We start from the raw sequence: 230686 nt of genomic DNA, 5'->3' as shown, positions 1-230686 counted from the left end.
TGCCGTCGTTTTCACTAAAGATAAAGGCATCGCCCTTAAGCGGGGGAGTAAACCCGTTGAATGTACGGTGCTCAATCAACAGGAACTGGATGGTGGTCAGCGGGTGATTGTCACCGCGGCAGGCGAGAAGCTGGAGCAGGTCGATAATTACTATCGCAGTGAAATTCTCTTTCCTGCGCAAGGCATTAACGGGCTTGGCTATCAAACCTACGAGATAACAGAGGCGAGTGCAGCGATGATGCTGACGCAGACGGCGCGTCAGACCATTGAGAGCGATCGTTATCGCGTGAGCCTGAACGACGGCAAATTAGCACTGGAAAATCGCATTACCCGGCAGTGCGTAGAAGATTTCTTAACCTTCGTTGACTGTGGCGACAACGGTGACGAGTTCGATTTCGCACCGCTTGAAACGGAACAGCCGATCATCAGTAGGGCATTTACCCTTCTCGCCAGCGAGGTCAGCCCGATGGTCAGCCGAATGACGCTGGAATCGACGCTGAAGTTACCACAGGATATCCCACAGCGACTGGAGGGGGACTGTACTTCAGCGCTTCTGATTCATACCACCATCGAACTGCGTCAGCATGAAAATTATGTTCGCGTAACCCATAGTCTGGTGAATCAGGCGGATAATCATCGCCTGCGCGTTTACCTCAAAACCCCCGTCAAAAACCCCCTTGATTCTTATGCCGATCAAGGCTTCTCGTTGCTGCGTCGCGACAACATTAGCCCCTATGTCACTGACTGGCGCGAGCAGGGTTTTGTCGAAAAACCGATGCCTATCTACACGATGGAAAACTGTGTTGCATTGCGTAATGACGACCACTTCTTCGGCGTAATCACTAAAGGGATTAAGGAATATGAAGTCTTCCCTGCTGAAGACACGCTGGCGTTAACGCTGTTTCGTAGCGTCGGGCTATTGGGTAAAGATGATACGCTGTGGCGACCAGGGCGTGCGTCAGGCATTAACAACAAGGTTGTTGAGACACCCGACGCGCAAATGCATCAGGCCATGACGTTCGATTATGCGCTCGTCATGGATAGCCAGGTTGATGACGCGACGCTCATGCTCTCCTGCCATCACTATCGTGAACACTATCTGACGTATCAACTCCAGCAGTTGAATACCTTTGAGGAACGTCTTGAGCGCTTCACCATTCCGCTCCCGACAACAAAAATTCCCCCATCAGCGGCATGGCTCTCTCAGGATAATCCTCGGATCATGTTAAGCATGTGCAGGCCTGGAGAATGCGCTGGAGAGTTTATCCTTCGCCTGTTTAACCCAGGCGAAACCCCACAGCCGCTATTTTTCTCCTCTTCCTGTGATTATCAGCTCTCAATACTGACCTTACAGGAGGAACGCCGCGAGCCTGTAAATAGCCCCCTAACCCTTGCCGCCAGAGATTACATTACGCTTGCCGTGAGAATGATTGACGGGCCCGAGCGTGTGCCGGGTGCATGAATAACAGATAAGGGGCGCACCGGTAGTGCGCCTCAGAACACAAGCATTCTCCACAGGACCTGTTTATGACCCCAACATCCATTACCGCCCTTCGCCCTCAGATCGTCTCGCTTATTGAGGCACTATATCCAGGACAAGAGTCTCCGCGAATTGCTGAGGCGATCCTGTCCTGCGCGCAAAAGTGGCATACAGAGGCCCGGCACTTTTCGCCACTCGATGAAAAAACCGTTTATTTCATTACCTATGGCGATGCGATTTCCGCCGCAACGGGTACGCCACTACAGGCGCTGCATACCTTTGCCCGCCGGTTCCTGGCTCCGACCGTGAGTGATATTCACCTGCTTCCGATGTTCCCTTACAGTTCGGATGACGGATTCAGCGTGATTGATTATTACGGCGTCGATCCTGCATTGGGTTCATGGTCGGATATTCAGGCGTTATCTGGCGACTTTTCTCTGATGTTTGACTGTGTCATCAATCATATTTCCCAACACAGCGAATGGTTTACTGAATATCTGAAGGGTAACCCTGACTATCAACACTTCTTTATTGAAGCGGATAAAAACGCCAATTATCAAAATGTGGTTCGCCCCAGAACATCACCGCTATTTAGTGCGTTTACGCGTCGTGATGGGAAGTGCGTACAAATCTGGACAACATTCAGCGACGATCAGATCGATCTTAATTTCAATGAACCTGACGTCTTACTCGAAAGCATTAATATCCTGCTTTATTACGCCGCACATGGCGCGACATCTATCCGCCTTGATGCGATTGGCTTTATCTGGAAAGCGTCTGGCACAACCTGTATTCATCTTCCGCAAGCGCACCAGATTATTCGCCTGTGGCGACTGCTCCTGGATGCCATATTTCCGGGCTGCCGCATTATTACTGAAACCAACGTGCCTCATCAGGAGAATATTGCCTATTTTGGTCAGGGCGACGAAGCGCAGATGGTGTATCAGTTCCCTTTACCACCACTCACGCTACACGCCTTTTTGCGCGGCAATGCACGCTGGCTGCGTCAATGGTCGACATCGCTGGATAACGAGCTGTTGCCACCGGGAGCAACGTTCTTTAATTTCCTCGCCAGCCACGATGGCATTGGACTCAGGCCAACAGAAAACTTGCTGGATAATGCGGAAAGAGATTTTCTGGTCAGCGAAACGCTGCGTAAAAAAGGACGCGTCTCGTGGAAAAATAATAGTGATGGTTCCACATCGCCCTATGAATTAAACATTAACTATCTCAGCGCCCTGAGCGAGCCGGGCGATAGCAATGCCATCAAAGTGGCAAAAACGACGGCCGCTCACGCAATTCTCATGGCATTAAAAGGCGTTCCCGCTATTTACTACCACAGCCTGCTGGGCAGCGAAAACGATCTTGCTGGCGTTGAACAATCGGGCATCAATCGCCGCATTAATCGAGAGAAACTCACCTTAGAAGCATTAGAGTCAGACCTGTTGGCGCCGCATCATCTGCGATGCATGATCTTCAGTGCGCTCAAACAATTGCTTGTGATTCGCAAAGCTCATCCGGCCTTTTCACCCGCGGCAACGCAGACAACGCTCGCGCTTGCGGACGCGTTTTTTGGCGTGCGTCGTCATGATGTTGTCTCGGGAGAAACGATAACCTGCGTTGTGAATGTGACTGGAGAAGCGCAGCCACTCGCGCTGGATATCAACGGCGAATGTCTATTCACTGGCGAGAAAATTCAGGGGGCCATCACGCTTCAACCCTGGCAGGTATGCTGGATAAATCACACCGCATAGACGTAGCAATATGCCCGTAGCGATACGGGCATATGACATTACATCCTGCAACTAGGGTGCGGCTGCCAGCACCTCCGCCACCCACGCACGGAATCCGTCCACATCCAGCCCCAGCGCAACCTGCACATTCGCCGGTTGGCCGAGTCGGCCCTCAATGTCTACAACTGTAGTACCGGCGGTGTACGTTCCCTGCGTCTCGACCGCGACAAAGCACGGTTTCAGGGTAAACAGCTCTGGGCGTACCAGCCACGCGATAGCGCAAAGGTCGTGCATGCGCAGGCCGCTTTGCATGCTGCCGCTACGGTAGTGGCTGAACAGCGAGTGCAGCATTTTGCCGGTTTTGTTGAGCACCGGGAGCGTGGCCAGATACTCTGGCGTCAGGACGGCCTGGTTAGTCACATCCAGACCGCACATCACAATCTCCAGCCCGCTCTGGAAGACTTGTGCGGCAGCTTCTGGGTCGATGGCGATGTTGAATTCGGCGTTTGGCGTGAAGTTACCGCGCCCGGCTGAGCCGCCCATAATCACCAGGCGACGAATATTAAACTGACACTCCGGGTACTGAGAGAGCAGTAGCGCGATATTAGTGAGTGGGCCGATGGCGACCAGAGTGACAGGTTCAGGCGAATGCATCAGCGCATCGCGAATGGCGATAAACGCCGGTTTCTCCAGCGGTTGGCGCTGATGTTCGGTAAAGTCATAACCTTCCATCCCCGACTGCCCGTGCACATAGGCCGCGTCGCGCAGCGGGCGCACCAGCGGCTTTGCCGCCCCCTGCGCCAGCGGAACGTTTGCCTCCCAGAAATGCAGCAACTGGAGGGCGTTACGCGTGGTCTTTTCGACGGAAACGTTGCCCGCCACGGTGGTCATTAACTGGAGATCCAGCGCCGGGGAAAACAAAGCAGCCGCAATGGCAGCGGCATCGTCAATGCCAGGATCGGTATCAAGAATAATCGGCAGGCGCATATTTCCTCCATAAAAAAATGCCAGACGTTAAGTCTGGCATATTGTCATATTCATGAAGGGAATAACTTACTCGACTTCACGAACATCCACTCGCAGCTCGCGAGGGACTTCAAAGACAATGTTCTCTTCACGACCTTCCAGCGGGATGGCTTCACCACCGCCGAGGGTTTGCAGGCGCGCAATCACATTCTGCACCAGAATGTCTGGCGCGGAAGCCCCGGCGGTGACACCGACACAGGCGGCGTCTTTCACCCACTCTTCCTGGATATCTGTGGCATCGTCAATCAGATAGGCCGCTTTGCCCATCCGCTGTGCCAGTTCAGCCAGACGGTTGGAGTTAGAGGAGTTTTTCGAGCCCACGACCAGCACCACATCAGCCTGTTCCGCCAGCGAACGCACGGCTTCCTGACGGTTAGTGGTGGCGTAGCAGATATCATCTTTACGCGGGCCAACGATTTTCGGGAAGCGCTTGCGCAGCGCATCAATCACATCAGACGTATCGTCAACGGAGAGCGTGGTCTGGGTCATAAACGACAGTTTGGCGTCGTTTTTAACATCCAGCGTCCAGACATCTTCCGGCGATTCCACCAGGTACATTCCCCCTTCAGGGTTGCTGTACTGACCCATAGTGCCTTCCACTTCCGGGTGACCGGCGTGGCCAATCAGAATGGATTCTTCACCACGACGGCTGGCGCGAGCCACTTCCATATGAACTTTGGTCACCAGCGGGCAGGTGGCATCGAAGACGGTCAGGTCGCGGTTTTTCGCTTCGTTGCGCACAGCCTGCGAAACACCGTGAGCGGAGAAAATCAGAATCGCGCCGTCCGGCACTTCACTGATCTGCTCGATGAAAATCGCCCCGCGCTCGCGCAGGCTGTCGACCACATAACGGTTGTGTACCACTTCATGACGCACGTAGATTGGCGCGCCGTAAATCGCCAGCGCGTTTTCAACAATGCTGATAGCGCGGTCTACACCTGCGCAAAAGCCGCGCGGGTTAGCCAACAGGATCTGCATTTCAGGCCTCCAGTACCGGATCGATCTCCAGTACTTCAATATCAAAATGAACGGTATGGTCTGCCAGCGGGTGGTTGAAATCAACGGTGATAGAGTCGCCGTTAATTTCGCGAATAACGCCAGGCATCTCGCTGCCATCCATAGCGGTAAAGAGCATGATTGCGCCGATTTCAGGTTCGCCCGCATCCATAAATTCGCGGCGGGAGAAGTACTGAATCAGGTCTGGCGAGGAGATGCCAAACGCGGCATCCGGCTCCAGAGAAAATTCTTTTTTGTCACCCGCTTTCAGGCCAAGAAGATGTTGTTCCAGCCCTTCGGAGAGCGAGCCATCGCCCAGGCGGAACAGCGCCGGCTTGCCATTGTTGCGGGTCGATTCGGCGGTAGAACCGTCATCGAGTTTCAGTGAGAAATGCACCAGAACGGCGCTGTTGCTCTGTACAGATTCAGACATGCAGGTTTGCTCTAAGTTTCAGCCTGTCTGCCCGGAAGCGCTACGCTCAGCGGGCACACAAGACTTTATTGCGGTCTTTTCGCCGGATGGCGCTTCGCTTATCCGGCCTACAATGGGTGATATTCATGTAGGCCGGATAAGCGAAGCGCCATCCGGCAATGATTTTATTATTGTTTTTTCTCTTTGGAAGGTAAGAAACCTTCCAGCACGATCAACGCCGCACCGACGCAGATTGCGCTATCGGCCAGGTTGAAGGTGGCAAAGTGCCAGTCGCCGACGTAGAAGTCGATCATATCGACCACGAAGCCGTGCCACAGGCGGTCAAACAAATTACCCAACGCACCGCCAATAATCAGCGCATAGGCGATGTTATTGAGCTTCTGGGTGGCCTTCGAGCGGTACATCAGCACCGTCAGCGCCACGCAGATACCGATAGCGATACCGGCGAAGAACCAACGCTGCCAGCCGCCGCTGTCGGCAAGGAAGCTAAACGCCGCGCCATAGTTGCGCGCGTAATGCAGATTAAGCGACGGGAACAGCGATACCGTATCCCCCAGAGCAAAGTTCTGGAGGATCAGGAATTTGCTGCCCAAATCGATAATCAGCACGACGACGACCAGCCACAACCAGCGTAGCCCTGTTGAACACATCGATTTACTCATCAGGCAAACTTACGTTTTTCGCCGTCACCGGCGATGTTGCTGACACAGCGTCCACAGATATCTGCGTGTTCCGCCACCTTGCCGATGTCCTGAGTGTAATGCCAGCAGCGCGGGCACTTCTCACCTTCGGCTTTGCTCAGCGCTACTTTCAGCCCTTTGAGCAGTTCGCTCTGCTGAGCATCAGCAGGTGCGGCACTATATTCCGCAACGTTCGCCCCCGAGGTCAACAGGACAAATCGCAGTTCTTCACCCAGCGCGGTCAGTTTCGCCGCCAGTTCGGGTTCCGCGTACAGGGTCACTGCCGCTTCCAGAGAACCGCCGACTTTCTTATCCGCACGTGCCTGTTCGATAACTTTGTTCACTTCGCCACGCACCTGCAGCAGAACGTCCCAGAAGCCGTCGTTCATGGCTTCGGTTTCGCCCAGACCAAACAGGCCTTCATACCATTCACCGGTGAACACGTATTTCTCGCGGTCGCCCGGCAGGTAGCCCCAGATTTCATCTGCGGTGAAGGACATGATCGGCGCCATCCAGCGCACCAGCGCTTCGGCGATGTGGTACAGCGCAGTCTGGCAGCTACGGCGCGCTACGCTGTCTGCTTTCGCGGTGTACTGGCGATCTTTGATGATGTCGAGATAGAACGAGCCCATTTCAACGGAGCAGAAGCGCATCAGACGCTGTACCACTTCGTGGAAATCGTAGGATTCGTACGCTTTCAGAATGTCTTCCTGCGCTTCTTTCGCACAGCCAACCGCCCAGCGATCCAGCACCACCATCTCTTCCGGTTTCACCATGTCTTTCAGCGGATCGAACCCGTTCAGGTTCGCCAGCAGGAAGCGCGCGGTGTTACGGATACGACGATAGCTGTCGGCAGCACGTTTCAGGATTTCGTCAGAAACGGCCATTTCACCGGTGTAGTCGGTCGATGCCACCCACAGACGCAGGATATCCGCGCCGAGTTTATTCATCACGTCCTGCGGAGAAACGGTGTTGCCGATGGATTTGGACATCTTACGGCCCTGACCATCCACGGTGAAGCCGTGAGTCAGTACCTGACGGTAAGGCGCTTTGCCTTTCATCGCCGTGGAGATCATCAGAGAAGACATGAACCAGCCACGGTGTTGGTCAGAACCTTCCAGATACATATCCGGCGTATGGCCGCCAAATTCCGGGCGCGCATCAACCACGGAGTAGCTGGTAGACCCGGAGTCAAACCAGACGTCCAGGGTATCCGGCACTTTCACGTAGTTGTCTGCGTCGTCACCGAGGAGCTCACGCGGGTCGAGATCCCACCACGCCTGAATACCGTCTTTCTCAACGTATTTTGCGACTTCTTCAATAAGTTCAGTGGTACGCGGATGCAGCTCTTCAGTGTCTTTATGCACGAACAGCGACATTGGCACGCCCCAGGTACGCTGACGGGAGATACACCAGTCAGGGCGGTTCGCCACCATGGATTCGATGCGCGCTTTACCCCATGCCGGGATCCAACCGCTCAGATTTTCTTTCGCCAGACCTTCCTGCTCGATACGGTCGATCTCTTTGAGCGACTGAATACGCAGGCCTTTTTGATCCATGCTGATGAACCACTGCGGGGTCGCACGGAAGATGATCGGCGTTTTGTGACGCCAGCAGCAAGGGTAGCTGTGCTGCATTTTTTCTACGTGCAGCAGTGCGCCTTTCTCTTGCAGCAGTTCAACGATTTTATCGTTGGCTTTGAAGACGTTAACGCCGTCCAGCCCTGGGTACGTACCCGCCAGGTAAGCGCCATCCGGGCCAACCGGGTTAGCGATTTCCAGACCATACTTCTGGCTGATGGTGTAGTCGTCTGGGCCGTGGCCACCGGCGGTATGCACCGCACCGGTACCCGCGTCCAGCGTCACGTGGTCGCCCAGAATCGCCGGCACATCGAAGCCCATGAACGGGTGCTGGAAACGCATCAGTTCAAGCTCAGCGCCGTTTACGGTGCCCAGAACGGTGTAATCTGCCGCACCGATGCGTTTCATCACGCCATCAAGCAGATCTTTCGCCACGATAACGGCCTGACCTTCAACCTGTACCAGCGCGTAATCGAACTCTTTAGACAGCGAAATTGCGCGGTTTGCTGGCAGCGTCCACGGGGTGGTGGTCCAGATAACCAGAGAAACCGGCCCGTTGACGTTGGCAACACCGAATTTCGCTTTTACCGCATCCGCGTCAACCGCGTGGAAGGCCACGTCGATGGACGGAGAGGTTTTGTCATAGTATTCCACTTCCGCTTCAGCCAGCGCTGAACGGCAGTCGACACACCAGTGAACCGGCTTCGCGCCTTTCAGCATGTGCCCGTTGTGGATGATTTTACCGAGCGCACGAATGATGTTGGCTTCGGTTTTGAAATCCATGGTCAGGTACGGATGCTGCCAGTCGCCCAGCACGCCCAAACGGATAAAGTCTTTACGCTGACCGTCAACCTGGCCCGCTGCGTATTCACGACATTTGGCGCGAAACTCTGCGGCGGTGAACTTCTCACCCGGCTTACCGAACTCTTGCTCGACTTTCAGTTCGATTGGCAGACCGTGGCAGTCCCAGCCCGGCACGTACGGAGAGTCGTAGCCCGTCAGACCTTTGGACTTAATAATAATGTCTTTGAGAATCTTGTTAACAGAGTGACCAATATGAATGCTGCCATTCGCATAAGGAGGGCCATCATGCAGAATGAAGGTTTTTTTGCCCTTTTTCGCGGCACGAATGATGCCGTACAGGTCATCTTCGGTCCAACGCGCCAGCATTCCCGGTTCGCGCTTGGCGAGATCGCCGCGCATCGGGAACCCTGTTTCCGGCAAATTCAGGGTAGATTTATAGTCACTCATTAGATTCTCGATTCCGTATTTAAACGTATTCAGGCATTAAGCCGGTTTTGAAAGCCCAAAAAATTCGCGGGCCGTTAATTCGTCACGCGCGATTTGCGCCTTAAGCTCATCCAGCGACGCGAATCGCTGCTCATTGCGTATTTTTTTACGCAGGATAACGTCTATATGGCGACCGTAGAGGTCCATTACAACGTCCAACAGATGCACTTCCAGTTGCTGACGCACGCCAGCCACCGTTGGGCGGGTACCGATATTGGCAACGCCGGTAAACACGTTGTCGCCAAGCCCCGTCACTTCTACCGCATAAACCCCTTTAACCGGGGAGACCTGACGACGCAGCGGTAAGTTTGCCGTCGGGAAACCGATAGTACGCCCCAACTCATCGCCGTGCACCACGCGCCCGGAGATAGTAAAAGGATGCCCCAGTAAATTTTCAGCCAGTTCGAGCTGGTCATCCGCCAGCGCCTGGCGCACAGCGGTGCTGCTAATACGTACACCGCCTTCGCAGAAGGTTTGCGAGCTGGTGACATCAAAGCCAAACTCAGCACCCGCCTTCTGTAATAACAAGAAATCACCCTGACGACCAGCGCCAAAGCGGAAATCATCACCCACAGCCAAAAACTGGACGCCTAAACGCTTCACCAGCAGGTCGCGGATAAAGTCCTGTGCGCTCAGCGCGGCAAAGCGACGATCAAAACGCAGACAGACGACATAGTCGACGCCGCTCTCGGCCAGATAGCGTAGCTTTTCACGCAGACGCGTCAGACGCGCGGGGGACTTATCACCCGCAAACAGCTCCAGCGGTTGCGGTTCAAAAATCATCACCACGACAGGCAGATTACGCGCACGCCCTTCGGCACGCAGACCCTGTAGCAACGCCTGGTGGCCACGATGCACACCGTCGAAATTTCCAATGGTCAGCACACACCCGTGCGGGGCCTGACTGAGATTTTGTATGCCGCGTATCAGCTTCATGTCTGGCTCAAAAGAGTGAAAATCGCCAAAGTATACCTTGTACAGCAGTCGACGTTAACCGGCGATTGCACCTTGTACAGGGAAAGAGACAATGATTTCATCAGCATCACGATAAAAGGCAAGAAAATCTGTGCCGGTCGTGCGAATTTTATGCCGGAAAGGCTGTATTCATCGCCGACAAGCTGGTAGAATCCTGCGCCATCAATACGTAATGAAGCGTTGATACATTAACGGCGCTTATTTGCACAAATCCATTGACAAAAGAAGGCTAAACGGGCATATTCCTCGGCCTTTGAATTGTCCATATAGAACACATTTGGGAGTTGGACCTTGGCTAATATCAAATCAGCTAAGAAGCGCGCCGTTCAGTCTGAAAAGGCTCGCAAGCACAACGCAAGCCGTCGCTCTATGATGCGTACTTTCATCAAGAAAGTATACGCAGCAATCGAAGCTGGCGACAAAGCTGCTGCAGTTAAAGCATTTAACGAAATGCAACCGATCGTGGACCGTCAGGCTGCTAAAGGTCTGATCCACAAAAACAAAGCTGCGCGTCATAAAGCAAACCTGACCGCTCAGATCAACAAACTGGCTTAATCGCCCGCTTGTTATCGCTTTGTTGAAAAAACCCGCTTCGTGCGGGTTTTTTTACGTCTGTGTTTTATTGAGGAAGCGCAAACAGCGCGGCGTAATCCCGGTTACAGATACGCTGTACCGCCGGATGCTGAATCATTCGCTCAGCAAATATGGCGTGGTACTCCTCCATCACACTCTCCATCCTGCCAATCTCGATAATGCTCTCATCGGCAAAGAAATCGTGTCCATAAAGCGTCGGTGCCACGAAAATCGCATTGTGCGCAGAGCCAAACGCTTTCATTAATGCCGCATCATCAAACTCACCGAGAATTTCAACTTTCAGCCCCTGGGTGTTAAACCAGTTCAAAAGCTTGCGTCCGAGCATCGAGCGGCGGCCCGGTATTAACAAACGACGCTCCTCCAGGCAGGCGGGAAACGGTTTTTCCGGCGGCGGGTTCATGCACCAGAAACTGACGCCACATTCACCAATTTTCACCGAAAAAAGCCCTTCCTGCTGGGTAGAATCGATTGGACAGTCAGAGATAATCATATCCAGCTTGTGCTGGCTGAGCTGTTCAAGCAGCATCTCGTGCGTCGATTCAAAGCAACGCAGATGAATTTGTTCATCTTCCACGACAGCCGCGTCCAGCACCCCGCTCACCAGCCTTTTAGAGAGCGCATCGGCTACGCCCACATCAAACAGCAAATTCGACTCTTTGCGGTAGTTGATGATATCGAGCATCTCCTGGCTCAGGGTAAACATCTTATCGGCATAGCGAAACACCAGTTCACCCAGTTCGCTGGGTTCAATACCGCGCCCTTTGCGTTTGAAGAGCTTGCCCTGCAAACGCTCTTCGAGAGCTTTAATCTGCCCGGTGATGGTTTGCGGCGTCAGATACAGCGCTTCTGCCGCGCCAACGACTGAGCCTTCTTTATAGACATGCCAGAAATAGTAGAGATGGTTGTAATTAATGTGCGACATATGTGCTTTCCTCCCTGAATTCGTCATCACGTCGGATGGCGCTGATGCTTATCCGACCTACGCTTCGGTAGGCCGGATGAACGTAGCCATCCGGCAAATCATTCACGTTAATTATGCCCGCTCTGGCTTCAGATGCATACGCAGCAAACTGTATCCCACGACTGCCGACAGCAGCGAGCCCAGCAGAATGCCGAGCTTAGCCCAGGTAATCAGCGCCGGATCGACCGCGCCAAACGCGAGGCTGGCGATAAAGATAGACATGGTAAAGCCGATACCGCACAGCAGACCGACCGCCATGATCTGCGAGAAGTTTGCCCCTTCCGGCAGACGCGCCAGCTTGAGCTTCAGCGCCAGCCAGCAGAAGAGGGAAATCCCCAGCGGCTTACCGATAAACAGGCCGGCGATAATGCCCAGCGGCAGCAGCGAGGTTAACCCTTCCATCGTCACGCCCTGCAAGGATACGCCCGCATTGGCAAAGGCGAACAGCGGCAGAATCATAAACGCCACCCAGGGATGCAGCACATGTTCCAGCTGCTTCGCCGGTGACTTGTCATTTTGCGTCTTCAGCGGAATGAAGAAGCCGACAATCACCCCGGCAAGCGTGGCGTGAACCCCCGACTTCAGTACCGCTGTCCACAAGATCACGCCCACCAGAATATAGAGCCCGGTGCGACGCACACCGCTGACGTTCAGGATAGCCAATACCGCAATAGCCGCAGCAGCCACCGCCAGGGACAATAGCGATAAATCGTTAGTGTAAAACAACGCAATAATAACAATGGCGCCAAGGTCATCGATAATCGCCAATGCCATCAGGAAGATTTTTAAGGATGCCGGTACGCGACTGCCAAGCAACGCCAGAACGCCTAATGCAAATGCAATATCTGTGGCGGCAGGAATTGCCCAACCGCTGCTGGCAATCGGATCCTGATAATTAAATGCGAGATACACCAGCGCCGGTACCACCATTCCACCAATTGCGGCGACAACCGGGAAAATGGCCTGCCGACGGGTTGCCAGCGCGCCTTCAACCATCTCGCGCTTGACCTCCAGGCCAATCAGCAGGAAGAAGACCGCCATCAACGCATCGTTGATCCACAGCAGCATGTTTTTATTGATTTCAAGCGCGCCCACTTTCAACTGGACCGGCGTATCCAGAAAGGCATGGTAGAGACCGCTGGTCGCCCCCATATTTGCCAGAAGCATGGCAAGGCTCGCCGCAATAATCAGGATTATCCCGCCAGAAGCATCACCATGAAAGAAACGTTGTAGATGTTTCACTTTTACTCTCTCTTTTACTGCTTATTCATCGATTAAACTAGGGTATCGCGAATAAAAGATCGGCAAAATAAGTTTATTTCTGGATTATAATTCAGCTTTAACGATGTTTCTTGTGAATGAATCAGAATCGTGACTGCAAATAAAAAACCCCATGCGAGCACGGGGTTTCAGATTTTACTGCACAAGCTGAGCGTTAGCGCGTCAGATCGTCAAAGAACTTTTTCACGCCATCAAAGAAGCTTTTTGAGCGCGGGCTGTTTTTCTCACCCGTCGGGCCACCAAAGCTTTCCTGCAACTCTTTCAGCAACTGTTTCTGCTTCTCGTTCAGACCAACCGGCGTTTCTACCACTACGCGGCACAGCAGGTCACCCTGCGCGCCACCGCGAACGGATTTCACACCTTTACCCCGCATGCGGAACAGTTTGCCGGTTTGGGTTTCGCCTGGCACTTTCAGATTAACGCGACCATCCAGCGTCGGCACTTCGATTTCACCGCCCAGCGCCGCCATGGCGAAGTTAATCGGCACTTCACAGTACAGGTTATTGCCTTCACGCTCGAAGATAGCGTGCTGTTTTACCTGAACCTGAACGTACAGATCGCCTGCTGGTGCGCCATGTTCCCCTGCTTCACCTTCGCCGGAAAGACGAATGCGATCGCCGGTATCCACACCCGCGGGAATTTTAACTGACAGGGTTTTGGTTTTCTCAACGCGACCATGACCATGACATTTGTTGCACGGATCTTTAATCAGCGTGCCGCGGCCCTGACAGTGCGGACAGGTCTGCTGTACGGCGAAAAAGCCCTGACGCATCTGCACCTGGCCTGCGCCATGACAGGTCGGGCAGGTTTGTGGCTGGGTACCCGCTTTAGCGCCGCTGCCGTGGCAAACGTCACACTCTTCCAGCGTCGGGATGCGGATCTCTTTGGTGACACCACGGACCGCTTCTTCAAGGGTCAATTCCATGTTGTAGCGCAGGTCGGCACCGCGTGAAGCACGCTGACGGCCACGACCGCCGCCGAAGATGTCGCCAAATACGTCACCAAAGATATCGCTGAAGTCAGCGCCGCCGCCAAAGCCGCCGCCACCGCCCATACCACCCTGTTCAAAGGCAGCATGACCATACTGGTCGTAGGCCGCACGCTTCTGCGCGTCGGTCAGGATTTCGTAAGCCTCTTTAATTTCTTTAAATTTGGCTTCGGCCTCTTTATCACCCTGGTTGCGGTCCGGGTGATATTTCATGGCCAGGCGCTTGTACGCCTTTTTGATTTCACGCTCTTCCGCTGTCTTGGAAACGCCTAAAATCTCGTAATAGTCTTGCTTTGCCATTGTTTTTTATCTGCCCCTAACATGCATGAACGGGCGGAGAGGAAACCCTCTTCGCCCGTGTCAGTAATTACCCAATCAAAGGGCGATTATTTTTTGTCTTTTACTTCTTCGAACTCTGCGTCGACAACATCGTCATCTTTCGCATTGTTCGCGGAAGCATCAGCGCCTGCTGCACCAGCCTGCTGCTGAGCATGCTGCTGCTGAGCAATTTCCATCAGTTTCTGGGAAACCTGCGCCAGCGCCTGCATTTTCGCTTCAATGTCGGCTTTGTCTTCACCTTTCAGAGAACCTTCCAGTGCAGTCAGTGCAGACTCGATAGCGGTTTTGTCATCAGCCGGCAACTGGTCGCCTGCTTCTTCAACCTGCTTACGGGTGCTGTGCAGCAGATGGTCACCCTGGTTACGCGTCTGAACCAGTTCTTCGAACTTACGGTCAGACTCGGCGTTCGCTTCCGCTTCGCGCACCATTTTCTGGATCTCTTCTTCGTTCAGGCCAGAAGAAGCCTTGATGGTGATTTTCTGCTCTTTACCGCTGTTTTTGTCTTTCGCGGAAACGTGCAGGATACCGTCAGCATCGATATCGAAGGTGACTTCGATCTGCGGCATGCCGCGCGGTGCCGGGCTGATACCATCCAGGTTGAACTGACCCAGAGATTTGTTATCAGACGCACGTTTACGTTCACCCTGAATCACATGGATGGTTACCGCAGACTGGTTGTCTTCAGCGGTAGAGAACACCTGGCTGTGTTTCGTCGGGATCGTGGTGTTTTTGTTGATGAGCGCAGTCATCACGCCGCCCATGGTTTCGATACCCAGAGACAGCGGGGTAACGTCCAGAAGCAGTACGTCTTTCACTTCACCCGTCAGTACACCACCCTGAACAGCCGCACCGATAGCCACAGCTTCATCCGGGTTAACGTCTTTACGCGGCTCTTTACCAAAGAATTCAGCCACTTTCTTCTGAACCATTGGCATACGCGTCTGACCACCGACCAGGATAACGTCCTGGATATCGGACACAGACAGGCCAGCGTCTTGCAGAGCCACTTTCAGCGGGTCGATGGAACGGTTAACCAGATCTTCAACCAGGCTTTCCAGTTTCGCACGTGTCACTTTAATATTCATGTGTTTCGGACCGGTCGCGTCTGCGGTGATGTACGGCAGGTTCACGTCGGTCTGCTGAGCAGAAGAAAGTTCGATTTTCGCTTTTTCTGCTGCTTCTTTCAGGCGCTGCATAGCCAGCGGATCGTTACGCAGGTCGATGCCCTGATCTTTCTTAAACTCATCAACGAGGTAGTTGATCAGACGGGTATCGAAGTCTTCACCACCCAGGTGGGTATCACCGTTGGTTGCCAGAACTTCGAAGGTTTTTTCACCGTCAACTTCGTCGATTTCGATAATAGAGATATCGAAAGTACCACCACCCAGGTCGTATACCGCGATAGTGCGGTTGCCGACTTCTTTATCCAGGCCGTAAGCCAGTGCGGCAGCGGTCGGTTCGTTGATGATACGTTTTACTTCCAGACCCGCGATACGGCCAGCATCTTTGGTTGCCTGACGCTGAGCATCGTTGAAGTATGCAGGTACGGTGATAACCGCTTCCGTTACCGGTTCACCCAGGTAATCTTCAGCCGTTTTCTTCATTTTTTTCAGCACTTCAGCAGAGATCTGCGGCGGTGCAGTTTTGGTGCCTTTCACATCCAGCCATGCGTCGCCATTGTCTGCGGCAACGATTTTGTACGGCATGATAGAAACGTCACGCTGAACTTCTTCGTCCTGGAAGCGGCGGCCAATCAGGCGTTTAATCGCAAACAGGGTGTTTTGCGGGTTTGTCACTGCCTGACGTTTAGCCGGCTGACCAACCAGAGTTTCACCATCCTGGGTATAAGCAATGATAGAAGGTGTGGTGCGATCGCCCTCGGCGTTCTCCAGCACACGTGCAGTAGTGCCATCCATAATCGCTACACAAGAGTTGGTAGTACCCAGGTCGATACCAATAATTTTACCCATCTAAACGTCTCCACTAAAAATTCGGTCAACATGTGGTTGTGAATCTGTAATAAGGGCGAAACGTGCCGTTTCAACTGCCCTGAATCGTTTTTTTTCAGACTCACCACTGCGGTTGACTACAAGATGGGGTCGTAACCGCATCCATCAAGGGGGAAAGGTAAAAAATTTTTTGTATTGCTAAACAGACGGCAGAAAAAAGGCGTTAAACAGAAAGAAAACTGACGCCAATACATTTATTGAATGAATCAATAACATCAAAACATTCACTAACTAATTGATAATAAAAACAACAGGCACTAAAAGCTCAACTCACCGCAAATGAAATCATTATCCTCCTGCGCACTCCTTTTTTATGCCAGAGATAATCATGACGCCATTCACCCATGCCTCCGCCAGCCTGTTATTAAGCCTGCTGCTGGTCAACGCGGCCCACGCTAATGATCACAAATTGTTGGGCGTGATTGCGCTTCCCCGTAATGAAACCAACGATTTGACACTCAAGTTACCCGTGTGCCGGGTCGTGAAGCGTATCCAAATCACCGTCGACCACGGAGATGCGCAGCTCAGCGGGGCCTCCGTCTACTTTAAAGCGGCCAAAAGCGCCAGCCAGAGTTTATCGGTGCCATCCGAACTGAAAGAAGGCGTCACGACAGAGTGGATCAACATTAACAGCGACAATGACAACAAGCGCTGCGTGTCAAAAATCACCTTCTCCGGCCATACGGTGAACTCCTCCGATATGGCGACGCTAAAAATTATCGGCGATGACTAACATCGTCTGCCATTCACTTATTAAACAGTCAGTAAATTATGAACGTCCCCTATCTTAACGATGACGACCTGCAGTTTCTTCAACACTGTAGCGAGGAGCAACTGGAAAGCTTTGCCCGGTTGCTCACTCATAATGAAAAAGGTAAACGCCGTTTATCCAGCGGCCTGTTACATAACGAACTTTTTATGGCGATGGACGGCCATCCGGCGCGACATCGGCAAAACTGGCAATTGATTGCCGGAGAACTTCAGCATTTTGGCGGAGACAGTATCGCCAATAAATTGCGCGGACACGGGAAGCTGTATCGCGCAATCCTGACCGACGTCGCGAAAAGGCTGAGTCTGAAAGCGGACAAAACCATGTCCACCTGGGAAATTGAGCATGAACTCCTGACCCATTTTATCCGCCGCTGCTGGAAAAAAATGACCGACGCACAGAAGGGCCGTTTCCTGGAAGCTGTGGAATGCAGAGTTCATGAGCTAGAAGCTGTGTTACCACAGCTTATCCAGTCATCGAAGCTGGCGCACGGGATCTCACACCTCTTAGGCGACCAACTTAGCCATATTTTGCGAACCCATGCCGCCGTAAGCGTCATTGGTCACGGCATGATACGCGGCGCGGGTCTTGGAGGCCCGGTTGGCGCGGCAGTTAACGGCGTGAAAGCCATGAGCGGCAGCGCTTATCGGGTGACGATCCCCGCCGTATTGCGCATCGCCTGCCTGCGGCGAATCATCGAAAACGCGCGGTTAAGCGCGCATCAATGATAAAAGGGGGAAATATTTCATTTTCCCCTGATCAGATCATAGACAGCCACACTTCGCCTGATTATTATGCCGCGCCCCGCTGCCTGTATCGTTGCGCGGGAAAATTATTTCACCATTTAATGATGATTTTTTTGAGGAATTATGGGCAACACTAAGTTGGCTAATCCGGCTCCGCTGGGTCTGATGGGTTTTGGCATGACCACGATTTTGCTGAACCTGCACAATATTGGGCTTTTCCCGATGGATGGCATCATCCTGGCTATGGGCATTTTTTACGGCGGTATCGCGCAAATTTTTGCCGGCCTGCTGGAATTTAAGAAAGGCAATACCTTCGGTTTAACCGCCTTTACCTCTTACGGTTCCTTCTGGCTGACGCTGGTTGCGATTCTGCTGCTGCCGAAAATGGGTCTGGCCGATGCGGCTGACGCCCATTTCCTGGGGGTGTACCTGGGCCTGTGGGGCGTCTTGACCCTGTTCATGTTCTTCGGTACGCTGAAAGGCGCGCGCGCGTTGCAGTTCGTGTTCCTGAGCCTGACCGTGCTGTTTGCCCTGCTGGCCATCGGCCACCTGGTGGATAATGAAAGCATCGTTCATGTTGCAGGCTGGATTGGCCTGGTGTGTGGCGCCAGCGCTATCTACCTGGCGATGGGTGAAGTGCTGAACGAACAGTTTGGCCGCACCGTACTGCCGATTGGTGAATCTCACTAATCGTTGTGGCTCCTGCCTGCGGGCAGGAGCGATATCCGACATCAGCGCGCCAGCGTTTCCAGCATCTCTTCCGAAAGCCCCGTCAGCTGTAAAATCTGTAGCCGATCGATACCGCTTGCGATCATCGCCTGAGCGATTTTAAACGTGGCTTCTTCGCGGCCTTTTTCCAGGCCTTGCACCAGACCTTGTTCAATTCCTTGTTCAATTCCTTGTTCAAGCCCCTGCGCAAGACCTTCCTGTCTCAGTTCCTCAGCCAATGTCATGATAATTTCTCCCTGCTGCGATACGCCTTCCGCCAGTTCGCGAAAAAATGCGCTTTTATCTTCGGTGAAACCGACCTGTAGGATATACGTCAGCGCGGTTCGCAGCTGACTATCCGAAGTGTATCCCGCCTGTAAAAGCTTGACCAGCGATGCCGTCAGGGCCATGAGATCGCGCTGACGGATATGCTTTTGCAGGAACTCAAGAATCGCGATCCGCCGATGGGTAAGAATCGCGTCGTCCGGGACTTCGGTAATATCAACTAACGGAAAGGGAGCCGTGTAGATCCGCTTTGCCAGCTCCGCATCGGAAAATGCATCAAACCAGCACATCGAGTAGGGATAAGGCCGCGTCGCGCCGTGGTAGAACAGAATCGGTACAACCACCGGCAACGTTTCATGACCCGCTTCAACATGGCGCTGCATCGCCGCCAGCGAGTAGCGCATCAGCCGTTGGGTCATCTGTTTATCCGGTTTACTTTGATGCTCAATCAGCGCGTACAGGTAGCCTTTTTGCTGGTTCATCTGCACCGACCACAGCACATCGGAATAGCGGGCGCGTAGGTCGTCTTCAATAAAGTTACCGGACTCCAGCTGGAGCGTACTTAAATCACACATCGCGCGTACATCTTGCGGAAGATGAATATCCAGAAAATCGCGCGCCGCATCGGGCTGTGTCATCACCTGGCGAAAAAAGGCATCGTGCGGCCCTGCTGAGACTTTCCCTGTCATCGTTTCCTCCTGATAAGCCGATTCGCGGCGCAGTATTACTCCGCCGCGCGTGCCTGTCAGGAATGCGTATCTAATCTGGAAGCCTGCTCGTAATTCCCCTCCTCCTGCGCATCCTGTCGCAACGCTATCCCCAGGACCAGGCCCAGTAGCGACAACGCCAGTACGTACCATGCCGGAGCCAGCGGCGAGACGCTCATCAGTAACGTCACCACCACTGGCGTCAGGCCGCCAAAGATGGCGTACGAGACGTTATAAGAAAAGGAGATCCCGCTAAAACGTACTGCCGGAGGAAACGCGCGCACCATGACGTAAGGCACCGCGCCGACCACGCCGACGCACAAACCGACCAGCCCATAAAGCCCAAACAGATGCGCCACGCTGAGCCCGGCAAAATGATAGAAGATCCAACTGGAGGTCCCCAACAGCAGGCTGCCGAGGATAAAGGTGCGACTGGCTCCCCATCGGTCCACCACCAGCCCGGCAATCAGGCAACCAACACAGAGCATGACGGTCGCGAGACTGTTAGCCTGAAGCGTCAGAGCAGGTGCAAAGCCGTAGTGTTTTTGCAGCCAGACCGGCGACATCAGGATCACCACCACAATCCCTGCGGAGAGCAGCCAGGTTAGTAGCATCGATACCACCACGGCTTTCCGGTGGCGGAGCACCACGGCCTTCACCGGAAATTCCTGAGCCAGTGTCTTACGCTGCTGCATTTCGAGAAAAATGGGCGTCTCCTGCAACCAGCGCCGCAGATACATCGCCACCAGGCCAAATGCACCGCCCAGCAGGAACGGAATTCGCCAACCACCATCGTGAATGGTTTGCGTCGTCATATTGGTGTTAATTAACGTCGCCACCACGGAGCCCAGCAAAATGCCGACCGTCAGCCCCGCCGTCAGCGTTCCGCAGGCGATACCTGTACGCCTTGCGGGCACATGCTCAGCGACAAACACCCATGCCCCCGGCACTTCGCCGCCAATAGCCGCCCCCTGAAGAATGCGCATCAGCAACAGAAGCAGCGGCGCAGCAAGCCCGGCGCTGGCATAGGTTGGCAGCAGGCCCATCGCCAGCGTTGGCACGGCCATCAGCAGAATGCTCAGAGTAAACATCTTCTTACGCCCGACGATGTCACCGAAATGCGCCATCACAATGCCGCCTAGCGGGCGCGCCAGATAGCCGGCCGCAAAGATGCCGAAAGTCTGTACCTGTCGCAGCCATTCGGGGATATCCGCCGGGAAGAAAAGCTCGCCAATGACGGCAGCGAAGAAGACGAAAATGATGAAGTCATAAAACTCCAGTGCCCCGCCAAGCGCGGCGAGCGTCAGAGTTTTATAATCCTGTCGATTGAGAGGTCGTGCATAGTGTGACATGAAACCTTCGCCCCTTACGGCATATGTAAACTAAAAGTTAATATACCGTAAGGAAATCGCCACTCCAGCGAGGCGGAAGGTTATCTCATGAATGCGTTACTTTCAGGCGTTCGTTTCGCGACGCGCGCTTTTCGGGCGAAAAGCTGCTACCACCTGGCTGTCGGTTTCAATGTACGGCCCTTCCAGCAGCTGTATACAGTAAGGCACGCTGGCAAAGATACCGTTGACCAACACTTTTCCTTCCGCGTCTTTAACGCCTTCCAGCGTTTCCTCAATCGCTTTCGGCTGACCCGGCAGATTAAGGATTAACGCCTGTTTGCGGATCACGCCAACCTGGCGGGAGAGGATTGCGGTAGGCACAAAGTGCAGGCTCACCTGACGCATTTGTTCGCCAAAGCCCGGCATCACCCGGTCGGCAATCGCCAGCGTGGCATCCGGCGTGACATCGCGACGAGCCGGGCCTGTACCGCCAGTCGTCAGCACCAGATGACAGCTCATTTCATCCACCAGCTCACACAGGGTTTGCTCGATGATAGGTTGTTCATCGGGGATCAGACGCGTCTGGAGTTCAAAAGGGGTGGTCAGAGTTTTGCCGAGCCACGCTTCGAGGGCCGGGATACCTTTATCCTGATAAACGCCGCTGGATGCGCGGTCAGAGATTGACACCAGGCCGATACGTAAAGTGTTCATAGTCATTCCGTTCAAACTTGTACTGTTAGGCGAAATGATACACGGGAATAACGGGCGATCGCATGACACAGATAAAAAAATAACCCGCCTTCATAACGAAGCGCGGGTTATTTATGCGGAACCTAAGGCTGAATTACAGCAGGTCGCCGATCATTTTTTCCAGTTTTTCCTGGTCGATAGCAAACTTACGGATACCTTCCGCCAGTTTATCAACGGCCATCGGGTCCTGATTATGCTGCCACAGGAACTCAGACTCAGTGATACGCGCCGGACGCGCTTTCACTTCGCCGGTGTAAGCCAGTTTACGCTCGATAGCGCCTTCGCTTTCAGCCAGCTCTTTCAGCAGGGCCGGCGCGATGGTCAGGCGGTCACAGCCAGCCAGTTCCAGAATTTCGCCGATATTACGGAAGCTTGCGCCCATCACGACAGTTTCATAGCCGTGCTGTTTGTAATATTCGTAGATTTCGCTAACAGAAACCACACCTGGGTCTTCTGCCGGTGCGTACTCTTTCTTGTCGGTATTGGCTTTATACCAGTCAAGAATACGACCCACGAACGGGGAGATCAGGAACACGCCGGCTTCTGCACAAGCGCGAGCCTGCGCGAAGGAGAACAGCAGCGTCAGGTTACAGTTGATACCGTCTTTTTCCAGCTGCTCAGCGGCACGAATGCCCTGCCAGGTGGACGCCAGTTTGATCAGGATACGGTCGTTGCTGATGCCAGCATCGTTGTAAAGCTTGATCAGACGTTTCGCTTTGGCGATAGACGCGTCGGTATCATAAGAAAGGCGCGCATCCACTTCAGTTGAGATACGGCCCGGGACCAGTTTCAGGATTTCCAGGCCAATGTTTACGGCCAGCTTATCGGTAGCATCGACAACCTGCTGCGCGCGATCGCTGCTCTGGCTACGCGCCCAGGCAATCGCTTCGTCAATCAGTTTACGGTACTCAGGGATCTGAGCGGCGCCCAGAATCAGAGAAGGGTTAGTTGTCGCATCCTGAGGCTGATACAGCTTCATCGCCGCGATGTCTCCGGTGTCAGCCACTACGGTTGTGTACTGACGTAGAGATGTCAATTTGTCCGTCATGATAGTGTTTCTCTTTAAACAGCTGTTAGGGGGATGTAACCGGTCTTCTTCGATGATATCACGCCCCAACGTCAGCGCAACTGCCGCAGTCCCGAGAGCGCAGAGTATGATAAACTGATTCATTCAACATTCAGGGCTGGCAACGGTTTGCCCTTAAACTGGTAACGCTTACACGGGCTGAATCGAATCGTGCTTTTCGCGGTAATTTCGCACATCGGGCCCCTGTTTCGGCATAAACAAGAGGACGTTTAATGCCTGATTTTCTCTCTTTTATCGGCGAAATCCTTTGGGGTTCGGTGATGATCTACCTGCTCCTCGGATGCGGAGTCTGGTTTACCTGGCGCACCGGTTACGTTCAGTTTCGCTATATACGCCAGTTTGGTAAAAGTCTGAAAGGTAGCCTGACGCCGCAAAAAGGCGGTTTAACCTCATTTCAGGTGTTATGCGTTAGCCTGGCCGCACGCGTTGGCAGCGGCAATCTGGCGGGCGTCGCCATCGCCATCACCGTCGGCGGGCCCGGCGCAGTTTTCTGGATGTGGGTGTCAGCCTTTATTGGCATGGCCAGCAGTTTCGCCGAATCCTCCCTCGCGCAACTTTATAAAGAAAAAGACGAGAGTGGTCAGTATCGCGGCGGCCCCGCCTGGTATATGGCGCGTGGTCTGGGGATGCGCTGGATGGGGGTGGTGTTCTCCATTTTCCTGTTGCTGGCCTATGGCCTGATTTTTAATACAGTGCAGGCCAATTCGATGGCGCGCGCACTGGAATTCGCCTTCGATACGCCAAAGCTCGTCACTGGCCTGATTGCTGCTCTGGTGATTATTTTGTTGATCACACGCTCGCTGAAAAGCATCGCGCGCATGATGCAGTGGGTTGCGCCGCTGATGTCGCTTCTGTGGGTCGGCGCAAGCCTGCTGATCAGTCTGTGGCACGCGGTAGAAGTGCCGGCACTGCTTGAGATGATCGTGCGTAGCGCATTTGGCTGGCAGGAAGCCGCGTCTGGCGCTGTGGGTTATACCATCAGTCAGGCCTTAACTAACGGTTTCCAGCGCGGTATGTTCTCTAATGAAGCGGGAATGGGCTCAACGCCGAATATCGCGGCGGCGGCTTCCTCCTGGCCGCCGCACCCTGCCGCGCAGGGTATCGTGCAGATGATCGGCGTCTTCATTGATACGATTATTATTTGCAGTGCCAGCGCGATGGTCGTCCTGCTTTCCGGGCATGACACGGAAATAGTCACCCATAGCGGCATCCATCTCATTCAACAGTCGATGAGTTTGTTGGTGGGCAGTTGGGGCGCAGGTTTTGTCGCCTTTATCATGGTGCTTTTCGCCTTGAGCTCAATTGTCGGCAACTATCTTTACGCCAAAAATAACCTCTACTTTTTGCGGTTACACACGCGATCCAATGTGTGGATTTTACGCATTGTCACCGTGTTAATGGTGCTGGCAGGAAGCCTGCTCAGTCTGCCTGTGGTCTGGCAATTAGCCGATGTCATTATGGCGTTGATGGCGATCACTAACATGACGGCTTTGCTGTTGCTTTCTCCGGTTGTGCGCATTATCGCCCGCGACTATCTGCGTCAGAGAAAACTGGGCGTGCAACCGGTGTTCACTGCCCGCTATTACCCGGATATCGAACAGCAACTGGCCCCTGGCACGTGGGATGAGCCGCCGCGCGAATAGCGCGGCAATCACAGCAATCGATCCGCTCACCCGCTTTTTTTGTTAAAGTTGAGTGAAATTTTTAGTAAGGACTGGATATGCTGATTCTGATCTCCCCCGCGAAGACGCTCGATTATCAAAGCGAGCTGGCGACCACGCGCTACACCCAGCCCGAGCTGCTGGATCACTCTCAACAGCTGATTCGCGAAGCGCGAAAACTTTCCGCGCCGCAAATCAAAAAGCTGATGGGCATTAGCGACAAGCTGGCGGATCTCAACGCCACCCGCTTCCACGACTGGCAGCCTGACTTCACGCCGGACAACGCCCGCCAGGCGATTCTGGCCTTTAAAGGCGACGTCTACACGGGCCTGCAGGCAGAAACCTTCAGCGAGGCGGATTTCGATTTCGCCCAGAAACACCTGCGCATGCTTTCCGGCCTGTACGGTGTGCTGCGTCCGCTGGATTTAATGCAGCCTTACCGTCTGGAGATGGGCATTCGTCTGGAAAACGCGCGCGGGAAAGACCTGTACCAGTTCTGGGGCGACATCATCACGGAAAAACTGAATGCGGCGCTGGACTCACAGGGCGATGACATTATGGTCAATCTGGCGTCCGATGAGTATTTCAAATCGGTAAAACCAAAGACGCTGAAGGGCCGCATTATTAAACCCGTCTTCCTTGATGAGAAAAACGGTAAGTTCAAAGTGATTAGCTTTTATGCCAAGAAAGCTCGCGGGCTGATGAGTCGCTTTATCATTGAGAATCGCCTGACGAAGCCGGAACAGCTAACGACATTTAACAGTGAAGGCTATTTCTTCGATGAAGCATCATCCGCCGCAGATGAGCTGGTATTTAAACGTCACGAGCAGGCATAAACAAAACGGCGCGGTAAATACCGCGCCGTAAATGCGTTAACGATGACCGTTCCCCTGGCCGGGGCGATAATCATTCTTACCACCATGATTACCGGGTCCGCCATGGTTATCGTAATGCTTGTGCTTATCACGATTATCATGATGCGGTTTCGGTGGCTTGTGGGCATGCCAGCGGTTATCGCGCCACTCATAGTGGTTATGCCAGTAATCACGGTCACGCCAGTGACCGCCGTCCCAGTAATTACCGTTGTTATCGCGATCGCCGATCTGGAGCTTAACAGAAGGCACCAGCGTAATTTCTGCTGCATGAACCATCGCCGGAGCCACCAGCATCATAGAGAGTGCAAGGATCACAGGTTTCAACTTCGACATAGGTTATTCCTCATTCATGATCTGCCTTTCGGCCTATGAGATAAGAATAACCTTATAGGACGACGGTTGTTATTCTCCGCAATCCTATTCTGTGATGGCCCGCATCTATTGGTAATTCCTGCGTTTTTCCTGCTTTTTCCTTCCACATTCTCTTCATAATTGCCCGCTTAACGGGCAATCAGGAGATAACGCCTGCGAATTACGCCTTGCTCATCATCAGCTGGCGAAGGGCAGCGAAATCTGCCGGCAGGTTATGAGAGAGCAATGGCAAGTCGGCACGATCCGCCAGTTCTTTCGGTAACGGTAATGTTTCCTGCAGAATTTCTTCCACGCTCTCTTTAAACTTCGCCGGATGCGCCGTGCCAAGGAACAGACCATATTCGCCTGGGTTGAGCTGATCGCGCAGCGCGCGGTAAGCCACCGCCGCGTGAGGCTCAGACAAATACCCCAGCCCACGCAGTTCACGCATGGTCGCTTTGGTGGTTTCATCATCCACCGCCGCATAGCCCAGCTCGTTCAGACGCCAGATTTTGCGGCGGAACAGCTCTTCCACGCGCGGCCAGTTGTTTGGCTGGCTGACATCCATGGCGTTAGACAGCGTCGCCTGTGTCGATTTCGGCGCCCACTCGCCCTGTTGCAGGAAGCGCGGTACGGTGTCATTGACGTTAGTCGCGGCGATAAAGCGTTTCACCGGCAGGCCAAGGGATTTCGCCAGCAAGCCTGCGGTCAGGTCACCGAAGTTACCGCTTGGCACGGAGACCACCAGTTGGTTGCGGGCTTCCTGCGGCAATTGCGCAACCGCTTCAAAGTAGTAGCAAATCTGCGCCAGCAGGCGGCTGATGTTGATGGAGTTAGCCGAGTTAAGCCCCAGCGCCACTTTCAGTTCTTCGTCGTCGAAGGCCTGTTTCACCAGTGCCTGGCAGGCATCGAAATCGCCGTCAATAGCCACAGTTTCAATGTTGCCGCCCAGCGTACAGAACAGTTTTTCCTGCAACGGGCTGATTTTGCCGCGCGGGTAAAGGATAACCACGCGTACGTTTGGCAGGCCATAAAACGCATGCGCCACCGCTGCACCGGTATCGCCAGAGGTCGCGGTCAGGATAGTCACCGGTTTGTCGCCGCTGATATGGGTCAGCATTTGCGCCATAAAGCGGCCACCAAAGTCTTTAAATGCCAGGGTCGGGCCATGGAACAGCTCCAGACAGCCGACATCTTCCTGCACCTGACTTACGGGTGCCGGGAAGGCAAAGGCCGCGCGGACGCGCTCTTCAAGCAGCTCCTGCGGGATTTCATCGCCGATGAACGCGGAGAGGATTTTCGCGCTGCGCGGCACGAAGTCCATTTCCAGCATCTCATCCACCTCGGTGAGGTTGAACTCCGGCAGGTCGTGCGGGAAAAACAGCCCCTGATTCTTGCCCAGGCCCTGGGTGATGGCCTGCGCGAAGCTGACCTGCTCGTTGTGATCTTTTAAGTTATAGAGTTTCATCGGTTATCCCACTACTCGTGCGCCCGCCGTGTCCAGCCGGCAAATATGAACGAAGCCTTCCTGATTTTGCAGATAATGTTTGCCCAGCCAGTCGGCCACGCGCTGCGCGGTATCCGGTTTATCACACAGGGCGAACAGCGTTGGCCCGGAACCTGAAATACCACAGGCGAGTGCGCCAATTTCCGCCACCGCCTGACGCGCCTGGCTGAAGCCTGGCAGCAGTTTGGTGCGATACGGTTCGGCAATCACATCTTTCATCAATTTCGCCGCCAGCAGAGGCTGACGGGAATAACAGGCATGAATAAAGCCGGCCAGATGGCGGCCATGCGCAATGCAATCCTGACGGCGATACTGGGCAGGCAAAATCGCCCGCGCTTCCGCCGTCGAGACTTTGATGCCGGGGTATGCCAGCACCCACAGCCATTCATCAAACCCCGGAACCTGCTGGCTGATGATGCCGTTTTCTTCAATCATCAACTGCATTCCGCCCAGATAGCACGGCGCGACGTTGTCGTAATGCACGCTGCCGGAGATTCGCCCTTCCATCTCGCCCATCAGGGCCAGCATGCGGGTTTCGTCCAGCGGCTTACCGCAGAATTCATTCAGCGCCACCAGCGCCGCCACCACGGAACAGGCGCTGGAACCCAGCCCGGAACCAATCGGCATATTTTTTTCGAGCGTCATCGCCACCGGAACGGTTTTGCCGATCTCCTGGCAGTAACGTTCCCAGCACTGATAAACGATATTCTCTTTTGGCTCAGTCGGTAATTTATCGGCAAAGCGCCCGACATTACGCAGGCTGAAGCTTTCCGCTGCGTCTACCGACACGTTATCGCCCAACAGGCTTCCGTCGACAGGCGTCACCGCCGCACCCAATACATCGAACCCGACGCTCATATTGGCACTGGAAGCCGGGGCATATACTTTAACCATCTTAAACTCCTAACTTCCATGACAGGGTACGCAACAGGTCAGCGAACACCCCGGCGGCCGTGACGTCGTTCCCCGCACCGTAGCCGCGCAGAACCAGCGGCAGCGGTTGATAATAGTGGCTGTAAAACGCCAGCGCGTTCTCGCCGTTTTTAACTTTGTAGAGCGGATCGTTACCGTCAACGGCGTCGATCTTCACGCGGCACACGCCGTCTTCGTCAATGTTACCGACGTAGCGCAGCACTTTACCTTCATCGCGCGCTTTCGCCACGCGGGCGGAAAATTCGTCATCCAGCTGCGGCAGACGCGCCATAAAGCTTTCGGTATCACCCGAAGCGTCGAAGCTTTCCGGCAGCACCGACTCCACCACCATATCACTCAATTCGAGGCTACGTCCGGTTTCGCGGGCTAAAATAAGTAGCTTACGCGCCACGTCCATCCCTGAGAGGTCATCACGCGGGTCGGGTTCGGTATAGCCCATTTCGCGCGCCACTTTTGTTGCTTCAGAGAAACTCATGCCTTCATCCAGTTTGCCGAAGATAAACGACAGGGAGCCGGAAAGAATGCCGGAAAAACGTTGCAGCTCATCACCCGCATTTAGCAGGTTTTGCAGGTTTTCGATCACCGGCAGGCCCGCGCCGACGTTGGTGTCGTAGAGGAATTTACGGCGCGATTTCTCTGCCGCGTGGCGCAGCTGGTGATAGTAATCCATCGACGACGTGTTGGCCTTTTTGTTCGGCGTGACCACGTGGAAGCCTTCGCGAAGGAAGTCAGCATATTGATCGGCAACAGCCTGGCTGGAGGTACAGTCAACAATCACCGGATTGAGCAGGTGATACTCTTTCACCAGGCGAATCAGGCGGCCAAGGTTAAACGGCTCTTTTGCTTCAGCCAGTTCCGCCTGCCAGTTTTCCAGGTTCAGACCGTGCACACTGGTGAGCAGCGCTTTTGAATTCGCCACGCCGCACACGCGCAGGTCGATATGTTTGTTTTTCAGCCATGCCTGCTGGCGCTTGATTTGCTCCAGCAGCGCCCCGCCGACGCCGCCGACGCCTACTACAAACACTTCAATCACCTGGTCGGTGTTGAACAGCATCTGATGGGTGACGCGAACCCCGGTAGTGGCATCGTCATTGCTGACCACCACGGAAATCGAGCGCTCTGACGAGCCCTGGGCAATCGCCACGATGTTGATATTGGCACGCGCCAGTGCGGCAAAGAACTTCGCAGAAATCCCGCGCAGGGTACGCATGCCGTCGCCGACGACGGAGATAATCGCCAGACGTTCCATAATCGCCAGCGGTTCCAGAAGCCCTTCTTTCAGTTCCAGGTAGAACTCATCTTCCATCGCCTTCTTCGCCCGCGCGCAGTCGCTTTGCGGTACGCAGAAGCTGATGCTGTACTCGGACGACGATTGAGTGATCAACACGACGGAGATACCCGCACGCGACATGGTGGCGAACACGCGTGCCGCCATGCCCACCATGCCCTTCATGCCCGGGCCGGAGACGCTGAACATCGCCATGTTGTTAAGGTTAGAAATGCCCTTCACCGGTAAATCATCTTCCGCGCTGCTGCCGCCAATTAGCGTACCTGGCGCTTGTGGATTTCCGGTGTTTTTAATCAGGCAAGGGATCTGGAACTGAGCGATGGGGGCAATGGTACGAGGATGAAGGACTTTCGCGCCGAAGTAGGAGAGCTCCATGGCCTCCTGATACGACATACTCTTCAGCAGGCGGGCGTCAGGTACCTGTCTCGGATCGCAGGTATACACGCCATCGACATCGGTCCAGATTTCACAACAGTCGGCACGCAAACAGGCCGCCAGCACGGCGGCGGAGTAATCTGAGCCATTACGACCCAGCACGACCAGTTCGCCCTTCTCGTTACCCGCAGTAAAGCCCGCCATCAGGATCATATGGTCAGCCGGGATCTGGCTCGCGGCAATGCGGCGGGTGGATTCAGCGATATCCACGGTAGATTCGAGGTAATGACCATTCGCCAGCAGTTTTTCGACCGGATCGATAACCGTCACGTTGTGGCCGCGAGCACGCAGCAGCCCCGCCATAATGGCGATAGAGAGTTTTTCGCCCCGGCAAATGAGCCCGGCGTTTACGCCGTCCGGGCACTGACCCAGCAGGCTGATACCATGCAAAATGTGTTTGATTTGGGCAAATTCGCTGTCAACCGTTTGTTTCAGTTCAACCAGCGGGAACCCCGGCTGGGCCGCAGCAAGCCCCTGAAGAAGTTCGGAAAAAATGCGTTCAGCGTCGTCGATATTGGAGAGAGCATCCACCCCGCCGATGGTTTTTTCGATCATTGCCACCAGGTGGTTAGTGATTTTCGCCGGGGCAGAGAGCACGGTCGCTACCTGCCCCTGCCTGGCGTTACTCTCCAGGATATCGGCAACACGCAGAAAACGTTCTGCATTTGCCACTGATGTACCGCCGAACTTCAAGACTCGCATGGTTGTTACCTCGTTACCTTTGGTCGAAAAAAAAGCCCGCACTGTTTAGGTGCGGGCTTTTTTCTGTGTTTCCTGTACGCGTCAGCCCGCACCGTTACCTGTGGTAATAGTGGTGGTTGTCATGGTGATAATCATGCTGATGCGAATCATGGATGTTGTGTGCTCTGTTATTTTTACGCTGTCTGTGCGCTGTACCTATATTGGTTAAAGTATCTGCCCGCTTAAGTCAACGAATTTTTAAGTTCGTCACGTTTCGCAACCACTTCACATCACGCCACAAGTGCGGGAATTTTTAACCTTATAAGCCAACAATCACGCAACAAAGCAGACCTTAACGCCAAAAAACAAATAATCAACAGAGTTTTACTCTGTGAGTTTTTTTTCAATATCATGCAGCAAACGATGCAACATTGCCGTATCCCGCTGTTCAAGTAAGCCGATCCGTTGTTGCAGCCAGTCAGCCAGTTTTACATCATCGGCGACCGCCAGTTGAGACAGCAGCGCAGTGATTCGCGCACGTAATGCCTGTAGCTGGTTTTCGCCTCCGGTAGTGACCGGTTGCGGCGCATGCTGCAACAGGGAGGAGAGCTGATAACAGTACACCATCACCGCCTGGCCGAGGTTCAGCGACGGATAATCCGCCACCATTGGCACGCCAGTCAGTACGTCAGCCAACGCCAGTTCATCGTTGGTCAGCCCGGAATCTTCGCGGCCAAACACCAGCGCGGCGTGCCCCATCCACTGCGCTTTTTCCGCAAGCATCGGCAAAAGTTCCTGCGGCGTAGCGTAGTAATGGAACTTTGCCCGGCTGCGCGCGGTCGTAGCGACAGTAAAATCAACGTCATGCAGCGCATCGGCAAGGGTGGAATAACAGGTGATGTTATCAATGATATCGCCAGATCCATGTGCGACCCAGCGGGTAGCGGGCTCCAGATGGGCCTCGCTATCCACAATGCGCAGGTCGCTAAACCCCATGGTTTTCATGGCTCTTGCGGCGGCGCCGATATTTTCAGCTCTTGCTGGTGAAACCAGCACTATCGATAAGCGCATTTAAAGTTCTCTTTCTTACGGGTGGTGCGGCAAAAATGTGATGTAGTTCAACATATTGCGCAGCGCGAATTTACAAAATTGCAACAAAAATCACTGAAATGATGTTTCATAACATATAAAAGATACTAAACTATTCATGACAGAAACTATGTGCTTTAATGTTAACAGAGCTTATATATCCTCATGTTTATAAATACTATTTTCGTGCTGTTTAGCTCATCACCATTGGATTCAACGCATTTATCAGTTAATCTACGCAACTAATTGAGTTGTGGAAAAATGTGACAAGCGTTAGCATTTAGCAGCGATGATTTCACCAAACTGTTAACGTGCTACAATTGAACTTGATATATGTCAACGAAGCGTAGGTTTATTGGCTGTCTGGTGCCTCTTAGCCTGTTATGTTGCTGTTAAAATGGTTAGGATGACAACCGTTTTTGACACTGTCGGGTCCAGAGGGAAAGTACCCACGACCAAGCTAATGATGTTGTTGACGTTGATGGAAAGTGCATCAAGAACGCAATTACGTACTTTAGTCATGTTACGCCGGTGATGTTAATTTACGACATGCATCAGGCAGGTCAGGGACTTTTGTACTTCCTGTTTCGATTTAGTTGGCAATTTAGGTAGCAAACATGCAGACCCCGCACATTCTTATCGTTGAAGACGAGTTGGTAACACGCAACACGTTAAAAAGTATTTTCGAAGCAGAAGGCTACGATGTTTTCGAAGCGACCGATGGCGCGGAAATGCATCAGATCCTCTCTGAAAATGATATCAACCTGGTGATCATGGATATCAACCTGCCAGGGAAAAACGGCCTTCTGCTGGCACGCGAACTGCGCGAGCAAGCAAACGTAGCGCTGATGTTCCTGACCGGACGCGACAATGAAGTCGACAAAATCCTCGGCCTGGAAATCGGTGCTGACGATTACATCACCAAACCGTTCAACCCGCGTGAACTGACCATCCGTGCGCGTAACCTGCTTTCTCGTACCATGAACCTGGGTACCGTCAGCGAAGAACGTCGCAGCGTGGAAAGCTACAAGTTCAACGGTTGGGAACTGGACATCAACAGCCGTTCTCTGGTGAGCCCTAACGGTGAGCAGTATAAGCTGCCGCGTAGCGAATTCCGCGCGATGCTGCACTTCTGCGAAAACCCAGGCAAGATTCAGTCTCGTGCTGAACTGCTGAAAAAAATGACCGGTCGCGAGCTGAAGCCGCATGACCGTACCGTTGACGTGACCATTCGTCGTATTCGTAAGCATTTCGAATCTACGCCGGACACGCCGGAAATCATTGCCACCATCCATGGTGAAGGTTACCGCTTCTGCGGCGAACTGCAGGAATAATTAAAAACGGCGCATTGAGCGCCGTTTTCGTTTCTGTCGGTTAGCTTCGCTTGCCGGTTCTACAAAGCCTTATTTCCAGATTCGTAACTCATCACTTTCCGGCAAGGGCAGTTTTGGCGCTTTTGGCGCACCCAGCGCATACCAGTCGAAATTTCGCGTCAGGAACATCACGCCGCACAATGCCATCAGCAACACGCCCGTCCCTAACAGCAACGAACTCTCCTCTGAACGCAGTAACCCCCACATCACGCCATCAAGCACCAGCAACGCCAGCGTAAACAATACGCTGCTGCGCCAGCTTTTCAACACCGCCTGTAGATACACCCCGTTCATCAACGCGCCAACCAGGCTTGCGGTTACCCATGCGATGGTAAAGCCGATATGCTCTGACAGCGCCAGCAGCAAAAAGTAGAACATCACCAGCGACAGTCCTACCAGCAGATACTGCATTGGGTGCATGCGTCGTCCGGTGAGCGTTTCAAAGACGAAGAAGGCTGTGAAGGTCAGGGCAATCAGCAAAAAAGCATACTTGGTAGCGCGGTCGGTCAACTGATAGTGATCGGCGGGTGTTGCGACGGAAACGCTGAATGAAGGCAGTTCTGGCGAGGCAAATTTATCGGCCTCGGCGAAACGCTCACCCAGATTATTGGCAAACCAGCTGCTCTGCCAGCGTGCCTGAAAACCAGTGGGACTGACCTCGCGGGTCACGGGAAGAAAATCACCGATAAAGTTCGGATGCGGCCAGTTGCTGTTGAGCACCAGCTCGCTGTTCCGCCCAAGCGGTACCATCGAAAAATTGCCTGTACCGCTCAGAACCAGCGAGAAATCGAGGTTAAATTTCTTCTGCGTAAAGGGGAGATTCGGCAACTGAACGTGCAACCCCTGCGACGCTCTGGCAATACCGGTGCCAGGCTCAACCAGCAACGGCGTGCCGTCCAGGCTTGGGGGATTCACCGCACCAATGCCGCGCGTGTCGCCCACCGCCATCACCATAAAAGGTTTTCCTAACGTGATATTGTCGCGGTTGAGCGCCTCCAGCCGCGAAGTATCAAATTCGGCCTTAACGTTAATGTCCGTCTTCCACACCTGCCCTTCATAGATTCCCACTTTGCGCGGTTCAACGTTCTGATTGCCCTCCACCATCAATGATTCCGGCAGCCAGAAATGAATAAACGTGCGCTTTTGCGAAACCTCGTGGTTATTTTCCAGTGTGCTATACACTTCCGTCACCGGAATGGCGATCAGCGGCCCCACCAGCTTTTGTGGCCCGCTGGTGCTTTGGCCGATCGCCTCTTCGACCACGCTGCGGTAATCCGCACGTTCAACAATCAGCCCTCTCACCATCATCAGTGGGATTAGCAGCAACAGCATCGTGCCAACGAGGGTAACAATTTTTACAGCCAGCGGTGATTTTGATTTCGACATAACCTTCTCCTTTGCAATGGCAGCAGAGTAATCGGGCTATGTGCGGTGAGTTTGAAGTTATGTGAAGGGACGGTGAAGTGTGAACGTGGCTTCCACACCACCCTGCTCACGATTACGTAGCCGGACATCGCCCTGATGCAAACGCGCGACTTCACTGACAAACGCCAGCCCCAGGCCACTGCTTTTGTGACCATTGGCACGCGGCAGCGAATAGAAACGCTCAAAGATGCGCGGCAGAGCAAAATCAGGAATACCGCTGCCGGTGTCGATAATGTTCAGCACTACGCAATCGTCCTGCGCGTCTGCGCTAAGAGTGATACTCCCCAGCTCCGGCGTGAAATCGATAGCGTTATCCAGCAGATTGCCCATCGCCTGCATGAGCAGGGCTTCATCCGCCGCTACGCTCAGGGTTGTTGGTTCGACCTGCAGCGCAATGTGTTTCGCCGCCAGCGTGACGCTACGTGATTCCTGTAGCTGGTTGAATAACGTCGCCACAGACACCGGGGTGAGCGTAATCTCCTGACGATTCTCCAGTCGCGCCTGACGGAGCAACGTTTCGACCAGCGCCTGCATTCGCGCGTTCTGTTGAAGAATATTGTCCGTAAAGCGCAAAACAACGTCCGGTGGCGGCCCCTCGCGTAAGATCTCCGCCGCGCCGCGAATCGCCGCCAATGGGCTTTTAAGCTCGTGCGTCAGGGCATAAACGTACTGCTCGATATAATTTTTGCCTTCCAGCTTCACGCGCATACTTTCCAGCGCCTGCGCCAGCTTGCGCAGTTCACTGCTGCCCAGTTCCGGTAACGGGACCGGCTGTTCAAGCGTGACCGAGTCAGCGTAGTGCACCAGTTTACCGATAGAGCGGTTGATCCACAGAATCACGCCGCCGCCAATCAGCAGCGCAATCCCCAGCAGCGCGCCCGCCGCCCACAGCATGCGATGCTCGCTGCGCTTGATCACCGGCGCGATGGCGGCATTCGGTTTACCGACGCTGAGTACACCGATGATTCTGCCGTGATCAACAATCGGCGCAGCGACGTACATCACCGTGCTTTCGGGATCGTTGGGATCTTGTGCGGTGCTTCGCGCGCCATATTCCCCGCGCAACGTCAGCCAAACGTCGTTCCAGCGGGAGTAGTCCTGCCCGACGGCAATATTGGCCGAGTCAAAGACCACTCGCCCCTGCGCATCGGTCATGTAGACGTGATACTCATTGCGAACTTTATGGATACCGCTGATATTGGCACGGAACGGCTGCGTGCTTAGCTGGCGAAAAGCCTGTGCCAGTTTGCCTTGCGCCGGGTTACCCGCCAGCATGTCGTCACGCGCCAGCGCCGCCAGCAGCGTTGCGGTGTCAATCAGCGTACCTTCCGTTGCGCGTCGCACGCCGGGCTTGATCTCCTGTACGAAGATCGACAATACGAACCAACCCGCCACCGCCACAATCAGGAAGTAGCCCAGCAGTACGCGCATGCCGATGCGCATCAGGCTTTCACCAGACTATAGCCGAGGCCACGATGGGTATTGATAGGCGAACGTGATGGGTCGATCACGCGCAGTTTGGCGCGCAGGGTTTTGATATGCGTATCCACAGTGCGGTCGAAACTTTCTGCCGCATCGCCCCAGACGATATCCATCAGTTGCTGGCGCGAATAAACGCGGCCCGGCGACAGAAGCAGCGTTTTCAGCAGCAAAAATTCGTAACGCGTTAGCAGTAGCGGCTGGCCGCACCAGCTCACCTGTGCAGCGGGTTCGTCGAGAAGAAAATCACCGACGCGCACCTGCACTGGCGGTGCAGAAAACTTTTGCAGACGCCGCAAGATCGTGCGCACGCGGGCGCAGACTTCACGCGGCGAAAACGGTTTGGCGACGTAGTCATCCGCGCCGATTTCCAGCCCCAGCAGTTTGTCCACTTCGTCGCTACGCGCGGTGAGAAACAGCACCGGCAACGCCGCGTGGCGTGCCAGCAGCTGGCGGCACAATTCGAAACCACTGATATCCGGCAAGCCGACATCGAGAATAGCCAGGTCTGGCAAGCGGTGCCGCGCCGCTTCCAGCGCAGGCAGGCCGCGCTCAAACGCCCTGACGGTAAATCCCTCTTGTTGAAGCATATAGATAAGCGTATCCGCGATGCTTATCTCATCTTCCACCAGCCAGATCAGCGGTTGTTCCATACACGTTCCTTGTTATTTGCCCCACGGCATAATGGGCACCGCGCTTATGGCGTTTTTCGGCGAACCATCAACCACTTTATCGGAATAGGTGAGATACACCAGCGCATTACGCTTGCTGTCATAGAAGCGGACAACCTGCAGCTTTTTAAAGACTAACGACGTCCGTTTCTGGAAGACCACTTCACCCTGTGATTTCCCGTTTTTGATTTTGTCAGAGAGTTCGATCGGGCCAACCTGCTGACAGGAAATCGCAGCATCGGAGGTATCTTCTGCCAGCCCTAACCCGCCTTTGATCCCCCCCGTTTTCGCCCGGCTAATGTAGCACGTGACGTTGGTGATATCCGGATCGTCAAAAGCTTCGACCACGATTTTGTGGTCCGGGCCAAACATTTTGAAAACGGTATCGACCGAGCCAATTTGTTCCGCGTGGGCGCTAAAACCACAAACACCCAGCACCAGACCCGCTACTAACTTCTTGTATTTCATATTGTTACCATTCCTGACGATTCGATTGAGTGATTATTCAACATTTCAGATATAAAGCATTGAAAGATCACACCTTTACAAATAATACGCCGCAACCCAATGTAAAAACGCATGAATGCACAAAAAAAACACTGAATGCTAAAACATCAAAAAATGCTATTATCCGCTACCTTAGTATCAGGCACCTATAATTTTAAGGACGAGGACATTATATGGATCAGGCTGGGATTATTCGCGATCTCCTTGTATGGCTGGAAGGTCATCTGGATCAACCCCTGTCGCTTGATAATGTTGCGGCAAAAGCGGGCTATTCCAAGTGGCATTTACAGCGGATGTTCAAAGATGTCACCGGTCATGCCATTGGCGCATATATCCGTGCCCGACGTCTGTCGAAATCCGCCGTGGCGCTACGCCTGACTGCTCGCCCAATCTTAGACATTGCGCTGCAATATCGCTTCGATTCACAGCAAACCTTTACCCGTGCGTTCAAAAAGCAGTTTGCTCAGACACCTGCGCTCTATCGCCGCTCGCCGGACTGGAGCTCCTTCGGCATGCGTCCGCCGCTGCGCCTGGGTGAGTTCACCATGCCGCCGTATGAGTTTGTCACGCTGCCTGCCACGCCGCTGGTTGGGGTAACCCAAAGCTATACCTGCAAACTGGAAGAGATTTCCGAATTCCGTCAGCAAATGCGCGTACAGTTCTGGCAGGAGTTCCTGGGGAATTCGCCGTCTATTCCGCCGATGCTTTACGGCTTGCATGAGCCGCGTCCGAGCCTGGAAAAAGACGATGAGCAGGAAGTGTTTTACACCACGGCGGTTACGCCAGATATGGCTAACGGCCACCTGAATAATTCGCATCCGGTGACGCTGGAAGGCGGTGAGTACGTGATGTTCACGTATGAAGGTTTGGGGACGGGGCTACAGGAATTTATCCTCACGCTTTACGGCACCTGCATGCCGATGCTCAACCTGACCCGTCGTAAGGGCCTGGATATCGAACGTTTCTTCCCGCAGGATGAAGCGCGGGATCAGGAGCCGCCAATTCAGTTGCGCTGCGAATACCTGATCCCAATTCGTCGTTAACGCTGTAATTCGTCTAACGCAGGGGCGTCGAGATGTGAGACGTCGCCTGCGGTTTCCACCACCCATCCCGACGCAAGCCAGGCACTCTGCTGGTGATCAACCCGCGAAATAGAGCAGTTACGCAGACGTAGACGGCGTTCAGCATACGCGGGCAGGCCGAGAATGGTGCTCACCAGGCAACCCAGCGCGATACCATGGCTGACCAGCAGCGGACGACTTCCCGGCGGCAATTCCAGACAGCTTTGCAGTGCGCTGTGCATGCGCTCGCTCAGTTCCTGCATCGACTCCCCTTCCGGGATACGGCCATCCGGCGTACCGTTGACCAGTTGACGCCGCCACGCTTCTTCTTCCGCCGTTAACGTGTCGATATGGCGCTGTTCCAGCACGCCCATATTCAGCTCACGCAGACGCGGGTCGGCGATCACTTCGCAACCGCAGGCATCAGCGATGATCTCTGCGGTGCGACGGGTACGACCCAGATCGCTGGTGATGATATGGGTGATCCCCAGTGAGCGGACGCGATCGCCCACTTGCTTTGCCTGATCCTCACCTTTCTGGGTGAGCGGACTATCAGACTGGCCCTGAATACGCCGTTCGGCGTTCCACTGCGTTTCGCCATGGCGAACAAGGTATACCTGTAACATGTCTTTCTTCCGTATACTGCGGTGATGTTAAATCTTATGAGTTGTTCTGATTATGCACAATGTTGTCACAGCTACCACCAATCCTGCCAAAATTCAGGCAATTCTTGCTGCATTTGAGCTGATCTACGGTGAAGGATCCTGCCATATTGACGCTATCTCCGTCGACACTGGTGTGCCTGAACAGCCGATTGGCAGTGAAGAAACGCGCGCTGGCGCACGAAATCGCGTGGAGAATGCACGCGCCGTGCGCCCGAATGCCGATTTTTGGGTGGCAATTGAGGCGGGTATTGATGAAGGCAGTACCTTTAGTTGGGTGGTCATTGAGAGCGCAAATCAGCGCGGGGAAGCGCGTTCCGCCACCTTGCCGTTGCCGGAAGTGATTCTCGAAAAAGTGCGTGAAGGGGAAGAGCTCGGCCCGGTCATGTCACATTATACCGGAATCGATAAGATTGGCCGCAAAGAGGGCGCTATCGGCGTGTTCACCAAAGGCGCCCTGACGCGCAGCAGCGTTTATCATCAGGCGGTGGTGTTAGCGTTAAGCCCGTTCCATAACGCGATTTACGGGCAGCGCGCGTAAGTTTGCCGGATGGCGGCTGGCGCCTTATCCGGCCTACGGACCGTACCAGGCCTGATAAGCGTAGCGCCATCAGGCGTTGTTCACCGTTTTCGGCAGCGTCTGCTCCAGCCATTGGCGCAATTCGGCAGGGGCAGATTTCAGGCTGTTCGAACCGCGCGTAATCGTGGCAATACCTGCGCCCAGCTCTGACTTCAACTCACGCTGGCTCATCTCACCACGCAGTAATTCTTCAATAATGCGCACGCGCGTGCCCAGCGCTTCGCGTTCGTCAGGTGTCATAATTAAGTCGAGTAAAGGCAGTGCGTGCTCGTCAGCATAGGCCAGACGTAGCAGCTCAACAAAGCGAAGCCATTCCTGATGCCGCTGTTCTGCGACGGAGGCTGAATAAGGGGATTGTTGGGTCATAGTATGCCGCCATGTTATGGCGGATGGCGCAGGGCCATCCGCTGTATGTACTCTTCAACGAGTACAGCATAACATAGTCACTGCGGATCAGTAACGGCGTTGCCACTCGCTATCGCTAAAGATCGCCTCTTTTTCGCCCATAAAGTGACGATAGTACGCGTCATACGCCAGCACGTTCTTCACATAGCCGCGCGTTTCCGAGAACGGGATGCTCTCAACAAACGCGACAGGATCAATTCGCCCGGCGCTGTTGCCAAGCCAGGTGCGCACGCGCCCCGGGCCTGCGTTATAGGCGGCGGAAGAGAAGATACGGTTGTTACCAAACTGCTGGTAAACGTATTGCAGATAGCTGGTACCGATGTTGATGTTGGTTTCCGGGTCCAGCAACTGGTTCTGATTACTGTAACCTGGAATATTAAACATCTGCACCGTGTGCGTCGCCGTACCCGGCATGATTTGCATCAGGCCACTTGCCCCTACCGGAGATTTTACTTTCGGGTTCCAGGCACTTTCCTGACGCGCAATCGCCATCGCATAGCTTTGCGGAATGTCTTTACCGGCGGTGTAACGCACGAAGAGGTCGTTATAAGCAGGCGGGAAACGCTCCTGCAGGTTATCCCACAGCTTACCCGCGATGGTCGCCTGTACGCTGAGATCCCACCAGCGTTGGTCAAACGCGTAGCGCGCCAACTGGGCCTGCTCGTTCTTCGTGCGGCTGCTCACCAGGTTCGCCCATTCGCTGCGCGCGGTGTTATCCATATCCCAGTACATCAGTTCACGCACGCGCGCCATTTCCGGGCCGTTCACCAGTAGCGGCGAAACGGTGCCCTGTGGGCCTTCGATGCGTAAGGTGTAATCTTCACCCAGGCGCTGCGCCGCCACCATCGGGTAGAAGCCGCGCTGGGTCATTAAGGATTTAAAGATCTCTTTCGCTTCGTCATCGCGTCCGCGTTCCATCAGCAGATCAGCCTGCCAGTAGCGCCATTCATCTTTCTCTTTGGCATCCATCGGCAGGCGCGCCAGCCAGGTATTCAGCCCACGGCGATCGCCGGAGCCCAGCGCCATACGGACCCGACGCTCAATCAGCGACGTCGACTGAGAACGCATAATGGCGTCGTCGCGCCATTTTTCCTGCTCAGAAGTGACATCATTGCCCATCAAACGCCAGGCAACGATATCGCGCAACTCCTGGGTTTGATCGTCATTAAGCTTCTGCGCCTGTACCAGAGACGGGATCATCAGACGCGCGTTTTCCGCATCCTGACGCGCGACGCTGCTAAACGCCACCGCCGCCATCGAACGAGTAAAATCGGTCGCGCCTGTGGTGCGTGCAAAGGTCAGCACGTTGTTGGGATTGTTCGCAAGGTCGGTCACCGCCAGCGAAATGGTTTGATAATCTGACGGCATTTGCGAGGCCAGCACTTTGACCAGCGACGTATTGCCCGCTTTCATCGCCAGGCGAATTCGTTCAAGATAGGCGAGCGGGTCCTGTGTGCCGGATGAACGCCAGGCGCTGAACAGTTTGTCGCAGGCATTTGGCTGGCTTTTACCCGTCAGCCACAGTTCTTTCGCCCCGTCCCAGGCCTGCTGGGTTTCGCCAACGTTATATTTGGCGTAGTAATAGTTACACTGCGCTTCGGTGGTGCCGGGTTTATCCGGGCTGAAGGCCAGCAGACCGCGCCAGTCTTCGCGTCTCGCCAGTTCATTTACAAAGCGGTTTTTGAGCGTTCGCGCCGGCGGCAGCGTCGGGTTATCACGCACAAAATTGGTGACGGTAACGGCAGGGGTGTTCATCAAATCGCCGGAAATCTGACGATATTCCAGGTAAGGATAGAGCGGGTATTCCCGCAATGTTGGCATCAACTGGCCCACGACATCCATCTGTCGGTTATCCCAGGCCTGCTTAATCTGCGAATAGCGACTACGCTGTTCGTCCAGTGAATCCGCGTGAGCCAGGTTGTTAAGTGACAACAGGCAAACACTGGCCGCTAACACGCGCCACGCCATGGATTTGGCTTTTTTCACACGATCTTCCTCTAATCAATCACATGTTGCAGCTTCATGCCGCGTATAAGATATCTATTTCATGCTAACCACACATGAAGCAACGCGCCACGTTCTGGACACATTTTTACGCTTTTATCACGTTAACCGCCTCGCTGGGATTAACGAACGAAAAAGGCTACACTTCGGCTTTGTATACTTACCATCAAAATAAAAGAGGCGAAGTCCAACGTGGCTCAATTCGTTTATACCATGCATCGTGTCGGCAAAGTGGTTCCGCCGAAACGTCATATTCTGAAAAACATCTCGCTGAGCTTCTTCCCTGGCGCAAAAATCGGTGTACTGGGCCTGAACGGCGCCGGTAAATCTACGCTGCTGCGCATCATGGCCGGTATTGATACCGACATCGAAGGTGAAGCACGCCCGCAGCCAGGCCTGAAGATTGGTTACCTGCCGCAGGAACCTCAGTTAAATCCGGAACATACGGTTCGTGAATCCGTTGAAGAAGCGGTTGCCGAAGTGGTTAACGCGCTGAAAGGTCTGGACGAAGTCTACGCCAAATATGCCGAACCGGATGCCGACTTCGATAAACTCGCCGCTCAGCAGGGCAAGTTTGAAGAAATCATTCAGGCGCATGATGGCCATAACCTGAACGTTCAGCTGGAACGCGCCGCCGATGCGCTGCGTCTGCCGGACTGGGATGCCAAAATCGCCACCCTTTCCGGTGGTGAACGCCGCCGCGTCGCGCTGTGCCGCCTGTTGCTTGAAAAACCAGACATGCTGCTGCTCGACGAACCGACTAACCACCTGGATGCCGAATCTGTCGCGTGGCTGGAACGCTTCCTGCACGACTTCGAAGGGACCGTTGTGGCAATCACCCACGACCGTTACTTCCTCGATAACGTGGCGGGCTGGATTCTGGAACTTGACCGCGGCGAAGGTATTCCGTGGGAAGGTAACTACTCCTCCTGGCTGGAACAGAAAGATCAGCGTCTGGCGCAGGAAGCTTCTCAGGAAGCGGCGCGTCGTAAGTCTATCGAGAAAGAGCTGGAGTGGGTACGTCAGGGCGCGAAAGGCCGTCAGTCTAAAGGCAAAGCGCGTCTGGCCCGTTTCGAAGAACTTAACAACGTTGAGTACCAGAAACGTAACGAAACCAACGAACTGTTTATTCCGCCAGGAGCGCGTCTGGGGGATAAAGTGGTTGAAGTCAGCAATCTGCGTAAATCCTACGGCGATCGCGTACTGATTGACGACCTGACCTTCTCGGTACCGAAAGGCGCGATTGTCGGTATCATCGGCCCGAACGGCGCGGGTAAATCCACCCTGTTCCGCATGATGTCCGGTCAGGAACAGCCTGATAGCGGTTCTATCACGCTGGGTGATACTGTGAAGCTGGCGTCCGTTGATCAGTTCCGTGACGCGATGGATAACAGCAAAACCGTGTGGGAAGAAGTCTCCGGCGGGCTGGATATCATGAAGATCGGCAACACCGAGATGCCAAGCCGCGCATACGTTGGCCGCTTTAACTTTAAAGGTGTTGACCAGGGTAAACGCGTGGGCGAGCTGTCCGGCGGTGAGCGCGGTCGTCTGCACCTGGCGAAACTGTTGCAGGTAGGCGGCAACGTCCTGCTGCTCGATGAACCGACCAACGACCTGGATATCGAAACCCTGCGCGCGCTGGAAAACGCCCTGCTGGAGTTCCCGGGCTGCGCAATGGTTATCTCGCACGACCGTTGGTTCCTTGACCGTATCGCCACCCACATTCTGGATTACCAGGATGAAGGTAAAGTGGAATTCTTCGAAGGTAACTTTACCGAATACGAAGAGTACAAGAAACGCACGCTGGGCGCAGACGCGCTGGAGCCGAAGCGTATTAAGTACAAGCGTATTGCGAAGTAATAATGAAGATGCGCCGCCCGTTTTCACGGACGGCGCGGCAAGAAGGCGCTTATTAGCCAGACTCGATCAGCACCGAAAATGGCGGGGAAAACTCCCCGCCACCGGTTAGCTACTTACCAGATTCGCAAGCCAAAAACGCGGCGACCTCCCTGTGTTCATCTCGTATTCGCAATTCGCAAAGCGACGAGCGAGTCAGATAAGTGAATATTAATAGCGTTACACACACTATAAATACGCACAACACAAGAGTATCGCGTTGTTTCATGGCCTTCTTCTCCTTGCCTACTGGCAGGTAAGAGGCTATCCTGATGTTGTCTAGGCATCAGATTAGGCCTCGTGGGTGAATGTAAATTCCCTTCGGGGCTTTTCTCCTTTTACCTCACTACATCTTCAAATATCGCAACATGAGGCAAAAAGCCTCAAGCGCCTCCGTGATTATATTCTCCACAGCGTAATTCACCACTGATATTATTCACATACATCAAACGCATAATAAAATGAATCACATTCACCTTACGGTTATTATCAATAAAACAAATACAAATAAATCCACAGCTCAAATATCATTACAAACATTCATTGCAATTTTGTAATAACAAGATTGAGATGGCAGATGGTCTATGCTACAAATAGCGGCACCAGAAGGAATTGCGCCATATATTCAGCTAATCTAGTTTAGCGAATTAATCATTCGCGCTAGTTATATTCAGCATGCGTTAAAACCATTCACCATCGACATTAACAAAGGATTGATATGTCTATTATTTATAATTCCCACTGTTATTCCCAACGTCATCACCATTAATTATTTATTTGACGAATATATTTTAATTAAATCGCGTTCGGAATTATGAAAACTAATCACGTGTTTATAACTCATCTCTTTCAGCGTTTGAAAATTTGTCGCCAGTGTGCCTGCGCGCTACCGTTCCAGCGCTATCTTGCGCATATTTTTATTACCGCACCAATGGCATTGCTTTTGATTTATCTGGTCATTTTTAGCCAGCCGCGCTACATGAGCGAATCCAAAGTGACCGTAAAACGCCCCAATGAAATTGACAGTTCAAGCCTGAACGTTGGCCTGCTGCTGGGAGCGTCGAACCCGTCGTCGGCGGAAGATTCCCTCTATTTAAAAGAGTACATCAACTCGCCCGATATGCTGATGGCACTGGATAAGCGACTCAACTTCCATCAGGCATTCAGCCAAAGCGGTTGGGATCTCTTCTTCCATCTTCCCGCTGACGCCACCACCGAAGAGTTTCTCGACTACTACCGCAGCCGGATTTCCATCGCTTATGACGAAAAATCGGGCCTGCTGAATATTCAAACGCAGGGCTTCACCCCCGAGTTTGCTCAGGCCTTTAACCACGCGGTGCTGAAAGAGTCCGAGCGCTTTATCAACGAACTTTCCCATCGTATTTCGCGCGAGCAGATGCAGTTTGCAGAAGAAGAGCTGCGCCAAACCCGCGAGCGCCTGAACGAGAGTAAAAAGCGGCTCCTCGCCTATCAGAATAAAAATAACGTCCTCGACCCGGCGGCCTCCGCTGAAGCCGCCACTACGCTTGTGAATACGCTGATAGCCAAAAAAATCGAGATGGAAGCCGACCTGCGAAATCTGTTGACCTATTTACGCGCCGACGCGCCGCAGGTGGTGAGCACTAAAAATGCCATTAAAGCGTTGCAGGCGCAGATCGATGAAGAGCAAAGCAAAATTACCGCGCCGGAAGGGAAAAAACTCAACAGCATGGCGGTCGATTTCGAAGAGATAAAAGGCACCGTGGCCTTTGATACCGACCTCTACGCCCTGGCGCTGAAAGCCCTTGAGAAAACGCGCATGGAAAGCGCGCGCAAGCTGAAAACCCTGTCAGTTATCAGTTCGCCACAGCGCCCGGAAGAGTCCTCATTCCCGAATATTCCTTATTTATTAATCAGCTGGTTACTGGTGTGCGGCCTGCTGTTTGGCACAGCCAAACTGCTGCTGGGCATTATTGAAGACCATAAAGACTGACGGCCTGAGCCATTTTTAACAGAGTGCATTATGAAATTAGCTAAATCCGTATTTCTGCTCGTTTTACTACACGCCGGGCAGGCGCTCGCGACAGGCGTCACCGCCGACCCGGAACTGACCGGCGCCGCACCGTTATCACCGCTTATCAACGGGCAAAAATCGCCTGCGGTGAACAACGGTTTTGATAATACGCCGCCGATGATGGAAGCCCCGGCATTAAGCCGCATGTTCGGCGCCCAACTGTTTAACGGCACCAGCGCCGACAGCGGAACAGGTATCGGATTTAACCCGAGCTATGTCATTTCGCTAGGCGACACCATTCAGGTGCGACTGTGGGGCGCGTTTAACTTCGACGGCGCGCTGCCGGTCGACCCGAAAGGCAATATCTTCGTGCCAAATATCGGGCCGCTGAAAGTTGCGGGCGTACCAAACGGCCAGTTAAATGGCCTGGTCACCGCGAAGGTCAAAGAGGTATATCAATCTAACGTCAACGTTTACGCCTCGCTGCTCCAGGCACAACCGGTGAAGGTATTCGTGACTGGCTACGTCAAAAACCCCGGCCTGTACGGTGGCGTGGCGTCCGATTCTCTGCTCTCCTACTTGAGCAAAGCAGGTGGCGTAGACAGCGAACGCGGCAGCTATGTTGATATCGCCATTAAGCGCGGAAAATCAATGCGATCGCGCGTCAACCTGTATGACTTCCTGCTTAACGGTACGCTGAATCTGTCGCAGTTCTCAGACGGCGATACCATCGTCGTGGGCCCGCGCAAATACACCTTCAGCGTGGATGGCGACGTCTATAACAGCTACGACTTTGAATTCGCCAGCAGCGCTATTTCGGTAGAAGAAGCGCTAAGCTGGTCGCGGCCAAAACCGGGCGCAACCCACTTCACCATCGTCCGCCAACAGGGCACGGTAAAACGCACGGAATATTATCCGCTGAGTGGCGCCGCGGGCCGCACGTTGCAGGATGGCGACAAGCTGATCGTCAGTTCTGACCGCTATGCCGGCACCATTCAGGTGCGCATTGAAGGCGCACATTCTGGCGAACATGCGCTGGTACTGCCTTATGGCGCAAACATGAAACAGGTGCTCGCACAGTTGCGCCCGAACAGCATGTCGCAGATGAACAGCATTCAACTTTACCGCCACTCAGTCGCCATTCGGCAAAAAGAGATGCTTACTCTTGAGCTGCAAAAGCTGGAGCAGGCATCGCTCTCTTCCCAGTCATCCACGCAGGAAGAAGCACAGCTTCGTATGCAGGAAGCACAACTGGTGAGTCGTTTTGTGGCGAAAGCACGTCAGGTGGTGCCGAAAGGCCAGGTGGTACTGAACGAGAAAAATCTCGACTCCGTGCTCCTTGAAGATGGCGATGTCATTAGCATTCCGGAGAAAACCTCGCTGGTTATGGTGCACGGCGAAGTGTTGTTTCCGAATGCCATCAGTTGGGAAGAGAAGCTTGACGCTGATGAATACATCGAGAAATGCGGCGGCCTGACGCAGAAATCCGGTCAGTCGAAAATCATCGTGATTCATCAGGACGGTTCTGCGGTGGATGCGGACGATGTCGGTGCTCTGGTGGCAGGTGATGAAATTATGGTTCTGCCGAAATACGAGTCGAAAAACATCGAAGTGACGCGTGGTATCTCCACCATTCTTTATCAACTGGCTGTGGCGGCGAAAGTCATTCTGGATATCTAACGCACGAATGCAGGGAGCATTATGATCGGCGTCTATTCCTCGGGGATTTGGAAAATCCCCCATCTCAGTCAGTTACTCGGCAAGCCGTGTCGTAAGCTGTCCGTAAGCGGTGCCATTCCCAGCGACATTTCCGCCATCGCCGTTTGGGGAATGAAAGACAACACCACGCTGCCCGCCGCCAAAGCGCGGGCGGCAGATTTACCGCTGCTGCGCCTGGAAGATGGCTTTATTCGCTCGCTCGGGCTGGGCGTAGAGGGGCATCCGCCGCTCTCTATCGTGGTGGACGATCTTGGGATTTATTACGATGCCAGCCGTCCGAGCAGGCTGGAGCGGCTCATCCAGAAGGAACGTGAAGAAAACACCCACGCCGTTGAGGCGCAATCGGCCATCGACCTGATTGTGAGCGGCGATTTATCGAAATACAACCACGCGCTGCCCTTCCCTGCTGCCGCGCATGACAAGCCGGTTGTGCTGGTTATCGACCAGACACACGGCGATGTGTCGATAACCCTGGGCGGAGGGGCGGCGCAAAGCTTTAGTAATATGCTGACCGCCGCCTGTGAAGAAAACCCGGACGCCGAGATTTGGGTCAAAACGCATCCCGACGTGTTGAGCGGTAAAAAGCAGGGGTATCTTACCGACCGTTTGAGCGCCCCGCATATTCGTTTACTGGCACAGGACGTTAGCCCGCAGTCGCTGCTGCGCGTTGCGAGCCGCGTCTATACCGTGACGTCGCAATACGGCATTGAGGCGCTGATGGCGGGGAAACCGGTCACCTGTTTTGGCCTGCCATGGTATGCCGGTTGGGGGCTAACGGACGATCGTCATCCGCTGGCGGAGTCATTAACCGACAGACGCGGACAGGCGACGCTGCTACAACTGATTGGCGCGGCGCTGCTGCGCTATCCGCGCTATCTCGATCCTTACACCAATAAACGTGGCACTTTGTTTGACGTGCTGCACGCGCTCCAGTTGCAACGCCAGCACATGATTTCGCGCAGTGGCCACCTGTGGGTTCCCGGCCTGACACTGTGGAAGAGCGCCATCATGAAAACCTTCCTCAAAACGCCGGAAAACAACCTGAACTTCGATAAAAAGTCGCCCGCTGCCACCGCCTGCGTGGTGTGGGGGGTAAATGGCGAGGCCAAATTTAGCCAGGCTGCCCACGCGCAGAACCTGCCGGTTTGGCGAATGGAAGATGGTTTTCTGCGCTCCAGCGGGCTGGGTTCCGACCTGCATATGCCGCTGTCGCTGGTGCTGGATAAAACGGGGATTTATTACGATGCTCGCCGCGCCAGCGACCTGGAAACGCTGCTCAATCAGTCAATACTGCGCGACGATGAACGCGACCGCGCACTGGCGCTGCAGCAGACGCTGGTCAGCAGCAAGCTCAGCAAATATAACCTCGGTAAAGGCTGGCAACGACCTGAAGCTGCCAATGGAAAACGGCTGCTGCTGGTGCCCGGCCAGGTGGAAAACGACGCCTCCATCGCCACGGGCACAATCGATATTCAAAGCAACCTGGCGCTGTTACGCACCGTGCGCGAACGCAATCCGTCGGCATTCATCGTTTACAAGCCGCACCCTGACGTACTGGCAGGTAATCGCCCCGGTCACATCGATACCGACGAAATGACCCGCCTGGCAGACTGTGTAGCCATGGATGCCGACATTATCGACTGTATTACCGCCTGCGATGAGCTGCACACCATGACTTCGCTTTCCGGGTTTGAAGCGCTGATGCATGGCAAAACGGTTTACTGCTACGGCCTGCCGTTTTACGCCGGCTGGGGGTTAACCCACGACGAACATACCTGCCCACGGCGCAACCGTACGCTCACTCTGGCAGACCTGATTTATCAGACGCTGATTGTTTACCCGACGTACATCCATCCGCAGGAGAAACGCCTACTCCCGGTGGAAGAAGCGGCGGCATGGCTGATGGAGCAGACAAGGCCAGAAAAGAAATCGCACCGTATTACGCGGTGGATGCGCAAGGGCGTGAATCTTTATCGGGTGAAATTTAATTAGCGAGGGCTGCGGCATGGACAGCACAGCAATGAGCAAATTACTGGCGGGTAAGCGCTATCTGCTTTTACAGGGGCCGATGGGCCCGTTCTTTGCCGACCTGGCCGACTGGCTGGAGAGCAAAGGCCGCGAAGCGGTAAACGTGGTATTTAACGGCGGCGATCGCTTTTACTGTCGGCATCGCCCGGTGCTGCAATATGACCAGACACCCGCGCATTTTGCCCACTGGTTGAAGGAGACGTGGAAAACTTATCCCTTTGATACATTGGTCTGTTTTGGTGATTGCCGACCGCTGCATCAGGCTGCGCGTCAATGGGCGCAAGCCAAAGGTCTGCGTTTTCTGGCATTTGAAGAGGGATACCTGCGCCCGCACTTTATTACGCTTGAAGAGGGCGGCGTAAACGCCTACTCCTCCCTGCCGCGCGACCCGGAGTTTTATCGCCAACTGCCTGAACTGCCGCCGCGCAATATTCAGCCGTTAAAACCCTCGACGCGCTTACGCTACTGGCACGCGACCTGGTACTACCTGCAAGGCTGGTTTCATCGTCAAGACTACCCGCTTTATCGTCACCATAAGTCTTTCTCGCCGTGGTATGAGATGCGCTGCTGGGTCCGCGCCTGGCGACGTAAGCACTGGTATGCGTTTAAAGAGCGCGACGTGCTCCCCCGGTTACAGACACAGTTAGATAAACGCTATTATCTCGCCATTCTACAGGTGTATAACGACAGCCAGATCCGCAACCACAGCGGCTATGCCGACGTGCGTGATTACATTAATGACGTGATGTACTCCTTTGCCACCAAAGCACCCGCGACCAAGTTTTTGGTGTTTAAGCACCATCCGATGGATCGCGGGCATCGTTTGTATCGCCCGCTAATTAATAAGCTCAGTAAGAAATACGGCATTCGCAACCGGGTGCTGTACGTGCACGATCTTCCGATGCCGGAGATGCTGAAGCACGCTAAGGCGGTGGTGACAATTAACAGTACGGCGGGCCTGTCGGCGTTAATTCACAACAAGCCGCTGAAGGTGATGGGCGATGCCCTGTACGATATGAAAGGCTTAACGTATCAGGGGCATCTGCATCAGTTCTGGACGGCGGATTTTCAGCCGGATATGGGGTTGCTGGCGATCTTTCGTGGTTATCTGCTGGCGACTACGCAGATAAATGCGGTGTTTTATGGAGGGCTTTATTCAAACAAACCATTCACTATAAAAATAAACAATCCTCTAAATATACAAAATTCATCCCATCAGAAAAACAACATTGAAACAAAACTAAACAATAAAAGTCATTCATAACCTTGATAAAAAAGTATAATATCAGCAAGCCGCCCGTAATTAATATTATTTATTGACTATGCTCACATCTTGATTATTATGATTATCCTCCTTAGCCCTCTTATAAGGCCAACATCATGATAACCATAACAGATATAAAAAATTACAGAGACGAGCTTGGTAATATCATTTACTATGATGGCCCAGGACTAACTAATGTCAAAGTAACTTTTTATGGACAGAATAATAAACTACACATAAACAAATTTTCTAAAATTAAAGACGTTGCTTTACGTTTTGACTGTAACAATGGAACCTGTCACATTGGAAAAAATGGCTTCACAGGTCATATTAGAATAGGACATGAATGCATTGTTGACATTGGAGACAATGTATCATGCACAGATAAGTGTTATATCTCAACCGCAGAGCGTTCAAAAGTGAAGATTGGCAATGATTGCATGATTGCATCATCAGTCGAAATTCGATCAGACGATGCGCATCCAATATTTGATATAGAATCAGAAAATCGAATTAACAATTCTGAACATATAATAATTGGCGAGCATGTTTGGATTGGTGCCCGTGTCACTTTACTTGCGGGCAGTATTATAGGTAATGGCAGTGTCATTGGTTTAGGTAGTATCGTTAAGGGATGCTTCCCTAATAACGTTATTATAGCTGGTATCCCTGCAAGGTTGATTAAAAAAGATATTGCATGGGAGCGCCCACATCTTAATTTAACCAAACCATATATTAAGGATAATGCATCAGCAATTTCCAAATCTAGTTATTGGAATAAAACACTAGATATAAACTTAACTGAATGACATTAATGAATCATATTGATGTTTAGTAAAATTCTATACACTTACACTATATAACGCATCACGTTTTTAAATAGGATGCATAATTTTATGCATCCCATAAGGAAACATCTAACTAAAATAAAAAATTTATATTTGTATATCTATATCTAACTCCCAGCTCGCTGCAATAGGGAATGCCTTTTTCATAAACATCACTACTTTTTGAATCTGTTCTTCAGAAACAGAACGATGGTCATTTAAGCAAAAGACATCGCACTTACTTTCCTTTATCCTGGAAAGCAAACCATCAAGTCTTGCATCCAAATTATCAGCATCAGTGCTAATATATTCATATTTAATGCTGGACAATACACTTCTACCAGATTCATAAGCATAGTACGCAGACATCAAATATAGTGGTGAAATAGTTCCCATTTCTCTAAAGCGAGATCGACTGGTTTTTTCCATCAAAGGTTTAAACTCTTCAACCATATCTTTTATATCATGAACATTCTTAATCATTGGAGCATGCAACGGCCAATATGAAGGCCAGCGATGATATCTATTATAAAAACATTGCATTGTAAAAAGTGAAAGTTGAGTTGTTGGCTCACTGTCCTCAAATATTTCGCCATATGCATTTGGCAATGGCTCAAGAAATAATTTACCGATACCATTTGGATGAATGAAGTGACTTTTAGTTACAGGGGAACCGAAGAAATAATCATCATTCGCGTATATGAAATTTTCAGATAACCCCTCTATTTTATGAATCCATGATTCGATGGCGACTGAATTAAAAACAGGCAAACAGCTATTATCATCACATATATCGCTATGATTAATTATTTTTATTTTCGCATGTTCTGCATTCAACCAATAAGGAACCTGATTATCTGTGACAATATAAATATATCTTATAAATCTTGCATAAGCTTCAACACTTCTTAAAGAATATCTAAGTTGCTCGTAATCAGCAAATCTTGTATTTAAATTCCCTGCTTTTTCACCTGAATAAAAACTCTTTTTTTCCAACCATTTAGGATCGCTATCACTAACCCACGTAAACACAATGTCGATAGGTTCTTGATATTCATCAAACATAAATGATTCCAGCCCAGAGATGGATTTTAAATTATCTATATCATGAATATCGCGCCCGAGACGTATTGGAGCAAATGAATGAACAGTTTTGTTTATATGTGCTTTCGGAATAAATTGAATTAAATTATTTTTATTTCTAGTCATAATCCCAGAGGGAGTTATATACCATGGATCTAATTGTATTATTTTATTTTTAAAAACAAACTCATCATCATGAAAATATAATTTAATCAGACTGTATCTATTCTTATCTTTTGCAACATAAACTTTTTTGGTAAAACCGTCATAGCCTTTAATCAAATCTACTATAGTATTTACGAAAGAATCTTGTATTGCTATACGAAGAATATGCTCCCAGGCAGTGGGTACAATCAAATAATTTATTCCAGCCTTATCTAATAAATGAAACAATACTTCATCCTGGCCGTGAGGAGTTACAAAATCCTCTATTAAACTTGAAAATTTAACTGTATTTTTATTAGTGGCAACTATTGATGTGCTTTTTACTCCATGTTTTACAACAGCACTCGTATTACTAATACTGGTTCCAGATGTCTTTCCACTAAAAAATACGGAGTCTTTAAAAAACAGCTTTGGAGATCTAAATAGTTTTTTGGTTTTTTTGATTAGTCTAGACATTGTTAGCGACTTCCGTTTCAGTTACAGCGCTCGATTGTTCAATAATCCCAACACATTCCATATTGGATTTCTCAACAAAGTAAGCTTCTTCAAGCTTATTTGACGAAAACTCTAATGAAAATCCTGCCAATGTATCTTCCTCTGCATACCCAATCATCGGAAAATTTATGTATTGTTCAATCTTACCAGCTAATGAATTAACGCTTTCATTATCAAAGAAGTAGTCACCATCCCCGAGAATCTCTCTAAAGGATGGAATATTTGTAGCAATAACTCGTTTCTTAGCATTAATTACTTCAAGGAGAATCAATCCAAAGGATTCAAACCGGGAAGGTACAACAGCTATATCTGCCAACTCTAGAACAAAAGATGCATCCAGTATCTTTCCAGTGAAAATAACATTTTCTGTTGCTATTGATTTGAGACTCTTGGCTTCTGCACCATCGCCAACTATGAGCAATTTATACCCTGCAGGGTTAACCTTATTAAATGCTCTGATCAACACGTCAGGACCTTTGACTAAATCCAAACGACCAATATATACAATATACTTGAAGCCATCAGAAATATGATGTTTATTTTTAAAAACCTTCAGTCTTTTCGTGTTATTTAAAGAACTTGGACATAAAAAGTTTTCAATCACTGAAACTTCACCCGTGTAATCATTAGGTACTTCGAGTCTTTGCCATTTTGCTACTGTAAATAATTTATCAGCAAGATAATACAAAGGATGAAATCGAACATGCATTGAAACACAGATAAGGAAATTCAATAAAAGAGTGTCTTTTAAAAGTTTACCCAATAAACACCCGTATGGGAGATGGGCATGAAGAACATCTGCTTGATGTACTTTATTTACAAATTGTTCATTTTTCAAAAGCGTTTTGATTTGATTATCTGGATGAGTTTCATTTTGCTTTACCCAGAATATTGATATATCAGAATGAAATTTTGTTACTATATCTCTTTCTTTAAACCCTTCATGCTTTCTTAAAATAACAGTGATGTTATGCCCCCGGCGGGCTTGTTCATTAGCAATTTCAGCAGCAATTGTTTCAGAACCAGCCCATCCACCATGGGTTATTACGTGTATGATATTCATAATTTATTCGCAATTGGTTTGTTTAAGTAAACAATTATATTGTATTCATAAAGAAGTATAACATTTAGACTTATTAGCCATCTCATAACCAATGAAAATTCAAACAATTAAGATACTAAAAACCATATAAAATACGTGAATATACTTTCATTTAAAGCTTTAAACATTTTTATAATAATACTTAGTTAGCATTTCAATTAATGCGTGCTGATAGTTTTCAACGCTTTGTTTCGTGGTTGAAAAATCATTTGCACAAAATGAATGTGGTGCGCTCTTATCCTTAAACCGCTTAAGAGCGTTATAGTGATGTTGTGCCACAGGCGAACGGATATTGAAGTAGTAACAGATGTCATGTTCAAGAACGGCACTTCCCTTTAGATACGAATACCAGGGAACAAAAAAAGTGGCCAGATTCAAATCCTGATCGGTGCGGAATTTATGCGGTAAGAATTTCTGAATGTGCGCAGGATAGTTGAGCCACACATTATCAAACATGCTCTTCCGAAGAGGAACGTAAGTATGAACCAACGGCGTTTCAATTCTTTCACCAAAATCCCTTTCAAGAAGCTCACTGACACGGAAGGATGCATTCAGCGTTGGCGTCGTCACGCCACGTGAGCGCATTTCTGAGAGATCTTTCTTTGCAGGGAAAACAGACGCAATGCCATTACTCTTGAAAAAATGCCCTTTCGGCAACGGCCTGGCGACAAAAACGTCATCATTAAAATAGATAAAATGTTCGGCTAGTTCTGGAATCTTATGTAGATGAGCTTCAATAACGTGTGAATTAAATGTAGGCAAAAATTCAGGCGCTATGATTTCTCGGTGATCAACAACGTTCACAGAAGGAAATTCATCAATCCATCCCGGTTGCTGGTTATCCGTAATGATATATATATTCCGGACCCACGGAAGAAATTTAATTACACTTTGAACAGAAAAGTAGAGTTCGTTATGATTGCTGAAGCGGGCCGCATCGGTCGCATATTGTCCATGATGTTCAATGCCTATGTTTTTTGCAGCATTATATTTCTCTTGCCAGCAGGGATCGTTATCGTTCACCCACGTGAAAACCACATCGACAGGAAAATCGCCTTCGAATAGCGTTTCCAGCCTTAACGCATTGTTTATAACTATCGTTTCTTCATTTTCCGGGCAGGCGATCTCATTTCGGATAACAGGATATTTTTTGTTTAAGTAATCGCGAAAGAATAACCCGGGGCTAAAAATAAGTTTTTTCAGCTTCCGGGCTAGCAATTGATGCGCATTCATAGAAATGCCCTTAGTCATATTTTTCAAGAACGTCCTGTTAAACCTTCATCTTCCTTGTAAGCAGCAATAGCATCGTCAACACTTTGATAGTAGGCGATCTTATTATCCCGCCCGGCAAACAACGCAATATCGCAAAACTCTTTCAACGAATTCAAACTGTGCGACACCATCAAAAAACTCGCTTCCTTGTGCCGCTCTTTAAACAACTCCGCACACTTCTGCTTAAACCGGGCATCGCCCACTGCCGTCACTTCATCCACCAGGTAATAATCAAACTTAAACGCCATGCTTAACCCAAACCCCAGGCGCGATTTCATCCCGGAGGAATAGGTTTTAATTGGCATATCAAAGTATTTCCCCAGTTCGGCAAACTCTTCGACAAAAGCGACCTTCTCTTTTAGTTCATCTCGGGTGGCATACAGGCGCGCGACAAACTTCACATTCTCGCGCCCGGTCAGGCTGCCCTGAAAACCGCCTGCCAGCCCGACAGGCCAGGAGATGGTGCTGTCGGTGATAATGCGCCCGCTGTCGGGGCGGTCGATACCGCCAATCATGCGCAGCAACGTCGATTTTCCCGCACCGTTGCGTCCAATGATCGCCACGCTCTTGCCGCTCGGCAGTTCAATGTTAAGATCTTTAAAAACGTAATGCCGCCCCTGCGGGGTGGGGTAGGATTTAGACAAGTTTTCGATACGGATCATGATGTCAGCATCGCCTCTTCGTTACGGCGATACACCGCCAGACCAAGAAACAGCACCACCAGCGTACATAACGCCAGATACGGCAGGTTCACTCCCTCGCTGACGTAGTTCGCCACCACGCATTCGCGGCTCAGTTCGACGATGTGCACAATCGGGTTCCACAGCAGATACGGCCAGTAATCGCGTGGAATGGCATGCAGGGGAAACATAATGCAGGAGACAAAATAGAGCGGCTTAATCAGAATCGGTAAAAACTTCTCCGTCTCCGGGAAGGCATTACCCACTACCATAAAAACAAGCCCTACCCCGCAGGAGAAAATCACCAGCAGCAGCCAGGTGAGGATGAGCGTCACCAGGCGGGTAACCGCGAAATCTTCCCCGGCAAAACCGACGATGGCCATCAACACAATATACACACAGCCGTAAATCAGGCTCTCAAGCAACGCGCGGGCGATAATCTTGTCCACCGGCCTGACAGGGCGATAGTTAAACAGCCCCTGATTGGCCTCGATGGCGCCAATCGAACGTGTCGTAATATTGCTGAAAAGGAAGTAGGGGACGATGCCATTGATGAGAAATACGGGAAAAGAGATATCCGGCATCGTGCGATGCATAATAAACCCAAATACTGCCAGCATCACCAGCATATGCGCCGCCGGTTCCAGCACCGCCCAAAAATAGCCTAAACGGTATTTCCCGAATCGAGTTTTAATTTCACGCAGGAAGAGCGCGCTGACGGCGGCTCGTTGAACTTCAATACCACTTCTGGCCATGGTTTATCCGATAGTTGAAACAGGCACGCTACCGCCCCTGGCTTCAGGCTGCCAGAGCGCCGGTAATGAGTAAAAGTGTGTGAAGGGAGGTACATCGGTAGGGGAATGAGGAAGAGTGCAGCAGAAATCCATTTTCTATTGCAATTGATAAATTAACATCATTCCCTTGATGTATATTTGAGGAATATCCCAACGTGCGTAATGTAGACCCAAATAGAAAAAGTTCCTATTCTATTTCGGCAATATAAACTAAATATTGATGTTAGTTTTTCTAAATAAATAAAATACTGATGAGTTTAAAATAGATTATTTAATTAATATATATATTCAGGTGAAATAAAGCGGATTCGCGGCAGATAACGCGAGTCTACCTGCCGCTATAATCGGTCACTTTATCCCGCTTCGCCCATTAGTTGCTTCACCAGCTCTACGCAGCGCAGGAAGCGCGCATCGTAATCCGCCTCTTCAACGTGCACGAACTCGATGTTGTTTTCCTTAAGCATCGATACCAGCAGCGACTGAAACTCTTTGCGATCGACAGAACTGCCCAGGCTGCGGAGTCCGTCGTTGATCCACGGCGTATTGTTCTCCAGCAGAATCACCAGGTCGAAACGGTATTCATCAATCATCGCCTGCACGAAGGGGTGCTCGCGGCCTTCATATTTTTTGCAGAACGCCTGAGTGCTGACAAAATCGGTATCGATAAAGGTCACTTTGTTAGCGTATTTCACCGCGAAATCAATGTACTGCGCATGGCCGAGCGCAATTTTGTCGTAATCGGAATATTGCAGCGCCATCTCATCACCGCCCAGATGCGAGAAGACATAATCGCGGCCATACTCCCAGGCGCTGGAGGTGTTGAAGATATTGGCGAGCTTGTTCACCAGCGTCGATTTACCGCTGGATTCGCCGCCAAGAATCGCTACCGTGCGCACAAAGAACGGCTTCACTTCGGTGGGGATGTATTCCCAGTAGCGGAACGGGTTTTCACGAATCTGCCCGCCGCTGATGTTCATGAAGGTTCGCTTCGGATCAACCAGCACGGTTTTGATGCCGAGATGTTCAATATACTGCGGTGCGTCCAGCTCTTCGGAGGTGTAGATAACGTCGGGTTGAATGCCCTTCTCTTCCATAAAGGCTTTCATGCCGCGGCTCCACACATCCCAGCCGTGCGGATAAGGCTCCATCCCTTCTTCATTGAAGGCGTGGATGCGGATGTTTTTTTGATATTTAAAGGTTTGCAGCAACCAGCGCAGGCGATCCGGGACAGTGGGCTGTTGCGACATGGCGCTCTGCTCAAACAGCGTGCGGTCGCGCACGTCGTCGTAACCCATGATGATATGCAGCTCGTCCACCTGGCTACAGGCGCGCTGAATCAGATAGATGTGGCCGGTATGCAAGGGGTAGAACTTACCGAAGACCACGCCAACGGTCTTTTGCAGACGCGGGAACTCCAGGCCCAAAAAGCGATGCAGCGCTTCCAGTTTCTGCGCACTTGGGCTTTTGATTTTGGCGTTTAACAACTGACTGAGATAGCCCTTGGTCATACCGCTGGCGTCAGCTACCTGCTGTAGCGTGCAACCTTTCTGACGGATCGCGGTTTTAAGATAATCGAACGATGACACAAGAGCCTCCTGCTGATGGGTTAAACAAGGATAAAAAATTGCACGCCGTTATTCGGCAACGGTGCCGAACTGCGCCTGATGCGCTGCGCTTATCAGGCCTACGGGTCGCCAGGCCGGATAAGGCGGTAGCCGCATCCGGCAACGGCGCTGAACTGCGCCTGATGCGCTTCGCTTATCAGGCCTACGGGTCGGTAGGCCGGATAGCATCCGGCAATAGCACGATGTTAATTATAAGTCGTCAAAGACGTTTAGCGCATCCGCGAGTTTTTTCACGCCGAATACCTGCATGCCTTCGGGCGGTTTTTTCGGTACGTTCGCGGCTGGCACAATTGCGCGGCGGAAACCGTGTTTGGCGGCTTCGGAAATACGCTCCTGGCCGCTCGGCACCGGGCGAATTTCTCCGGCAAGGCCCACTTCACCAAATACCACGAGATCCTGCGGCAGCGGCCTGTCGCGCAGGCTGGAGACCATCGCCAGCAACAACGCCAGGTCGGCACTGGTTTCGGTGACCTTCACGCCGCCGACCACGTTAACGAACACGTCCTGATCCGCCATCTGCAAACCGCCATGACGATGCAGCACCGCCAGCAGAATCGCCAGACGGTTCTGCTCCAGCCCAACAGCCACGCGACGCGGGTTCGACATCATCGAGTGATCCACCAGCGCCTGAATCTCAACCAGCAGCGGGCGCGTACCTTCCCACACCACCATCACCGAGCTACCGGATGTCACTTCATCCCCACGGCTCAGGAAGATAGCTGACGGATTGCTGACTTCGCGCAGCCCCTGCTCGGTCATCGCGAACACGCCCAGTTCATTTACCGCGCCAAAGCGGTTTTTATGGCTGCGTAGGGTACGGAAGCGCGAATCAGCATCACCGTCCAGTAACACCGAGCAGTCGATACAGTGTTCCAGCACTTTCGGGCCCGCCAGCGAGCCATCTTTGGTCACGTGGCCGACCATCACAATCGCCACGCCGCGCGTTTTCGCAAACCGTGTCAGATAAGCCGCGGTTTCACGCACCTGCGCGACGCTGCCCGGCGATGACTGAATATCCGCCATGTGCATGACCTGGATGGAGTCGATAACCATCAGCTTCGGCTGCTCTTCCTCAGCGATCATGCAAATCTGTTCGATGCTGGTTTCTGACAGCATATTGAGATTGGCGGTCGGCAGGCCAAGACGATGCGCACGCATCGCCACCTGCTGTAATGACTCTTCGCCGGTGACGTACAGAGTTTTCATCTGCTCAGCGAGTTTACACAGCGTTTGCAGCAGCAGTGTTGATTTCCCGGCCCCAGGGTTACCGCCGATAAGAATCGCGCTCCCCGGCACAACCCCGCCGCCCAGTACACGGTCAAACTCTTTAAAACCGGTCGAGAAGCGCGGCAGTTCTTCCAGGCTGATATCCGACAGCTTCTGCACCTTCGACACGCCAGCGCTGCCCGCATAGCCGCTCAGACGCTCATTACGCGCAACGGTTGGAGAAGCCGCCACACCACGCACTTCGGTGATGGTATTCCAGGCATGGCAAGCACTGCACTGCCCCTGCCAACGCGGATAATCCGCACCACATTCATTACAGACAAATGCGCGTTTTGGAGCTTTCGCCACGTTTTACCTCTTATTCCTGATTCAGGCTGCCCGTCAGAATGCACAGCACCCCAATCAGGTCAGCGTGACGGATGGTGACTTCCGTCTGTTCATTGACTTTCGGCTTGGCATGATAAGCAATGCCCAGCCCAGCCGCTTTGATCATCGGCAGATCGTTCGCGCCATCACCGATGGCGACGGTCTGCTCTTTCGGAATGTCATACTGCTCAGCAAGGCGCTGTAGCGTATTGGCTTTGTATTTCGCATCAACGATATCGCCCACCACTTCGCCCGTCAGCACGCCATCCATAATGCCCAGTTCGTTAGCAACCGCAGCAGTCAGACGCAGCTTATCGCGCAGATACTCCGCAAAGAAGGTAAAGCCGCCGGAGGCAATCGCCACTTTCCAGCCTAGCGATTCCAGCTTCAGTACCAGTTGGGTTAAGCCCGGCATTAATGGCAAATCGTCGCGGACCTGACGCAGAATATTGGCATCTGCGCCCTTAAGTGTGGCAACGCGCTGGCGCAGGCTGGCAGCAAAGTCGAGTTCACCGCGCATCGCGCGCTCGGTCACTTCAGAAACCAGCTCGCCCGTCCCTGCCAGTTTGGCGATTTCATCAATGCATTCGATCTGGATAGCGGTGGAATCCATATCCATCACTAACAGGCCAGGCGTGCGCAGGTGTGGAATTTTCCCCAACGGCGCAACATCCAGCCCGGCATCGTGCGCCAGTTTAGTCGCGCGCGGCGTCAATGACCCGGCCAGGCGAATAACCTGATAATCTTCCACACACCAGGCGGCAACAATCACCATTGCCGCGCCCAGTTTGCGCTGATATGAGGTTAACTGGCGTTTATCCAGCCCGCGCCCGTAGAGCAGCCAGCCGCTGCGTCCGGCGTGATAATCCAGTGGCATCACTTCATCGCCACTTAACGAAAGCGGCAACCCTGGCCACAAGGAAACATCTTCAGACAGGTCGCACCAGGTCAAACTGTTCGGCATTACAGCTCCACTCCACTTCATTAAGGCCAGGAAAATAACGCATGAGGCTACCTTGTAACCAGCGCTTCTGGCAACATTAAGCTGCAAATTTTCAAAGGTGGAATATGGTACGCGCAAAACTGAAATTCAGACTGCATCGCGCCGTGATTGTCCTGATATGCCTCGCACTTCTGGTGGCATTGATGCAAGGGGCGTCATGGTTCAGTCAACAACACCAGCAGCAGCGTAATCCGCAGCTTGAAGAACTGGCGCGCACGCTCGCCCGTCAGGTAGCGCTCAATCTTGCGCCGCTGGTGCGTAGTGAGACGCCAGATGAGAAAAAAGTCCGCCAGTTGCTCACGCAACTCACCGCTGAAAGCCGCATCCTTGACGCCGGGGTGTATGATGAGAAAGGCGACATGATCGCCCGCGCCGGCGAGAGCGTCGAACTGCGCGACCGTCTGGCGCTGGATGGCAAAAAAGCGGGCGGCTATTTCAATCAGCAAATCGTCGAACCCATTCAGGGCAAAAATGGGCCGCTGGGGTATTTACGTCTGACGCTCGACACCCATACGCTGCCAACCGAAGCCAAACAGGTCGATAACACCACCAATATTCTGCGCCTGATGCTGTTGCTGTCGCTTGCCATTGGCGTGGTGCTCACACGAACGCTGCTACAGGGCAAACGCACCCGCTGGCAACAATCACCCTTCCTTCTCACCGCCAATAAACCGGTACAGGAAGAGGAAGAAGAGAAAAAAGAGTAGAAAGGGAACTCAATATGGCCACTTTACGCCTGCTCCTCTCAGACTCATACGACCCCTGGTTTAACCTGGCGGTTGAAGAGTGTATTTTCCGTCAGATGCCCGCCACACAGCGCGTGCTGTTCCTCTGGCGCAACGCCGATACCGTGGTCATTGGCCGCGCGCAAAACCCGTGGAAAGAGTGCAACACGCGGCGCATGGAAGAAGACAATGTGCGTCTGGCGCGTCGCAGCAGCGGCGGCGGCGCGGTGTTCCATGACCTCGGCAATACCTGTTTTACGTTTATGGCGGGTAAGCCGGAGTATGACAAAACCGTGTCCACCGCCATTGTACTGGAAGCATTGAATTCGCTGGGCGCGGTGGCGGAAGCGTCCGGGCGTAACGACCTCATTGTGAAAACGCCGGAGGGCGATCGCAAGGTGTCCGGTTCAGCCTATCGCGAAACCAAAGATCGCGGTTTCCACCACGGTACACTGCTGCTTAATGCCGACCTGAGCCGTCTGGCGAACTATCTCAATCCGGATAAGAAGAAACTTCAGGCGAAGGGGATTACCTCCGTACGCGGGCGCGTGGCAAACCTCGTCGAACTGCTCCCGGGCGTGACGCATGAGCAAATTTGTACGGCGATTACGGAGGCGTTTTTCGCCCATTATGGCGAACGCGTAGACGCCGAGATTATTTCGCCAGATAAAACACCAGACCTGCCGAATTTTGCCGAGACGTTTGCACGCCAGAGCAGTTGGGAGTGGAATTTCGGTCAGGCGCCGGCCTTTAGCCATCTTCTGGATGAACGCTTCACCTGGGGCGGCGTAGAGCTGCATTTCGACGTCGAGAAGGGGCATATTACCCGCACGCAGATCTTTACCGACAGTTTGAATCCTGCACCGCTAGAAGCGCTGGCCGCACGATTGCAGGGGTGTTTATACCGGGCAGATGTATTACAGCAGGAGTGCGAAGCGCTGTTAGGGAATTTCCCGGAGCAGGAGAAAGAGTTGCGGGAGTTGTCAGCGTGGATTGCGGGGGCGGTGCGGTAGTGCCCCCTCACCCCGGCCCTCTCCCTCAGGGAGAGGGAGAACACCGTACACACCTGAAGTAGTCCCCTCTCCCGGTGGGAGAGGGTTAGGGTGAGGGGGTAACGAACTTACTCCTGGTCGCCCAGCAGTACAGATTCCAGCGCGATTTTGATCATGTCGTTGAACGTGGTCTGACGTTCAGCGGCAGTAGTCTGCTCGTGGGTACGGATATGGTCAGACACGGTGCAGATGGTCAGCGCTTTCGCACCAAACTCGGCTGCCACGCCATAGATACCTGCCGCTTCCATCTCGATCCCCAGGATGCCATATTTTTCCATCACATCGAACATTTGCGGGTCCGGCGTGTAGAACAGGTCTGCGGAGAAGATGTTACCCACGCGCGCATCAACGCCCAGCGCTTTCGCTGCATCAACCGCGTTACGCACCATGCCGAAGTCAGCAATTGCTGCGAAATCGTGATCTTTAAAACGCAGACGGTTGACTTTAGAGTCGGTGCACGCGCCCATGCCAATCACCACGTCACGCAGTTTTACGTCCGGGCGCACCGCGCCGCAGGAACCCACGCGAATGATTTTCTTCACACCGAAATCGGTGATCAGCTCTTTGGTGTAGATGGAGCAGGACGGGATACCCATACCGTGACCCATTACGGAGATTTTGCGGCCTTTATAAGTACCGGTGAAACCCAGCATGCCGCGAACGTTGTTCACTTCACGCACGTCTTCGAGGAAAGTTTCAGCAATGTGCTTCGCACGCAGCGGGTCGCCAGGCATCAAAACTACGTCCGCGAAATCGCCCATTTCTGCATTAATGTGTGGGGTAGCCATCGTTGTATCCTTATCAAATTGTTTTCACCCTCTCCCTGTGGGAGAGGGCCGGGGTGAGGGCATCAGGCCGCACCTTTAACAGAATCGTAGGCCCGGTAAGCGCAGCGCCACCGGGCAAGCAATCACAGCATGTTTTTACCGTATTCCATCGGTGACGTACCGAAGTACGTCGCCAGCGTCTGACCGATATCCGCAAATGTTTCGCGGTGGCCGAGCGAACCCGGTTTCACTTTCGGGCCGTAAACCAGTACCGGGATGTGTTCACGGGTATGGTCGGTGCCCTGCCAGCTTGGGTCGCAACCGTGGTCAGCGGTCAGGATCAGAATGTCATCTTCCCCCACCAGCTCCATCAGCTCCGGCAGACGGCGGTCGAACAGCTCAAGACCCGCAGCATAACCGGCGATATCACGACGGTGACCCCAGGAAGAGTCGAAATCAACGAAGTTGGTGAAGACTATGGTCTTATCGCCCGCTTCTTTCATCTCTTTGATGGTCGCGTCAAACAGTGCGTCCAGCCCGGTGGCTTTCACTTTTTTAGTGATGCCGCAGTTGGCGTAGATATCCGCGATTTTACCCACGGACACCACATGACCGTCTTTCTCATCAACCAGTTTCTGCAACACGGTCGGCGCTGGCGGTTCTACAGCCAGGTCGTGACGGTTGCCGGTACGCTGGAAGTTACCGGCTTTGTCGCCGATAAACGGACGCGCAATCACGCGGCCAATGTTGTAACCGCCTTCGGTCAGCTCTTCACGGGCAATTTCACACAGCTCGTAAAGTTTATCCAGGCCAAAAGTCTCTTCGTGGCAGGCAATCTGGAACACGGAGTCGGCGGAGGTATAGAAAATCGGTTTACCGGTTTTCATGTGCTCTTCGCCCAGTTCGTCCAGAATCACGGTACCGGAAGAGTGGCAGTTACCCAGGTAACCCGGTAGGTTCGCGCGTTTTACCAGTTTATCGAGCAATTCCTGCGGGAAGCTGTTTTCGTGGTCGCTAAAGTAGCCCCAGTCGAACAGAACCGGCACACCGGCGATTTCCCAGTGACCCGACGGGGTATCTTTACCCGAAGAGAGTTCATGCGCCCACGCGTACGCGCCAACGACTTCTGCATTGCCGTCCATACCCGCAGCAATTTTACCGGTAGAACCCTCATGCGCTTTCACCAGGCCCAGGCGGGTCAGGTTAGGCAGGTTCAGCGGGCCTTTACGGCCATTGTCAGCCTCACCTTTGGCGCAGGCTTCTGCGATATGGCCCATTGTATCCGCACCGACATCGCCAAAGCGGTCGGCATCTTCAGTTGCGCCGATACCAAAGGAGTCCAGCACCATAATAAATGCACGTTTCATCTTGTTCTCCATACATCTTGCGCTGCAAAAAAGCGATCAGATCAGTATATCGCTATTCAGTGATTCGACGATAGACTGTCGGTGTAATTTCTGGCGCTTTGTCGTCAAGGCGAATGGCCGCTTTGACCGCTTTCGCCGCTTCCTGCCAGCTGTTTTCATCTTTCGCATGAATGATTGCCAGCGGACGCTGACCGTCAACGCTGTCACCCAGGCGAATCATGTCGGTCAGGCCGACGCTGTAATCGAGTGTATCTGAAGCCTGGCGGCGTCCGCCGCCCATCGCCACGACAGCCATACCCAGTGCGCGGGTATCCATCGCACCGACAAAACCTTCGTTGTCAGCATATACCGCTTTACTGAGCATCGCAGTCGGCAGGTATTTCGCGTAGTTTTCGACGAAATCCGTTGGGCCTTTTTGTGCAGCGACCATCCGGCCAAATACCTCTGCCGCTTTACCGTTATCCAGCACCGCCTGCAATTTGGCGCGCGCCTCTGCGTCGTCTTTGGCAAGCTTGCCGGAAATCAGCATTTCCACACACAGCGCCATGGTGACGTCGAACAGGCGCGGGTTGCGGTATTCCCCCGTCAGGAACTGCACCGCTTCGCGGACTTCGACAGCGTTACCCGCACTGGACGCCAGCACCTGATTCATGTCGGTCAGCAACGCGGTCGTGCGCACACCTGCGCCGTTGGCCACGCCAACAATCGCTTCGGCCAGCGCCTGAGAAAGTTCGTAAGTCGGCATAAATGCGCCGCTGCCCACTTTCACATCCATCACCAGCGCATCGATACCTTCTGCCAGCTTTTTGGCGAGGATAGACGCGGTGATAAGCGGAATGGAATCCACCGTTGCGGTAATGTCGCGGGTGGCGTAAAAACGTTTATCCGCCGGTGCGAGCGAACTGGTCTGCCCAATAATCGCCACACCCACGTCTTTAATAATCTCGCGGAAACGATCATCGCTAGGGAAAATATCAAACCCGGGGATCGCTTCCAGTTTGTCCAGCGTGCCGCCGGTATGACCCAGGCCTCGCCCGGAGATCATCGGAATATAGCCGCCGCATGCGGCAACCATCGGTCCCAGCATCAGCGAGGTGACATCACCCACACCGCCGGTCGAGTGTTTGTCGACAATCGGGCCATTAAGGTTAAGGCTTTTCCAGTCCAGAACGGTTCCTGAATCACGCATGGCCATGGTCAGCGAAACACGCTCTTCAATCGCCATATCATGGAAGAAAATGGTCATCGCCAGAGCGGCAATTTGCCCTTCTGAAATGGTGTTGTCGCGAATGCCATTGATAAAGAAGCGAATCTCTTCGTCGCTTAATGCATGACCATCGCGTTTTTTACGAATGATTTCTTGTGCGAGAAACAAGGTAACCTCCCTGAGGAAAAGAGTATGAAGGCGGTTTTTGCCCGTCAGCATTGCCGGATGGCGGCTACGCCTTATCCGGCCTACGGGTAGTTACATCTCGTAGGCCTGATAAGCGCAGCGCATCAGGCGCAAAGCATCTTACTTAGTAGCTGCTTGCGCTTTTACCGTCGCCGTGACCGAGTGCTTTCAGCAGGCTCGCCAGCAGGCTGGATGCGCCGAAACGGTAGTGACGGGAATCCGCCCAGTCTGCGCCGAACAGTTCGTCGGCAATCGCCAGGAACTGCTGCGCATCTTCTGCACTGCGTACGCCGCCTGCCGGTTTGAAGCCAACGGTTTTAGACACGCCCATATCACGGATCACTTCCATCATGATGCGCGCGCTTTCCGGGGTGGCGTTAACCGGCACCTTACCGGTAGAGGTTTTGATGAAATCCGCGCCCGCTTTAATAGAGATTTCAGACGCTTTACGAATCAGCGCTTCTTCTTTCAGTTCACCGGTTTCGATGATCACTTTCAGCAGTACGTTTGCCGCAGCGCAGGCGTCTTTACACGCTTTCACCAGGTCGAAGCCGATCTGCTCGTTGCCAGCGATCAGTGCGCGGTACGGGAAAACCACGTCAACTTCGTCAGCACCGTAGGCGATTGCCGCGCGGGTTTCCGCCAGCGCAATATCGATATCGTCGTTACCGTGCGGGAAGTTAGTGACGGTGGCGATGCGGATATCCGGCGTGCCCTGCTCGTTCAGGGTTTTACGCGCAATCGGGATAAAACGCGGGTAGATGCAGACCGCCGCCGTGTTGCCGACCGGGGTTTTCGCCTGATGACACAGCGCAATCACTTTCGCATCAGTGTCGTCTTCGTTCAGGGTGGTCAGGTCCATCAGTTTTAATGCACGCAGACTGCTTGCCGTTAAATCAGTCATTTTGTTCTCCGACTTTAAAATTTCACCTTGCGGGTATGTGACTATTGTAACACTCCCCCGCACTTACACTTCGACACTCATCACAGTTAATGAAACAAACGTACAAATTTGCATAACCATAATGAGACATTAATCAAACTTCTCGTTCTTCCAGCGCAAGAAAACACGTGGATCGCCGTATGGGATCAAAAGATCGCTACGCGCTTTTTCCTACACTTCGCCCATCTCTCGCCTGAGGAATACACCATGCCAACATCAACCTCTTCATCGCTGCTGCAGCAGTGCCAGAAAATTGTGACAAGCCCAGTTTTAAGCCCGGAACAGAAACGCCATTTTCTGGCGCTGGAGGCGGAAAATGCACTGCCTTATCCGGCGCTAACACCCGCTGCGCAAGCCGCGCTGGCGGAGGGCGTTATCTGCGATATGTTCGAAGGCCACGCACCTTACAAGCCGCGTTATGTCCTGCCGGACTACGCGCGTTTTCTGGCAAACGGTTCCGAATGGCTGGAGCTGGAAGGCGCTCAGGATCTGGATGATGCGCTCTCTTTGCTCACCATTCTTTATCACCACGTCCCTTCCGTGACCGCCATGCCGGTGTTCCTCGGGCATCTCGATGAACTGTTGATGCCATATGTTAGAATTCTAACACAAGAAGAAATCAATAGCCGAATAAAACGTTTCTGGCGCTATCTCGATCGCACGCTCCCCGATGCCTTCACGCATGTGAATATTGGCCCCGCAGATACACCAATAACGCGCGCTATTCTCCGCGCAGATGCAGAGCTGAAGCAGGTCGCGCCAAATCTCACCTTTATCTACGATCCAGAAATCACTCCTGACGATCTGCTGCTGGAAGTCAGCAAAAATATTTGTGAGTGCAGCAAACCACACATCGCCAACGGCCCAATAAATGATAATATTTTCACAAAAGGTCACTATGGTATTGTGAGCTGTTACAACAGCCTGCCGATGGCGGGCGGTGGTAGCACACTGGTACGCCTCAATTTGCAGGAGGTTGCGAAACGCAGCACTTCGACTGAAACGTTCTTTAGCCAGATGCTGCCGCACTACTGCCAGCAGCAAATCGACATCATCGACGCCCGCTGCGCCTTCCTCTATGAGCAATCGCACTTCTTTGATCATAGCTTCCTGGTAACAGAAGGTCTGATCGATCCTGATCGTTTTGTGCCCATGTTCGGCATCTATTCTCTGGCGGAAGCGGTCAATATTCTCTGCGAGAAAGACGGTCTTCGCGCCCGCTATGGCAAAGATCCTCAGGCCAATGCGCTGGGCTACCGTATCAGTGAACAGCTCGCGGAATTTGTCTCGAAGACGCCCGTACGCTACGGCTGGCAACAGCGCGCAATGTTGCATGCGCAATCAGGAATCAGCTCCGATATCGGCACCACGCCGGGCGCTCGTCTGCCTTATGGCGATGAGCCTGACCCGGTGAGTCATCTGCTGGCGGTTGCGCCACATCACGCGCACTATCCAGCGGGGATCAGCGATATCCTGACGCTTGATGAAACGGTGAAACGTAACCCGCAGGCGGTGATGCAGCTTTGTCTGGGTGCGTTTAAAGTGGGTATGCGCGAGTTCAGCGCCAACATTAGCGGCAACGATCTGGTGCGCGTCACGGGTTACATGGTGCGTTTGTCGGATCTCGAAAAGTATCGCGCCGACGGTTCGCGGACCAATACCACCTGGCTGGGTGAAGAAGCCGCGCGCAATACGCGCATTCTGGAACGCCAACCGCGAGTAGTCAGTCATGAACAGCAGATGCGCTTTAGTCAGTAAAATCATCCCCTTCTCGTGCGTGGATGGGCCAGGCAGCCGCCTGGCCCTGTTCCTGCAAGGGTGTAATCTGCGCTGCAAAAACTGCCATAACCCGTGGACGATGGGGCGCTGTAACGATTGTGGCGAATGTGTTTTGCATTGCCCACACGATGCGCTTTCCATTCAGGGGGGACGCGTTTACTGGCAGGAGGATGCCTGCCAGCAATGCGACACCTGCCTGCAAATATGTCCACAACAGGCAACGCCAATGGCCCAGCTCTGGAGCATGGAGCAGATTCTCCAGCAGATCGCCCGCGCCGCGCCATTTATTGAGGGCATCACCGTCAGCGGTGGCGAGGCCACTACGCAGTTACCGTTCGTCTGCGCGCTGTTTGAACAGATTCGCCAGTCGTCGGCCCTGCGCCATCTCACCTGCCTGGTCGACAGCAACGGCGAGCTTTCCATGGCTGGCTGGGAGAAACTCAGTCCGTTATGTGACGGCGTGATGGTGGATTTAAAAGCCTGGAGTGAGAATACGCATCAGTCACTAACTGGGCGAAGCAATCAGCGTATCAAGGCGAGCATTCGCTGGCTGGCAGAGCGTGGCTTACTGGCAGAATTGCGTTTGTTGGTTATTCCGCAACAAACTGATTATCTGCAAGAGATAGAGGCGTTAAGCGCATTTATTCACGAACTGGGTAAGGTGCCGGTGCGGCTAAATGCCTTTCATGCGCACGGCGTTTATGGCGAGGCTAAAAGGTGGCGCAGCGCCGGGCCAGACGACATTGACGCACTGGCGCAGGCGCTACGGGCCAGAGGGATAAAACAGATTATCCCTCCGGCGCTGTATTTATAGTGCGAGGAACACCCCGGCGATGGTGGCGCTCATCAGGTTTGAGAGCGTCCCCGCCGCCACGGCGCGCAGACCAAGCTGGGCGATATCCTGGCGACGACTCGGTGCCATGCCGCCCAATCCGCCAATCAGAATCGCAATTGACGACAGGTTCGCAAAGCCGCACAGGGCAAACGAAATAATCGCTTTAGTGTGGGCAGAAATAACCTGTAATCCCGCAGCTGTCACCTCGGCATCTGGCTTAAGATATTCGCCGAAGTTCATATAAGCCACAAACTCGTTGATGATGAGCTTCTGGCCGATAAATGAGCCCGCCACGGTTGCTTCGCTCCACGGTACGCCAATCACCCACGCCAGCGGTGAGAAGACCCAACCGAGGATCATCTGCAGCGACAGATCCGGATGGTTAAACCAACCCCCAATCCCGGAGAGCATGCCGTTCAACAGAGCAATCAGCGCGATAAATGCCAGCAGCATCGCCCCCACGTTTAATGCCAGTTGCATACCAGAAGCGGCGCCAGAAGCCGCAGCATCCAGAACGTTAGCCGGAGCATCCGGATTGTTGGCTTCTGCTTCCAGATTCGGCGAATCATTAGGTTTTTCCGTTTCCGGCACGATGATTTTCGCAAACAGCAGGCCGCCCGGTGCCGCCATGAACGATGCGGCAATCAGGTACTCCAGCGGCACGCCCATCTGCGCGTAGCCTGCCAGCACAGAACCTGCCACAGACGCCAGGCCACCACACATCACCGCGAACAGTTCAGAACGCGTCATGGTCGCGATGTACGGACGCACCACCAGCGGCGCTTCGGTTTGCCCGACGAAAATATTCGCCGTCGCGGAAAGCGATTCCGTACGCGAGGTTTTCAGCACGGCACGCAGCGCACCACCCAGAATTCGGATGACAAACTGCATAATGCCGAGATAGTAAAGCACCGCGATCAGCGAGGAGAAGAAGACGATAACCGGCAGCACGCGCAGCGCGAAAACAAAGCCGCCACCGCCGAAGACTTCAAACATTTTATCGGATACCAGCCCACCAAACAGGAAGCCGATACCCTCGTTACCATAAGCGATGACGTTCGCCACGCCTTCGGACATCGCCAGCAGCACCTTGCGCCCGGCGGGAACATAGAGAATAAGCGCACCAATTCCAACCTGAATCAGCCAGGCACCCAGCACAGTTCGGAGATTGATCGCTCGACGATTATTGGACAGAAGTAAGGCAATGGCCAGCAGCACCACCATGCCGATAAGTCCCATGAGGATTTGCATACAGAGTCCCTGTGTATTGAAACGTTGAAAAATGGAGCAACATAACGCGCCACGATTATAACGTTCCGTCACTATCCTTCTCGCGTGACATCACATATTTTACGCAATACCCAGAGAGCAAAAGTAAATATTGAGACTTAAATCACATTAGCCCTTCACAAATCAGAAAAAGAGCTGACTGCTGTTACGCCATAAGGCCTCAGCAATTTCAGCGGGAGCTTCATCCCGTAACGTGCAAAGTTCATTGAACACCTGCGCCACGCGTTCCGGGCGATTGGGCTGCCCCTGATAACCGTTTAACGGCATATCGGGCGCATCTGTTTCCAGCACCAGTGCACTGAGCGGAAGTTGTGCCATAACAGCGCGCGTTTTGCTGGCTCGCGGGTAAGTGATCGTGCCGCCGACGCCAATCTTGTACCCCAGTTCGACAAATCGCTCCGCCTGTTGCAGGCTGCCGGAAAAACCATGTACTACTCCCGTACGTGGCAGCGCATGACGCTTAAGATGCATCGCCAGTTTGTCATGGGTTCGACGTGAATGCAGGATCACGGGCAAATCGTACTTTTTCGCCAGTTGCAGTTGCGCATCCAGCAACCGTTGCTGGCGTTCAAACTGCGGGTCTTGACGATAGAGATCGAGACCAATCTCGCCGACGGCAATCAGTTTTTCCGGCTTTGACGCCAGCGCCGTCTCCAGTGCTTCCAGGCTTCTGTCATCATGATTTTCAATGACAATAGGATGCAGACCCAGTGCGGCATACAGCGGCGGATGTTGGGAAGCCAGCCAAAGCACCGTATCAAAACGCAATGCTTCTGTTGCCGGAACAATAATTTTTTCGACACCCGCCTGCGCGGCCAGTGCAAGGCTCGCGGTTTCATCACCGGTGAACGGCGGGAAATCAAAGTGACAATGGGTATCGATAAAAAGAAAGGTCATACGGTTTTCTCCGGCCACGTGCAGCGTTTCAGTGTACCCCATTTGGTTTATGGTTTTGTAGGCCGGAAAAGGCGGTACGCCGCCATCCGGCAGCCGCGCATAAACGACAAAAGCCAGTCCGAAGACTGGCTTTATAAATTGTCTGTATCAAACGCTACGGGCGTCTGCGGCCCATAAACAGGCTGACCAGGAACAGGATGATACCGACGATGAATACAATTTTCGCCGCGCCTGCTGCGGTACCCGCTAAACCACCAAAGCCCAGTGCAGCGGCAATTAACGCGATAACCAGAAAGATAATGCCCCAACGAAACATACGATTCTCCTTTACCAAAGTTAATGTCACCGCTTAACAACGCACTCAGGCGACACCAGCAATCTTAAAAATTAAAAATACTTCAATATTTTCCTGAACCGCCTTACGGCGTTTTCAGGTCATTTTCTACGCTTTTCACACCGTCAATGGCTTTGGCAATACTTTCCGCGCGTTCCACCTGCGCTTTAGATTCAACCGTACCGGTCAGCGTCACGACGCCGTCGGTGGTCTCAACTTTCACTTTGCGTGACGGGACAATGTCATCAGCCAGCAGTTTGGCCTTCACCTCACTGGTGGTTGCCGCATCACCTGCATAGCCTTTCATGCTGTCCGCTTTGCCTTCACGGATAGTCAGTTTGTTTTCAACGCTGCTTACACCCTCAACCCCTTTTGCCAGGGACGTCGCCTGGTCTGATTGAGACTGGTTGTCGACCGTACCGCTTAAGATCACGACCTTGTTTTCGGTTTTCACCGAAATATCGGTGCTTTTAATCGCATCATGATCAACCAGCGCCGCTTTTACTTTCGCGGTGATGGCGCTGTCATCCATAAAGTTGCCGACTTTGTTCATCGAACTGTCAACTTTCTGTCCCGCGTCAGTGGCCGCATTGCTTTCAGCCAATGCAGAACCGCTCATCACCGCAGAGCCCAGAATGACGGCCAGCAACGTTTTTCCCATTTTCATCTTAGTCATCATCATATCTCCTTGTATTGCCCGGTTTTTGAGCACCCGACACAGTGGCCGTCATGCTGTTGAGGACGACACCCGTCCTGTTAGTAGTTATACATACTGCGATAAGTAATTTTGATGGGTTAATGCGCTAAGATTTACAAATAACAAAGTGCATTAAACCAGCAACTCGCTCATCACTCTGTTAAATATAGAACACTCTCGGCAGCTTGCAGGCGTAATTGACTAAAAAACCAGCAAAGTGCATGAGAATGGGGTGCAATTAAGAACTTTCCGCAGAAGGGAAAAGGGAGGGGTAAAACGCGGAAGCACGGCGCTGGCCGTGCTTCCGGGGGAGATTAGTGCTCGCGAGTTTTGCGGAACTCGACATCAGGGTAACGTTCCTGCGTCAGGTTCAGGTTAACCATCGTTGGCGCGATATAGGTCAGATTATCGCCACCATCCAGCGCCAGTTGCACTTCGTTCTTACGTTTGAACTCTTCGAATTTCTTCACGTCTTTGCCTTCTACCCAACGGGCAGTGGCGACGTTCACCGATTCGTAAATCGCTTCAACGTTGTATTCGCTTTTCAGGCGCGCCACAACCACGTCAAACTGCAGCACACCCACCGCGCCGACGATCAAATCGTTGTTGGCGATAGGCCGGAAGACCTGTACTGCGCCCTCTTCTGAAAGCTGTACCAGCCCTTTAAGCAACTGTTTTTGCTTCAGCGGATCGCGCAGACGAATACGACGGAACAGTTCCGGCGCGAAGTTCGGAATGCCGGTGAACTTCATCATTTCGCCCTGGGTGAAGGTGTCACCAATCTGAATGGTGCCGTGGTTATGCAGGCCGATAATGTCGCCCGGATAGGCTTCTTCCACGTGAGAACGGTCGCCCGCCATAAAGGTCAGCGCGTCAGAAATGACCACGTCTTTACCAATACGCACCTGACGTAGCTTCATGCCTTTCTCATACTTACCCGAAACGACACGCATAAACGCTACGCGGTCACGGTGTTTCGGGTCCATGTTGGCCTGAATTTTAAAGACGAAGCCAGAAAACTTCTCTTCAGCTGCAACAACTTCACGGGTATCTGTTTTACGCGGCATCGGCGCAGGCGCCCACTCCACCAGGCCATCCAGCATGTGATCAACACCGAAGTTACCCAATGCGGTACCGAAGAATACCGGGGTGATTTCACCGGCCAGGAACAGCTCTTCATCGAATTCGTTCGATGCGCCCTGAACCAGCTCCAGTTCATCACGCAGTTGCTGCGCCAGATCTTCACCGACAGCGGCATCCAGTTCCGGGTTATTCAGCCCTTTTACGATGCGCACTTCCTGAATGGTGTGGCCTTTACCGGTCTGATAAAGATAGGTTTCATCTTTATAGAGATGGTAAACACCTTTAAACAGTTTGCCGCAGCCAATCGGCCAGGTGATCGGCGCACAGCCGATTTTCAGCTCGTTTTCCACTTCATCCAGCAACTCCATCGGGTCGCGGATATCACGGTCGAGTTTGTTCATAAAGGTGAGGATCGGCGTATCGCGCAGACGGGTGACTTCCATCAGCTTACGGGTACGATCTTCTACGCCTTTCGCAGCATCGATAACCATCAGGCAGCAGTCCACCGCCGTCAGGGTACGATAAGTATCTTCCGAGAAGTCTTCGTGCCCAGGGGTGTCCAGCAGGTTCACCAGGCAATCGTGATACGGGAACTGCATCACCGACGTGGTGATAGAAATACCACGCTGTTTTTCCATCTCCATCCAGTCAGATTTCGCATGCTGGCTGGAGCCACGGCCTTTTACCGTACCCGCAGTCTGAATTGCCTGTCCGAACAGAAGAACCTTTTCGGTAATCGTCGTTTTACCGGCATCCGGGTGGGAAATAATGGCAAAAGTGCGGCGCTTCGCCACCTCTTGCAAATAAGGGGACAACGTCATAATGGGATCTTCTTTCCAGGCGCAGCAAAGCGCTGCGCACGTTAAATACGAAAAATTGCGGCTATTTTACCCATCAAAGGGGGACAGGCAATCACTGTTTACACAGGAGTAACTCCAGTTCGCTTAATGACGAAACGGTATAGTCGGGTTTGATGCCTTCCGGCAGCGGCTGCTGGTGCGCATTCAGCCAGCAGGTAGACCATCCCGCGTTCATGCCACCGAGGATATCCGACGCCGCAGTATCACCGACCATTAATATGCGCGAAGGGTCCGGTTTACCGGCTAATTCCCGCGCGTGGTCGAAAATTCGGCGGTCAGGTTTAGCGACGCCGACCTCTTCAGAAATAATCAGTAAATCAAAGTGATTGCGAAAACCGGTGCGCTCAAGGCGAATCTGCTGCAACGACGTAAAACCGTTGGTGATGATCCCCATTTTCACTTTGCCTTTCAGCGCGTTGATAAGCGAGGCCGCACCCGGCAGCGGCGCACAGATTTCCGCCATCGCATTCATAAACGCGTCGTTCAGCTCTTCCGGGGGTACGCTAAGCTGCTCACCCCAGCCAACAAAACGCTGGCGCTGAAGCTGCAACGAGGTGATTGCCCCGTTCTGGTAATCCACCCACAACGGTTTGTTTACGGCCTGGTAGTCCTGAAAATCTTCGGCGGTAAAGGTCACGCTATAGTCGAGAAACATCCGCTGTAAGCCGCTGAAAGAATCAAACGTGAACAACGTTTCGTCGGCGTCAAAGAAAATCCAGTCCCACTTCATCATATCACCTTGTTTTACTTACATACTGAGCGGCAAAGCCATCACAATCGCATCTTCATGCCCGTCAACTGTCGGGTAGTAATTGCGGCGAATCGTCGCTTCGTTAAAACCTAAACTCTCGTAGAGCGCAATGGCGGGCGCGTTCGAGGCGCGTACTTCCAGCCATAGCGTGGCGACGCCACGCTTCTCGACGTCGTCAATCACGTGTTCCAGTAACTCACGACCCAGCCCGCGACGTTGATAAGCGGGATCGACCGCAATATTGAATAGCGTCGCTTCATCCAGCACTATCTGAGTGATGGCGAAAGCAGCCAGTTCGTCGCCAACGGTTAGCTTCAGGTTCAGATAACGTTCACCCTGATTGCTGGCGAAGGTTTTTTCACTCCACGGAAAGGCGTGGGCGCGTTTTTCAATCTGCCAGGCCGCGGGAAGATCAGTCGTGCTGAGGGTAGAAATCGTGTTCATGTGCGCAAATTTGTTGCCAAAGCGCGGCGCGTGCTGGCGCGCTGGCTTTTAATTCGTTAAAGGCTGGCGTTGAAACCTGAGCCCCTTCCAGCGAGACGGGCTCATCATTACCAAGGCGCCAGCAGTTGCAGCGTTTACCCTGCGGTAGCATCGCCACTTTTTCAGGCGTGAGTTGCAGGACGCGGTCTGGCGTAAGCTGCAAGGCGCGCAGTACATCGCTAATCAGCGGTTCCGTTAGCGACGGCAGTTCATCGGCGACCATCACCAGCTGGATGTGCTCCGGTAGCGAAATCGCAATCTCTCCCTGCAACGCCGTTGGGCGGCGCAGTGACCACTGGGTGATGCCCAACTGTTGTAATTGCCAGTCTCGCCGGGATGTCATGTGAAACGCTCCTGTCTATCAAGGGCGCAAATATAGCAAACTCAGCGAAACTGCGCCAATTACGCGCTCGCGAGTAAACAACAGTGTATAATCGCCGCCATGTTTAACGAAGGAGCTTTTCATGTCTGCTTTTACCCCGGCAAGTGAAGTCTTGCTGCGCCACAGTGATGATTTCGAACAAAGCCGTATTCTGTTTGCCGGAGATTTGCAGGATGACCTGCCTGCCCGCCTCGACACGGCATTCAGCCGCGCCCATACCCAGCAGTTCCACCACTGGCAGGTATTGAGCCAGCAAATGGGCGAAAATGTGCGCTACAGCCTGGTGGCCGAAGCGGCAGATGTTGCCGACTGCGACACCTTTATCTATTACTGGCCGAAGAACAAGCCAGAAGCCCAGTTCCAGCTGATGAATATTCTGTCACTGCTGCCGCTTGGCACCGATATTTTTGTGGTCGGTGAAAACCGCAGCGGCGTGCGCAGCGCCGAACAAATGCTGGCGGATTACGCACCGCTGAACAAAGTCGACAGCGCCCGTCGCTGCGGCTTGTACCATGGTCGTCTGGAAAAACAGACCACCTTTGATGTGGAAAAACAGTGGGGCGAGTATCAGCTCGACGGCCTGACTATCAAAACGCTGCCGGGCGTATTTAGCCGCGATGGGCTGGACGTGGGCAGCCAGCTGTTGCTCTCCACCCTGACGCCGCACACCAAAGGTAAAGTGCTGGATGTCGGTTGCGGCGCGGGCGTGTTAGCCGCGATGCTTGCCAGCCATTCGCCAAAAGTGCGTTTAACCCTGTGCGACGTAAGCGCACCAGCGGTCGAAGCCAGCCGCGCAACCCTTGCGGCGAACGGCTTTGAAGGTGAAGTATTTGCCAGCAACGTCTTCTCCGAAGTAAAAGGCCGCTTCGATATGATTATCTCCAACCCACCGTTCCACGATGGCCTGCAAACCAGCCTCGATGCCGCACAAACGCTGATTCGTACCGCCGTGCGTCACCTGAACAGCGGCGGTGAGCTGCGCATTGTGGCGAACGCCTTCCTACCGTACCCGGCGATCCTCGACGAAACCTTTGGTTTCCACGAAGTTATCGCGCAGACCGGTCGTTTCAAGGTGTATCGCGCCATCATGACCCGTCAGGCGAAGAAAGCCTAATCGGCACCCCTGCCGGATGCGGCGTACCGCCTTATCCGGCCTACCGATCCCGTAGGCCTGATAAGCAAAGCGCATCAGGCGCAGAATAATCGCCGTTTTTTGCAGCAATCGCGCGACATCCAATAATTAACTATTGACGTCAAGCTGAAAATCTCTAGAATGCGCCTCCGTGGTAACGATACTTTTTACGGTATCGATGGTATGCGAAGGTGGCGGAATTGGTAGACGCGCTAGCTTCAGGTGTTAGTGTCCTTTCGGACGTGGGGGTTCAAGTCCCCCCCCTCGCACCATAAAAAACCACGTTATATCGCTCGCACTGTGCGAAGGTGGCGGAATTGGTAGACGCGCTAGCTTCAGGTGTTAGTGTTCTTACGGACGTGGGGGTTCAAGTCCCCCCCCTCGCACCAACGAGGGCGATATAAACAACGAGATATCTGTGCGAAGGTGGCGGAATTGGTAGACGCGCTAGCTTCAGGTGTTAGTGTCCTTACGGACGTGGGGGTTCAAGTCCCCCCCCTCGCACCAGTCCTCGTTCTCTCCCAGTTGTTCTTTCCTGTTTTACTCCATCATTTTACGTTCATCACAATTAGCATTAAACCGCTTATCAGCGCGACGCACGACGGCAGCAATACGTAATGACGCCATTGTCGATGCCAGATCATCACGCAGCTCAGCAGCATGCCAACGGTAATAATCCCGCGCCAGGCGTCCATCGATAGCCCAATCAGGCCAAGAACAAAAATCGCCATTCCTGAGATCAGCACGCCCCAACCACTGCCTAACGTTCTCATCAACATGGTTTCATCTCTTAAATAGATAATGATAACCAATATCATATGATAATTTTTATCATTTGAGAACTCCATGAATTGATAACTTTCGCTTACGTATAATGACATGGCGGTTGTAAGGTGATAAATTGTGCGACCGTAAACTTCCCCCTCTTAATTCCTGGGGTTTGCGTGCACTTCTCGCATGCTCTATTTTGTCTCGTTCACAGCTGGCGGCCTTTACTTAATAACCAGAAGATTAATCACGATCTCTTATGACAGTACAATCCTGGCGGTCTTTGCACAGCAAAAAGTATCAGCTCACGCTGAGGCTCTTCCTTTTTCTCAATCTGGTGTCGTCGCTATTTTCGTTATTGAACCCTATCTATAAAGTTCATGCGTTTACGCTTCCCCTCACGTTTATTTTGGGCATAAGTAGCGTACTGTTACTCTGGCACTGGTTAAATGCAGAGCGAAAATTCTATCTACCCGTAATTTCAGTTATTTTTGGCTGTTTATGGGCCTGGCACATCGTCATAAAAATGCCGGGCACGCATCCGGATGAAATTAATTTCTTAATCGTCGTCTTGCTCAACGTATTGTTCATTGGCACCATCGCCTTTTCGAATAATATCGTGGCGTTCCTGCTGCACTCACTGCCAGTATTTATCACCTGTCTGCTGTTCAGTGACAGTGAACAATGGGCAAGGATGGCATTCTGTCTTGCGCTGCCCATTGTCGGCATTAGCATTCAGCATCTGATTGAAAAGCGTAACGACGCCTTTGCTCAGAGCCTGATGCACAAGCTTCTGGCAGAGCGGGAAACGCTAAATGATTTAAGTATGCTCGATCCCTTAACCGGGCTGTATAACCGGCGTGGCTTCCAGCACCGTTTCGCCACGCTTATGTCACTGGCACCGGAAAGTCATTATGTTCTGTTGCTGGATATCGACCATTTCAAAGCCTATAACGATCACTATGGCCATATGATGGGCGATCAGGCGCTGATTCAGGTTTCCGCTGCGGTGCGCGATGCTGTGCGCTCACGCGATATTGTGACACGCTTCGGCGGCGAAGAGTTCGTTGTCCTGCTGGCAAACAGCAATGCAGATAGCGCCCAACGTGCCGCAGAGCGTATCCGCCAGAAAGTGTATGATCTGAAAATCCCGCACATTCTGAACGCCAGCGTGGCAACCAACGTGACCATCAGTATTGGCATCGCCCCACTGGAAGGCGAACAGATTGATAAAGCGCTAGAAAATGCTGATAAAGCCCTCTATGAGGCCAAGCGCCTGGGCCGCAACCATATACTGACCAGCGACGCCCTCCCCCAGTACTAACATCACAACCCGAGCGTAAAGAATACAAATTCCTTGCGCTCGGTTTTATCTATAGCTAGGATTGGCAATCATTATCATTTAGATTTGTATCCAGCGAATTCTATGGCCTATCGTTCCGCACCGATTGCAGAGGATATTATCTGGCGAGCGCCGCTTCCAACACGTGAGCAAACGCTGGCTGAGTCCGTGCGCGACAAAATCGCCGAACAGCGCCCGCATATGCTGGAATGCTTCAAACTTGATGAGCCTCACCCGGCGCACGCTAAAACTCTGGCGGAGTGGATGCGCCCCACGGAGCTGAGCTCACTGCTGGCGCTCTATTCCGATCACATCTACCGTAACCAGCCCACCATGACGCGAGAGAACAAACCGCTGATCTCGTTGTGGGCGCAATGGTATATCGGCCTGATGGTGCCGCCCCTGATGCTGGCGTTGCTGACCGAAGAGGCTGCGCTTGACCTCTCACCGGCACATTTTCACGTCGAATTTCATGAAACGGGCCGTGCAGCCTGTTTCTGGGTCGATGTGCAGGAAGATGAACATGCCAGCCAGGCTTCATCCTCACATCGCATGGAAATGCTGATTAACCAGGCTTTGGTCCCGGTTGTTGAGGCCCTTGAAGCCACGGGAGACATTAACGGAAAACTTATCTGGAGCAATACCGGCTATCTGATTAACTGGTATCTGGGTGAGATGAAAACCGTGCTGGGCGAAGAACAAGTTAACAACTTGCGCCAACAACTCTTCTTCGCGAAAACCCTTTCCTGCGGCCAGGACAATCCGCTATGGCGCACCGTTGTGCCACGCGAAGGGTTATTGGTTCGCCGTACCTGCTGTCAGCGTTACCGCCTGCCGGATGTTCAGCAATGCGGTGACTGCACGCTGAAATAATTAGCTCGAGCAATGCCCGATGCGCAAGCTTATCGGGCCTACAAAACACAAAATATCACCGGTAGGCCGGGTAAGCGCAGCGCCACCCGGCAACAATCCCGACTCAACCGTTACGCAACCTGCTGGCTCTCTTCAGCCGCACGCTGCGCTTCTTCCGCTTCCTGCGCCAGCAACTGCTTCTCATACACCTTGAAGAACGGGTAGTAGATGATGGCAGACACGCATGCTAACAGCACCACCAGAATCGCCGCGCGGAAATCCCAGCCTAAGGCCCATGCCCCGCCGATCGGTGCCGGAGCCGTCCACGGCACAACCGAGATCACGCGGCCAATGAGGTCCAGTTTCATTGCAGCCCAGGCCAGTACGGCGTTAACCATTGGCGCTAACAGGAATGGAATAAAGAACACCGGGTTCATCACGATTGGCGTACCGAAAATCACCGGTTCGTTAATGTTGAACAGGCTCGGTACGACGCTCAAACGGCCAATAGAGCGCAGATGCGCTGAACGGCTACGCAGGTAGCAGAACACCAGCCCCATGGTCGCCCCTGAGCCACCGATAACAATAAAGAAGGTCCAGAATGCTTCCATAAAAATGTGCGGCAACGGCGCGCCCTGTGCCAGCGCAGTTTGGTTCAGGCCGAGGTTGGTCAGCCAGAACATCTGCAACATCCCGGAGACAATCGCCGCCCCGTGAATACCTGCAAACCACAGCAGGTGACCAATCAGTACGGCGAGGAGAATCGCTGGCAGGGAATCCGCCGCCGATACCAGCGGTTTAAACAGCGACATAATTGCCTGCGGAATCAGCATGTCAAACTGGCTCTGAATCAGCAGGCTTAGCGGATAGAGCGTCAGCACCACCACCAGCACCGGAATCAGCAGGTCGAATGAGTTTTTGATCATCGGCGGCACCTGATCCGGCAAGCGGATACCGATGTTGTGCGCTTTCAAAAAGCGCATCAGCTCAACGCAGTAAATGGCCACCAGAATGGCGGTGAAAATCCCTGTTCCGCCAAGGCTATCAACCGGCAACGTGCCATTGGTTTTCGGCGCAGCAACCAGCAGGAACGCCATAATAGACAACATGGCGCACATAAATGGATCGAGCTGGTGGGATTTTTCGTAATGTTTGCCAAGGTTATAAGAAATCGCCGCACAGATGTAGATAGACATAATACCCATCGTCATATCGAACGGCGTCAGAATACGACCTTCAAACTCTTTCGCTAAATCTAACCACGCGCGGGCAAAGCCCCAGGTGGTATCTGGCGAAAACGGCGGATAGGCGAAGACCAGCAAGAACGAGCCGACAATCATAAACGGCATCGCGGAGATAAAGCCGTCACGAATTGCCATCACGTGACGTTGCGAGGAAATACGCCCGGCAACAGGGCTGACGTAGTTTTCAACGAACCGGAAAATTAAATTAAACGCAGTGTGACCAGCAGACATAGCAGCCCTCCTGACAGGCTTGAGACGTAAGCACAGCAACAACGATTTTGCCGCTATACAAACGCGTGTTACGCGACACGTCGTACAGGGCTTTTATTATTGGGTACAGCGTAAATGACACTCACAGTTTTAATCTCCTCTCAACGTAACTGCAACCGGTTACTGTAACCGGTTGCAGTGATTGTGAAGGAGATCCAGAAAACGCGGTTTTATCCGATTCCCTCACGGCAAATATTTACAGGATTCGAGGCTTATGACAGATTGAACGCCACAATTTTTCAGGAGATTCCAATGAGCCTGCAATCTGTGCGGCAATTCTTCGCCGAGCACGCCCCCGATATTGAGATTATCGAATCAGGACAAAGTACCGCTACCGTCGCCCTGGCCGCCGAGGCCCATCAGGTCGAACCCGGCCAGATCGCCAAAACGCTGTCATTGAAAGTCAAAGAGCAGGTCATTCTGATCGTGGCAAAAGGCGATGCTCGTCTGGATAACAAAAAGCTGAAAACCACCTTTGGCGCAAAAGCCCGGATGCTAAGTAGCGATGAAGTCGTAACGTTGACAGGCCACCCGGTTGGCGGTGTCTGCCCGTTTGGCCTGGAAAACCCGCTAGCCGTTTATTGTGATGTGTCTTTGCAGCAGTATGCAGAAGTCCTGCCTGCCGCCGGATCCACGCACAGCGCCGTGCGGATATCCCCCGAACGCATTGCGCAACTTACCGACGCGACCTGGGTAGATGTGTGTTTGTAAGACACCTGTGCCGGAGCTTGGGTTTACGCTCCGGTTTCAGCTACAAAAAATATGACAGGTCGTCGGATAAGCCTTCCCGATCGGGCAATGACATCAGTAAATCCGCCGCACTTAGCAAGCCGATGTCAGAATTGACACCCAGTTTCGCCATGGCATTAAATTTATGCGCGCGAATAGTTTTAATATTTCGCTCAAGCCGCTCGGCGATATCCGTTAAAGAATAACCGCAGGTCATATAACGTAAAATGGCCCGTTCGGTAGGGCTTAAAAAGCGGTGATGCACGGTGATATCGCTTTCGTCCTGCGCGGGCTGTTGCGTACCGCCGCTACGCAAAAGTTCTAGGATAGTATTCTTCAGCCGGGAGAGCGGCTCTGATTTGCTCACCACACCGTTGAGCAACGTTGGGGAGAGTTGCTTAATCAGTTCCACCTCTGGCTGATCGCCAGCCAGAATGATGCGAATAATGTCTGACCTGCTGTTCGCAATTTCATCCTGAATCAACAGACTCTCGAGGCGTAATTCACGCGTACCTGACAGACAACAAATCACGGCAAAATAGTCGTCGTTCAGCATCGATTCTCTTAACGCATCAGCAGAACGGAAAAAATGAAATACATAGGGGCTTCTGGAAGAGGCGGCTAACAAATGACGCAGGCCGACTTCCGCCATCACGCAGGGTTCGACTATAGCGACATGCTGCTTTCCGTGATGCTTTTCCATTCTGCCGGTTCTCCATATGCTGAGTAGAGATTGAGTTCCTTCATTCCCTGAGTGCTGTTGATCCAGGCGTACATTTCAGCGTTGCTGCGCAATGACAACCGACGCATAGCGCTGTTCTTCTGTGCACTGATCGTTTTATTGCTCTTTTTCAACAGCGTGGCGATTTGATTAATCCCCCACCCCTTCGCCAGCAGACGTAAAACTTTACGTTCCGACAGGGTCAGCATCACCATTTTTTCATTTTCAGCATGAATATCATTGTAGTCCGGCACCAGTAACGTCTGGCTAATGCGTTCCGCAGAAACACCGCCCTGACGAATCGCCATCACGACGCGCTCAACGGGATCAGAATCAGACAACAGTGTGCTTTCCGGACGCATCAGGAATTCAACGGCAAGGGAATAATGTTGACGACCGACGAGAAAAACCCAATGAATATCACGGTATTGTGACAGTAAGGAGTAATATTGCTCGCAAACATTGTTCGGCTGATGAATATCACCCGAAAGATCAACCAGCACCAGATCAGCCCGTCGAAGCTGGAGCAGCGTGAGCTCTTCCAGAGAGTGACAAACATTCAATTCATAATCAGGGAAATGCGTGGTCATGATCGCACTTAACCCAGATTGCATCACTGGTATCTTACTGATAACGACACCGAACTTGCAGTATCCTTGTAACATAAAACCTCCGCATCCAATCGACGATCCTTTTTACGCTCACCGGTAAGGGAGATTTGTTAAAAAGGACCTGTTCTTCCTTGTTCCAGTAATACCTTTTCTTGCCTTAATAAATTAAATCAAACTGCTATAATTAAATAAGAGCCGTCACGGCAAAAGGTTAACCGATATAATATGTCACATTGTTTATAAAATGGTAATCCAAATGCAATTAGAAAAAATGAATAAGCGTGTAAGTTATAATTAAAACATTAATTGAACGTATGATTCACTTGATAGTTATTTTATTTTTGGATTGATTAAATATGCCGCTATGCCCCTCACTTTTAATCGATATAAGTGAGGGGCAAACATTTACAACGACTCGACCGCCTCATACGGTAGCCCAACATAGTTCTCTGCAATTGTCGTCAGGCCAGCGCGTGAGCCCAGATAATACTGGCGATCCGCTTCCTGCATTTTTTTATCAAACTCACTCTTATCCTGAAAATCGTGCAGCAGGTGGGTCATAAACCAGCTAAACCGTTCCCCTTTCCAGACGCGGTTGAGCGCCAGCTGCGAGTAACGATCCAGCAGGTCAGCCCGTCCGTGTTGATAATACTGGCACAGGATACGCCACAGATAATTGACGTCCGACGCCGCCAGATTTAACCCTTTCGCGCCCGTTGGCGGAACGATGTGCGCAGCATCGCCCACCAGGAACAGGCGGCCATACTGCATCGGTTCCACCACATAACTGCGCAGCGGCGCGATACTCTTCTCAAGTGAGTGACCAGTCACTAACTTCTGGCTAAGTTCCTCTGGCAGGCGGCATTTCAGCTCTTGCCAGAAGCGTTCGTCAGACCACTGTTCGACTTTTTCCGTTAACGGTACCTGTAAGTAATAACGGCTACGAGTTAGTGAGCGCTGACTACAAAGGACAAACCCGCGTTCGTGATGGGCGTAGATCAGTTCCGGATTCACCGGTGGCGTATCGGCCAGCATCCCCAACCAACCGAAAGGCCAGACACTTTCATACTCCCGTAAAATTTCGCGCGGAATAGTTTGCCGCGAAACGCCGTGAAAGCCATCGCAACCGGCGACAAAATCGCAGGTAACGCGGCAGTTTTCGCCGCCTTTGGTAAAGGTGACTGTTGGGCTGTCACTTTTGATGTCATCGATACGCACATCGCTCACCCCATAAATAGCTGGCGCGCCGCTGGACTGCCGGGCCTCCATCAGGTCACGTGTCACTTCAGTTTGTCCGTAAACCATCACGCTCTTGCCACCGGTCAGTTCACTTAACGGCACCGGAATGCGGTTGCCGTTAAACAAAAACTCCACGCCGTGATGCACCAGCCCTTCTGCATCCATCCGTTTCGCCACGCCCGCTTCGCGCAGCAAGCCAACCGTGCCGCTTTCCAGAATGCCGGCGCGGATACGCCCCAATACGTAGTCCGGCGTCTGGCGTTCCAGAATCAACGTTTGAATACCCGCGTTATGCAGCAACTGCCCCAATAGCAGCCCAGAAGGCCCCGCGCCAATAATCACTACTTGTGTCTTCATAGGGTCGCCTCATATCGGATAAGTTAATAATTTGTTTGTTTTATGTATGCATAAAGTTTATTCATGCATTTTTGATAAGGGCGTGAGGGAAAAGAAGGGAAAAACCTGTTCAAAAGCTGCACTTTTCAACAATTTTCACAAACTGTGGCGAGTATCAAATTATATCCCGCCCCAAAACACAGCCCCCTTTTTGCACATTATTTGATCCGACACGGACTCCCACCAGGGGCGCTTCGGGTAAAAGTAAACCATCAGGAAGTTGTACCGAGGAAGCTGGATGACCACGGAAATCGATCACAATACCCAGCGAGGCATTACGCGGCTCTGTATTCAGTGCGGCCTTTTTCTGCTTCAGCATGGTGCGGAAAGCGCACTGGTTGATGAGCTGGCCTCACGCTTAGGGCGCGCGCTGGGGATGGACAGCGTCGAAATCGCCATTTCGCCGAATGCCATTGTTTTATCAACAATTAAGGACGGAAAATGCATCACATCGACACGTAAAAATGCCGATCGCGGCATCAACATGCACGTCGTCACGGAGATTCAGCACATCGTCATCATGGCAGAGCACAAACTGCTGGATGCGCGCGATGTCGCCAAACGTTTCTCACAAATCAAGCCGCTACGCTATCCGCGCTGGTTAGTGGTAATGATGGTCGGCCTCTCGTGCGCCTGTTTCTGCAAACTCAACAACGGCGGCTGGGATGGCGCATTCGTCACGCTCTGCGCCAGCACTATTGCGATGTATATTCGCCAGGTCCTCACTCACCGCGCGATGCACCCGCAAATCAATTTCTGTATTACCGCCTTCGCCGCGACGACCGTCTCCGGCCTGCTGTTACGCCTGCCTACGTTCAGCCAAACGTCCACCGTCGCGATGGCGGCCAGCGTACTGCTGCTGGTGCCGGGCTTCCCGCTCATTAATGCCGTGGCCGACATGTTTAAAGGCCACATCAATACCGGGCTGGCACGCTGGGCCATTGCCAGCCTGCTGACGCTCGCCACCTGCGTGGGTGTGGTGATGGCGATGACCGTATGGGGGCTGCGCGGATGGGTATAGTCGATTTTATAGTGGCGCTGGTTCAGGACATCATTCTCTCATCCGTTCCGGCAGTCGGTTTTGCAATGGTGTTCAACGTGCCGCATCGGGCACTTCCATGGTGCGCGCTGCTGGGCGCGATTGGCCACAGCTCACGTTTTGTGATGATGACCGCCGGGTTTAACATTGAGTGGGCAACATTCCTTGCCGCTATTCTGGTGGGCAGCATCGGCATTCGCTGGTCGCGCTGGTACCTGGCGCACCCGAAGATCTTTACCGTCGCCGCTGTCATCCCCATGTTCCCCGGAATATCAGCCTACACTGCGATGATTTCGGCGGTAAAAATCAGCCACTTAGGTTATACCGAAGAGATGATGATTGCGCTTATCAGCAACTTTCTTAAAGCATCATCGATTGTCGGCGCGCTCTCTATCGGTTTATCAATTCCTGGGTTGTGGCTGTATCGCAAACGTCCGCGAGTCTGATTCTCTACCCAACGGCAGTCAGGATTAAGGCTGCCGTCCCTTTCATGCACTGTGCTACTATATGCACATTAACCTGCGGGGGTCCCGCAGCCTTCCTGTTATTTTCTGTATTGAGATAGTGTTATGTCTTCTCGTATTTTGACGCCGAACGTGATTGGTATTGACGCCTTTGTCGCCGATCCTGCTGCCATCCTTGCTAAAACAGAAGGTGGTGCACTGGCCGTATTTGCTAACAATGCGCCCGCGTTCTACGCCATCACACCGGAACGGCTGGCACACCTGTTAGCGCTGGAAGAAAAACTCGCTCGTCCGGGCAGCGATGTGGCGCTGGATACGCAGTTCTTCGAAGAGCCTGCGCCTATGCCTGTCGCCGTGCCGATGGGCAAATTTGCCATGTACGCAGGCTGGCAGCCGGATGCCGAATTTTTGCGGCTTTCCGCGTTGTGGGGAATTGCCCTCAGCGAGCCGGTCACGCCGGAAGAACTGGCCTCATTTGTCGCTTACTGGCAGGCAGAAGGGAAAGTGTTCCATCACGTACAGTGGCAGCAAAAACTGGCGCGTAGCGTGCAAATGGGCCGCGCGAGCAATAACGGCCAGCCAAAGCGCGATCTGAACAGCGTTTCCGAACCCGATAATCATATTCCCCCTGGTTTCAGAGGATGAGCATGAAAAATGTTGGCGATTTAATGCAACGCCTGCAAAAGATGATGCCGGCGAACGTCAAGCCCGCCTTCACTACCGGTGAAGAGCTGCTGGCCTGGCAAAAAGAGCAGGGAAAAATCCGCGCCGCTGCGCTGGAGCGGGAAAACCGCGCCATGAAAATGCAGCGCACATTTAACCGCTCGGGCATTCGCCCGCTGCACCAGAACTGCTCGTTCGACAATTATCGCGTGGAAAACGAAGGCCAGATGAACGCGCTGTCAAAAGCGCGTCAGTACGTGGAAGAGTTCGATGGCAACATTGCCAGTTTTATCTTCTCCGGCAAGCCTGGTACCGGGAAAAACCATCTGGCGGCGGCCATTTGCAATGAACTGCTCCTTCGCGGGAAATCGGTGCTGATCATCACCGTTGCCGACATTATGTCAGCCATGAAGGATACCTTCAGCAATCGGGAAACCAGCGAAGAGCAATTGCTGAACGATCTCAGCCAGGTCGACCTGCTGGTGATCGACGAAATCGGTGTGCAAACGGAGTCGCGCTACGAGAAAGTGATCATCAACCAGATTGTCGATCGTCGCTCTTCTTCCAAACGCCCTACTGGTATGCTCACCAACAGCAATATGGATGAGATGAATAAATTGCTGGGGGAACGCGTGATGGACCGTATGCGCCTCGGCAACAGCCTGTGGGTCATCTTTAACTGGGACAGCTATCGCAGCCGGGTTACCGGCAAAGAGTATTGAGATAAATCTTAGTCGCTACCGGGAGTATACTGGCGGCCTAATACATTCATTGCATGAATAGAGTGCTTCTCATGAAAACGACCAAATCCCTGTTATGTGGTGCCATCCTCGCGGGCGCCTTCTTCGCAACGGCGGCCAACGCTAATTCCCTGACCGACACCCTGAGCAGCGCAGCCAGCCAGTTGGGCGGCCAGAGCAGCAGCCAGCAGAGCGGTACATCTCTCTCCTCATTAACCAGCCTCCTGAATGGCGGTTCGCAGTCTCTGAGCGCCAGCACAATGAATAACGCCGCGGGCATTATGGGTTACTGTGCAAAAGAGAAAATCACCTCTGTTGCCAACGTCGATAACATCAAATCTCAGGTGCTGGACAAACTGGGTCTGGACACTGCCGCTGAGCAGAAAAAAGACACCAGCTATATGGACGGCATCCAGGGCCTGCTGAATGCAAAAGATGGCCAGCAACTGAATCTTGAAAGCCTGGGCAATACCGATCTGGGTAAAAAAGTGAAAGCCAAAGCCTGCGATCTGGTACTGAAACAGGGTGTGAACTTCCTCTCCTGATCCCGCTGAACGTGCGGGTGAGCGCCACTTCGCTTATCCGCACACTGCAACATCCGTCTTACTCCTCATGCACAAAAATTCCCTTCTTCGACGATAAAATCGGCTATTTATAAACCAATTCTGAACAACAGCACACTTTGATGACGCTAGAATTGCAGCAATACGACCGCATGATTACATTATGCTGTTCAAATTTTATCTGGCCAGAAAACTGGCGCTGTTGAGGATACGTAGTGTCAGAGTTGCTCTCCCTTGCTCTTTTTCTTGCTTCCGTGGCGATTTATGCCCTGAAGGCAGGCCGCAATACGTGGTGGTTCGCCGCTACGCTAATTGTTTTGGGATTTTTTGTCATACTCAACATTACGCTCTATGCCAGCGACTATTTCACCGGCGATGGCATCAATGACGCAGTGCTTTACACGCTCACCAACAGCCTGACCGGCGCGGGTGTAAGTAAATACATTCTGCCAGGTATCGGCCTGGTGCTGGGGTTAGTTGCCGTATTCGGCACGCTTGGCTGGCTGTTGCGTCGCCGTCGTCACCATCCGCATCATTTTGGTTACAGCCTGCTGGCGTTAGTGCTGGCAGTGGGCTCCGTTGATGCCAGCCCGGCCTTTCGCCAGATTAGCGAACTGGTCAAATCCCAGTCGCGCGATGGCGATCCTGATTTCTCTATCTATTACAAAGAGCCGGCCAAAAGTATTCCGCAGCCAAAGCTGAACCTCGTTTATATCTACGGTGAAAGCCTGGAGCGCACCTATTTTGATAACCACGCGTTTCCGGATCTCACACCAGAGCTTGGCGCGCTGAAAGATAACAGCATCGATTTCAGCCACACCATGCAGCTGCCGGGCACCGACTACACCATTGCCGGGATGGTCGCTTCACAATGCGGCATTCCGCTATTCGCCCCGTTTGAAGGCAACGCGTCGGCCTCCCTCTCCAGCTTCTTCCCGCAGAATATCTGCCTTGGCGATATCCTGAAAAACTCCGGTTATGAAAACTATTTCGTGCAGGGCGCGAACCTGCGTTTCGCCGGCAAAGATGTCTTCCTGAAGTCACACGGTTTCGACCATCTCTACGGCTCCGAAGAGCTGAAAGCGACCGTCGACGACCCGAACTACCGCAATGACTGGGGCTTCTACGACGACACGGTGCTGGACGAAGCGTGGAAAAAATTCGAAACCCTCTCTAAAGAGGGCAAACGTTTCTCGCTGTTTACCCTGACCGTCGACACGCATCACCCGGATGGTTTTATCTCACGCAGTTGCTCGCGTAAAAGCTATGAAATGGGCGGTAAAGCCAATCAATCCTTCAGCGCCGTCAGCTGTAGCCAGCAGAATATTGCGGAATTCATTAACAGAATCAAAGCGTCGCCGTACTTTAAAAACACGGTGATCGTGGTGTCCTCCGATCATCTGGCGATGAACAATACCGCCTGGGATTACCTCAACAAACAGGATCGCAACAACCTGTTCTTCGTTCTGCGCGGCGATCAGCCTCAGCAGGAAGTGATGGCGCAAAAGCGTAACACCATGGATAACGGCGCAACGGTGCTCGATATTCTGGGTGGTGATAATTTCATCGGACTTGGGCGCAGCAGCCTCTCGGGCGAATCGCTGTCGACCATTTTCCTCAATATGAAAGAGAAAGTGCTGGCGTGGAAACCCGATATCATCCGCCTGTGGAATTTCCCAAAAGAGATGAAAGAGTTCACTATCGATTCGCAGAAAAACATGATTGCCTTCTCCGGTAGCCATTTCCGCCTGCCGCTGCTGCTACGCGTGTCGGATAAACGCGTTGAACCTCTGCCGGAAAGCGAATACTCGGCACCGTTACGGTATCAGTTAGCTGATTTTGCCCCGCGCGATAACTTTGTCTGGATCGACCGCTGCTACAAAATGGGTCAGCTTTGGGCGCCAGAATTCGCGCTCTCCACCGACTGGTGCGTCTCGCAAGGGCAGCTCGGCGGCGAACAAAAAGTACAGCACGTCGATAAAGCGCAGTGGAAAGGCAAAACCGCGTTCAAAGACACGGTTATCGACATGACACGCTACAACGGCAACGTCGACACCCTGAAAGTCGTGGATAACGATATTCGCTACAAAGCCGACAGTTTCGTTTTCAACGTCGCCGGTGCACCGGAAGAGGTGAAGCAGTTTAGCGGCATTTCACGTCCGGAAAGCTGGGGACGCTGGTCTAACGCCCAACTGGGCAATGAAGTGAAAATTGAGTATCAGCATCCACTGCCGAAGAAATTTGATTTGGTGATCACTGCCAAAGCCTTCGGACAGAACGCGGATAAACCTATCCCGGTTCGCGTGGGTAATTCGGAGCAAACGCTGATGCTGGGCCACGAGGTGACGACCACAACCCTGCACTTCGATAACCCGACGCAGGCCAGCACGCTGGTGATTGTCCCACCCGCGCCTGAGTCTACAAACGAAGGGAATATTCTCGGCCACTCCCCACGTCAACTGGGGATTGGGATGGTGGAGATTAAGGTGGTTGAGGCGCAGGGATAATCCCCTCACCCCGCCCTCTCCCGCAGGGAGAGGGAGAAAACCGCACAGACCTCATCACTGGCACCATCGGTTCCCCCTCACCCCGCCCTCTCCCTCAGGGAGAGGGAGAAAACCGCACATACCTCACCACTGGCACCATCGGTCCCCTCTCACCCCGCCCTCTCCCTCAGGGAGAGGGAGAAAACCGCACAAACCTCACCACTGGCACCATCGGCCCCTCTCCCTGTGGGAGAGGGTTAGGGTGAGGGGTGAGGGCCTTAAAACGTCTCCCAGTTTTCCCCGGCATCCGTCGCCGCAGCTTTACGTTGCACCGGCTTCACCGTCACCACACGCTCTTCCAGTTTCTCCTGAAGCGCTTTTTCCTGCTGAATGTGGAACACGGCCACCGCCTGTGTCAATCTGCTGGCCTGTTCTTCCAGCGCAGCAGCCGCAGCGGCGGATTCTTCTACCAGTGAGGCGTTCTGCTGGGTGACGCGGTCCATCTCGGACACCGCCAGCCCGACCTGGTCGATACCCCGGCTCTGCTCATCAGACGCAGAGGCAATCTCGCCCATAATGTCGGTCACACGGGTTACCGCATTGACTATCTCATCCATGGTTTCCCCTGCGCTTTCCACCAGCGTGGAACCGAGATCAACACGGCTAACAGAGTCTTCAATCAGGCTCTTAATTTCGCGGGCGGCCTGCGCGCTGCGCTGGGCCAGATTACGCACTTCTCCCGCCACTACCGCAAAACCGCGCCCCTGCTCGCCGGCACGCGCCGCTTCGACCGCCGCGTTGAGCGCCAGAATGTTAGTCTGGAAGGCAATACCGTCGATTACGCTGATAATATCGGCAATCTTCTGCGAACTGGCAGTAATGTCACGCATGGTTTGCACCACGTTATCCACCACTTTACCGCCTTTCTGCGCCGTCTCCGACGCGCTCAGCGCAAGGTTACTCGCCTGACGTGCGTTCTCGGCGTTCTGCTTCACCGTCGCGGTCAGCTCTTCCATGCTGGCAGCGGTCTCTTCCAGCGAAGCGGCCTGCTGTTCAGTACGGGAAGAGAGATCGTTATTGCCCATCGCGATCTCGCTCGCGCCGCTATAAATCGCATCCGCGCCGTTGCGCACTTCACCGACGGTGCGCGCCAGTTCACCCTGCATATGACGCAAGGTACTGGCCAGTTGCCCCATTTCGTTGCGACCTTCCACGTCAATGCGACGAACAAGATCGCCTCCCGCTATGTGGCGGATGCTTTCAATCAGGCTTTGCAGCGGCAGAATCAGGGTTTTGCGGATGCCAAACCAGACAATCGCAATCGCCAGCAATACGGCAATCATGACGCCGGCCAAAATCCACATCGCCTGATCGTACGAACGGTTGTTATCGGCGACGGCCAAATCGTATAAACGATCGTTCTGTTGCAGATAATCGACATACGCCTGCTCAAATCTGTCCTGATAGCCCTGGGTAGGTTGGTCGAAGAAGTCGTTGATTTTTCCTGCGCTCAGCAGTTGAATCAGTTCTGCCAGCGCACCGTGGTAGATGTCATAGTTGCGTTTGATTTCCAGCGCCGCCGACTCGCTCTGACGCGGGTCACGCGGCATCGCTTCGTACTCGGCCCAACGCTTTTCCGCATCGCTTAGCGATTTCTGCGCGACCTGCATCAGTTCCGCCACCGTCGCGCCGCTGCCGATATTGTTCTGATCCATCATGTAGCGGATCCCGGCGCGGTTTAAGGTATTACGGGTTTGCAGCAAAGCCACCCAGCTGCCGTTGAGGCCAGACTGCTGCTGGCGAACGGTTTGTAGAACGGTGAAGTTTTCCTTGTCGTTTTTGAGCGCGTTGAAGAACAGCCCGCCCGACGTGAGTTGTAAGAGTCCAAATAACACCAAAACCAGCACTAAGCTGGTCACGATCTTGATACGTTTTAACATGCTTTCTCTTCCTCCTGGCGAATTACGGTTTTCGGCCTGGAAAGAGAAAACTTTAAGAAAAGGTGCAACCCTGAATTGCCGGATGGCGGCTACGCCTTATCCGGCCTACGGTTTGGCGCAATGTTTAAATCAGGCACTGTGCCGTTGCCGGATGCGGCTGCGCCTTATCCGGCCTACTTTTCGCACAGTGTTTAAATCAGGCGCTTAACGCGCGGATATCATCGTAAAGCGATTGTGTTATCTCAACGCCCTGCTTTTCACTGTTCAGCCGCGATAAATAACGACGCTCGCCCGGTAACCGCGCACCCTGCGCCTGCATACCGCTGAATAACGTTTCTGCCCGCGCCAGGTGTGCACTGGCATCCTCGCCAAGGAAGCGCGTCGGGTCCAACGCCAGAATTAATTCGCCACCGTACGGCAGGCCGCCCGCGCCGTTATCCCACGCCAGAGATTCCGCGCTGGTCATGTCGCCAATCAGTGGCCCGGCGAGCAGCTCAACCATGGCCGCCAGCGCAGAACCTTTATGCCCACCAAAGGTAAGCATCGCGCCTTCAAGCACCGCCTGTGGATCGGTGGTGGGATTACCCTCGCTGTCGATCCCCCACCCTTCAGGAATCGCTTTCCCCGCACGATGATGCAGTTGGATCTCCCCACGCGCCGCCGCGCTGGTCGCCATATCAAAAATAAACGGATGCTTTTCGCCACGCGGCCAACCAAAGGCTATCGGGTTAGTACCAAAAAGCGGCTGCGTGCCACCCGCCGGTGCAACCCAGGCATGGCTTGGCGTAGTCGCCAGCGCCACCAGCCCGGCATCGGTCAGCGGTTCTACGTCGGCAAACAAGGCGGAGAAGTGTACACAGCGATTGATCGCCAGCGCCGCAATCCCACACTGACGCGTTTTCTCAATCAACAGCGGCAGCGCTTGCTCAAAGGCCAGCAGCGAATACGCGCCATGCGCATCCGCTTTGACAATCGCCGGAGCCTGAGAAATCACCGTGGGCTGCGCATCGGCTGACACCTTTCCTTTACGCAACGTGTCGACAATACCCAATAATCGCCACAGGCCGTGCGACGCGCAGCCGTCACGTTCACCGGCGGTAACGTTTTGCGCAATCACCGCCGCATGTTGTTCACTGAATCCATTACTGCTGAGCGCGTGATACGCCAGCGCGTAAGCCTCATACAGAGAGAGGTTTACTGTTTCCATGAAAAGCTCCTTTATGATTTTCATCTCCAATAACGTTGACCGGAGACGGCAGGGTTAGTTAACCGTATATTAATTTTCACATAACAACAATGATACAACCGTTTTCACCAAACAGATAAAAAACATATACACCGCTTATAAATTAGAATAAATCACCATATAAAAGCTAAATGTATTTATAAATATCTTTATATGCCCTCTCAAGGGTAGGCTTTTTCTCATTCTTCTCCGAGCCGGCGATAATGTCATCGCGGGCCAGAACGGGTGTGAAAATGATGATGACCGCATTAACTCTGGCAGAACCCCGCTATCAGGTCCGGGTTCTGAGTAACAATTATTTCTTTTGGCTGGGCGTGAAAAACCTGGTACGTCAGCAGGGAAAACCAACCGCTGATATTCAGTGGGTAAAAGAGAACAACGACGGCCAGCAGCGTTTACTGTGCCAGGAAATTTATGCCACTCCGATTGCGCAAAAGTGGCTGGTCTTTACGGAAAGTGAGCAGGTAGACAACCTGAGCGTGATGCTGCCGGATGATCGGGTGAACATTCTTTCCGATCGTCTGCCAATGACGGAGCTGCAAGAACAGCTGAAAAATCCCACATTCAGCCGCCGCCGCCGCGATAAACAACTCACCCGCTCTGAAGCGCGCGTTTGCTCGTTGATCCGTCAGGGCTTTACGCTGGTGCGGATTGCGCAAATCCTCAATAAGTCGCCGAAAACGATTTATACCCACAAGCGCAATGCGATGGACAAATTCCACTGCGATACGCTGGTAGAATTCAACCGCAAAATGAATCTTATGGAACAACAGGCCCTGTATAACTAATGTGCAGGCAGTGATCATCGCTGGGATCAATATTATAGGTAACATAACGACCTATAATTTAAGCTAATATAAAGGCACTTTGCCCTTGGCTCTCTCGATTCCGGACGCGCTTACCGCACATGAAATATCTGCTCGCTGACGCGATCATCTATGACAACGAAGATGGCTCGCTCTCCCTGAAGGGAGAAGAGAGCGACGAGCATCAGACGCTGACCAGTACCGCAAACTACATCTTCAGTTTATTAATTACCCATCATGGCATGGTGGTTGATCGCGAGACATTTTTGCAAGATGTGTGGGATGAGCGCGGTTTAACAGGCTCCAATAACTCGCTTAATCAGTACATTAGCATCTTGCGCAAACTGCTGGATAACATGGCGCCCGGCACCACGTTTATTATTACCGTTCCGAAAACAGGTTTTATGCTGAATGCCGAGATAAGTGTGCAACCGCTCAGCCGTGAAAGCGCGCCCGCGCTTCCCGCGCCGGAACGTGCGCCGCGTTCCCGCCCGACATTAGCCATTTGGTTAGCCATTGCCACGATGATCGTCGCGGCCATTTGCGGCAGTTATCTCTCGCAAAAACAGTCGCCGTTAGTAACCGGTCGTTATTTACTGACCCAGATCGATGGTTGCCCGGTTTATACCTTCACGCCTATTGCCGACGTTTTCCAGAAGCAGGCCGTGGCGCTAACTCGTCAAATCAAAGAAAACAGCGGCTTATCCTGCCTGGAAAATTCCGTATTCTATGTGCATATACAGAACACGCTGTTTTATGGGGATAGAGGCCGACTGGTGCTATCGCAGTGCTCACGCTCAAGTCAAAACACCAGCACCTGTAGCACCAATTACTTTTATGAGTGGTGACAGATGAAGTCCCGTACTCTGCTAATCATTGTCTTTTTATTCACGAACATCGCACTGATAGCCGCGACAATATGGTGGCTGAATAAGCCTGAACCGCTGGCGTTTACCTGTCAGGGGCAACTCAACTTCAAGGAAAGCCGCGACAATAACCCGTTTAATTTTGACGGCCAGATTGTGATGCACTTTAATCCGGACGGCAGCGGCTATTTCATCATGACCGGAAGCCTGATGGCGAACGAGAAGACGCATACCGTCTCGCGGCAGGAGAATTTCAGCTGGCGTAATCTGCACGATAGTTTGTACGAAATTCACATTCAGAACATCGAACGTTTTAGCCACGATCGCGTACCGGATAAAATTTTCGAAGCCTACACCGCCGGTATTCTGCTGGGCCAGAAGCGCTTACTCAGCATCCAGCGCACGCCGGAACACGCCACTATCATCGGCAATTTCTACTCACCGCTTTTGCTGTGTGCTAACTAGTTTTTGTCGTCCGTATTGTCGCTCTGGCGCAAACTGCCCAGCGCGATAAACTCCCCCAGCAGCGCGGTAAGCTGCTGCATTTTCTCCGGCGTGAACTCATTTTCAATCAGCCGATAGGCTTCTTCTACCTGCGTTTGCGCGCGCGCGTATAGCGCCTGTCCTTCTTTGGTCAGCGACACAAACAGCTTGCGCTGGTCGTTAACCGGCTTTAAGCGCAGCACCAGACCATCGCGTTCCATTCGCGTCAAAATACCGGTCAGGCTCGGGCGCAAAATGCAGGCGCGAAACGCCAGATCGTGAAAATCCATCGATGGGTTCTCCGCCAGAATGCGCACGATACGCCACTGCTGCTCGGTCAAATTATGCTGTTTAACGATGGGACGAAAGTAGCTCATCGCCGCTTCGCGCGCCTGCAACAACGCGATTGTCAAAGATTCGTGCATCGTGCTTCCCCAGAGTACTCAAAATATCATTAATAACGAAACAATTAGCAAACACGGCGTTGTTCGGCAACCGGTTTCTTTGTTTTGTCGTCTACACAAAATGAAAGATTTCACTTAATACATTGATTTTATTATTTTTATAAAAATTAACTGTAAATATATTGTTAATTTCATCACAAATATTTCACTTATTTTTGCCAAACGACGCGATCAGGAATAAAAGAGATCATTAACATATTAATGAAAATGAAACTCACCGGATTAGTCCTGAGGAGAGGTCAATGAAAGGCACCGTCTTCGCCGTCGCCCTGAACCACCGCAGCCAGATTGACGCCTGGCACAACGCGTTCCAGCAATCGCCCTATAAAACACCGCCCAAAACCGCCGTCTGGTTTATCAAACCGCGTAACACCGTGAGTGGCGCGGGAGAGCCCATTCCTTTCCCACAGGGCGAAACGGTACAAAGCGGCGCAACCGTAGCGCTGATTGTCGGCAAAACAGCAACCAAAGTGCGCGAAGAGGACGCCGCAGAGTACATCGCGGGATACGCGCTGGCGAATGAGGTCAGCCTGCCGGAAGAGAGCTTCTACCGTCCGGCGATCAAAGCGAAATGCCGTGATGGCTTCTGTCCGATAGGCGAAACGGTAGCGCTGAAAAATGTCGATAACCTGACAATTATTACCGAAATAAACGGTCGCGAAGCGGATAGCTGGAACACCGCCGATTTACAACGTAACGCCGCACAGTTGCTGAGCGCCCTGAGCGAATTTGCCACGCTGAACCCAGGCGATGCCATTCTGCTCGGCACGCCACAGGCACGCGTGGAAATACAGCCAGGCGATCGCGTTCGTGTTCTCGCAGAAGGTTTCCCGCCGCTGGAAAACCCGGTAGTGGACGAACGTGAAGTGACCACGCGCAAGAGCTTCCCAACGCAGCCACACCCGCACGGCACGCTGTTTGCCCTCGGCCTGAACTACGCCGACCACGCCAGCGAACTGGAATTTAAACCACCGGAAGAACCGCTGGTGTTCCTGAAAGCGCCGAATACCCTCACTGGCGATAACCAGACCTCCGTGCGCCCGAACAATATTGAATACATGCACTACGAAGCGGAGCTGGTGGTGGTGATTGGCAAGCAGGCGCGTTACGTCAGCGAAGCCGATGCTATGGATTATGTCGCGGGCTACACCGTGTGTAACGACTACGCCATTCGCGACTATCTGGAAAACTACTACCGCCCTAACCTGCGGGTAAAAAGCCGCGACGGACTGACGCCGATGCTTTCAACCATCGTGCCGAAAGAGGCGATCCCGGACCCGCATAATCTGACCCTTCGCACCTTCGTCAACGGCGAGTTACGCCAGCAAGGCACCACCGCCGATCTGATCTTCAGCGTGCCCTTCCTGATCGCCTACTTAAGCGAATTTATGACCCTGAATCCGGGCGACATGATCGCCACCGGCACACCAAAAGGCTTATCTGACGTGGTGCCTGGCGATGAAGTAGTGGTGGAAGTAGAAGGCGTGGGCCGCCTGGTGAACCGAATTGTGAGTGAGGATACAGCGAAATGAAAAAAGTAAATCATTGGATAAACGGCAAAAATGTAGCAGGTAACGACTACTTCCAGACCACTAATCCAGCAACGGGTGAAGTGCTGGCGGATGTGGCCTCTGGCGGTGAAGCGGAGATCAATCAGGCGGTAGCGGCAGCGAAAGAGGCGTTCCCGAAATGGGCCAATCTGCCGATGAAAGAGCGTGCGCGCCTGATGCGCCGTCTGGGCTCATTGATCGACCAGAACGTGCCGGAGATCGCCGCGATGGAAACCGCTGACACGGGCCTGCCGATCCATCAGACCAAAAATGTGTTGATCCCACGCGCTTCTCACAACTTTGAATTTTTCGCGGAAGTCTGCCAGCAGATGAACGGCAAAACCTATCCGGTTGATGACAAGATGCTCAACTACACACTGGTGCAGCCGGTGGGCGTTTGTGCGCTGGTGTCACCGTGGAACGTGCCATTTATGACCGCCACCTGGAAGGTCGCGCCGTGTCTGGCGCTGGGCAATACCGCAGTGCTGAAAATGTCGGAACTCTCCCCGCTGACCGCTGACCGCCTGGGTGAGCTGGCGCTGGAAGCCGGTATTCCGGCGGGCGTGCTGAACGTGGTACAGGGCTACGGAGCAACCGCAGGCGATGCACTGGTCCGTCATCATGACGTACGTGCCGTGTCGTTCACCGGCGGTACGGCCACCGGGCGCAACATAATGAAAAACGCCGGGCTGAAAAAATACTCCATGGAACTGGGCGGTAAATCGCCGGTGCTGATTTTTGAAGATGCCGATATTGAGCGCGCGCTGGACGCCGCCCTGTTCACCATCTTCTCGATCAACGGCGAACGCTGCACCGCCGGTTCGCGCATCTTTATTCAGCAAAGCATCTACCCGGAATTCGTTAAACGCTTTGCCGAACGCGCCAACCGTCTGCGCGTGGGCGATCCGAACGATCCCAACACCCAGGTTGGGGCGCTTATCAGCCAGCAACACTGGGATAAAGTTTCCGGCTATATCCGTCTCGGCATTGAAGAAGGCGCAACCCTGCTGGCGGGCGGCCCGGATAAACCGTCTGACCTGCCTGCACACCTGAAAGGCGGCAACTTCCTGCGCCCAACGGTGCTGGCAGACGTTGATAACCGTATGCGCGTGGCGCAGGAAGAGATCTTCGGGCCGGTCGCCTGTCTGCTGCCGTTCAAAGATGAAGCCGAAGGCTTACGCCTGGCGAATGACGTGGAGTACGGCCTGGCATCGTACATCTGGACGCAGGATGTCAGCAAAGTGTTACGCCTGGCGCGTGGCATTGAAGCAGGCATGGTGTTCGTCAACACCCAGAACGTGCGCGACCTGCGCCAGCCGTTTGGCGGCGTAAAAGCCTCCGGCACCGGGCGCGAAGGCGGTGAGTACAGCTTCGAAGTGTTCGCGGAAATGAAGAACGTCTGCATTTCCATGGGCGACCATCCCATTCCGAAATGGGGAGTCTGATATGGGTAAGTTAGCATTAGCAGCAAAAATCACGCACGTACCGTCGATGTATCTCTCTGAACTGCCGGGGAAAAACCACGGCTGCCGCCAGGGCGCGATCGACGGGCATAAAGAGATCAGCAAGCGTTGCCGGGAAATGGGCGTCGATACCATTATCGTTTTCGATACCCACTGGCTGGTGAACAGTGCTTATCACATCAACTGTGCAGACCATTTTGAAGGCGTCTACACCAGTAACGAGCTGCCGCATTTTATCCGCGATATGACCTACAACTACGAGGGCAACCCGGAGTTAGGACAGCTGATTGCTGATGAAGCATTAAAACTCGGCGTGCGGGCAAAAGCGCACAACATTCCCAGTCTGAAACTGGAATACGGCACGCTGGTGCCAATGCGTTACATGAATGAAGACAAGCACTTCAAAGTGGTCTCCATCTCCGCATTCTGTACCGTCCATGATTTTGCCGACAGCCGCAAGCTGGGCGAAGCGATTCTGAAAGCGATCGAACAGTACGACGGCACCGTGGCGGTCCTGGCCAGCGGTTCGTTATCGCACCGCTTTATTGACGATCAGCGTGCGGAAGAAGGGATGAACAGCTACACCCGCGAGTTCGACCGCCAGATGGACGAGCGCGTGGTCAAGCTGTGGCGCGAAGGCCAGTTCAAAGAGTTCTGCAATATGCTGCCGGAGTATGCCAACTACTGCTACGGCGAAGGCAATATGCACGACACGGTGATGCTGCTGGGGATGCTTGGCTGGGATAAATACGACGGCAAAGTCGAATTCATCACCGAGCTGTTCCCAAGCTCTGGCACCGGTCAGGTTAACGCTGTTTTCCCGCTCCCCGCGTAAGGAATTGCTATGCCGCACTTTATCGTTGAATGCAGTGACAACATCCGCGAAGAAGCCGACCTGCCGGGGTTGTTTGCCAAAGTGAACCCGGCGCTGGCGGCCACGGGGATTTTTCCGCTGGCGGGTATTCGCAGCCGCGTGCACTGGGTCGATACCTGGCAGATGGCCGACGGGCAACACGATTACGCCTTCGTACATATGACGCTGAAAATCGGTGCGGGACGCAGTCTGGAAAGCCGTCAGCAGGCGGGTGAAATGCTGTTTGCATTGATTAAAACGCATTTCGCCACCCTGATGGAGAGCCGCCTGCTGGCGTTGTCGTTTGAGATTGAAGAGTTACACCCGACGTTGAATTTTAAACAAAACAACGTGCACGCGTTGTTTAAGTAAGGTGCAGGTTGCCCGGTGGCGCTGCGCTTACCGGGCCTACAAAACCCAAAACCGTACACCGTAGGCCGGATAAGGCGCAGCCGCCATCCGGCAATGCCACAGGATATCGCTATGTTCGATAAACACACCCACACCCTGATCGCCCAGCGCCTGGATCAGGCAGAAAAACAGCGCGAACAGATCCGCGCGATCTCCCTCGATTACCCGGAGATCACCATCGAAGACGCCTACGCAGTACAGCGCGAATGGGTCCGCCTGAAAATTGCCGAAGGTCGCACGCTGAAAGGCCACAAAATCGGCCTGACCTCGAAAGCGATGCAGGCCAGCTCGCAGATCAGCGAACCCGACTACGGTGCCCTGCTGGATGACATGTTCTTCCACGATGGCAGCGATATCCCGACCGATCGCTTTATCGTGCCGCGCATCGAAGTGGAGCTGGCTTTCGTGCTGGCAAAACCGCTGCGTGGGCCAAACTGCACGCTGTTCGACGTTTACAACGCCACGGACTATGTGATCCCGGCGTTGGAGTTGATCGACGCTCGCTGCCACAACATCGATCCAGAAACCCAGCGCCCGCGCAAAGTGTTCGACACTATTTCCGATAACGCCGCCAATGCCGGGGTGATCCTCGGCGGTCGTCCTATCAAACCTGACGAACTGGATCTGCGTTGGATCTCCGCCCTGATGTATCGCAATGGCGTGATTGAAGAAACCGGCGTCGCTGCTGGTGTGCTAAATCATCCGGCAAACGGCGTGGCCTGGCTGGCGAACAAACTCGCACCGTATGACGTACAACTGGAAGCCGGACAAATCATTCTCGGCGGCTCGTTCACCCGACCGGTTCCGGCGCGTAAAGGCGACACCTTTCACGTCGATTACGGCAACATGGGTTCCATTAGCTGCCGCTTTGTTTAAGGAGAGAACGATGGAAAACACCTTTAAAGCGGCGCTGAAAGCAGGCCGACCACAGATCGGATTATGGCTGGGGCTGAGCAGCAGCTACAGCGCAGAGTTACTGGCCGGCGCGGGGTTCGACTGGTTGTTGATCGACGGTGAACACGCGCCGAACAACGTGCAAACAGTGCTCACCCAGCTGCAGGCGATCGCGCCCTATCCCAGTCAACCGGTAGTGCGCCCGTCGTGGAACGATCCGGTGCAAATCAAACAACTGCTGGACGTCGGCACACAAACCTTGCTGGTACCGATGGTACAAAACGCCGACGAAGCCCGTGAAGCGGTACGCGCCACCCGTTATCCCCCCGCCGGTATTCGCGGGGTGGGCAGTGCGCTGGCGCGCGCCTCGCGCTGGAATCGCATTCCTGATTACCTGCAAAAAGCCAACGACCAAATGTGCGTGCTGGTGCAGATCGAAACGCGTGAGGCAATGAAGAACCTACCGCAGATTCTGGACGTGGAAGGTGTCGACGGCGTGTTTATCGGCCCGGCGGATCTGAGCGCCGATATGGGTTATGCCGGTAATCCGCAGCACCCGGAAGTGCAGGCCGCGATTGAACAGGCGATCGTGCAGATCCGTGAAGCGGGCAAAGCGCCGGGGATCCTGATCGCCAATGAGCAACTGGCAAAACGCTATCTGGAACTGGGCGCGCTGTTTGTCGCCGTCGGCGTTGACACCACCCTGCTCGCCCGCGCCGCCGAAGCACTGGCAGCACGGTTTGGCGCGCAGGCCACGACCGTGAAGCCCGGCGTGTATTAATGCCGGATGCGCTGCGCTTATCCGGCCTACACGCGCACCAAACCGTAGGCCGGATAAGGCAACGCCGCATCCGGCAAAAAACCGTTGTCGTACCCTACAAAAATCCCCTTAGAGGAATAGCCATGAGCGACACATCATCTGCACTGCCAACCCCTGCGGACGCACATAAATCGCTGACGGCAGGCCAGCAGGCGGTCATCAATAAACTCTTCCGTCGCCTGATCGTTTTTCTGTTCGTGCTGTTTATCTTTTCGTTTCTCGATCGCATCAACATCGGTTTTGCCGGGCTAACGATGGGGCGCGATCTCGGCCTGAGCGCCACGATGTTCGGTCTCGCGACGACGCTCTTTTACGCCGCCTACGTGATTTTCGGCATTCCGAGCAACATCATGCTGGGGATTGTCGGCGCGCGACGTTGGATCGCCACTATCATGGTGCTGTGGGGTATTGCCTCCACCGCGACGATGTTCGCCACCGGCCCCACCAGCCTGTATGTGTTGCGTATTCTGGTCGGCATCACCGAAGCCGGCTTTCTGCCGGGCATTCTGCTTTATCTCACCTACTGGTTCCCGGCCTATTTCCGCGCCCGCGCGAACGCCTTATTTATGGTGGCAATGCCGGTGACAACCGCCCTCGGTTCCATCGTCTCCGGTTATATTCTGGCCCTGGACGGTGTGATGTCGCTGAAGGGCTGGCAGTGGTTGTTTTTGCTGGAAGGCTTCCCGTCGCTGCTGTTGGGAATCATGGTGTGGTTCTATCTTGATGATTCCCCGGACAAAGCCAAATGGCTGACCGATGAGGATAAAAAAAATCTTCAGCAGATGATGGATAACGATCGCCTGACGCTGGTTCAGCCGGAAGGCGCAATCAGCCACCATGCAGCACAGCAGCGTAACCTGTGGCGCGAGATCTTCACGCCGATCGTGCTGATGTACACCCTCGCCTACTTCTGCCTGACCAACACCTTAAGCGCCATCAGCATCTGGACACCGCAGATCCTGCAAAGCTTCAATCAGGCCAGCAGCAACATCACCATCGGGCTGCTCGCCGCCGTACCGCAGATTTGCACCATTCTGGGTATGATCTACTGGAGCCGTCATTCCGATAAACATCAGGAGCGTAAACACCACACCGCCCTGCCATTCCTGTTTGCCGCCGTGGGCTGGCTGCTGGCATCCGCCACCGATCATAACCTGATCCAGCTTTTAGGGATCGTGATGGCCTCTACCGGATCGTTTAGCGCGATGGCCATTTTCTGGACCACGCCGGATCAGTCGATCAGCCTGCGCGCCAGGGCTATCGGTATCGCGGTGATCAACGCCACCGGCAATATTGGATCGGCGCTGAGTCCGTTTATGATCGGCTGGCTGAAAGATGTGACCGGCAGCTTTAACAGCGGCCTGTGGTTTGTGGCAGCGTTGCTGGTTATTGGAGCTGCCATCATATGGGCAATCCCAATGAAATCGTCACGCCCGCGCGCGACACCGTAAGGAGCAGGCATGTGCGAGAACCCTATCTACAACATCGATATCAGCACCGAATACGATGAAAGCCTGGGTACGGATGATGTGCATTATCAGTCGTTTGCGCGGATGGCGGCCTTTTTTGGCCGCGATATGCAGGCTCATCGCCACGAGCACTATTTCCAGATGCATTTCCTGCTGACCGGGCAGATCGAGCTACAGCTTGACGATCATCGCTACTCGGTGGAAGCACCACTGTTTGTGCTGACGCCACCGTCGGTGCCGCACGCGTTTATCACCGAATCAGACGCTGACGGGCATGTGCTGACGGTGCATGAGGATTTGATCTGGCCGCTGCTGGAGGTGCTTTATCCCGGCACGCGGGAAACCTTCGGCCTGCCGGGGATCTGCCTGTCGCTGGCGGATAAACCCGATGAACTGGCGGCGCTGGAACATTACTGGCGACTGATCGAACGGGAGTCGCTTGAGCAACTGCCGGGGCGCGAACATACGCTCACGCTTCTGGCGCAGGCGGTGTTTACTCTGCTGCTGCGTAACGCCCGGCTCGACGACCATGCCGCCAGCGGAATGCGTGGCGAGTTAAAACTGTTCCAGCGCTTCAACCTGATGATTGACAGCCACTTCCACCAGCACTGGACGGTGCCAGATTACGCCAGCGAGCTGCACATTACCGAATCCAGGCTCACCGACATCTGCCGCCGCTTCGCCAACCGCCCGCCAAAGCGGCTAATTTTCGACAGGCAACTGCGCGAGGCCAAACGATTACTGCTTTTCTCCGACAGTGCGGTGAATAACATCGCCTGGCAACTGGGGTTTAAAGATCCGGCCTACTTCGCCCGTTTTTTCAATCGGTTGGTGGGGTGCTCGCCCAGCGTTTACCGGGCAAGGAAAGTGCCGGTGTCGTGAGGCTTGCCCCTCACCCCGGCCCTCTCCCGCAGGGAGAGGGTGAAAAACGCACTCACATACATACCGGGCACAATCGGTCCCCTCTCCCAGCGGGAGAGGGTTAGGGTGAGGGCCCGATCACAAAACCCTCACCTCCCCGAAAAGTACCCGCCATTGACCCAAAAGTCTCTTCACGAATACCGGTCTAACCGCTTCAATTAAACAACAAAAACAAAACACAAATTTAACATTAAAGCCAGTAGCGCCCATTGGCGCTGGTTTTCCATCCGACTACAAAAAGAGAGTCTGAATATGAAACCTGAAGATTTCCGCGCCAGTACCCAGCGTCCATTTACCGGTGAAGAGTACCTGAAGAGTTTGCAGGATGGCCGTGAAATATACATCTACGGCGAGCGTGTGAAAGATGTCACCACCCATCCGGCATTCCGTAACGCGGCGGCGTCCGTCGCGCAACTGTACGACGCGCTACACAAACCGGAAATGCAGGATTCCCTGTGCTGGAACACCGACACCGGCAGCGGCGGCTATACCCACAAATTCTTCCGTGTGGCGAAAAGCCCGGACGATCTGCGCCAGCAGCGCGACGCCATCGCGGAGTGGTCTCGCCTGAGCTACGGCTGGATGGGTCGCACGCCGGATTACAAAGCCGCTTTCGGCTGCGCGCTGGGCGCAAACCCAGGCTTCTACGGCCAGTTCGAACAGAACGCCCGCAACTGGTACACCCGCATTCAGGAAACCGGCCTGTACTTCAACCACGCTATCGTTAACCCGCCGATCGATCGCCATTTACCGACCGATCAAGTGAAGGACGTGTACATCAAGCTGGAAAAAGAGACCGATGCCGGGATCGTGGTCAGCGGCGCAAAAGTGGTTGCGACTAACTCAGCCCTGACCCACTACAACATGATTGGCTTCGGCTCAGCACAGGTGATGGGCGAAAACCCGGACTTCGCGCTGATGTTCGTCGCGCCGATGGATGCCGATGGCGTGAAGCTGATTTCCCGCGCGTCCTATGAAATGGTCGCGGGCGCAACCGGCTCCCCGTACGACTACCCGCTCTCCAGCCGTTTCGATGAGAACGATGCGATCCTGGTGATGGATAACGTGCTGATCCCATGGGAGAACGTACTGATCTACCGTGATTTCGATCGCTGCCGTCGCTGGACCATGGAAGGCGGCTTCGCCCGTATGTATCCGTTGCAGGCCTGTGTGCGTCTGGCGGTGAAGCTCGACTTTATTACCGCGCTGCTGAAAAAATCCCTCGAATGCACCGGCACCCTGGAGTTCCGTGGCGTTCAGGCAGATCTTGGTGAAGTGGTGGCCTGGCGCAATACCTTCTGGGCGCTGAGTGATTCCATGTGTTCGGAAGCGACACCGTGGGTGAATGGCGCCTATCTGCCGGATCACGCTGCCCTGCAAACCTACCGCGTCATGGCCCCGATGGCCTACGCGAAGATCAAAAACATCATCGAACGCAACGTCACCAGCGGGCTGATCTACCTGCCGTCGAGCGCGCGTGATCTGAATAACCCGCAGATCGACCAGTACCTGGCGAAATACGTGCGCGGATCGAACGGCATGGATCACGTCCAGCGCATCAAGATCCTCAAACTGATGTGGGATGCCATCGGCAGCGAATTCGGCGGGCGTCATGAGCTTTACGAGATCAACTACTCCGGCAGCCAGGATGAGATTCGCCTGCAATGTCTGCGTCAGGCGCAAACCTCCGGCAACATGGACAAAATGATGGCAATGGTTGACCGCTGCCTTTCCGAGTACGACCAACACGGCTGGACCGTGCCGCACCTGCACAACAACGCTGATATCAACATGTTAGACAAGCTGCTGAAGTAATGCAGCGGGAGACCACCATGCAAGTAGATGAACAACGTTTGCGCTTTCGCGATGCGATGTCCAGCCTGTCGGCGGCGGTGAATATCGTCACCACCGAAGGCGAGGCGGGTCGCTGCGGGATCACCGCCACCGCAGTATGCTCGGTAACCGATACGCCGCCCTCGGTGATGGTGTGTATCAATGCCAACAGCGCCATGAACCCGGTATTCCAGGGCAACGGTAAGCTATGTATTAACGTGCTTAACCACGAACAGGAACTGATGGCGCGCCACTTCGCCGGGATGACAGGGATGGAGATGGAAGAACGCTTTACCCTCTCCTGCTGGCAAAAAGGGCCGCTGGCGCAACCGGTGCTGAAGGGCGCGCTGGCAAGCCTGGAAGGTGAGATTAGCCAGGTGCAGACCATCGGCACGCATCTGGTGTATCTGGTGGAGATTAAGAACATTATCCTCAGCGATGAGGGGCATGGACTGATTTACTTCAAGCGCCGTTTCCATCCGGTGATGATGGAGATGGAGGTGGCGGTTTAAAACCGACACCCTCACCCTAACCCTCTCCCTGAGGGAGAGGGAACCGACCGCGCCCGGGTTTGAGTTCTGCGCGGGTTTTCTCCCTCTCCCTCAGGGAGAGGGCGGGGTGAGGGTGTCGGCGTACAATTACACTGTGATCTCAATCACATATTCCCCAGCCGCTCACTTCTTACCCAACCGCTCGCCCTGACACACAACCGCTTAACTCCCCATACAACCACTCACGACTTTACCCAACTTTACGCGCGTGAATCTCTGGCAAGATGCTCATCAGCATAGCAGTCATACCTCCTCACTCATTTAACACAAAACCCATACAGCTTCGGCTCATTATTAATCTTAAAAAACCAGGTTTTACTATGGATACCAAAAAGTTATTCAAGCACATACCCTGGGTGATTCTCGGAATCATCGGTGCGTTTTGCCTGTCAGTTGTGGCATTACGTCGGGGGGAACACGTCAGCGCCCTGTGGATCGTGGTCGCGGCGGTTTCTGTTTATCTGGTGGCATATCGCTACTACAGCCTCTACATCGCCCAGAAGGTGATGAAACTCGACCCGACGCGTGCGACGCCGGCGGTCATTAACAACGATGGCCTGAACTACGTGCCGACCAACCGCTACGTCCTGTTCGGCCACCACTTCGCGGCTATCGCAGGCGCGGGCCCGCTGGTTGGGCCGGTACTGGCCGCCCAGATGGGTTACCTGCCAGGTACCTTGTGGCTGCTGGCGGGCGTAGTGCTGGCCGGTGCGGTGCAGGACTTTATGGTGCTGTTTATCTCCACACGCCGTAACGGTTCTTCGCTGGGTGAGATGGTCAAAGAAGAAATGGGCCGTGTGCCGGGCTCTATCGCCCTGTTCGGCTGCTTCCTGATTATGATCATCATCCTGGCGGTGCTGGCGCTGATCGTGGTGAAAGCCCTGGCCGAAAGCCCGTGGGGTGTGTTCACCGTCTGCTCGACCGTGCCGATTGCGCTGTTTATGGGTATCTACATGCGCTTTATTCGCCCGGGCCGTGTGGGTGAAGTCTCCGTTATCGGTATCGTGCTGCTGGTTGCCTCCATCTGGTTCGGTGGCGTCATCGCTCACGACCCGTACTGGGGCCCGGCGCTGACCTTTAAAGACACCACCATCACCTTCACGCTGATCGGTTATGCCTTTATCTCCGCTCTGCTGCCGGTTTGGCTGATTCTGGCACCGCGTGACTACCTCGCCACCTTCCTGAAAATCGGCGTTATCGTTGGCCTGGCCATCGGCATCGTGATCCTCAACCCGGATCTGAAAATGCCAGCCGTGACCCAGTACATCGACGGTACCGGCCCGCTGTGGAAAGGTGCGCTGTTCCCGTTCCTGTTTATCACCATCGCTTGTGGTGCGGTGTCTGGCTTCCATGCGCTGATCTCCTCCGGCACCACGCCGAAGCTGCTGGCTAATGAAACCGACGCACGTTTCATTGGTTATGGCGCAATGCTGATGGAGTCCTTCGTGGCGATTATGGCGCTGGTTGCAGCGTCTATCATCGAACCGGGCCTCTACTTTGCGATGAACACCCCGCCTGCTGGCCTTGGCATCACCATGCCGAACCTGCACGAAATGGGCGGTGAAAACGCGGCCATGATCGCGGCGCAGCTGAAAGAAGTGACCATTCATGCGGCGGCAACGGTCAGTTCCTGGGGCTTCGTGATTTCGCCGGAAGAGATCCTGCAAACCGCGAAAGACATCGGTGAACCGTCTGTTCTGAACCGTGCCGGTGGCGCACCAACCCTGGCTGTCGGTATTGCACACGTGTTCCACAAAGTGCTGCCGTGGGCGGACATGGGCTTCTGGTACCACTTCGGTATTCTGTTTGAAGCGCTGTTCATCCTGACCGCGCTGGACGCCGGTACCCGTGCGGGTCGCTTCATGCTGCAGGACTTGCTGGGCAACTTCATTCCGTTCCTGAAGAAAACCGATTCTCTGGTGGCGGGTGTTGTCGCAACCGCAGGTTGCGTAGGCCTGTGGGGCTACCTGCTGTATCAGGGCGTTGTTGACCCACTGGGCGGCGTTAAGAGCCTGTGGCCGCTGTTCGGTATCTCTAACCAGATGCTGGCAGCCGTTGCTCTGGTTCTCGGCACCGTTATTCTCGTGAAGATGAAACGCAGCAAATATGTCTGGGTCACCATCATCCCGGCATTCTGGCTGCTGGTCTGCACCACCTGGGCGCTGGGTCTGAAACTGTTCAGCACCAACCCGCAGATGGAAGGCTTCTTCTACATGGCGAGCCAGTACAAAGCGAAAATTGCGGCAGGTGGTGAACTGACGGCGCAGCAAATCGCCAACATGAACCACATCGTTATCAACAACTACACCAACGCAGGCCTGAGTATTCTGTTCCTGGTGGTGGTGTACAGCATCATCTTCTACGGTTTCAAAACCTGGATGCAGGTGCGTAATAACGAAGAACGCTCCGACAAAGAAACGCCTTACGTTCCTGTGCCGGAAGGCGGCGTGAAGACCTCTTCACACCACTAAATAACCAAACCCTCCCTCTCCCTTTGGGAGAGGGCCGGGGTGAGGGAAAACGCACTCCCCGGCCCGTCAGAGATGACTCGCCGGGCTTTATTCATATCTGGACAGCACAATGTTTGGTAACTTAGGTCAGGCGAAAAAATACCTCGGTCAGGCGGCGAAGATGCTGATTGGCATCCCGGACTACGACAACTACGTCGAACACATGAAAGTCACGCATCCGGACAAGCCGTACATGACCTACGAAGAGTTCTTCCGCGAGCGGCAACAGGCGCGCTACGGCGGAGACGGAAAAGGCGGCATGCGCTGCTGTTAGAAGGAGAAAACATGACCCCGATTGCAGTTACCCTACTTACCGGTTTTCTTGGCGCAGGCAAAACCACCCTGCTGCGCCATATCCTCAACGAACAGCACGGCTTCAAAATCGCCGTCATTGAAAACGAGTTCGGCGAAGTTTCTGTTGATACCCAGCTTATTGGCGACCGCGCCACGCAAATCAAAACCCTCACCAACGGCTGCATCTGCTGCTCCCGCGCCAATGAACTGGAAGACGCCCTGCTCGACCTGCTCGACAGCCGCGATCGCGGGGAAATTGAGTTCGACCGTCTGGTGATTGAGTGCACCGGCATGGCCGATCCCGGCCCGATTATTCAGACCTTTTTCTCTCATGACGTCCTGTGCGAACGCTATCTGCTGGACGGCGTGATTGCGCTGGTTGATGCGGTTCACGCTAACGAGCAGATGAATCAGTTCACCATCGCCCAGTCGCAGGTGGGCTACGCCGACCGCATCCTGCTGACCAAAACCGACGTCGCAGGCGACACCGAGAAACTGCGCGAACGTCTGGCGCGCATCAACGCCCGCGCCCCGATTTACACCGTCGTTCATGGCGATATCGACCTGGCGCAGCTGTTCAACACCAGCGGCTTTATGCTGGAAGAGAATGTGCTGGCGGGTAAACCGCGCTTCCACTTTATGGCGGATAAGCAGAATGATGTGAGTTCCATTGTGGTGGAACTGGATTACCCGGTTGATATCAGCGATGTCTCGCGGGTAATGGAAAACCTGCTGCTGCAATTCGCCGACAAACTGCTGCGCTACAAAGGGATGCTGTGGATTGACGGCGAGCCAAACCGCCTGCTGTTCCAGGGTGTGCAACGCCTCTACAGCGCCGACTGGGACCGACCGTGGGGCGATGAAGCGCCACGCAGCCAACTTGTGTTTATTGGGATACAGTTGCCAGAGGAAGAGATCAGGGCGGCGTTTGCGGGGTTGAGGAAGTAAGGTGGGATTCTGTGCGGAGCATCAGTTACGCGTGTGTATTTCCCCGCTGAATATTTCCAGTTACATCGTTATTATGTCCTGTTATTCGCTGGACTTTATTTTTATTTACTGTTGATATATTCAGGTATTTAGCGCGGTGCGGATGTGCGCCAACACACCCGCACCGCTAATCACAATCACTATTTCGAAGGAATAGCAGTTATGACTGACACGCATTCTATTGCACAACCGTTCGAACCAGAAGTCTCTCCGGCAAATAACCGTCATGTCACCGTCGGTTATGCGAGCCGCTACCCGGATCACGCGCATATTCCGGCGCTCACACTGAAAGGTCAGTGGCTGGAAGCCGCCGGTTTTGCCACCGGCACGCCTGTTGATGTCAAAGTGATGGACGGCTGCATTGTGCTTACCGCCCAACCACCCGCCGTCGAAGAGAGCGAACTGATGCAGTCGCTGCGCAAGGTGTGCAAGCTGTCGGCACGTAAACAAAAGCAGGTGCAGGAATTTATTGGAGTGATTGCGGGTAAAACGCGGAAGGTGATGTAAAAAGCGTCGGATGGTGCACCCGTAGGCCGGATAAGGCGCGCAGCGCCGCCATCCGGCGCTGCGCCATTCATCAATAACTTACTTCTTCACTACCACCAGCTTCTGGTTCACAAACTCTTTGATCCCCAGGTCCGACAGCTCGCGCCCGAACCCGGAGCGCTTCACGCCACCAAACGGCAGCTCTGCGGCGGTGTCGGTCAGCCAGTTGATATACACCATCCCGGTTTCAATCCGCGAAGCCATACGTTTGGCGCGTTCGATATCCTGACTGAACACCGCACCGCCCAGGCCGTAGTGGGAGTCATTGGCAAGTTTCACCGCCGCGTCATCATCCTTCACCACATAAACCTGCGCCACCGGGCCGAAGAACTCTTCGAAATAGGCCGGGTTGTCGCGGGTGATGTTGGTCAGAATCGTCGGCTCGAAGAAGTTGCCTTTGCTCTCCAGCGGCTTGCCGCCAAAGTGCAGCTTCGCCCCGTTTTTCACCGCGTTTTCCACCTGTTTGGTCAGCGTCTCCAGCGCGTCTTTCGACGATAGAGGACCAAGCTGGGTTGAGGCATCCATCTGATCGCCTACCTTCACTTTGCTGAATGCGTCGGTGAATTCGCTGAGGAATTTGTCGGCGATTTTCTCATGCAGAATAAAGCGTTTTGCCGCCGTACAAACCTGCCCGGCGTTATTAAGTCGCGCCTGTACGCCAATTTTCACCGCTTTGTTGAGGTCGGCGTCATCCAGCACCACGAACACATCGTTCCCGCCCAGTTCAAGGGTCGATTTTTTGACGTGCTTCGCGGCCTGTGCAGCGACCACACTCCCCGCTTTTTCGGAACCGGTGAGCGCCGCGCCCTGAACACGCGGGTCGGCGATGATGTTCGCCACCTGATCGGAAGAAATAAACAGATTGGTCCATGCGCCATCCGGCGCGCCAGCTTCGCGCACCAGATGCGCAAAGGTCTCGGCACAATGTGGGACGATACTCGCATGTTTTGCCAGCACCGGGTTACCGGCGGCCAGGTTCGGAGCCAGTACGCGCATTAACTGGTAGTACGGGAAGTTCCACGGCTCAACCGCCATGATCACACCAATCGGATGGTGCTCGACCCATGCGTCGCCAAATTCAGTTTTATACGGTACAGGGGCAAGAAACTGCTTCGCGTTGTCCGCGTAATAGCGGGCGATCTGCGCACACAGTTTCACTTCGCCACGGCTCTGTTCGATAAGCTTGCCCATCTCCTGACTGGCGATTTTCGCCAGTTCCTCGACGCGACTGTCGATAAGATCGGCCAGCTTATGCAAAACGGGCAGACGCTGACTGATATCGCCTTTCGCCCACTCAGAGTGATAAAGCGCATCGGCTTTTTGCAGCGCGGCCTCAATGTCCTTGTCGCTGTGTGGGGTGTACTCTTTAATCAGTTGGTTGTTAGCAGGATTTACTGTCTGATAGGCCATATCTCGCTCCTGGTTAAGTGATGAAAGCAGTCAAAAATGCCGTTCAAAGTATTAAGGGTAGTTGAGATATCTGGCTTAGGGAGAGAAACGGAGTGTTCTGAGGAAACGCGGCGCGCTTTTAAGAAAAAGGAAGGATGCCGAATGAGGATTGCCCGCATCCGGCATGATAGAAATTAGTGTGCAACGGTCTGCAAGTCGTCTGCAGACAAGCCGGTAATGGTCATCACGGCTTCACTATCAAGCCCGTTAGCCAGCATGGATTGGACAATTCGAAGTGCTTCGGCACGGCGTCCTTCTTGTCGTCCTTCCTTTCGTCCTTCTTGCCGCCCTATCTGCAAACCCTCAACTCTTCCCTCTTCGTGTAACTGCTCAGCAAGCGTCATTAGCTCCTCCTTATGCTTTGGCGAGCGTTCCGCCATTTCGCGAAAAAATGCGCTAGCGCGAGCCGCTCCGCCGTACTGGACAATATAGTTAAACAGCGTTTTCACCTGAGTGTCGCTAGTGTATCCCAAGGCCAGAAGAGCAACCAGTTTCTCCACCAGCAGAGTGAGATCCCGCTGTCCCTTGCCCGTTGTGAAAGTGTCGGGACTGTAGCGCAGCTCACTAAGCGGTTCATCCGGCAATGTGTCGCGCTGCGTAGGGCCACGCAAACAAAATTTCATCGCCTGCAAACGCAACATTTTCCTGGAAGGCTTCTCGTAAATTCACAAGCAACTTCAGCAGCTAACATGACGTTCTCACCGTCAGGCTATATGCTTACCTCTATGGAAAAACAGACTGAACTCAAACGCGCCAAATTACTGGCGCTGTCGCTGCTGCTGATTGCCGCAGCCATTTTTATCACAACGCTGATGCTGCCACCTTCGCCGTGGGTCAGTGCGTTAAAGGCTATCTCCGAAGCGGCGATGGTCGGCGCGCTGGCGGACTGGTTCGCGGTGGTAGCGCTGTTTCGTCGCGTGCCGCTACCATTTATTTCGCAACATACGGCGATTATCCCGCGCAATAAGGACCGGATAGGCGACAATCTTGGCCAGTTCGTGCAGGAAAAATTCCTCGATACGCCATCACTGGTCGCGCTGATTCGCCGCCATGAGCCCGCACTACTTATAGGCAACTGGTTTAGCCAGCCGGAGAACGCCGCGCGCGTGGGGCAAAATCTGGTGAAGGTGATGAGCGGTTTTATTGAGCTTACCGATGATTCACGAGTACAGGGGCTGCTGAAACGCGCGGTGCACAAGGCGATTGATAAGGTCGATCTCACCCAGACCAGCGCGGTGATCCTCGAAAGTATGACCAAAGATAATCGCCATCAGAAGCTGCTCGATTCTCTGGTGGCGCAGTTGATTGCGCTGCTGCGTAAGGAGAGCACGCGCGATGTGATCGCGCAGATGATCGTGCACTGGATGGAGCAGGAGCATCCGATCAAAGCACGGCTGCTGCCGACAGAGTGGCTGGGCGATCAGGGAGCGGATCTGGTTGCCGATGCGGTGGACTCGGTGCTCGACGATATCACCGAGAATCGACATCATCAGATCCGCCAGGCGTTTGATCGGGTGATTTTCCGCTTTATTGAGAATCTGAAAACGTCGCCGGAGATGGAGGCCAAAGCTGAGAACATTAAAAGCTATCTGAAAAATGATGAGGCATTTAACCGCTATCTGGGGCAGATTTGGGCCGATTATCGCCAGTGGATGAAGGACGATATGGCCTCTGACGATTCGCGGGTGAAAACGCGGATCGCCGAAGCCGGGCAGTGGTTTGGTGAAACGTTGACTCACGACGCCGCGCTGCGTGAGTCGCTCAACAACCATCTGGAACAGGCCGCGATGCGCGTGGCACCGGAGTTTTCCGCCTTCCTTACCCGCCATATTAGCGACACGGTTAAGAGCTGGGATGCGCGCGATATGTCGCGACAGATCGAGCTGAATATCGGCAAAGATCTGCAATTTATTCGCATCAATGGGACGTTGGTCGGCGGGACGATCGGGCTGGTATTGTGGCTGTTGTCGCAAATACCTGCGCTGATTTAGGGGGCGGAGAACGCGGCGATGTCGGATGGCGGCTACGCTTTAACCGACCTACAGATCGCCGCCCCGTAGGCCGGATAAGACGCAGTCGCATCCGGCAAAAAACCGCACCGTAGCCGCCATCCGGTATAATTACGCCAGCCACTCCCCCTGCTGCAACTCCAGCAACAGCAGCATCATCAGCGCCTGTGCGTACGGTACCGGGGCCATTTCGATATCACAGTAATATTGTAGATCCGGCCCCACCATCGTCCCTTTCGATGCTTCCAGCACGATCCCGCGTTCATCAATGCGATCGCGCAACGCTTCCCATGCTCGTAGCGCCGAACCGGCTACGTCAGCATCCAGAATCCCCATCCGCACGCCGCGTAGCATGCCATAGGCGATCCCCGCCGTGGCGGACGATTCTTGCGGCGAGAGCGGATCGTCCACCAGCGTGTGCCACATGCCGTTTTCAGCCTGCATCTGGCACAGGGTTTTCACCTGCCGCGCCACGACCTGCGAGAGATAGCGCTTCACGCTGGCGTCCAGGCTGTCGCCGAGCAGAGCGATGAATTCCGGGATGGCCACGGTGATCCACGCATTACCCCGTGCCCAGAATGCGCCCGAGAAGTGATGCTGACCGACGAACGTCCAGCCGTGATACCACAGGCCGCTGGCGGGTTCGCTGAGATAGCGGGTATGCAGCAAAAACTGATACGACGCTTCGTCAATCAGATCGTTGCGCTTAAGAACCACACCCGCCGAGCCGAGGAACAGACAGGTCATGAACAGTGTGTCATCCCACAGATGCCCGGTATTTGGCTGCTCTTTGACGACATGCTGAAAACCGCCCTCCTCCGTTTTGGGCAGCGTTTGCAACAGAGAATCCGCCCAGTCATTAACGACTTTCAGTAGATCCTCACGGCCCGTGTGCCCGGCCACCAGCGAGAGCGCAATCATCGGCGCGGTGGTGTTGATTTGTACCGCAGGCAGACCCTTCGCCAGTTGTCCTTCATACCAGGCGAGAATCGACTGCTGCAACCCGGCATCATTCTGCGATAACGCATACTGCCAGAAGCCGTACAGGCCGACCCCCACCTCCCATTCCCACTCTTCGAAGTTGATGGCGAACCCTTCACCGCTGCTCACTTCGCCGATATTTTTCAGGCGACAGAATCCCTGCACAACCTGTTCCAGAGTTTGATGTAATTCAGCGTGGCGCATCATGCGGCTCCTGCGTGTGAGGACGTTAGAGAAAGATCGCTGGTCAGCAGACGCTGCGCGCGAGCGCGAAGCCCCGCGTCATCCGCAAGTTGCGACAACGCGAGCAGGCTGGGAGCGGCGCCGTCCTGCGGGGCAACGTTCACCGACCAGTACGCCAGGCGCTGCGCGGCGATGTCCTGCTGTTCACGCCCATCGCGACCAGAGGCGGTGAAGCGTTCATCGCGGAACATCTGCCCGGCGAGATACTGCGCGGTGTGAAAGCTTAAGGCATTGTTTGCACTGGTAAACCACATGACGTCGTTGCCCAGTTCATCAAACCAGTAGCGATAACCTACTATCGCCGAGCGTACGCGGCGCCACAGCACAGGCGAAAAAATTTCACCGTGATAGTCATGCCAGACCCACAGCAGCGAAATAAGCGCAGAGCTTGAGCCCTCTTCCCGGGCGCTGACACGCTGTAACAGACGCACCAGCAGAGATTGCGCCTGCTCGTCTGCCTTCCCCTGCTTGAGCCGTGTAAGCAGCGCACGCCCTTCATCCTCGTGTCGTTCTGCGCCAGGGCGTTGATACAACGGCAGCGCATCATTCTCTTCAGCCAGCCGCGCGTCGAGCGGTGCCTGGCCCTGATAAATCATGCGCAGCACAAACTGCGTTCTACGCTCGCAGAGTTCTTCAAGATGAATAAACAACGCGTTCTTCCCCTGCTGGAGCGGCAGGTTAACCTGGCAAATTTGCAGCCTGTTGCGGGTAAAAGGCGTGAATCGGGCGGCTTCTGCACCGTTAACCCAGATACGCATGCCACCGCACGTCGCCAGTTGAAAAGCGTACTCACCCGATTTATCAGCATGAAGGTTAACGTACAGCCAGCGCTGGCTGTGCGTGGCGATCGGTTTAAACAGCGAGAAGTGGACCATCCCGCTTTCGTCCGCCTGGATGGTGTGGCTGGCAGGCAACGCGCGGGAAAGTGACACGTCACGCTGGGCGGTGGTCTCGCAAAATACGCGGCGGCAGAATGAAGTCTGTTCCGGCCCGGCATCCTCCGCCACCACGTATCCTGTTGACGCATCAAGGGTTTCACCCGTGTAAAACTCAGCAAACCGCTCATTGTGCGGCGCTGAAACTGCAAAACGCATTACTGCGTCACCCGCTGCCAGCCTCATGTTGTCTCCTCACTCACTACACTTGTGTTTGCGTCGTATCATCAGGATTCAGAGGCGTTGGGGCTATGTGAGTGAATGCGAGGTTTTATGGATCTGCCCGGAGATTCACAATCCACCGATGAGCAGGGAGAGAAATGAGACTTTCATCACATTTTGCTATTTACCGTAGGGGGTGAAAACGGTGCGGATCGCATTTATTCCGCGATCCGTGGTTTTTCGATGTGATTTTAATCACGCTTTTAGCTGAGTCAGTTGATGATGCAGGCTGTCTGCCAGCGCCCGCACGCGCGATGCGTCAAAGATAACGTGCATGCCAGGCGAGGCATCGGGATGCTTCGCACAAAATGTGTCCATTTCAACGGCGCAGCGGTAGAGCTCCTGAATATTCACCTGGCAAATCTCGCGCATGCTCCAGTTATTCTCCACCACCGTGGCATAATGCAGAGTAAAAAAGGCTTTCTGCGCATGCATAAACAACTGACAGTAAAGCGCAAACCCTTGCCATTCCTCCTGCCAGCGCCGGGCCAGGGCGTGGGGGAATGCTGCGCGCTGCACAAAACTGAGCGCCTCAGCCTGTAGCGTTTGCGCCTCCTGCCAGGCTTCATCTTTTTCTTTGGCAATCAACGATAAATTACGCCCGGCGGTCGCGACATCATGGGGACTGAAGGCGATATCACGCTCAGAGCCCGGCAGCCAGTGGTTACGGTTGAGCTGGCCATAAAGGCTCCAGACGCCCTGCCCGTAGCTTTCCGGCACCTGGCTGTGGCGATGGAAAACGTGGTCGCGTACATAAATGGCGCGGTAGAGTACCTGCCCGGCCTGCTCTAACAGCGTTTGAAATTCAGTGAACGTCTCGTCGTCCGGACGCCAGCCGTAACATTCATCCAGCCAATGCATCATCAGCGAGGTGCGGGTTACTGCTTTTTCAGGATGGGCCAGCAACTGACTACAGGCGACCAGGTTGCACTCACTCAACGTGCCCATGATCCAGTGGTTATCCACGCCTTCCCAGCTGGCTTTGCACACCGCGCCGCGAATTGCCGGATTCCCCCGGCACCACAACAAACGCCCCTGCAACTCGTCGATGCGCGGAAACGGGAAAATCCCCCACCCCACTTCTTCACCGACCAGATCGAGATCGACCCACACGTCGCGGTTTTGTACCGCTTGCAGCGCCGGGTTATTGGGAAAATTAGGCCAGAAACGCTCCGGGGTGATTTTAATCGAGACTGAAACGGCTTCCGGTAATGTGCTGATCGCTTCCAGAACGTTGCTGATATCGTGATTGCCCGCCGGAAACGCACGCAGCACCAGATGCTTGCCTTCGCGCATCACCGCCCGTGCCATCGCGCTAAAACACTGACTGTAAAGCGATAAGCTACGCGGATCGATATGAGGGGAAGGATCGTCGTGCCCGGTTAGCTCCCAGTTAGGCCGCGAGATAGGCAGCAGACCGTCTGTATTCGAGAGCGCCACCTGCAGGCCACTCATCAGCGGAATACGCTGGCACAGCAGCGTCATTTTGTCCGCCAGATAACGACACCAGAACTCCGCGTCGAAATGTACGCCGCCGTTTTTGTTCAGCAGTTCAGGATGCGCCGCCAGCAGGTCAACGGGGAAGCTAAACTCTTTCGCCTGCAGGTAAAATTTCAGGCCGTGCTGCTGGCAAAAACCGGCCAGCCGGTTGAGGTAAACACAGCGGGCGCGCTGATGGCTGGAGAGACCATCATTGTACTGATGCGGCGTAAAGCCTTTTGGCGAGACCAGTTTGTCGAACAAATTGGCCTGGCCGACAATCACCGTATTGAAATCGTGATTGATGGCCCACTTCACTAATTCACAGGCTTTATCCCAGTTCCAGAACTCCTGGTTATTGAGTTCCAGCGCGCGCGTTTGCCACATCGTCCTTCTCCATCCATTGCGGGGGGGAGCTATTCTACGCACAAACGCGACCACGCGTCTGGGACCGGAAGTGCGCTACTTCACAATAAAACGCGTTGCCTGGAAGCAGTTCAAAATTCGGTGCACCAGAAACACCATTGTTAGCGTTCCCAATAACGAAACGGTAACAGACGTAACACGGTACATGTCACTGAAGACCAGATCCTGGTCCGGCTGAAGGTTTTGACCGAACATGATGCCGATGGTGGTAATGCTGGCGAAACCGACGCCTGCACCCACTTTTTCCATCACGTGCATTCGCGCGCTGAATGCCAGACCCAGCCCAATCAGCGGCATCATCAGAATCATGTGGCTGCTGTGATCGTACAAAATCAGTTGCACTACCAGAATATACAGACACGACAGCACCACGCCGACCACGCGCCACAGGGAACTGACCACCGAGCCACGATAGTGCATCGGGAAGAGGATTAAGATCCCCGCCATCAGCGCCGACAATGAATCCTGTAAATCGCTTATCTGAAAGACGATAAACAGCATCGTTGCCACGGTGCCTGACAGCAGCGATTCATGGCGCACGCGCGCGGCGTCTTTTTCAATCAGCGGCGGCAGCTTACGCGGTTCAACATCAGGAATGAGATAGTGGAACAGGGCACTCAGCGCCACCGCCATGACGCTGGCTTCCATATTGGAGAACAGCAGTGTGTGCCAGTTGGTGGTTGGGTAGCTCATAAAATTGAGCATGACGCTCTGGCATACCACGCCCATCGAGCCAAACAGGAACAGCGGCCCCTTGCTCATAAAACGGAAACGCATCACATACATGCCGAAAACGACAATGGTCATAATCAACGGCCATTCAATCAGATAGCCGACGATAATGACCATTTCGATGCAGTTCAGCACCGCACTGAGCAAAAACTGCCGTGCGATATGGCCGTTGAAGACCGGAACAAGCGACACCAGCAAAATGGGGAAGACGACAAAGAACACGCCGTACTGGGTATCGAAGAAAGTGGAGATGCTCAGCGCCGTCATGCCGGTGAACACGGTGCGCAGCGTCTGGCGAAAATCATTCGCCGTGTAGACGATATTGCCGTGCGGCGTGAAGACCTGCGCGAGCGTTTTAATAGACATAGTGCAACAGGCTCACAAGATGGATTTGCGCCCCGGAGAAAAAGCGGGCGAACGGTCCATCGCTGTTATAGAGCTGAACGGTGGCGCGCGCCCCGGTCGGCAGTGTTTGCGCAAGCGGTTCATCCAGCGCCACGTGAATGCGCATACGCTGGGCATCTCGCACCCAACGCGTGGAAGTATCTGGCTGAGAAAGCTGGCCGTTTACCGCTTCCTGACCGGCTAAGATCCCGGCGTCGCTGCTGGTCACTTTGGCACTAAAGACTTTGCCGGGTAGCGCATCAAATACCACGGCTGCATCGGTGCCGGTTTTGGTGTGACGCAGGCTTTTTTCGCGGAAATCGGCGACGATGTCGGTATGATCGTTCACGACCGCCATTACCGCCGTCCCGGCGCTGGCATACAGTCCAGGGCTTAATTGCAGGTTACTCACCGTGCCATCTTCTTCGGCGCGAATTTTCGTCCAGCCAAGATTAAGCTGCGCCTCTTCCAGCGCATTCTGGTATTTCTGGATGGTGACGTTGCGATGATTATCGCGCTCACCACGCTGAATTTGCAGATTATGGATGGACGCGTTAAGCGCGCTCACCGACTGTTCGCTGGTCTGCCAGGTGGTACGCACCTTATCGAGATCCGACTGCGAAACGTTCTGCATCGTGCTTAAACGCTGGTAACGCTCGTAGGTCACGCGATCGTTGCGGGCGGTGAACTGCGCGGTTTTCAGATTGGCCTGCGCGGCGACGATCTGCGCATCCAACTGCTGGTTGCTCAGTTTCGCCTGTTCGAGCGCAATCTGCGCGGCTTCCACCTTATTAACAAACGGCGTCGGGTCGAGTTCATACAACAGGTCGCCTTTCTTCACCTGGCTGTTGTTGTGCACATACACCTGCGCAACATAGCCGGAGACGCGCGACGACGTCGGCGTCACCACGCGCATCACCGTGGAATCCGGCGTGAGCGGTATCCAGATATCGGCGATGATAAAATAGACAAACATAAGCAGGAAAGAGGCAATACTGACCCTTACCCAGCGGGCAAATTTCTGTTCTGGCGTCATCATGGTGTTATTCGGTTTTATTATTTTCTTCGCGGAGCATCCGCAAATTGCAGGCAATGTGATTCAGGGTTTCGCTGAACAGAGCGATCTGTTCCGGCGGGATGTTTTCGGACACGCGGGCCTGTAAATCCTCAATAACCCGCGTCAGCCGTTGCAGCACCGCCTGACCTTCCGGCGTGAGCGTCAGCAGACGAATGCGCTTGTCATACGGCGACACCGTGCGTAGCAGGTAACCTTGCTGTTCCAGCAGCGTCAGCGTGCGCATCAGCGGCGGCAGTTCAATGCCCTGCACTTCCGCCAGTTCGCTGACCGACACATTGTCGCCCAGTTGCTGAAGCTGCATCAGCACTGTCCAGCTCGATTGTGTTAACCCGGTGTCGGTGATCGCCCGATCGATGATGCCCCGCCACTGGCGAACAACCATCGCCATCCGCATCCCCATCGGCCTGCGGGCAAACAATTCATCTTCAGTCATGGCGAACTCCTCAGTGATTACCTTGAGGAAGATAATACTTATCATGGTAAGTATCAAGAAACGGCGGAATGGATAGCATTGAATGTGAAAAATAGTGGTGGGATGGTTGGCGGGATGGTGCGGGGTTTTCCCCCTCACCCTGACCCTCTCCCTCAAGGGAGAGGGGATGGATTGTGCGTGTCTTACAGAACTGAGCTGGTTTTCTCCCTCTCCCTGCGGGAGAGGGCCGGGGTGAGGGGTGATATCCTCACCGATAATCATCCCTGCTCAGCCCGACATCTTTCAGCTGCGCATCGGTCATCCGGTCGAGGACGCGGCGTGTGCGCTCGCGGTCGTACCATTTTCTTAGCGCCTGCCACAGCCACACCAGCCCGATAAACGGCCTTTTCGAACGGTTTTCGTAAAATTCCATATCGCACCTCCACGCGTTGCCAGAGGCTTTATCTTCGCCAAAAAGCACCTAAGCAATACAGATTCACAAATAACTTTTCTTTAACATACAGATGGTCTAAAAAGAGATCTGCATGGCAGTTTTCATCTTCATCTGTACTGGTCCTGCGATCTGTATGGCGGCTCTGAGGAATACAGCATGACGCGTTATCAACATCTGGCGAATCTTCTGGCGGAACGTATTGAACAGGGGCTGTATCGCGCAGGCGAAAAGCTGCCCTCGGTGCGTACGTTGAGTCAGGAACACGGCGTCAGCATCAGTACCGTTCAGCAGGCGTACCAGACGCTGGAAACGCTGCGGCTTATCACGCCACAGCCGCGCTCGGGCTATTTCGTGGCGTCGCGTAAAGCGCAGCCCCCGGTGCCGGCGATGAGCCGCCCGGTGCAGCGCCCGGTGGAGGTTACCCAGTGGGATCAGGTGCTTGAGATGCTCGATGCGCGTCGCGATAAAGAGGTTATTCTCTTTGGCGGTGGTTCGCCGGATGTCACCCAGCCCAGCCTGAAACCGCTGTGGCGCGAGATGAGCCGCGTGGTGCAGCACCATCCGACGGAAATTCTGAGCTACGATGAGCTGGCGGGGCGACGCGAGCTACGCGAACAGGTGGCCCGTTTGATGCTTGATGGCGGGTCTACCGTGAACGCCGACGATGTGGTCATTACCAGCGGGTGTCACAGCGGGCTGTCGATTGCCCTGTTGGCGGTGTGTAAACCTGGCGATATCGTCGCCGTGGAATCGCCGACTTTTTACGGCACCATGCAGTTGCTACGCGGCTTTGGTATTAAAGCGATTGAAATCCCGACCGATCCCGAAAGTGGTATCAGCATCGAAGCGCTGGAACTGGCGCTGGAACAGTGGCCGATTAAGGGCGTGATTCTGGTACCCAACTGCAATAACCCGCTTGGATTTATCATGCCGGAGGCGCGTAAACGCGCGGTGCTGGCGCTGGCGCAGCGCCACGATATTGTGATTTTTGAAGATGATATTTACGGTGAACTGGCAATGGAGTACCCGCGCCCGCGCACCATTCATTCGTTCGATATTGATGGCCGCGTGGTGCTGTGCAGCTCATTTACCAAAACCGTGGCACCGGGTTTGCGGGTTGGCTGGATTGTGCCGGGCCGCTATCGTGACCGAGTGATGCACATGAAATACGCATCAAGCGGCACCACCCCACCCGCCACACAGCTTGCGGTAGCCACCTTTGTGCGCGAGGGTCACTATCACCGCCACGTCCGGCGCATGCGCCAGATTTATCAGAACAATATGGAAACCTACACCTGCTGGCTGCGTCAGTATTTTCCCTGTGGCATATGCGTTACCCGCCCGCTCGGCGGCTATATGCTGTGGGTGGAGCTACCGGAAGTGGTGGATATGGTGTGCGTCGCCAAACAGCTGTGCCGCCTGAAGATTCAGGTGGCGCCGGGTTCGCTGTTTTCCGCTTCAGGAAAATACCGCAACTGCCTGCGCATCAACTGCGCACTGCCCACCACCGAGAAACATCGGCAGGTGATGGAACAACTCGGTGAAGCCGTGCATCGGGCGATGGATCAGGACGCGAACGCGTAATCAATCTCCTGAAGCTCACAATCGATAATCCCGACGCGCACAAGTGTGGCGTCGGGCCCCACGGCGGTGAACGGCACGTGGTAAGCGTCGTCTTCAATCGTCACTTTGCCAAAGCTTAAGTTGGGCGTCAGCGTGCCCAGCATTTTCTTTTCAATCTGCCAGTAGGGAAAACGACTCTTCAGATAATCTTCCTGCACCAGATTTTTTGCCTGCCGGGTCAGGCTACGACGGCACTCCGTCGCCGATTCGCTCTCCTGAATGGGAAGCAGGAGGAATAAAACGCCCACCGAGAGGGCCAGCAGAATCGGAACCCGGAGAGTATTACGCAGTGCTTTTCTCATCAGCTTGTTCCTGAAACGCAGCAAATAACCATCCAATCATGCTGGTTATGATAGGGCGCTTTTTCTCAAGTTCATCGCGGCTTATGTATTGTTGAGTAAGGTTACCCTTCAGGGCTCAGCAAGATGATGCAGCGGCTACGAATGGCATCGGAGAGATACAACATATTGACCTTCATGATGGATAGTGACAGGATGAAGCCATGAACCGTACCGTCATCTCCACCTCACGTCACACTCGTTGGTGGCTGCCTTTCTAAAGGCGGCACGGATACTCTCATCCCATTTTTTATAGCCGCCGAAAGGCGGCTATATCATTTCAGGGGCGCCTTTCGGCTGATTAAGCCAAGGAGCTTCACATGAACAAACCTACGATCCTCACAGGTGACCGTCCAACCGGCCCGCTGCATTTGGGCCATTACGTCGGTTCGCTGCGCCAGCGCGTGGCATTGCAGCACGACCATCAACAGTTCGTGCTAATTGCCGACCTTCAGGGGCTAACGGATAACGGCAGTAACCCGCAGAAAATTCACGATAATATTCCTGAAGTGCTGGCCGACTATCTGGCCGCAGGTATCGACCCTCACCTCACCACTATTTGCCTGCAATCCACCCTGCCCGCGCTGTCGGAACTGACCGTGCTGTATATGAACATTGTCACCGTTGCGCGCGTTGAGCGTAACCCAACGGTCAAAAATGAGATTGCCCAGAAAGGATTCGCCCGTTCGTTGCCTGTTGGATTTATGGTCTACCCCATTAGCCAGGCGGCGGACATTACCGCTTTTAAGGCTGGGCTGGTGCCGGTAGGCGATGATCAGTTGCCAATGATTGAGCAGACCAATGAGATCGTCCACAAGATGAATAGCCTGCTGAGCACCCCGGTGCTGCACCACTGCCAGGCGATGCTTAGCCAGACCAGCCGCCTGCCGGGTATCGACGGTAACGCCAAGATGTCGAAGTCGCTCGGCAATACGTTAACCCTTTCCGCCAGTGAGGAAGAAATTCACAAGGCCGTTTGCGCAATGTACACCGACCCGAACCACCTCCGGGTAAGCGATCCGGGCTGTGTGGAGGGGAATGTGGTCTTTACTTATCTGGATGCGTTTCATCCTGACACGGCGAAAGTCGCAGCGATGAAAGCGCACTATCAACAGGGCGGGCTCGGCGATCGCGTTTGCAAGAACGAACTGGAAACCTGTTTACAGGAGTTGATTGCACCGATGCGCGAGCGGCGGAACACGTTTATTCAGGATAAAGGCGCGCTGATGGCGATATTGCGTGAAGGAAGTGAGCGAGCGCATGACGTCACGCAGGCAACGCTTGATGAGGTAAAACGCGGGTTGGGATTGCCGATGCTGGGTTGAAAATTACCCATTGAATAGACGTAGGTTAGCGACATGCCCGAGACATCTGGACGTTGTCGCTAATGAGAATAGGTAAATATTCTGGAGAGCTTCACGCGCCCTTAAAAGCGCATTTGCTACATGGATACAACGGACCTCATTAATAATACAGAAAATGAATTAACCAATTGTATTTAAAAGATTATAGCGTCGGAGTATATTCAATAAAAGCTCTCCCCTTTCCTGCATTTACATAAAGGATTTTGAAAAAGGAGTTTCTCTTGGCCTCTGTTCTTGCCTGGCTTGACCATGACTCGCGTGCTCAGGAAGCAACAATGCGATTACTCGCGCTCTTCAGGGAAAAAGAGAGCCGCGATGAACTGGGGATTGGCGCGATTCGCGATAGCATCGCCGACCAGCTCTTTCCCGGTACCAGTACCATCCAGACACGCCTGCGCTACATGCTGTTTGTGCCCTGGCTTTATCAGAGCCTCGAAGAAAAACGCGTTCCGGCGAAAAATTTTTCCCGTCAGGCCGATCTGCTGGAAAGAAAACTGCTGGCTTATTTGCGGACCTCTGAAGACACTTCTGGTGCTTTTGGGAAACATTCAGGCAATAACCTGAAAAGACTTCCCAGCGCTGTTTACTGGGCCGGACTGGGCCGCTGGGGGATCCGCAAGGGAGAGACTTCTCAGGAAAGTTATCACCAGCGAATAGATGAGTTTTACCAGCAGCGTCAGCGAATCGCGCGTAAAGAACGTCACGAAAGGGATCGCGGCGACGATGTCGATTTTGACATGTGGAAATCGGTCGATTTCTGGCACCCTGGCCTGCCCTCTGCACCTGCGGACTTTCCTGAGATTTCATCTTTTTCCCTTACGCGTGAAGAGGCTCTTTTCATTTGCGATCAAATTCAGTTGAACTGCGAGGGAAGCCTGCTCGCCTGGCTGGCTCTCAATAGCAACACGGTGGATGTCAGCCAGCCCTGGGAACATCCCGATTTGCTGAGATGCCCTCCTGAAATCAAAGAATTATTGCATCATGCCCGTCTTTTCTCAGAAATTGTTCACGTATCAGCGCTCTCCTACAACCTTCAATTGGCTGAGAAAAAGAACAATCCCTCACTGATTGACGCCTATCAGCAACGATATGCGCAGTGGAAAGCAAGTGTGCCTATGGATGACATTCACAGCTGGGATATCCCGGCGTTTTGGCAACAGGTAGAAAAACCCGGGCATACGATCACCTTCAGGACTCGTCTATTCATTGAGAGGCTCGTCCAGCAGATTCAGCATTCGCCAGACTCCCTGATAGCCGGCGACGGACGTAAGTTGATTCAACAACGCGAAATGGAACTTAAAGGCGTGCGCTCACGCTTTACCAATCCGCGCGCACTGGATCAATGGGGTGGCCATGCAGGAACCAGCAGACTCATTTATCGCTGGAACAACGCCAGAATCCTGTTGAGGGACCTGTGGGTCGGAATGGGGGCGCAAGACGATGTTGAATCCTGATAATCGCAACCTCTACACCTCGGCGTTAACACCACCGCCGGGCATGGTTTTTGATGAAGCGATCGCTACAACCTTCTCTCTGGACCCAACATTTTTACTTCAGGCGCCGGTTTATCTGGCACTGATGGCCAGCGACAGCCAGCAGGCCACCGATCCCTTTGCCTGCTTTGAAGCCATACGCCGCTACGCGGACAGAATCACTGTGTACGTGCAACAAGGCAGAGTCCAGGTGCCAGCTACGCACAGCGCCAGCCCTTTACTCGGTTTACTGGAGAAGATGATCGTTGAAGCGAACGCGCCGAAAGGCGGCGTGTTTCATCCCAAAGTTTGGGCGATTCGTTACGTTGCTCCGTCAGACAATACCGTGATGTACCGTCTGGTGATCCTCAGCCGTAACCTAACGACGGATTCTTCCTGGGATCTCTCTTTGCAGCTGGAAGGCATACTAACGGCAGGGAAAGTCAATGGTAATCAACCGCTTCAGTATCTGTTTAACCACCTCCCTGGATTGGCGGCGAGTAAAATGGATGCGGCACGCCATCAGCAAGCCATTCGCTTTGCTGATGAATTAAGGTGCGTTGAATGGGATTTACCACCGGGCTATGACACGCTGAAATTTTATCTGCCGGGCATCGCCGATTATAAATGGCAGCCCCCGCAGGCTTCGCGTATCGCGATTATTTCGCCATTTTGTTCTGATGATGCGTTGCAATATATCGTGCCGGATAAAAGCACCCATCGCGTGCTTATCTCTCGACCGGAAACCTTGCTGACATTGCGTGATGAAACGCTCGCGCAATTCGATAACGTGCTGCATCTGGATGAAGCCGCCGAGCCAGAAGAACCGGATGCACCGTCCAGTGACCCCATCATTACCGCCTCCGGCCTGCATGCTAAAGCGTATCTGTTTGAAAGCGGTTGGGATTGCGAGCTGGTACTCGGTTCCGCAAACGCGACTCACGCCGCCCTGTGTAAGGGCAAAAATTATGAAATTTTAGTCTCGCTTAAGGGCCGTAAAAGCAAAACTGGCTCAATAGAGAGCATGCTGAGTCAGGAAGGTTTCGGTAATTACCTGGTGGAATATGATAAAAGCCTGGAAGCAGAGAGCGACACGCTGCGCATCGAGGCCGAGAAGGCAATCGAAGATGCCCGACTGCAGCTAGCCCAGGCCGCGCTCTCGCTCCGTTGTGGTCCGGGTCAGTCGAAAGAGACCTGGGCGCTCTATCTGTGCGGAAAAATCCCACCATTACCAGGCATCAAGGATGCTCGCGTCTGGCCGATTACCGTCGCCCCTACTTTCGCCTGCTCACTTCCGGCAGAGGGAACAACTCAAGGCCTGTTGCTGGGCGAGTTCTCCGCGTTTGCGCTGACGGGCCTGATAGCCTTTGAACTGCATACCCGGCATCCCAACGTAAACGCGCAGTTTGTCCTGAATCTGCCCGTAGAGAACATGCCAGACGATCGCAATGCAATGATTTTGCAGACCATTATCAATAAGCAGGAAGATTTTTTACGTTACTTATACATGCTGCTAGGCACTGAGCATCTTGCGGTGTTGATAAACGAAGGGCGCGCCACGAGCAAAAACGTACTGCATTCACTGGCGCGCAAAGACGAGACGCCCCTGCTGGAAGAACTCACACGTCTTTATAGCCGCACGCCAGAACGTTTAAAAGACATTGCCGCACTGGTCGACGGCTTGAAAAATCACACTCACGACATCGTCCCCGAGGATTTTTTAAGTCTATGGGCCGTTTTTGAATCAGCGATGGACAAGCATCATGGACGCTAAAAAGGACAGTACGCCCTCACCGCTTGAGGGGCTGAAAGATTTCCAGAGAAAAACCGTAGAATATGTTTTTGAGCAATTTTATGGTGAGAATCGACAATCCCGCTTTCTTGTTGCTGATGAAGTTGGGCTCGGGAAAACGATGGTGGCGCGTGGGGTCATTGCTAAAACCATTGAACACCTGCGCCAGAAAACAGATCGCATTGATATCATCTATATCTGTTCCAATACCACCATCGCGACGCAAAATATCAAGCGCCTTAATGGCGGCGATCACCATGGCGTTGCGCTGGCCACCCGCCTGACGCTTCTTCCGCAGATTGTGCGTAGCCTGCGGTCCAATAAGCTCAACTTTATTAGCCTGACGCCTGGCACCACCTTTGATCATACCCTCAGCCGTGGCGGGCAGATGCGGGAACGCACCATTCTTTATCATATGCTGCATGCGCTTCCGCTGGCTCAGGGAGAGCGGAGAGTAGAGCTTCGAGACGGATTGTACAGGTTACTACAGGCTACTGCTGGTAATGACGGCTGGGAAAGAGACATCAAGTCTCTCAACACCAGCCAACTGGATGCTGACCTCTCCAGGGCCTTTCGCCGGGAGGTGATGAATGACCGCGATCTTTACGCGCAACTCAAATCCTGCTGCGCTCGCTTTTACTCGGGCAAAATCAGTGAAGAGGATTCGCGCTATCGCTATGATTTAATCGGCAAACTGCGTAACAAACTTGCTTCGGTTTGCCTCTCTGCGCTCGATCCGGACCTGGTTATTTTAGATGAGTTTCAGCGCTTTAAATCGCTGCTGAACGGTGACGATGACGCCGCGCTTTTAGCCAAAGCGCTCTTTGAGCACCCCGAAGTTCGCGTACTTCTGCTGTCGGCAACGCCCTATAAAATGTACACAACGGACCAGGAAAGCGAGGAGGAAAACCACTACAAAGACTTTATCGCTACCCTGAATTTTCTCTTCAACGATGCACAGAAAGTTGCAGAAATAGAACAGCAATTGCTGGATATCCGTGCCTCTTTGCAGGGCAAAGGAATGCGCATCAGCGAAAAGAGCCAGCTGGAGAATGCATTACTCAGGGTGATGTGTCGCACTGAAAGGGTCGCCACTACTCGCAACCTTAATGCGATGACGTTCGAAGATGTACGCACCACCCCGCTTACCGTTGCAGATTTGCAACATGCTGCGACCCTTGATGCCGTGGCACAAAGCGTGAACGCGGCTGACCCGATTGAATACTGGAAGTCTGCGCCTTATCTGCTTAATTTTCTTAAATCGTACGATCTCCGGAACAAGCTGGATAAAACGATTGGCGCACCAGCCGAACCACTCCTGAACGCACTGAAAAACGCTAAAAAACAGTGGCTGACAAAGGAAAAATTTGAGGGTTATAAACCACTCGACGCCGCGAATCCCAGAATGCGCATGCTGTTTGAAGACACCCTTAACAAGGAAATGTGGCAACTGTTGTGGATGCCACCTTCTCTGCCTTACACACAGCCTGCCGGCCTCTACAAAGGCAAACAGAACCTGACCAAAGCGTTGGTATTTACGCGCTGGAGCGCAGTGCCCGACGCTATTGCCGCCGTTTGCTCTTACGAAGCAGAAAGGCGCATGGTTGATAGCGACAGGATCCCACACAGCAAACTCACCACAAAAACGGCGCAACTGCTGCGTTTTAGCGCACCATCCGGTGACGCACGTTTAACCGGTATGCCAGTGCTCGCCTGGATGCTCCCTTCCCCGACGCTTGCAGGGGTTATCGACCCACTCGCGCTCGCCCTTGAGGCGGGAGGAAAACCACTTACCACCCGGAAAATGCGGGCCATCGTCAGGAACCGGTGTGAATCTCTGCTGCGTCCACTGGGAACGGGTAAACGGGGTTCGCGAGCAGACGAACGCTGGTACTGGGCGGCGCTGGCGCAACTGGATAACGATGCGCAGTATCAGGGCTGGCTCTCGCACAACGCAGACTGGTCAGCCCGCGCGGGCGACGGCGAGATGAGCGAGTCATTTCAGGATCATCTTGCTCTTTACCGCCAGGCCGCCGCGGGTAAACTTGACCTTGGCCCACGCCCGAAAGATCTGACCGATGTGCTCTGCGACCTCGCTCTGGCCGCACCAGGTACCTGTGCCCTTCGCGCACTTAATCGTTTAAATGCCGAGCCTGAGTCGATTCCAGCAGCGCTTTTTTCTGCCGCCTTTACGATTGCTTCCGGGTTCCGCACCCTGTTCAACCTCCCGGAAACCATTTCACTGCTGCGCGGCGCGGGCGATAACAGATACTGGCGCTTAACGCTCCAGTACGCTCTTGACGGTAATTTGCAGGCTGTACTGGACGAATATACGCATGTTTTACTGGAATCTCTGGGCCTCCAGCAGTGCGTACTGACCGAACAGGCAACGGCGATTGCAGAGTGTATGCAATCGGTATTGTCACTGCGTACCGCGCAAATGCATATCGATCAATTCAGAACCAGAACCGGCGGCTATGAGCTGGATAAATTCAGCACCCGCTGCCGCTTCGCCTTACGCTACGGGGACATCAAAAACGACGATTCGTCCGGCAATGCGCGCGCGGAAGTAGTTAAAGATGCCTTTAACTCGCCCTTCCGCCCATTTGTGCTGGCCTCGACGTCTATAGGCCAGGAGGGGCTGGATTTTCATTCATGGTGCCACGCGGTCATGCACTGGAATTTACCGTCGAACCCGGTTGATATGGAACAACGTGAAGGTCGCGTACATCGTTATAAGGGGCATGCGGTCAGAAAAAACATTGCTGAATTCTATGGGTTACGAGGGCTACAGGCCGCGATGCCAGTTCAGGATCCGTGGAAGGCGCTTTTTGCGAAGGCGGCCAGTGACCGTCCTCCTGCGCAGTCCGAATTGATCCCTTACTGGATATTTGAAAACGGCAGCGCGCATGTAGAACGGCGCGTGCCGATGCTGCCATATAGTCGAGAGAGCAAAAAGTTTAGGCAACTAAAGCAAGAACTGGCGCTCTACCGGCTTGCCTTTGGCCAGCCGCGGCAGGAGGATTTGTTATTTTGTATTCAGCAGAATAGTGAGTTAACTGAGAAGGAGGTTAGCAGGATGATGATTTCGCTGGAGCCGCCGAAGGTGTGATGGAGGGGCAGGGTTATAGGAAGGTATAACCCGCCTTCCTTGATCAGGTTTAAATTTGCGAGCATTATCGGAATTATTTACCTGATAGTGAAATCAATGGCTTCCATTAAAACCCTCCAACAGGCAGTTACTAACATCACCATCTGGCGTAAAGGTGAGCAGCGAGCCCCTCACAAGCCATTGCTGCTGTTATATGTGCTGGCGGGTTATCAAAACGGTCATGGGCGGCTGTTTAATTACGGCACAGAGATCCGGGATAATCTGCACGTTCTGCTTGAGCGATTCGGACCACAACGCGCTCAGTATCGGCCTGATTTGCCCTTCTGGCGTTTGCAGGGCGATGGATTTTGGGAGCTGCAAAATGCAGAGCACTGTTCCACGTCAGGGAGCAGCAGACAACCTCCGGCAAGGGAATTGCTTGAACATAATGTTGCTGGCGGTTTTGACGAGCAACATTATTCTCTGTTGATAAAGAGTAAAAACTTAATTGATTCCGTGGCTCAGCAAATCCTTGAAACACACTTTACTGAAAGCATCCAGGAGGAGCTCGCCGATGAGTTAGGATTTAATATCCTGCAAATTCGTAAACAGCGCGATCCTTTATTCCGGCAACAAGTGCTACGGGCCTACAACTATGAATGCGCTATCTGCGGGTTCAATATGCGGCACGACAACGCGTCGGTTGCCCTGGAAGCCGCGCATATCAAATGGAAACAGTATGGGGGCCCCTGCGATATTCCCAATGGGCTGGCTCTTTGCGCGATCCACCATAAAGCTTTTGATAAAGGTTCAATTGGTTTGGATGAGAATATGCGGCTCCAGGTTTCCGAAGCCGTCAACGGAAGTGGTATTGTCGGAAGGCTATTCTGGGATTTTCAGGGGAAAGCGATTTCATTACCACAAACGAAAGCACTGTATCCGCAGGAAGGATTTGTAGAATGGCACCGGCGGGAGGTGTTTAAGGGGTAATGTGAAATCGAGCGTTAAAAGGCCATAAAGCCGCGCCGTCCTGTTGACATAGAATTTAATATGATGAAACAGGAGACTTCCGGAAGGTATTATTAAAATAATTTCTGAATTTCACCGCAGAGATTCCGGATGGAGGGTTTTCCTGTAATCATTGGCGATGCTCTGGAAAAACAGTCTTCTGAAATCGGCTGGTGATTCAGCCAATATAGTCAGCTTATTATTGTAAAGTATGATTTTTTCAGGCGCAAAGAACTAGCGGCTCAGTTCATCGATGCAATTGTAAATAGACCCGTTTTAGTTCCGAGCATTTAATCAGTTCCAGGCCAAAACGATAACGAAAGCGTTAGTCAGCTTATAGGCTTTTGCTTCAGGCTTTACCAAACGAACCTTCACATATTTCAGAGCCGTGATGAGTATCCTTTCAAGGGTTATGTGTGGATACAAACATTATCGAACCGCGATATACCCGCAGTTATAACCGCATCAGTAAGTTGATATAGATTAAATCAGGTTGACTTAGGTTGAGTAAAAAAGCGAGGAAGCCTTGAGGATACTGGATTTCAGACACAAAAAAAGCCGCCCTAAGCGACTTATCTTGCATACTATATGGTGCGAAGGCCGGACTCGCCTTTTCTTTTAAACAATTGAAAATTAATGGGTTGTGAGATTTTAGTTTGGGGATTTGCCCCCAGAATGGGACATAAAATTGAATACTGCGTGGAAGATCACAAAGTTGCGTGATTATTTTCCAGGTCCGAAACGCATTCCGGTGTAGGGTTTCTTCCGGCATTGATTCAATCGCGACGCTAAATCTCCCAAGTGTAGCTCCAGCTTGTGTCCATCCGGGTCAAGAAAATAGAAAGATTGCCCTTCGCTTTTATTGTCTTTCCAGACCGTCACACCCGCCTGTTTCAGCTTATACGAGAACGGTTCAAAATCTTCTGGCGCGATGCGGAATGCGTAGCGGGTATAGTCACTTTCCTGCAGGGTTACGGGATACGTCATAAGACAGACGGAGCCAAAGGTCACCACAGGTAAGGTAAGCACCGATATCGAGACTTCGTACTGCTCACTGACACAGGTTCGTAAAAGCCTTGCCGCTAGCAAGAAGCTCTTATCAAACGTACAATCGACACCTTAAAATAGATCTTATCGAAAAAGAATTGCTTTTAACAGGATTTACAGTGAATAAACAACAGCTTGCAGCTAAAATCTGGGAATCTGCCAACCAGATGCGGTCCAAAATTGAAGCCAACGAATACAAAGACTACATACTCGGCTTTATCTTCTACAAGTACCTAAGCGACCAGTTGGTGCAGTTTGTCACTAGACAGGGGATGACGCCCGAAGACATCAAAGCCCTGAGTGAAGAAGACGCCGACACCGTTGAATACGTACAAAGCAACCTAGGCTACTTTATTGCCTATGATAATCTGTTTTCTACATGGATTGATCCAGCATCCGAATTTAATGAATCTAACGTACGTGATGCGCTCTCGGCCTTTAGCCGTTTGATTTCGCCAACTTACAAAAAACTGTTTGACGGTATTTTTACTACCTTAGAAACAGGTTTAAGCAAACTGGGTGAAAGTGCGGGCAAACGCACCAAAGCCATCAGCGACTTACTACACCTGATCAAAAGCATCCCGATGAACGGCAATCACGGGTATGACGTACTGGGTTACATTTACGAATACCTGATAGAAAAATTTGCCGCCAATGCCGGTAAAAAAGCCGGTGAATTTTATACGCCTCATGAAGTTTCTGTATTGATGTCGAACATCATCGCCCATGAGTTAAAACACAAAGATACTATCAAAATTTACGACCCTACTTCCGGTTCTGGTTCGTTGCTGATCAATATCGGTGAGGCGTTCGAGAAATACGCGAAAAATAAAGACTGCATCACCTATTACGCCCAAGAGTTAAAAGCCAATACCTACAACCTAACCCGTATGAACCTCATCATGCGCGGTATTAAAGCCAGCAACATTAAAACCCGTAATGGCGACACCCTGGAAGAGGATTGGCCGTATTTTGATGACAGTGATCCTCAAGGCTCGTACTACGCCTTACATGTCGATGCCGTGGTGTCCAACCCTCCTTACTCACAAAACTGGGACCCCAGCTTTAAAGATAGCGATCCACGCTATTCACGGTTTGGCCTGGCACCTAAAACCAAAGCGGATTTTGCTTTTTTACTGCACGACCTCTATCACCTAAAGCCCGATGGCATTATGGCTATCGTGCTACCTCATGGTGTTTTGTTCCGTGGTGGTGAAGAAGGTGAAATTCGCAAGCAACTGATTGAACAGAATCATATTGATGCCATTATTGGTTTACCGGCCAATATCTTTTTTGGCACCGGCATTCCTACGGTGATTTTGATACTCAAGCAAAAACGCCAAAACACCGATGTATTGGTGGTCGATGCCTCCAAACACTTTATGAAAGAAGGCAAAAACAACAAACTGCAAGCCAGTGATATCAAGCGCATTACTGATGCGGTGATTAACCGAGAGAGTATCGACAAGTTCTCGCAACTGGTGAGCAAAGAAACCCTGCGCGACAATGGTTACAATCTCAACATACCACGCTATGTGGATTCTTCAGCGGCGGCAGAAAGCTGGGATTTACACGCCACCATGCTCGGCAGTATTCCTAATAGCGAAATTGCCGAGCTACACCATTTTTGGCAAGCGTTTCCGCAATTGCACGGTGGTCTGTTTAAACCTAAATCCACCGCTTACAGTGAGCTGGCCATTGACAAACAAGACGTCAACTCCCGCATTAGCGGGCACCCGCAAGTGTTAGAGTTTATCAGCGCCTACAACCAGGCCTTTAATGGCTTTGATGACCACCTAAACACCGAGTTAATACAAAACTGGCAAAGCGTACAGCGCAACCAGCAAGAGGCGGTATTAAGTGCCGAGCTATTTTCTCGCTTAGCCCCCATTGCCTTAATCGACAAATACCAAGCTTATCAATATTTAAACAGCCAATGGCAACTCATCAGCACCGATTTAGAAATGATGCAAACCGAAGGCTTTGCCGCCACCAAACAAGTTGATCCCAATATTGTTATAAAGAAAAAAAACGGCCAGGACACCGAAGTACAAGACGGCTGGAAAGGCCATATACTGCCCTTTGATTTAGTGCAGAAAACTTACTTAAGTGATGACTTAAAAGCCCTGGCAGATAAAGAAACCCGCCTGGCTGAAATCGCCAGCACGCTGGAAGAAATTTTAGAATCCCTGACCGAAGAAGAAAAAGAACAAGATACGGTCAAAGAAAACAAAGACGGCTTTGCGAATGCCGAAGTAGGCAAAGCCGCCAAGGCGTTTCTGAAAGAACAAAAAGACAGCAAAGTTAAATTCGCAGAAGAAAGCTATGAAGCCAAAATCATTCGTGCGAACAAATTAATCGATGAAGATAAATCCCTGAAAAAAACGGTTAAAGATGCCGCCGCTGCCCTGCACTTGAAAACCAAAACGACCATCGAAACATTAACTGATGAGCAAGTGAACAACCTGCTGCACCTTAAATGGATTGCGCCATTAAGTATGGAGCTGGCTGCCTTGCCAAACGCAGTGATTGGCCAACTTACGAGCCAAGTACAAGCTCTTGCTGATAAATACGCCATCACATATTCGCAAGTCTCCCGTGAGATAAAAACCACCGAGCAAGAACTGGCGGAAATGATGGGCGAGCTCACTGGCAATGAGTTTGATATGCAGGGTTTGGCTGAACTCACCAGCTTATTGAAGGGTGAATAAGATGAGTATGGATAAAAAGGTGCCTGAGATTCGGTTTAATGACTTTGGTGAGGAGTGGAATGGTAGATGTTTGGGAAGCCTCTGCCTCATTGGTGATATAGATCATCGCATGCCTGAATCTAAAACAACGGGCATTCCCTACCTTATGACGGGAGACTTCTGCGGCATTAACGGCCTTGATTTTAAAAATGCCAAGTTAATATCCATTGAGGATTACGAGCTCTTATCAAAAAAAATAAAACCTGAATATGGCGATATATTGTTTGCTCGTTATGCTTCAGTTGGTTCTGTACGTTATGTCGAAACGAAAATTGATTTTCTAATTTCTTACTCCTGTGCAATTATAAAGACAAACAATACCTCTTATGGTAAATTTTTGTTCTATTGCTTTCAGACGGATAATACTCAAAAAAAATAGAGTTAGATATAAATACTGGTTCCCAAAGAAATATTGGGATCGATTCGTTAAAAAATCTATTCGTATTTTTACCGAAGTCAGAAGAGCAAATCGTTATCGGCAACTACTTCCAAAAGCTCGATAGCCTAATCATTCAGCACCAACAAAAGCATGACAAACTCAGCAATATTAAAAAAAGCATGCTGGACAAAATGTTCCCCAAGCAAGGAGAAAAAATTCCAGAAATCCGCTTTAAAGGATTTAGTGAGGAGTGGAAGGAGAAGACGTTGGGAGAGATTGGTGCCACATATACGGGCCTGTCAGGTAAAACTAAAGATGATTTTGGGCACGGACAAGCTCGATTTGTTACATACCTGAATGTATTTTCAAATGCAATTTCAAATGAAAATTCAGTTGAACCGATAGAGTTCGATAAAAATCAAAACGAAGTCAAGAAAGGTGACGTTTTTTTTACTACGTCCTCAGAGACGCCTGAAGAAGTCGGAATGTCCTCTGTTTGGATGAGCGAAATTAAAAATGTATACCTAAATAGTTTTTGTTTTGGTTACAGACCAATACAAAAACTTGATAACTATTACATAGCATACCTGTTACGCTCAAATTCATTTAGAAACAAGATTGTATTTTTGGCTCAAGGTATATCCCGTTACAATATTTCAAAAACGAAAGTTATGGATATAAAAATTAGCATTCCTGAGCTTTCTGAACAAGAAAAAATAGGCAACTACTTCCAAAAGCTCGAAACGCTGATCAAACACCATCAACAGCAAATTACCCAGCTCAATAACATCAAGCAGGCTTGCTTGAGCAAAATGTATGTATAAGGAGTGCACATGATCACCTTCAAAAACGAAGCGCAATTTGAGCAGGCCTTTATTGAGGTGCTCACCAACAAAGGTTGGGAGCCGGAGATACTCAAAAACACAACCGAAGCCGATTTACTGCAAAACTGGGCAAACATTTTATTTGAAAACAATCGGCAGCGGGATCGCTTAAACGATGTCCCGCTTACCGCGACTGAAATGCAGCAAATTATTGAGCAAATCAAAGAACTTAAAACCCCGCTCAAGCTAAATGGTTTAATTAACGGTAAAACCGTGGCGATTAAGCGCGATAACCCAGCCGATACCTTGCATATGGGAAAAGAAGTCAGCTTAAAGATATACGATCGCCAGGAAATCGCCGCAGGACAAAGCCGTTATCAAATTGTACAACAGCCAAAATTTGAACGTGGCAGTCCTTTACGTAACGACAGACGAGGTGATGTGCTGCTGCTGATTAACGGTATGCCGGTGATCCATGTGGAGCTAAAGCGCAGCGGTATTCCGGTTAGCCAGGCCGTAAACCAAATTGAAAAGTACAGTACAGAAGGCTTGTTTAACGGCCTATTTTCGCTCATCCAGGTGTTTGTAGCTATGGAGCCAAACGAGACTAAATACTTTGCCAACCCCGGACTAGACGGCAAATTTAACCCCGATTATCAGTTTAACTGGGCCGATTTTAATAACGAACCCATGAACTACTGGAAAGACATCGCGTCTACTTGCTTTCTATTCCTATGGCACATCAGTTAATTGGTTTTTATACCGTCGCCGACGATACCGACGGCGTACTTAAGGTAATGCGCAGTTATCAGTATTACGCCGCCAATGCGATATCAGACAAAGTAGCCAAAACCAACTGGCAACAGCTGGGTAGCGCTAATAACCCTGATCGTCTCGGGGGTTATGTGTGGCATACTACCGGTTCGGGAAAAACCATGACCAGTTTCAAATCGGCACAGTTAATTGCACAATCGAAAGATGCCGATAAAGTGATTTTTTTAATGGACAGGATTGAGCTGGGTACCCAATCTCTGACGGAGTATCGCAATTTTGCTAGCGATGGTGAAACCGTTCAAGCTACAGAGAATACTCATGTACTCATTACCAAATTAAAAAGCAGTGCAACTTCCGATACGTTAATTGTTAGTTCCATTCAAAAAATGAGTAATATTTTTGAAGAAGCTGATGATGAGGGAACAGCAACAAATTCAGCTGATATAGAAAACATCCGTGCTAAGCGCTTGGTATTTATTATTGATGAAGCACATCGCTCAACGATGAGTGGAGGCAAAGAAAATAAACTAGGCATGCTGGTAAGCATTAAAAAAACATTCCCTAAGGCACTCTTTTTTGGTTTTACCGGCACGCCGATTCACGATGAAAATAAAATCAATAGCAATACTACCGCTGATGTATTTGGTAACGAGTTGCATCGCTATAGCATAGCAGATGGTATACGTGATGGTAACGTTTTGGGCTTTGATCCTTACAAAGTACCTACTTTTAGAGATAGTGATCTAAGGAAAGAAGTTGCATTAGAACAAGCTAAGGCTAATTCGGTTTCTGATGCGATGGCGGATTCCGCTAAAAAGAAAAAGTTTAATCACTTTTTAAATGACGTACCCATGGCTGGCTATAAAGATGCCACAGGCAAATACCATAAAGGCATTGAAGACTATATACCTAAAAGCCAATATTTAACGGCTACCCACCAGGAAAAAGTCGTCAGTGACATTTTAGATAAATGGGATGTACTCAGCCAAGGCAATAAATTTCACGCGATTTTAGCCACAAATAGCATCGCTGAAGCGATTGACTATTACCGGCGTTTAAAAGCGGCCAAACCTGAGCTAAAAATCTCAGCCTTATTTGACCCAAATATTGATAACGACGGTAGTGGTGACCGAGGCCCAACTTTTAAAGGCGATGGGCTGGATGAAATTATGAGTGACTACAATAAGCGTTATGGCCACGATTTTGATTTTGCCCGTCACGCCGCTTTTAAAAAAGATTTAGCGGCACGCCTTGCTCATAAAAAACCTTACGAACGCATTCATACCGAGCCTTCAAAGCAATTAGATTTATTGATTGTAGTGGATCAAATGCTCACTGGTTTTGATTCTAAATGGCTTAATACTTTGTATTTAGACAAGGTAATAAAATATCAAAATATAATTCAAGCGTTCTCACGCACCAATCGCTTGTTTGGTCCCGACAAACCCCACGGCATCATCCGTTATTACCGCTACCCACATACAATGGAGCAGCACATTAATGCTGCGGTAAAACTCTATTCCGGCGATAAGCCTATCGGCTTGTTTGTTGATAAGTTAGAAAGCAATCTTAAAGCCATAAATGAATTATTAGCTGACATTACCGAGCTGTTTGTTACCGCTGGTGTGGAGAATTTTGAAAAACTGCCAGACGATATAGAAGCCTGTGCCCAATTTGCCAAGTTGTTTAATACCTTTAGCCAGCACCTGGAAGCGGCTAAAGTACAAGGCTTCCATTGGGAACAGTCGGTCTATTCCTTTACTGAAAATAATGCAGAACATGAAGTAACGCGGTCTATAGACGAACAAACTTACCTGAGTCTAGTCCTGCGCTATAAAGAATTAACAGCCAAAGGTGAGCACGATGGTGCAGGTGGTGGCGATGTGCCTTTTGATATCAGTGGTTATTTAACTGAAATAGATACCGGCAAAATCGATGCCGACTATATGAATAGCCGATTCGATAAATATTTAAAAGAGCTAAACAAACACCAGGATCCTGCAAGCATTGAATCCACATTAAATGAACTGCACAAGTCGTTTGCAACGCTCACCCAAATTGAGCAAAAATACGCCAAACTCTTCTTGCACGACTTGCAGCGCGGCGATGCGCAGCTAGTTGAAGGCCATACTTTCAGAGACTACATCAACATCTACAAAGATAACGCTGAAAATGCGCAAATAAACGCCGTTGTTAATGCTCTTGGTTTAGATAAAGAACTGCTCATAGCATTAATGGTTGATAGTGTTAATGCGAAAAACCTAAACGATTTTGGTCGCTTCGACGCATTAAAAGAATCGGTAGATAAGGCAAAAGCAAAAATCTATTTTGAAAAACAAGATGGCGTAAGCATACCTTTATTTAAGTTGAATATACGCATTGAACAGTTTTTAAAACAGTTTATTTTTGCACAAAAAAATGATTTTTTAAGTGACACAGATATTGTTGGTGATGTGATTTGATGTGATTCACTCAGCATAAGTCTTGCCACATTTATGCTGAGTGTTCTTATTTCAGAGGTACTGCATCATGAACTCAATAAAATTGATTGGTAATATTCTGGTTAAATCTACCTTTCAGATCTGAACCTACCTTTTTTCCCCTGCAAGTGTCTGATGGTGGATACAGCAACGCCTGTCTATACAAAAACAGGCGTTGCAAATTCATGCAGGCAAATACGTTTTCTTAAGTGGCACCAACAGCTTAGTTTCAATATCCACTTGCTCATAGTTTTCCACTAACGCACGTACCAAATCGTCCAGCGTCCATAGCGTCAACGGGATTGTAGAACGATCGGCCTCATAGCGTGCATCCTTGCTGAATCCACCGGTGCTGACATACAGCCCGCGATCGTCTTTATGACGGCCACCGATAAAGCTACGGATTTGCTGGCTGCTCATCTGTTCCCGTCGGTGCTTCACCTCAACTATAATACGCGGATTTTCGAAGCCAAAACCGTCAGGGGAAGCAATGATATCTTTCCCACGGTCAGCACCAGCAGGCGATAGCTGGGTTTTATATCCCATGCTGCGTAACACGCCTGCGACCAGATTCTGCATCTCATCCCAGTCGAGACGGTTGATACGATCCTTGATGCCTTCAAAAGCGATCATTTCCATGTCGCGCAGAGGATTAGAAACAACCTCATCCTCTTCACCTGAAACAGGTACTTCCGGCACGACATCTGAGACAGGCTTTTTGCCCTGCACTAATTCATTCACGGCAAAATCAGGCACCTGAAAAACCGTCAGCGTTGAGCCAAGGGTGTTTCTGGTTGCATCACTCAGACTATCGCGCTTAATCTCTTCCGCGTTCCACTTCACTTTACGTGCAATGCCCATGCCATCTTCAAGCCACTCGGCATGAAACTCAAAATCTGAGGCGATTTTCCCTATCAAATAAGTCCGATTAGAAGGTGAATAAGTGATAGCCCAGTCACCTTTCTGCATCTCATTCACAAAGCGCCAGACCTGGGAAGCACCGGAACGAACTGTGCCTGGCTTAGTCTGTGGCTCAAGCTCCTGATACCGGGTAAACAACTGCTCTCTTGAGCATCCCGGTTTCACATAGGGAGCGAGCTGCGACCAGCCGATTGCAACAACCTGTTTGTCCCTGAAGTCATCATACAATTTTCCGCCATCGCCGCGGATCATCCACATTTTAGTCGCCACAATAATTCCTTCTGAAAATGCCTCACCGTACGGGCAGAAACTGTCTACCAGGATATGGTCATTCCATTCAGCCATCTTACGCTGGAAAACAGTCGATAAGATGGCCAATCAAATTCCTATCCTAAACCTGACGCCTCTCAAGGCTATTATAAATTGCCTCAATCTCGCCCTTCAGGTTATCACCGCAATAAACCATTGATGTATCGTATCGTTCATATCGCGCTTCACGTGTCGCGCTAAACCAGTTGAACGATCCCACGCACAGCAAACCATCATCACCAATAACAATTTTGCTATGAACGCGATTGACCAGTTTTGTCGCAATACCAAGGGCATTCAGTTTCTCCAGCGCCGCTTTAAGGTTCTGCTGCTTCTCTTTTCGCTTCTCAAAATCATTATGTTCAGTGTTGTAGCTTCTGTCAGTGACTATCGTGACATTAATACCACGTGAACACGCCGCGATCATGGAATCAAGAAAACCGGTTTGTTCCAACTTTTGCCAGGTTAGCCACGGAGAAACTATCGTGATGTGTTTACCGGTATTTTCGAACGTTTGATTCAGGAAGTTATCATGCTGCTCCACACCATGAAGGGTATAGATTTTAGTCTCGGAAGTTTTTAAATCCTTACGCTCTTTATAATCAAAAGTGAGCGCATTCTTCTCTGACTCAAAGAGATATTTTGCCAGCAATCCTCGCGGAGATGAGGGAGGCTGGATCTCAAATAGATCCATATCGCCGAACACCAGGAAACTGTCCTTCGCACGGGAGACTGCAACGTTCAGCATGCTGTTATCGCTATCAATAAACCCGCCATCCTCATGTTTTGAATAGACTGGCGAGAATATAACAATCGCTCTTTCAGCGCCCTGAAGAGAATGCACGGTTCCCACTGTGAGCGACTTTTCATTCGCGCCTGTACTGATGCCTTGTTTACCCAGCGCCTGTTTGATGGTCGATACCTGCGCGCTAAAAGGCGTCACAATACCAACAACCTCATGAAGCGATTTGCCGTAATGCGCTTCAATATCTTGCTGGTTATCTGTCAGCCAGGCAGCTATCGTTTCAGCCTCAAGCAAATTATATCGACTTCCGCTACTTGCCAGCTCTCCTTTACCATCAATATGGAGATAACCCATGGCGGGCATTAAAATGCTCTCATCACGCCCTCTTTTAGGAAACAACTTACCGTGATAGCAGAGCGCATTACAGTATCCAATAATATTATCGAAACACCGGCGGTGTTCATATAAATACATGCCACGAGCCAGTTCGGGATCATATTGATAGCGTGAAGCACACTGCGCTATTTTCATAACGCTGCCAGATGCAGCGCTTTTACCAAGCTCTGCGATTGCCGTATATTTCTCAGTTATCTCTTCTTGCGTACTACCTGACAGAATTTTTTCTGCCAGCATGTTACCTATATCAATAGCGGGAGCAATACTCCATATTGGCGGGATCTGTTCCGTATCACCAATCACCAATGCCTTTTTAGCTAAGGCAAACGAGGCAGCAGCCACTTCAGGAAGCACCTGCCCGGCTTCATCGACAATGAGTAAATCGGCGAAGTCATATAAATAGCTTTTCTCGAATTTACGCTGCCCTTTGTGTTCACTTATCTGCATATTGCCGGGCAGCATATAGCAAGTCATGACCACGCATGGTGTGAGTTTCATTCGGCGTTGCCAGCGGGCGGTTACCCCTTTAGCTCCTTTCTTGCCCTTCTCTTTTTGCAGATCATCGATCTTCGCCATATCCATTAGCCAACGACCTTCCCAGTAGTGGGTCGTCAGTAAGAATGCAGGGAAGCGAATCTGCGTATCAGCCAGTTCATCTGCCTGTGAGAAGCTCAGCTCCTCGTCGCCCTCATGCCCTAAATCAAGTGCCAGCCTCTGCCATTCCTGAGCCGCCTGCTGTTCTTTAAGAACAATTTCATGGGCGGAGTCAATCTGCTGCCGGTATGTTGTTTGCTCGCGCTCAGCGGAGCTGAGCAGTTCATCTATATTACGTTCGATGGTTTCAGGATCAGACCACTGATTTCCCGCAATCAGCGCACCTAATTTATCTTCGAGAAACAGTTGTATTTGGTACTGCCGCTTACTGCGAACCGCTGGAAGCCAGGAAAATAATGAATAGATCAGCGATTCACCGGCGCGATATTTTTTCCATTCCGCTTTAGCACTCTTTAGCTGAGTGACTTTTTGTTCTTGCCCGGAGAGTAATTTATTTAAATTAGCGAGATATTGCTCAATGTCGTTAGCAATAAGCTCTCGCGCCTCCCGAACCTGGCTTAACGTTTGCCATGTTGCGTTCAGTCTTACCAGTTGTTCGAATTTTTCTGCCAACTGGCCATGCAGGAGTTCAATGACCTTTTCAGGGGATGAACAATCTTTTTCAGGAAAGGCTGCCTTAGCTTTCTCCAGATAAAACAGCAGTGCATCCTCTACATACTCTTTTGACTCAACCTGGTTGAAGAAATCTTCAGTTTGGTATTTTTTGGCAGCCTCGGCTTTACGAGAGCTTGAGGGGAAATAAGCGCCGAAGCTTTTCAGCTCTGGCAACCATCGTCCGGCCATTGCACCAGTACCCTGGGAAAAGTCTTTCCCGAACGCCTCGATAATGTTCGTTACAGCCTGGTTATTCGTTGAAGTCGCGATAATAACCGGAGGTTCTGCTTTTTCGAGAGCCGCTCTGGCCCACTGTGTGGCGATGATAGAAAGCACCAACGTGGTTTTCCCGGTTCCCGGAGGGCCGTTAACGGCAAGGATATCGCCATGCCTGGCATCCAGAAAATGGCTTAAGGCATCGCGCTGAGCCTTTGCCAGCGGGAACTTATCCCCGGAGTGTCCAAGCCTGTCGCTGAATTTTGCTTCTGGAGCGAGCAAAGACTCTGCGGCATGAACCTCCCGCGAGGCGAAACGATTGAAGAGCGGCACATCCTTTTTGCAAACAAGCAGGTGGTCATAAAGCGAAAGGATATGGAAACTGGCGCCGCCAGATTGCGCCGTTTTAACAATATAACCGTGCTCAGCGAGTTCATATTGTTCGGGATTTTTAATCCAGTCGCCGACAACGTTCTTCAGTAGCCTCTCTGAATCATCCTGATATCGACGCCAATCCTGCTGCCAGGCTGCATATCGTGCTTCTCGTTCTTCATCCGTTTCGGCAGTCTTATCAACGCTGTCATCAAAGTTGATAGAGAATGACGTATGTGTCGTTTTATATTTGTCATACTGCTCAATCTCACCAATCGAAAATGCCCCTTTTGGCAAAGGTTCAAGCAGGTCTCTGGGAATGGAGGTCGCTGGCGTCGGATATAAAAAACCTTCACGGCTCAACAGGGCTGGCGTCACTATCGGGGTAACAATATCAGGCGCACCAGCGGAACGGTCCTTTCCATGCTGCAGTAACCGGAAATAAACCTTTGGCCGCAAGATGACATCGACTGTTTCGACGTCGTCTTTTTCTCCTTCAAAAAATTTATCGACGATCGCTTCGTCAAGACGTCCCGCCGCTATCCCATGCCAGTAAGTGAAATTTTTGGCGTCTTTCCGTTCAAAACTGCCCTTTCCTGACTCAGCATCTGCCAGCGAGTTGCGCCAGTATGAGGCAAACCCTAAAGCATTTTCATCCATTACCAGTCCTATGACTCAATGAAATCCATTGATTTATCGAATATAAAATCACCGTATGGATAACTATTGTCCACGTTGAAAGGCTGGCTGCAATGTTTTGTTCACGCTTCGATACAAATACTCGGGTTATACGGAGTTCAGAAAACGACCATATCATGCTGCATGGCACATAAAAGCTTTATAACTGAAGCAGCAGAGGATTGCCGGTTGCGTAGCACGATCCAGAAGCCGGTGAGCCCTACTGGACAGCATTCAATGCAATATTGGAACCTGTAAGTTCAGAAAATATCTCTATCGAAGATAGTTTATACCTTAACTATCTCAGTAAATTCTCCCGATGCCATTCCAGATAACAATACGATTCAACAGAAAACGTCTTTATTTTCTCTGGCAACAAAAATTGCTCTTTAACACTAATATCCAGCTCCTTACTAATTAATAAACGCCCATCGTTCTCAAACGAAATCCACCCCTGATCGAATAAAATATCAATGTGCGCAGCCAATATAATTCCATTAAAAGGATCAAGGCGCTCATTCCCATTCTCGCAGGCAGCCCACGGCTTTATATGGCTGGCACGCAGTAACGGCGCAAAAGTCGTTCCCGTAACAGGGCATGCCGGATACAGCATGAGACAATTTTTCCGAAAGGTACCCTGCCCCAGCCGTGCCGCAATCAGCTGCTCGCGTACGGTATCTTCAATACTTTTATCCTGCTGAATAATAAAACAGTCACGTTGCGCCTGTTCATCTCCATCAGAAGATATTAACGAAAGAACGTGCTGCTCAATTGCACTATCAGAAAGCACACTCAATCGCTGATGAACACGCTGCGCTGAATGAGAAAGCGCAGCAGGAGCGCCCTGCTCGTCACGCCAGCCAACACGCACATCACTAAGCCAGGAATCAAAACGGTCACGACTATTTTTCAGACTATTGTGAAACTCGCTGGCGGTTTTACCCGCTCCAAAGCGAGGATAAAACAAGGCAAAAGCCTCTTTCCATTTCTGAACACCCAGTCCCACAGGTGGTTGAGATTTACCGTACTTCGACAAATACCACGCCACTTCAAGCAAATCGTCTTCCGAGCTATTCAATGTTACATCCTGTTTTTCCAGCGTAATTCATCACCAGATTATGTCTGAAAAGATCGTTAACTAAACTGATCAGGTTAGTTGTTTTAGCAAAAACATCGCACACCGGTTTTTCACCATTAACAAGCACTACACGCAACCAACAACACAAAAAGGAAAACCCCATGCCCCCACACAAAATCCGCCAGGAGTGGCTGACGCTGGACGAGGCCGCAGAAGTCATCCGGCAGCACAACATCACGTTGCTGCCCGCCGACCTGATCCGCCATGCCCTGCACGGCGATCTGCCACTCTCGGTCTACTTCCCCTCGCCTGTACTTCTGAGACCACTCAATCCCCCTTGCCGCTTTGCCTGCCGATTCAGCAAGCCGCCCTTTCCGCCTTCGCAGTGCAACAAACCCGGCAACCGCAAAGTGATGGCCAACTCGCCGCCATGCCGACGCGACCCGACTCTGCAACTGACCATCAGCCATCTGTGGAATTTGCCGTTAATCGGCCTTGAACGTCTATTGCTCCACCAGCAACTGGCGCAGACGCTGAATCATCCTTGCCCCAATGATACCCACTGCTGCAACCAGATTGGCATCGTGGTCTGCGATGAAAACGACAGCTACTACCAGCTCTGTTGCCGCAAATCGTTGCGGGAGCTTTTACTGGAACTGCTCGCCACGCAAAACAACCTCCAGGAAGAGTTGCATCTGCTGATTGGTCAGCTATATGGCAATGGCCGCAATGACCTGAAATCCCGTCTCAATTTGTCCGTCTGCTACCTGCAGGACACGCTACCCCCTGACGCACTGTTCGTTATCCGCCGCACTCATCTCGAGGCCTTCCTGACCCGTCATCAGCCGGAATCAAAAGAGCGGATCACCTCCGCGCTTTCCCGTTTGCTGTGGCTGGCCTGCAAGCACAACCCGCAACTGGACGATGAAATGCTGGAGCATCCCTACAAGCTGCTGAACATTTTCGAATGCTGGGCGCGTGAGGAAGGTATGCACCTGCCGCTGAGCCCCGAGACGTTGAAAACTGCCCTTCAGCGCGGTGCACCGCCGTAACGCGATCAACTAACCCTTTCAACTAACAACTCTCACTAACCCAGATAAGGATTTTTACTGCCTGGCAGGGACGCTGCTGCTTTGATAACCACGCCCATCGTGCTGATGTGAACGAATCTGGACACAGGAGGAATGGTTATGAATAGCGACAGATTTTTACGCTTACGCCAGGTGGAAGACAAAATCGGCTTCGGTAAATCGTGGATTTACCGGCAAATACAGCTGCAACAGTTTCCGCCGTCCATCCGGCTCAACAGCCGCCACGTCGCCTGGCTGGAAAGCGAGGTGGACGCGTGGATCCACCAGCGCATCCGACTTACCCGCGATGTCTGAATGCCGGAGGAAGATTATGTGCGCTTCACACCTGCTCAACCGCTGGCTTCACGGTGCCAGCACTACCGGAGAACAGGAAATGATCCAGGTCAGTCTGGAACAAATCCAGCCGTTCTCTCTCTCAATCCCCGCGTCACCCGTAACCCCGGCTATGACGTACTGAAAGCGTCAATTCTCGCCCGCGGGCTGGATAACCCGCCGGTACTGACCCGTCGCCCCGGTGATGAAAAATATATGCTCGCCAGCGGCGGGAATACGCGCCTCGCCATCCTCAATGAACTGTGGCAGGAGACACAGGATGAGCGTTACCACCGCGTCTGCTGGCCATTCAGACAATGACCGGAAACACTGTCACCGCAGCAAGGCGAAGTCCAGTGCCTGATCGGCCATTTGGCCGAAAGCGAACGGCATAACATGTGACTAGATCAGTAAGCGCCATTAGGGGTCACTCCTCCATCGAACCAAATCAGGCCCCGTTTTGCCCCCCAAATCGCGTGAATGTCAATGGATGAAAAACGACCAACACGGAAATACCACAAAATAAACATGGTTATTAGCGAAAAATAAATTATCTTTGAATTACAGACGGATATGGACGAATATGGACACAAAAAAAGCTACCCTTAGGTAGCTAATTATTGCATCACTTGGTGCCGAAGGCCGGACTCGAACCGGCACGTATTTCTACGGTTGATTTTGAATCAACTGCGTCTACCGATTTCGCCACTTCGGCACTGAAGGGTATGCGGAAAACGAGTGGATTATACCTGTCGCACGCCACCTTGCAAGCGACACCGCGCGTTCTGCGCGCTAAGTGTTGAAAAAATCAGCGTTCTCCGTACCCGGTCACACTCTGCCCCCCTCCCAAACCCTTTTCCAGGCGCATTCCGCTAAGCACCGCTCTGCCGCTTGCTCTACACTGTCAATTCAACACCATAGTGAGGGAAGTACGATGTCCATCATCAAAAGCTACGCCGCGAAAAATGCGGGCGATACTCTGGAGCTCTGGGAGTACGACGCGGGGGAACTTCTGCCGGAAGACGTGGAAGTTCAGGTTGATTACTGCGGGGTCTGCCATTCCGATTTGTCGATGATCGATAACGAATGGGGTATGTCCCAGTATCCGCTGGTTGCGGGTCACGAGGTGATTGGTCATGTGGTGGCGCTGGGTAGCGCTGCGCAGAATAAAGGCCTGAAAGTGGGCCAGCGCGTGGGTATTGGCTGGACGGCGCGCAGCTGTGGGCACTGCGATGCCTGCATCAGCGGCAATCAGATAAACTGTACGGAAGGGTCGCTACCGACCATTCTCAATCGCGGCGGCTTTGCCGATAAGCTACGCGCAGACTGGCAATGGGTGATCCCACTGCCGGAAAATATCGATATCGAAACTGCAGGCCCGCTGCTGTGCGGCGGTATCACCGTCTTTAAACCGCTGCTGATGCACCATGTGACGGCCACCAGCCGCGTTGGGGTCATTGGTATTGGCGGGCTGGGGCACATCGCTATTAAATTACTGCGCGCGATGGGTGCGGAAGTGACGGCGTTTAGTTCGAATCCATCAAAAGAGCAGGAAGTACGGGCGATGGGTGCCGATAACGTGGTGAACAGCCGCGATCCGGAAGCACTGAAAGCGCTGGCGGGCCAGTTTGACTTGATTATCAACACCGTGAGCGTTGACCTCGACTGGCAGCCGTATTTCGAAGCGCTGGCTTACGGCGGTAACTTCCATACGGTTGGCGCGGTGCTGAAACCGCTGCCGGTGCCGGCCTTTACGCTGATTGGCGGCGACCGCAGCATTTCTGGTTCGGCGACGGGTAACCCGGCCGAGCTGCGTAAGCTGATGAAGTTCGCCGGACGTAGCGGCGTGACGCCGACGACCGAGCTGTTCCCGATGTCGAAAATCAACGATGCGTTGCAGCATCTGCGCGACGGCAAAGCCCGTTACCGTGTGGTGCTGAAGGCTGATTTTTAATGCTGTTCCGGCGGCGTTCTGCCGCCGGCTCTCTCGTTTAGCCTTTTGCCAGTGCGGCAAAGACTTCTGCCACCGCTACCGCTCCCGGGTCGGTCACGCCGTCCAGGTTCTGGCTGTTTACGTACGACGCGCGCCCCGCGCCGGCTTTTTGCATAGTCGCAGTTTTCTCCGCACCGGCTTGTGCGGCGCGGGCGGCCGCCTGTAGGTCGTTATCACGTAAGGCTTCCAGCGCGGGTTGCAGGGCATCGATAAGCGTGCGGTCACCGAGTTCGGCTCCGCCGTACTGTTTCATCTGCGTCAGCCCTTTCAACAGCGCATCCGGCAGTGCGTCGTCGCGCTGGAGTGATTGCCCGGCAGCGGTAAAGAAGATGGACATCAGCACGCCGCTGGAGCCGCCCATCACCGTGGCCAGCCGGTCGCCTACCAGTTGCAGTAACTGCGCGCCGTTGTTAAGCGGCAGTTCACCCTTGTCGAGCAGTTCAGCGATATCACGCGCGCCCAACGCAAACGTTGAGCCGGTGTCGCCGTCGCCCACTTTGGCATCCAGCGCGTTCAGGCGGTTCTCAAGCTGGATAAGCGTCTGGGTTATCTGCCTCACACGTGCGGCAATCGCCGGGTTGTCGGAAGGCTGAATCTCCAGAGCGTCGTACACTTTGCTGTGTTTGACGGTTTTTACCGGCGCGAAGGCGACCGGTTTTAACCAGCCGACCGTCTCGACATCTGCCTGTAAAGCGCGTTCAAACTCCGGGGTCAGTTTTAATACCGAGAGCGAGAAACCTTTCATATCCAGCGAGCTCACCAGCGGCGCCGGGCCAATCAGCCAGGCAATCTGTTCCTGTAGCGCCGAGTGCGCCAGCTCTTTGGTGAGCAGCGCCATCTCCAGCGCCGAGACGCCGCCGAGGTTGTTGATCAGCACCGCCACGCGGGCGTCACCCACCTGTTCTTTGAGAGGTTTAACCAGCATGTCGATGAGCGCTTTGCTGTTGTGGCTTTCTACCACCGATGCACCCGGTTCGCCGTGAATACCCAACCCCAGTTCAACCTGCCCCGGCTTGATGCGCCCTTCTGCATCATCGCTGCCCGGCAGGTTGCAGCTCTCCATTGCCACGCCCAGGCTGAAAACACTGTCGCTCGCCTGTTGCGCGATGTCACGCACTTCGCTGAGAGATTTACCGTGCTCAGCGGCATAACCAGCAATTTTATGCACCAGCGCAGTGCCCGCGATGCCGCGCGGCTGTTTGTTATCCGGCAGCGCGATGTCGTCGGCGACAATCACCATCTCGACCTTCAGACCATAGCGTTTGGCTTTCTCTGCCGCCAGGCCGAAGTTGAGGCGGTCGCCGGTATAGTTTTTGACAATCAGCAGGCAACCACGGTCGCCGGTCACCGCCACAATGGCGTTAAGTACCGCATCAACACTCGGCGAGGCAAACAGGTCGCCGCACACCGCTGCCGTCAGCATGCCTTTGCCGACGAACCCGGCATGCGCGGGTTCATGGCCCGAGCCACCGCCGGAAATCACCGCCACCCGGCTTTTATCCCAGTCGCTGCGCGCGACAATCCGAATCGCCGGGTCGATATCGAGCCGCATCAGGTTGCCGTGCGGTGCGGATAACACTAAACCTTCAATCGCATCGTTGACCAGCTGTTTACGATCGTCATAAAAGAATCTGGACATAACCTTCCAAAAAAATGCAAACCGTATGCAAAGCATAGTTCGCGCTGGATAAAGCGCCGCAAAGCGCGGAATTTCCTGCCGCCTTTTGTCGGCAATTTGCCTATACTCGACGCAGATAAATGGAGGAATAATTCAATGAGCGCACCTTTGCTAATTGCACGCACGCAGGATAAAGAGCTGCACCTGTTGCCCGGTATGGCGAACCGTCATGGGCTGATCACCGGGGCGACCGGTACCGGGAAAACCGTCACTCTGCAAAAGATGGCCGAGTCGTTCTCGGAGATTGGCGTGCCGGTGTTTATGGCGGATGTAAAAGGTGACCTGACGGGCGTGGCGCAGGCAGGCCAGGCATCAGAGAAGCTTCAGGAGCGCCTGAACAAAATTGGCGTCACCGACTGGGAGCCGCATGCGAATCCGGTGGTGGTGTGGGATATCTTTGCCGAGAAAGGCCACCCGGTACGTGCCACGGTATCTGACCTCGGCCCACTGCTGCTGGCGCGTCTGCTGAACCTGAATGAAGTGCAAACCGGCGTGCTGAACATTATCTTCCGCATCGCTGACGACCAGGGCCTGCTGCTACTGGACTTTAAAGATCTGCGCGCCATCACCCAGTACATTGGCGATAACGCGAAGTCGTTCCAGAATCAGTACGGCAATATCAGCAGCGCGTCCGTTGGGGCGATTCAGCGCGGGCTACTGACGCTGGAGCAGCAGGGTGCCGAGCACTTCTTCGGTGAGCCGATGCTGGATATTAAAGACTGGATGCGCACCGACAGCAGCGGCAAAGGGGTGATTAACATCCTCAGCGCCGAGAAGCTCTATCAGATGCCGAAGCTTTATGCGGCGAGCCTGCTGTGGATGCTCTCCGAGCTTTACGAGCAGTTGCCGGAAGCGGGTGACCTGGAGAAACCGAAGCTGGTGTTCTTCTTCGATGAGGCGCACCTGCTGTTTAACGATGCGCCGCAGGTGCTGCTGGATAAAATCGAGCAGGTGATCCGCCTGATTCGCTCGAAGGGCGTGGGCGTCTATTTTGTGTCGCAGAATCCGTCCGATATCCCGGATGCGGTACTCGGCCAGTTAGGGAACCGCGTGCAGCATGCGCTGCGAGCCTTTACGCCGAAAGATCAGAAAGCGGTGAAAACAGCGGCGCAGACCATGCGCGCCAATCCGGCGTTTGATACGGAGAAAGCGATTCAGGAGCTGGGCACTGGCGAGGCGTTAATCTCGTTCCTGGATGCCAAAGGCAGCCCGTCGGTGGTCGAGCGCGCAATGGTGATTGCACCTTGCTCGCGCATGGGGCCGGTTACCGACGATGAGCGTAACGGGCTGATTAACAACTCGCCGCTGTATGGCAAGTATGAGGATGCGGTTGACCGCGAATCAGCGTTCGAGATGTTGCAGAAAGGCGTGCAGACCAGCACCGAGCAGGCTAATGCACCTGCGGCAAAAGGCAAAGCCGTCGAAGTGGATGACGGTATTCTCGGCGGGCTGAAGGATATTTTGTTCGGCACAACCGGGCCGCGCGGCGGTAAGAAAGATGGCATCGTGCAGACAGCAGCGAAAAGCGCGGTGCGGCAGGTGACCAACCAGATTGTGCGCGGGATGCTGGGGAGTTTGCTCGGAGGAAGACGGCGGTAATGCGGTCTGTTATTGCCTGATGGCGCTTCGCTTATCAGGCCTACAGATCGTACTTAACCGTAGGCCGGGCAAGCGCAGCGCCCCCGGCATAAAAAAGGGAGCGAAAGCTCCCTTTTTCAAAACGTTACGCTTTTCGCATCATCAACCAGAGGCTAATAACGAAGAAGCTGGCGCTCGGCAGCAGTGCGCCAATCACTGGCGGGATGCCGTACACCAGGGTCAGCGGGCCAAAGATTTGGTCCAGCACGTAGAACACAAAACCAAAGCTGATACCGGTGACGACACGCACGCCCATCGCCACGCTACGCAACGGGCCGAAGATGAACGACAGCGCCATCAGCATCATCACTGCCACAGAAAGCGGCTGGAAGACTTTGCTCCACATGTTGAGCTGATAACGGCCGGAATCCTGGCCGCTCGATTTCAGGTACTTCACGTAGTTATGCAGGCCGCTGATTGAGAGCGCATCCGGGTCTAACGCCACCACGCCGAGTTTGTCTGGCGTTAGATTGGTTTTCCAGGTGCCGCTAACGGTTTGCGCACCGGTGATTTGCTTGCTGTCCGTCAGGTTAGACTCATCTACCTGCGACAAGCGCCACACCTTGTTTTCCGGGTCAAATTTCGCGGAGGCCGCGTAGCGAACAGATTGCAGACGTTTTTCCGGGTTGAAGGAGTAAATGCTTACACCACCCAGTTCGTCGTTCCCTTTTACCCGTTCGATATAGACAAAGTTATGACCATCTTTCGCCCACATCCCCTGCTGGGTTGAGAGCAGCGAGCCGCCATACATCGCCTGCGCACGGTAGTTACGCGCCATCTGTTCGCCCTGCGGGGCAACCCATTCGCCCATCGCCATGGTCAGCAGCACCAGCGGAATAGCCGTTTTCATAACGGATAACGCAACCTGCATACGCGTAAAGCCGGAAGCCTGCATTACCACTAACTCGCTGCGCTGCGCCAGCATCCCCAGGCCTAATAACGCGCCCAGCAGAGCGGCCATCGGGAAGAAGATTTGAATATCTTTCGGCATGCTCAGCAGGGTATACACCCCGGCGCCCAGCGCGTCGTAGCTCCCCTGCCCGGCTTTTTTTAGCTGGTCGACAAACTTGATGATGCCAGAGAGCGACACCAGCATGAACAGCGTCATCATGATGGTGGTGAAGATGGTTTTACCGATATAGCGGTCAAGTACACCAAATGGCTGCATCACACCGCTCCTTTAGCCGAGAAACGCGCGCGGAAGCGACGCATCGGAATGGTATCCCACAGATTCAACGCAATCGCCAGCGCCAGATAGGACAGGTTCACCACCCACATCCAGATAGCCGGGTCGAGCTTACCCTTCCCGCCGTTGGATTTGAGCGAGGTTTGCAGCAGGAAGAAAACCAGATAAAGCAGCATCGCCGGAAGCATCGACAGCACGCGGCCCTGACGCGGGTTAACCACGCTCAGTGGAACCACCATCAGCGCCATAATAACCACCGTCAGAATAAGCGTAATACGCCAGTGGAACTCGGCGCGGGCCCGGTCATTGTTGGTATTCCACAGCGTGCGCATATCCATTTGATCGGTGTCGTTCGGGTCGAGCGTCACTGCCTGGTGGCCGACAATCGCCTGGTAATCTTTAAAATCGGTAATGCGGAAGTCGCGCAGCATCGCAGTGCCTTCAAAGCGGGTACCCTGGTTTAAGGTCACCACCTGAGAGCCGTCTTTCAATTGCGAGAGGTGGCCGGAATCGGCTACCACCACGGAAGGACGCGCGTTGCCTTTGGGACGCAATTGCGCCAAAAAGACATCGTTAAAGCTGCTGCCATCAACGCTTTCAATAAACAGCACCGAGTCGCCGTTCGTCGCCTGCTGGAACTGGCCTGCCGCCAGCGCCGCCATGCCGGGGTTAGCTTTTGCCTCCGCCAGCACTTCATCCTGGTGACGAGAAGACCACGGCCCCGCCCACATGACATTCACAGCGGCAATGATACTGGTGAACAGTGCCAGCACCATGGCGGCTTTAATCAGCACCGCTTTACTGAGGCCGCAGGCGTGCATCACCGTAATTTCACTTTCGGTGTAGAGTTTGCCCAGCGTCATCAATAAGCCGAGGAACAGGCTCAGGGGGAGGATCAATTGCGCCATTTCAGGCACGCCCAGCCCCAGTAATGAGAGCACCAGATTTGTCGGGATTTCGCCGTCTACCGCCGCGCCGAGGATCCTCACCAGTTTCTGACAAAAGAAGATCAGAAGCAGGATGAAGAGGATCGCAAGCTGGCTTTTAAGCGTCTCCCGCACCAGATATCTTATGATTATCACTATAAATACGCCCGTAAAAACCCGTCTTATTGCAGGAAAATAGCTTGTTTCATGGCTTAAACGTCATTTATTCTCTTGAGTCGTCGAAAACATCGCTAAGATTATATGACTCAGCGGTTTCACGTTTCAGGACTCGGTTCTGACGTGCCAACACCGTAATAACGTTAAGATTAACACGAAGTCACCGCAACAGCGGAAATGAGTTACGAAAGCTTGCAATTCTAACTGTAGCCACCGCCGTTGTCTTTAAGATTCAGGAGCGTAGTCCATGGAGTTCAGTGTAAAAAGCGGTAGCCCGGAAAAACAGCGGAGCGCCTGCATCGTGGTCGGCGTTTTTGAACCGCGCCGTCTTTCCCCGATTGCCGAACAGCTCGATAAAATCAGCGACGGCTATATCAGCGCCCTGCTGCGTCGCGGCGAACTGGAAGGTAAGCCCGGCCAGACGCTGCTGCTGCATCACGTTCCGAACGTGTTGTCAGAGCGCATTTTGCTGATTGGTTGCGGTAAAGAACGCGAGCTTGATGAGCGTCAGTATAAGCAGGTCATCCAGAAAACGATCAACACTCTGAATGATACCGGGTCAATGGAAGCCGTTTGCTTCCTGACCGAACTGCACGTTAAAGGGCGCAACAACTACTGGAAAGTGCGTCAGGCCGTAGAAACGGCAAAAGAGACGCTGTACAGCTTCGATCAGCTGAAAACCAATAAAACTGAGCCTCGCCGTCCGCTGCGCAAAATGGTCTTCAACGTGCCAACCCGCCGTGAACTGACCAGCGGCGAGCGTGCGATTCAGCACGGCCTCGCCATTGCCGCCGGGATTAAAGCAGCAAAAGACCTTGGCAACATGCCGCCAAACATCTGTAACGCCGCGTACCTGGCATCGCAGGCGCGTCAGCTGGCAGACAGCTACAGCAAGAACGTGGTAACCCGCGTAATTGGCGAGCAGCAGATGAAAGAGCTGGGTATGCACTCTTATCTGGCGGTTGGCCACGGTTCGCAGAACGAATCGCTGATGTCGGTGATTGAGTATAAAGGTAACGCCTCCGAAGACGCCCGCCCGATCGTGCTGGTCGGTAAAGGGTTGACCTTCGACTCCGGCGGTATCTCCATCAAGCCTGCCGAAGGCATGGATGAGATGAAGTACGACATGTGCGGCGCAGCGGCAGTCTACGGCGTGATGCGCATGGTCGCGGAACTTCAGTTGCCGATTAACGTGGTTGGCGTGCTGGCAGGCTGTGAAAACATGCCTGGCGGGCGCGCGTATCGCCCGGGCGACGTACTGACCACGATGTCCGGCCAAACGGTCGAAGTGCTGAACACCGACGCCGAAGGCCGTCTGGTGCTGTGCGACGTGTTAACCTACGTTGAGCGTTTCGAACCGGAAGCGGTTATTGACGTGGCGACGCTGACCGGCGCGTGCGTGATTGCCCTCGGCCATCACATCACCGGCCTGATGTCGAATCACAACCCGTTGGCGCATGAACTGATTGGCGCGTCTGAGCAAGCAGGCGACCGTGCATGGCGTCTGCCGCTGGCGGATGAGTTCCAGGATCAACTGGAGTCCAACTTCGCGGATATGGCGAACATCGGAGGCCGTCCTGGCGGCGCGATTACCGCTGGCTGCTTCCTGTCGCGCTTTACCCGTAAGTATAACTGGGCGCACCTGGATATCGCCGGTACCGCATGGCGCTCCGGCAAGGCTAAAGGCGCTACGGGCCGCCCGGTAGCGCTGCTGTCGCAGTTCCTGCTCAACCGCGCCGGGTTTAACGGCGAAGAGTAAATTAAGGCTTAAGGGAATAACCCCTCACCCGCCCTCTCCCCTGGGGAGAGGGAGAAAACCAGCGCCGTAATGTAATACCGTGCTCGAATGGTCCCCTCTCCCTTAGGGAGAGGGTTAGGGTGAGGGGTCAATACATTTAAATCCACCACAAGAAGCCCCATATATGAAGAATGCGACGTTCTATCTTCTGGACAACGAAACCACCGTTGATGGCTTAAGCGCCGTCGAGCAACTGGTGTGCGACGTTGCCGCAGAACGTTGGCGTAGCGGTAAGCGCGTGCTGATCGCCTGTGAGGATGAGCAGCAGGCTATTCGCCTGGATGAAGCGCTGTGGGCGCGCCCGGCGGAGAGCTTTGTGCCGCATAATCTCGCGGGTGAAGGCCCTCGGGGTGGAGCGCCGGTCGAGATTGCCTGGCCGCAAAAGCGTAACAGCAGCCCGCGCGATATACTGATCAGTCTGCGACTCAATTTCGCAGATTTTGCCACCGCTTTCACAGAAGTGATAGACTTCGTTCCTTACGAAGATTCGCTTAAACAACTGGCGCGCGAACGATACAAAGCTTACCGCGTGGCTGGTTTCAACCTGAACACGGCAACCTGGAAATAATGGAAAAGACATACAACCCAAACGATATCGAACAGCCGCTTTACGAGCACTGGGAAAAGCAGGGCTATTTCAAACCGAATGGCGATGAAAGCCAGGAAAGTTTCTGCATCATGATCCCGCCGCCGAACGTCACCGGCAGTTTGCATATGGGTCACGCCTTCCAGCAAACCATCATGGATACCATGATCCGCTACCAGCGCATGCAGGGTAAAAACACCCTCTGGCAGGCGGGGACCGACCATGCCGGTATCGCCACCCAGATGGTGGTTGAGCGCAAAATTGCCGCTGAAGAAGGTAAAACCCGTCACGACTATGGGCGCGATGCGTTCATCGACAAAATCTGGCAGTGGAAAGCCGAATCCGGCGGCACCATTACCCGTCAGATGCGCCGTCTTGGCAACTCCGTGGACTGGGAGCGCGAACGCTTCACCATGGATGAAGGCCTTTCCAATGCCGTGAAAGAAGTCTTCGTGCGCCTCTACAAAGAAGACCTGATTTACCGTGGCAAACGCCTGGTAAACTGGGACCCGAAACTGCGTACCGCCATCTCTGACCTCGAAGTGGAAAACCGCGAGTCCAAAGGCTCAATGTGGCATATCCGCTATCCGCTGGCCGATGGCGCGAAAACCGCAGACGGTAAAGATTATCTGGTTGTCGCCACCACCCGCCCGGAAACCGTGCTGGGCGATACTGGCGTGGCCGTTAACCCGGAAGATCCGCGTTATAAAGATCTCATCGGTAAATTCGTTGTCCTGCCGCTGGTTAACCGCCGAATTCCGATTGTGGGCGATGAACACGCCGACATGGAAAAAGGCACCGGCTGCGTGAAGATCACGCCAGCGCACGACTTTAATGACTATGAAGTCGGTCGTCGTCATCAGCTGCCGATGATCAACATTCTGACCTTTGACGGCGATATTCGCGAAACGGCGGAAGTGTACGACACCAAAGGTAACGAATCTGACGTTTATTCCAACGAGATCCCGGTTGAGTTCCAGAAACTGGAGCGTTTTGCCGCGCGTAAAGCGATCGTTGCCGCCGTTGATGCCCTTGGCCTGCTCGAAGAGATTAAACCGCACGACCTGACCGTTCCTTACGGCGACCGTGGCGGCGTGGTTATCGAACCGATGCTGACCGACCAGTGGTACGTGCGTGCCGATGTGCTGGCGAAACCGGCGGTTGAAGCGGTTGAAAACGGCGACATTCAGTTCGTACCGAAACAGTACGAAAACATGTACTTCTCCTGGATGCGCGATATTCAGGACTGGTGTATCTCTCGTCAACTGTGGTGGGGTCACCGCATCCCGGCATGGTATGACAACGACGGTAACGTCTATGTTGGTCGTAATGAAGACGAAGTACGCCAGGAAAATAACCTGAGCGCGGACGTTGCGCTGCGTCAGGACGAAGACGTTCTCGACACCTGGTTCTCCTCCGCGCTGTGGACCTTCTCCACGCTCGGCTGGCCGGAAAACACCGACGCTCTGCGTCAGTTCCACCCGACCAGCGTGATGGTTTCCGGTTTCGACATCATCTTCTTCTGGATTGCCCGCATGATCATGATGACCATGCACTTCATCAAAGATGAAGATGGCAAGCCGCAGGTGCCGTTCCACACCGTCTACATGACCGGCCTGATTCGTGATGACGAAGGCCAGAAGATGTCTAAATCCAAGGGTAACGTGATTGACCCGCTGGATATGGTTGACGGTATTTCGCTGGAAGACCTGCTGGAGAAACGCACCGGCAACATGATGCAGCCGCAGATGGCGGAGAAAATCCGTAAGCGTACCGAGAAACAGTTCCCGAACGGCATTGAGCCGCACGGCACCGACGCTCTGCGCTTCACCCTGGCGGCGCTGGCCTCTACCGGCCGCGACATCAATTGGGATATGAAGCGTCTGGAAGGTTATCGTAACTTCTGCAACAAACTGTGGAACGCCAGCCGCTTTGTGCTGTTGAACACCGAAGAGCAAGATTGCGGTTTCAACGGCGGCGAAATGACGCTCTCTCTGGCGGATCGCTGGATTCTGGCGGAATTCAACCAGACCGTGAAAGCGTACCGTGAAGCGCTGGATAGCTACCGCTTCGATATCGCTGCGGGCATTCTGTATGAATTCACCTGGAACCAGTTCTGCGACTGGTATCTGGAGCTGACCAAGCCAGTGATGACCGGGGGTTCCGAGGCTGAACTGCGCGGTACACGTAACACGCTGGTAACCGTGCTGGAAGGTCTGCTGCGCCTCGCGCATCCGATCATTCCTTTCATTACCGAAACCATCTGGCAGCGTGTGAAAGTGATTTGCGGTATCTCCGCCGACACCATCATGCTGCAGCCGTTCCCGGAATACGATGCGTCTCAGGTTGATGAAGCAGCGCTCGCCGACACCGAGTGGCTGAAGCAGGCGATCGTTGCCGTACGTAATATTCGTGCGGAAATGAACATCGCGCCGGGCAAACCGCTGGAACTGCTGCTGCGCGGTTGCAGTCAAGATGCACAGCGTCGTGTAAATGACAACCGTAGCTTCCTGCTGAACCTGGCGCGTCTGGAAAGCATCACCGTGTTGCCAGCCGATGACAAAGGCCCGGTATCCGTGACCAAAATCATCGACGGCGCAGAGCTGCTGATCCCGATGGCTGGCCTCATCAACAAAGACGATGAGCTGGCGCGTCTGGCAAAAGAAGTGGCGAAAATCGAAGGTGAAATCAGCCGCATCGAAAGCAAACTGTCTAACGAAGGCTTTGTGGCGCGCGCACCGGAAGCGGTGATCGCCAAAGAGCGTGAGAAGCTGGATGGTTACGCAGAAGCGAAAGCCAAGCTGATTGAACAGCAGGCGGTCATCGCCGCGCTGTAATGCCTTGAGGTTGTGCCTGTTTGTTTGCCGGATGGCGCGTTGCTTATCCGGCCTACATTCAGGCACCCGCCTGATTTTCCTTCCTGAATTATCCTCGCTTGCACTCACCTGCCCTGCGGTGTTATTAACTGCATATCTCCGTCATCATTTATTTCGAGTTTCGCTATGAGTGTTATATCTCCGGTCGCCGTCACGCTGCGCCCGCTCGCCGCTGACGATAATCCCGCTATTGCCAGCGTTATCCGTCAGGTCTCCGCCGAATATGGCCTGACCGCTGACAAAGGCTACACCGTTGCCGATCCGAATCTGGACGAGCTTTACCAGCTCTACAGCCAGCCAGGTGCCGCCTATTGGGTGGTTGAGCAAGATGGTCAAGTGGTTGGCGGTGGCGGCGTCGCCCCATTAGGCTGTAGCGAGCCGGATATCTGTGAATTGCAGAAAATGTATTTTCTCCCTTCCGTGCGCGGTCAGGGGTTGGCGAAGAAGTTAGCGCTGATGGCACTCGATCACGCGCGTGAACAGGGTTTTAAACACTGCTATCTCGAAACCACCGAGTTTCTGCGCGAAGCCATTGGTCTGTATGAACACTTAGGCTTCGAGCACATCAGCGAGCCGTTGGGTTGCACCGGCCACGTGGATTGTGAAGTGCGGATGCTGAAATCCCTTTGACGAAGAGCGGGCCGATTACTCCGCCGGACTGTTAAGCTTGCGAATAATAGCCGCCGCCCTTGGTAAAGGCGCGGCGAGCACCTCTTTCCAGTAGGCTATTTCAATGTCACAGATGATGCTGCTCTTGCTGAAGTTTTCAGGAGGAGATACCCGGTAATTGATATCTGTGCCAAAACGCGCACGTAACGTTTTCATTATAGACTGCATATCCTTCGTAGCCTGTTTGCTCTCAGCTTCCGTAATCTGATGCTTGTCCGGGCCATAGGAAGAGACAACCATATCTGACGTCGCTTTTTCAAAGCGCTTACGCATTTCGTAGGGAATGATTTTCAGCATAGTTTCACCATTAACAGGGCCATCAATTATGGGATAAAGTGCACGCAGACAATTGTCTTTGCTGTCTTTTGCGATAAGGTTCAAACGCTCCATACTACTTTTGCCAAAATCTATCACATTTTTATCCGCTGCTGAGGGTAATCTCTGCTGAATAAAACTGGCAACTATCGGCTGAAGCGCTCGCCCAACTTCATGAGGATCTTTATTTTTCGTTTCGATCAACAGCAGTCCATCATAAATTTCCTGCCAGGCCTGTGGGTCGTATTTTCGGATAACTTCCATGATATCATTGCTTTTTAATGCACCCAATGTTGCATTTTCGGACGTATCCTGATTATTTAGCCATGTAATCGCAGCGACAAAAATAATAGTGCACGCTAATAACATAACCTTGTTCTTTGTGATCATGATTAAATTCATTCCATTGATATTTTAGACGAGATAATAATTCTCACATATCAATAATAATATTGATAGTAGGATATATTATCTCTGTATTAGTGAAATGAAAATTAGATCGGCACACCACTATGAAAACGAAACTCCGCATCCGGCGTGCTAATTAATGCGGCTTCCACTTCACCAAAGAAGCGCACACGCGGAGTAATATCCGTTTTCGATACCTGCTGCGCCAGCGCCAGGTAATCCTGATAATGGCGGGCTTCAGAACGCAGCAGTGAGAGATAAAACTTCTGCAATGGCTCATCGAGATACGGCGCCAGCGCGGCAAAACGCTCGCAGGAACGCGCTTCGATATAAGCCCCGCAAATCAGTTTATCAATCAACGTCAACGGCTCGTGCGTGCGCACCTCTTTTAGCATGCCTTTCGCGTAGCGGCTGGCGGTTATCTTCACATAGGGGATCTGACGCGCGGTCATGGCTTCGCGCACCTGCCAGAAGTGATGCAGTTCCTCTTTGATCAACAGCACCATGCTGTCGATCAACGCTTGCCCCCACGGGTCGTCGGTCTGCGGCATGACGCTTTTACCGATTTGCTTATGCAGTGCGACAAAATCCGGCTCCGGCCCATCGCGAAACGCAAACGCTTCATACGGCTGTAGCCACGCCAGCAACGCGTCCGCGCCTTGCTTATCAGCGACATATTTACGCACCAGCAGCATGGCGGTTTGCGCAGCTTTGAGCTCGCATACCAGATGGTCGGTTAACAAAAGCGGCAGATTCACCGGGTCACGGGCTTTATCAAGCCAGGTCTGCGGCGTGGTGCACTGAAGAAAATTGAGAACAGGGGAGAGAATTTGCGGGTAATCCATGCTTTATCCTTGCCCCACGGCAGCGGGCGCTGCCGTGGGTGAGTGATGCTTAGTGACGTACACCATCATCATCTTCGTCGACGTCATCTTCGTCGTCGCCTTCTTCGCCGTTAGGATCTTCGTAGTAAGTGCCCCAACCGTCATACTCGACTTCAAACTTCTCGGCCAGCGTCATCAGTTGCTCAACCTGCGCGTCGATCAGATCGGCATTCAGCGCGGATTCGCTGAGGATATCGCAGCAGATGACGGTGTCGCCCTCTTCCACTTCCAGCTCTTCCGGCTCGGTCACTTCGTAGCCCATTTTGAAGGCTTCAACCGCAAACTTCTCCAGCGCGTCGAAGTCATCGGCAGAGAGGTGGTGTTCAATGGTATACAGCGCATCAGGATCGCTGCCGTCTTCCAGCAGTTCTTCAATGATCAGGCGCGTCTCTTCACGCTGCTCTTCCAGTAATTCCGGGTTTGCCATGGCTCGTTCCTCGTAATGTGGCGTTACTCTTATTGTCACATACCGCAAGCATTGCCTCCACCTTTCCGCGAAAGATTTGTGCACCGGGGTTGCAATTGCATATTCATACATATAAATTGAATTTTAATTCAATAAGTGGCCTAAGCCATGCGAGGACAAGATGCCGAATTTTTATCAGAAGCACTTTTTAAAATTACTCGATTTCACCCCTGCCGAGCTGAACACGCTGCTGCAACTCGCCGCCCAACTGAAAGCCGATAAAAAAAGCGGCAAAGAGGCGCCAAAACTGACCGGTAAAAACATCGCGCTCATCTTCGAAAAAGACTCAACCCGCACACGATGCTCTTTCGAAGTTGCCGCATACGATCAGGGCGCTCGCGTGACCTATCTCGGCCCAAGCGGCAGCCAGATTGGCCATAAAGAATCGATTAAAGACACCGCCCGCGTGCTGGGCCGCATGTATGACGGTATTCAATATCGCGGCTACGGGCAGGAGATTGTCGAAACGCTGGCGCAGTACGCGGGTGTGCCGGTGTGGAACGGTCTCACCAACGAATTTCATCCGACACAATTGCTGGCTGATTTGCTCACCATGCAGGAGCATTTACCGGGTAAAGCGTTCAATGAGATGACGCTGGTTTATGCAGGCGACGCGCGTAACAACATGGGCAATTCAATGCTGGAAGCCGCCGCGTTAACCGGGCTGGATTTACGTCTGGTCGCCCCGCAGGCCTGCTGGCCGGAAGAGAGCCTGGTGACCGAGTGCAAAGCGCTGGCGCAAAAGAATGGCGGTAACATTACCCTTACCGAAGATATTGCGGCGGGCGTGAAAGGCGCGGACTTTATTTACACCGACGTGTGGGTATCTATGGGCGAAGCCAAAGAGAAATGGGCAGAACGCATTGCGCTGCTGCGTGATTATCAGGTGAATAGCCAGATGATGTCGCTCACCGGCAACCCGCAGGTGAAATTCCTTCACTGCCTGCCTGCCTTCCATGATGACCAGACCACGCTCGGCCAAAAAATGGCCGAAGAGTATGGGATGCACGGTGGGATGGAAGTTACCGATGAGGTATTTGAATCCCCGGCAAGCATCGTTTTCGACCAGGCCGAAAACCGCATGCACACCATCAAAGCGGTGATGGTGGCGACGTTAAGCCAGTAAGAAATTATCTCTCCGGCCTGTATGCTGTGTGCATCCAGGCCGGGAAAGACGTTTACTCAACCAACATCTTCACCACAATCTTGCGCACTTTCGCGGGCGCGCCGACCGCACACAGCGGCTTATGCACTTCCCCCGGGTAGAACACCACAAAATCGCCTTCGTTCAGAATAACGGTTTTCTCTTCTTTTCCTTCCGGCAGGAAAGCGATGTCTTTATCTGCCAGCCAGTCGGTCTCCGGCGCGCCCGCAGGCAGCGTGCTGAAGGTCATCCCCTCCTGGCCTTTCACCAAAATCTGGATATCCAGATAACGTGCGTGATACTCGGCACGACGTTTTTCACACGGCTCGGTCATATCTTCCGCTACCAGATAAAAGGCGCGGTCACCGTCGATAGGGTGTTTGCCCAACGCGGTCGCATCGTTCACTTCGGCCTTAACATGCGCGATCGCCTGGCGCAGCGCTTCCGGCAGCCACGGCTGCACATTATGGATGTTGCCAACAATCATGGTAATACCTCAATTAAAACATCGTTTCATTTTTAGTTGTTATACGAGAATTCAGGCTGCCATACCACTACTTTTTGGTGGGGATTTGCGCTGGCGCATAGTTATTGCAAATAATGTAAAATCGATGTTAATTCTGAGGATGATTTATACAGATTATGTGCATAAAACACATAAGAAGCCTTTGCTATCTCTCTATAAACAATTGAATAAAAGAGATTTATTAAAAAAACCAATGCCAGCTCACATTTTACTTTGCTATATTTCTACGCGTTTATGAAATAGTTATTTGTATTTTTACAGGTGAATTTCCAATATCTTTCTTAAAAACATGCATAGCTATTCTAACTGATTTTAAAAAATCAATTCATTCAATATGTTAACTGACACTAAAATCTATAAACCTGATACATAAAATTAACAGCGATAAATAACAGGTTGCATAATTGCTTATTCATTCAAAAAACCCCGCTCTTTAATTTATTGATTTTCGACATGGCTCATGCATTTCAAAACAAATACCTTCGAGAATCTTCAATGCGACAGCGATCACATTTAATAAAAATCAAAAAAAGGATATTGGCGGCGAATTAAATATGAATCCAACGAGCTATTGCACTTATTAAGCGCATAGCTACTGCCCGTTTATTCTTGAATTTTATCGAAAGGAATAATAATGGAAAATCATTACGTCGGGTCTGAAATAGGCCAATTGCGAAGTGTACTGCTACATCGCCCCAATCTCAGCCTGAAGCGCCTGACACCTTCTAACTGTCAGGAACTGTTATTTGATGATGTATTATCCGTTGAGCGTGCAGGTCAGGAACATGATGCTTTTGCCAATACGCTTCGACAACAGGGCATCGAAGTTCTGCTACTCACCGACCTTCTCACACAAACGGTTGATATTCAGGAGGCTAAAGACTGGCTACTGAACACCCAGGTCTCTGATTATCGACTGGGCCCCGTCTTTGCCAATGATGTACGGGGCTGGCTCGCCGACCTGCCACATCGCGAACTGGCGCGTCATTTGAGCGGTGGACTGACCTACGGAGAAATCCCCGTCTGTATTAAAAATATGGTCGTGGATACCCACGAGGCGAATGATTTCATTATGAAACCCTTGCCCAACCATTTATTCACGAGAGACACATCTTGTTGGATCTATAACGGTGTATCTATTAATCCAATGGCAAAGCAAGCTCGCCAGCGCGAAACAAATAATCTTCGCGCGATCTATCGATGGCATCCTGCTTTTGCAAATGGCGATTTTATTAAATATTTTGGCGACGAAAATATTAACTATGACCATTCTACGCTGGAAGGCGGTGATGTTTTAGTTATTGGTCGTGGCGCAGTATTAATTGGCATGTCTGAACGTACAACACCACAGGGAATTGAATTCCTCGCCAGTGCGCTATTTAAGAATAAACAAGCTGAACGTGTTATTGCGCTTGAACTCCCAAAACACCGTTCATGCATGCATCTCGACACCGTCATGACTCATCTGGATGTCGATACGTTCTCCGTTTATCCCGAAGTCGTGCGTAAGGACGCTCAGTGCTGGACGCTCACGCCGGACGGTCACGGCGGCATCACGCGTAGCGAAGAGAGGGACTTTCTGCACGCCATCGAAAAAGCGCTGGGTATCTCTCAGATACGGCTCATCACCACCGGCGGCGATGCCTTCGAAGCCGAGCGTGAGCAGTGGAATGACGCCAACAATGTCCTCACTCTGCGGCCCGGAGTTGTCGTTGGCTACGAACGCAATATCTGGACTAACGAAAAATATGACAAAGCGGGCATCACCGTTTTACCCATTCCCGGTGATGAACTTGGTCGCGGCCGTGGCGGCGCGCGCTGCATGAGTTGCCCTTTAGAACGTGACGGTATTTAAGGAGAGCGTCATGACGATAAAACCAACATTAGTCGTAGCACTGGGCGGTAATGCACTGCTCAAACGTGGTGAACCGCTTGAGGCCGATATTCAGCGTAAAAATATTGAAGTTGCAGCTAAAACGATCGCCCTGCTCACTCAACAATGGCAGGTAATACTTGTGCATGGCAACGGTCCGCAGGTTGGCCTGTTAGCTCTGCAAAACGGAGCCTATGAAAAAGTCACGCCCTACCCCCTCGATATTCTGGGCGCAGAAAGTCAGGGAATGATTGGCTACATGCTACAGCAGGCGCTCAAAAATCAGCTCCCACAACGCGAGGTGAGCGTTCTGCTGACGCAAGTTGAGGTCGATGCCAAAGATCCGGCATTTAGCAATCCAACGAAATACATTGGGCCTATTTATGACGTTGCCCAGGCGGGTTCCCTGCAGAAAGAAAAAGGCTGGGACTTTAAACCTGACGGTTCATCCTTCCGCCGGGTGGTACCGTCACCGCAGCCAAAACGCATCGTCGAAAGCGATGCTATTAACGCGTTGATAGCCCGTGACCATCTGGTGATTTGTAACGGCGGCGGCGGTGTGCCCGTGATCGAAAAAGCGGATGGCTATCACGGGATTGAAGCCGTCATCGACAAAGATCTCTCCGCTGCTTTGTTGGCAAAACAGATCCACGCCGATGCCCTGCTGATCCTGACCGATGCCGATGCTGTCTATCTCGATTGGGGTAAACCAACCCAACGCCCGCTCGCCCAGGTGACGCCAGAACTCCTCAATGAAATGCAGTTCGATGCAGGTTCAATGGGGCCAAAAGTCACTGCTTGCGCCAATTTTGTCAGCCAATGCCATGGAATAGCAGGTATTGGCTCATTAGAAGATGGCCCTGCCATTCTCGACGGTGAAAAAGGCACGCTAATTCGTATGGAAAACACCGTTTCTCATGCGTAACCCTTCTGATATTAGTAAGGATATCGAAATGACCCTTTCTCTGAAAAACCGTAATTTTCTTAAACTACTCGACTATACCCCGAGCGAAATCCAGTACCTCATCGATCTCTCTATTGAATTAAAAGCCGCTAAAAAAGCAGGTTGCGAGAAGAAAACCCTGACGGGTAAAAACATCGCACTGATTTTTGAAAAAACATCCACGCGCACCCGCTGCGCTTTCGAAGTCGCGGCATTTGATCAGGGGGCGCAAATCACTTATCTCGGCCCAAGCGGTTCCCAAATCGGCCACAAAGAGTCAATGAAAGACACTGCTCGTGTTCTGGGCCGGATGTATGACGGCATTGAATACAGAGGCTTTGGTCAATCTATCGTAGAGGAGTTAGGAGAATTTGCGGGCGTACCCGTATGGAACGGCCTGACGGATGAGTTTCATCCGACGCAAATTCTCGCAGACTTAATGACCATGTTAGAGCATGCGCCAGGTAAGACACTGCCTGAACTGAGCTTTGCCTACCTGGGTGATGCCCGCAACAACATGGGCAATTCCCTGATGGTTGGCGCAGCAAAAATGGGCATGGATATACGCCTGGTGGCACCAAAAAGTTTCTGGCCAGATGAAGCCCTTGTCGCGCAATGCCGCCGCATAGCGGCTGAGACCGGCGCACGTATCACGCTGACTGAAGATGTCGAAGAAGGTGTGTACGGTACAGACTTTCTCTACACCGACGTTTGGGTGTCAATGGGCGAGCCGAAAGAAGCCTGGGCAGAGCGCGTTAGCCTGATGAAGCCGTATCAAATCAACCAGACTGTCATCGATGCCACGGGCAATCCGCAGGTCAAGTTCATGCACTGCCTACCCGCTTTCCATAATGAGCAGACAAAAGTTGGCCGCGAAATCGAAGTGGCCTATGGCCTTAAGGGGCTGGAAGTGACGGAGGAAGTTTTTGAATCTTCCCACTCCATCGTTTTCGATGAAGCTGAAAACCGCATGCATACCATTAAAGCGGTGATGGTCGCCACGCTCGGCAGCTAACAGTTACGACAACAGCCGGAGGTTCTCTCCGGCTATCTCCCCCGTCAGTGGGGTTCAAGCTCAAGGAAGCTGGATCATGTCGACATTTAAATTTCCCTCGGCGTACACCATTCTTTTTATCCTCATTGCCTTAGTCGCCGTACTGAGCTGGGTGGTTCCGGCCGGACAGTATCAGATGGCAATGAATGAAGCATTGGGCAAAGAAGTGCCTGTAGCAGGAACTTATGCATACGTTGCTGCCCATCCACAGGGGCTTATTGCCGTTTTAATGGCGCCGATTAGTGGGCTGTACGATCCCGATACGGGGCAGGCTGGTGCGATTGATGTCGCCCTGTTTATTCTCATTATTGGCGGTTTTCTGGGGATTGTGACCCGAACCGGGGCAATTGATGCGGGAATTGAACGCGTCACGACCATACTTGCTGGCAGGGAAGAGTGGATGATCCCCATCCTGATGGCGCTTTTTGCCGCCGGAGGCACTATTTATGGGATGGCGGAGGAGTCACTCCCCTTCTACACCCTGCTGGTGCCCATCATGATGGCAGCACGATTTGATCCGCTGGTCGCCGCCTCGACGATCCTGCTGGGCGCGGGGATCGGTACGTTGGGATCAACAATCAACCCTTTCGCAACCGTCATTGCCGCCAATGCAGCAGGAATACCGTTTACTGACGGCATTGGGCTCCGGCTGGCAATACTGATTGTCGGTTGGGTCATTTGTACTGCCTGGGTAATGCGCTATGCGCGAAAAGTACGCCGCGATCCTTCGCTATCGATTGTTGCCGACAAAATGGCAGAAAATCAGGCGCATTTTTTAGGTAATAAATCATCACAATCGCTGGAATTTACGCCGGTTCGGAAACTCATTCTCCTCATTTTTGCGCTGGCCTTCGCGGTAATGATTTACGGCGTTTCGGTTCAGGGGTGGTGGATGGCGGAGATCTCCACTGTTTTTCTCGCCTCGGCGATCGTTGTGGGCATTATTGCCCGCATGAGTGAAGAGGAGCTTACCTCAACCTTTATCAATGGCGCTCGCGATCTGCTGGGCGTGGCTCTCATCATTGGCATTGCACGCGGCATCGTCGTGATTATGGACAAAGGCATGATTACCCATACCATTCTGCACAGTGCGGAAGGCATTGTCGGTGGTCTACCCTCTATCGCATTTATCAACGTGATGTACTGGCTCGAGGTCGTACTTTCATTTCTGGTTCCATCTTCCTCCGGCCTCGCCGTACTCACTATGCCCATCATGGCGCCACTCGCCGACTTTGCGAACGTGAATCGTGAGCTTGTTGTCACTGCTTATCAGTCCGCATCAGGCATTGTTAATCTGGTCACGCCGACCTCAGCCGTCGTAATGGGTGGACTGGCAATCGCCCGTGTTCCCTATATCCGTTATCTGCGATGGATTATGCCATTGCTGGTCATTTTGACCGTACTTGTCACGGTGACACTAAGCCTCGGCGCACTGTTGTAGCGTGTCTGTCTGCAAGGTTACCTTGGCAGGTAACCTTCTGATTAAATTTCATTTTAAGCTCATGTTCCGCTAACCGTTTCCGGTTTAATAGTCAAAGAGGGAATGAATGAAGGATATCAACAACAATGAGGCACGTGAACAACTCCAGCTTGCGGCATGTCAACAACTCGTCCTGGGAAAAACCTATCTCTCGCAGGAGGAAATACGCCGAGATTTACAACGCTATGGCTTTGACGCGATTAGCCAGTCAACGGTTTCCCGACTGTTGAAAATACTTGGAATTATAAAAATTCGAAACGCAAAAGGACAAAAAATTTATTCTCTGAATCCGTTATCACAACCGACCCCCAACGCCGCACGCACGGTGTCGGAAATGGTGGTCAGCATGGAACATAACGACGAATTTGTCCTTATCCACACGGTAGCCGGTTATGCCCGCGCTATCGCCAAAATACTGGATTATCACGCCCTGCCAGAGATTCTTGGCGTCGTCGCCTGTAGCAATATTGTCTGGGTAGCGCCGCGCGACGTAAAACGAACAGGCCTGGTCTATCGCAACATTAAAAATGTACTAAAAATGAATATTCATTCAACAACAATCGTTTCCCATGGATAAAGTGTGCATTAATCTCTTGCTTCAAAAACAGACCTGCGTATAATCCCGTCCCGTTTGCCGGGAGGAATTATGGTTCAGTGTGTACGACATCGCGTCTTACCGCGTCTGAAAACAGACGCTGGCCTGCCGTTTTCTTTCCGTTGCTCACTCATTCTCGAAGCCCCTTATTTAAGGGGCTTTTTTTTTGCGCAGGCGTCAGGAGAAAAACATGGCTAATCCGCTGTATCAAAAACATATCATTTCCATCAACGACCTGAGTCGCGACGATCTGGAACTGGTACTGGCTACCGCTGCAAAGCTGAAAGCAAACCCGCAACCGGAATTGCTGAAGCACAAAGTGATTGCCAGCTGTTTCTTCGAGGCGTCAACCCGTACCCGCTTGTCGTTTGAAACCTCAATGCATCGCCTGGGCGCGAGCGTGGTCGGTTTCTCCGACAGCAACAACACCTCGCTGGGTAAAAAAGGCGAAACGCTGGCGGATACCATTTCGGTGATTAGCACCTACGTCGACGCCATCGTGATGCGTCACCCGCAAGAAGGCGCTTCGCGTCTGGCGACCGAGTTCTCCGGCGGCATTCCGGTGTTAAACGCCGGTGACGGCGCCAACCAGCATCCGACGCAAACGCTGCTCGACCTCTTCACCATTCAGGAAACGCAGGGCCGCCTGGAAAATCTCAACGTGGCGATGGTCGGCGACCTGAAATATGGCCGCACCGTTCACTCCCTGACCCAGGCGCTGGCGAAATTTAACGGCAACCGCTTCTACTTTATCGCCCCGGACGCGCTGGCGATGCCGCAGTACATCCTGGATATGCTCGACGAGAAAGACATTCCCTGGAGCCTCCACTCTTCCATTGAGGAGGTCATGGCGGAAGTCGATATCCTTTATATGACGCGCGTGCAGAAAGAGCGTCTGGACCCGTCAGAATACGCCAACGTGAAGGCGCAGTTCGTGCTGCGCGCCGCCGACCTGGAAGGCGCACGCGACAATATGAAAGTGCTACACCCGCTGCCGCGTATTGACGAAATCACCACGGATGTCGATAAAACGCCGCACGCCTGGTACTTCCAGCAGGCTGGCAACGGTATCTTCGCTCGCCAGGCGTTACTGGCACTGGTTCTGACTCGCGACCTGGATCTGTAAGGGGAAATGACTATGACACACGATAACAAACTTCAGGTAGAAGCCATCAAACGTGGCACGGTAATCGACCATATCCCGGCGCAGGTAGGCTTTAAGCTGCTGACCCTGTTCAAACTGACTGAGACAGACCAACGCATCACCATCGGCCTGAATCTGCCTTCCGGCGAAATGGGCCGCAAGGACCTGATTAAAATCGAAAATACCTTCCTGACCGACGAGCAGGTCAACCAGCTTTCCCTGTATGCCCCGCAGGCGACGGTGAATCGCATCGATGAATACGAAGTGGTCGGCAAATCGCGCCCAAGCTTACCGGAACGTATTGATAACGTGCTGGTTTGCCCGAACAGCAACTGCATCAGCCACGCCGAGCCGGTTTCATCCAGCTTTGCAGTGAAAAAACGCGCCGATGATATCGCACTCAAATGTAAATACTGCGAAAAAGAGTTTTCCCATTATGTGGTGCTGGCCAACTAATTGAGGTTGGTAATGAAATCCCGGCTGTTATAATGGCCGGGAACATTCTTAACGCTGTAATTCTGGAGAAAACATGAGCAAAGTACTCGCGACGGAAAATGCACCAGCAGCTATCGGCCCATACGTTCAGGGCGTTGATCTGGGTAGCATGATCATCACCTCCGGCCAGATCCCGGTAAACCCGAAAACCGGTGAAGTGCCGGAAGACGTAGCCGCTCAGGCGCGTCAGTCGCTGGATAACGTAAAAGCAATCGTTGAATCAGCTGGCCTGAAAGTCGGCGATATTGTGAAAACTACCGTTTTCGTGAAAGATCTTAACGATTTCGCGACCGTTAACGCCACTTATGAAGCCTTCTTCACTGAGCACAATGCCACCTTCCCGGCACGTTCTTGTGTGGAAGTTGCACGTCTGCCGAAAGACGTAAAAATTGAAATTGAAGCGATTGCGGTACGTCGCTAATAGTTCAAAGGACTCTAAACATTAGAGTCCTTTCTCTTAACGTGTTAAGTGCATGGTACGAGCGGAACAATTACCTGTTTTCCTTGATTAACAACAGTGATTGATTGGCTATTGATACTATTAATAGACCAGTGATTAAATGTGGTGATGTTGTTTTCAACATTCTCAATCCTTTCAGATATACAGGCAATCCCTAACACCCATCGCCATCTTGATTTATAGATATTGAGGTAGACGCTCTTCTGCTTCTGATATCGAGATACAGGCATGATTTCAAGAGTGTAAAAATCGTCGTCTTTAATAATTAACTCAATAAGATGATTATACCGTTGTGCCGTATCTACCGAGAAAAAACATAAAAACAGGCAACAAATCATAATGATACATTTTAACTTTAACGGTAGTACTTTCACGTAAACCTCACGAGGCCAAAATATTAATTCCATGTATTATTTCACGGTTGTTTTTTAGGCATTCAATCGTGATGACAGGGGCTCTACTATTTGTATAACCCTTTAAGCCCATTATTTTTTGATAAGAATACCGATAAGGTTGAGAAATGCTTTTACGACGAACATCGACTTGGCTAAGTATGATATTATCATTTCTGATATCGGCAAAAATGTACAACCCACGCTGGTAAGTCTCATGATTATATGGGATACCATCCATATTATTTTGACACCATTTTACTGCCAGAACTTGCGAACTTTCCTTAATAGGTTGAAAACAAATTATTACAATGTGAACTGTAAATAAAAGGAATAACCAGAAAACTATATTCGCTGCTTTTGAGAGGTAACGTGAGGTAAACGGATTAATCATCCCAGGTCACCTCTTTTTCAATTACTCCCTTAATATTATACTCTCTGGCAAGGCACTCCTGATGAAACCGCCCCATAAAGCGGTCTGTCACCGGTATAACACCGCCTAAACGCACTCCCGAATCCGGTTTATTTATATTCCAATTATATCTATCAAAAAAATGGAATTGAAATTTAAGGCTATAGTTGCAACGAGGGTCCTTAGTATTATCAGAAGGATGATAAATCTCTTTTACAATCACATGCCCCTTTCCCCAATATTGATATCCTCCAATTGCGTAGAAGAGATCTGCATTATTAGATATAAAATCACCATAGTTAATTTTTTTTGACGAAAAATAATGTTCTCCCGGAGGGAGAGTTCGACAGAACATGATAGCTTGATTTAATTCATTTTGATATGCACCTCTTAATGAAGATGATTTTTACATTATATCAGAGAGATCGACATGCAAATCCTCCCCCGTATTATTAAAATAATGCATAAGATGCTGCTGCGCATAAGGATAACGATACTTTAAAAAAAGATTACCATCTACAGCTCTTTTTAAATAATGCTCATAATAATAAAGCTTATCGGAAAAATGGCCCATACTACACCATGGCCCACTACCTTCATCGCTTTTTAGTGGCGGGTCATTCCGACTTAAATGATATTCAGACATAATATTCTCCTTTAACATTCAGCGAATATTAAAGGAGAAACACAAATTTTAATGACTCAATGGTAGAAGTTAACTGATTTTCAGAATTCATTTAGGGATAGCGTTATGCATAACGCTATCCCTCATAATGTTTTACTGCCAGCCGTACCGACGGCTAAAGAACCCTTTCACCATCTGCGTCAGCGTCATATACCCCGCCAGAATGGCAATCAGCCACGGGAAGTAGGAGAGCGGCAGCGCCTGCAACTGTAAGTACCCCGCCAGCGGCGAGAACGGCAGCGCGATACCGACGACCATCACCACCAGCGTCATGATAATCAGCGGCCAGGCAGCGCGGCTCTGAATGAACGGAATACGGCGCGTGCGGATCATATGCACAATCAGCGTCTGCGACAGTAACCCCACCACGAACCAGCCGGACTGGAACAGCGTCTGCGCTTCCGGCACATTGGCATGGAAGACAAACCACATCACGCAGAAGGTCAGAATGTCGAAGATGGAGCTGATCGGCCCGAAGAAGATCATAAAGCGCCCCAGTTCAGACGGCTGCCAGCGCTGCGGTTTCTGAATCTGCTCATCGTCGACGCTATCAAACGGAATCGCCACCTGGGATACATCGTACAGCAGGTTCTGAATCAACAGGTGTAACGGCAGCATCGGCAGGAACGGCAGGAAGGCGCTCGCTACCAGGACGCTAAAGACGTTACCGAAGTTGGAACTGGCGGTCATCTTGATGTATTTCAACATGTTGGCAAACGTCCGGCGGCCTTCGATAACCCCCTCTTCCAGCACCATCAGGCTTTTTTCCAGCAGGATGATGTCGGCGGCTTCGCGGGCGATATCCACCGCGCCATCGACAGAAATTCCGATATCCGCCGCACGCAGCGCGGGCGCATCGTTGATGCCGTCACCCATAAAGCCGACCACATGGCCTTCGCGGCGCAGCAAGGTTACGATGCGCTCTTTATGCATCGGCGTCAGGCGAGCAAACAGCGTGGTACGCAAAGCCAGCGCCGCCAGTTCGTCGTCGCTCAGGGTTTCAATATCACTACCGACCACCACCTCACCAACGTCCAGCCCCACTTCATGGCACACTTTCGCCGCCACCAGCTCGCTGTCGCCGGTGAGAATTTTCACGGTGATACCGCTCTCTTTTAGCGCTTTCAGCGCCGGTGCGGTGGTCTCTTTCGGCGGATCGAGGAATGCGATGTAGCCTTCCAGAATCAGGTCGGACTCATCAATACGCTGGTAGTCGCCAACACGCGCGGGCAGGTACTTGCTCGCTACCGCCACCACGCGCAGCCCTTGACGGTTAAGCGTGTCGGTGACGCGTTTAATGCGGCGCAGCATGGTTTCGTCCAGCGGAACGATTTCGCCGTTATGGCGAACCTGCGTTGAGACGTTGAGGATCTCCTGCAATGCGCCTTTGCAGATCAGTTTGTGTACGGATGGGCGTTCGCTTACTACCACCGACATGCGGCGACGTTCGAAATCAAACGGGATTTCATCCACTTTCTGCCACTGCCCGGAAAGCTCACGCGCGGCGTTTTCATCCACGCCTTCCAGCACGGCGGTATCCAGCAGGTTTTTCAGCCCGGTTTGATAATGGCTGTTGAGCCAGGCGGTATGCAATACACGCTCGCTGGCCTTCCCGGAAATATCAGTGTGATTTTCCAGTACGATTTTGTCCTGCGTCAGCGTTCCGGTTTTATCGGTGCAGAGGATATCCATCGCGCCAAAGTTCTGAATCGCGTCGAGATGCTTGACGATGACTTTCTGTTTGGAGAGTTTCACCGCTCCGCGCGCCAGCGTCGAGGTGACGATCATCGGCAACATTTCCGGCGTTAAGCCGACGGCAACCGACAACGCAAACAGCGCCGCTTCCCACCAGTCGCCTTTGGTGTAGCCGTTGATCAGCAGCACGATTGGCGTCATCACCAGCATAAAGCGAATCAGCAGCATACTGACGCGGCTGATGCCTTTCTGGAACGCATTCGGCTCACTTTCCTGCTCGCTGACGCGCCCGGCCAGTTGACCAAACCAGGTGTGACCGCCCGTCGCCGTGACGATAGCCTGTGCCGAGCCGCTCACCACGGTGGTGCTCATAAAGCAGAGGGTATCGCACTCGAGCGGGTTTGCCTGCTGTGGGTCGCGGCTGCGCGCGACTTTTTCAACGGGAAGCGACTCGCCGGTGAGCGATGCCTGAGCGACGAAGAGATCGCGCGCCTGCACAACGCGCAGGTCTGCCGGGATCATATCGCCCGCCGACAGTTTGACAATATCGCCCGGTACAAGCTGGTCGAGCGGTATTTCACACCAGCGGCTTTCGCCCTTAATATTCACCACGCGCAGCACGGTGGCGGTGTTGCTCACCATCGCTTTTAATGCGTCGGCTGCGCGGGTGGAACGCGCTTCCTGCACAAAGTTAAGCAGCGTGGAAATCACCACCATCAGCGCAATCACCCCGGCGGCGAAGAGATCTTCGGTCGAGTAAGAGACGATGCCCAGCACCGTCAGCAGCAGGTTGAAGGGGTTGCGATAGCAGCTCCACAGGTGAACCCACCAGGGCGCGGGCTTCTGCGCCGGGATTTGGTTATCGCCATAACGCTCGCGTTTAGCCGCGACTTCGGCCTCGTTGAGCCCTTCCGGATGCGTACCAAAAGCGTGCCATACGGCCTCTTCGTCCATCATTGCCACATTCAGGCAGTGCTGGCTCAGAGAATCCGGCATCGGTACGCCAGAGAGATTTTTGCCATCCGGCATTGGGTCACGCTGGACTAAACGGCGTGGCAGGTGGCGGCTAAGCTGTGCAAGCAGCTGCCGGGTCATATTTTTCAGCATAAAACGTCCCCCGCATCCGTAAAAAACGGACGCAGCTCGGCTGACAGGCGCAACAATGCCGTGCCTGTCAGGCACTTAATTTTTCTACAGGGACATCGGGGATGTCACTGCCTCACATGTTCGGTAAGGCAGCGAAAACTGACTTACCGGAAAATTACGCTCCCGTGCGGGAGAGGGGTGGGATCGGGATCCATACGGCCTCCGGTAAGGTAAATAATAAATAGCGCCGCACATTATACATATAAAACCATAATGTTTGTGCCAGTTCGGGCGGTATAATACCTCCCGGCAACTAAACCGAACGTAAACCAGACTTTGCTCATTGCACATTGTTTGCGTAGGATGAAACACTTAGTCTGAAATAACATTTTATTAACACGGGAAACGAGATGCAGAACCGGCTGACCATTAAAGATATCGCGCGCCTGAGCGGAGTGGGTAAATCGACCGTTTCCCGCGTGCTGAATAATGAAAGCGGCGTCAGCGATCGTACCCGTGAACGTGTTGAAGAAGTAATGAACCAGCACGGTTTCTCCCCTTCCCGCTCCGCACGCGCGATGCGTGGGCAGAGCGATAAAGTGGTCGCCATTATTGTTACGCGTCTCGATTCCCTTTCAGAAAATCTGGCCGTACAAACCATGCTGCCGGTGTTTTACGAGCAGGGTTACGACCCCATCATGATGGAAAGCCAGTTCTCGCCGGAGAAAGTGGAAGAGCATCTCGGCATGTTAAAGCGACGTAACATCGACGGCGTGGTGTTGTTCGGTTTTACCGGCGTCAGCGAAACCATGCTGGCGAGCTGGCAGTCGTCGCTGGTGATGGTCGCGCGCGATGCCAAAGGTTTCGCCTCTGTCTGCTACGACGACAAAGGTGCCATCAACATCCTGATGCAGCGCCTCTACGACCAGGGGCATCGTCATATTAGCTACCTTGGCGTGCCCCACAGCGACGTCACGACCGGCAAACGCCGCCACGATGCGTATCTCGCCTTCTGCAAAAAACATAAACTCAACCCGGTCGCCGCGCTGCCCGGCCTCGCCATGAAGCAGGGCTTTGAATATGCCAGCAAAGTGATGACGCCGGACACTACCGCCCTGCTGTGCGCCACCGATACGCTGGCGCTGGGCGCAAGTAAATATTTCCAGCAGGAACGCATGGATAACGTGCAACTCGCAAGCGTAGGCAACACGCCACTGATGAAGTTCCTGCACCCGGAAATTATCACCGTCGATCCCGGCTATGCCGACGCGGGACGCCAGGCAGCAGAACAGCTGATCGGCCAGGTAACCGGCCGCGCTGAACCACGTCAAATTATCATTCCCGCCAACCTCATCTAAGCCTGAACGCGCAAATTATGTGATCCTCGCTGCGTTTCGGGAACGTTCCCATTTTCCAAAAATCGGTTAACGGATAGGCTACTGCTCAGGTCATCAACACAATATCTCTCCTCGGCACTGAGGTTTTCATAATGAGTAAAATAAATCAGCAGAACATCGATAAACTTATCGAGCTGGTCGGCGGACGCGATAATATCGCCACCGTCAGCCACTGCATTACCCGCTTACGCTTTGTCCTCAACAACCCGGCGAAAGCCGATCCAAAAGCCATCGAAGAACTGCCGATGGTGAAAGGCTGCTTCACCAACGCCGGGCAGTTTCAGGTGGTCATTGGCACCGAAGTCGGCGACTACTACAACGCGCTGATCGCCTCAACCGGCCAGGCGGCAGCGGATAAAGAGCAGGCCAAACTGGCGGCGCGCCAGAATATGAAGTGGCATGAACGCATGATCTCGCACTTCGCGGAGATCTTCTTCCCGCTGCTCCCGGCGCTGATTAGCGGGGGGTTGATCCTCGGTTTCCGCAACGTAATCGGCGATCTGCCGATGAGCAACGGTCAGACGCTGGCGCAAATGTACCCGTCGCTGCAAAGCATTTACGATTTCTTATGGCTGATTGGCGAAGCTATCTTCTTCTATTTACCGGTGGGTATCTGCTGGTCGGCGGTGCGCAAAATGGGCGGTACGCCGATTCTGGGTATCGTGCTCGGCGTTACGCTGGTCTCCCCGCAGTTGATGAACGCCTACATGCTGGGCCAACAGGTGCCGGAAGTGTGGAACTTCGGCCTGTTTACCATTGCCAAAGTCGGCTATCAGGCGCAGGTAATTCCGGCGCTGCTGGCGGGCCTGGCGCTCGGCTATATTGAAACGCGTATGAAGCGCATCGTACCGGATTACCTCTATCTGGTGATTGTGCCGGTCTGCTCGCTGATTCTGGCGGTCTTCCTTGCTCATGCCTTTATCGGCCCGTTTGGCCGTATGATTGGTGATGGCGTCGCCTTTGCCGTGCGTCACCTGATGACCGGTAGCTTCGCGCCGGTTGGCGCTGCGCTGTTCGGCTTCCTGTACGCGCCGCTGGTAATCACCGGCGTTCACCAGACTACGCTTGCTATCGACATGCAGATGATTCAAAGCATGGGCGGCACGCCAGTTTGGCCACTGATTGCGCTCTCTAATATTGCGCAGGCTTCAGCGGTCGTCGGCATCATTATTTGCAGCCGCAAACAGAACGAGCGTGAAATTTCCGTGCCTGCCGCCATCTCCGCCTTCCTCGGCGTAACCGAGCCGGCCATGTACGGCATCAACCTGAAGTATCGTTTCCCGATGCTGTGCGCGATGGTAGGCTCTGGCCTCGCTGGCCTGCTGTGCGGCCTGAGCGGCGTAATGGCAAACGGCATTGGCGTCGGCGGCCTGCCGGGTATTCTTTCCATCCAACCGACCTACTGGCAGGTCTTTAGCCTGGCAATGCTGATTGCCATCGTGATTCCTATCATCCTCACCTCGGTGGTTTACCAGCGTAAACACCGTCAGGGCACCTTGCAGATTGTTTAATGTTTTCACTTTGGGGCGCCCTTGCGCCCCTTCGCATTTCAGGACAGCACTATGAATATTCTTCCCCACTGGTGGCAGAACGGCGTTATTTATCAAATTTATCCGAAGAGTTTTCAGGACACGACCGGCAGTGGTACCGGTGATTTACGCGGCGTGACCTATCGCCTCGACTATCTGAAGACGCTGGGCGTAGACGCCATCTGGCTGACTCCTTTTTATGTCTCGCCGCAGGTGGATAACGGCTACGACGTGGCGAATTACACCGCCATCGACCCGGCTTACGGTACGCTGGACGATTTCGATGAACTGGTGGCCGAGGCGAAAGCACGCGGTATTCGTATCGTACTGGATATGGTGCTCAACCACTCCTCCACGCAGCACGCCTGGTTCCGTGAATCGCTGAACAAAGAGAGCCCGTACCGCGAGTTCTATATCTGGCGCGATGGCGAGCCGGGCACCCCGCCCAATAACTGGCGCTCGAAATTTGGCGGCAACGCCTGGCAGTGGCACGCTGAGAGCGAACAATATTACCTGCACCTGTTTGCGCCAGAGCAGGCGGATCTCAACTGGGAAAACCCGGCGGTGCGCGCCGAGCTGAAAAAAGTGTGCGAGTTCTGGGCCGATCGTGGTGTCGATGGCCTGCGTCTTGATGTCGTGAACCTGATTTCCAAAGATCAGGCATTCCCTTCTGACCCTGACGGTGACGGACGTCGCTTCTATACCGATGGCCCGCGCGCTCATGAGTTCTTACAGGAGATGAGCCGCGATGTCTTTACCCCACGCGAGCTGATGACCGTGGGCGAAATGTCGTCAACCTCGCTGGAGAACTGCCAGCAGTACGCCGCGCTGGATGGTCGAGAACTGTCGATGACCTTTAACTTCCACCACCTGAAGGTCGATTATCCCGGCGGCGAGAAGTGGACGCTGGCGAAGCCGGACTACGTCGCCCTGAAAGCGCTGTTCAGCCACTGGCAGCAGGGCATGCATAATCGCGCGTGGAATGCGCTGTTCTGGTGTAATCACGATCAGCCGCGCATTGTTTCGCGCTTTGGCGATGAAGGCGAATATCGCCTGCCCGCCGCCAAAATGCTGGCCATGGTGCTGCACGGCATGCAGGGCACGCCTTATGTTTATCAGGGCGAAGAGATCGGCATGACCAACCCGCATTTCACGCAAATAACCGACTACCGCGATGTCGAGAGCCACAATATGTTCGCCGAGCGGTTAGCGCAGGGCCAGGATGCGCAAACCTTGCTGGCGATCCTCGCCAGCAAATCGCGCGATAACAGCCGCACGCCGATGCAATGGAATGGCGAAGCGCACGGCGGATTCACTACCGGCATGCCGTGGATCGCCCTGTGCGACAACTATGAAGCGATCAACGTCGATACGGCGCTGAACGATCCGAATTCGGTGTTCTACACCTATCAGCAGTTAATTGCGCTGCGTAAAACCACGCCGATTCTGACGTGGGGCGATTATCATGATCTTCTGCCCGATCACCCGTCCCTGTGGTGCTATCGCCGTCAGTGGCAGGGGCAAACACTGTTGGTGGTCGCTAACCTTAGCGCCGAGCTCCAGCACTGGCAGCCAGACGCCCCTCACGGCGACTGGGCGGCCTTAATCAGCAACTATGACGAAGTGGCAAGCGCCCCGTCTGAAATGACGCTACGGCCTTTTGAAGCGGTCTGGTGGCTACAAAATTAACCCTCTCAACCGGCGACTTTCGGTCGCCGGCCCTCTGCAAATCTTACTGTTTTTGTTGAATTTTTAATCGGTCTTCAGTACTGCAAAATTTACATTAGCCGTAGCGCCCGTCATCTGTACGCTTCGATTTTTACTTTGTTCTACATCAATAAAATCGCAAACTTGTTTGATGCAAATCACTATATATAGACCTTAGAATGCTCGCCAACCCAACATATTGGGTTTTATCGTCTACAATATCACCATACCCTTCCAATGAAGAAAGGGGGTGATATGTGGATAAATTTGACTGGAGAAGCGCTAACACGCGGGCAGGCTTTGTAAATCTCGCCCCCGCCCCGACTTCAGTTCTGTGGATAACCTGTTTTTATAATGGAGTGATCATGACACCGCATGTGATGAAACGCGATGGCTGTAAAGTGCCGTTCAAATCAGAGCGCATCCAGGAAGCTATCCTGCGTGCCGCTAAAGCAGCGGGAGTCGATGACGCAGACTATTGCGCCACCGTCGCGGCAATCGTAAGCGAGCAGATGCAGGGCCGCAGCCAGGTTGATATCAACGAGATCCAGACCGCGGTTGAAAACCAGCTGATGTCTGGCCCGTATAAACAGCTGGCGCGCGCCTATATCGAATATCGCCATGACCGCGACAGCCAGCGTGAAAAGCGTGGCCGTCTGAACCAGGAAATTCGTGGTCTGGTTGAACAAACCAACTCGGCATTGCTGAACGAAAACGCCAACAAAGACAGTAAAGTGATCCCAACCCAGCGTGACCTGCTGGCGGGTATCGTGGCAAAACACTACGCACGTCAGCACCTGCTGCCGCATGATGTAGTCATGGCGCACGAACGTGGCGTTATCCACTATCACGACCTTGATTACTCCCCGTTCTTCCCGATGTTCAACTGCATGTTGATCGACCTGAAAGGGATGCTGACGCAGGGCTTTAAAATGGGTAACGCGGAAATCGAGCCGCCGAAATCCATCTCTACCGCCACGGCCGTTACCGCGCAGATCATCGCACAGGTTGCCAGCCACATTTATGGCGGCACCACCATTAACCGTATTGACGAAGTTCTGGCCCCGTTCGTGACCGCCAGCTTCAATAAACATCGCCAGACCGCTGAAGAGTGGCAGATTCCGGACGCAGAAGGCTACGCCCATTCCCGTACGGAAAAAGAGTGCTATGACGCTTTCCAGTCGCTGGAATATGAAGTGAACACGTTGCATACCGCCAACGGCCAGACACCGTTCGTGACTTTCGGTTTTGGTCTTGGTACGACCTGGGAATCACGCCTGATTCAGCAGTCCATTCTGCGTAATCGTATTGCGGGCCTCGGCAAAAACCGTAAAACCGCTGTGTTCCCGAAACTGGTGTTCGCTATCCGCGACGGCCTGAATCACAAACCGGGCGATGCCAACTACGACATCAAACAACTGGCGCTGGAATGCGCGAGCAAGCGCATGTATCCGGACATCCTGAACTACGACCAGGTTGTGAAAGTCACCGGTTCGTTCAAAACCCCGATGGGCTGCCGCAGCTTCCTCGGCGTGTGGGAAAACGAAAACGGCGAGCAGATCCACGATGGCCGCAACAACCTCGGCGTCATCAGCCTGAACCTGCCGCGCATCGCGCTGGAAGCCAAAGGCAATGAAGACGCGTTCTGGAAACTGCTGGATGAGCGTCTGGTGCTGGCGCGTAAAGCGCTGATGACCCGCATCGCGCGTCTGGAAGGCGTGAAAGCCCGCGTGGCTCCTATCCTGTATATGGAAGGCGCGTGCGGCGTGCGTTTGCAGGCTGACGATGACGTTTCTGAAATCTTCAAAAACGGTCGTGCGTCTATCTCGCTGGGTTACATCGGCATTCACGAAACCATCAATGCGCTGTTTGGTAATCAGCACGTTTATGACAATGAAGCGCTGCGCGCCAAAGGCACTGCCATCGTTGAACGTCTGCGCCAGGCCGTTGACCAGTGGAAAGATGAAACCGGCTACGGCTTCAGCCTCTACAGCACACCAAGTGAAAACCTGTGTGATCGTTTCTGCCGCCTCGACACTGCTGAATTCGGCGTGGTACCTGGCGTCACCGATAAAGGTTACTACACCAACAGCTTCCACTTAGACGTTGAGAAAAAGGTTAACCCGTACGACAAAATCGACTTTGAAGCCCCGTACCCACCACTGGCGAACGGCGGTTTCATTTGCTACGGCGAATACCCGAACATTCAGCACAACCTGAAAGCGCTGGAAGATGTCTGGGATTACAGCTACAAGCACGTGCCGTACTACGGCACCAACACGCCAATTGATGAGTGTTATGAGTGTGGCTTTACCGGTGAATTCGAGTGCACCAGCAAAGGCTTCACCTGCCCGAAATGCGGCAACCACGACGCGTCCCGCGTATCGGTCACCCGCCGCGTATGCGGTTACTTAGGTAGCCCGGATGCGCGTCCGTTTAACGCCGGTAAGCAGGAAGAAGTGAAACGCCGCGTGAAACACCTCGGCAACGGGCAGATCGGTTAAACGGCTACCCCTCACCCCGGCCCTCTCCCTAAGGGAGAGGGAGAAAACCGCTCCGGCCTAAATGTTCTGCTCGGTCGGTCCCCTCTCCCTTCGGGAGAGGGTTAGGGTGAGGGGCCACAACCCGCACTATACTCAATAAGAACAACCATGAATTACCATCAGTACTACCCCGTCGATATCGTCAATGGCCCCGGCACACGCTGCACGCTGTTTGTGGCAGGTTGCGTTCACGAATGCCCCGGCTGCTATAACAAAAGCACCTGGCGCGTGAATTCAGGTCAGCCATTCACCACCGAAATGGCCGACCGCATCATTGCCGATCTCAACGACACGCGCGTGAAACGCCAGGGGATTTCACTCTCCGGCGGCGATCCACTCCATCCGCAAAACGTGCCTGAGATTCTTAAACTGGTCAAACGCATCCACGCGGAATGCCAGGGGAAGGATATCTGGGTATGGACCGGCTACAAGCTGGACGAACTGAACACCGCGCAAATGGAAGTGGTCAATCTCATCAACGTGCTGGTCGACGGTAAGTTTGTGCAAGATTTAAAAGACCCGGCGCTTATCTGGCGCGGCAGCAGCAATCAGGTGGTGCATCACCTGCGTTAAACTTCAAGCCGTTTGTCAGCATCCTGATAGACGGCAGATTTCTCCCGTTTGCCTATCACCAGCACCGTAACCTGAGCCTCTTGCACCTGGTAAACCAGCCTGAACCCGGAAGCCTTTAGTTTGATTTTGTAGCAATCGGGAAACGTCCGTAACCTGTCAGCTTCATTGCGCGGACGAAGCAAAACTGATTTCAGTTTCTTTTTAAACTGCTCCCGGACGGTCGCACCTAACTTTTGCCACTCTTTTAACGCCCTCGGGTCAAAGGCCAGTTCATAGATCATCCAGCCTGACCTTAACGGCCTCTTGCGGATTGGCCAGTCTTTCCCTGACAGTTTGTAGCAGCGCCTCTTCACTGTCGCTGATGGTGACGTTTTTTACCGGCATCCGCCCGTTATCTGCCACATACTGAAACAGTAATCGCACGGCTTCCGTGGGAGTGATGTTGAGTTTTTCCAGCACGGCGTACGCCTCTTTCTTGAGTTGATCGTCAAGCCTGACGTTGATGGTCGCCATTGTGCCTCCAGAAAAAGAAAAAGTGTAATGCATTATAGCATTACACTCGCATTACATTCGATTCTGGAAAACGCCTCTCAAAACCGGCTCACACACTCCATCGCCACGGTTTTAAACTCCGCAAAGTCCCGACAGGCGCACAGCCGCGCCATTGCGCGTTCGCGCAGGAAGGTGACGAAAATATCGTAGATCGCCATCGCTTCTTCATACTCGCGTTTGCTGATGGCGAGCAGGAAGATGACGTGCGCGGTTTCCTCACCCCACGTAATTCCTTGCGGTGCCAGCACCGTGTAGACCACCGTTTTTTGTGCCAGCAATCCCAGGGCGTGAGGCAGCGCGATGCCGTCGCCTAGCATAGTGCTGACAATAGCCTCACGCTCCACAACTGAAGAGTGGAACTCGGCGTCAACAAAGCCTTCATCATGAAGCTGAGCGCAAAGTTCGCTAAATAACGTCTGTTGGTCGATATCGCCGTCGATAATGCGAAAATGCGCCGCATCGAAATATTTGTTCAGCATCCACGGACGGGTGCGGTCCACCAGCACCAGTTTGCCGATTTGTTCAAGCTGGAACTCGGTTGGGAACGGGGCGATGGTCACCACCGGTTTATCTTTTTCGTTGATGCGCGCGGTCGAAATAACAAAGTCTTCGCTGATGCTCTCCCGCTGTTCGTAATCACGTAGCGAGAGCACGTCGGTCACGTCAATCTGTGGATATTTGCGCTGCAACACCGCTTCAATCATGCGCACCATCGCCGTGCTGGTGTCGCACACCAGTAAGACACGCGGCTGACGCTGATAGCCGATATTGTAGTGCCGCTCCAGCCCGACGCCGATGTGCAGCACCAGGAAACCAACCTCGTTTTCGCTGATGGTGTACGGCGTGTACTTCCCCCAACTCGACACCGCCGCCAGGGTCATGTCCCACGCCATCGGGTAGTGCTGTTTAATGTTGTCCAGCAGCGGATTGGGGATCATGATTTGATAGCGCACGCGGGTGATCATCGTTTTGATATGGGTGAGCAGATCCGCATGTAGCTGATCGTCGTTTTGCAGGTTGTAGTTATAGTGACTATTGATGTAGCTGAGGATGTAGTTCACCAGCGCTTCGGCATCGTCGGCACTGATAGCGCTTGGCGAAACCTGCTGCGTCTGGCGCGCGGAGATATGCACGCACAACCAGGCTTTCTCCGAGTCGGCCAGCGGTTTGCCCGCCAGTTTCTGCATGGCCGCCGCGATATCGCGCGCCGCTTCGCGCACATTCTGCGATACTTCTTCTTCCGCCGCGAACTCTGCCAGCGGGAAACCCTCGCTGATACGCCGTACCGCCACCGCGCAATAAAGACGAATAAAGCGCTCTCCTTCGTCGGTCAGGCGAATCGCATAGCGGGTGAACGTTTCCTGCAACGTTGCGGTAAGCGAGGTGACGGCCCCCGCGTTAAGCGCTTCCGCCATCAGTTGGGCATTAAACCCTTCCTGCTGCGGCAGTTCCCAAAGGATATCCGTCAGGCAGGCGCGAACAGAGACTTCGCTGCCAAACAGCTTCATGCCGTGGCGCGGGCGCGTCTCCAGCGTCAACTGATACCGCTGAAAACGTTCACGCACAGCGATCATGTCGTTTTGCAGCGTGGCACGGCTGACAAACCACTCATCCGCCAGGTCTTCCAGCTTGAGTGAAAACGCGGATGTCAGAAAGCGCACCGCCAGAGAATGCTCGCGGTCGCTTGCCGTACGCGGAATTCGTAGCGTGCCCGGCGCACTTTCTTCCAGTTTTTGATAGCGATTCGGGTCGCTGATATTGAGCTGATAGCCGCTGCCGCGCGTGAGCGTAAACTGCGCGCCGTAGCTCGCCAGCAAGGCATTAAGCGCCGTGATATCGGCGCGAACGGTACGGGTGGAAACGGACAACCGTGCAGCCAGCTCATCCTGCGGCAAAACTTCTTTTTGCAGTAAATTGAACAGTTGGGCTAAACGTTGGTTGGGGAATCGCACGTCAGTTTCCTTATTACGCCTCAGGGGTTAAACGAAATCACCATCTGCGATGGACTGCCGACCGATGTGTATTCGGGGACAAACGTCAGCGTGCCATCGTCAGGCGCGACGCGAAAACGGGTGATGTTATCGCTGCGCTGATTCATCACGTACAGCCAGCGGCCCGCGCTATCCAGCGTCAGGCTGCGCGGGTAGTCGCCTCGCGTCCATATATTATCATTTTGAATCAATGAACCGTCATTCATAACCGTGAAGTGGGCAATACTGTTGTGCAGGCGATTGGCAACATAAAGCTGTTTTCCGTCCTCACTGATTGCCAGCCCGGCGGCGAAGCTGGTTCCCTGATACGCTTTCGGCAGCGACGACACCGTTTTCCCTTCCTGAAGTTGCCCGGTTGTTGCATCAAGTCGGTAATGCGTCAGCGTGGAAGACTCTTCGTTGATCAACCAAAGCCCATCGCCTTTTGCTGTAAACACAAAATGACGCGGCCCCGCGCCCGGCGAAGAAGCATTGATGAATGGCGGCGTGTTGGGGATCAACTTGCCGTTCTTTTCATCCAGACGATACTGGTAGATCCGATCGAGGCCCAGATCGGTTGAATAAACATATTTCCCGCTGGGATCGGCGGCGATCATGTGAGCATGCGGGCCATTATGATCGCTGGCGGCAAAGCTGCCTTTGACCGCAGCCACAGGTTTCGCGGCGCCGGGATCACCCGCATCCTGATGAAAATCGCTGGCCTCCGCCAGGCTGCCATCAGCTTTCACCGGCAACATCGCCACGGAACCGCTGACGTAATTCGCCACCAGCAGATGCTTTCCACCAGGCGTCAACGAGAGATACACCGGGCCCGCGCCGCCAGATGAAACCTGATTCAGCTCATGAAGTGCGCCCTTCTCATCCACCCGCAACGCCTGCACCATGCCCTTCTCTTCTTCGCTCGCCACGTACAGGGTTTTGCCATCGGCAGAGACGGTAAGCTGCGCGGCATTGGGCAACGTGCTGACCAACGTTTTGTCGTTTAACGCCCCGGTTTGGCTGTCGAGGGTAAAGCGGTACACGCCTTCGCCGTTGGGGTTGTAGGTGCCCACCCACGCGTATTGCGTCTGCGCGATAGCGGTGGTGGCAAGCAGAGAAAGTGAAGCGACAAGCAGGTGGTGGGATGGGTGCATGATGGCTCCTTGGGAATAGTGTGGTTGGTGCCCCCTCACCCCGGCCCTCTCCCACAGGGAGAGGGTGAAAACCAGCGCAGGTATTTCACATTTGCACTGTCGGTCCCCTCTCCCTGCGGGAGAGGGTTAGGGTGAGGGGGCGCCCTTATTACTTCACTAACGCCTTCGTCATCTCCAGTAGCGCGCGCACGTCGTCCGGGCGCGTGTTGCCGCTGGCTTTATCAATAATAGAACTGTAGATGTGCGGGATGATTTTGCTTACACCGGCATCGAGGGCAATTTTCAGGATCTCGCTGAAGTTTTCCAGATCGATCCCCCCCGTTGGCTCCAGCCAGAAGTCGTGACGTGCGCAGGCTTCCGCCACCGCTTTGTATTCCTCACGACACTTCAGGCCACCCATCGGGAAATATTTGATTGAGCTGCCGCCCATATCTTTCAGCAGGGCGATCGCCGTTTCAACCGGCACGATGCCATCCGGCGCGGTGCTGCTCAGCGGCCCGGTGGAGATTTTCACCATACCCGGCGTGCCGGTTGGTGAGACCAGACCGTTCACCACGGTGTCGTTCTGGCCCAGCAACGCACGGCTGGTCGCCACACCGGTAAAGACCTGGTTGACGTGCTGCGGCTGCACTTCAGCGGAAATCGCGCTGACCATCGCCGACTGATTCGGGTCGCCCGCGCCCAGACCTACGGAGAGTGCATTATCAATCCGCGCCGCATAATCACGCATATCGGCCACGGCACTCGCCACGTCCGGGTAATTTTTGGAGAGCACGCCCACCAGCACATGACCTTCCGCCGCTTCATAGATCTCGCTGGCATTTTCTTTGCTGCCCGCCAGAACGTTCAGGCAGACGCGGTCACGGTAAAAGTTTGGGGTCAGTTTCATGCGTTAATCTCCTGTTTGATCACTTCTGCAATACGGCGGGCAACAATGTCCAGTTGCGCCTGGTCGACGCTGCGTACATCAGCTTCGATAATGCCTTCATTGGCTTTATATCCACGGAAGTAGATGGCGTATTGCCCCTGCTTGAGCGCATCGACCAGCTCGCCGGTGCCAATGCCGGTGACGGCTTCGTCGAATTTAATTTCGGTACGCGCAATGTCACGCCCGGCGCTATCCCAGACCACACGAGCGGACACGCCGTTGAGCGTATTCAGTGCATCGATAAACGGCGTCATCTTCGCCACCATCTCCGCGCCGCTCTCTTTCGTTGCGGTAAGGTAATGTTCAATGGCGCAGGTCAGGCCAAGAATGCCCTCTTTGCCCACTTTCATCGCGCGGCCAATGCCCGCCGACTGGCGCTTCACCCACTCAACGTACTGGGTTTTGCCAATCACCAGACCGCTGGTCGGCCCTTCAATGGCTTTCGCGCCGCTGTAAATGACCAGGTCCGCGCCAGAACGGTAGTAACACTGGAGATCTTCTTCCGCCGCCGCATCAACAATCAGCGGCAGGTTATGTTTACGTGCGACAACCACCGCCTGCTCAACGCTGAGCATGCTTTTCTGCACGCAGTGGTGCGATTTGATATACAGGATAGCCGCCGTGCGCGGGGTAATTGCCGCCGCCAGTTGTGCTGCGGAACATTCGTTAGCATAACCTGCTTCCACCAGCTTGCCGCCGCCGAGCGCAACCATGGTGCCCACTGGTGCGCCGAAGTTGACGTTATGACCTTTCGGCAGAACGATTTCGTTGTTTTCAATCGGCGTGACATGCAGGTTTTCCAGCAGCCAGTCGCTGTCTTTTACCAGCACCGCCGCCACGGACTGCGCAATACCTGCCGAGGCGCACGAGACCACCGTCGCCCCTTCGACATCCAGCAAATTAGCAATGTACTCGCCAGTTTTATTGACCAGGTCTTTCATCTCGAAATACTGGTTCATGCCGTCCATCGCCGCCTGGACCACTTCCGGGCGTGGGGTTGAAACACCCAGCGCTGTCATGCGGCCAGAGGTGTTGATGACTTGTTTTAGATGGTATTTCTCAAAAATCGAAGGCATTTTCTGCACTCCCTTGTTCGGTCATATAGCCTTTGCCTGCGCGAACGGCAGCCAATGGCACCAGAATTTTGTCAGCCTGAAGCGAAACGTTTTCCGCATCGGTCAGGCTCATGGGTTGATCTTTCACAGTGAAAATCGTCAGATCCGCGTCCATCCCCGGCGCCAGGCGACCTTTATGGGTCAGACGTAAGCCTTCTGCGGCATGCGAGGTGACGCAGGCAATGACCTGCGGCAGCGACAGACCGATGGCGAGGAATTTGGACATCACCAGCGCCAGCGATCGTACCGGGCCGTCGATGCGGTTACGGCAGTAGATATCGGAACTGATGGTGTGTGGCAGAATGCCCATTGCGATGGCGCGTTTCGCTACCTCAAAGCTAAAGCTGGCGGTACCGTGGCCGACATCGAGACGCACGCCACGCTTCAGCGCGCGCGTAATCGAGGCGCGCAGTTCACCTTCCGGCGTAAGAATGCGGTTCGGTTTGCCGTTATAGCAGTGGGTAATGATGTCGCCGGAACTCAGCAGGTCGGCAATCTCATCCAGATTCGGCGGGTTGTTGCCGATATGCACCATTAGCGGCAGATCGCCGTTGGCTTGCTGCATGGCTTTCGCATGTTCCAGCGGCGTGATGCCGTTTTCGCCCACCACGCTACTGCTCATCCGCGCCTTCAGGCCGACGATAAAATCAGGGTGACGTTTTACCGCCTGTTGCACCGCGTCGGCGTCGATATTAGCCATATTGGCCAGCTCGTTCTGGGCAATCAGCCCGACGCGGGAGATATTCAGCAGCGCATAAACGTCGGTCGCCGCCTGACGGGTGAGTTCATAGAATTCATCCACGTCATCTGCCCCGGTGCTACCGGCATCGATAACGGTGGTCACGCCGGTGGCGATACCGACGCTATCGGGTTCGTCGTGGTAAATCGGTGATTTCGGGTAGCAGTGAACGTGGGAGTCAATCCAGCCCGCGCTGACGTAGTAGTTGCCGTGCAGGTCAATGGTTTTCTTTGCGGGTGACGTCAGGTCGCCCAGCGCGTGGATCTTGCCATCCTGAATGGCGATATCGGTCAGGGTATCGTCGACGAGGCGCGCACCGCGCAGGAGTAAATCAAACATCTCGTTCTCCTGAAAGAGCGGGCGTTTTCACGCCCGCCTGGGTCATTGCCGGATGACGGCATTTTCGTCTTATTCGGCCTACCGCTCGTAGGGCTGATAAGCGAAGCGCCATCAGGCAGTTAGCTAATCGCGATTGGGAACAGCGCACCAAACAGCATCGCGCCCAGAATCGCACCGCCGGTAATCGGCTTCTGCCAGAGGTAGAAAAGCAGCGCGCCAAGCAGGGAACCGATACCGATAGGAATGGATGCGGTCATCGCGCTGAGAATAATCAACGGGCCGAGGAAGCGGCCAGAGGCGTTACCTGCCCCCATCATCACGTCCGCCCCGTAGGTCGAGTCGCTCTGATTGATGGTGAACTTACGCGCCAGAATAATGACGTAACCAATCGCCAGGCCAATCACCAGACCGGTAATCAGTGAAGCGATAAAGTTGGTCACCGGGAACATGATGCCCGCGCCGAGCAGCAGCGCCGGAACACCGAGGCCGACGCCGGTTTGAATCGCGCCGCCGATATCCAGAATCCCGACCAGCGAACCTTCGATGATGCGGGCAAACAGGAAGCTTGCGCCAAACGCCGCCACCGCCCCGTAAGCGCCGGTATCAATCCCGGCACGCAGCATCGAGACAAACGCCACTTCGTTAAATGCGCCAATGCCGTAGAGGTAGTACATGTGCGTCCCGGCGAACACGCCGGAAGAGAGCAGGCCAACAAAGATCGGGAACGACCAGTCGGCATACCAAAAACCTTTATTCTGTTCCATTTCGAGGCTCCCGTTATTTGCCGCTGAGCGAGCTGTGGATCAGATCGAGCCAGTTCGGCACGGTCAGGTGGAAGGATTCGATCATCTTCATGTCGAAGCCGCGGAAGAAGGCGCTCAGGACAAACAGCACCACGATAGCGCTCATCATCACTTTGGTGATGCGGTTCCAGCCGCTCTCTTCAACGCCCTTACCAATCAGGATACCCAGCACCAGACCCGGTACAGCGTTCCCCATGATCATCTGCGCTGCGCCGCCAAAGACGGTCGCCCAGAAGCCCGATTTCTTGCCCGCGTCAATCGCCGCCAGCCAGAAGATTACCGGCATCACCGTGTTAACCAGCAGGTTCGCTGCCGGAACCAGGACCTTAACGGCGGTCACCTGGAGTGATTCCGGTACTGAGGAGGCGGTTAAGTTGAGGAAGGTAACGACCAGCATGCCGATCACGCCGCAGGCAATCGCCATTTTCTTCGGATCGTGCAGCGTCTCGCCAACATTGCGGTTTTTAATCATCAGTGCCGCCGCGCCCCAGTTCGGGATGATGCGGTGGTCAACGTCCTGGGTAAATGAACCTGCTGCAACGGAAGAGGCCCAGGCGTTAAAGAAGAAGCCAAGACCAAAGGAGAAGTGTGACGCCGGGTCGCCTTCACAGGAGTTCAGCTCCCCCAACGTACGAAACGCGCCCATCCCTTGTGTGGTTGGCGCATGGAACATGCGTGCAGCACCGGCCCCTACACCGACGCCGACCAGGCCGCCGATAATGAGCGATTTTATTAATATAATTAAGAACATCAGTCTGCCCTTCTGTGTGATTTAGCTCTGCGTGACGAAATCCACGTTGTCGAGATTGATGGCGGTCACGTTGACGGTCACATCCAGCTCCACGCTGTAGGTGCGTCTTTCCCGGCGCAGAAAGAAGAATAAGAACGCTTCTTTGCGCACCGCTTCATACGCATGAACAACCTGCACATCCTGTGGCTCAATACGCAGTAAAATGTGCGGTGTATCCTTCATCACCGCGGCCTGGACATGGTTTAGCGCGTCGGCAAAGGCGCGCGCTTTGGCGTCGCCTTTACCTTTGACTCTCACCGTTTTGGTGAATTGTTGTTTCATACTCACGCGCCGTACTTCTTCTGCCACGCCTGTACCAGACGCTCGCCCAGCTCTTCTTTATCCATAAAACCGAAGCCCAGTACGTTGCAGCCTTCGTTGATGGCCGTCACGCCCTCATCAACGGAGCGCATACCATATTTGGCTTTGTAGCCATATTTGGTCTGCGCGGTAATCGCACCTGCACCGCCGCTGCCGCAGAAGGAGATGCCGAATGTGGCGTTTTCCGCTTTCATCACATCACCCAGTTTCATATCTGCTGCCACGCCCGGTACGACCACGGCACGACCACCCGCTTTCTCAACGCCTGCCGCCACTTTCTGGCCTTTGCCTAAACGATCGCCAATCACAACGGTAATCTGTTCCATGTTTTGCTCCTTAAAGGTTTTCTTTTGCGACTTCGAAGTGAACGGAAAGCAGCCAGGACTCTTCATCAGGAAGATTGCCAAACTGAGCGACCACTTCGCGGGCTAGTTGCATTGATTCAGGTGAAATTTCGTCGAACAGGCTGGCATCTACTTCTGGCAGCGGTTCACCGGTCACAGACCGGTGCGCCATTGCGCGCAGATGAGAAGTCAGCATCTGCTCCTGTACGTCGTTGGGGATAATGTTGTGGCTGCGTAACAGGTCAAAAACCTGCTTCAGCATGGTGTCGGCAAGCTGTTCTGTTTGCGCTGCCGGTTCCACATCATTGTTCAATACCGCTGCATTCATCACTCGTCTTACCCCGTTAATGGCTCTGGGATTAAAGTAACGGCGCGGGTTGCAGGTTTGTAGCGAGTTGTTTTCCACTTCGAAGTGGAAAGGTGAAGGAGGCCAGTGATCTGTGCCACAAAATTAGCGGTTTTAACGAGTTATCGGCGGAAAAGCGTGATATTCATCACGCGAATATATTCTGAAACGGAAGTTCAGCGGCGGAATACGTATTGAGGATTTGTACGAAAATGTGAAGTGGATAAGGTTTACTTATGTGCGGTGAAAGTGCCGGATGGCGCTGGCGCTTATCCGGCCTACGGGATAAGGCTCAGCCACCATCCGGCGCTCACTAATAATCAACGAAACTTCTTGTGGTTCTCGTTGCGCGTGGCTTTAAACTCTTCCGCCGCTGCTTTGGCTTCCTTCACTTTGCCTTCATTGGCCAGCTTCAGTGCGCCATCAATTTGCCCGACCAGCACGTCAAAGCCGTGACGATAATCTTTCATCTCGGCGCTGTCAGCCGCTTTACTTTCCAGCTTCGGCGGGGTTTCTTTCTGGGCGTCCAGCGCGGCGGTACGCATTTCGGTGAGCGCCGCTTTCAGCTCGGTCGCATCCGAGGTGCTTTCCACCACTTTGAGGTTTTTCGCCAGTGTATCCATATCATCCTCGAGATCGGCGAACGCAGGTGCTGCCGCGCCCAACGCAAGAGAGGATACGGCTAACATTGCTAAGAGTTTTTTACGCATTGCTCACTTCCTTTTTTATTATTAAGCAATCAGACGCCGCAGGGCGCGTCCGTAAAAACCGGGCATTATTGCCCGGCGATTTTCATCTCCGGCAGAAGCACGGAGCCACACTGGATATTGCTGCGCGTTTCGATATCGTCAGCAATCGTGACGATATTACGCCACATATCTTTCAGATTTCCTGCGATCGTAATCTCACTGACCGGATACTGGATCTCGCCATTTTCGACCCAGAAACCGGATGCACCGCGAGAATAGTCGCCGGTGATGCCGCTGACACCTTGTCCCATCAGTTCGGTGACGACAAGACCCGTGCCCATCTCTTTAAGCAACTTTTCAAAACTCAGGCCGCGCCCGGCGATACGCCAGTTGTGAATGCCGCCCGCGTGACCGGTACTCTTAAGGCCCAGCTTACGCGCAGAGTAATTCGTCAGTAGCCACTGCATCAGCACGCCGTCTTTGATGATGTCGCGACGCTCGGTGCGCACGCCTTCACTGTCAAATGGCGTAGAGGCGAGCCCTTTCAGCAGGTGCGGGTGCTCTTCAATAGTCAGCCACTCCGGCAGGATCTGCTTACCGAGGGAATCGAGCAGGAAGGTCGATTTGCGATACACCGAGCCACCGGCAATCGCACCAACCAGGTGGCCAAACAGACCGGTCGCCACTTCATTGGCAAAAATCACCGGCGCTTTCATGGTAGAAAGCTTACGCGGCGACAGACGCGCCAGCGTGCGGCGGGCGCACTCTTCGCCGACAAACTCCGGCGTTTGCAGGTCGCCCAGCGCGCGGCCAATGGTGTAGGCGTAGTCGCGTTCCATATCGCCGTCGGCTTCGGCGATAACACAGCTTGAGAGCGAGTGGCGCGTCGAGCAGTAGCTTTGCAGCATGCCGTGGCTGTTACCGAACACTTTGATGCCGTAGTGGCTGTTAAAGCTGCCGCCTTCGGTATTGGTGATGCGTTTATCGGCCTTCAGCGACGCCTGTTCTGCGCGCGCGGCGTATTCAATCGCCTCATCCGGCGTCACTTCAGCCGGGTGGAACAGGTCGAGATCCGGCGCATCGAAAGCCAGCAGATCTTTTTCTGCAACGCCCGCACACGGGTCTGGCGAGGTATAACGCGCGATATCCAGCGCCGCCTGAACGGTACGCGCGATGGCGTCCGGGCTGAGATCGGTTGAGGACGCGCTGCCTTTACGATTCTGGTGATACACGGTGATGCCAAGCGCGCCATCGCTATTAAATTCAACGTTTTCCACTTCACCATAACGGGTGCTGACGCCAATGCCCGTGGTCTTACTCACCGCGACTTCAGCACCATCTGATTTGCCTGATGCCAGTTCCAGTGCGGTGGAGACAGCTTTTTCCAGCGCAATACGCTGTTCTGCAACTTGTGTGATTACTTTCATCGCCAATGCCATAATGTTAGGTAAAGTTACCTGAAGTCTAACAGAGAACCCTTTCTCAGTGTGCGCCCAAGCTGTTAGTATTAGCCTCTTTTTTAAGGAGCCTGAAATGACAAAGCAGCCCGAAGACTGGCTCGACGACGTCCCCGGTGATGATATCGAAGACGAAGATGATGAAATTATCTGGGTCAGCAAGAGTGAAATTAAACGTGACGCCGAAGAGCTGAAGCAGCTTGGCGGTGAGATCGTCGACCTGGGTAAAAACGCGCTGGATAAAATCCCGCTCGATGATGACCTGCGTGCCGCCATTGAGCTGGCGCAGCGCATCAAGAAAGAAGGTCGCCGCCGCCAGATGCAGCTGATTGGCAAAATGTTGCGTAGCCGTGACGTCGAGCCGATTCGCCAGGCGCTGGATAAGCTGAAGAACCGCCACAACCAGCAGGTTGCCCTGTTCCATAAACTGGAACAGCTGCGCGATCGTCTGATTGATAACGGTGATGAAGCAATGGATGAAGTGCTGAATCTGTGGCCGACAGCTGACCGTCAGCAACTGCGTTCACTGATCCGCAACGCGAAGAAAGAGAAAGAAGGGAATAAGCCGCCGAAGTCTTCGCGTCTGATTTTCCAGTATCTGCGCGAGCTGGCGGAGAACGAAGGGTAAGGCGGGAGCAGGTTTGTTCCCCCTCACCCCGGCCCTCTCCCACAGGGAGAGGGAGAAAACAGGTGCGGACGGTTCCCTCTCCTTCAGGGAGAGGGTTAGGGTGAGGGTTGTTTCAGCCCCATCACCACTCCGCACAACCCCTCATTGAACCGCTGATACCCCGCCGCATCGATCCCCTGCGGGTAACTCAGCACCACCAGTTCATGGTCGGCAATCCCTTGATGATACGTCGGGTGCGCGTGCGCCCACGGATTCGCGATAAACCCCATTGATTCATAAAACCGTAGCCGCCGGTGGGCAATTTCCGTGGTAAGCGGATCAATTTCCAGCACCGTTAACGGGGCGCGGGTTAGGAGTTCAGCCAGCAAAATCTTGCCGTAACCTTTTGAGCGCAATGTGCCATCGACCGCCAGATGCTCAATGTAAAGCATCTCTCCCAGTCGCCAGCTACCGCTCATCCCCACAAATTGCTCACCGTCGAACCACGCTTCCAGCGCAGAACGTGGATCATTAAGCGCCTCTGTTTTGGCCGCCGCTTCGCGCTGTTCATGCCACGGAAAAGCCTGCGCGTACAGCGCATCGACGCGCGCAAAAAGTGGCGAGTCTGTTGAAGTGATTTTATGTGGCGAAAGCATCCGCGATCTCCTCCAAAAATAGCCATAAAAAAAGCCAACCGGTTTCCCGATTGGCTGCGCAGAAACCTGACCTGAGGGAGGTTACTGTTGTTGCTGTTCCGCTTTTTTCGCCAGGCCGTCCAGCAGTTTCTGATGGATACCGCCGAAACCGCCGTTGCTCATCACCAGAATGTGATCGCCCGGATGTGCGGTTTTCAGCACCATATCCACCAGCGTGTCAACGTCGGCGCTCCAGTGGGCAGGCTGCACGCAGGCTTCTGCCACTTCGGCCACCTGCCACGGGATGTGCTGCGGCTGAAGCAGGAAGACTTCATCCGCGCGCCCCAGTGACGGAGCGAGATCGTCTTTGCAGACGCCCATTTTCATGGTGTTAGAGCGCGGTTCCAGCACCGCCAGAATGCGTGCTGTGCCGCCGACTTTGCCGCGCAGCGCCTGAAGCGTGGCGAGAATAGCCGTCGGGTGATGTGCGAAGTCATCGTAGACGCTCACGCCGTTGGCTTCGCCGCGCAGTTCAAGGCGGCGACGAGCGTTGATGAACGTTCCCAGCGCGTTTGCCGCATCTGCAGGCGTAACGCCGACGTGACGCGCAGCAGCAATTGCCATCAGGCCATTGTGCATATTGTGCTCGCCCACCAGGCCCCATTTCACCTGACCGACCACCTCGCCATCGAGCAGCACTTCCCACTCGGAGGCATCGGCATTCAGTTTTTTCGCCTGCCAGTGGCCCTGTTCACCTACCAGCTCCTGCTCGCTCCAGCACCCCATCGCCATCGTCTGCTTCAGGTTGATGTCGTTTTCCGGCCAGATAATGCGCCCCTGCCCCGGAACGATGCGTACCAGGTGGTGGAACTGTTTCTGAATCGCTTTCAGGTCGTCAAAGATGTCCGCGTGATCGAACTCAAGGTTGTTGAGGATCAGCGTGCGCGGGCAGTAATGCACGAATTTAGAACGCTTATCGAAGAAGGCGCAGTCGTATTCATCCGCTTCAATAACGAAGAACGGGCTCTCGCCCAGACGCGCAGAAACCTCAAAGTTCCCCGGCACGCCGCCGATCACAAAGCCCGGCTTGTAGCCGCACGCTTCGAGGATCCAGGTCGCCATACCGGCAGTGGTGGTTTTCCCGTGCGTACCGGCAACGGCCAGCACCCAGCGGTCGCGCAGGACGAAATCATGCAGCCACTGAGGGCCGGACATGTACGGAATGTTCTTTTCCAGCACCGCTTCAACACACGGATTACCGCGCGTCATGGCGTTACCGATGATCACCAGATCCGGCTGCGGGTCGAGCTGGCTGGCGTCGTAACCCTGAATTAAATCAATGCCCTGGTTCTCAAGCAGCGTGCTCATTGGCGGATACACATTCGCATCCGAGCCCGTTACTTCATGGCCGAGGGAGCGAGCCAGCATTGCCAGTCCGCCCATGAAAGTGCCACAAATTCCCAAAATATGAATGCGCATACGTCACTATCCTTCTTTTATCTGCCGCACATTTTACCCACATGTTCGCCAGCAGAGAAATGCATTTCAGGATATTCCGTACTTTGCTGGCGCGATTCACCTGTGCGCATTCTTTTTATTCTTTGTTAAGATTGTTGCAGTCGCTTTACTCCACATTAACTGCAGGGAAAGTGTTATGAAAACGTTAGGTGAATTTATTGTCGAGAAACAGCATGAGTTTTCTCATGCGACCGGTGAGCTTACCGCTCTACTGTCGGCAATAAAGTTAGGTGCCAAAATCATCCACCGCGATATCAACAAAGCAGGTCTGGTTGATATCCTGGGTGCCAGCGGTGCTGAAAATGTTCAGGGCGAGGTGCAGCAAAAACTCGATCTGTTCGCCAACGAGAAACTGAAAGCCGCACTGCGCGCCCGCGATATCGTCGCTGGCATTGCATCCGAAGAAGAAGACGAGATTGTGGTCTTTGAAGGGTGTGAGCACGCGAAATATGTGGTGTTGATGGATCCACTGGACGGCTCCTCCAACATCGATGTGAACGTCTCTGTCGGGACGATTTTCTCTATCTATCGCCGCGTGACGCCTGTCGGCACGCCGGTTACTGAAGAAGATTTCCTGCAACCGGGTAACAAGCAGGTCGCTGCCGGTTACGTGGTTTATGGCTCCTCAACCATGCTGGTTTACACCACCGGTTGCGGCGTCCACGCCTTCACCTACGACCCGTCTCTGGGCGTGTTCTGCCTGAGCCAGGAGCGCATGCGCTTCCCGCAAAAAGGTAACACCTACTCCATTAACGAAGGTAACTACATTCGTTTCCCGACTGGCGTGAAGAAATACATTAAGTTCTGCCAGGAAGAAGACAAGTCCACACAGCGCCCATACACTTCGCGCTATATCGGCTCACTGGTGGCGGACTTCCACCGCAATCTGCTGAAAGGCGGCATCTACCTCTACCCAAGCACCGCCAGCCACCCGGAAGGGAAACTGCGCCTGCTGTACGAATGCAACCCGATGGCCTTCCTCGCGGAACAAGCGGGCGGTAAAGCCAGCGACGGTGAGAATCGTATTCTGGATATCATCCCGGAAACCCTGCACCAGCGTCGTTCGTTCTTCGTTGGGAATGACCATATGGTTGACGATGTTGAACGTTTTATCCGTGAGTTCCCGGACGCGTAAATTCGCCAAAAAATGAAAAGGGAGCCTCGCTCCCTTTTTTATTGCTTTGTCGCAACCCTTGTCACAGGTGCATTCTGCCGATTTTCCCACAACACGGTCAGCGCACGTTGCAGGGCGATGAAGACAAACAACAGAATGCCGATGGCGATCTTCGTCCACCATGAACTGAGCGTGCCGTCGAAGTTGATGTAAGTCTGAATCAACCCCTGAATCACCACACCAAACAGCGTACCGAGCACCGTTCCTACTCCACCGCTTAACAGCGTGCCGCCGATGACAACCGACGCAATCGCGTCAAGCTCTACACCCACGCCCGCCAGCGCATAGCCCGCCTGGGTGTAGATCGAGAAGACAATGCCCGCCAGCGTCGCCAGCCCGGTTGAAAGCATATAAATGCGAATCGTCGTGCTGCGAGTGGAAATGCCCATCAGGTTCGCCGACGTCGGGCTGCCGCCGATGGCATAAACCTGATTACCAAATCGCGTGCGATGGGCAAGGAAAATCCCCACCACCACCACCATCAGCATCAACAGCCCCATCGCGCTTAAGCGCCCGCCGCCGGGGATCATCCACGCAAGGCTGGAGAGCGTGTCATAAACCGGATGGTTAATCGGAATCGACTCTTCAGAGACCAGATAGCTGACGCCGCGCAGGAAGAACATCCCCGCAAGTGTAATGATGAATGCCGGGATTTTCAGCGCATCAATCAGCAGCCCCATAAATGCGCCGAACGCGCAGCCCATCACCAGCACCAGCGGGAAAGCCAGCAGCGGTGAGATCCCCCAGAAACCGATCGCTTTGGCGAGGAACACGCCGGTAAAGGCGATCACTGACCCGACCGAGAGATCGATCCCACCTGAAAGGATCACAAACGTCATGCCGACCGCAATGATCCCCAGAAAGGCGTTGTCAGTGAGAATATTGCAAATCACCCGCGTTGAGGCGAAGCCGGGAAACTGGGTCAGGCAGTAGAGATAGCCGAGGATGAAGACGCCGAGCGTGATCATCAGCGGTAAATTACGTTTTATCATGGCTGCGCATCCCCTTCAGTATGCTTATAAAGCGTGGCGACTGGACAATCAGCACGCACAGCACCACCACTGCTTTCACGACCTGGTTAAGCTCCGGCGGGAAACCCGAGAGCAAAATCCCGGTGTTCATCCCCTGAATAATCAGCGCCCCCACCACCGACAGCAGCAGGTTAAAGCGCCCGCCCATCAGCGAACCACCGCCAATCACCACCGCCAGAATGGCGTCCAGTTCCAGCCAGAGCCCGGCGTTATTGGCATCCGCGCCGCGAATGTCCGCCGCCACAATCACTCCGGCGATGGCCGCGCACACGCCACTCAGGACATAGGTCAGCATCACCACAATGCGGGTATTTACCCCGGCATTTTTCGCCGCACGAATGTTGATGCCCACCGCTTCGATAAACATTCCCAGCGCCGTTTTACGGGTGAACAGCCAGAAAATCAGCAGCGTAGCCAGCGCGATAATCACCGGCGTCGGGAACAGCAGCAACGAACCGCTGCCCAGCCACGCCAGAGGCGGCGAATCAAAGGTGACGATTTGCCCGGTGGTGATCAGTTGCGCGACCCCACGCCCGGCGACCATCAGAATCAACGTCGCCACAAAGGGCTGAATTTTCAGGATCGCTACCAGAACGCCGTTCCATAAACCCGCCAGTACGCCAGAGCCGAGCGCCGCCAGAAGCACTACAGGCAGACTATGCCCGGCGACGGTCATCGAGGCCGCCGTCGCCCCGGCAATCGCCATTACCGCGCCCACAGAGAGGTCGATCCCACCAGTCGCAATGACCAGCGTCATGCCGATAGCGAGTAGCGCAACGGGTGCCGCGCGGTTAAGAATATCAATCGGGCTGCCGAACAGACGGCCATCCTGCAACACCACCTGTAAGAAGTGCGGCGAGACGAGGCTATCAACCAGCAATACCAGGATAAGCGCAATAATTTGCGGCATCCCCGTCGGCCATTTGAAGCGGCGTTTGGACTGGCCTGGCTGGGGTAGGGATTGTGGCATCACGGTTTACTCCTTATGCCGCAATAGCATTCATAATGGCCGGAACGGAGAGCCTATCGAGCGGGATCTCCGCCACCTGTCGGCGATCCCGCATGATGATGACCCGGTCGGCATAGCCCACCAGTTCTTCCAGCTCAGATGAGATAACCAGCAGCGCCAGCCCATCGGCGCACAGGGTTTCGATCAGGCGGATGATCTCCGCATGCGCACCGACGTCGATCCCGCGCGTGGGTTCGTCGAGGATCAGGAACTGTGGGCGCGTCAGCAGCCAGCGTGAGAGCAATACTTTTTGCTGATTGCCGCCGGAGAGAAATTCAATCGGCTGTTCAGCACTCGGCGTGCGAATACCGAGCTGACGGATAAAGCGCTCAGCAATCTCGTTTTGTTCTTTACGTGGAATGGGTCTCAGCCAGCCGCGCTGCGCCTGAAGCGCCAGAATGATGTTTTCGCGCACCGACGCGGCGGCAATAATGCCGTCAGTTTTGCGATCCTCAGGGCAGAAGCCGATCCCCAGGCAGGACGCCTGATGCGGCGATCGTAGGGTTTGGCGTTTGCCTTTGATCGTCGCGCTGCCGCTATCGGCGGGTTTGATGCCGAAGATCACTTCCGCCGTTTCGGTTCGCCCGGAACCGAGCAATCCGGCCAGACCGACGATCTCACCAGGGCGCACCTGAAGATCGAACGGTTCGATAGTGCCCTTTTTGCCAAATCCTTCAAACGCAGCGATCGGTTTATCGCTCAGCAAAGTACGGCCTGCACGCTGCAATGCGTGAGTGTCCAGTTCGCGGCCGAGCATCATTTTCACCAGTTCAATCTGCGGAAGCTCGCGCGTTTCCCGGCAGCCCACAAACGCGCCGTTGCGCAGCACGGTAATGCGATCGCTCACCGCGTAGACCTGATCGAGGAAGTGGGTCACAAAGATCAGGCTGACGCCCTGATCGCGCAGCTGGCGCATCAGCGTGAACAGCATCTCCACCTCTTTGGTGTCGAGGCTGGCGGTCGGTTCATCGAGGATCAGCACTTTGGCGGAGAGAGCGATAGCGCGGCAAATCGCCACGATTTGCTGCATCGCCACGGAAAAGCGGTTGAGCGGCTCGCGGACATCCAGCGAAAAGCCGTAGGATTCCATCAGCACGGTGGCGCGCTTTTCCATCTCTTTGCGGCGCAGAAAACCGAAGCGTTTCGGCTCGCGACCAATGAAAAGGTTATCCGCTACCGACATATTGGGCAGCAGGTTCACTTCCTGATACACGGTGCCGATACCCAGCTGTTGGGCGTGAGCGGTGTTTTTGGGCGAGATGGTATTGCCATCCAGCCAGATTGTGCCGCGATCGGCGTGATATACGCCGGTTAAGGCTTTGATGAGCGTCGATTTCCCCGCGCCATTTTCCCCGAGCAGCGCCATGATTTCGCCGCGCCGCAGACTGAAATCGACGTTATCCAGCGCTTTGACGCCGGGGAAGAATTTGCTTAATCCTTCAGTGCGGAGGATTTCCTGGTGTTGGTTGGTGCTCATGGTTTCCCCCTCACCCTAACCCTCTCCCTGCGGGAGAGGGGATAGAATGTGCATAATGGTTGGGTCCTGCTCCGGTTTTCTCCCTCTCCCTGCGGGAGAGGGCCGGGGTGAGGGGCCAAACTCAATACCCCATATTTTTCTTCTTCTCTAACTCTTCTTTTGCCGTATCCGGCAGGTAAAGCGTCGATTTGGTGACGGTCACTTTTTCCGGCAAGGTGCCGTCTTTTTTGAATTTCTCCAGCGCATCAAACGCCGGGCCAGCCATGTTTGGCGTCAGCTCCACGCTGGCGTTTGCTTCACCGGCAATCATTGCTTTATAGATATCCGGTACGCCGTCGATAGAACCGGTGAGGATATCTTTGCCCGGCTTCAGCCCGGCTTCTTTAATCGCCTGAATCGCGCCGATCACCATGTCGTCGTTATGGGCGTAAACCATGCAGATGTTCTTGCCGTTGTTCTCGGCCTTGATGAAGCTTTCCATCACTTCTTTCCCCTTACTGCGGGTAAAGTCGCCGGATTGAGAACGGATAATTTTGATATTTGGCGCTTTAGCAATGGCTTCGGCGAACCCTTTCTTACGATCAATCGCCACGCTCGCACCGACAGTGCCTTACAGTTCGACGACGTTACACGGTTTGCCATCGACGGTTTTAGCAAGCCATTCGCCAATCAACTGCCCTTCGAGGACGTTATTTGCCGTGACGGTGGTCATGTAGAGCGATTTGTCTTTCACATCAATGGAGCGGTCGAGCAGGAACACCGGGATCTGCGACTCTTTCGCTTCTTTCAGCACCGGCTCCCAACCTGTGGCGACGACTGGGGCAATGAAGATGGCATCTACGCCCTGGGCGATGAACGAGCGTACCGCTTTGATTTGGTTCTCTTGTTTCTGCTGACCATCTGCGATTTTCAGGGTGATACCGCGCTTCTGCGCTTCACTCTTCGCAACGTTGGTTTCCGCCGCGCGCCAGCCGGATTCAGAACCTACCTGCGAAAATCCCACTGTTAAAGGGGCAGCCATGACCATAGACGACATGGCTGCGGAAACTGCTGTGACAAGAAGTAAGCGCTTCCACATAAAGTTATCCTCGTAGGGTTATTGTTGGTGAAAAACACGCCTGCGGACAAACTATAGACAATGGTAAATGTAACAGAATGCGTTACATCACAATTCAGGAAAGTGAATGTAATGTTAATTGTCAGTATTGGCAGGAGCTGAGGAGGAACAAGGGATCAGGCGATGCTTGATATTGCAGAATTTTCGTACGATACGGAGTGCGTAAAGGCATCAATGTAAACGGTTTCACAATTTTATTCAGGATGCGGCTAACTTTATGGATTTTAGAGTCATCGGAAGGTGCTGAAAAAGGCATTGTCGGTTAGAGAAGAGATAAAACAGGTCAAGACTTTCACTGCGAGTTGGCTATAATACCCGCCACTTGTTTGCCATACATTTTAAAGGAAACAGACATGAGCTTACTCAACGTCCCAGCGGGTAAAGATCTGCCGGAAGATATCTACGTCGTTATCGAGATCCCGGCGAATGCGGATCCTATCAAATACGAAGTCGACAAAGAGAGCGGCGCACTGTTCGTTGACCGCTTCATGTCCACTGCGATGTTCTATCCGTGCAACTACGGTTACATCAACCACACCCTGTCTCTGGACGGTGACCCGGTTGACGTACTGGTCCCGACGCCGTATCCGCTGGAACCGGGTTCTGTGATTCGCTGCCGTCCGGTTGGCGTGCTGAAAATGACCGACGAGTCTGGCGAAGATGCCAAACTGGTTGCAGTACCGCACACCAAACTGAGCAAAGAATACGATCACATCAAAGATGTGAACGACCTGCCGGAACTGCTGAAAGCGCAGATCACCCACTTCTTCGAGCACTACAAAGACCTCGAAAAAGGCAAATGGGTTAAAGTTGACGGTTGGGACAATGCTGAAGCGGCTAAAGCGGAAATCATTGCTTCCTTCGAACGTGCGAAGAAATAAGATTTCTTTCTGCGTGATAAAAGACACCGCTTCGGCGGTGTTTTTTTATGCCTGAGTATCAGCATTGCCGGATGCGGCTAACGCCTTATCCGGCCTACAAAATAGTGCAAATTCAATTTATTGCAGAAACCTTGTAGGCCTGATAAGCGTAGCGCATCAGGCAATGTTTGCGTTCGTCATCAGTCTCACACCGCTTCGACGGTGTTTTTTTATGCCCGAAGGCATCACCGCGTACTCCACCTAATCAAGAATTGCCTGCGCCCGAAGTAACACATCTTCCATCACTTCCGCGCTCGCCTCACCCAGCTTCTTTGCGCCACGCGCGTTAAGATCCATCATGCGGAACTGATTAACCAACACAACACCGCTAACGTAGCCGGTTTTGCAGCTCAGCGGAACCGCAAAACCGGCATAGCGTGCGTGGTTTCCACCACGGGTAACAGGTGCGACAAGCACCATTCCTAAGCGATTAAAAGTGCCGACAGAGAGCACTAATGCAGGACGCCCTTCGCCCTTTTGTTCGTGCCCACTCGCGGGGTCAAACCCCACCAGCACAATATCACCGCGCGCAAACAAGGTGCTTTTTACCATACTTCGTCACCCTGCGGACCGCTTTGCCCCCAAAGCTCTTCTTCGCTTAACGCGGGCGCATTGATGTCGCACTGGGCCAGCAGCGCATCCAGCGAATAGTGCCGCTTCAGCGGCGTCAGAATGATTTGGTGTTCTTTCACATTGACCTCCATGTTCTGCCCGACGGACAGATTCAGCTCCTTGACGACGGTGCCTGGAATGACCATCCCCATACTGTTTCCCCATTTCTTAATGGTTACGTGCATATCGCCTCCTTAAGTTATACAAAGTATAACCCAGCAGGTTCATGACGAGTTTGCCTTTTCTGTATAAAACGCGCCAGCACGGTTTTTAGGATTTTATTAAGTCTGGAAAGCGCAATGTGAAATGAAGAGAACACGAAAATGCGTTGCAGAATAAGCACGTTGCGGCGCACAAAAAACAACGCCACCCGAAGGTGGCGTTATGAGGATTAATACTGGTCTTTGTCTAACCAGTCTCCGCTTTCTATCAGCGGCAGCCCATCAACCGGGCGCTGATAGACGTACATCCAGGCACTACCGTATGGCGTTTGGATAAGGTGACGAGCATATTCACCCGCTTTGGTGCGTAGCTCGTCAAGTTCAGCCATCGTCGCCGCATCAACCCGGTAAACCTCACCGTGTACTGTGCCCTTTCCCGGCACTGCGCCTGGATAGTGGCCCAGGCTGTACAGTTGATAGTCGGCTACGCTGTGCTGGCCCAGCAACTGGGCGTTGGTCATCCAGTGGCTGTTGCCTTGTTTACGCCGCAAACTGCCGTATACAAATATTCGCATTGCTAAAACTCAAACTGATAGAGCAAATCAAGCGCCTGGTCGATACCAGACACCGCTTCCAGATATAGCTTAGGCATCAGGCGGTAGCGTAACGTGAGAGTCGCTAAGGAGTCAAAGATCCCGACACCATATTTCACCTGTAGACCTGGCAGTACGTAGCCGCTGACCACCACCTGAGATGAGTCACCCACCCCTTGCGTGTCCAGCGCCAGATTGCTTACGCCAAATGTCTCGCCGATTTTACCCACAACCTGGCCACTTTGTGCAACCCCCAGGCCAATAAGCATGGATGTCATCGCGGCACTGTCGCTCTGATCGCTGTCCAGCCCCTGTCCACGAACCAGGTAAGAGAGGGCCATCTGTTGCGACATCGCCGGGTCAGAGAAGACTTCGGCCTTCGGCTGGTCTGCCGGACCGGTGACGCGAATACCGGCGGTCACATCATCTTCGGTGGCGTCCGGGTTACGGATCGCTTCGATGTTCAGCAACGGCTGGTCCGGCGGGCCGGAGAAGAGCAGCTCGCCTTTACGCACAATTAAATCCTGGCCGTAGGCGTGGAAGCGCCCTTCCGGAATGTTAATTTGCCCATTCAGGCCGAGCCCCTGTTTATCCTGCGCCACTTTCAGGTCACCGGTCAGTCGCGCTTTCAGCCCAAACGCATCCAGACGCACGTTGTTGCCGACGTGAATGGTCAGGTTACTGTTGATCGGGATCGACGCAGTTTTCGGGTTTTCCGGCTGTAGTTGATCGTTGAGCATCACTTCATCGCTGGAGACGCCCACCGCACTTTCCGGTACGTCATGCACCACAATGCGCGCCCACGGCACATCAACGCTGCCGTCGAGGGTAAACAGGCTTGGCGTGGCGTTAAACACCACATCCGGCGAAACGTCGAGGCGTACCATCGGCGGCACGGTAATACGTACCCGGCTGCCTTTCGCCGCCACGCTGGCGCGCCAGTTGTCGATCTGCGTCCAGTCGGCGTTGCCGCTGAGGCTAATGCTCCCCTGCTGTGTGACCACTTCCCCTTGCAGCGTGGAGCGCGTGCCGTTGAAGTTCATTGCAATCTGACTCGGCTGCATATCGAACGGCATGAAGTTAGCGTCGAGATCCACGCCGTTGAGCTGCATTTGCCCAAACAGCTGTGGCCCCTGAACGTCGCCACCGAGACGCAGGTTGGCGTTCAGTGTGCCCGCCGCTTTCTCGCCTTTTGCGAAGATAGGGTTAATCATCGCCAGCGAGAAGTTGCGGATGTTGACGTTGCCGCCCAGGTTACGCCGCCCCTGCGGATCGGTAACCTGAATCTGTCCATCAAGTTGCCCGTTATTGGTCAGGCGAATCATCCAGCCCAGCTCGGCGCGGTTGTTGTGCAGATCCGCATTGAGATTCAGCGTGTCGAATGCCACCGGTAACGGCGCGTCGTTGACGATCTGAGTGACCTTCACGTTACGCCCGTTGAGCGTCACTTTCCCCTGCGGCAGGCCTTCTTTGGTCGTGTCCCAGCTCACATCGGCGTTACCGCTGAACACGCCGCTGGCCTGCGTCTCTTCCGGCATAAACGGTTTGAGCATCGCCAGGTCGAAACGGTTAAGGTTCACCTGCGCACGCCCCGTCGCCCCGGCGTCGATGCTCTGCGGCACGCAAAGCTCGGCATTCGGGTTAGTCCAGCAGTGCGGGCCAACGCTGATTTTCTGCTCTTTGTTACGGTAATCGAGCGCGATGGCGCGAGACAGCGACCACGGGCCGACCGGCGTCTGGAAACGGGTATCGCTCAGCGAACCTTTCCAGCGCTCTTCTTTGCGATCAAAACTGCCCGCCAGCGCCAGTTGCCCGGAGACCGGTTCACCGTTGATGCGCAGATTCAGCGTGTGCTGTTTCTCGCTACCTTTGGCACTGAGATCCACGAGGCTGATATCCACACCAGCCTGTGCAATGCGCTCGACGCGCACATCAAGATTGCCCGCGATCTGGTCGGTGGATTTCACATCGCCTTCCACGCGTACCTGACCGACAGTCAGCTCCTGCCAGCGCAGGCCACGCGCGGTGATGTCCGCCAGCAACTGCGGTGCTTCCACCGTGCCGCGCACTTTCACCAGACCTTTCGCCGTGCCACCCAGCCCCGGTAAGGCGTTATCCAGATTCGGCGCATCGATGGTGGCGTCGAGATTGAGATCTTTAACGCCCAACTCACCTTTCACGTCCGCACTGTTGCGCCCCAGCTCCAGATGCAGACCTGGAATGGTCCACTGCATATAGCTGTTGCCCTTCAGGGAGCCGTCAACGTTCACTTTGTTCTGCTTCACGTTGCCGGTGATTTTCAGCGACGGGACATCCATCTGCCAGGTACCGCCGTACAGGCTGCCTTGAGTTTTGATCAGGCCATCCAGCTTCGACGGCCATTCCGGCACTTCTTTTGCCGTGTTGATGCCGTGTAATGCCAGCTCACCGCGCCAGCTGATCGCCTGCTGCCAGTCGAGCAGGGCTTTCAGCTCGGTGGTGCCTTCCAGCGCCGCCACGGTGAGTTTATCGAGATTAACCTGAAGCTCATTGCCTTTCGCATCCAGTTTGATGTTGGCGGGCGGCACGCCCTGACCTTTCACTGCCGTCGCGAACGACAGCGTGTAGTCGGTCATTTTGCCGCTGAGTTTCAGTTTCAGATCGTCGGCCTGGAACTGCTTCTCGCCGGTAAATGGCCAGTACAGCTGTTTGCTGGTCACTTCAAGATTCAGCGGCAACCCGGCTTCGGCCAGTTGCGTTTGCGCGCGCAGTGACATATCCACCGGGCCGGAGAGATTCACGCCCAGTTCCAGTTGCTTGCGAACATCACCGCCCAGCTTAAGTTTGATTTTCTCGCCCTTCAGCGGCTCGATGTTCAGGGTGCTGTTGAGGGTGATATCCACCGGCCAGTCGTTGGTCAGTTGCGCGGTACCGGTGGCATTTACCGTCCCCTGGCTGGAGTCGATATCCAGCGTATCCAGCTTCATGTTGCCGTCGATGCTGCTCACCTTCAGCAGCATTTTGTACACCGTCAGGTCCGTATCGCCGGTAATGCGCAGTTGTTCGCCGCTGAAAGATTCGATATTCAGATTGAGCGGCAGATGCACATCGGTCATCTCCGGCAGCACCGGTTTCGAGAAGAGATCTTTCATCGTCTCGCCGAGCGGTTTTTCCTGCGGCTGCGGGTTGTCAATCTTCGGCTCAACCACCTCTTTCTGCGCCACGTCCGCCACTTTCGGCAGGGCGATCAGCAGCCCTTGCAGCGTGGTTGGCGTCAGCGTCAGGTTTTTCTCCTGCCAGTTCAGCCCGGTCATGAAATCCATCACCGACACGGTGGTGTCGTCGATTTTGATGTTCACATTGTTGAGCGACACGCGGCTGAGAGTGATTGGATACGGCGTAAAGAGATTCAGCGGGCCGCTCTCTTCCTCTTCCGCAGGCGTCGCTGATGGTGGCATTTTGCTGCTGTCGATGGCGACGTTGACGTCACGCAGGCCGATGTCGTCCACGCACAGGCTGCTGCTCCACAGGCATTCGGTTTTTACCGCCAGATGAAACTCACCCGCGTTCACCGCCACACCAGGCTGGGTATAGCGCACATTTTTCAGCGTCAAATTGCGCCAGCCGCCGGTCACCTGGCCGATTTCCAGCCCCGGTACCCAGCGGTTCGCCGCATTAAACAGCAGATGCAAACCTGTGGTGGTGCCAACCAGAAACGCGACGGCCCCAATAAGCAGCACGATAAAAATCAGTACGCCGAGGCTTATCTTCTTCCATAAACTCATAATTCAGGCCCCAGACCGATGTAGAACTGTAATCCATGCTCGTCTTTGTCGCCCAGCGGTGCGGCAACATCGAGCTTGACCGGCCCCACAGGAGACTGCCAGCGAACGCCGACGCCCGCGCCGGTTTTCCAGTCACTGCGGCGAATATCGCTCACCGCTTCACCGCCGTCCATGAACACCGCGCCCCACCACTTACCGGTGACGTTGTATTGATACTCAACCGAGCCTGTCGCCAGCTTCGAGGCCCCTTTCAGTTTGCCATCATCGTATTCCGGCGAGATCGATTTGTATTTATAGCCACGAATACTGCGGTCGCCCCCGGCGAAAAAGCGGAGATCCGGCGGCACTTTGTCGAAATCGCCCGTTTCAATCCAGCCGAGGTTGCCGCGCATCACGAAGCGATGCTTGTCGTATAAAGTCCGAATCCAGACGTTTTGCGCCTGCCAGACGCTGAAGTCGACATCAGATCCCCAGACAGTATTGGAGTAATCGATAGAGTACCGTTGGGAATCCCCCCAGGTCGGCATCAGGCCGCCGCGGGAGCGGGTACGGCTAATCATCACGCCCGGATAAAGCAGCATCGTGGTGTTGGTGACATTACCCTGGGTAAAGTGGTCGAAACTCCAGCGCAGGTTAATCGCCCTCTGCCAGCCGCTGGAGAGGTCCCAGTAGCGCGACAGCGCAAGCGTGGTGGAGTCGGCTTCCGTATCGTTCAGGTCGGTACGCTTAAAGCCCCCTTGCACCAGATAGTACTGTTCAAGCGGGTTCTTTAAGAGCGGCATCTTGTAGCTGAAATCGAGGATCTGCTCAGGCGATGAGATGCTGGCGCTGGTCGTCAGACTATGCCCATAGGAGTTGATCCACGGTTTTTTCCACGTTGCCTTCACGCGCGGACCGACGTCCGTTGAATAACCGACACCGGTTTCGATGGTGTTTTCACTGCGCGGCGACACGACGCCATGCAGCGGTAAGACTTTCGTTTTGCGTGATTTTTCAAATTCTGGCGCGACCACCACCGATTTAAACCAGCCAGTGGCCGACAGGCGGCGATTCAGTTCAGCCAGATCGCTGGACTGGTAATAATCGCCCTGCTTAAACGGCACGAGGTTTTGCAGATACTCTTCACGAATCTGCGAGCCTTCAAAGGTGACCGCGCCGAAACGATAACGCTCGCCGCTGTCATAATCGATATCCCAGAACGCCTGATGGCGATCGAGTGCGATGCCGAGCTGGCTCTTTTTAAATTCGCTATCAAAATAGCCGCGACGCAGCGCAACGCTGGTTAAGCCTTTTTTGAAATCGTCGTAATCGCTGTGATCGAGCACCGTGCCAATCGCCGGGCGCGTTTTCAGTAGCGCGAGATAATCTTTATCAGTGCGCGCACCACCGCGCAAAATCACGTCGGTGCCGCCAATGCGCACCGGTTCACCCGGCGTGACTTTCGCCAGTAGCACCTGACGTCCTTTTGCCGGCGGCGGTTTCAGTTCAAAATCGATAGTCGGTTCGTAATAACCAAGCGCTTTTAAGCCTTCGCGGATGGCGTCATCGACGCGCGCGCGAAAACGGCGATCTGGCGTGACCTCATCACCCTGAATTGTCGAGAGCTGCGCTCGAACGTTTTTTTCCAGTTGCCCTGAAAGTCCTTCAACCTGCAAACGTATATTCGCTGCACTGGCAACACCGCTGGTCAGCAGTAAACCGACCACACATAACTGGCGGATTTGTCGCACATTTTCTCCTGAATATCCTGTTTCCACCCCAATGGAAACGAAAGCCTTTCCACGGCAATAACGGCGTCGGATACGTATCAACCAATTCCCTGCTCATACGTATGGCGCTCTGTTTTTAATAACCCTAAACATTCTCGGGTTGAAAAAGAGACAACACCCCAAATTATTCTTATGTTTAAATCTAGACGTATTCGGCGTGTTTATTGTGTTAAAACTCACGCCTGGTTACAACCTTAACTGTTCATACCGTAATCTGGAGACCGTCCTATGAGCTTATTTGAGAAAAATCACCTTGTGTCTCAATCGGATGCGCTCCCAGGACGCAATACGCCGATGCCTGTGGATACGTTACACGCCGTTAACGGTCACTCAATGACGAATATTCCGGATGGAATGGAAGTGGCGATTTTCGCGATGGGATGCTTCTGGGGCGTTGAGCGCCTGTTCTGGCAGCTTCCTGGCGTGTACAGCACGGCGGCTGGCTACAGCGGCGGTTATACACCGAATCCGACCTACCGCGAAGTCTGCTCCGGGCAGACCGGACACGCCGAGGCAGTACGCGTGGTGTATGATCCATCCGTTATCAGCTATGCGCAACTGTTGCAGGTATTCTGGGAAAATCACGACCCGGCGCAGGGCATGCAGCAGGGAAACGACCACGGTACGCAGTATCGCTCCGCGATATATGTGCTGACGCCGGAGCAGGAGCGCGAAGCGCACGCCAGCGCCGAACGCTTCCAGGCCGCAATGAAAAATGCGGGCGACAATCGCCGCATTACCACAGAAATTGCCACCGCCAAACCGTTCTACTATGCGGAAGATGACCACCAGCAGTATCTGCACAAAAATCCGTATGGCTACTGCGGTATCGGTGGAATTGGCGTCTGCCTGCCGCCTCAACTGGCATAACGCTACGGAGAAATCGCCGCGCGGGCCGTATGTCGCGTGGCGCTGACCACGCTGCCCGCTTCGCGCGTTTTACCCTGCAACAGCAAATTGAAAATGGGCGCCTGCGGGCGATTCAGCCGGGTTTGCAACAGATGCACGGCTTCGATACCGAGTTCCCGACACGGCACTTCAACGCCCGTCACCTGGGCATTTTTCAGGTGCCAGCCAAAATCAGTGGTCAATAGAGAAATATCCTGCGGCACGCGCAGTCCATGACGCGTCAGCACACGCTGCACGCCCACCGTCATCCCTGAACTTCCGGGGAAAATCGCCTCGGGCCAGAGGTCGCGCGGGTGACAACTCAGCCAGGCGTCCAACGCCTGTTCCGCTTCATGCGCTGAAAATCCTTCCGTGACAATCAAAGACTGCTCCGGATCAAACGGCACGTGGTAGTCGCGATAAGCCTGTTTTATCCCTTCCAGACGCGTATAGAGCGTTTCGCGCCGCAAACAGGTAAGTGATAACACGCGCCGATGACCGTTCTCAAACAGATGACGCAGCGCGCTGTAACCAATGGCGTGGTGATCCGGCGATACCGCATCGAGCGCCATCTCTTTGTCATGAGAATTAATCAGCACGCAGGGTTTATTCAGGCTGGCAGCAAGCTTGAAAATAGTCGGGTCGTCGGTGCCGATAATAATGATCGCATTGATGTGCTTACTGCCGGTCTTATCGAGGAACAGGCGAATGTCCGCCTGCCGCTCCTCGAGTCCGCACCAGGAGAGATACACGTCGTGCGGGGCCACGGCGTCAGCAATGCCTTTGGTCACTTCCTGATAAAAAGTGTCGCCGTTAGCGGTAAACGTCCGCGCCGGCGCAAACACGGCGATGCCGTTAATCAGCAAACGCCCGCTCGCCATCTCTTCCAGCACGCCTAAACGCCGCGCGCATTTCACTATCGCCGCCCGCGCTTTTTCACTGGTGTACGATTTCCCGCTCAGCACGCGCGAAACGGTGCTGATGGAGTAGCCCGTTTGGGTGGCGATCTGCTTCATTTTCAGCTTGCCGGACATGATGTGATCTCGCTCGCAATCAAATTCTGCAAATATTTGCAGAACCAGTAAGCTGATTTTAAAACCTTTTTTTACCCTTTCGCCCATATTCCTGCTTTCCCTGCGAGCATTCTCACAAAATCCGTTTGTCGCCCCGTTTCGCCTTTTCTATGTTGCAGACATCAACCCTTTTTACGACGCAAGGTACAGCATGAAGAAGGTACGGTTTGGCATTATTGGTGTGGGGAATATCGGCACGGTTCACGCCCGCTATCTGCTGGCGGGAACGGTCAAAGAGGCCTGCCTGACGGCGGTGTGCGACAACAATCCTGAAAAACACGCGACCATTCGCGCGTTAGTGGGCGAAGAAGTCGCGCTGTTTAGCGATGCGCAGGAGATGCTGCAAAGCGGACTCATTGACGCAGTGATTGTCTCTACGCCGCACTACGAGCATCCGCGTTTGTCGATGATGGCGATGCGCCTGGGCATTCATACGCTGTGCGAAAAACCGGCTGGCGTCTACACCGCGCAGGTACGCGAGATGAACGAATTCGCGCGCGGCTGCAATGTGGTGTTTGGCATGATGTTCAACCAGCGCCCTAACCCGCTGTATCAGAAAGTGAAAGATCTGATCGACAGCGGCGAACTGGGCGAAATTCGTCGCTCTAACTGGATAATCACCAACTGGTATCGCTCGCAAAGCTACTACAACTCGGGCGGCTGGCGCGCCACCTGGAAAGGCGAAGGCGGCGGCGTGCTGCTCAATCAGGACCCGCACCAGCTTGACCTCTGGCAATGGCTGGTCGGCATGCCGGTACGCGTGCGCGCGTTCTGCCAGTTCGGCAAACATCGTCAGATTGAAGTCGAGAACGAGGTGACTGCCTACGCGGAGTACGCCAACGGCGCGACGGGCGTATTCATCACCACCACCGCAGAAGCCCCCGGCACCAACCGTCTGGAAATCGCTGGCGATCGCGGCAAAGTGGTCGTTGAAGAGGGCAAGCTGCGCTTCTGGCGACTGCGTGAATCGGAAACCGAGTTCAATGCCCGCTGGCAGAACGGCTTTGGCGAACCAGAGTGCTGGGAAGTGACTATTCCGGTAGCGCCGGAGTGCAGCGATCATCATGTGATTACTGCCAACTTCGCTGCCGCCGTGTTGCACGGCACGCCGCTGCTGGCACCGGGTCAGGAAGGTATTCACGGCCTGACGCTCTCTAACGCCATGCACCTTTCCACCTGGACGGACAACTGGGTCGATCTGCCACTGGATGAAGCGCTGTTTAAACAACTGCTGGATGAGCGGATTGCAACGTCAGTTGATAAAAACGTCGAGAGTAAAACCCTGGACGCGTCCGGAACCTGGTAATGCCCTCACCCCGGCCCTCTCCCGCAGGGAGAGGGAGAAAACCGGTCCCCTCTCCCTTGAGGGAGAGGGTTAGGGTGAGGGGGAAAACCCTGCACCGCAGCCATAAAGGAACACAACAATGAGCATCAAAGACGGAATGAACTACGCCCCGGTGGGCAAACCGCAGCCGGTGGTTGCGCCGGGTGAATTTATCATTGCCGCCGCCGCACTGGACCACGGCCATATCTATGGCATGTGTAACGGCCTGATTGAAGCGGGCGCAACGCTGAAGTGGGTGTACGATCCCGACCCGGCTAAAGTGGCAAAATTCGTCGAGCAGTATCCGCAGGTGAAGGTGGCTGATTCTCTGGAAACCATTCTGACCGACACCAGCGTACAGTTGGTTGCAGGTGCCGCCGTGCCTTCCGAGCGCTGCCCGCTCGGCCTGAAAGTGATGGATGCAGGCAAAGATTATTTCACCGATAAAGCGCCGCTGACCACCCTGGCGCAACTGGAGCAGGCAAAACGCAAAGTGCAGGAAACCGGGCGTAAATACGCGGTGTATTACAGCGAACGCCTGCACGTTGAAAGCGCCGTCTTCGCCGGGCAACTGGTGGAACAAGGGGCGATTGGCCGCGTAATGCAAACCCTCGGCGTTGGCCCGCACCGTGAAGGCGAAGGCCGCCCGGAATGGTTCTACGATAAAGCCCTGTTCGGCGGCATTCTGTGCGATATAGGCAGCCATCAGATTGAGCAATTCCTCTTTTATACCGGCAACCGCAACGCCCGTGTGGTGGCAAGCCAGGTGCGCAACGTTAATCATCCGCAATATCCGCTGTTTGAAGATTTCGGCGACGCGATGCTGGCGGGCGACAACGGCGCAACCGGCTACTTCCGCTGCGACTGGTTCACGCCGGACGGCCTTTCAAGCTGGGGCGACGGTCGCCTGACGCTGCTCGGGACCGAGGGCTATATCGAAATTCGCAAGTATGTCGATATCACCCGTCAGGAGCAGGATGTGGTTTATCTGGTCAACAAAGAGGGCGAATTCCGCTATCCGGTGGCGGGCAAAGTGGGCTTCCCCTACTTCGACCAGTTGATTCTTGATTGTCTGAACCGCACCGAAAATGCCATGACGCAGGAACACACGTTTAAAGCCGCCGAGCTGTGCGTGAAGGCGCAAATGCTGGCTAACGCACAGGCCTAACGGAGGCACGATGGAACCCATTCATGCAGCGATTATCGGCGCAGGCGCCATTCATGGCTGCCATGCAGAGCCGATACTCCAGCACCCGCAAGCCCGGTTGTACGCACTTGTTGATACGGATATCGACAAGGGCCGGGCGTTGGCAGAAAAGTATAATTGCCGCTTTTACGCCGACTACCGCGACCTGCTGGCCGATGCAGACGTCGATGTGGTGCACATCTGTACACCCCATCATCTGCACCGGGAGATGATTATCGCCGCACTGGCGGCGGGCAAACACGTTTTTAGTGAAAAGCCAGTCGCCATGAATGGGAGTGAACTGGCGCAGATCCAGGCCGCGGTCGAGCGTGCCGATACGCAGCTTGCGGTCTGCTACCAGAATCGCCTTAATCCCACCAGCCAGCGCATCCGCCAGATTATTCAGGACGGTGCGCTTGGCAACATGTTAAGCATCAAAGCCAGCCTGACCTGGCACCGCCACGGCGCGTATTATAACGAAAGCCCGTGGCGTGGCCGCTGGGCAACAGAGGGCGGCAGCCTGTTGATAAATCAGGCGATTCATACGCTGGATTTGATGCAGTGGTTTGCCGGCGGCGTGCGGCGCATTAAGGGGGTGGTGGAAACCAGCCTGCTTGAATCGCTTATCGAAACCGAAGATTCGGCGATGGCAACGATGGCGTTCAACAACGGCGCGCGCGGCATTTTCTACGCCACCAACTGCTACACCACTGATTCCCCACTGGCGCTGGAGATCCACTTCGAGCGCGGCTTTTTACAGCTCGAACGCAGCACGCTCTGGCAGGTGGTCGATGAGCAACGCACAGCGCTCGTTAATGACGAGCTGCCCCACGGCAACGTCAAACGCTACTGGGGCGACAGCCATCGCCAGGCCATCAACGATTTCTATACGGCAATCCTCGACCCGACACAATACGGCGGGGCCGATATTCACGATGCGGCGGTATCGCTGAGAATGGTCAACGCCCTTTATCAATCCTCGGCGCAGCGCCGCTGGATTGACCTTCCCCGTTAAGCAAAATGCGCCCACTGGCGAATTTACACTCTTTTACGCTATACTAGCTGCGAATTCGCCGGTCCAGTGCCTTCGGGCCGGTTTTTAGTGTATTCCACACGACGTTCAACTTCCCTTCCGAGGATCTGGCCTTAACGGTCGGATAAGATATGTTAAACAGTATTTTAGTAATACTTTGCCTGATTGCCGTCAGCGCCTTTTTCTCGATATCCGAGATCTCGCTGGCTGCCTCCCGTAAAATCAAACTCAAGCTGCTGGCCGATGAAGGCAATGTGAATGCGCAACGCATCCTGAAAATGCAGGAAAACCCCGGTATGTTCTTCACCGTGGTGCAAATTGGCCTTAACGCGGTCGCCATTCTCGGCGGTATCGTGGGCGATGCAGCATTCTCACCGGCGTTCCACAGCCTGTTTTTGAATTACATGTCTCCTGAGCTCGCCGAGCAGCTGAGCTTTATTCTCTCCTTCTCGCTGGTGACCGGCCTGTTTATTCTGTTCGCCGACCTGACGCCGAAGCGCATCGGTATGATTTCGCCGGAAGCCGTGGCTTTGCGCATCATCAACCCGATGCGCTTCTGTCTTCTGGTCTTCCGTCCGCTGGTCTGGTTCTTCAATGGCCTCGCCAACAACATCTTCCGTATTTTCAAACTGCCGATGGTGCGTAAAGACGATATTACGTCTGACGACATTTATGCAGTGGTGGAAGCGGGCGCACTGGCGGGTGTGCTGCGTAAACAGGAGCACGAACTGATTGAAAACGTGTTTGAGCTGGAATCACGTACCGTGCCGTCTTCCATGACGTCGCGCGAAAACGTAATTTGGTTCGATCTGCATGAAGATGAGCAGAGCCTGAAAAACAAAGTGGCTGAGCATCCTCACTCTAAGTTCCTGGTGTGTAATGAAGATATCGACCACATCATTGGTTATGTCGATTCGAAAGATCTGCTGAACCGCGTGCTGGCAAACCAGAGCATGGCACTCAACAGCGGCGTGCAGATCCGCAATACCCTGATTGTGCCGGACACGCTGACCCTTTCTGAAGCGCTGGAAAGCTTCAAAACGGCGGGTGAAGACTTCGCGGTTATCATGAACGAATACGCGCTGGTGGTTGGCATCATCACCCTGAACGACGTGATGACCACCCTGATGGGCGACCTGGTTGGCCAGGGCCTGGAAGAGCAGATCGTGGCGCGCGATGAAAACTCATGGCTCATTGATGGCGGAACGCCGATTGATGACGTGATGCGCGTGCTGGATATCGATGACTTCCCGCAGTCTGGCAACTATGAAACCATCGGCGGCTTCATGATGTTTATGCTGCGTAAAATCCCGAAACGCACCGATGCGGTGAAGTTCTCCGGCTACAAGTTCGAAGTGGTGGATATTGATAACTACCGCATCGACCAGCTGCTGGTCACGCGCATTGATAACAAGCCGACGGTATTAGTGCCAAAACAGGCTGAAATCGAAGAGAAAGGTACAGCGGCATAAATCGCTTCCCTGAAAACATCAACGGCTCCCATTGGGAGCCGTTTGCTTTTCTGCCGCTAGCTGCCGTTATGCCATCTCGGTTTGCAGACGCATAACGTGGCGGTTGACCTCGGACATCACAGAATAGTGCTGCTTGTCCTTAATCTTGGGGAGCAAAATTTTCCCCTTATCAAACTCAAAAGCACCAACGTCCTTGATGTACAACCGTCCACGGAACAGGATTTTAACGTACTTTGCCACCTGAAGCGGGTTGTAGCGTTGGAAAATTTTCATTCTTATCTCCTGCGAGTATAACGCCCTTGTTGATTCCAAATTTGGTTCAACGCTCCGGGGCGCAATGTTAAATACCCGTTAACTATAGTCCATAACCACAGAGCTACCCTAGTATAGGGAGCTTTATTTACCTTTTTATTACAATAATTGAGAATTTTCTTTTCAGCTATACGATGAATACAGTATAAGCCTTCGATTTACTGCGGTTATGTGCGTTCCGCCACAAAGTGGCACTAACCTTGCGGGAAAAACATATCAATAGCACTTATGCTTAAAAGCATCGGCCAAGTGGTCGGATCACCTGCATAAAAAGAAGGACACACCATGACCTTACGTTCTCTGTTGGCCATTTCATGCCTGTTAATGCCGTTGATGGCGTCCGCCCACGCGCTGAAGGAGGGGGAACGCGTACCTGCGGTAGGCGTTGCCGATCGCGGTGAATTGATGCTCGACAATGATAAGTTTAGCTACAAAAGCTGGAATAGCGCGCAGCTTCCTGGAAAAGTGCGAGTGGTGCAACATATTGCCGGACGCACTTCCGCCAAAGAGAAGAATGCCGGGCTGATTGAAGCCATTAAAGCGGCGAAGTTACCGCACGACCGCTATCAGACCACCACTATCGTCAACACCGACGACGCCATTCCCGGCACCGGGATGTTTGTGCGTAACAGTCTGGAGAGCAATAAAAAGCTCTTCCCGTGGTCACAAATTGTGGTAGACAGCAACGGCGTGGTGAGAAAAGCCTGGCAATTGGAAGAAGAGAGCTCCGCGATTGCGGTGCTGGATAAAGACGGACGCGTGAAGTGGGCGAAAGACGGCGCGCTGACGCAGGATGAAGTGCAGCAGGTGGTTACCCTGCTGCACACATTACTTAAAAAATAGCGACGCGGAAGCCGGGGTTGAGGAAGGATTCACGCGGTGTGTAGTCGAGGGTTTTCCCCTGCCAGTCGTGAACCCGCGCCCCGGCGGCAACAGCCACCGCGTGCCCTGCTGCAGTATCCCAGACGCAGGTCGGCCCGAAGCGTGGATAAAGCTGCGCCTGCCCTTCCGCCACCAGGCAGAACTTGAGCGATGAACCAATAGACGTGGTCTGATGCTCACCCAGCTGCTGTAAATATTCAGCGAGTTCCGGATCGCTGCTGTGCGAGCGGCTGATCACTACCAGCGGCGGACGCGCATCGCGGGCGTGAATTTGCTTACGCACGCCGCACTCTTCTTTCCACGCTTTGCCTTCCGCTGCGCTGTACATCACCTTCGTGACCGGCGCGTACACCACGCCAAGCACCGGTTTACCGTGCTCAATTAAGGCGATATTGACGGTGAATTCGCCGTTGCGCTTAATAAATTCTTTGGTGCCATCCAGCGGGTCCACCAACCAGTAGCGCTGCCAGTGCTGCCGCACATCCCAGCCCGGCGGGTCCTCTTCCGACAGAATCGGAATGTCAGGTGCCAGCACCTTGAGGCCGTTAACAATCACATGGTGCGCCGCAATATCCGCTGCCGTGACGGGAGAATCGTCTTTCTTGCTGGCAACGTCCATCGGTAGCGCTCCATCATAAACCTGCATAATGGCATCGCCCGCGTTCCGTGCAAGCTGACATACTTGTTCTAACATTCTCCACCTCGTTGAGATTGCAGTGGTGTTAACTCGTTGTTTTATTTATATCGCATCGTCACGCATTGCGCCATTCCCATCGGCGACGCCGGGTCAGGATATCTGTGAAGCGCTGCCGGTTTCCGGTCACCCTTTTCTGGCATGATTCACATTCTTGTAAGCAACAGAATGTACATACATTTTCTTATGTGCCCTGGATCTGAAAAGGACGCCTCCTGATGATTAAGTTTAGCGCAACGCTCCTGGCCACGCTGATTGCTGCCAGCGTCAACGCCGCCACGGTCGATCTCCGTATTCTGGAAACCACTGATTTGCACAGCAATATGATGGATTTCGACTATTACAAAGATTCTGCTACCGAAAAATTCGGACTGGTCCGCACGGCCAGCCTGATTAACGCCGCCCGCGCGGAGGCCGCCAACAGCGTGCTGGTGGATAACGGCGATGTGATTCAGGGCAGCCCGATGGGCGACTACGCGGCAGCCAAAGGCTTAAAAGCCGGGGAGACGCATCCGGTTTATAAGGCGATGAACACGCTCGATTACGTGGTGGGAAACCTGGGCAACCATGAGTTTAACTATGGGCTGGACTTCCTGCATAAGGCTATTGCCGGCGCAAAATTCCCGTATATTAACGCCAATATCATCGACGTTGTGAGCAAGAAACCGCTTTTTACACCCTATCTGATAAAAGAAACCACGGTGAAAGATAAAGACGGCGCAACGCATACGCTGCGTATCGGCTATATCGGTTTTGTGCCGCCGCAAATCATGACGTGGGATAAAGCCAATCTTGACGGCAAAGTGACAGTCAACGACATCACCGAAACCGCCCGCCACTATGTGCCAGAGATGCGTAAAAACGGTGCGGATGTCGTCGTCGTGATTGCCCACTCCGGGCTCTCTGCCGACCCGTATCAGGCGATGGCGGAGAACTCCGTTTACTACCTGAGTGAAGTGCCGGGCGTTGATGCGATTATGTTTGGCCACGCGCATGCCGTTTTCCCGGGGAAAGATTTTGCGGATATCAAAGGCGTAGATCTTGATAAAGGAACGCTGAACGGTGTGCCTGCGGTGATGCCCGGAATGTGGGGCGACCATCTGGGCGTGGTCGATCTGGTGCTGAATAATGACAGTGGCAAATGGCAGATCACCTCGTCGAAAGCGGAAGCACGCCCAATCTACGATACGGCGGCGAAGAAATCGCTGGCGGCGGAAGACAGCAAGCTGATTGAAATCTTAAAAGCGGATCACGATGCCACGCGCGAGTTTGTCAGTAAGCCTATCGGAAAATCGTCCGACAATATGTACAGTTTCCTGTCGCTGGTGCAGGACGATCCGACCGTGCAGGTCGTGAATATGGCGCAGAAAGCCTACGTCGAGCACTATATTCAGGGCGATCCGGATCTGGCAAAACTGCCGGTGCTTTCCGCCGCCGCGCCGTTTAAAGCCGGTGGACGTAAAAACGACCCGGCAAGCTATGTTGAGGTCGAGAAAGGACAACTGACGTTCCGCAACGCCGCCGATCTGTATCTCTATCCGAACACATTAGTCGTGGTGAAGGCCAGCGGTAAAGAGGTGAAAGAGTGGCTGGAGTGTTCCGCCGGACAATTTAACCAGATTGACCCGACCAGCACCAAACCGCAGTCGCTCATCAACTGGGATGGCTTCCGCACCTATAACTTTGACGTGATCGACGGCGTGACATATCAAATTGATGTCAGCCAACCGGCACGCTACGACGGTGAATGCCAGACGGTGAATGCCAAAGCAGAACGCGTGAAGGATCTGAAATTTAACGGAAAACCAATCGACCCGAACGCAACGTTCCTGGTGGCAACCAATAACTATCGCGCCTACGGCGGCAAGTTTGCGGGTACGGGCGACGGGCATATCGCATTTGCCTCACCGGACGAGAACCGTTCCGTGCTGGCCAACTGGATAAGTGCCGAATCAAAACGCGCAGGCGCCATTCATCCGGCGGCGGATAACAACTGGCGCTTAGCGCCGATTGCCAGCAAAGCCGCGCTGGATATTCGCTTTGAAACCTCACCTTCTGAGAAAGCGGCGGCGTTTATTAAAGAGAAGGCGCAGTACCCGATGAAGCAGGTCGCAACGGATGATATCGGGTTTGCGATTTATCAGGTGGATTTGAGGAAGTAATACCCTCACCCTAACCCTCTCCCACAGGGAGAGGGAACCGATAGTGCGGTATGAACGCTCTGCGCCGGTTTTCTCCCTCTCCCTGTGGGAGAGGGCCGGGGTGAGGGGCATTTACGCCGCACGTTCATCCCGCACTGCCAGCACTTCTGGCAAATTCAGCTCAATCCAGTCGGCTAACGCGGCGACTTTCTCACTCACCTGCTCACCCAGCGGCGTGAGGCTATACTCCACATGCGGCGGTACCACCGGATAAGAAACTCGGTTGAGAAAGCCATCCTGCTCCAGCGCCTGTAACGACTGGGCAAGCATCTTCTCACTCACCCCGCCCATCTTACGGCGTAGATCGCTAAAACGGTGCGTACCTTCGCGCAGCGCGACCAGAATCAATACGCCCCAGCGGCTGGTGACATGTTTTAACACATCACGCGACGGGCACTGTTCGGCGAAAAGATTACCCTCTTTCAGTTGTTGCGACAGGCTCACCTGACTCATTTCATACTTACCTTTTTGTACGTACTTACTAAAAGTAAGTTTAGGTGTTAGCGTAATCAAACACAAGACAAACGGACGGAGACTTCCCATGATCGCAATTACCGGCGCAACCGGCCAACTGGGCCAGCATGTTATCGAATCCTTACTGAAAACCGTTCCCGCGGACAATATTGTGGCTATCGTGCGCAACCCGGCAAAAGCACAGGCACTGACTGCGCAGGGCATTCACGTACGCCAGGGCGACTACAATGATGAAGCTGCGCTGAAACTAGCCCTTCAGGGGGTGGAAAAACTGCTGCTGATCTCTTCCAGCGAAGTGGGCCAGCGTGCCCCGCAGCATCGCAACGTGATTAACGCGGCGAAGGCGGCGGATGTGAAATTTGTCGCATACACCAGCCTGCTGCATGCGGATACCTCTCCACTCGGTCTGGCAGATGAACATATCGAAACCGAGAAAATGCTGGCTGATTCTGGCATCGCTTACACCCTGCTGCGCAATGGCTGGTACACCGAGAACTATCTTGCCAGCGCCCCGGCAGCGCTGGAACACGGCGAATTCATCGGCGCGGCAGGCGACGGCAAAATAGCCTCCGCAACGCGTGCCAATTATGCGGCCGCTGCGGCGCGTGTAATTAGCGAAGCAGGTCACGAAGGCAAAGTCTATGAACTGGCGGGCGACAGTGCCTGGACGCTGACGCAGCTGGCGGCGGAACTGACCAAACAGAGTGGGAAACCGGTTACCTATCAGAACCTGAGCGAAGCCGATTTCGCTGCCGCGCTGAAAGGGGTTGGCCTGCCTGCGGGTCTGGCGGATATGCTGGCGGATTCGGATACTGGCGCGTCAAAAGGCGGTCTATTTGATGACAGCAAAACGTTAAGCAAATTGATTGGCCGACCGACAACTACACTTGCTGAGAGCGTGAACGGTATCCTCTGAAGGTTACTGATTGGTTAATTTTTGTAGCGTCCCTCCGGGTCATCTTCGATAATGAAAAGATGATACCGGAGGAGCCAATCCGTGCAGGGCGTACCTGACCACTTCACAGATGAAAAAGACAGCGCCAACTTCCGGCACCTGGCGCAGGTGCCGGGCGTGGAGCTGTATCACGCGCATATCTCGCGCTACGCCTTCGAACCGCATACGCATGAAGCCTTCGGCATCGGCACCATTGAGCTGGGCGCGGAGCGTTTTCGCTATCGCGGCAGCCAGTATGTGGCATCGGTGAATTCGATTGTCACTATGAACCCCGACGAACTCCATACCGGAGAAGCGGAAACCGCCGACGGCTGGCGTTATCGCATGATTTACCTCGACCCGACGCAGCTTGAAGAGATCACCGGTGTCCGTCACTGGTGGTTTAGCGATGTATTGCGCCATGACCCGCAGCGCTCGCAGCTTATTGGCCAGCAGATTTATCAGTTGTGGCATACCCGCGATCCGCTGGCGCAACAAGGTGTTCTGCTCGATCTTATTGATACCTTCCGCCCCTTTGCCCACCATGCGCCGCAAAACGCGGAAGCCAGCCATCGCTTCGACCAGGTGCGCGACTATCTGCACGATAACTACATGCAGCCCGTGACGCTCGACGAACTGGCGCAGGTCGTGGCGCTAAGCCCGTATCATTTTCAACGCCAGTTTAAAGCGCATTTCCACGTCACCCCGCATCAAATGCTGATGGCGATCCGCCTGTGGCGCGCGAAAGCGTTTCTCACCCACGGTATGCCTGCTGCGGAAGTTGCTGCAGCAACCGGATTAACCGACCAGTCTCACCTCACCCGCGCATTTACCCGTCGGTATGGGATTACCCCGGTGCGCTACCAGAAGCAGGTTGCCCGGCGCTAATGCGCAATCCGGTACAATATTCCCACCCTGCGCCCGCCTACACTGTGGTGAACAGTGAGCAATGTGGATGTGAAAATGATTAGTGGTGTGCTTTACGCTCTGCTGGCGGGGCTGATGTGGGGTTTGATTTTTGTCGGGCCGTTGATCGTGCCGGAATATCCTGCGGTGCTGCAATCAACCGGGCGTTATCTGGCGCTGGGGCTTATTGCCCTACCGCTGGCATGGTTGGGGCGCACAAGGCTAAAACAGCTCAACCGGCGCGACTGGTTTACCGCCCTGGCGCTGACCATGATGGGCAACCTGATTTATTACGTGTGTCTGGCGAGCGCGATTCAGCGCACCGGCGCGCCCGTCTCAACCATGATCATCGGCACACTGCCCGTGGTTATTCCGGTTTTTGCTAATCTGCTCTACAGCCAGCGCGATGGCAAACTCGCCTGGTCGAAACTGGCTCCGGCGCTTATCTGCATTGGTATTGGCCTGGCGTGCGTGAATATCGCCGAGTTAAGCCACGGTTTGCAGGACTTTAACTGGACGCGCTACGCAACCGGTATTGCGCTGGCGTTAGTCTCGGTGGTGTGTTGGGCGTGGTATGCCCTGCGCAACGCCCGCTGGCTACGGGAAAACCCGGATAAGCACCCAATGATGTGGGCCACCGCGCAGGCGCTGGTGACGCTGCCGGTGTCGCTGCTGGGTTATTTTGCCGCCTGTAGCTGGCTGAGCACCCAGCCTGATGGTTTTCCGCTGCCGTTTGGCCCGCGTCCGATGGTGTTTATGACGCTGATGATCGCTATTGCCGTGCTCTGCTCCTGGGTGGGCGCACTGTGCTGGAATATCGCCAGCCAGCGTTTACCTACAGTCATCCTTGGGCCGTTGATCGTGTTCGAGACGCTGGCCGGGCTGCTTTATACCTTCATACTTCGCCAGAGCGTACCGCCGCTGCTGACGCTGAGCGGAATTGCCCTGCTGGTGCTGGGCGTGGTGATTGCGGTACGCGCAAAGCCCGTTAAGCCTGTGCTGCGGGAGTTGAGCAAAGAGACAAAAAACGCCTGATGGCGCTGCGCTTATCAGGCCATCCCGTTCCCAGGAAGATCACCACCAAAGGGGTATATCTTCGACCAAAAGATGCATTTAAAATGCACCTTATATTATCGATGACGAGGTAACGACTATGGCCTTCCGCGACCAACCTTTAGGTGAGCTGGCGCTCTCCATCCCGCGCGCATCTGCGCTGTTTCGTAAATACGATATGGACTACTGCTGCGGCGGTAAGCAAACCCTGGCTCGCGCTGCGGCTCGCAAGGAACTGGATGTTGACGTGATTGAGGCTGAGCTGGCAAAACTGGCTGAGCAGCCGGTTGAGAAAGACTGGCGTACCGCCCCGCTGGGTGAAATCATCGATTACATTATTCCGCGCTACCACGATCGCCACCGTGAACAACTGCCGGAATTGATTTTACAGGCCACCAAAGTCGAACGCGTACACGCCGACAAACCGAACGTGCCAAAAGGCCTGGCAAAATATCTGACGATGCTGCATCAGGAGCTCTCCAGCCACATGATGAAAGAGGAGCAGATTCTGTTCCCGATGATCAAACAGGGGATGGGCAGCCAGGCAATGGGGCCCATCAGCGTGATGGAAAGTGAGCACGACGAAGCAGGTGAACTGCTGGAAGTCATTAAACACACCACCCAAAACGTGACCATTCCGCCAGAGGCCTGCACCACCTGGAAGGCGATGTATAACGGCATCAACGAAATGATCGATGACCTGATGGAACACATCAGCCTCGAAAACAACGTACTGTTCCCACGCGCGCTGGCGGGGGAATAAAAAAGGTGCCTTAGGTTCCTTTCCCAGGAATCGGATCCGACTATGCGGGGATTGCTCCCATAAGCGCTAACTT

At 53.3% G+C, this 230686-nt stretch carries 207 protein-coding genes, 4 tRNA genes, 7 pseudogenes and 1 other annotated feature (1 of these 219 cut by a window edge); of the genes and pseudogenes, 102 read left to right on the top strand and 116 right to left on the bottom strand.

All coding sequences use genetic code 11. The features are described 5' to 3' along the window. Both F0Q32_RS10645 and F0Q32_RS10640 read left to right on the top strand, forming a co-directional pair. Positions 1 to 1462: the 3' portion of a glycoside hydrolase family 38 C-terminal domain-containing protein gene (locus F0Q32_RS10645; RefSeq protein WP_149463034.1), read on the top strand. It extends 1211 nt beyond the left edge of the window; 1462 of the gene's 2673 nt are visible here — the last part of the coding sequence; its start codon lies off the left edge, out of view; its stop codon occupies positions 1460 to 1462. Between the two features lie 65 nt (positions 1463 to 1527). Continuing rightward, a complete protein-coding gene (locus F0Q32_RS10640) occupies positions 1528 to 3234 on the top strand; it encodes an alpha-amylase family glycosyl hydrolase (RefSeq protein ID WP_149463033.1) in 1707 nt (568 codons plus the stop codon). Positions 3235 to 3285: 51 nt separating this feature from the next. Here F0Q32_RS10640 and rihC read toward each other — a convergent pair whose 3' ends face one another. From rihC to F0Q32_RS26525, 7 genes and pseudogenes are all read right to left on the bottom strand, one after another. Further along, positions 3286 to 4200, bottom strand: a complete 915-nt coding sequence (rihC, locus tag F0Q32_RS10635; RefSeq protein WP_149463032.1) for a ribonucleoside hydrolase RihC — start codon at positions 4198 to 4200, stop codon at positions 3286 to 3288. 66 nt (positions 4201 to 4266) lie between these two features. After that, positions 4267 to 5217, bottom strand: a complete 951-nt coding sequence (ispH, locus tag F0Q32_RS10630) for a 4-hydroxy-3-methylbut-2-enyl diphosphate reductase (protein ID WP_149463031.1) — start codon at positions 5215 to 5217, stop codon at positions 4267 to 4269. A 1-nt stretch (position 5218) separates the two neighbouring features. Then, entirely contained in the window at positions 5219 to 5668 is a 450-nt protein-coding gene (fkpB, locus tag F0Q32_RS10625) for an FKBP-type peptidyl-prolyl cis-trans isomerase (RefSeq protein ID WP_149463030.1), read from the bottom strand. A 167-nt stretch (positions 5669 to 5835) separates the two neighbouring features. Continuing rightward, a complete protein-coding gene (gene lspA, locus F0Q32_RS10620) occupies positions 5836 to 6330 on the bottom strand; it encodes a signal peptidase II (protein ID WP_149463029.1) in 495 nt (164 codons plus the stop codon). Beyond that, the gene (ileS, locus tag F0Q32_RS10615; protein ID WP_149463028.1) at positions 6330 to 9179 is read right to left on the bottom strand and encodes an isoleucine--tRNA ligase; all 2850 of its coding nucleotides are present in this window, start codon (positions 9177 to 9179) and stop codon (positions 6330 to 6332) included. Before ileS ends, lspA begins: the two co-directional genes overlap by 1 nt. Before the next feature lie 36 nt (positions 9180 to 9215). After that, positions 9216 to 10154, bottom strand: coding sequence for a bifunctional riboflavin kinase/FAD synthetase (ribF, locus tag F0Q32_RS10610; RefSeq protein ID WP_149463027.1), 939 nt, complete (start codon positions 10152 to 10154; stop codon positions 9216 to 9218). A 7-nt stretch (positions 10155 to 10161) separates the two neighbouring features. After that, positions 10162 to 10378: pseudogene (locus F0Q32_RS26525) on the bottom strand (DUF2575 domain-containing protein). Between the two features lie 106 nt (positions 10379 to 10484). Here F0Q32_RS26525 and rpsT point away from each other — a divergent pair. After that, positions 10485 to 10748, top strand: coding sequence for a 30S ribosomal protein S20 (rpsT, locus tag F0Q32_RS10600; protein WP_041686324.1), 264 nt, complete (start codon positions 10485 to 10487; stop codon positions 10746 to 10748). A gap of 64 nt (positions 10749 to 10812) precedes the next feature. On the opposite strand, the gene nhaR is transcribed toward rpsT, so the two are convergent. The 4 genes from nhaR to dnaK all read right to left on the bottom strand — a co-directional run bounded on the left by nhaR (position 10813) and on the right by dnaK (position 16326). Continuing rightward, positions 10813 to 11709 (bottom strand): transcriptional activator NhaR, encoded by an 897-nt coding sequence (gene nhaR, locus F0Q32_RS10595; RefSeq protein WP_149463026.1) that lies wholly within the window; start codon positions 11707 to 11709, stop codon positions 10813 to 10815. A gap of 111 nt (positions 11710 to 11820) precedes the next feature. After that, on the bottom strand, positions 11821 to 12990 hold the full coding sequence (gene nhaA, locus F0Q32_RS10590) for a Na+/H+ antiporter NhaA (RefSeq protein WP_149463025.1): 1170 nt from the start codon (positions 12988 to 12990) through the stop codon (positions 11821 to 11823). Between the two features lie 193 nt (positions 12991 to 13183). After that, positions 13184 to 14317: a molecular chaperone DnaJ gene (gene dnaJ / locus F0Q32_RS10585; protein WP_149463024.1), complete on the bottom strand. Its 1134-nt coding sequence runs from the start codon at positions 14315 to 14317 to the stop codon at positions 13184 to 13186. A gap of 86 nt (positions 14318 to 14403) precedes the next feature. Further along, entirely contained in the window at positions 14404 to 16326 is a 1923-nt protein-coding gene (dnaK, locus tag F0Q32_RS10580; RefSeq protein WP_149463023.1) for a molecular chaperone DnaK, read from the bottom strand. Between the two features lie 367 nt (positions 16327 to 16693). On the opposite strand from dnaK, the gene F0Q32_RS10575 reads away from it, so the two are divergent. The 3 genes from F0Q32_RS10575 (at position 16694) to satP (ending at position 18570) form a co-directional block, all read left to right on the top strand. Beyond that, entirely contained in the window at positions 16694 to 17098 is a 405-nt protein-coding gene (locus tag F0Q32_RS10575) for a DUF2541 family protein (RefSeq protein ID WP_370516875.1), read from the top strand. A gap of 38 nt (positions 17099 to 17136) precedes the next feature. Next, a complete protein-coding gene (gene msyB, locus F0Q32_RS10570) occupies positions 17137 to 17862 on the top strand; it encodes an acidic protein MsyB (protein WP_149463022.1) in 726 nt (241 codons plus the stop codon). Positions 17863 to 18003: 141 nt separating this feature from the next. Then, positions 18004 to 18570 carry an acetate uptake transporter gene (gene satP / locus F0Q32_RS10565; RefSeq protein WP_149463021.1) on the top strand — a complete coding sequence of 189 codons (567 nt, stop codon included), beginning with the start codon at positions 18004 to 18006 and terminating at the stop codon, positions 18568 to 18570. 41 nt (positions 18571 to 18611) lie between these two features. Here the strand turns inward: satP and F0Q32_RS10560 are convergent, their stop codons facing one another. The 4 genes from F0Q32_RS10560 to tal form a co-directional block, all read right to left on the bottom strand. Beyond that, entirely contained in the window at positions 18612 to 19562 is a 951-nt protein-coding gene (locus F0Q32_RS10560; protein WP_149463020.1) for an Rpn family recombination-promoting nuclease/putative transposase, read from the bottom strand. Between the two features lie 56 nt (positions 19563 to 19618). Then, positions 19619 to 20932 carry an MFS transporter gene (locus F0Q32_RS10555; RefSeq protein ID WP_149463019.1) on the bottom strand — a complete coding sequence of 438 codons (1314 nt, stop codon included), beginning with the start codon at positions 20930 to 20932 and terminating at the stop codon, positions 19619 to 19621. Between the two features lie 102 nt (positions 20933 to 21034). Further along, a complete protein-coding gene (mog, locus tag F0Q32_RS10550; protein ID WP_149463018.1) occupies positions 21035 to 21622 on the bottom strand; it encodes a molybdopterin adenylyltransferase in 588 nt (195 codons plus the stop codon). A gap of 133 nt (positions 21623 to 21755) precedes the next feature. Further along, on the bottom strand, positions 21756 to 22709 hold the full coding sequence (gene tal / locus F0Q32_RS10545; RefSeq protein ID WP_015965996.1) for a transaldolase: 954 nt from the start codon (positions 22707 to 22709) through the stop codon (positions 21756 to 21758). A gap of 251 nt (positions 22710 to 22960) precedes the next feature. Here tal and F0Q32_RS10540 point away from each other — a divergent pair, with 251 nt between their 5' ends. Both F0Q32_RS10540 and yaaA read left to right on the top strand, forming a co-directional pair. Continuing rightward, the gene (locus F0Q32_RS10540; protein WP_149463017.1) at positions 22961 to 24391 is read left to right on the top strand and encodes a sodium:alanine symporter family protein; all 1431 of its coding nucleotides are present in this window, start codon (positions 22961 to 22963) and stop codon (positions 24389 to 24391) included. A 77-nt stretch (positions 24392 to 24468) separates the two neighbouring features. Then, complete coding sequence (gene yaaA / locus F0Q32_RS10535) at positions 24469 to 25245, top strand: peroxide stress protein YaaA (protein WP_149463016.1); 777 nt, start codon at positions 24469 to 24471, stop codon at positions 25243 to 25245. A gap of 36 nt (positions 25246 to 25281) precedes the next feature. Here yaaA and F0Q32_RS10530 read toward each other — a convergent pair whose 3' ends face one another. From F0Q32_RS10530 to yjjY, 7 genes are all read right to left on the bottom strand, one after another. Beyond that, positions 25282 to 25617, bottom strand: a complete 336-nt coding sequence (locus F0Q32_RS10530; protein ID WP_149463015.1) for a DUF2502 domain-containing protein — start codon at positions 25615 to 25617, stop codon at positions 25282 to 25284. A gap of 199 nt (positions 25618 to 25816) precedes the next feature. Beyond that, a complete protein-coding gene (gene thrC, locus F0Q32_RS10525) occupies positions 25817 to 27103 on the bottom strand; it encodes a threonine synthase (RefSeq protein WP_015966000.1) in 1287 nt (428 codons plus the stop codon). Between the two features lie 3 nt (positions 27104 to 27106). Then, entirely contained in the window at positions 27107 to 28036 is a 930-nt protein-coding gene (gene thrB, locus F0Q32_RS10520) for a homoserine kinase (RefSeq protein ID WP_015966001.1), read from the bottom strand. A 1-nt stretch (position 28037) separates the two neighbouring features. Further along, positions 28038 to 30500 carry a bifunctional aspartate kinase/homoserine dehydrogenase I gene (thrA, locus tag F0Q32_RS10515; RefSeq protein ID WP_149463014.1) on the bottom strand — a complete coding sequence of 821 codons (2463 nt, stop codon included), beginning with the start codon at positions 30498 to 30500 and terminating at the stop codon, positions 28038 to 28040. 25 nt (positions 30501 to 30525) lie between these two features. Beyond that, positions 30526 to 30643: a sequence feature (Thr leader region), on the bottom strand. Then, positions 30582 to 30650, bottom strand: coding sequence for a thr operon leader peptide (gene thrL / locus F0Q32_RS26780; RefSeq protein WP_108475584.1), 69 nt, complete (start codon positions 30648 to 30650; stop codon positions 30582 to 30584). It overlaps the preceding feature by 62 nt. A gap of 213 nt (positions 30651 to 30863) precedes the next feature. Beyond that, on the bottom strand, positions 30864 to 31550 hold the full coding sequence (locus F0Q32_RS10505; protein ID WP_149463013.1) for a tRNA/rRNA methyltransferase: 687 nt from the start codon (positions 31548 to 31550) through the stop codon (positions 30864 to 30866). 399 nt (positions 31551 to 31949) lie between these two features. Further along, positions 31950 to 32090 (bottom strand): protein YjjY, encoded by a 141-nt coding sequence (gene yjjY / locus F0Q32_RS10500; RefSeq protein ID WP_001622273.1) that lies wholly within the window; start codon positions 32088 to 32090, stop codon positions 31950 to 31952. A 95-nt stretch (positions 32091 to 32185) separates the two neighbouring features. Between yjjY and arcA (F0Q32_RS10495) the strand changes: the two genes are divergently transcribed. Next, the gene (arcA, locus tag F0Q32_RS10495) at positions 32186 to 32902 is read left to right on the top strand and encodes a two-component system response regulator ArcA (RefSeq protein WP_015966004.1); all 717 of its coding nucleotides are present in this window, start codon (positions 32186 to 32188) and stop codon (positions 32900 to 32902) included. 69 nt (positions 32903 to 32971) lie between these two features. Here the strand turns inward: arcA (F0Q32_RS10495) and creD are convergent, their stop codons facing one another. From creD to creA, 4 genes are read right to left on the bottom strand one after another with little or no spacing between them, the layout of a single operon-like run. Then, entirely contained in the window at positions 32972 to 34327 is a 1356-nt protein-coding gene (gene creD, locus F0Q32_RS10490; protein WP_149463012.1) for a cell envelope integrity protein CreD, read from the bottom strand. Between the two features lie 57 nt (positions 34328 to 34384). After that, positions 34385 to 35809: a two-component system sensor histidine kinase CreC gene (gene creC, locus F0Q32_RS10485; protein WP_149463011.1), complete on the bottom strand. Its 1425-nt coding sequence runs from the start codon at positions 35807 to 35809 to the stop codon at positions 34385 to 34387. Continuing rightward, the gene (gene creB, locus F0Q32_RS10480; protein WP_149463010.1) at positions 35809 to 36498 is read right to left on the bottom strand and encodes a two-component system response regulator CreB; all 690 of its coding nucleotides are present in this window, start codon (positions 36496 to 36498) and stop codon (positions 35809 to 35811) included. Before creB ends, creC begins: the two co-directional genes overlap by 1 nt. Positions 36499 to 36510: 12 nt before the next feature. Then, entirely contained in the window at positions 36511 to 36984 is a 474-nt protein-coding gene (gene creA, locus F0Q32_RS10475; RefSeq protein ID WP_149463009.1) for a protein CreA, read from the bottom strand. A gap of 212 nt (positions 36985 to 37196) precedes the next feature. Between creA and robA the strand changes: the two genes are divergently transcribed. Beyond that, positions 37197 to 38066 carry an MDR efflux pump AcrAB transcriptional activator RobA gene (gene robA, locus F0Q32_RS10470; RefSeq protein WP_149463008.1) on the top strand — a complete coding sequence of 290 codons (870 nt, stop codon included), beginning with the start codon at positions 37197 to 37199 and terminating at the stop codon, positions 38064 to 38066. Here robA and gpmB read toward each other — a convergent pair. Continuing rightward, the gene (gene gpmB, locus F0Q32_RS10465) at positions 38063 to 38710 is read right to left on the bottom strand and encodes a 2,3-diphosphoglycerate-dependent phosphoglycerate mutase GpmB (RefSeq protein ID WP_015966010.1); all 648 of its coding nucleotides are present in this window, start codon (positions 38708 to 38710) and stop codon (positions 38063 to 38065) included. The two genes, robA and gpmB, sit on opposite strands and share 4 nt — an antisense overlap. Before the next feature lie 52 nt (positions 38711 to 38762). Between gpmB and yjjX the strand changes: the two genes are divergently transcribed. Further along, the gene (yjjX, locus tag F0Q32_RS10460) at positions 38763 to 39287 is read left to right on the top strand and encodes an inosine/xanthosine triphosphatase (protein WP_149463007.1); all 525 of its coding nucleotides are present in this window, start codon (positions 38763 to 38765) and stop codon (positions 39285 to 39287) included. Positions 39288 to 39356: 69 nt separating this feature from the next. On the opposite strand, the gene trpR is transcribed toward yjjX, so the two are convergent. Both trpR and sltY read right to left on the bottom strand, forming a co-directional pair. Beyond that, positions 39357 to 39692, bottom strand: coding sequence for a trp operon repressor (gene trpR / locus F0Q32_RS10455; RefSeq protein ID WP_015966012.1), 336 nt, complete (start codon positions 39690 to 39692; stop codon positions 39357 to 39359). Positions 39693 to 39779: 87 nt separating this feature from the next. Further along, entirely contained in the window at positions 39780 to 41717 is a 1938-nt protein-coding gene (gene sltY, locus F0Q32_RS10450) for a murein transglycosylase (protein ID WP_149463006.1), read from the bottom strand. 210 nt (positions 41718 to 41927) lie between these two features. Here sltY and ettA point away from each other — a divergent pair, with 210 nt between their 5' ends. Continuing rightward, the gene (gene ettA, locus F0Q32_RS10445) at positions 41928 to 43595 is read left to right on the top strand and encodes an energy-dependent translational throttle protein EttA (RefSeq protein WP_149463005.1); all 1668 of its coding nucleotides are present in this window, start codon (positions 41928 to 41930) and stop codon (positions 43593 to 43595) included. Positions 43596 to 43704: 109 nt separating this feature from the next. Here the strand turns inward: ettA and F0Q32_RS10440 are convergent, their stop codons facing one another. Beyond that, entirely contained in the window at positions 43705 to 43860 is a 156-nt protein-coding gene (locus F0Q32_RS10440) for a type I toxin-antitoxin system Hok family toxin (protein WP_149463004.1), read from the bottom strand. Beyond that, positions 43826 to 43918: pseudogene (locus F0Q32_RS26520) on the bottom strand (DUF5431 family protein); the annotation flags it as partial. The gene F0Q32_RS10440 and the pseudogene F0Q32_RS26520, both read right to left, overlap by 35 nt. Before the next feature lie 548 nt (positions 43919 to 44466). Between F0Q32_RS26520 and F0Q32_RS10435 the strand changes: the two are divergent. From F0Q32_RS10435 to F0Q32_RS10415, 5 genes are all read left to right on the top strand, one after another. Next, positions 44467 to 45603 (top strand): capsule biosynthesis protein, encoded by a 1137-nt coding sequence (locus F0Q32_RS10435; protein ID WP_255475275.1) that lies wholly within the window; start codon positions 44467 to 44469, stop codon positions 45601 to 45603. 30 nt (positions 45604 to 45633) lie between these two features. Then, positions 45634 to 47304: a polysaccharide biosynthesis/export family protein gene (locus F0Q32_RS10430; RefSeq protein WP_149463003.1), complete on the top strand. Its 1671-nt coding sequence runs from the start codon at positions 45634 to 45636 to the stop codon at positions 47302 to 47304. Between the two features lie 21 nt (positions 47305 to 47325). After that, complete coding sequence (locus F0Q32_RS10425; RefSeq protein ID WP_149463002.1) at positions 47326 to 49335, top strand: capsular polysaccharide biosynthesis protein; 2010 nt, start codon at positions 47326 to 47328, stop codon at positions 49333 to 49335. Positions 49336 to 49348: 13 nt separating this feature from the next. After that, positions 49349 to 50635, top strand: coding sequence for a capsule biosynthesis protein (locus F0Q32_RS10420; RefSeq protein WP_149463001.1), 1287 nt, complete (start codon positions 49349 to 49351; stop codon positions 50633 to 50635). 116 nt (positions 50636 to 50751) lie between these two features. Then, positions 50752 to 51444 carry an acyltransferase gene (locus F0Q32_RS10415; protein WP_149463000.1) on the top strand — a complete coding sequence of 231 codons (693 nt, stop codon included), beginning with the start codon at positions 50752 to 50754 and terminating at the stop codon, positions 51442 to 51444. 126 nt (positions 51445 to 51570) lie between these two features. Here F0Q32_RS10415 and F0Q32_RS10410 read toward each other — a convergent pair whose 3' ends face one another. From F0Q32_RS10410 to serB, 8 genes are all read right to left on the bottom strand, one after another. Continuing rightward, positions 51571 to 53166 (bottom strand): stealth family protein, encoded by a 1596-nt coding sequence (locus F0Q32_RS10410; RefSeq protein ID WP_149462999.1) that lies wholly within the window; start codon positions 53164 to 53166, stop codon positions 51571 to 51573. Further along, positions 53159 to 54268: a glycosyltransferase family 4 protein gene (locus tag F0Q32_RS10405; protein WP_149462998.1), complete on the bottom strand. Its 1110-nt coding sequence runs from the start codon at positions 54266 to 54268 to the stop codon at positions 53159 to 53161. Before F0Q32_RS10405 ends, F0Q32_RS10410 begins: the two co-directional genes overlap by 8 nt. A gap of 159 nt (positions 54269 to 54427) precedes the next feature. Then, positions 54428 to 55540, bottom strand: coding sequence for a stealth family protein (locus F0Q32_RS10400; protein WP_149462997.1), 1113 nt, complete (start codon positions 55538 to 55540; stop codon positions 54428 to 54430). A 23-nt stretch (positions 55541 to 55563) separates the two neighbouring features. Next, on the bottom strand, positions 55564 to 56241 hold the full coding sequence (locus F0Q32_RS10395) for an ABC transporter ATP-binding protein (RefSeq protein ID WP_149462996.1): 678 nt from the start codon (positions 56239 to 56241) through the stop codon (positions 55564 to 55566). After that, positions 56238 to 57014, bottom strand: a complete 777-nt coding sequence (locus F0Q32_RS10390) for an ABC transporter permease (protein WP_149462995.1) — start codon at positions 57012 to 57014, stop codon at positions 56238 to 56240. The genes F0Q32_RS10395 and F0Q32_RS10390 overlap by 4 nt, the downstream gene beginning before the upstream one ends. Before the next feature lie 392 nt (positions 57015 to 57406). Beyond that, positions 57407 to 58639: a multifunctional transcriptional regulator/nicotinamide-nucleotide adenylyltransferase/ribosylnicotinamide kinase NadR gene (nadR, locus tag F0Q32_RS10385; protein WP_108475582.1), complete on the bottom strand. Its 1233-nt coding sequence runs from the start codon at positions 58637 to 58639 to the stop codon at positions 57407 to 57409. A 228-nt stretch (positions 58640 to 58867) separates the two neighbouring features. Further along, positions 58868 to 60253, bottom strand: a complete 1386-nt coding sequence (radA, locus tag F0Q32_RS10380; RefSeq protein ID WP_149462994.1) for a DNA repair protein RadA — start codon at positions 60251 to 60253, stop codon at positions 58868 to 58870. Positions 60254 to 60263: 10 nt separating this feature from the next. After that, positions 60264 to 61235, bottom strand: a complete 972-nt coding sequence (gene serB / locus F0Q32_RS10375) for a phosphoserine phosphatase (protein ID WP_149462993.1) — start codon at positions 61233 to 61235, stop codon at positions 60264 to 60266. A gap of 104 nt (positions 61236 to 61339) precedes the next feature. Here serB and F0Q32_RS10370 point away from each other — a divergent pair, with 104 nt between their 5' ends. Further along, entirely contained in the window at positions 61340 to 61981 is a 642-nt protein-coding gene (locus F0Q32_RS10370) for a YtjB family periplasmic protein (RefSeq protein ID WP_015966018.1), read from the top strand. A 14-nt stretch (positions 61982 to 61995) separates the two neighbouring features. Continuing rightward, positions 61996 to 63012, top strand: coding sequence for a lipoate--protein ligase LplA (lplA, locus tag F0Q32_RS10365; RefSeq protein WP_149462992.1), 1017 nt, complete (start codon positions 61996 to 61998; stop codon positions 63010 to 63012). A gap of 107 nt (positions 63013 to 63119) precedes the next feature. On the opposite strand, the gene deoD is transcribed toward lplA, so the two are convergent. The 4 genes from deoD to deoC form a co-directional block, all read right to left on the bottom strand. Next, the gene (deoD, locus tag F0Q32_RS10360) at positions 63120 to 63839 is read right to left on the bottom strand and encodes a purine-nucleoside phosphorylase (RefSeq protein ID WP_015966021.1); all 720 of its coding nucleotides are present in this window, start codon (positions 63837 to 63839) and stop codon (positions 63120 to 63122) included. Between the two features lie 122 nt (positions 63840 to 63961). Continuing rightward, positions 63962 to 65185: a phosphopentomutase gene (gene deoB / locus F0Q32_RS10355; RefSeq protein ID WP_149462991.1), complete on the bottom strand. Its 1224-nt coding sequence runs from the start codon at positions 65183 to 65185 to the stop codon at positions 63962 to 63964. A 52-nt stretch (positions 65186 to 65237) separates the two neighbouring features. Continuing rightward, on the bottom strand, positions 65238 to 66560 hold the full coding sequence (gene deoA, locus F0Q32_RS10350) for a thymidine phosphorylase (protein ID WP_149462990.1): 1323 nt from the start codon (positions 66558 to 66560) through the stop codon (positions 65238 to 65240). A 142-nt stretch (positions 66561 to 66702) separates the two neighbouring features. Then, the gene (deoC, locus tag F0Q32_RS10340; RefSeq protein WP_149462989.1) at positions 66703 to 67482 is read right to left on the bottom strand and encodes a deoxyribose-phosphate aldolase; all 780 of its coding nucleotides are present in this window, start codon (positions 67480 to 67482) and stop codon (positions 66703 to 66705) included. A 246-nt stretch (positions 67483 to 67728) separates the two neighbouring features. Here deoC and F0Q32_RS10335 point away from each other — a divergent pair, with 246 nt between their 5' ends. Together F0Q32_RS10335 and F0Q32_RS10330 are read left to right on the top strand one after the other, a co-directional pair. After that, positions 67729 to 69279 (top strand): YjjI family glycine radical enzyme, encoded by a 1551-nt coding sequence (locus F0Q32_RS10335; protein WP_149462988.1) that lies wholly within the window; start codon positions 67729 to 67731, stop codon positions 69277 to 69279. Next, on the top strand, positions 69251 to 70114 hold the full coding sequence (locus tag F0Q32_RS10330) for a YjjW family glycine radical enzyme activase (protein ID WP_149462987.1): 864 nt from the start codon (positions 69251 to 69253) through the stop codon (positions 70112 to 70114). The genes F0Q32_RS10335 and F0Q32_RS10330 overlap by 29 nt, the downstream gene beginning before the upstream one ends. Here F0Q32_RS10330 and F0Q32_RS10325 read toward each other — a convergent pair. From F0Q32_RS10325 to F0Q32_RS10290, 8 genes are all read right to left on the bottom strand, one after another. Continuing rightward, complete coding sequence (locus F0Q32_RS10325) at positions 70109 to 71386, bottom strand: NupC/NupG family nucleoside CNT transporter (protein ID WP_149462986.1); 1278 nt, start codon at positions 71384 to 71386, stop codon at positions 70109 to 70111. The genes F0Q32_RS10330 and F0Q32_RS10325 overlap by 6 nt on opposite strands. A gap of 162 nt (positions 71387 to 71548) precedes the next feature. After that, on the bottom strand, positions 71549 to 72322 hold the full coding sequence (locus F0Q32_RS10320) for a TatD family hydrolase (protein WP_149462985.1): 774 nt from the start codon (positions 72320 to 72322) through the stop codon (positions 71549 to 71551). Between the two features lie 154 nt (positions 72323 to 72476). After that, complete coding sequence (locus F0Q32_RS10315; protein WP_007373037.1) at positions 72477 to 72638, bottom strand: DUF1328 domain-containing protein; 162 nt, start codon at positions 72636 to 72638, stop codon at positions 72477 to 72479. A gap of 103 nt (positions 72639 to 72741) precedes the next feature. Then, the gene (gene osmY, locus F0Q32_RS10310) at positions 72742 to 73338 is read right to left on the bottom strand and encodes a molecular chaperone OsmY (RefSeq protein WP_149462984.1); all 597 of its coding nucleotides are present in this window, start codon (positions 73336 to 73338) and stop codon (positions 72742 to 72744) included. Positions 73339 to 73667: 329 nt separating this feature from the next. Beyond that, complete coding sequence (gene prfC / locus F0Q32_RS10305) at positions 73668 to 75257, bottom strand: peptide chain release factor 3 (RefSeq protein WP_149462983.1); 1590 nt, start codon at positions 75255 to 75257, stop codon at positions 73668 to 73670. A 91-nt stretch (positions 75258 to 75348) separates the two neighbouring features. Beyond that, positions 75349 to 76026 (bottom strand): pyrimidine 5'-nucleotidase, encoded by a 678-nt coding sequence (gene yjjG, locus F0Q32_RS10300; RefSeq protein ID WP_149463206.1) that lies wholly within the window; start codon positions 76024 to 76026, stop codon positions 75349 to 75351. Positions 76027 to 76044: 18 nt separating this feature from the next. Further along, positions 76045 to 76491 (bottom strand): ribosomal protein S18-alanine N-acetyltransferase, encoded by a 447-nt coding sequence (gene rimI, locus F0Q32_RS10295; RefSeq protein ID WP_149462982.1) that lies wholly within the window; start codon positions 76489 to 76491, stop codon positions 76045 to 76047. Next, complete coding sequence (locus F0Q32_RS10290) at positions 76460 to 76873, bottom strand: DNA polymerase III subunit psi (RefSeq protein WP_149462981.1); 414 nt, start codon at positions 76871 to 76873, stop codon at positions 76460 to 76462. Before F0Q32_RS10290 ends, rimI begins: the two co-directional genes overlap by 32 nt. Positions 76874 to 76994: 121 nt before the next feature. Between F0Q32_RS10290 and rsmC the strand changes: the two genes are divergently transcribed. The 4 genes from rsmC to F0Q32_RS10270 all read left to right on the top strand — a co-directional run bounded on the left by rsmC (position 76995) and on the right by F0Q32_RS10270 (position 78551). Next, complete coding sequence (rsmC, locus tag F0Q32_RS10285; protein WP_149462980.1) at positions 76995 to 78026, top strand: 16S rRNA (guanine(1207)-N(2))-methyltransferase RsmC; 1032 nt, start codon at positions 76995 to 76997, stop codon at positions 78024 to 78026. Between the two features lie 203 nt (positions 78027 to 78229). Next, positions 78230 to 78316, top strand: a tRNA-Leu gene (locus F0Q32_RS10280). Positions 78317 to 78346: 30 nt separating this feature from the next. Continuing rightward, positions 78347 to 78433: transfer RNA gene (locus F0Q32_RS10275), tRNA-Leu, on the top strand. A gap of 31 nt (positions 78434 to 78464) precedes the next feature. After that, a tRNA-Leu gene (locus F0Q32_RS10270) sits at positions 78465 to 78551 on the top strand. 41 nt (positions 78552 to 78592) lie between these two features. Here F0Q32_RS10270 and F0Q32_RS10265 read toward each other — a convergent pair. Further along, a complete protein-coding gene (locus tag F0Q32_RS10265) occupies positions 78593 to 78823 on the bottom strand; it encodes a DUF1435 domain-containing protein (protein WP_149462979.1) in 231 nt (76 codons plus the stop codon). Positions 78824 to 79071: 248 nt separating this feature from the next. On the opposite strand from F0Q32_RS10265, the gene F0Q32_RS10260 reads away from it, so the two are divergent. Continuing rightward, on the top strand, positions 79072 to 80136 hold the full coding sequence (locus F0Q32_RS10260) for a GGDEF domain-containing protein (RefSeq protein ID WP_149462978.1): 1065 nt from the start codon (positions 79072 to 79074) through the stop codon (positions 80134 to 80136). A gap of 102 nt (positions 80137 to 80238) precedes the next feature. Beyond that, entirely contained in the window at positions 80239 to 81027 is a 789-nt protein-coding gene (fhuF, locus tag F0Q32_RS10255) for a siderophore-iron reductase FhuF (RefSeq protein WP_149462977.1), read from the top strand. A 110-nt stretch (positions 81028 to 81137) separates the two neighbouring features. Here the strand turns inward: fhuF and F0Q32_RS10250 are convergent, their stop codons facing one another. Further along, on the bottom strand, positions 81138 to 82481 hold the full coding sequence (locus F0Q32_RS10250) for a PTS sugar transporter subunit IIC (RefSeq protein WP_149462976.1): 1344 nt from the start codon (positions 82479 to 82481) through the stop codon (positions 81138 to 81140). Positions 82482 to 82772: 291 nt separating this feature from the next. Here F0Q32_RS10250 and F0Q32_RS10245 point away from each other — a divergent pair, with 291 nt between their 5' ends. Then, entirely contained in the window at positions 82773 to 83231 is a 459-nt protein-coding gene (locus F0Q32_RS10245; protein ID WP_149462975.1) for a YbaK/EbsC family protein, read from the top strand. Positions 83232 to 83271: 40 nt separating this feature from the next. On the opposite strand, the gene bglJ is transcribed toward F0Q32_RS10245, so the two are convergent. The 3 genes from bglJ to pobA form a co-directional block, all read right to left on the bottom strand. Continuing rightward, the gene (bglJ, locus tag F0Q32_RS10240; protein WP_255475257.1) at positions 83272 to 83952 is read right to left on the bottom strand and encodes a DNA-binding transcriptional activator BglJ; all 681 of its coding nucleotides are present in this window, start codon (positions 83950 to 83952) and stop codon (positions 83272 to 83274) included. Next, entirely contained in the window at positions 83916 to 84635 is a 720-nt protein-coding gene (locus F0Q32_RS10235) for a response regulator transcription factor (RefSeq protein WP_149462974.1), read from the bottom strand. Before F0Q32_RS10235 ends, bglJ begins: the two co-directional genes overlap by 37 nt. Before the next feature lie 351 nt (positions 84636 to 84986). Beyond that, entirely contained in the window at positions 84987 to 86177 is a 1191-nt protein-coding gene (gene pobA / locus F0Q32_RS10230) for a 4-hydroxybenzoate 3-monooxygenase (protein WP_149462973.1), read from the bottom strand. A gap of 277 nt (positions 86178 to 86454) precedes the next feature. Between pobA and F0Q32_RS10225 the strand changes: the two genes are divergently transcribed. From F0Q32_RS10225 to opgB, 6 genes are all read left to right on the top strand, one after another. Then, a complete protein-coding gene (locus F0Q32_RS10225) occupies positions 86455 to 87237 on the top strand; it encodes a threonine/serine exporter ThrE family protein (RefSeq protein ID WP_149462972.1) in 783 nt (260 codons plus the stop codon). Continuing rightward, entirely contained in the window at positions 87228 to 87701 is a 474-nt protein-coding gene (locus tag F0Q32_RS10220) for a threonine/serine exporter (RefSeq protein ID WP_149462971.1), read from the top strand. The genes F0Q32_RS10225 and F0Q32_RS10220 overlap by 10 nt, the downstream gene beginning before the upstream one ends. Before the next feature lie 123 nt (positions 87702 to 87824). Then, positions 87825 to 88364: a primosomal protein DnaT gene (gene dnaT, locus F0Q32_RS10215; RefSeq protein ID WP_149462970.1), complete on the top strand. Its 540-nt coding sequence runs from the start codon at positions 87825 to 87827 to the stop codon at positions 88362 to 88364. Positions 88365 to 88366: 2 nt separating this feature from the next. Continuing rightward, positions 88367 to 89104 (top strand): DNA replication protein DnaC, encoded by a 738-nt coding sequence (gene dnaC, locus F0Q32_RS10210; RefSeq protein WP_015966046.1) that lies wholly within the window; start codon positions 88367 to 88369, stop codon positions 89102 to 89104. Positions 89105 to 89175: 71 nt separating this feature from the next. Beyond that, a complete protein-coding gene (locus F0Q32_RS10205; protein ID WP_149462969.1) occupies positions 89176 to 89667 on the top strand; it encodes a DUF2501 domain-containing protein in 492 nt (163 codons plus the stop codon). Between the two features lie 233 nt (positions 89668 to 89900). After that, the gene (gene opgB / locus F0Q32_RS10200) at positions 89901 to 92192 is read left to right on the top strand and encodes a phosphatidylglycerol--membrane-oligosaccharide glycerophosphotransferase (protein ID WP_149462968.1); all 2292 of its coding nucleotides are present in this window, start codon (positions 89901 to 89903) and stop codon (positions 92190 to 92192) included. Between the two features lie 257 nt (positions 92193 to 92449). Here opgB and tsr read toward each other — a convergent pair whose 3' ends face one another. Together tsr and F0Q32_RS10190 are read right to left on the bottom strand one after the other, a co-directional pair. Next, entirely contained in the window at positions 92450 to 94111 is a 1662-nt protein-coding gene (gene tsr / locus F0Q32_RS10195; RefSeq protein ID WP_149462967.1) for a methyl-accepting chemotaxis protein, read from the bottom strand. Positions 94112 to 94307: 196 nt separating this feature from the next. Next, positions 94308 to 95318 (bottom strand): Ldh family oxidoreductase, encoded by a 1011-nt coding sequence (locus F0Q32_RS10190; RefSeq protein WP_149462966.1) that lies wholly within the window; start codon positions 95316 to 95318, stop codon positions 94308 to 94310. Between the two features lie 278 nt (positions 95319 to 95596). Here F0Q32_RS10190 and F0Q32_RS10185 point away from each other — a divergent pair, with 278 nt between their 5' ends. The 3 genes from F0Q32_RS10185 to F0Q32_RS10175 all read left to right on the top strand — a co-directional run bounded on the left by F0Q32_RS10185 (position 95597) and on the right by F0Q32_RS10175 (position 97494). After that, positions 95597 to 96145: a helix-turn-helix transcriptional regulator gene (locus tag F0Q32_RS10185; RefSeq protein ID WP_188016847.1), complete on the top strand. Its 549-nt coding sequence runs from the start codon at positions 95597 to 95599 to the stop codon at positions 96143 to 96145. Positions 96146 to 96264: 119 nt separating this feature from the next. After that, positions 96265 to 97011, top strand: a complete 747-nt coding sequence (locus F0Q32_RS10180; protein ID WP_149462964.1) for a winged helix-turn-helix domain-containing protein — start codon at positions 96265 to 96267, stop codon at positions 97009 to 97011. 3 nt (positions 97012 to 97014) lie between these two features. Then, the gene (locus F0Q32_RS10175) at positions 97015 to 97494 is read left to right on the top strand and encodes a FidL-like protein (protein ID WP_149462963.1); all 480 of its coding nucleotides are present in this window, start codon (positions 97015 to 97017) and stop codon (positions 97492 to 97494) included. On the opposite strand, the gene hpaR is transcribed toward F0Q32_RS10175, so the two are convergent. Then, complete coding sequence (gene hpaR, locus F0Q32_RS10170) at positions 97491 to 97937, bottom strand: homoprotocatechuate degradation operon regulator HpaR (RefSeq protein ID WP_149462962.1); 447 nt, start codon at positions 97935 to 97937, stop codon at positions 97491 to 97493. The genes F0Q32_RS10175 and hpaR overlap by 4 nt on opposite strands. Before the next feature lie 281 nt (positions 97938 to 98218). Here hpaR and hpaG point away from each other — a divergent pair, with 281 nt between their 5' ends. From hpaG to symE, 14 genes are all read left to right on the top strand, one after another. Then, positions 98219 to 99508 carry a 4-hydroxyphenylacetate degradation bifunctional isomerase/decarboxylase gene (gene hpaG, locus F0Q32_RS10165; protein ID WP_149462961.1) on the top strand — a complete coding sequence of 430 codons (1290 nt, stop codon included), beginning with the start codon at positions 98219 to 98221 and terminating at the stop codon, positions 99506 to 99508. Then, a complete protein-coding gene (gene hpaE, locus F0Q32_RS10160; protein ID WP_104920091.1) occupies positions 99505 to 100971 on the top strand; it encodes a 5-carboxymethyl-2-hydroxymuconate semialdehyde dehydrogenase in 1467 nt (488 codons plus the stop codon). The genes hpaG and hpaE overlap by 4 nt, the downstream gene beginning before the upstream one ends. Before the next feature lies 1 nt (position 100972). Then, entirely contained in the window at positions 100973 to 101824 is an 852-nt protein-coding gene (hpaD, locus tag F0Q32_RS10155; RefSeq protein WP_149462960.1) for a 3,4-dihydroxyphenylacetate 2,3-dioxygenase, read from the top strand. A 9-nt stretch (positions 101825 to 101833) separates the two neighbouring features. Beyond that, positions 101834 to 102214 (top strand): 5-carboxymethyl-2-hydroxymuconate Delta-isomerase, encoded by a 381-nt coding sequence (locus F0Q32_RS10150; protein ID WP_149462959.1) that lies wholly within the window; start codon positions 101834 to 101836, stop codon positions 102212 to 102214. Between the two features lie 111 nt (positions 102215 to 102325). Then, positions 102326 to 103129 (top strand): 2-oxo-hept-4-ene-1,7-dioate hydratase, encoded by an 804-nt coding sequence (gene hpaH, locus F0Q32_RS10145; RefSeq protein ID WP_000459750.1) that lies wholly within the window; start codon positions 102326 to 102328, stop codon positions 103127 to 103129. Positions 103130 to 103139: 10 nt separating this feature from the next. Next, positions 103140 to 103928 (top strand): 4-hydroxy-2-oxoheptanedioate aldolase, encoded by a 789-nt coding sequence (hpaI, locus tag F0Q32_RS10140; protein WP_000432048.1) that lies wholly within the window; start codon positions 103140 to 103142, stop codon positions 103926 to 103928. A gap of 122 nt (positions 103929 to 104050) precedes the next feature. Continuing rightward, positions 104051 to 105418 (top strand): 4-hydroxyphenylacetate permease, encoded by a 1368-nt coding sequence (hpaX, locus tag F0Q32_RS10135; protein WP_149462958.1) that lies wholly within the window; start codon positions 104051 to 104053, stop codon positions 105416 to 105418. 9 nt (positions 105419 to 105427) lie between these two features. Further along, a complete protein-coding gene (gene hpaA, locus F0Q32_RS10130) occupies positions 105428 to 106318 on the top strand; it encodes a 4-hydroxyphenylacetate catabolism regulatory protein HpaA (protein WP_149462957.1) in 891 nt (296 codons plus the stop codon). Positions 106319 to 106609: 291 nt separating this feature from the next. Then, the gene (gene hpaB / locus F0Q32_RS10125) at positions 106610 to 108172 is read left to right on the top strand and encodes a 4-hydroxyphenylacetate 3-monooxygenase, oxygenase component (RefSeq protein WP_108475420.1); all 1563 of its coding nucleotides are present in this window, start codon (positions 106610 to 106612) and stop codon (positions 108170 to 108172) included. A 17-nt stretch (positions 108173 to 108189) separates the two neighbouring features. Beyond that, positions 108190 to 108702, top strand: a complete 513-nt coding sequence (locus tag F0Q32_RS10120) for a 4-hydroxyphenylacetate 3-monooxygenase reductase subunit (protein WP_149462956.1) — start codon at positions 108190 to 108192, stop codon at positions 108700 to 108702. A gap of 359 nt (positions 108703 to 109061) precedes the next feature. Beyond that, positions 109062 to 111212, top strand: a complete 2151-nt coding sequence (locus tag F0Q32_RS10115) for a carbon starvation CstA family protein (protein ID WP_149462955.1) — start codon at positions 109062 to 109064, stop codon at positions 111210 to 111212. 109 nt (positions 111213 to 111321) lie between these two features. Beyond that, on the top strand, positions 111322 to 111525 hold the full coding sequence (locus tag F0Q32_RS10110; protein WP_149462954.1) for a YbdD/YjiX family protein: 204 nt from the start codon (positions 111322 to 111324) through the stop codon (positions 111523 to 111525). Between the two features lie 11 nt (positions 111526 to 111536). Next, on the top strand, positions 111537 to 112493 hold the full coding sequence (yjiA, locus tag F0Q32_RS10105; protein ID WP_149462953.1) for a GTPase: 957 nt from the start codon (positions 111537 to 111539) through the stop codon (positions 112491 to 112493). 201 nt (positions 112494 to 112694) lie between these two features. Next, positions 112695 to 113039, top strand: coding sequence for an endoribonuclease SymE (symE, locus tag F0Q32_RS10100; RefSeq protein WP_149462952.1), 345 nt, complete (start codon positions 112695 to 112697; stop codon positions 113037 to 113039). A 78-nt stretch (positions 113040 to 113117) separates the two neighbouring features. Here symE and F0Q32_RS10095 read toward each other — a convergent pair whose 3' ends face one another. Beyond that, positions 113118 to 114488 carry an NAD-dependent succinate-semialdehyde dehydrogenase gene (locus F0Q32_RS10095; protein ID WP_149462951.1) on the bottom strand — a complete coding sequence of 457 codons (1371 nt, stop codon included), beginning with the start codon at positions 114486 to 114488 and terminating at the stop codon, positions 113118 to 113120. Positions 114489 to 114661: 173 nt separating this feature from the next. Further along, a complete protein-coding gene (locus F0Q32_RS10090; protein ID WP_149462950.1) occupies positions 114662 to 115168 on the bottom strand; it encodes an Rpn family recombination-promoting nuclease/putative transposase in 507 nt (168 codons plus the stop codon). Positions 115169 to 115240: 72 nt separating this feature from the next. Between F0Q32_RS10090 and F0Q32_RS10085 the strand changes: the two genes are divergently transcribed. Then, positions 115241 to 116518, top strand: a complete 1278-nt coding sequence (locus F0Q32_RS10085) for a DUF445 domain-containing protein (RefSeq protein WP_188016851.1) — start codon at positions 115241 to 115243, stop codon at positions 116516 to 116518. Positions 116519 to 116647: 129 nt separating this feature from the next. On the opposite strand, the gene F0Q32_RS10080 is transcribed toward F0Q32_RS10085, so the two are convergent. The 7 genes from F0Q32_RS10080 to F0Q32_RS10050 all read right to left on the bottom strand — a co-directional run bounded on the left by F0Q32_RS10080 (position 116648) and on the right by F0Q32_RS10050 (position 123861). Continuing rightward, complete coding sequence (locus F0Q32_RS10080; RefSeq protein WP_149463204.1) at positions 116648 to 117721, bottom strand: glycoside hydrolase family 105 protein; 1074 nt, start codon at positions 117719 to 117721, stop codon at positions 116648 to 116650. After that, complete coding sequence (locus F0Q32_RS10075; protein ID WP_149462948.1) at positions 117721 to 118881, bottom strand: hypothetical protein; 1161 nt, start codon at positions 118879 to 118881, stop codon at positions 117721 to 117723. Before F0Q32_RS10075 ends, F0Q32_RS10080 begins: the two co-directional genes overlap by 1 nt. A 231-nt stretch (positions 118882 to 119112) precedes the next feature. Further along, positions 119113 to 120783: a hypothetical protein gene (locus F0Q32_RS10070; RefSeq protein WP_149462947.1), complete on the bottom strand. Its 1671-nt coding sequence runs from the start codon at positions 120781 to 120783 to the stop codon at positions 119113 to 119115. Positions 120784 to 120858: 75 nt separating this feature from the next. Next, complete coding sequence (locus F0Q32_RS10065; protein WP_149462946.1) at positions 120859 to 121920, bottom strand: DUF2955 domain-containing protein; 1062 nt, start codon at positions 121918 to 121920, stop codon at positions 120859 to 120861. After that, entirely contained in the window at positions 121910 to 122977 is a 1068-nt protein-coding gene (locus F0Q32_RS10060) for an HlyD family secretion protein (RefSeq protein ID WP_149462945.1), read from the bottom strand. Before F0Q32_RS10060 ends, F0Q32_RS10065 begins: the two co-directional genes overlap by 11 nt. Before the next feature lie 4 nt (positions 122978 to 122981). Beyond that, positions 122982 to 123449 (bottom strand): MarR family winged helix-turn-helix transcriptional regulator, encoded by a 468-nt coding sequence (locus F0Q32_RS10055; protein WP_149462944.1) that lies wholly within the window; start codon positions 123447 to 123449, stop codon positions 122982 to 122984. A 247-nt stretch (positions 123450 to 123696) separates the two neighbouring features. Continuing rightward, positions 123697 to 123861, bottom strand: coding sequence for a DUF1127 domain-containing protein (locus F0Q32_RS10050; RefSeq protein ID WP_113858164.1), 165 nt, complete (start codon positions 123859 to 123861; stop codon positions 123697 to 123699). 177 nt (positions 123862 to 124038) lie between these two features. Between F0Q32_RS10050 and F0Q32_RS10045 the strand changes: the two genes are divergently transcribed. Next, complete coding sequence (locus F0Q32_RS10045; protein WP_149462943.1) at positions 124039 to 125466, top strand: PLP-dependent aminotransferase family protein; 1428 nt, start codon at positions 124039 to 124041, stop codon at positions 125464 to 125466. Here the strand turns inward: F0Q32_RS10045 and F0Q32_RS10040 are convergent. Further along, complete coding sequence (locus F0Q32_RS10040; protein WP_113858162.1) at positions 125448 to 125807, bottom strand: YebF family protein; 360 nt, start codon at positions 125805 to 125807, stop codon at positions 125448 to 125450. The genes F0Q32_RS10045 and F0Q32_RS10040 overlap by 19 nt on opposite strands. Before the next feature lie 356 nt (positions 125808 to 126163). Here F0Q32_RS10040 and trpS point away from each other — a divergent pair, with 356 nt between their 5' ends. The 5 genes from trpS to F0Q32_RS10015 all read left to right on the top strand — a co-directional run bounded on the left by trpS (position 126164) and on the right by F0Q32_RS10015 (position 134552). Further along, positions 126164 to 127168 carry a tryptophan--tRNA ligase gene (gene trpS, locus F0Q32_RS10035; protein ID WP_149462942.1) on the top strand — a complete coding sequence of 335 codons (1005 nt, stop codon included), beginning with the start codon at positions 126164 to 126166 and terminating at the stop codon, positions 127166 to 127168. A 242-nt stretch (positions 127169 to 127410) separates the two neighbouring features. Beyond that, positions 127411 to 128661 (top strand): DUF6361 family protein, encoded by a 1251-nt coding sequence (locus F0Q32_RS10030; RefSeq protein WP_370516874.1) that lies wholly within the window; start codon positions 127411 to 127413, stop codon positions 128659 to 128661. Beyond that, the gene (locus F0Q32_RS10025; RefSeq protein ID WP_149462940.1) at positions 128648 to 130453 is read left to right on the top strand and encodes a phospholipase D family protein; all 1806 of its coding nucleotides are present in this window, start codon (positions 128648 to 128650) and stop codon (positions 130451 to 130453) included. Before F0Q32_RS10030 ends, F0Q32_RS10025 begins: the two co-directional genes overlap by 14 nt. Further along, complete coding sequence (locus tag F0Q32_RS10020) at positions 130443 to 133583, top strand: helicase-related protein (RefSeq protein WP_149462939.1); 3141 nt, start codon at positions 130443 to 130445, stop codon at positions 133581 to 133583. The genes F0Q32_RS10025 and F0Q32_RS10020 overlap by 11 nt, the downstream gene beginning before the upstream one ends. A 96-nt stretch (positions 133584 to 133679) precedes the next feature. After that, a complete protein-coding gene (locus F0Q32_RS10015; protein WP_149462938.1) occupies positions 133680 to 134552 on the top strand; it encodes a phosphorothioated DNA-binding restriction endonuclease in 873 nt (290 codons plus the stop codon). A gap of 741 nt (positions 134553 to 135293) precedes the next feature. On the opposite strand, the pseudogene F0Q32_RS10010 reads toward F0Q32_RS10015, so the two are convergent. Further along, positions 135294 to 135606: pseudogene (locus F0Q32_RS10010) on the bottom strand (VOC family protein); the annotation flags it as partial. A 130-nt stretch (positions 135607 to 135736) separates the two neighbouring features. Between F0Q32_RS10010 and F0Q32_RS10005 the strand changes: the two are divergent. The 5 genes and pseudogenes from F0Q32_RS10005 to F0Q32_RS09995 all read left to right on the top strand — a co-directional run bounded on the left by F0Q32_RS10005 (position 135737) and on the right by F0Q32_RS09995 (position 142806). Further along, on the top strand, positions 135737 to 138328 hold the full coding sequence (locus F0Q32_RS10005; RefSeq protein ID WP_149462937.1) for a type I restriction-modification system subunit M: 2592 nt from the start codon (positions 135737 to 135739) through the stop codon (positions 138326 to 138328). A 1-nt stretch (position 138329) separates the two neighbouring features. Then, positions 138330 to 138746, top strand: coding sequence for a restriction endonuclease subunit S (locus tag F0Q32_RS26515; protein ID WP_255475256.1), 417 nt, complete (start codon positions 138330 to 138332; stop codon positions 138744 to 138746). A 77-nt stretch (positions 138747 to 138823) separates the two neighbouring features. Continuing rightward, positions 138824 to 139570 (top strand): annotated as a pseudogene (locus tag F0Q32_RS26510) (restriction endonuclease subunit S); the annotation flags it as partial. Between the two features lie 9 nt (positions 139571 to 139579). Next, the gene (locus tag F0Q32_RS26505; protein ID WP_255475254.1) at positions 139580 to 140320 is read left to right on the top strand and encodes a type I restriction endonuclease; all 741 of its coding nucleotides are present in this window, start codon (positions 139580 to 139582) and stop codon (positions 140318 to 140320) included. Then, complete coding sequence (locus tag F0Q32_RS09995) at positions 140305 to 142806, top strand: DEAD/DEAH box helicase family protein (protein WP_255475253.1); 2502 nt, start codon at positions 140305 to 140307, stop codon at positions 142804 to 142806. Before F0Q32_RS26505 ends, F0Q32_RS09995 begins: the two co-directional genes overlap by 16 nt. Positions 142807 to 143007: 201 nt before the next feature. Here F0Q32_RS09995 and F0Q32_RS09990 read toward each other — a convergent pair whose 3' ends face one another. The 3 genes from F0Q32_RS09990 to F0Q32_RS09980 form a co-directional block, all read right to left on the bottom strand. Then, on the bottom strand, positions 143008 to 143997 hold the full coding sequence (locus F0Q32_RS09990; RefSeq protein WP_149463203.1) for a restriction endonuclease: 990 nt from the start codon (positions 143995 to 143997) through the stop codon (positions 143008 to 143010). A 139-nt stretch (positions 143998 to 144136) separates the two neighbouring features. Continuing rightward, a complete protein-coding gene (locus F0Q32_RS09985; protein WP_149462936.1) occupies positions 144137 to 147652 on the bottom strand; it encodes an AAA domain-containing protein in 3516 nt (1171 codons plus the stop codon). 316 nt (positions 147653 to 147968) lie between these two features. Then, entirely contained in the window at positions 147969 to 148748 is a 780-nt protein-coding gene (locus F0Q32_RS09980; RefSeq protein WP_149462935.1) for an HNH endonuclease, read from the bottom strand. Between the two features lie 161 nt (positions 148749 to 148909). Between F0Q32_RS09980 and F0Q32_RS09975 the strand changes: the two genes are divergently transcribed. The 3 genes from F0Q32_RS09975 (at position 148910) to F0Q32_RS09965 (ending at position 150472) form a co-directional block, all read left to right on the top strand. After that, a complete protein-coding gene (locus F0Q32_RS09975; RefSeq protein WP_149462934.1) occupies positions 148910 to 149800 on the top strand; it encodes a hypothetical protein in 891 nt (296 codons plus the stop codon). 138 nt (positions 149801 to 149938) lie between these two features. Continuing rightward, positions 149939 to 150133, top strand: coding sequence for an AlpA family transcriptional regulator (locus F0Q32_RS09970; RefSeq protein ID WP_001561320.1), 195 nt, complete (start codon positions 149939 to 149941; stop codon positions 150131 to 150133). Between the two features lie 18 nt (positions 150134 to 150151). Continuing rightward, positions 150152 to 150472: a hypothetical protein gene (locus F0Q32_RS09965; RefSeq protein WP_370516873.1), complete on the top strand. Its 321-nt coding sequence runs from the start codon at positions 150152 to 150154 to the stop codon at positions 150470 to 150472. Positions 150473 to 150781: 309 nt separating this feature from the next. Here the strand turns inward: F0Q32_RS09965 and F0Q32_RS09960 are convergent. Beyond that, a tRNA-Leu gene (locus F0Q32_RS09960) sits at positions 150782 to 150866 on the bottom strand. 219 nt (positions 150867 to 151085) lie between these two features. Here F0Q32_RS09960 and F0Q32_RS09955 point away from each other — a divergent pair. Continuing rightward, positions 151086 to 152105, top strand: a complete 1020-nt coding sequence (locus F0Q32_RS09955) for an NAD(P)-dependent alcohol dehydrogenase (protein WP_015966097.1) — start codon at positions 151086 to 151088, stop codon at positions 152103 to 152105. Positions 152106 to 152142: 37 nt separating this feature from the next. On the opposite strand, the gene F0Q32_RS09950 is transcribed toward F0Q32_RS09955, so the two are convergent. Beyond that, positions 152143 to 153783 (bottom strand): dihydroxyacetone kinase subunit DhaK, encoded by a 1641-nt coding sequence (locus F0Q32_RS09950; RefSeq protein WP_149462933.1) that lies wholly within the window; start codon positions 153781 to 153783, stop codon positions 152143 to 152145. Positions 153784 to 153885: 102 nt separating this feature from the next. Here F0Q32_RS09950 and F0Q32_RS09945 point away from each other — a divergent pair, with 102 nt between their 5' ends. Then, positions 153886 to 155421 carry a helicase HerA-like C-terminal domain-containing protein gene (locus F0Q32_RS09945; protein ID WP_255475274.1) on the top strand — a complete coding sequence of 512 codons (1536 nt, stop codon included), beginning with the start codon at positions 153886 to 153888 and terminating at the stop codon, positions 155419 to 155421. 124 nt (positions 155422 to 155545) lie between these two features. Here the strand turns inward: F0Q32_RS09945 and lptG are convergent, their stop codons facing one another. The 3 genes from lptG to F0Q32_RS26350 all read right to left on the bottom strand — a co-directional run bounded on the left by lptG (position 155546) and on the right by F0Q32_RS26350 (position 157842). After that, on the bottom strand, positions 155546 to 156628 hold the full coding sequence (gene lptG / locus F0Q32_RS09940) for an LPS export ABC transporter permease LptG (RefSeq protein ID WP_149462931.1): 1083 nt from the start codon (positions 156626 to 156628) through the stop codon (positions 155546 to 155548). Next, on the bottom strand, positions 156628 to 157728 hold the full coding sequence (gene lptF, locus F0Q32_RS09935) for an LPS export ABC transporter permease LptF (protein ID WP_149462930.1): 1101 nt from the start codon (positions 157726 to 157728) through the stop codon (positions 156628 to 156630). The genes lptG and lptF overlap by 1 nt, the downstream gene beginning before the upstream one ends. Positions 157729 to 157791: 63 nt before the next feature. Continuing rightward, entirely contained in the window at positions 157792 to 157842 is a 51-nt protein-coding gene (locus F0Q32_RS26350) for a hypothetical protein (protein WP_217448718.1), read from the bottom strand. A 154-nt stretch (positions 157843 to 157996) separates the two neighbouring features. Here F0Q32_RS26350 and pepA point away from each other — a divergent pair, with 154 nt between their 5' ends. From pepA to F0Q32_RS09915, 4 genes are all read left to right on the top strand, one after another. Beyond that, a complete protein-coding gene (gene pepA / locus F0Q32_RS09930) occupies positions 157997 to 159508 on the top strand; it encodes a leucyl aminopeptidase (RefSeq protein ID WP_015966101.1) in 1512 nt (503 codons plus the stop codon). A gap of 163 nt (positions 159509 to 159671) precedes the next feature. Further along, positions 159672 to 160115, top strand: a complete 444-nt coding sequence (holC, locus tag F0Q32_RS09925) for a DNA polymerase III subunit chi (protein ID WP_108476199.1) — start codon at positions 159672 to 159674, stop codon at positions 160113 to 160115. Further along, positions 160115 to 162970 carry a valine--tRNA ligase gene (locus F0Q32_RS09920; RefSeq protein ID WP_149462929.1) on the top strand — a complete coding sequence of 952 codons (2856 nt, stop codon included), beginning with the start codon at positions 160115 to 160117 and terminating at the stop codon, positions 162968 to 162970. The genes holC and F0Q32_RS09920 overlap by 1 nt, the downstream gene beginning before the upstream one ends. A 165-nt stretch (positions 162971 to 163135) precedes the next feature. Beyond that, positions 163136 to 163639: a GNAT family N-acetyltransferase gene (locus F0Q32_RS09915; RefSeq protein WP_149462928.1), complete on the top strand. Its 504-nt coding sequence runs from the start codon at positions 163136 to 163138 to the stop codon at positions 163637 to 163639. A gap of 15 nt (positions 163640 to 163654) precedes the next feature. Here the strand turns inward: F0Q32_RS09915 and F0Q32_RS09910 are convergent, their stop codons facing one another. The 3 genes from F0Q32_RS09910 to rraB all read right to left on the bottom strand — a co-directional run bounded on the left by F0Q32_RS09910 (position 163655) and on the right by rraB (position 165712). Beyond that, positions 163655 to 164383, bottom strand: coding sequence for a hypothetical protein (locus tag F0Q32_RS09910; RefSeq protein WP_149462927.1), 729 nt, complete (start codon positions 164381 to 164383; stop codon positions 163655 to 163657). Positions 164384 to 164487: 104 nt separating this feature from the next. Beyond that, positions 164488 to 165246 (bottom strand): tRNA isopentenyl-2-thiomethyl-A-37 hydroxylase MiaE, encoded by a 759-nt coding sequence (miaE, locus tag F0Q32_RS09905; RefSeq protein WP_149462926.1) that lies wholly within the window; start codon positions 165244 to 165246, stop codon positions 164488 to 164490. A 49-nt stretch (positions 165247 to 165295) separates the two neighbouring features. Further along, entirely contained in the window at positions 165296 to 165712 is a 417-nt protein-coding gene (gene rraB, locus F0Q32_RS09900) for a ribonuclease E inhibitor RraB (RefSeq protein ID WP_149462925.1), read from the bottom strand. Positions 165713 to 165872: 160 nt separating this feature from the next. On the opposite strand from rraB, the gene argF (F0Q32_RS09895) reads away from it, so the two are divergent. Further along, complete coding sequence (gene argF, locus F0Q32_RS09895; protein WP_149462924.1) at positions 165873 to 166877, top strand: ornithine carbamoyltransferase; 1005 nt, start codon at positions 165873 to 165875, stop codon at positions 166875 to 166877. Positions 166878 to 166929: 52 nt separating this feature from the next. Here argF (F0Q32_RS09895) and F0Q32_RS09890 read toward each other — a convergent pair whose 3' ends face one another. Then, entirely contained in the window at positions 166930 to 167382 is a 453-nt protein-coding gene (locus F0Q32_RS09890; protein WP_149462923.1) for a YhcH/YjgK/YiaL family protein, read from the bottom strand. 673 nt (positions 167383 to 168055) lie between these two features. Here F0Q32_RS09890 and arcA (F0Q32_RS09885) point away from each other — a divergent pair. From arcA (F0Q32_RS09885) to F0Q32_RS09865, 5 genes are all read left to right on the top strand, one after another. Next, entirely contained in the window at positions 168056 to 169276 is a 1221-nt protein-coding gene (arcA, locus tag F0Q32_RS09885; protein ID WP_149462922.1) for an arginine deiminase, read from the top strand. A gap of 10 nt (positions 169277 to 169286) precedes the next feature. Beyond that, positions 169287 to 170219 (top strand): carbamate kinase, encoded by a 933-nt coding sequence (gene arcC, locus F0Q32_RS09880; RefSeq protein WP_149462921.1) that lies wholly within the window; start codon positions 169287 to 169289, stop codon positions 170217 to 170219. A 28-nt stretch (positions 170220 to 170247) separates the two neighbouring features. Beyond that, a complete protein-coding gene (gene argF / locus F0Q32_RS09875) occupies positions 170248 to 171252 on the top strand; it encodes an ornithine carbamoyltransferase (RefSeq protein WP_149462920.1) in 1005 nt (334 codons plus the stop codon). A 76-nt stretch (positions 171253 to 171328) separates the two neighbouring features. Beyond that, positions 171329 to 172732, top strand: coding sequence for a YfcC family protein (locus tag F0Q32_RS09870; RefSeq protein WP_149462919.1), 1404 nt, complete (start codon positions 171329 to 171331; stop codon positions 172730 to 172732). Between the two features lie 106 nt (positions 172733 to 172838). Then, positions 172839 to 173348 (top strand): arginine repressor, encoded by a 510-nt coding sequence (locus tag F0Q32_RS09865; RefSeq protein ID WP_149462918.1) that lies wholly within the window; start codon positions 172839 to 172841, stop codon positions 173346 to 173348. Between the two features lie 24 nt (positions 173349 to 173372). Here the strand turns inward: F0Q32_RS09865 and F0Q32_RS26495 are convergent. Then, positions 173373 to 173438: pseudogene (locus tag F0Q32_RS26495) on the bottom strand (hypothetical protein); the annotation flags it as partial. Between F0Q32_RS26495 and F0Q32_RS26490 the strand changes: the two are divergent. The 5 genes and pseudogenes from F0Q32_RS26490 to ridA all read left to right on the top strand — a co-directional run. Continuing rightward, positions 173418 to 173483, top strand: a pseudogene (locus tag F0Q32_RS26490) (pyrBI operon leader peptide); the annotation flags it as partial. The pseudogenes F0Q32_RS26495 and F0Q32_RS26490 overlap by 21 nt on opposite strands. A gap of 5 nt (positions 173484 to 173488) precedes the next feature. Beyond that, positions 173489 to 173605, top strand: coding sequence for a pyrBI operon leader peptide (locus F0Q32_RS26485; RefSeq protein WP_253898330.1), 117 nt, complete (start codon positions 173489 to 173491; stop codon positions 173603 to 173605). After that, positions 173557 to 174492: an aspartate carbamoyltransferase gene (gene pyrB / locus F0Q32_RS09855; protein ID WP_149462917.1), complete on the top strand. Its 936-nt coding sequence runs from the start codon at positions 173557 to 173559 to the stop codon at positions 174490 to 174492. The genes F0Q32_RS26485 and pyrB overlap by 49 nt, the downstream gene beginning before the upstream one ends. A gap of 12 nt (positions 174493 to 174504) precedes the next feature. Then, positions 174505 to 174966, top strand: a complete 462-nt coding sequence (gene pyrI / locus F0Q32_RS09850) for an aspartate carbamoyltransferase regulatory subunit (protein WP_149462916.1) — start codon at positions 174505 to 174507, stop codon at positions 174964 to 174966. A gap of 73 nt (positions 174967 to 175039) precedes the next feature. Then, positions 175040 to 175426: a 2-iminobutanoate/2-iminopropanoate deaminase gene (gene ridA / locus F0Q32_RS09845; RefSeq protein WP_149462915.1), complete on the top strand. Its 387-nt coding sequence runs from the start codon at positions 175040 to 175042 to the stop codon at positions 175424 to 175426. A 420-nt stretch (positions 175427 to 175846) separates the two neighbouring features. Here the strand turns inward: ridA and F0Q32_RS09840 are convergent, their stop codons facing one another. The 4 genes from F0Q32_RS09840 to mgtA form a co-directional block, all read right to left on the bottom strand. Then, complete coding sequence (locus F0Q32_RS09840; RefSeq protein WP_149462914.1) at positions 175847 to 176251, bottom strand: hypothetical protein; 405 nt, start codon at positions 176249 to 176251, stop codon at positions 175847 to 175849. Continuing rightward, positions 176244 to 176624 (bottom strand): hypothetical protein, encoded by a 381-nt coding sequence (locus F0Q32_RS26480; protein ID WP_255475252.1) that lies wholly within the window; start codon positions 176622 to 176624, stop codon positions 176244 to 176246. Before F0Q32_RS26480 ends, F0Q32_RS09840 begins: the two co-directional genes overlap by 8 nt. A 51-nt stretch (positions 176625 to 176675) precedes the next feature. Further along, the gene (locus F0Q32_RS26475) at positions 176676 to 176915 is read right to left on the bottom strand and encodes a hypothetical protein (RefSeq protein ID WP_255475251.1); all 240 of its coding nucleotides are present in this window, start codon (positions 176913 to 176915) and stop codon (positions 176676 to 176678) included. A 132-nt stretch (positions 176916 to 177047) separates the two neighbouring features. After that, positions 177048 to 179756, bottom strand: a complete 2709-nt coding sequence (gene mgtA / locus F0Q32_RS09830; RefSeq protein ID WP_149462913.1) for a magnesium-translocating P-type ATPase — start codon at positions 179754 to 179756, stop codon at positions 177048 to 177050. Positions 179757 to 180145: 389 nt separating this feature from the next. Between mgtA and treR the strand changes: the two genes are divergently transcribed. The 5 genes from treR to nrdG all read left to right on the top strand — a co-directional run bounded on the left by treR (position 180146) and on the right by nrdG (position 187484). After that, on the top strand, positions 180146 to 181093 hold the full coding sequence (gene treR / locus F0Q32_RS09825) for a trehalose operon repressor TreR (protein ID WP_149462912.1): 948 nt from the start codon (positions 180146 to 180148) through the stop codon (positions 181091 to 181093). Between the two features lie 131 nt (positions 181094 to 181224). Then, complete coding sequence (gene treB / locus F0Q32_RS09820) at positions 181225 to 182643, top strand: PTS trehalose transporter subunit IIBC (RefSeq protein ID WP_149462911.1); 1419 nt, start codon at positions 181225 to 181227, stop codon at positions 182641 to 182643. 51 nt (positions 182644 to 182694) lie between these two features. After that, positions 182695 to 184350: an alpha,alpha-phosphotrehalase gene (gene treC / locus F0Q32_RS09815; protein WP_149462910.1), complete on the top strand. Its 1656-nt coding sequence runs from the start codon at positions 182695 to 182697 to the stop codon at positions 184348 to 184350. A 383-nt stretch (positions 184351 to 184733) separates the two neighbouring features. Then, positions 184734 to 186872 carry an anaerobic ribonucleoside-triphosphate reductase gene (gene nrdD, locus F0Q32_RS09810; protein ID WP_149462909.1) on the top strand — a complete coding sequence of 713 codons (2139 nt, stop codon included), beginning with the start codon at positions 184734 to 184736 and terminating at the stop codon, positions 186870 to 186872. Between the two features lie 147 nt (positions 186873 to 187019). Continuing rightward, the gene (gene nrdG, locus F0Q32_RS09805; RefSeq protein WP_149462908.1) at positions 187020 to 187484 is read left to right on the top strand and encodes an anaerobic ribonucleoside-triphosphate reductase-activating protein; all 465 of its coding nucleotides are present in this window, start codon (positions 187020 to 187022) and stop codon (positions 187482 to 187484) included. On the opposite strand, the gene F0Q32_RS09800 is transcribed toward nrdG, so the two are convergent. The 14 genes from F0Q32_RS09800 to pmbA all read right to left on the bottom strand — a co-directional run bounded on the left by F0Q32_RS09800 (position 187481) and on the right by pmbA (position 199013). After that, entirely contained in the window at positions 187481 to 187765 is a 285-nt protein-coding gene (locus F0Q32_RS09800) for a type II toxin-antitoxin system RelE/ParE family toxin (RefSeq protein WP_149462907.1), read from the bottom strand. The two genes, nrdG and F0Q32_RS09800, sit on opposite strands and share 4 nt — an antisense overlap. Beyond that, positions 187755 to 187997 carry a type II toxin-antitoxin system RelB/DinJ family antitoxin gene (locus tag F0Q32_RS09795; protein ID WP_149462906.1) on the bottom strand — a complete coding sequence of 81 codons (243 nt, stop codon included), beginning with the start codon at positions 187995 to 187997 and terminating at the stop codon, positions 187755 to 187757. The genes F0Q32_RS09800 and F0Q32_RS09795 overlap by 11 nt, the downstream gene beginning before the upstream one ends. A 77-nt stretch (positions 187998 to 188074) precedes the next feature. Next, positions 188075 to 189988 carry a transcription antiterminator gene (locus F0Q32_RS09790; protein WP_149462905.1) on the bottom strand — a complete coding sequence of 638 codons (1914 nt, stop codon included), beginning with the start codon at positions 189986 to 189988 and terminating at the stop codon, positions 188075 to 188077. 20 nt (positions 189989 to 190008) lie between these two features. After that, a complete protein-coding gene (locus F0Q32_RS09785; protein ID WP_149462904.1) occupies positions 190009 to 191160 on the bottom strand; it encodes a lactonase family protein in 1152 nt (383 codons plus the stop codon). A 148-nt stretch (positions 191161 to 191308) separates the two neighbouring features. Then, positions 191309 to 192049: a KDGP aldolase family protein gene (locus F0Q32_RS09780; protein ID WP_015966145.1), complete on the bottom strand. Its 741-nt coding sequence runs from the start codon at positions 192047 to 192049 to the stop codon at positions 191309 to 191311. Beyond that, the gene (locus F0Q32_RS09775) at positions 192046 to 193164 is read right to left on the bottom strand and encodes a DgaE family pyridoxal phosphate-dependent ammonia lyase (RefSeq protein WP_149462903.1); all 1119 of its coding nucleotides are present in this window, start codon (positions 193162 to 193164) and stop codon (positions 192046 to 192048) included. The genes F0Q32_RS09780 and F0Q32_RS09775 overlap by 4 nt, the downstream gene beginning before the upstream one ends. After that, positions 193148 to 194281, bottom strand: a complete 1134-nt coding sequence (locus F0Q32_RS09770; protein WP_149462902.1) for an amidohydrolase/deacetylase family metallohydrolase — start codon at positions 194279 to 194281, stop codon at positions 193148 to 193150. Before F0Q32_RS09770 ends, F0Q32_RS09775 begins: the two co-directional genes overlap by 17 nt. 119 nt (positions 194282 to 194400) lie before the next feature. Next, complete coding sequence (locus F0Q32_RS09765) at positions 194401 to 195045, bottom strand: DUF4310 family protein (protein WP_015966148.1); 645 nt, start codon at positions 195043 to 195045, stop codon at positions 194401 to 194403. A 13-nt stretch (positions 195046 to 195058) separates the two neighbouring features. After that, on the bottom strand, positions 195059 to 195835 hold the full coding sequence (locus tag F0Q32_RS09760; RefSeq protein WP_015966149.1) for a DUF4311 domain-containing protein: 777 nt from the start codon (positions 195833 to 195835) through the stop codon (positions 195059 to 195061). 21 nt (positions 195836 to 195856) lie between these two features. Further along, on the bottom strand, positions 195857 to 196156 hold the full coding sequence (locus tag F0Q32_RS09755) for a DUF4312 family protein (protein WP_015966150.1): 300 nt from the start codon (positions 196154 to 196156) through the stop codon (positions 195857 to 195859). A gap of 2 nt (positions 196157 to 196158) precedes the next feature. Further along, a complete protein-coding gene (locus tag F0Q32_RS09750; RefSeq protein WP_008786042.1) occupies positions 196159 to 196521 on the bottom strand; it encodes an SFCGS family glycine-rich protein in 363 nt (120 codons plus the stop codon). Positions 196522 to 196531: 10 nt separating this feature from the next. Next, positions 196532 to 196870, bottom strand: a complete 339-nt coding sequence (locus F0Q32_RS09745) for a PRD domain-containing protein (protein WP_149462901.1) — start codon at positions 196868 to 196870, stop codon at positions 196532 to 196534. Between the two features lie 335 nt (positions 196871 to 197205). Beyond that, positions 197206 to 197595 carry a cytochrome b562 gene (gene cybC, locus F0Q32_RS09740; protein WP_149462900.1) on the bottom strand — a complete coding sequence of 130 codons (390 nt, stop codon included), beginning with the start codon at positions 197593 to 197595 and terminating at the stop codon, positions 197206 to 197208. 65 nt (positions 197596 to 197660) lie between these two features. Then, entirely contained in the window at positions 197661 to 199013 is a 1353-nt protein-coding gene (gene pmbA, locus F0Q32_RS09735) for a metalloprotease PmbA (protein ID WP_149462899.1), read from the bottom strand. A 94-nt stretch (positions 199014 to 199107) separates the two neighbouring features. On the opposite strand from pmbA, the gene yjgA reads away from it, so the two are divergent. Continuing rightward, the gene (gene yjgA, locus F0Q32_RS09730; protein ID WP_149462898.1) at positions 199108 to 199659 is read left to right on the top strand and encodes a ribosome biogenesis factor YjgA; all 552 of its coding nucleotides are present in this window, start codon (positions 199108 to 199110) and stop codon (positions 199657 to 199659) included. Positions 199660 to 199754: 95 nt separating this feature from the next. Here the strand turns inward: yjgA and F0Q32_RS09725 are convergent, their stop codons facing one another. Together F0Q32_RS09725 and mpl are read right to left on the bottom strand one after the other, a co-directional pair. Beyond that, the gene (locus F0Q32_RS09725; protein ID WP_149462897.1) at positions 199755 to 200294 is read right to left on the bottom strand and encodes a GNAT family N-acetyltransferase; all 540 of its coding nucleotides are present in this window, start codon (positions 200292 to 200294) and stop codon (positions 199755 to 199757) included. An 81-nt stretch (positions 200295 to 200375) separates the two neighbouring features. Continuing rightward, a complete protein-coding gene (gene mpl / locus F0Q32_RS09720) occupies positions 200376 to 201752 on the bottom strand; it encodes a UDP-N-acetylmuramate:L-alanyl-gamma-D-glutamyl-meso-diaminopimelate ligase (protein ID WP_149462896.1) in 1377 nt (458 codons plus the stop codon). 175 nt (positions 201753 to 201927) lie between these two features. Here mpl and fbp point away from each other — a divergent pair, with 175 nt between their 5' ends. Next, positions 201928 to 202926, top strand: coding sequence for a class 1 fructose-bisphosphatase (gene fbp, locus F0Q32_RS09715; protein ID WP_149462895.1), 999 nt, complete (start codon positions 201928 to 201930; stop codon positions 202924 to 202926). A 38-nt stretch (positions 202927 to 202964) separates the two neighbouring features. Here fbp and yjfF read toward each other — a convergent pair whose 3' ends face one another. From yjfF to ytfQ, 4 genes and pseudogenes are all read right to left on the bottom strand, one after another. Further along, complete coding sequence (gene yjfF, locus F0Q32_RS09710; protein WP_149462894.1) at positions 202965 to 203957, bottom strand: galactofuranose ABC transporter, permease protein YjfF; 993 nt, start codon at positions 203955 to 203957, stop codon at positions 202965 to 202967. Continuing rightward, positions 203944 to 204969, bottom strand: coding sequence for a galactofuranose ABC transporter, ATP-binding protein YtfT (gene ytfT / locus F0Q32_RS09705; protein WP_149462893.1), 1026 nt, complete (start codon positions 204967 to 204969; stop codon positions 203944 to 203946). The genes yjfF and ytfT overlap by 14 nt, the downstream gene beginning before the upstream one ends. Positions 204970 to 204979: 10 nt before the next feature. Then, a complete protein-coding gene (gene ytfR / locus F0Q32_RS09700) occupies positions 204980 to 206482 on the bottom strand; it encodes a galactofuranose ABC transporter, ATP-binding protein YtfR (protein ID WP_149462892.1) in 1503 nt (500 codons plus the stop codon). Positions 206483 to 206603: 121 nt separating this feature from the next. Then, positions 206604 to 207560, bottom strand: a pseudogene (gene ytfQ / locus F0Q32_RS09695) (galactofuranose ABC transporter, galactofuranose-binding protein YtfQ). Positions 207561 to 207952: 392 nt separating this feature from the next. Here ytfQ and ppa point away from each other — a divergent pair. Further along, on the top strand, positions 207953 to 208480 hold the full coding sequence (gene ppa / locus F0Q32_RS09690) for an inorganic diphosphatase (RefSeq protein ID WP_004857176.1): 528 nt from the start codon (positions 207953 to 207955) through the stop codon (positions 208478 to 208480). A 240-nt stretch (positions 208481 to 208720) separates the two neighbouring features. Here the strand turns inward: ppa and F0Q32_RS09685 are convergent, their stop codons facing one another. The 5 genes from F0Q32_RS09685 to tamA all read right to left on the bottom strand — a co-directional run bounded on the left by F0Q32_RS09685 (position 208721) and on the right by tamA (position 215379). Beyond that, entirely contained in the window at positions 208721 to 209071 is a 351-nt protein-coding gene (locus F0Q32_RS09685) for a type II toxin-antitoxin system ChpB family toxin (RefSeq protein WP_149462891.1), read from the bottom strand. Next, on the bottom strand, positions 209065 to 209316 hold the full coding sequence (locus tag F0Q32_RS09680; RefSeq protein ID WP_149462890.1) for an AbrB/MazE/SpoVT family DNA-binding domain-containing protein: 252 nt from the start codon (positions 209314 to 209316) through the stop codon (positions 209065 to 209067). Before F0Q32_RS09680 ends, F0Q32_RS09685 begins: the two co-directional genes overlap by 7 nt. A 206-nt stretch (positions 209317 to 209522) precedes the next feature. After that, positions 209523 to 209867 carry a gamma-glutamylcyclotransferase gene (locus F0Q32_RS09675; protein WP_015966166.1) on the bottom strand — a complete coding sequence of 115 codons (345 nt, stop codon included), beginning with the start codon at positions 209865 to 209867 and terminating at the stop codon, positions 209523 to 209525. A 2-nt stretch (positions 209868 to 209869) separates the two neighbouring features. After that, entirely contained in the window at positions 209870 to 213649 is a 3780-nt protein-coding gene (gene tamB, locus F0Q32_RS09670; RefSeq protein WP_149462889.1) for an autotransporter assembly complex protein TamB, read from the bottom strand. Then, positions 213646 to 215379 (bottom strand): autotransporter assembly complex protein TamA, encoded by a 1734-nt coding sequence (gene tamA, locus F0Q32_RS09665; RefSeq protein ID WP_149462888.1) that lies wholly within the window; start codon positions 215377 to 215379, stop codon positions 213646 to 213648. Before tamA ends, tamB begins: the two co-directional genes overlap by 4 nt. Before the next feature lie 267 nt (positions 215380 to 215646). On the opposite strand from tamA, the gene msrA reads away from it, so the two are divergent. Continuing rightward, a complete protein-coding gene (msrA, locus tag F0Q32_RS09660; RefSeq protein ID WP_149462887.1) occupies positions 215647 to 216288 on the top strand; it encodes a peptide-methionine (S)-S-oxide reductase MsrA in 642 nt (213 codons plus the stop codon). A gap of 2 nt (positions 216289 to 216290) precedes the next feature. On the opposite strand, the gene F0Q32_RS09655 is transcribed toward msrA, so the two are convergent. After that, the gene (locus F0Q32_RS09655) at positions 216291 to 217340 is read right to left on the bottom strand and encodes a LacI family DNA-binding transcriptional regulator (protein ID WP_149463202.1); all 1050 of its coding nucleotides are present in this window, start codon (positions 217338 to 217340) and stop codon (positions 216291 to 216293) included. Between the two features lie 190 nt (positions 217341 to 217530). On the opposite strand from F0Q32_RS09655, the gene F0Q32_RS09650 reads away from it, so the two are divergent. The 4 genes from F0Q32_RS09650 to F0Q32_RS09635 all read left to right on the top strand — a co-directional run bounded on the left by F0Q32_RS09650 (position 217531) and on the right by F0Q32_RS09635 (position 222394). Next, positions 217531 to 218685, top strand: coding sequence for a Gfo/Idh/MocA family protein (locus tag F0Q32_RS09650; protein WP_149462886.1), 1155 nt, complete (start codon positions 217531 to 217533; stop codon positions 218683 to 218685). A 118-nt stretch (positions 218686 to 218803) separates the two neighbouring features. After that, complete coding sequence (locus F0Q32_RS09645; protein ID WP_149462885.1) at positions 218804 to 219871, top strand: Gfo/Idh/MocA family protein; 1068 nt, start codon at positions 218804 to 218806, stop codon at positions 219869 to 219871. Positions 219872 to 219881: 10 nt separating this feature from the next. Then, a complete protein-coding gene (locus tag F0Q32_RS09640) occupies positions 219882 to 220904 on the top strand; it encodes a Gfo/Idh/MocA family protein (RefSeq protein ID WP_149462884.1) in 1023 nt (340 codons plus the stop codon). 149 nt (positions 220905 to 221053) lie between these two features. Further along, complete coding sequence (locus tag F0Q32_RS09635; protein WP_149462883.1) at positions 221054 to 222394, top strand: hemolysin family protein; 1341 nt, start codon at positions 221054 to 221056, stop codon at positions 222392 to 222394. A 66-nt stretch (positions 222395 to 222460) separates the two neighbouring features. Here F0Q32_RS09635 and F0Q32_RS09630 read toward each other — a convergent pair whose 3' ends face one another. Next, positions 222461 to 222667 (bottom strand): DUF1107 domain-containing protein, encoded by a 207-nt coding sequence (locus F0Q32_RS09630; RefSeq protein ID WP_015966176.1) that lies wholly within the window; start codon positions 222665 to 222667, stop codon positions 222461 to 222463. Positions 222668 to 222991: 324 nt separating this feature from the next. On the opposite strand from F0Q32_RS09630, the gene F0Q32_RS09625 reads away from it, so the two are divergent. After that, positions 222992 to 223549: a YtfJ family protein gene (locus F0Q32_RS09625; RefSeq protein ID WP_149462882.1), complete on the top strand. Its 558-nt coding sequence runs from the start codon at positions 222992 to 222994 to the stop codon at positions 223547 to 223549. Here F0Q32_RS09625 and cysQ read toward each other — a convergent pair. Beyond that, positions 223539 to 224282 (bottom strand): 3'(2'),5'-bisphosphate nucleotidase CysQ, encoded by a 744-nt coding sequence (gene cysQ, locus F0Q32_RS09620; protein WP_149462881.1) that lies wholly within the window; start codon positions 224280 to 224282, stop codon positions 223539 to 223541. The two genes, F0Q32_RS09625 and cysQ, sit on opposite strands and share 11 nt — an antisense overlap. A 218-nt stretch (positions 224283 to 224500) precedes the next feature. Between cysQ and F0Q32_RS09615 the strand changes: the two genes are divergently transcribed. Continuing rightward, entirely contained in the window at positions 224501 to 226444 is a 1944-nt protein-coding gene (locus tag F0Q32_RS09615) for a bifunctional 2',3'-cyclic-nucleotide 2'-phosphodiesterase/3'-nucleotidase (protein ID WP_149462880.1), read from the top strand. Between the two features lie 111 nt (positions 226445 to 226555). Here the strand turns inward: F0Q32_RS09615 and F0Q32_RS09610 are convergent, their stop codons facing one another. After that, positions 226556 to 226936 carry a helix-turn-helix domain-containing protein gene (locus tag F0Q32_RS09610; RefSeq protein ID WP_149462879.1) on the bottom strand — a complete coding sequence of 127 codons (381 nt, stop codon included), beginning with the start codon at positions 226934 to 226936 and terminating at the stop codon, positions 226556 to 226558. 88 nt (positions 226937 to 227024) lie between these two features. Between F0Q32_RS09610 and F0Q32_RS09605 the strand changes: the two genes are divergently transcribed. The 4 genes from F0Q32_RS09605 (at position 227025) to ytfE (ending at position 230613) form a co-directional block, all read left to right on the top strand. Beyond that, a complete protein-coding gene (locus F0Q32_RS09605; protein ID WP_149462878.1) occupies positions 227025 to 227873 on the top strand; it encodes an SDR family oxidoreductase in 849 nt (282 codons plus the stop codon). A gap of 81 nt (positions 227874 to 227954) precedes the next feature. Then, positions 227955 to 228779, top strand: coding sequence for an AraC family transcriptional regulator (locus F0Q32_RS09600; RefSeq protein ID WP_149462877.1), 825 nt, complete (start codon positions 227955 to 227957; stop codon positions 228777 to 228779). A gap of 75 nt (positions 228780 to 228854) precedes the next feature. After that, the gene (locus F0Q32_RS09595; protein WP_149462876.1) at positions 228855 to 229832 is read left to right on the top strand and encodes a DMT family transporter; all 978 of its coding nucleotides are present in this window, start codon (positions 228855 to 228857) and stop codon (positions 229830 to 229832) included. A 118-nt stretch (positions 229833 to 229950) separates the two neighbouring features. After that, a complete protein-coding gene (gene ytfE / locus F0Q32_RS09590; protein ID WP_149462875.1) occupies positions 229951 to 230613 on the top strand; it encodes an iron-sulfur cluster repair protein YtfE in 663 nt (220 codons plus the stop codon). The last annotated feature ends 73 nt before the right edge of the window (positions 230614 to 230686 follow it).

Source organism: Pseudocitrobacter sp. 73, from assembly GCF_008369545.1.
Lineage (GTDB): Bacteria > Pseudomonadota > Gammaproteobacteria > Enterobacterales > Enterobacteriaceae > Pseudocitrobacter > Pseudocitrobacter vendiensis.
The sequence above is the reverse complement of the archived record's forward strand: the minus strand, read 5'-3'. Positions and strand labels throughout refer to the sequence as shown.

Excerpts from the sequence above, each read along its gene's own strand:
- F0Q32_RS10640 (WP_149463033.1), top strand. The coding sequence starts at position 1,528 with ATGACCCCAACATCCATTACCGCCCTTCGCCCTCAGATCGTCTCGCTT.
- rihC (WP_149463032.1), bottom strand. The coding sequence starts at position 4,200 with ATGCGCCTGCCGATTATTCTTGATACCGATCCTGGCATTGACGATGCC.
- ispH (WP_149463031.1), bottom strand. The coding sequence starts at position 5,217 with ATGCAGATCCTGTTGGCTAACCCGCGCGGCTTTTGCGCAGGTGTAGAC.
- fkpB (WP_149463030.1), bottom strand. The coding sequence starts at position 5,668 with ATGTCTGAATCTGTACAGAGCAACAGCGCCGTTCTGGTGCATTTCTCA.
- lspA (WP_149463029.1), bottom strand. The coding sequence starts at position 6,330 with ATGAGTAAATCGATGTGTTCAACAGGGCTACGCTGGTTGTGGCTGGTC.
- ileS (WP_149463028.1), bottom strand. The coding sequence starts at position 9,179 with ATGAGTGACTATAAATCTACCCTGAATTTGCCGGAAACAGGGTTCCCG.
- ribF (WP_149463027.1), bottom strand. The coding sequence starts at position 10,154 with ATGAAGCTGATACGCGGCATACAAAATCTCAGTCAGGCCCCGCACGGG.
- nhaR (WP_149463026.1), bottom strand. The coding sequence starts at position 11,709 with ATGTCGCACATTAATTACAACCATCTCTACTATTTCTGGCATGTCTAT.
- dnaJ (WP_149463024.1), bottom strand. The coding sequence starts at position 14,317 with ATGGCAAAGCAAGACTATTACGAGATTTTAGGCGTTTCCAAGACAGCG.
- dnaK (WP_149463023.1), bottom strand. The coding sequence starts at position 16,326 with ATGGGTAAAATTATTGGTATCGACCTGGGTACTACCAACTCTTGTGTA.
- F0Q32_RS10575 (WP_370516875.1), top strand. The coding sequence starts at position 16,694 with ATGACGCCATTCACCCATGCCTCCGCCAGCCTGTTATTAAGCCTGCTG.
- msyB (WP_149463022.1), top strand. The coding sequence starts at position 17,137 with ATGAACGTCCCCTATCTTAACGATGACGACCTGCAGTTTCTTCAACAC.
- satP (WP_149463021.1), top strand. The coding sequence starts at position 18,004 with ATGGGCAACACTAAGTTGGCTAATCCGGCTCCGCTGGGTCTGATGGGT.
- F0Q32_RS10560 (WP_149463020.1), bottom strand. The coding sequence starts at position 19,562 with ATGACAGGGAAAGTCTCAGCAGGGCCGCACGATGCCTTTTTTCGCCAG.
- F0Q32_RS10555 (WP_149463019.1), bottom strand. The coding sequence starts at position 20,932 with ATGTCACACTATGCACGACCTCTCAATCGACAGGATTATAAAACTCTG.
- mog (WP_149463018.1), bottom strand. The coding sequence starts at position 21,622 with ATGAACACTTTACGTATCGGCCTGGTGTCAATCTCTGACCGCGCATCC.
- tal (WP_015965996.1), bottom strand. The coding sequence starts at position 22,709 with ATGACGGACAAATTGACATCTCTACGTCAGTACACAACCGTAGTGGCT.
- F0Q32_RS10540 (WP_149463017.1), top strand. The coding sequence starts at position 22,961 with ATGCCTGATTTTCTCTCTTTTATCGGCGAAATCCTTTGGGGTTCGGTG.
- yaaA (WP_149463016.1), top strand. The coding sequence starts at position 24,469 with ATGCTGATTCTGATCTCCCCCGCGAAGACGCTCGATTATCAAAGCGAG.
- F0Q32_RS10530 (WP_149463015.1), bottom strand. The coding sequence starts at position 25,617 with ATGTCGAAGTTGAAACCTGTGATCCTTGCACTCTCTATGATGCTGGTG.
- thrC (WP_015966000.1), bottom strand. The coding sequence starts at position 27,103 with ATGAAACTCTATAACTTAAAAGATCACAACGAGCAGGTCAGCTTCGCG.
- thrB (WP_015966001.1), bottom strand. The coding sequence starts at position 28,036 with ATGGTTAAAGTATATGCCCCGGCTTCCAGTGCCAATATGAGCGTCGGG.
- thrA (WP_149463014.1), bottom strand. The coding sequence starts at position 30,500 with ATGCGAGTCTTGAAGTTCGGCGGTACATCAGTGGCAAATGCAGAACGT.
- F0Q32_RS10505 (WP_149463013.1), bottom strand. The coding sequence starts at position 31,550 with ATGCGCTTATCGATAGTGCTGGTTTCACCAGCAAGAGCTGAAAATATC.
- yjjY (WP_001622273.1), bottom strand. The coding sequence starts at position 32,090 with ATGACTAAAGTACGTAATTGCGTTCTTGATGCACTTTCCATCAACGTC.
- arcA (WP_015966004.1), top strand. The coding sequence starts at position 32,186 with ATGCAGACCCCGCACATTCTTATCGTTGAAGACGAGTTGGTAACACGC.
- creD (WP_149463012.1), bottom strand. The coding sequence starts at position 34,327 with ATGTCGAAATCAAAATCACCGCTGGCTGTAAAAATTGTTACCCTCGTT.
- creC (WP_149463011.1), bottom strand. The coding sequence starts at position 35,809 with ATGCGCATCGGCATGCGCGTACTGCTGGGCTACTTCCTGATTGTGGCG.
- creB (WP_149463010.1), bottom strand. The coding sequence starts at position 36,498 with ATGGAACAACCGCTGATCTGGCTGGTGGAAGATGAGATAAGCATCGCG.
- creA (WP_149463009.1), bottom strand. The coding sequence starts at position 36,984 with ATGAAATACAAGAAGTTAGTAGCGGGTCTGGTGCTGGGTGTTTGTGGT.
- robA (WP_149463008.1), top strand. The coding sequence starts at position 37,197 with ATGGATCAGGCTGGGATTATTCGCGATCTCCTTGTATGGCTGGAAGGT.
- gpmB (WP_015966010.1), bottom strand. The coding sequence starts at position 38,710 with ATGTTACAGGTATACCTTGTTCGCCATGGCGAAACGCAGTGGAACGCC.
- yjjX (WP_149463007.1), top strand. The coding sequence starts at position 38,763 with ATGCACAATGTTGTCACAGCTACCACCAATCCTGCCAAAATTCAGGCA.
- trpR (WP_015966012.1), bottom strand. The coding sequence starts at position 39,692 with ATGACCCAACAATCCCCTTATTCAGCCTCCGTCGCAGAACAGCGGCAT.
- F0Q32_RS10440 (WP_149463004.1), bottom strand. The coding sequence starts at position 43,860 with ATGAAACAACGCGATACTCTTGTGTTGTGCGTATTTATAGTGTGTGTA.
- F0Q32_RS10430 (WP_149463003.1), top strand. The coding sequence starts at position 45,634 with ATGAAATTAGCTAAATCCGTATTTCTGCTCGTTTTACTACACGCCGGG.
- F0Q32_RS10425 (WP_149463002.1), top strand. The coding sequence starts at position 47,326 with ATGATCGGCGTCTATTCCTCGGGGATTTGGAAAATCCCCCATCTCAGT.
- F0Q32_RS10420 (WP_149463001.1), top strand. The coding sequence starts at position 49,349 with ATGGACAGCACAGCAATGAGCAAATTACTGGCGGGTAAGCGCTATCTG.
- F0Q32_RS10415 (WP_149463000.1), top strand. The coding sequence starts at position 50,752 with ATGATAACCATAACAGATATAAAAAATTACAGAGACGAGCTTGGTAAT.
- F0Q32_RS10410 (WP_149462999.1), bottom strand. The coding sequence starts at position 53,166 with ATGTCTAGACTAATCAAAAAAACCAAAAAACTATTTAGATCTCCAAAG.
- F0Q32_RS10405 (WP_149462998.1), bottom strand. The coding sequence starts at position 54,268 with ATGAATATCATACACGTAATAACCCATGGTGGATGGGCTGGTTCTGAA.
- F0Q32_RS10400 (WP_149462997.1), bottom strand. The coding sequence starts at position 55,540 with ATGAATGCGCATCAATTGCTAGCCCGGAAGCTGAAAAAACTTATTTTT.
- F0Q32_RS10395 (WP_149462996.1), bottom strand. The coding sequence starts at position 56,241 with ATGATCCGTATCGAAAACTTGTCTAAATCCTACCCCACCCCGCAGGGG.
- F0Q32_RS10390 (WP_149462995.1), bottom strand. The coding sequence starts at position 57,014 with ATGGCCAGAAGTGGTATTGAAGTTCAACGAGCCGCCGTCAGCGCGCTC.
- serB (WP_149462993.1), bottom strand. The coding sequence starts at position 61,235 with ATGCCGAACAGTTTGACCTGGTGCGACCTGTCTGAAGATGTTTCCTTG.
- F0Q32_RS10370 (WP_015966018.1), top strand. The coding sequence starts at position 61,340 with ATGGTACGCGCAAAACTGAAATTCAGACTGCATCGCGCCGTGATTGTC.
- lplA (WP_149462992.1), top strand. The coding sequence starts at position 61,996 with ATGGCCACTTTACGCCTGCTCCTCTCAGACTCATACGACCCCTGGTTT.
- deoD (WP_015966021.1), bottom strand. The coding sequence starts at position 63,839 with ATGGCTACCCCACACATTAATGCAGAAATGGGCGATTTCGCGGACGTA.
- deoB (WP_149462991.1), bottom strand. The coding sequence starts at position 65,185 with ATGAAACGTGCATTTATTATGGTGCTGGACTCCTTTGGTATCGGCGCA.
- deoC (WP_149462989.1), bottom strand. The coding sequence starts at position 67,482 with ATGACTGATTTAACGGCAAGCAGTCTGCGTGCATTAAAACTGATGGAC.
- F0Q32_RS10335 (WP_149462988.1), top strand. The coding sequence starts at position 67,729 with ATGCCAACATCAACCTCTTCATCGCTGCTGCAGCAGTGCCAGAAAATT.
- F0Q32_RS10330 (WP_149462987.1), top strand. The coding sequence starts at position 69,251 with ATGAACAGCAGATGCGCTTTAGTCAGTAAAATCATCCCCTTCTCGTGC.
- F0Q32_RS10325 (WP_149462986.1), bottom strand. The coding sequence starts at position 71,386 with ATGCAAATCCTCATGGGACTTATCGGCATGGTGGTGCTGCTGGCCATT.
- F0Q32_RS10320 (WP_149462985.1), bottom strand. The coding sequence starts at position 72,322 with ATGACCTTTCTTTTTATCGATACCCATTGTCACTTTGATTTCCCGCCG.
- F0Q32_RS10315 (WP_007373037.1), bottom strand. The coding sequence starts at position 72,638 with ATGTTTCGTTGGGGCATTATCTTTCTGGTTATCGCGTTAATTGCCGCT.
- osmY (WP_149462984.1), bottom strand. The coding sequence starts at position 73,338 with ATGATGATGACTAAGATGAAAATGGGAAAAACGTTGCTGGCCGTCATT.
- prfC (WP_149462983.1), bottom strand. The coding sequence starts at position 75,257 with ATGACGTTGTCCCCTTATTTGCAAGAGGTGGCGAAGCGCCGCACTTTT.
- yjjG (WP_149463206.1), bottom strand. The coding sequence starts at position 76,026 with ATGAAGTGGGACTGGATTTTCTTTGACGCCGACGAAACGTTGTTCACG.
- rimI (WP_149462982.1), bottom strand. The coding sequence starts at position 76,491 with ATGAACACGATTTCTACCCTCAGCACGACTGATCTTCCCGCGGCCTGG.
- F0Q32_RS10290 (WP_149462981.1), bottom strand. The coding sequence starts at position 76,873 with ATGACATCCCGGCGAGACTGGCAATTACAACAGTTGGGCATCACCCAG.
- rsmC (WP_149462980.1), top strand. The coding sequence starts at position 76,995 with ATGTCTGCTTTTACCCCGGCAAGTGAAGTCTTGCTGCGCCACAGTGAT.
- F0Q32_RS10265 (WP_149462979.1), bottom strand. The coding sequence starts at position 78,823 with ATGTTGATGAGAACGTTAGGCAGTGGTTGGGGCGTGCTGATCTCAGGA.
- F0Q32_RS10260 (WP_149462978.1), top strand. The coding sequence starts at position 79,072 with ATGACAGTACAATCCTGGCGGTCTTTGCACAGCAAAAAGTATCAGCTC.
- fhuF (WP_149462977.1), top strand. The coding sequence starts at position 80,239 with ATGGCCTATCGTTCCGCACCGATTGCAGAGGATATTATCTGGCGAGCG.
- F0Q32_RS10250 (WP_149462976.1), bottom strand. The coding sequence starts at position 82,481 with ATGTCTGCTGGTCACACTGCGTTTAATTTAATTTTCCGGTTCGTTGAA.
- F0Q32_RS10245 (WP_149462975.1), top strand. The coding sequence starts at position 82,773 with ATGAGCCTGCAATCTGTGCGGCAATTCTTCGCCGAGCACGCCCCCGAT.
- bglJ (WP_255475257.1), bottom strand. The coding sequence starts at position 83,952 with ATGGAAAAGCATCACGGAAAGCAGCATGTCGCTATAGTCGAACCCTGC.
- F0Q32_RS10235 (WP_149462974.1), bottom strand. The coding sequence starts at position 84,635 with ATGTTACAAGGATACTGCAAGTTCGGTGTCGTTATCAGTAAGATACCA.
- pobA (WP_149462973.1), bottom strand. The coding sequence starts at position 86,177 with ATGAAGACACAAGTAGTGATTATTGGCGCGGGGCCTTCTGGGCTGCTA.
- F0Q32_RS10225 (WP_149462972.1), top strand. The coding sequence starts at position 86,455 with ATGACCACGGAAATCGATCACAATACCCAGCGAGGCATTACGCGGCTC.
- F0Q32_RS10220 (WP_149462971.1), top strand. The coding sequence starts at position 87,228 with ATGGGTATAGTCGATTTTATAGTGGCGCTGGTTCAGGACATCATTCTC.
- dnaT (WP_149462970.1), top strand. The coding sequence starts at position 87,825 with ATGTCTTCTCGTATTTTGACGCCGAACGTGATTGGTATTGACGCCTTT.
- dnaC (WP_015966046.1), top strand. The coding sequence starts at position 88,367 with ATGAAAAATGTTGGCGATTTAATGCAACGCCTGCAAAAGATGATGCCG.
- F0Q32_RS10205 (WP_149462969.1), top strand. The coding sequence starts at position 89,176 with ATGAAAACGACCAAATCCCTGTTATGTGGTGCCATCCTCGCGGGCGCC.
- tsr (WP_149462967.1), bottom strand. The coding sequence starts at position 94,111 with ATGTTAAAACGTATCAAGATCGTGACCAGCTTAGTGCTGGTTTTGGTG.
- F0Q32_RS10190 (WP_149462966.1), bottom strand. The coding sequence starts at position 95,318 with ATGGAAACAGTAAACCTCTCTCTGTATGAGGCTTACGCGCTGGCGTAT.
- F0Q32_RS10185 (WP_188016847.1), top strand. The coding sequence starts at position 95,597 with ATGACCGCATTAACTCTGGCAGAACCCCGCTATCAGGTCCGGGTTCTG.
- F0Q32_RS10180 (WP_149462964.1), top strand. The coding sequence starts at position 96,265 with ATGAAATATCTGCTCGCTGACGCGATCATCTATGACAACGAAGATGGC.
- F0Q32_RS10175 (WP_149462963.1), top strand. The coding sequence starts at position 97,015 with ATGAAGTCCCGTACTCTGCTAATCATTGTCTTTTTATTCACGAACATC.
- hpaR (WP_149462962.1), bottom strand. The coding sequence starts at position 97,937 with ATGCACGAATCTTTGACAATCGCGTTGTTGCAGGCGCGCGAAGCGGCG.
- hpaG (WP_149462961.1), top strand. The coding sequence starts at position 98,219 with ATGAAAGGCACCGTCTTCGCCGTCGCCCTGAACCACCGCAGCCAGATT.
- hpaE (WP_104920091.1), top strand. The coding sequence starts at position 99,505 with ATGAAAAAAGTAAATCATTGGATAAACGGCAAAAATGTAGCAGGTAAC.
- hpaD (WP_149462960.1), top strand. The coding sequence starts at position 100,973 with ATGGGTAAGTTAGCATTAGCAGCAAAAATCACGCACGTACCGTCGATG.
- F0Q32_RS10150 (WP_149462959.1), top strand. The coding sequence starts at position 101,834 with ATGCCGCACTTTATCGTTGAATGCAGTGACAACATCCGCGAAGAAGCC.
- hpaH (WP_000459750.1), top strand. The coding sequence starts at position 102,326 with ATGTTCGATAAACACACCCACACCCTGATCGCCCAGCGCCTGGATCAG.
- hpaI (WP_000432048.1), top strand. The coding sequence starts at position 103,140 with ATGGAAAACACCTTTAAAGCGGCGCTGAAAGCAGGCCGACCACAGATC.
- hpaX (WP_149462958.1), top strand. The coding sequence starts at position 104,051 with ATGAGCGACACATCATCTGCACTGCCAACCCCTGCGGACGCACATAAA.
- hpaA (WP_149462957.1), top strand. The coding sequence starts at position 105,428 with ATGTGCGAGAACCCTATCTACAACATCGATATCAGCACCGAATACGAT.
- hpaB (WP_108475420.1), top strand. The coding sequence starts at position 106,610 with ATGAAACCTGAAGATTTCCGCGCCAGTACCCAGCGTCCATTTACCGGT.
- F0Q32_RS10120 (WP_149462956.1), top strand. The coding sequence starts at position 108,190 with ATGCAAGTAGATGAACAACGTTTGCGCTTTCGCGATGCGATGTCCAGC.
- F0Q32_RS10115 (WP_149462955.1), top strand. The coding sequence starts at position 109,062 with ATGGATACCAAAAAGTTATTCAAGCACATACCCTGGGTGATTCTCGGA.
- F0Q32_RS10110 (WP_149462954.1), top strand. The coding sequence starts at position 111,322 with ATGTTTGGTAACTTAGGTCAGGCGAAAAAATACCTCGGTCAGGCGGCG.
- yjiA (WP_149462953.1), top strand. The coding sequence starts at position 111,537 with ATGACCCCGATTGCAGTTACCCTACTTACCGGTTTTCTTGGCGCAGGC.
- symE (WP_149462952.1), top strand. The coding sequence starts at position 112,695 with ATGACTGACACGCATTCTATTGCACAACCGTTCGAACCAGAAGTCTCT.
- F0Q32_RS10095 (WP_149462951.1), bottom strand. The coding sequence starts at position 114,488 with ATGGCCTATCAGACAGTAAATCCTGCTAACAACCAACTGATTAAAGAG.
- F0Q32_RS10090 (WP_149462950.1), bottom strand. The coding sequence starts at position 115,168 with ATGTTGCGTTTGCAGGCGATGAAATTTTGTTTGCGTGGCCCTACGCAG.
- F0Q32_RS10085 (WP_188016851.1), top strand. The coding sequence starts at position 115,241 with ATGCTTACCTCTATGGAAAAACAGACTGAACTCAAACGCGCCAAATTA.
- F0Q32_RS10080 (WP_149463204.1), bottom strand. The coding sequence starts at position 117,721 with ATGCGCCACGCTGAATTACATCAAACTCTGGAACAGGTTGTGCAGGGA.
- F0Q32_RS10075 (WP_149462948.1), bottom strand. The coding sequence starts at position 118,881 with ATGAGGCTGGCAGCGGGTGACGCAGTAATGCGTTTTGCAGTTTCAGCG.
- F0Q32_RS10070 (WP_149462947.1), bottom strand. The coding sequence starts at position 120,783 with ATGTGGCAAACGCGCGCGCTGGAACTCAATAACCAGGAGTTCTGGAAC.
- F0Q32_RS10065 (WP_149462946.1), bottom strand. The coding sequence starts at position 121,920 with ATGTCTATTAAAACGCTCGCGCAGGTCTTCACGCCGCACGGCAATATC.
- F0Q32_RS10060 (WP_149462945.1), bottom strand. The coding sequence starts at position 122,977 with ATGATGACGCCAGAACAGAAATTTGCCCGCTGGGTAAGGGTCAGTATT.
- F0Q32_RS10055 (WP_149462944.1), bottom strand. The coding sequence starts at position 123,449 with ATGACTGAAGATGAATTGTTTGCCCGCAGGCCGATGGGGATGCGGATG.
- F0Q32_RS10050 (WP_113858164.1), bottom strand. The coding sequence starts at position 123,861 with ATGGAATTTTACGAAAACCGTTCGAAAAGGCCGTTTATCGGGCTGGTG.
- F0Q32_RS10045 (WP_149462943.1), top strand. The coding sequence starts at position 124,039 with ATGACGCGTTATCAACATCTGGCGAATCTTCTGGCGGAACGTATTGAA.
- F0Q32_RS10040 (WP_113858162.1), bottom strand. The coding sequence starts at position 125,807 with ATGAGAAAAGCACTGCGTAATACTCTCCGGGTTCCGATTCTGCTGGCC.
- trpS (WP_149462942.1), top strand. The coding sequence starts at position 126,164 with ATGAACAAACCTACGATCCTCACAGGTGACCGTCCAACCGGCCCGCTG.
- F0Q32_RS10025 (WP_149462940.1), top strand. The coding sequence starts at position 128,648 with ATGTTGAATCCTGATAATCGCAACCTCTACACCTCGGCGTTAACACCA.
- F0Q32_RS10020 (WP_149462939.1), top strand. The coding sequence starts at position 130,443 with ATGGACGCTAAAAAGGACAGTACGCCCTCACCGCTTGAGGGGCTGAAA.
- F0Q32_RS10015 (WP_149462938.1), top strand. The coding sequence starts at position 133,680 with ATGGCTTCCATTAAAACCCTCCAACAGGCAGTTACTAACATCACCATC.
- F0Q32_RS26515 (WP_255475256.1), top strand. The coding sequence starts at position 138,330 with ATGAGTATGGATAAAAAGGTGCCTGAGATTCGGTTTAATGACTTTGGT.
- F0Q32_RS26505 (WP_255475254.1), top strand. The coding sequence starts at position 139,580 with ATGATCACCTTCAAAAACGAAGCGCAATTTGAGCAGGCCTTTATTGAG.
- F0Q32_RS09995 (WP_255475253.1), top strand. The coding sequence starts at position 140,305 with ATGGCACATCAGTTAATTGGTTTTTATACCGTCGCCGACGATACCGAC.
- F0Q32_RS09990 (WP_149463203.1), bottom strand. The coding sequence starts at position 143,997 with ATGATCCGCGGCGATGGCGGAAAATTGTATGATGACTTCAGGGACAAA.
- F0Q32_RS09985 (WP_149462936.1), bottom strand. The coding sequence starts at position 147,652 with ATGGATGAAAATGCTTTAGGGTTTGCCTCATACTGGCGCAACTCGCTG.
- F0Q32_RS09975 (WP_149462934.1), top strand. The coding sequence starts at position 148,910 with ATGCCCCCACACAAAATCCGCCAGGAGTGGCTGACGCTGGACGAGGCC.
- F0Q32_RS09970 (WP_001561320.1), top strand. The coding sequence starts at position 149,939 with ATGAATAGCGACAGATTTTTACGCTTACGCCAGGTGGAAGACAAAATC.
- F0Q32_RS09955 (WP_015966097.1), top strand. The coding sequence starts at position 151,086 with ATGTCCATCATCAAAAGCTACGCCGCGAAAAATGCGGGCGATACTCTG.
- F0Q32_RS09950 (WP_149462933.1), bottom strand. The coding sequence starts at position 153,783 with ATGTCCAGATTCTTTTATGACGATCGTAAACAGCTGGTCAACGATGCG.
- lptG (WP_149462931.1), bottom strand. The coding sequence starts at position 156,628 with ATGCAGCCATTTGGTGTACTTGACCGCTATATCGGTAAAACCATCTTC.
- pepA (WP_015966101.1), top strand. The coding sequence starts at position 157,997 with ATGGAGTTCAGTGTAAAAAGCGGTAGCCCGGAAAAACAGCGGAGCGCC.
- holC (WP_108476199.1), top strand. The coding sequence starts at position 159,672 with ATGAAGAATGCGACGTTCTATCTTCTGGACAACGAAACCACCGTTGAT.
- F0Q32_RS09920 (WP_149462929.1), top strand. The coding sequence starts at position 160,115 with ATGGAAAAGACATACAACCCAAACGATATCGAACAGCCGCTTTACGAG.
- F0Q32_RS09915 (WP_149462928.1), top strand. The coding sequence starts at position 163,136 with ATGAGTGTTATATCTCCGGTCGCCGTCACGCTGCGCCCGCTCGCCGCT.
- F0Q32_RS09910 (WP_149462927.1), bottom strand. The coding sequence starts at position 164,383 with ATGATCACAAAGAACAAGGTTATGTTATTAGCGTGCACTATTATTTTT.
- miaE (WP_149462926.1), bottom strand. The coding sequence starts at position 165,246 with ATGGATTACCCGCAAATTCTCTCCCCTGTTCTCAATTTTCTTCAGTGC.
- rraB (WP_149462925.1), bottom strand. The coding sequence starts at position 165,712 with ATGGCAAACCCGGAATTACTGGAAGAGCAGCGTGAAGAGACGCGCCTG.
- argF (WP_149462924.1), top strand. The coding sequence starts at position 165,873 with ATGCCGAATTTTTATCAGAAGCACTTTTTAAAATTACTCGATTTCACC.
- F0Q32_RS09890 (WP_149462923.1), bottom strand. The coding sequence starts at position 167,382 with ATGATTGTTGGCAACATCCATAATGTGCAGCCGTGGCTGCCGGAAGCG.
- arcA (WP_149462922.1), top strand. The coding sequence starts at position 168,056 with ATGGAAAATCATTACGTCGGGTCTGAAATAGGCCAATTGCGAAGTGTA.
- arcC (WP_149462921.1), top strand. The coding sequence starts at position 169,287 with ATGACGATAAAACCAACATTAGTCGTAGCACTGGGCGGTAATGCACTG.
- argF (WP_149462920.1), top strand. The coding sequence starts at position 170,248 with ATGACCCTTTCTCTGAAAAACCGTAATTTTCTTAAACTACTCGACTAT.
- F0Q32_RS09870 (WP_149462919.1), top strand. The coding sequence starts at position 171,329 with ATGTCGACATTTAAATTTCCCTCGGCGTACACCATTCTTTTTATCCTC.
- F0Q32_RS09865 (WP_149462918.1), top strand. The coding sequence starts at position 172,839 with ATGAAGGATATCAACAACAATGAGGCACGTGAACAACTCCAGCTTGCG.
- pyrB (WP_149462917.1), top strand. The coding sequence starts at position 173,557 with ATGGCTAATCCGCTGTATCAAAAACATATCATTTCCATCAACGACCTG.
- pyrI (WP_149462916.1), top strand. The coding sequence starts at position 174,505 with ATGACACACGATAACAAACTTCAGGTAGAAGCCATCAAACGTGGCACG.
- ridA (WP_149462915.1), top strand. The coding sequence starts at position 175,040 with ATGAGCAAAGTACTCGCGACGGAAAATGCACCAGCAGCTATCGGCCCA.
- F0Q32_RS09840 (WP_149462914.1), bottom strand. The coding sequence starts at position 176,251 with ATGATTAATCCGTTTACCTCACGTTACCTCTCAAAAGCAGCGAATATA.
- F0Q32_RS26480 (WP_255475252.1), bottom strand. The coding sequence starts at position 176,624 with ATGTTCTGTCGAACTCTCCCTCCGGGAGAACATTATTTTTCGTCAAAA.
- F0Q32_RS26475 (WP_255475251.1), bottom strand. The coding sequence starts at position 176,915 with ATGTCTGAATATCATTTAAGTCGGAATGACCCGCCACTAAAAAGCGAT.
- mgtA (WP_149462913.1), bottom strand. The coding sequence starts at position 179,756 with ATGCTGAAAAATATGACCCGGCAGCTGCTTGCACAGCTTAGCCGCCAC.
- treR (WP_149462912.1), top strand. The coding sequence starts at position 180,146 with ATGCAGAACCGGCTGACCATTAAAGATATCGCGCGCCTGAGCGGAGTG.
- treB (WP_149462911.1), top strand. The coding sequence starts at position 181,225 with ATGAGTAAAATAAATCAGCAGAACATCGATAAACTTATCGAGCTGGTC.
- treC (WP_149462910.1), top strand. The coding sequence starts at position 182,695 with ATGAATATTCTTCCCCACTGGTGGCAGAACGGCGTTATTTATCAAATT.
- nrdD (WP_149462909.1), top strand. The coding sequence starts at position 184,734 with ATGACACCGCATGTGATGAAACGCGATGGCTGTAAAGTGCCGTTCAAA.
- nrdG (WP_149462908.1), top strand. The coding sequence starts at position 187,020 with ATGAATTACCATCAGTACTACCCCGTCGATATCGTCAATGGCCCCGGC.
- F0Q32_RS09800 (WP_149462907.1), bottom strand. The coding sequence starts at position 187,765 with ATGATCTATGAACTGGCCTTTGACCCGAGGGCGTTAAAAGAGTGGCAA.
- F0Q32_RS09795 (WP_149462906.1), bottom strand. The coding sequence starts at position 187,997 with ATGGCGACCATCAACGTCAGGCTTGACGATCAACTCAAGAAAGAGGCG.
- F0Q32_RS09785 (WP_149462904.1), bottom strand. The coding sequence starts at position 191,160 with ATGCACCCATCCCACCACCTGCTTGTCGCTTCACTTTCTCTGCTTGCC.
- F0Q32_RS09780 (WP_015966145.1), bottom strand. The coding sequence starts at position 192,049 with ATGAAACTGACCCCAAACTTTTACCGTGACCGCGTCTGCCTGAACGTT.
- F0Q32_RS09775 (WP_149462903.1), bottom strand. The coding sequence starts at position 193,164 with ATGCCTTCGATTTTTGAGAAATACCATCTAAAACAAGTCATCAACACC.
- F0Q32_RS09770 (WP_149462902.1), bottom strand. The coding sequence starts at position 194,281 with ATGTTTGATTTACTCCTGCGCGGTGCGCGCCTCGTCGACGATACCCTG.
- F0Q32_RS09765 (WP_015966148.1), bottom strand. The coding sequence starts at position 195,045 with ATGGAACAGAATAAAGGTTTTTGGTATGCCGACTGGTCGTTCCCGATC.
- F0Q32_RS09760 (WP_015966149.1), bottom strand. The coding sequence starts at position 195,835 with ATGTTCTTAATTATATTAATAAAATCGCTCATTATCGGCGGCCTGGTC.
- F0Q32_RS09755 (WP_015966150.1), bottom strand. The coding sequence starts at position 196,156 with ATGAAACAACAATTCACCAAAACGGTGAGAGTCAAAGGTAAAGGCGAC.
- F0Q32_RS09750 (WP_008786042.1), bottom strand. The coding sequence starts at position 196,521 with ATGGAACAGATTACCGTTGTGATTGGCGATCGTTTAGGCAAAGGCCAG.
- cybC (WP_149462900.1), bottom strand. The coding sequence starts at position 197,595 with ATGCGTAAAAAACTCTTAGCAATGTTAGCCGTATCCTCTCTTGCGTTG.
- pmbA (WP_149462899.1), bottom strand. The coding sequence starts at position 199,013 with ATGGCATTGGCGATGAAAGTAATCACACAAGTTGCAGAACAGCGTATT.
- yjgA (WP_149462898.1), top strand. The coding sequence starts at position 199,108 with ATGACAAAGCAGCCCGAAGACTGGCTCGACGACGTCCCCGGTGATGAT.
- F0Q32_RS09725 (WP_149462897.1), bottom strand. The coding sequence starts at position 200,294 with ATGCTTTCGCCACATAAAATCACTTCAACAGACTCGCCACTTTTTGCG.
- mpl (WP_149462896.1), bottom strand. The coding sequence starts at position 201,752 with ATGCGCATTCATATTTTGGGAATTTGTGGCACTTTCATGGGCGGACTG.
- fbp (WP_149462895.1), top strand. The coding sequence starts at position 201,928 with ATGAAAACGTTAGGTGAATTTATTGTCGAGAAACAGCATGAGTTTTCT.
- yjfF (WP_149462894.1), bottom strand. The coding sequence starts at position 203,957 with ATGATAAAACGTAATTTACCGCTGATGATCACGCTCGGCGTCTTCATC.
- ytfR (WP_149462892.1), bottom strand. The coding sequence starts at position 206,482 with ATGAGCACCAACCAACACCAGGAAATCCTCCGCACTGAAGGATTAAGC.
- ppa (WP_004857176.1), top strand. The coding sequence starts at position 207,953 with ATGAGCTTACTCAACGTCCCAGCGGGTAAAGATCTGCCGGAAGATATC.
- F0Q32_RS09685 (WP_149462891.1), bottom strand. The coding sequence starts at position 209,071 with ATGGTAAAAAGCACCTTGTTTGCGCGCGGTGATATTGTGCTGGTGGGG.
- F0Q32_RS09680 (WP_149462890.1), bottom strand. The coding sequence starts at position 209,316 with ATGCACGTAACCATTAAGAAATGGGGAAACAGTATGGGGATGGTCATT.
- F0Q32_RS09675 (WP_015966166.1), bottom strand. The coding sequence starts at position 209,867 with ATGCGAATATTTGTATACGGCAGTTTGCGGCGTAAACAAGGCAACAGC.
- tamB (WP_149462889.1), bottom strand. The coding sequence starts at position 213,649 with ATGAGTTTATGGAAGAAGATAAGCCTCGGCGTACTGATTTTTATCGTG.
- msrA (WP_149462887.1), top strand. The coding sequence starts at position 215,647 with ATGAGCTTATTTGAGAAAAATCACCTTGTGTCTCAATCGGATGCGCTC.
- F0Q32_RS09655 (WP_149463202.1), bottom strand. The coding sequence starts at position 217,340 with ATGTCCGGCAAGCTGAAAATGAAGCAGATCGCCACCCAAACGGGCTAC.
- F0Q32_RS09650 (WP_149462886.1), top strand. The coding sequence starts at position 217,531 with ATGAAGAAGGTACGGTTTGGCATTATTGGTGTGGGGAATATCGGCACG.
- F0Q32_RS09645 (WP_149462885.1), top strand. The coding sequence starts at position 218,804 with ATGAGCATCAAAGACGGAATGAACTACGCCCCGGTGGGCAAACCGCAG.
- F0Q32_RS09640 (WP_149462884.1), top strand. The coding sequence starts at position 219,882 with ATGGAACCCATTCATGCAGCGATTATCGGCGCAGGCGCCATTCATGGC.
- F0Q32_RS09635 (WP_149462883.1), top strand. The coding sequence starts at position 221,054 with ATGTTAAACAGTATTTTAGTAATACTTTGCCTGATTGCCGTCAGCGCC.
- F0Q32_RS09630 (WP_015966176.1), bottom strand. The coding sequence starts at position 222,667 with ATGAAAATTTTCCAACGCTACAACCCGCTTCAGGTGGCAAAGTACGTT.
- F0Q32_RS09625 (WP_149462882.1), top strand. The coding sequence starts at position 222,992 with ATGACCTTACGTTCTCTGTTGGCCATTTCATGCCTGTTAATGCCGTTG.
- cysQ (WP_149462881.1), bottom strand. The coding sequence starts at position 224,282 with ATGTTAGAACAAGTATGTCAGCTTGCACGGAACGCGGGCGATGCCATT.
- F0Q32_RS09615 (WP_149462880.1), top strand. The coding sequence starts at position 224,501 with ATGATTAAGTTTAGCGCAACGCTCCTGGCCACGCTGATTGCTGCCAGC.
- F0Q32_RS09610 (WP_149462879.1), bottom strand. The coding sequence starts at position 226,936 with ATGAGTCAGGTGAGCCTGTCGCAACAACTGAAAGAGGGTAATCTTTTC.
- F0Q32_RS09605 (WP_149462878.1), top strand. The coding sequence starts at position 227,025 with ATGATCGCAATTACCGGCGCAACCGGCCAACTGGGCCAGCATGTTATC.
- F0Q32_RS09595 (WP_149462876.1), top strand. The coding sequence starts at position 228,855 with ATGATTAGTGGTGTGCTTTACGCTCTGCTGGCGGGGCTGATGTGGGGT.
- ytfE (WP_149462875.1), top strand. The coding sequence starts at position 229,951 with ATGGCCTTCCGCGACCAACCTTTAGGTGAGCTGGCGCTCTCCATCCCG.